Here is a 214,029-nt window from a genome sequence, read left to right on the forward strand (position 1 = left end):
CACCCCGGCGGCGGGCGCCGCGGCCGCGGCGGCGATGGCGGGCGCGGTGGCCGTGCACGTCCCGGCGGGCTTCTTCGCCGCGGGCGGCGGCTACGAATACCCGGCGCTCCTCGGATTCACCGCCGCGGCCATCGGACTGACCGGCCCCGGTCGCTACTCCCTGGACCACCTCACCGGACATGTCCTCGACCGCCCCTGGATGGTCGCGCTGTCCTTCGCGGGCGCGGCGGTCGCGGCCGCCACGGTGGTCGGCAGGCGCGCGAAGGGGCAGGCCGGTCAGGCGCGGGAGGAGTCCTCGTGACCGAGGACCCGGCCCGGCCCGGCTCCCTGCCGCCGACCGGCCCCGAAGCCTCTTCCGGCCCCCGCCCCGTGGCCTCCTCCGGTCCCGACGCCGTGCCGCCGACCGGATTCGGCCAGGGGCCCCGGCCCGGGCCCGGTCAGGGGGACGCGCCGTGGCAGCGCGGCGACGGCCCGGCCGGGCCTGCCCCGGAGCCCGATCCGGACAGCCTCTGGGTGACCGGCGGTGTGCTCTTCGCCGGGGTGCTGATGCTCTGCCAGGGCGTCCTGGCGGCCCTGGAAGGCATCGCGGCCCTGGCCGACGGTGACGTCTACGGCGACGTCGGCGAGTACCTCTACCGGATCAGCCTCACCGGCTGGGGCTGGATCCATCTGGTGCTCGGCGTCTGTGTGGCCGTCACCGGGGCCGGAGTGCTCAAGGGGGCCGGCTGGGCGCGGGTGACCGGCATCGTCTTCGCCTCCCTCAACCTCTTCGCGCACTTTCTCTTCCTGCCGTACGCGCCCCTCTGGTCGGTGGTCGTCATCGCCCTGGACATCTTCGTCATCTGGGCCCTGGCGGCCTACCGGGACCCGGGCTGGGCGCCGGGGGACGCGCTGCGCCGCTAGGCCGTTTCTTTCGGATCATCTGATCGTTGGTTGATGTGTGTCGTTGACTGACGCCCAATGGGCGAGGATCGAGCCGATGCTGCCGGACCGGACTCCGAAGCGGGGCGGGCGGTGGCGGGATCACCGGCAGGTGATCGACGCGATCGCGTTCAAGTACCGCACCGGGACGCCGTGGATGGACCTGCCCGAGCACTTCGGATCGTGGAAGGGCGCTCATAACCGGTTGCGGAAGTGGGCCACCGACGGCACCTGGGAGAAGGTCTTCACCACCCTGCTGGCCCAGGCCGACGCCGAAGGCGACTTCGACTGGGTCGTCGCGGTTCTCCTACTTCTGTCAGGCGCATGACCGCTTCTACCAGCGCGAGGCTTGCGGGGAGGGGCCGCATCTCATCGCTCTGCACTGTGAGGAGCACGGGCTTGAATACATGTGGCCACAGCCACTCACGCTCCTGTTCCCTGCAGGTTTTGAGCCGCCGCTCAGCGGGGTGCAACTCAGCTGGCTGCAAGCAGAGTGGGATGCCACCTAACCATGATCCGAAAGAGGCGCCCTAGGGGGTGTCCGGCGTCGCGGCCCGGCCGCGACGCCGGACACCCTCAGGGCTTCTCGCGGCTCAGCGCCCCCGGCCACCACGCCTTCGGCCCGATGTCCCGCACCAGCGCCGGGACGAGGAGCGACCGGACGACCAGGGTGTCCAGCAGGACGCCGAAGGCCACGATGAACGCGATCTGGAGCAGGAACGCCAGCGGGATCACACCCAGCGCGGCGAAGGTGGCCGCCAGCACGACGCCCGCCGAGGTGATGACCCCGCCGGTCGTGGTCAGCCCGCGCAGGATGCCCTCCCGGGTGCCGTGCCGCAGCGACTCCTCCCGGACCCGGGACATCAGGAAGATGTTGTAGTCGACGCCCAGGGCGACCAGGAACACGAACCCGTACAGCGGCACCGATGAATCCGTGCCGCTGAAGCCGAACACATGGGTGAAGACCAACGAGGAGATGCCGAGCGTGGCCAGGAAGTTCAGCGCCACGGTCGCCACGAGCAGCACCGGCATGACCAGTGACCGCAGCAGGAAGACCAGGATCACCAGGATGATCGCCAGCACCACCGGCACGATCAGCATGCGGTCGTTCTCCGCCGTGCGCTGGGTGTCGTACTGCTGGGCGGTGTAGCCGCCGACCAGGGCGTCCGATCCGGGGACCGCGTGGACCTCGGTGCGCAGCGCGGCCACCGTCTCCTTGGCCTTGTCGCTGTCGGACGCGTCCTTCAGCGTCGCGTCGACGCGGACCCTGCCGTCGACGACGAGGGGTTCGCCGCCCGGCCGTCCGCTCGCACTCACCGGCGCGACCGAGGCCACCCCTTCGGTACGGGTGGCGGCCTCGGTCACCTCGGTCAGCCGGTCGGCCGCCGCGACGATCACCACCGGATTGCCCGAGCCGCCGGGGAAGTGCTCGCTCAGCGTCTCCTGCGCGGTCACGGACGGGGCGTCGTTCACGAAGATCTCGTCCAGCGGAACGCCCTTGGAGGTGAGCGTGGGGGCGAACGCGGCACAGGCGATCAGGGCCGTCAGGGTGATCGCCCAGACCTTGCGGGGCGCCCGGTCGACGAGGGCCGCGACCTTGTGCCAGATGCCGTGGCCGCCGGACGCCTCGTCGTCCGCGGGCCTGGGCTTCGCCGGCCAGTAGGCGGCCCGGCCCAGCAGCACCAGGACGGCGGGCAGGAAGGTGAGCGCGCTCAGGACCGAGCAGACGATGCCGATCGCGCCCACAGGGCCGAGGGCCCGGTTGTTGGTGAGGTCGCTGAGCAGCAGCGCGAGCAGACCGGCCGCCACCGTCGCGGCGCTCGCCGTGATCGGGCCGAAGGACTCGCGCAGCGCGATACGCATCGCGGTGAACCGGTCGCCGTGGACGGCGAGTTCCTCCCGGAACCGGGCGGTGAGCAGCAGCGCGTAGTCCGTCGCCGCTCCGATCACCAGGATTGACAGAATGCCCTGCACCTGACCGTCCACGCGCACGATGTCGTGGTCGGCGAGGACGTAGACGATCGCACAGGACAGGGCGAGGGCGAACACCGCGCCGATGATGATGACGAAGGGCAGCAGCACGCTGCGGTAGACCAGCAGCAGGATGATGAGCACCGTGATCAGGGCGACCCCGAGCAGCAGCCCGTCGATGCCCGCGAAGGCGTCGGACAGGTCGGCCTGGCTCGCGGCCGGACCCGCCAGCTGGACCGTCGTGCCGGACACGGACGCGCCCGCTTCCTCGACCCTCTCCAGTACGGTCGGCAGCTCGTCCCCGAGGCCGGGGCTCAGCTTCACGATGCCCTGGAGCGCGAGGCCGTCCTCGGAGGGCAGTGCGGGGGAGGGGGTTCCGACGACGCCCTCGCTCCCGGCGAGCGAGGCGAGGGCGCCGGTGGCGGCCTCCCGCTGCCCGTTGTCCACCGGGGCGCCCTTCTCCGCCGAGGTCCAGACGAGGATGACCGGCAGGGTCTCGTTCTGCTGGAACGCCTTCTGGGCATCGATGACTTGGGTGGACTCGGCGTTCTGCGGCAGGAAGGCCGCCTGGTCGTTGGTGGCGACCTCGCCGAGCTTCCCGGCGTACGGGCCGAGCCCGCCGCCGATGCAGAGCCAGGCGATCAGCAGAACGACGGGGATCAGCCGGCGGACCGACCGTGCAGGGGTGGACATGCCTCTCCCGGGGGTGGAGATATCTCATCGATGAACAATCTCAATCGTTGAAATACATTACGCGAGTGCTCGCGCGGACAACCGCAAGGGGGGGCGAAGATCTCAGCGACGCGCCGGGGGGAGCTCGGCCAGCTCCTCGTTCATGGCGGCGAGGAAGCGCAGGGCGGTCGTCAGCTCCGCCTCGCTGAAGCGGGCCCTGGCCCGCGCCGTGGCCTCGGCGAGCGGCATGAAGTAGTCGCGGGCGGCCGTCCGGGCGCTCGCCTCGTAGTACACGTGCACCACCCGGCGGTCGGCGCTCTCCCGGGCCCGCCGGATGTGCCCGGCCCGTTCCAGCCGGTCCAGGCAGGCCGTCACCGCGCCGGAGGTGAGGCCCAGATGCTCGCGCAGCGCCCCGGGCGTCAGGGGCGACGGGGCGTCGAGGATGGCGGCGAGCGCGCTCACGTCCGTGGGGTGCAGCTGCTGGCTCGCCGCGAAACCGTGGGTCATCCGGTTGATCTCGCCGTTCATCCGGCGCAGCTCGACCGCGAACGCTTGAAGGTCCGCGAGCGGCGCCTCGGATTCCGAGGCGCCGCTCCGGGTCGGTCGGTCGTCGGCGCTGGTCACGCCCTCAGCGTATAGAACCTCCGCCCGTGGACCGTGCCCGGACCGTCACGACGACGGCGGCATGAGCACCGTGTCGACCAGGTTGACCGTGGCGTTGGCCGTCGGCACATTGCCGCAGACGATCTTCGAGGCGTCGTTCACCGTGAACTCGGTGCCGGAGCCCTTCGTGGTGAGGTCGCTCCCCTCCAGTGTCTTGAAGGTGCCGTCCTCCATCTGCTGGGTCGTGACCTTCTCGCCCACCACGTGGTACGTCAGCACCTTGGTGAGCTCGGCCTTGTCGTTGAGGAGCGCCTCCAGATCCGCCTGCGGGATCTTGTCGAAGGCGGCGTTGGTCGGCGCGAACACCGTGATGTTCTTCGCGTTGTTGAGGGTGTCGACCAGACCTGCCTTCTCCACCGCGCTGACGAGGGTGGAGAGTTCGGGGTTGTTGGACGCGGCGGTGGCGACCGGGTCCTTCGCCATGCCCTCCAGGCTGCCCGCGCCCTCCGCGGGCACGGAGGAGCAGGCGGGGCCGTACGGTTCGGCGGGGGCCGCGGCCTGGGCCTGCGGAGCGAAGAACGCCAGAGAGGCGGGAAAGGCGAGTGCCGCGGCGGCCGCCGCGGTGCGCTGCAGACGGTTGATCGTCATAATGTCTCCTCCGGATGTCTCCTCCGGCGAGCGGGGGGTGGTCTTCTGCGTCACCACCACGCTGCCGCGCATCGTCTCGCTCCGCCCGCCGCGTCGTTTCTGCGTCGATCCGCCTCACCGGGGCAACCGGAAAGACATGAATACCCGTTCAGTAGCAGCGCAGGGACGCGGCCGGGCCAAGCGGGCCGCGAACAGCACGGCGATGGAGGCAGGGGCCCGTGCCGGGTTCGGGGCCCGTGGGGTGATCTACGTCCTCGTGGGCGTCCTCGCCCTGCGGATCGCGTTTTCCGGCGGCGGCGGACAACAGGCCGACCGGGGCGGCGCGATCGCGGAGATAGCCGAGAAGCCCTTCGGCAAGACCCTGCTGTGGGCGCTCGGCATCGCCCTGGTGGGGATGGCGCTCTGGCGCCTGTCCGAGGCGCTGTTCGGTCAGGCCGGGCCCGATGGCCGCAAGCCCACCAAGCGGGCCATGGCGGCCGGCCGCTTCGTCTTCTACGGCTTCGTGGCCTACTCCGTCCTGTCCTTCGCCGCCGGAGACTCGGGCAGCGGCGGCGGGTCATCGGACCAGCAGTCGCAGGACGTCACCGCCAAGGCGCTCGGCTGGCCGGGCGGCCAGTGGATCGTCGGCATCGCGGGGGTCGCGGTGGCCTGCGCCGGCCTCTGGATCGCGGTCCGGGCGCTCCTGCGGAAGTTCCACAAGCACCTGAAGATGTCGGAGATGTCCCGGCGGACCCGCCGCGCCGTCGACTTCACCGGAGTGTTCGGCGGTACGGCGCGGGGCATCGTCTTCGCCACGGCGGGCGGATTCGCCGTGGCCGCGGCGATCGAGCATCAGCCGGACAGGTCCAAGGGCATGGACGACACCCTGCGCTCCTTCACCGACACCCCGGCGGGGCCGTGGCTCCTGGTGGTCATCGCCCTCGGGCTGGTCGCGTTCGGCGTGTTCTCCTGGGCGAACGCCCGCTATCGCAAGGTCTGAAACAGTACGGCCCGGGGCTCGCACCGCCCGAGACCGTCACCGCCCGAGAGGCGTCACTGCCCGAGAGGCCCGCGCGCCGCCGCACTCCTGCGAGCGGCGGCGGCGGCCTCGGCCTCGCGGTCCGCCTGCTCCGGGTGGCGGTGCCGCCAGTACGGGTTGTCGTGCGGCAGGCCGCCGGTCACCCGCCCGTACATCCCGAACATGAGGATCAGCAGCCCCATCACGAAGCTGAAGACCACATTCGACATGCCGAAGTCCAGGATGTTCGCGGACCGGTCCAGGACGAAGAGGTGGGCGAAGCCGCTCAGCAGGAAGAGCGCGCCGATCGTCATGTTCAGCGTGGACGCGACGTTGCCGCCCACCACGGCCCCGGCGATCAGCAGCACGCCCACGACCACCGAGATCAGGCTCAGCAGGCCGTTGGTCGACAGTCCGGCGATGCGGTCGCCGCTGGTGTCGAAGAAGCTCAGCCGCTGTGCGAAGCCGAGGATGCCGAAGGCGAGCAGGATGGTGCCGCAGAGGCCCGCACCGATCCGGTACACGCTCGCCAGCCGGTGATCGACGGGGAGTTCGTCGCTCAGTTTCATGACCGGCCCCTCTCGTTCATGACCGTCCCCTCTCGCTCCTGTCGTTCTTCAGCGAACAGCGCCGCGATACGCCGGGCAACATGCGTCGCTTTTGCGTCGTATGGTGGATTTATGGACCCAGTGGTGAGCCCTGTGACCGACGGGACGGACGAGTCGGCCCCGGAAGTCCCGGCCGACGGGGGCCTGACCACCGGTGCGGTGGCCCGTCTCCTGGGCGTCGCGCCGACCACGCTGCGCTCGTGGGATCGCCGCTACGGCATCGGCCCGGCTGCGCGGGAGGACGGCAGGCACCGACGCTGGACCCGCGCGGACATCGCCGCTCTGCGCGACATGTGCCGTCTGACGAGCGCGGGCCTGCCACCGGCCGAGGCCGCCCGCACCGTCCTGGCCGGAACGTCCCGCGGCGCGCCCGTGCCACGGTCCGGGCCCGCCTCCCGGGCCTCCGGGCCGCTTCCGCTCGGCAGGGCCCGCCAGGAGTGCCGCGGACTGGCCCGGGCGGCGGTCCGGCTGGACGCGCCGGCCTTGGACGAACTGCTCACGGCGGTGCTCGACCGCTACGGGCTGCCGACCGCGTGGGACGAGGTGATGATGCCGACGCTGCACGCGGTGGGCCGCAAGTGGGAGACCGCGGGCGAGCGGTACATCGAAGTCGAGCACCTGCTGTCGTGGCATGTCTCCGGCGCGCTGCGCGCGTTCTCGGCCGCGCGGCCTCCCGCCCCCGGCGCGGGCGTCTCCCTCCTGGCCTGCGTGCCCGGCGAGACCCACACGCTCGCCCTGGAGGCACTCGCCGCCACCCTCGCCCAACAGGCCCTGCCGGTCCGTATGTTCGGCGCCGCCCTGCCCGCCGGGGCGTTGGAGGAGGCGGTACGGCGCACCGGCCCCGCCGCGGTGGTGCTCTGGGCGCAGTCCCGCAGCACGGCCAGCCGCTCGCTGGTGGCCCGGGTGGGGGCGATCGAGTGGGGCGTACGGGGTGCGCGCAGGCGGCCCGTCGTCCTGGTGGCCGGACCCGGCTGGACCGGGGAGCCGCCGCCGGGGGCCCGCCGCCCGGCCAGGCTGGCCGACGCGGTGGACGTACTGGCCACGCTCGACGCGCGGTGACCGTACCCGCCGTATCCCCCGTTCCGCAGTATCCCCCGTGTCGGCCCGCCGTCAGCGCAGGAAGTCCGACAGCCCCGTCAGAAGTCGCTCCACGTCGTCCGTGTCGTTGTACGCGGACAGCCCGACGCGCAGACCGCCGCTGTCGCCGAGCCCCAGGTGGCGGGAGGCCTCCAGGGCGTAGAAGGATCCGGCGGGTGCGTGCACGCCGGAGCGGGCGAGGGCGCGGTAGGCGTCCGCCGCGTCCCGGCCCTCGAAGGTGAGCAGCAGGGTGGGGGTGCGGTCGGCGGCCCGGGAGTGCACCGTCACCCCGTCCAGTTCGCGCACCGCCTTCTCGATGCTCATCCGCAGCGCCGTCTCGTGGGCGTCGATCGCCGCGTACGCCGACCGCAGCCGCTCGCGACGCCCGGCACCCGTACCAACGTCGGAGCCCAGGCTCGCGAGGAAGTCCACCGCCGCCCGGGTGCCCGCCATCGACTCGTAGGGCAGAGTGCCGAGTTCGAAGCGCTCCGGTACGGCGTCGGTGGACGGCGCCAGCTTGTCCGGGCGCAGGGTGTCGAGCAGTTCGGGCCGGGCGGCGAGCACCCCGTGATGGGGGCCGAAGAACTTGTACGGGGAGCAGACGAAGAAGTCCGCGCCCAGCCGCTCCACATCCACCGTGTGGTGCGCGGTGAGATGTACCCCGTCCACGTACAGCAGCGCGCCGGCCCGGTGGACGAGTCCGGCGATGCCCGGGATGTCGGGCCGGGTGCCGATCAGGTTGGACGCGCCGGTCACCGCGACCAGCCGGGTCCGTTCGGTGATCTGCGCGCCGACGGCCTCCGGGGACAGCTCACCGGTCGCCGGGTCGAAATCGGCCCACCGCACCACCGCCCCCGCCCGTTCGGCCGCCCGCACCCACGGGCGGATGTTGGCGTCGTGGTCCAGCCGGCTGACCACCACCTCGTCCCCCGGGCTCCAGGACCCGGCCAGGGTGCGCGAGAAGTCGTAGGTGAGCTGGGTGGCGCTGCGGCCGAACACGATCCCGCCCGGGTCCGCCCCCAGCAGATCCGCCATCGCCTGCCGGAACCCGAGGACGATCTCCTCCGCGTTCACCTCCCCGGGCAGGGCGGCGCCCCGGATCGACAGGGGGCGGCTCATCGCCTCGCCGATCGCGGCGACGACGGAGGCCGGGGTCTGGGTGCCGCCCGGTCCGTCGAAGTGCGCCGTACCGGACCGCAGGGCGGGGAACTGTGCGCGCACCGCGCCGACGTCGTACGACAAGGAGACTCCTCGTTTCGCTGATGCGCTGCCGGGTTGTCCTGCCGGGCTTCGCTACCGGGTTCGCAGTCGGATTCCGCTGCCGGATCCGCCGTGATCATCGCAGGGGGCGTCCTCCGGCGGAAGGAGTGGGACCGGCCGGGGGCGCTTCCGGGGTGCGGCTTCCGCGCGGGCGCACCGCTCCCCGTCCGAACGCACGCCAGAGCGTGGGGCCTCGGGTACCGGCGCACAGGAATGCGCCGTCTTTCGGTGTGGCGATGATCCTATGAAGGAATTGCTCGCACAAATGAACTCGCCTCGGTTGTGCGATTCTCCCCGCATTCCCGGCGCAGACAAAAGCGCCGGGCAATTTCTGTGCGTCGGTCGTGATTAAAGCCGTGGGAACGGGAAATAGATGATCTGGGCTGATGGGGTCGGGGGCATCAGTTCACGCCACGGCCGAATTTCATCGGGGCCGGGTGTCTGGAAGTCGCCAGCGCGGGGGCCATGGTCGCCACCCGGGGCTCCTGTTCTCGTAAGGCTGCTCTGGCCTGCGCTGATGCGATGCGATGAGTCTCTCTCCCCGGCACTGTCACTTGTGGAGGGTCACGGATGGACGAGCGCGAACGCTCCGCCGATGGCGAAATCTATTCGGCCGACTTTTCGGTCGGGCGGAAGGGGATGATCGGTAATTCACCTACGCGGTTCCTCCGTGCCGTCGCCTACCCCGTTCTCCTCCTCTCGGTCGTATCCGTGGGTGCGGCCGCATTGTGGCTGGAATGGGATCCCGCGTGGGTCAGTTCGCTTTTCCTGATCGGGGTCATCGCCTATCTGGCCCTCCTGGAGCGGCTGATTCCTTATGACCGGAACTGGCACCCGGGAAAGGACGAATGGCGCTGGTACGGCATCTACTTCCTGCTCACCATGGCCGGAAGCGGTCTGGCGCAACTGCTGGTGGCGCTGGCCGTCGGCCTGATCTCGCCGGAGGAGCCGACCCAGCACCTCTGGGTCGAGATCCCGGGCGCGCTCCTGGCCGGATCGCTCGTCAGCTACGCGGTGCACCGGCTGGGCCACCGCAACGCCCTGCTCTGGCGGCTGCACGGGGTGCATCACGTGCCGGAGAAGGTCAACGTCGCCAACAACGGCGTCAACCACGTGCTGGACATCGTCCTGGCCCAGAGCCTCGTCCAACTGGCCCTGGCCCTCGTCGGATTCTCCCGCCCCGCGGTCCTGGTGGTCGGACTCTTCGTCGCCGCGCAGGGCTACTTCGTCCACGCCAACATCGAGGTCCGCATCGGACCGCTCAACCATCTGCTGGCCAGTCCCGAGCAGCACCGACTGCACCACAGCACCGATCTGTCCGAAGCCGGCCACTACGGCTCCGACCTGTCGTGCTGGGACCACCTCTTCGGCAGCTTCACCTGGCGTCCCGGCCGCGAACCCGCCGCCGTCGGTCTCCACGACCCCACGACCTTCCCCGGCACCGGCGAGATCCTCGCCGCCCTCCTGCACCCCTGGCGACGCAGACCGGCACCGGGCCCCGGCCCGGAATGACCGCCGCCCCCCGACGCTCCACCACGACTTGAGGAGTTCGAATGGCCGACGCGAACAACCGGGCGTTACGGAACAAGGTGGCGATCATCGGGATGGGCTGCCGCCTGCCCGGCGGCGCCTCGGACCACCGGACGTACTGGCGCAATCTGGTGGCGGGCAAGGACTGCATCACGCCCACACCGCCCGACCGGTACGACGTCCGTACGCTCGGCAGCCGGTTCCGCGACAAACCCGGGCGCCTGGTCGGCGGCCGCGGTGGATACATCGACGGCTTCGACGAGTTCGACCCCGCGTTCTTCGGCATCAGCCCGCGCGAGGCCGACCACATGGACCCGCAGCAGCGCAAGCTCCTCGAAGTGGCCTGGGAGGCCCTGGAGGACGGCGGCCAGCGGCCCGCCGACCTCGCCGGCGGCGATGTCGCCGTCTACGTCGGCGCGTTCACCCTGGACTACAAGATCCTGCAATTCGCCGACCTGGGCTTCACCTCGCTGGCCGCCCACACCGCGACCGGCACGATGATGACGATGGTGTCGAACCGCATCTCGTACTGCTTCGACTTCCGCGGCCCCAGCCTGTCCATCGACACCGCGTGCAGCTCCTCCCTGGTCGCCGTCCACCTGGCCTGCCAGGCGCTGAACAACGGCGAGAGCGACCTCGCGCTGGCCGGAGGCACCCTGCTGCACATGGCCCCGCAGTACACCGTCGCCGAGACGAAGGGCGGATTCCTCTCGCCCGAGGGCCGCTCCCGTACGTTCGACGCCGCCGCCGACGGCTACGTACGGGCCGAAGGCGTCGGCCTGGTCGCGCTGAAGCGGCTGGACGACGCCGTACGGGACGGGGACCGGATCCACGCGGTGATCGCCGGCAGCGGCGTCAACCAGGACGGTCACACCAACGGCATCACCGTGCCCAACGCCGACGCCCAGGTCGACCTCATCCGCCGGGTCTGCGCCGAGGCGGGCATCACCCCCGGTGACCTCCAGTACATGGAGGCGCACGGCACCTCGACCCCGGTCGGCGACCCGATCGAGGCGAACGCCCTGGCCCGCGCGCTGGCCATCGGCCGGGCCCCGGGCGCCCGCGCCTACGTCGGCTCGGTCAAGACGAACATCGGCCACACCGAATCTGCCGCCGGGATCGCCGGGCTGATCAAGACCGTCCTGAGCATCCAGCACCGGACCATCCCGCCCCACATCAACCTGGAGAACCTCAACCCCGCCATCGACCCGGCGACCCTGCCCTACGAGATCCCCACCCGGCCCACCGCCTGGCCCGCACACGAAGGGCCCGCCCGCGCCGGGGTCAACTCCTTCGGGTTCGGCGGCACCAACGCCCATGTCGTCCTGGAGGAGGCCCCGCCCCCTGCGCCGGAGACCGACGCCGCCCCGTCCACCGCCCGGCCCTGGAGCATCCTGCCGCTCAGCGCCCGCAACCCGGACGCCCTGGTGGAACTGGCGACCGGCATCCGGGGCGAACTGGCGGGCGACAACGGCCCGGCCGTGGCCCTCGACGACCTCGGCCACACCCTCGCCCACCGCCGCCAGCACCTCCCCGAGCGGCTGTCCGTCGTCTACTCCTCGCGCGCCTCCCTCGACGAGGCCCTGGCCGCCCACGAGCGCGGCGAGCCCCACCCCCGCGTCGTCCACGGCCGCGCCCGGGAGTCCGCCGACCGGCGGCTGGTGTGGGTCTTCACCGGCATGGGCCCCCAGTGGTGGGGCATGGGCCGCCAACTCCTCGCGCAGGAACCGGTGTTCCGCGAGGCGGTCGAGGCGTGCGACCGGGCGCTGCGGGAGTTCGCCGACTGGTCGCTGATCGAGGAGATGACCGCCGACGAGTCCGTCTCCCGGATGAGCGAGACCTGGCTCGCCCAGCCCGCCAACTTCGCCGTACAGGTAGCCCTGGCGGCCCTGTGGCGGTCCCACGGGGTGCGCCCCGACGCGGTGGTCGGCCACAGCACCGGTGAGATCGCCGCCTTCCACACGGCGGGCGTCTACTCCCTGCGGGACGCGGCCCGGATCGTCGTGCACCGCAGCCGCCTCCAGCAGACCCTGGCGGGCACCGGCGCCATGCTCGCCGTCAGCCTGTCGGAGGACGAGGCGGAGCGCCGGGTACGCCCCTACAGCGACCGGGTCTCCATCGCCGCCGTCAACAGCCCCACCGCGATCACCCTGGCCGGGGACGAGGCGGCGCTGACCCTGCTGGCCGAGGAGTTGCGGGCCGAGCAGCAGTTCGCGAAGTTCCTCACCGTCGAAGTGCCCTACCACAGCGTCGGAATGGAACGGATCAAGGACGAACTGCTCGCGGAGCTGGCCCCGTTGGAGCCCCGCCCCGCCCGGGTTCCGCTGTACCTCACGGGCGTCGAGGGAACCGCCCGGGGCGAGGAACTGGACGCCGCGTACTGGTGGAAGAACGTCCGCGACCGGGTGCGCTTCCGCTCCGCGGTCGACCGCATCGCCGCCGACGGCCACCAGGTGTTCCTGGAGATCGGCCCGCACCCGGTCCTCGGCCACGCGATCCGCGAATGCCTGGAGGCGGGCGGCACATCGGGACTCACCCTGCCCTCGATCCGCCGCCGGGAGAACGAGAGCGAGCGCTTCGCCGCCTCCCTCGGCTCGCTCCACAACCTGGGCGTCGCCGTCGACTGGAACGTACTCCAGCCGACCGGCCGACCGGTCACCCTGCCCCGCCACCCCTTCCGGCGCGACCGCCACTGGACCGAACCCCGCCCGGTCGCCCAGGTCCGGCTGGGCCACCGCGACCACCCCCTCCTCGGCCGCCGCACCGACCGTACGGAACCCACCTGGCAGGCCCGCCTGGACACCGAGGACCTGCCCTACCTCGCCGACCACCGCATCCAGGACACCGTCGTCTTCCCCGCCGCCGGCTACCTGGAAATGGCCGCCCAGGCCGTCCTGCGGCTCACCGGCGGCACCACCGCCGTGCTCGCCGACATCGATCTGCGCAAGGCGCTCTTCCTGCCCGACGGCGAGGACCGGACCGTCGAGGTGTCGCTCTCGCTGGAGAACGCCGCCTTCACCATCGCCTCCCCGACCGGGGACGACGGGGAGCGGGCCGTGCACGCGAGCGGCATCGTCCGCACCGGGCAGCGCCGCCGCACCGACCCGCCGCTCGACGCCCCCGCGATCCGGGCCCGGTCCCTCCGACACCTCGAAGGCCCCGACTGCTACACCGCCCTGGCGGCCCTCGGCTACCACTACGGCCCCGCCTTCCAGGCCGTCGAGGAGGTCTGGATCGGCGCCGGCGAGGTCCTCGCCCGCATCCGCCCGCCCCGCGCCATCGGCGACGACGCCGCAGGCCACCACCTCCACCCCGTCCTCCTCGACGCCTGCTTCCAGACCCTCCTGACGCCGCTGATCCCGACGGACCCCGAAGGACCCGCGCCGGGCACCGGGATCAGGCTGCCGCTCTCCGTGGACGAGGTCGCCCTCGAACCCATCGGCGACCAGCCGTTCTGGGCCCACGCCACCCTGCTCACCGGCGACGCGGACACCACCCTCGGGAACATCGCCCTGTACGCCGACGACGGCACCCCGCTCGGCCGCGTCCGCGGCTTCCGCGCCGCCGACGTGGAGAAGGCCGCCACCGCCGTCGCCCGGACCACGATCGACTCCTGGCTCGCCGAACCCGTCTGGACCGACTGCCCGCCGCTGCCCGCCGAGGACACCGCCGCCCGGCCGCAGGACGTGAGCGACGGCGGTGTACGCAACGTGCCGCCGGGCAGCGACAGCGCCCCTCGGCCCGCACCCGCCACCACCGCCCGCGACCACGACTGGCTGGTCCTCGCCGACACCGGAGGCGTCGCGGACGCCTTCGCCGCCCTCGCCGCGGCCCGGGGCGAACGCTGCCGCCTGGTGCGCCGGGGCGCGGCCTACACCGCCTCCGGCGACGGCGTCACGTTCACCGTCGACCCCGGATCCGACGCCGATCTGCGCCGTCTCCTCGCCGACCTGGACCGCGACGGCGGCCCCTTCCGGGGCGCCGTCCTGCACCTGTGGAACCTCGACGCGCCCGCCCTCGCCGACTGCGACCGGGCCGCCCTCCACGACCACACCGGCGCGGGCGCGTACTCACTGATCGCCCTAGCCCGCCTCCTCCTCGCGCGGGGCGGCGGAGGCCGCCTGCACATCGTCACCCGTGGCGCCCAGCCCGCCCTGCCCGGCGAGGGGCCCGAACCCCTCGGCGCGCCCGCCTGGGGCATCGGCCGGGTGCTGCGCCACCAGGAGCTGATCGACCACCCCGGCAAGCTCATCGACCTCGACCCCCGCCGCCGGCCGGGCCCCGACGGCGACCGGGCCGAGGCCGCAGCCCTCCTCGCCGAGGCGCTCAACGACGACGAGGAGGAGATCGCCCTGCGCGACGGCGGCCGCCGCACCAGCCGCCTCCGCCCCGCCGAGAGCCTGACCCGGCCGCTGCCGCTGCGCCTGCGGGCCGACGGAAGCTATCTGGTCACCGGTGCGTTCGGCGCGCTCGGCCGACTCCTGTGCCGCACCCTCGTACGCCGCGGAGCCCGCCGGATCGTCCTCGTCGGGCGCACCCCCGTGCCGGCCCGGGAGAAGTGGGCCGGCACCGACCCGGCCACCGCCGAGGGCCGGGCCGTGGCCCTGCTCCGCGAGCTGGAGGCGCTCGGCGCGCAGCCCGTCCTCGCGACCCTCGACATCACCGACGAGGACGCCCTGACCGGCTGGCTCGACGCCCACCGGCAGAGCGGAGCCCCGCCCGTACGCGGGGTGTTCCACCTGGCCGGACAGGTCCGCGACACGCTCGTCGCCGATCTGGACCGGGCCGCATTCGACGCCGTCCACGACCCCAAGACCATCGGCGCCCACCTCCTGCACCGGCACCTGCGGGACGAACCCCTCGAACACTTCGTGCTCTTCGCCTCGATCGCCTCCCTCCTGACCACGGCAGGTCAGACCAACTACGCCGCCGGGAACGCCTTCCTGGACGCCCTCGCCCACCACCGCCGCACCCAGGGCCTGCCCGCCCTCAGCCTGGACTGGGGCCCCTGGGCCACCGGAATGATCGAGGAACTCGGCCTGGTCGACCACTACTTGCACAGCCGGGGCATGAGCTCGCTCTCCCCGGACGCCGGCATGGCCGTCCTGGAACGCGTCATCGGCCAGGACCACGCCCAGCTCGTCGTCGCCACCGTCGTCGACTGGCCCGTCTTCCTCGCCTGGTACCCGACGCCGCCGCCGCTGGTCGCCGACCTCGCGGCAGCCGCCGCCCCGCCGGGCGACGCCACCTCCGGCAACGGATTCCTCGACACCTTCCGCGCCGCCGACGAGGAGACCCGCCGCACCCTGGTCGCCGAACGGTTCGCCGCGCTCTCGGCCACCGTGCTGCGCACCGGCGCGGACCGCATCGACCCCGCCACCGGACTCGGCGAACTCGGGCTCGACTCGCTCCTCGCCATGGAGCTACGGGCCCGGATCCACGCCGAACTGGGCGTCGCCCTGCCCGTGGTCGCCCTCCTCAGCGGCACCCCGGCCGGAGAACTCGCCGCCCAGCTCCACGACGGCCTCAACGCCCTGGCCGCGACCGACACCCCCGACAAGGCGGCGGGCGCGGTCGAACTCCACCGCGACGAGCGGCAGTACCCGCTGACGCAGAACCAGAAGGCGCTCTGGTTCCTCAAGCACCTCAACCCCGACGGCTACGCGTACAACATCGGCGGGGCCGTCGAGGTGAACGTCGCCCTCGAACCGGACCTGATGTTCGAGGCCGTCCGCCGGCTCATCGCCCGCCACCCCGCGCTGCGCACCAACTTCCTCCTGGTGGACGGGCAGGCCGTGCAGCAGGTCACCGAGGACGCCGCCACCGACCTCGCCCTCTTCGACGTCCAGGGCGAGGACTGGGAGTCCATCCACGCGACGATCGTCCAGGAGTACCGCAAGCCCTACGACCTCGCCCACGATCCACTGGTCCGCTTCCGCCTCTTCAAACGGGGCCCGGACCGCTGGATCATCATGAAGGCCGTCCACCACATCGTCTCCGACGCCATCTCCACCTTCACCTTCATCGAGGAACTCCTCAGCGTCTACGAGGCGTTGCGCCGCAACCAGGAACCGCAGCTCCCACCCGTCGAGGCCCGCTACCTCGACTTCCTCAACCAGCAGAACGCCTTCCTCGCCGGCCCCGAAGCCACCGGCATGCTCGACTACTGGCGGGCCCACCTGCCGGCCGAGGTCCCGCTCCTGGACCTCCCCGTCGACAAACCGCGCCCGGCGGTCCAGACCCACAACGGGGCCTCCGAGTTCTTCGTCCTCGACGACGCCCTCAGCGCCCGCGTCCACGCGCTGGCCCGCGCCCACGGCGTCACCCCGTTCATGGTGCTGCTGAGCGCCTACTACCTCCTGCTGCACCGCTACTCCGGGCAGGACCACATCGTCGTCGGCAGCCCGGTGACCGGTCGCACCCGGCAGGACTTCGCCTCCGTCTACGGCTACTTCGTCAACCCGCTGCCCCTGCACGCCGATCTGTCGGATGACCCGACCGTCGCCGAACTGCTGCAACAGGTCCGCCGGACCGTCCTCGGCGGCCTCGACAACCAGGAGTACCCCTTCGTCCTCCTCGTCGAGGAGCTGGGCCTCCAGCACGACCCCAGCCGCTCCGCCGTCTTCCAGGCGATGTTCATCCTCCTCACCCACAAGGTGGCCACCGAGCAGTACGGCTACCGCCTGGAGTACATCGAACTACCGGAGGAGGAAGGGCAGTTCGACATAACGCTGTCCGCCTACGAGGACGAGGCCGAGGGCCGCTTCCACTGCGTGTTCAAGTACAACACCGACCTCTTCCTCCCGGAGACCATGCGCCGCATGGCCACCCACTACACCCGCCTCCTCGACCGGATGACCCACGCCCCGGGCGAACAGCCCGCCTCCCGGCTGGAGATGCTCGGCGACCGGGAGCGGGAGCGGCTCGTCGGGGAGTGGAGCCGCCCGGCCCTGCCGACCGCCGGGCCCCGGGACGACTCGCGGGAAGAGCCGTTCGTCCCGGTCCAGACACTGATCGCCCGCAGCGCCGCCGAGCACCCCGCGGCCGTCGCCGTGGCCATGCCCTCCGCGCACGGCGGAGCGCACCGGCTGACCTACGCGGAGCTGGACCGGCGGGCCGCCGACACCGCCGCCCGGCTGCGGACCCTCGGCATCGGCGAGGGCTCGGTGGTCGTCCTGTGCCTGGACAAGTCGCCCGAGCTGATCGTCGCCCTGCTCGCCGTCCTCAAGGCCGGCGCCGCCTATCTGCCGCTGCGGCCCGACCAGCCCGCGGACCGGCTCGCCCACCTCGTGACGGCCACCGGCGCGGCGCTCGTCCTCGTCGCGGACGACGCCGGGCCGGAGCAGACCGGGGCCCTGGCCGTCCCGACGCTCACCCTCGGCGCGCTCGCCCGCACCGCACCGCACCCGGGCGGACCGGCGGCCGAGGCCGGCCCGGAATCGCCCGCCTACATCATCACCACCTCCGGCTCCACCGGCCGTCCCAAGGCCGTCCGCGTCAGCCACCGCAACCTCGCCTCCGCCCACGCCGCGTGGCGCCAGGAGTACCGGCTGCAGACGGACGTCCGGGTGCACCTCCAGATGGCCGAACCGTCCTTCGACGTGTTCACCGGCGACCTGGTGCGCGCCCTGTGCTCGGGCGGCACCCTCGTCCTGGCCGACCGCGACCTCCTCTTCGACACCACCCGGCTCTACCGGACGATGCGTCAGGAGCGCGTCGACTGCGCCGAGTTTGTGCCCGCCGTCGTCCGCGGCCTGATGGACCACTGCGACCGGGAAGGGCTGCGGCTGGACTTCCTGCGGCTGCTGGTGGTCGGCTCGGACGCCTGGAGCGTGGGGGAGTACCGCCGGCTGGCCGAACTCTGCGGACCCGGCACCCGACTCGTCAACTCCTACGGCCTCACCGAGGCCACCATCGACAGTGCGTACTTCGAAGGCCCCGTCGACGACCTGGAACCCGGCGCGATGGTCCCCATCGGCCGGCCCCTTCCCAACAGCACCCTCCACGTCCTCGACACCCACGGCGAACCCGTCCCGCCCGGCGTGCCCGGCGAACTCTGGATCGGCGGCGACGGCGTCGCCCTCGGCTACGCCGGAGACCCCGAGCAGACCGAGGAGCGGTTCGTCACCCGTACGCTCAGCAGGTCCGCCGACAGTGATGCCCGGCCCGAACGGCTCTACCGCACCGGCGACATCGCCCGCTGGGACGCGCACGGCCGGGTGCACCTGCTCGGCCGGACCGACGGACAGGTCAAACTGCGCGGCCACCGCATCGAGATCGGCGAGATCGAGGCCCACCTCACCCGGTGGCCGCCGCTCGCCCGGGCCGTCGTCACCGTACGCACCGACACCGGGGGAGACGCGGCGCTCTGCGCCTACTGCGTCCCCGCGCCCGGTGCGACCCTGGACGGTCGGGCCCTGCGCCGCCACCTGGCCCGCTCGCTGCCCTCGTACATGATCCCGTCCCACTTCGTCGAGCTGCCCGCCCTGCCGCTGACCGCCAACGGCAAGGTCGACACCACCGCCCTGCCCGCGCCCCAGGCCGAGGCGGGCGACCGGCCGCACGAGGAGCCCGTGACCCTGTACGAGATCAGCGTCGCCCGGCACTGGAAGAATCTCCTGGGCCGTGAACAGGTCGGCCTGGAGGACGACTTCTTCGAACTCGGCGGCAGCTCTATCAAGCTCATCGAGCTTCTCCACCATCTGCGCACCGAGTTCGGCGTCGGTGTCCCCGTCAGCAGGCTCTACCAGGTCACCACCCTGCACGGAATGGCCGCCACCGTCGAGGACGTCCTGCACGGCACCAGCGCCGACGAACTGCCCAGCCTCACCTTCAACGCCGGACAGCACCCCGCCCTCTTCTGCTTCCCGCCCGCCGGCGGACACGGGCTCGTCTACCGGGGCCTGGCCGCCCACCTCCCCGACCACACCCTCATCGGCTTCAACTACCTCCCCGGCGACGACAAGATCGCCCGGTACGCCGACCTGATCGAGGCCGCCCGGCCCGACGGCCCCTACCGGCTCCTCGGCTACTCCCTCGGCGGCAACCTCGCCTTCGAGACGGCCAAGGAGCTGGAGAGGCGCGGCCGCCGGGTCGACCACGTCGTCATCCTCGACTCCCGCCGCATCCTCGCCGCCTACGAACCGGACGCCTCCGGCATCGCCGCCTTCGAGGCCGAACTCGCCGACCACGTACGCAAACACACCGGATCCGACGCCGTCGCCCACGAGACCCTCGCCCACGCCGCCGAATACCTCGCCTTCTGCGGCCGCACCCCCAACACCGGCACGGTCGCCGCGACCGTCAGCGTGATCACCGACGAGGAGAAGGCCGCCCTCTACGCCGCGGGCGAGCACGGCACCTGGCACGGCAGCTCCACCGGCGCCACCGCCGTACTGCGCGGCTCCGGCGTCCACGCCGACATGCTCGACGCCAAACACCTGCCCCGCAACGCCGAGCTGGTGCGCTCCGTCCTGACGGGAGAACCGGCCCATGGCGGATGACGACTCCACCGACTGGACCAGCCGGGAACGCGCCCCGGGCGCGCCGCCCCGCGTCATCGTCGTCGGCGCGGGCGTGGCCGGCCTCTCCACCGGCTGCTACGCGCAGATGAGCGGCGCCAGGACCCGCGTCTTCGAGAAGCATGTGCTGCCAGGCGGCTGCTGCACCGCCTGGTCGCGCGACGGATACCTCTTCGACTACTGCATCGAGTGGCTCATCGGCACCGCCCCGGGCAACGACGCCCACCGGGTGTGGAGCGAACTCGGCGCGCTCGACGGCAAGACCGTCACCAACTTCGAGCTGTTCAACAAGGTCGAGGACGAGAGCGGCCGGTCGGTGACGTTCTACAACGACCCCGACCGCCTGGAGGCCCACCTCCTGGAGCTCTCACCCGCGGACGCCCCGCTCATCCGGGCCTTCACCCGGGACCTGCGGCGCTTCATCGACATCGAGCTGTACCCGTTCCTGACCGCACCCGCGCTGCGCACCGTACGGGAACGGGTCCAGACCCTGCGTACGGTGCTCCCCGCCTTCCGGCTGTTCTGGCGGACCGCCGCCACCCCGATGCACGTCTTCGCCGACCGGTTCCAGGACCCGCTGCTGCGCAAGGCGTTCCGCAACATCTTCTTCCAGGACCCGGAGGGCTTCCCGCTGCTGCCGTACCTCTTCAACATGGCAGCCGCCCACCACGGCAACGCCGGCTTCCCGCAGGGCGGTTCGCTCGGCCTCGCCCGCTCGATCGAGGAGCGCTACCGCAGCCTGGGCGGCACGGTCACCTACCGGGCCCGCACCGAGCGGATCCTGGTCGAGAACGACCGGGCGATCGGCATCGAACTCCGGGGTGGCAAAAGGTACTTCGCCGAACACGTGGTCTCCGCCTGTGACGGCCACACCACCGTCTACGGTCTCCTGGGCGGCCGGTACACCGGACCCCGGATCGACAAGCTCTACACCGACCTCCTGCACCGCCCCGGCACCCTCTTCCCGGCCGTCGTCTCCGCCTTCGTCGGCCTGCGCGGCGACCTCGACCCCGACGAGGCGCACAGCACCACGCATCTCCTCGGCCCGGACGACGCGGCCCACCTCCCCGGCGCCCTGCAGGACAGCCTCGTCGTCCAGGCCCGCTCCCGCTACTCCGGCGGCTTCGCGCCACCGGGCCACTCGGTCCTGCACTGCACCTACTTCAGCGACTACGCCCACTGGAAGGACCTGCGCACCAGGGATCGCAAGGAGTACCGCCGGCGCAAGCGCGAAGTCGCCCACTTCGTCCGGGACTTCCTGGAGCGCCGCAGCCCCGGCATCGCGGAGCGCATCGACATCGTCGAGGTCGCCACCCCCGCCACGACCCACCGCTACACCGGCAACCTGGGCGGTTCCATCCTCGCCTGGAAGGCGTTCTCGGACGCCGACGACGTCGCGGCGCGCCTGGTAGGCAAGGACCGGATGCGGCTGCCCGGACTGAGCGGCTTCTCCATGGCCGGGCAGTGGGTCGGCATGGGCGGCCTGATCCGCGCCGCCTCCACCGGCCGCTTCGCCGTCCAGTACCTCTGCCGCGAACTCGGCCTGGAGTTCCGGGCCTGGGAGAGCAAGGGCGCCGAACCCTGGCACCCCGGGAAGCTGGGGCATCTGCCGCAGCTCGACCGGTGGTCCGCACGCGAGAGCGAGAGCTCATGAGCGATGACAGGAACAGGCCCCGGCGTGACGGCGGCGACCGCCGCCCCCGCGAGACGATGATCATCATCGGGGCCGGTCTCGGTGGCCTCTCCACCGGCTGCTACGCCCAGATGAACGGCTACCGCACCCGCATCCTGGAGATGCACGAGATCCCCGGTGGCTGCTGCACCGCCTGGGAACGCGGCGGCTTCACCCTGGACGCCTGCGTCAGCTGGCTCCTCGGCAGCGGCCCCGGCAACGAGATGCACCAGATCTGGCTGGAGCTCGGCGCCCTCCAGGGCAAGGAGATCCGCCACTTCGACGTCTTCAACATCGTGCGCGGCACGGACGGCCGGGCCGTCCATTTCTACTCCGACCCGGACCGCCTCGAAGCCCACCTCATCGACATCTCGCCCGCCGACGCCCGCCTCGTACGGAAGTTCTGCGCCCAACTGCGCAGCTTCCGCAAGGCATTGGCGGTCTACCCCTTCCTCAAGCCCGTCGGACTGATGGGCCGTCGGGAGCGCTGGCGGATGCTCGCCTCGTTCCTGCCGTATTTCAACGCCGTACGCACCACGATCACCGTCCTGATGACCGACTTCTCCGCGAAGTTCAAGGACCCTCTTCTGCGGCAGGCCTTCAACTTCATCCTCTACGAGAAGCACCCGGCCTTCCCCGTCCTCCCGTTCCACTTCCAGCTCGCCTCGCACGCCAACCTCTCCGCCGGCGTCCCGGAAGGCGGCTCCCTCGGCCTCGCCGAGTCGATCGAGGCCCGCTACCGCCGGCTCGGCGGCGAGGTCTCGTACAACACGAAGGTCGAGACGGTGATCGTCGAGGACGACCGGGCGGTCGGCGTCCGGCTCAGCGACGGCCAGGAACTGCGCGCCGACATCATCGTGTCGGCCTGCGACGGCTACACCACCACCATGAAGTTCCTGGGGGGCGAGTACCTGGGCGAGGACTACCGCAAGCTCTACACCGAGACCATCCATGAACCCGGCATGGTCTTCCCCGGCTACTTCACCCTCTTCCTCGGCCTCTCCCGCCCCTTCCCCGAGGGCGACCCCTGCACCACGTACCTCCTCGACGAGGCCACGGCCGCCGAACTGACCGGCATCCGCCACCCCAGCATCAACGTCCAGTTCCGCAGCCGCCACTACCCCGAGCTGTCCCCGGACGGCACGACCGTCGTCTACGCCACCTACTTCTGCGACATCGCCCCCTGGCGCGCCCTGGACGAGGGCCCCGAACAGGTCACCCGCACCCGTGGCGGAACCGAGCTGCACACCCTGCCGGTACGCCACGGACGCGGCTACTACGCGGCGAAACGGCGGGCCCGCGAGGCCCTTATCGGCTTCCTGGAACAGCGCCATCCCGGCCTGCGGGACGCGATCGTCGTCCGCGACGTCTCCAGCCCCCTCACCCAGGTCCGCTACACCGGCAACTACGACGGGACCGTCCTCGGCTGGCAGCCCTTCGTCGAGAGCGGCGAGACCCTGGAAGAGCTGATCAAGAAGCACGGTCCGGGCCTCCCCGGACTGCGCGACTTCTACCAGTCCGGCGTCTGGGCCACCACCGGCGGGCTCATCCGGGCCGCCGCCGCCGGACGCCACGTCATGCAGTTCGTCTGCCGCGACGACGACCGGCCCTTCACCGCGTCGCCCGACCTCACCGCACCACCACCGACCCACCGGGTCATCCCCGTGCCCGTCCGCCCCGCCGCACCGACGGAGAGGAAGCCATGAAGATCGCGAAGTGGGTGGTCCGCGAACACGTCGAGGGCGTACCCGACGTGGACCGCGTCTACGAGAAGGTCGTCGAGAACATCGACGTGACGCTCGCCCCGGACGAGATGCTGCTGCGCACCCTGTACGTCTCCGTCGACCCCTACCTCCAGGGCATCGCCCTCGACACCCCGATCGGCGGGCACATGGGCGCCGACTCGATCATGGAGGTGGTGGAGGCAGGACCGCGCGCCGCCCACCGCGCCGGCGACCTCGTCCAGGGCTTCGGCGGCTGGCGCACCCATGTGATCAGCACCGGCGCGGCCGAACTCTGGCAGACCGGCACGTTCCCCATGGTCTTCCCGGCGTACCGCAGGCTCGACCCCCGGTGGTACGACGACGCCCTGCCGCTGCCGACCGCCCTCAGCGTGATGGGCGGGCCCGGCATGACCGCCTGGGGGACCCTCTCCAAGTACATGACGATCAGCCCCGGTGAGACCCTGGTCGTCAGCGGGGCCTCCGGTGCGGTCGGCGCCCTCGTCGGCCAGCTCGCCGCACTCGCCGGCGCCCGGGTGATCGGCACCACCTCGTCCCCGGAGAAGGCGGACTACCTCACCGGGCTCGGCTTCGACGCGGTGGTCGTCTACCGCCACGGCGACCGCGAGGACACCGTCCGGGAGGCGCTCGCCCGGGCCGCCCCCGACGGCGTCGACCGGTACTTCGACAACCTCGGCGGCACCGTCACCGACGCGGTGTTCCCGATGCTCAACATCGGCAGCCAGGTGGCCGTGTGCTGGCAGTGGGCGACCCAGGTCGGCAACGAGGGCACCGGCCCCCGGCTCCTGCCCTACCTGATGTTCCCGCGCGCCACCGTCCGCGGCATCTTCTCCCTGGAGTGGTTCACCGACCAGAACTGGCGGGACCTCCACACCGAGCTGGGCGGCCGGGTCCGGCGCGGCGAGGTCGTCTGCGACCACACCCTGCACCACGGCTTCGACCGCATTCCCGCCGCCTACGGCAGCCTCTACGCCGACCGGTCGGCCAACCGCGGCAAGGTCCTCGTCGAGCTCTGACCCGCCAGGGCCTGTCCGACACCCGAACCGACTTTCCCAGGAGGCACGTTGACCGCCACCGAGCCCACGCATCCCGCGCCGGTGCCGATGCACCGCCTGCACTTCGAGAAACCCGGGCCGCCCCGCCCGGCCGAGCTGCCGGGCGGGGCCCCCGCCTGGCTGGTCAGCCGGTACGAGGACGTCCGCCAGGTGCTCTCCGACCCGCGCTTCGGCCGGGCGCGGCTGTACGCCGCCGACGCTCCGGCCCTCTCCGACGTACCCGACCTCGTGAACGACCCCGACCTGATGTTCAACCAGGACGGCCCCGGCCATCTGCGGCTGCGCCGCACCCTGCGGCGCGCGTTCACCCCGAGGGCCGTCGCCCGCTGGCGGCCCTGGATCGCCGCGATCGTCGACGAGCTCCTCGACCGGCTGGAGTCGCGGCCGCAACCGGCCGACGTGGTGGCGGAGTTCACCCTCCCGCTGCCGGTGGCGGTGATCAGCCGGCTGATGGGCCTGGAGGAGTCCGCGTGGGACCGGATGCGGCACTGGAGCGAGCACGCCTTCTCCGACGGCACCCACGAGGGCGAACAAGTGGCCGCCGTCCTGGCGGAGTTCAGCGCGTTCGGCGCGGACCTCCTCGCGGAGCGACGCCAGGCCCCCGGCGAGGACCTGATCAGCGGCGTGGTCGCGGCGGCCGACGAGGAAGGGGGTGTGCCCGAGGCCCAGTTGGTCAGCCTGGTGTGCGGTCTGGTCGTCGGCGGCCACGACAGCACGATGACCATGCTCGGCAACGCGCTGCTCTACCTCCTGGGCGAACGGCGTACGGCCTGGCCCCGCCTGGGCGCCGACGAGGAGGCCGCCGGACGCGTCGCCGACCGCCTCGTCCACCTCGTACCCCTGGGCGACGACCGGGGCAGCGCCCGGCACGCCGCCACGGACGTCGAGGTCGGCGGGGTGACGATCCCGGCCGGCACGATCGTGCTCGCCGACTGCGGCATGGCCAACCGCGACCCCGAGGTCTTCCCGCCCGCCACCCTGTACGACCTGTTCGCCCCGCTGGAGGCCCCCACGCTCTCCTTCGGCGCCGGACCCCACTACTGCCTCGGCGCCTGGCTGGCCCGCACCGAGCTCCAGCTCGCCCTGCATCGTCTGGCCGCCCGCTTCCCGGCCCTGCGCCTGGCGGAACCCATGGACGCGGTCGCCTGGCGGACCGGCACCACCTCCCGCAGCCCGCGGCGGCTCGCCGTGAGGTGGTAGGGCCCGCCGTACCGGCCGACGGTACGCCCGGGGTTCAGCGGCCCCGGGCGCACAGGGCCGCGTCCACCGCACCCTGGAGATGACGCAGGCCCGCGCCCTCGGCCGTCCAGGTGGTGGTGTACACGGTCACGGTGGCGCGGCCGCCCGAGGCCCGGCCGCCGCCCACCGATCCGCCCGGCAGGTCACCGCCGTGCCCCCAGTAGACGCCGCCGCAGCTGAGCGGGACGGAGGCGACGCCGTAGCCGTACCGGCTCCCGGCGGGGTAGACGTCACGGCCGCCGATGTCGCTGGTGTCCCGGGTCATCAGGCGAACCGCCCACCCGGGCAGGAGCCGGCCGCCGAACAGCCCGTCCCAGAAGGCGTTGAGATCGCCGGGCGTGGAGACGAGCCCACCGGACGCGCCGAACTCGTAACCGGGAAGCTCGGTCACATCCACCCGACCCGCCTCCGGATCGGCCGGGTGGACACCGTAGTTGCGGGCGTGCGGCCCGCGCAGCGCCAGCTCGCCCGGCGCCGGCCAGTAGGTGTCGGTCAGCCGTAGCGGACGGAGGATCTCGCGCTCGATGTACGTACGGAAACCGACCCCCGTCACCTGGTCGATCACCATGCCGAGCGCCAGGTAGTTGGTGTTGGAGTAGCCCCAGTCGTCGCCCGGCCCGAAGACCGGCGGCTCCGCCAGGGAGAGTGCCAGATACTCCTCGGAGGTGCCGGGCCGGCTCCAGTCGACCAGCGGCGTGTACTCCGGCAGCCCGCTGGTCTGCTTGAGCAACTGCCGTACGGTGACGGCGTGTCCGGCCAGCTGCGGCACATGGTCGCCGGCCCGGTCGTCCAGCCGGATCCGCCCGTCCACGACCAGCCGCATCACGGCCGCCGCGGTGAACGCCTTGGTGTTGCTGGCCAGCCGGAACCTGCCCTCGGAGCCGACCATCGCACGGCCGGACTCCAGGTCCGCGACCCCGGCGGTACGGGTGTGCCTGCCGTCGAACGCGAGGGCGCCCGGCACTCCGTCCCGCTCGACGAGCAGGTCCAGCTGCCGCTGCACGGGGTCGGGCCGGTGGGCGGAGGCCGCCGGGGCGAACGCCACGGCGAGCGTGGTCGTGCACACGAGGGCGGCGGTGAGGCGCTTGCGGTACATGGGTCCCCCTGGACGTGGCTGCGGCCGGGCTGCGGATGGCGCCCCGGCCGTGCGGTTCGTTCTTCCGCCGACGACCCTGCCAGGGGGCCCGCACGGGGGCAGGCCGTCCGGACCCCGGATCGGGGGTGTACTCAGGCCCCCTGTCCGGGGTTCCCGAGAGCCCTCCGCAACACCGCGATCTGCTCGGTGGCGGCCCTGCGCGGCAGGGTGAGGTGGGGCAGCACGCCGTCGAATCCGTGGAACGCCCCGGGCCACAGATGGAATTCGGTCGACACCCCGGCGGCGATCAGCCGGAGCGCGTACTGCGCGCACTCGTCCCGGAACACCTCCAGCTCGCCGACGTCCACGTACGCGGGCGGGAGCCCCGACAGATCGGTGGCGCGGGCCGGCGCCGCGTAGGCGGGCACCTCGTCGCCGCCGGCCAGCGGGCCGAGCAACGCGGCCCAGCCGTACAGGTTGTTGGCGCGCGGCCAGGTGACGGGATCGGTGAACTCCCGGCTGGACGCCGTGGTGTTGCGGTCGTCCAGCATCGGGCACAGCAGCAACTGGAAGGCGAGGCACGGCCCGCCGCGATCCCGGGCCAGCAGCGCCGTGGCGGCGGCCAGCCCGCCGCCCGCGCTGATCCCGCCGACCGCCAGGCGCTCCGGGTCGACGCCGAGCGTGGCCGCCTGCTCGGCCGTCCACCGCAGCGCGCGGTAGCAGTCCTCGACGGGCGTCGGGTAGGGGTGCTCGGGCGCGAGGCGGTAGTCCACGGAGACCACGACGCAGCCCACCTCCAGGACGTACGCCGAGAGCCGGGCGTCGTCCATCTCGGGCGTACCGAGCACCATGCCTCCGCCGTGCATCCACACCAGGCAGGGCAGCGGCCCGGCGGCGGACTCGCGGGGCCGGTGGACGCGCAGCCGTACGGTGCCGGGGCCCGGCAGGCGGTGGTCGGTCACCCGGACGCCCTCGGCGGGCGGCGGGAACACGGCCTTTGCGCGGGCGGCGCGCAGTGCGGCCAGCTCCTCGCGGCCGAGACCGGCGAGGACGGTGGGCGGCAGCGGACCGGCGGCCAGCGCCGCGGCCATCTCCGGGTCCAGACGGGGGTCGTACGACATCGGGCGGAGCCTTCCTGAGGCTCCGCGGACCGCGCCCCGGCATCGGACGGCGGGGCACGGCCGCGGAGCGCGAACCGACAGATCCGTCAGTAGTCGAGTGCGATGCTCACCTCGATCGAGCCGGTGTGCGGGATCTTGAGGATGTGCATCCTGCGGCTGCCGTCGCGCAGATACCTGATGGAGGCGGCGGCGACCGAGGCGGGCCGCGCCGCGCCCCACCGGATCCGTACGACACCCGGGCCCCGGTGCAGATCCAGGCCCGTGGCGGTGGCCGAGGCCGAGCCGCCCCACGGCACCGTGGTGCCATTGCCGAACACCACCCGGTCGGAGGCCTTCAGGATCAGCGGCACCGTCTCGGTCGCGGACGAGACGGCCCGTACCGAGCGCCGCACCAGCCCGTCGCTCACCCGCACATCGGTGACGACCGAGCCGCTGGGGGTGGCGAAGCGGAAGGCGTACGGGCTGCCGCCGAGGAACTGTCCGGCCTGCGGCCCGTCGGAGTCCGGGACCTGGCCGGGCAGCACCGTGGCCCACACCCCGTGGTCGTTGTCGTTGAGGGTCTGGATCACCGTGCCGGCCACCGGGTGCCACAGGAACGACAAGCCGGTGCGCGCCATGGTGGTCGCCCGGTCGCCGAGGTACGCGCCCAGATAGACGTCGGGCCGCCGGATGTAGAGGAAGTCCTGGCCCCGGTCGGTCCGGCGCTCGGTGAAGTTCTTCGAGGCGAGGTACGGCAGGGCCCGCACCGCGTCGGCCTTGGCCTGCCGGGTCGGGTACCGCTCCCCGTAGAGCGCGTGGGCGAGGATCCGCGGCGAGGTGTCCTGTTTGGTCAGGCCCGCCACCGGAGTGGCGTCGGCGGCCCAGGCGGCGCGGGCGGCCGACAGGTCCTCGCGGGTGGAGGTGAACGCCCCGAGCGTCGGCACCTCTGGCACGAACTGGGCGTTGAGCGCGGTGCGTTCCGGATCCGGGCGGGTGTCGTCGTAGGCGAGCGCGCTGGTCCGGGTGGAGGGCGCGACATTGCTGAACCAGCCCGAACCGTCCGGCTCCCGCAGCAGGTTGTAGCCCAGCCATCCGGTGTACTTCCGGGCCATCGTCACCAGGTGGCCGTTGTTCGACTGGCGCCAGGCGTCGGCCAGTTCGGGCAGCATCACCTCGAAGTTGTAGTTCATGTCGGTGCCGCCCTTCTCGTAGAAGAAGCCGGCCGGTCCCTGCCCGTGCCGGGCGATCCGGGCGAAGGCGCCGTCGAGCCGGGTGCGCAGAGCCGCGTCGGGATTGGTCCGCAGCGCCAGGGCCGAACCCGCGAGCCCGGCGGCGACCTGGTTGGCGAAGGAGATCGGGGTCTGCCACACCCGCCCGTTGGCCGGGTTCAGCAGCCAGGTCATCGCCGCGTGCGTCGCGCGGGCGATCTGGGTGCGCCGCGCGGGCAGCAACCGCGCGTTCTTGAGCAGTACATGGGTCTTGCTGAGATAGCCGAGCGCGAATCCGGTGGCGGCGAGCGAGTGCTCGTCCGGGCTGTACTCCGGCCAGGAGCCGTCCGCGTGCTGCAGCCCGAGACAGTGGCCGAGCGCCGCGTCCAGGCCCGCGAGCAGTTCGGCGTTTCCCCGGTACGGGTTCCAGGGGCGGGAGTTGGTGAGGAACCAGGTGAGTGTGTAGACGTGCTCCTGCACCCGAGCGTTGTACGGCTCCGAGGGCTTGCGCCACCAACCGCCGCCCATGAAACCGGCGTTCGGCGAGCCGTTCCTGATGTCGCCGACCATGGCGGCCAGGCTCACCAGATAGGGCGCGTAGAGCTGTTCGTCGGCGGCGAAGGCGCGCCGGTCGGGGGAGGCCGGCGGCAGGGCGGTGAGCTTCGGCGGGGCGGTGGCGGCCAGGGCGGAGGGCGTGGGCAGGGCGGCGGCCAGGCCGGCGGCGCCGGCGGCGGTCAGCAGGGTGCGGCGGGAGGGGAACGTTCCGTACGTCACTGGGCGACTCCTGGGCAGGAAAGGCTTCGGTGAAGGGGAAGCGGCGGCGGAGGAGGGCGGCCGGGGGTGCGCCGGTGGTCGTCCGGCGCACTCCCGGCCGGGCCCGTCAGCCCCGTGCGACGGCGATCGAGCCCCCGAGCCGGTCGCCCGCCTCGTACACCAGATACGGCACACCCCGGTCCGTCCCGAAGCTCGGCGAGGCGGCGCGGCCGTTCTCCGGGGCCGCGCTGCCGGAGTCGTAGAAGACCCCGAGGTGGTTGCGGCGGGAGAAGTCGTTGCCGACCTCCGTGATCAGGATGTTCCCGCCGTTCTCCTTGCCGGTGTGGTAGACGACGTACGTGCTGCCGCCCCGGGTCAGCAGATGCGGGCCGCTGAGGTTGTTCACGCCGACGTCCGAATGGCGCACCAGCGGCTGCTGGGCGAAGGTCCAGTCCCGGCCGTCCTTCGACCAACCCCAGCTGATGTCACGGTGGTTGGACTGATTGTTGACCATGAAGAGCATCACGTACCGAGCACCGCGCGCGGGCAGATCGTGCCGGAACACCCGTGCGTAGGACGTCTCGTTGGTGCCCGCCGGCAGCATGTCTTTGGTCAGCACGGTCCGGTCGTACGTGAAGGTGATGCCGTCCTTGGAACGCGCGAGCCGGGTGGTGTGGTTCTCGCCGTGGAAGTAGAGCCACAGCTCCTTGGCGTCCTCGTTCCACAGGACGTGCGGCGAGGAGACATGGCTGACCTTGTAGTGCGGCTGCCAGTCGTTGGAGACCAGCGGGTTCGCCGGGTACTCGGTGAACGGGCCCTCCAGCGAGTCGCCGTACGCCAGGCAGATGCCGCCGGGCGCGTCGTGCGGGGCGTAGTAGAGGTAGTAGCGGCCCAGCGGGTTCGCCAGCTTGTCGTAGACACCCCGGATGCACGGGAAGATGATCTCGCCGGTCGGGTTGTACTTCAGCTGCGAAGGCGTCAGCAGCGGCTTCAGATGGCGGTAGTCCGGAAATCCGCCGGGGGCCGCGACGGCGCGCCCCGCCGAGGCCCCGGTGGCGATCAGCCCGGCGGTCGCCGCCGTGCCCGCCACCGCGCCGCGCAGAAAGATCCGGCGGCTCGGTCGGAACGCCCCCGATACGGAAGGGGTGGTGTCCTCGTGCTGTGTCATGTCGTTCTCCGTCCCGAAGAGTTGAGCGATCACAGATAGCTGGCGGCGGTGACGCAGAACCCGCCGAGCGCCACGGCCCAGACGTACGGCAGGGTCCGCAGCATCACCTGCTGCGGCGTCACCCCCGCGTACTGCGCGCTCCACACGGTCTGCGTGCTGGTGGGGTCCGACACCCCGAAGACCTGGTTGTACGAGGTGGCCAGCCCCAGCACCGCGACGGCCGGGTAGATGCCGGCGGCGATGAGGACCCCGGCGATGCCCGCGCCGAGACCGAAGACGTTCAGCGGCCCCCGGTACAGGCAGAGCGGCACGAGCAGCGTGAAGACCAGCACGAACAGCACCGGGTTCTGCGGACTGACGGCCTTGACCAGCGGCTCCAGCGACTCCACCGCACCGGGCAGCTTCACCGCGGCGAGCAGGATGCCGATGGCGACGAACAGGACGATCGGAGCGGCCGCGACCTCGAACGAGCCGTACAGCGTCCGCAGCAGCCGCTTGTTCATCTCACGCGGCCGGGTCGTCGTGATCAGCGCGAACAGGACGCCCGCCAGCATGGAGGGCAGGATCGCGACCTCGAAGCCCAGGGCGAGCACCAGCGGCACGACCGGGGTGAGGAGGGCGTACCAAGGGGCGTCGCCCAGCTGCTTGCGGCGCGAAACGGGCTTGGCGGAAGCCGACTTGAGCGACCAGGCGTGCTCGACACCGCGCCGCCGCGTCTCGATGAGCACGAAGAGGACGGCGGCGGCCAGCGCGAACGGGAACAGCTTGAACATGAAGCCGCGCACCGTCTCGACCGGCAGCTCCAGCGCGGTGGAGAAGAACTGCCAGATCGGCAGCTCGAACGGCATACCGGCGGCGATGCCCATCAGGATCGTCCCGGCGGCGGTGACCTTCGGAATGCCGACGGCGATCATGGCGGGGATGCCGATGATCCCGGCGAGCATCGCCGCCGGAGCCGAGCCGGTGACCGTGCCGACCAGCGTGGAGACGGCCAGGACGCCGAGGGCGACCACCACCGGCCGGTCCCCGCCGAACTCGACGATCTTGCGCACCAGGGTGCCCGCGATGCCGGTCTCGTCGAGGAGCCTGCCCAGCCAGGAGCCGAGGAGGATCGCGATCATCGTGGCGGCGAGGGCCGGCGCGCCCTCCTGGACGACCGTGTCCAGCACGCTGTTCTCGCCGGTCAGCGGAGCGCCCGCGACGAACGCGATGACGACGGCGAGGATGACGAGCGCGAAGGCGGTGGGCAGCTTGCGGGTGAGCATCGCGGCGACACCGGCCGCCATGACAAGAAGGATGACGATGCCCATGGCGCTACTTCTCTCTTCCGTGCGGGTGCGGGGATCGGGTCGCGGACCCGTGCTGCGGCTCGGCCGCGGTGGCCAGGGCGGCCGTCAGCAGGAGCGGACTGCGGCCCAGACCGCAGACCGTGCGGGCGTGGGCGTGGGCGGCGATCTCGTCGGCGCCCGCGACATGGCCGTACAGGGTGTGCCGTCCGGCGCGCAGCACCACATGGTCCAGGGCGCGCTTCAGCGACTTCTTCGCCGGGCCGTGGTGGAGCCGCTCGTGCACCGCCTCGTGCGCGATGGCCGCCGCCCGGACCGAACCGGCCGGATACCAGTGCCGCCAGCCGAGCAGGTCGATCAGCTCCTCGGCGAGCGCCAGGGTGTCGGTGAACAGCTCGACGGTGGGCGCCGGCCGTGAGGTGTAGCGGGCCAGCAGCCCTCGCGCCAGCCCGCCGTCGCTCTCCATGACCCGGGCCGTGGAGGCCACCGGCGGCAGCGCCGCGCCGAACGCGTCGGCGGTACGGGCCCAGTGGCGCAGCAGCTCCGGGTCGCGCCCCTCGTGCGTCGGGGTGTTCGCGAGCAGCCGTACGCCGAACTCGACGTCCTCGCTCGCCGCCAGCGCCGAGATGGCGGTGCGCGCGGCCCGGTCGAGCAGGGCGGCCGTCATGAGCGCACCTCCACGACCGCGACGACCGGTTCATCGGCGGCCCGGGCGCGCAGCTCGCTCCGGGCCAGCGCCAGCAGCGGATCCGGGTCGATCACCCCGGACAGATCGGCGATCCGGGAGCCGAGCAGGAGCCGCAGCGCCGGGGCGCGCACCCCGCCGTCCCCGTACGACGTGGCCTCTTTCACCAGCCCCGCGAGGACCTCGGGCGCCCGGCCCACGGTGGTCGTCTCCACCCGGGCGTCCGGCGCGTGCAGCCGTACGACGCCGTCCGCGTCCACGACCCGCACCGGGTGCCGGTCCGCCCGGAACCTCCGGCGCACCTCGGTGCCGTACACGGTGTGGGCCGGCGTGCCCGCGAGCACCCGCACCGAGGCCGGATCGGCCCGCAGGCTCATCGCGGCGGCGTGCAGCCGGTCCGCCTCGTCGGCCCGGTGGGCGCGGTCCTGGGTGCGCAGCTCGGTCGCACCGGTCGCCACGGCCCGTACGGTGCTGGTCTGCGGGTCGACGGTGACCTCCACCTCCACCCCGTCGGCGGCGGCCCCCTGGGCGATGACGGCGGCCTCGGCCTCCGCGCGCACGGCGAGGATCTGCTCCTGGCCCGCCCCCGGGATGATCCGCTCGACCTGCTCCCGGATGAGGGCCAGCGCCACGCCGATCGGGCTGATCACCTCGTTGTGCTGCGCGATCCGGCCCTCCTGGCCGGTGACGGACGCCAGATGCGGGGTGACGGAGGCGGCGCCGCCGCCCCCGCCGACGAGCAGCGCGGTGTCCTTGTCCAGCCGGTAGTCGCGCATCATCGCCTCGACCACCGACCTCACCTGATCGGTTCCCGCGTCCAGAAGCTTCGCCGCGGCCGTGGCGACATCGGTGCCGAGCGCGGCAGCCAGCGGGGCGATCGCGGCCTTCGCCACGGCCGGATCGCACCGGGCGAAGTCCCCCTCCGGCACCCGGCCCAGCGCGTTCGCCGCACACGTCATGGTGATCGCGAAACGGCCCCCGGCGGCGTCCAGCACCGCGTAGTCGGCCGGGTCGTCCGCCATCGGCCGGACCGTGGTGAGCTTCGCGCCCGCAAGATCCTCCAGGCTCGCGAAACAGGCGTACGGCAGCCCCGCGATATGCGCGCTGCGCGGCCCGACGCCGACGACCTTGCCGCCGTCGACCCGGACCATCGAGCCGCCGCCGACCCCGACGGTCCGCACGTCCAGCGCCGAGAGGTACGACGTCCGGCCGAGCATGGTGGCGTGCCGGACGGCGACCTTGCCGCGCCGCACGACGCTGATGTCCGTGGACGTGCCGCCGGTCTCCAGGAACAGGCCCTCGCTGATGCGCTCCTGCATCAGCGCGCCGGCGACGCCGGCCGCCGGACCGGACAGCACCGTCAGCAGCGGTCTGCGACGCATCTCGTCCAGCGACATCACCCCGCCGTCGCAGCGCATCACCATCAGCGGCGCGCTCACGCCCGCCTTGGTGATGGACGCGTCGACCAGATCGGCGGTGGCGAGCATGCGCGGCAGGATCGCGGCGTTCACCACGGCCGTACGGGTCCGCTTGTGGAGCCCGTACAGCGAGGTGATGTCGTGCGCGGCGGTCGTCGGCAGCCCCCGCTCCCCGGCGGCGGCCACGACCGCGTCCTCGCCCTCGGGCCGGTCGACGCTGAACGGCTGGCTGGCGACGACGACTTGGGCGCCCTCCCGCACGACCGCGTCGAGCGCGGCACGGACGGCGGGTGCGTCGTCCGGGTCGGCCACATGCCCGTAGGCGAGCGGCAGTCGCTTGCCGGGCGTCAGCTCCAGCTTGCGGAACGCGGCCAGCCGACGGGTCAGTACGGCGCTCGGGCCTGCGCCGATGCCGATCAGGCCGACGGTGGCGACGTCGCCCTCCAGCAGGGCGTTGGTAGCCTGTGTGGTGCCGTGGGCGAGGAACGTCACGTCCTCGGGCGTGTGGCCGGTCTGCTCCAGCAGACGGTCGAGAGCTTCGACGATGCCGTGGGCGACACCGTCCTCGTGATGGTGGCTGGTGGGGACCTTCACCTGCCCCAGCAGGCTCAGGGTCGTGGCGTCTACGGCCACGGCGTCGGTGAAGGTTCCGCCCACGTCGATGCCGACGCGTATGCGGTGGGTGTTCATGGCTGGGCACCTCCTTGTGCGGGTGGCAGGGCGAGGGCGGCAGGTCCGGGCATCTCGCGAGAGGTCCGGGGCCTGGGGCCGGGCGGGTACAGGTGGAGCTGCGCCCGCCCGGCGCTCCGCGCGCACCCTGGGGGCCGTGCGGTGAAGCGGGTGATGCGTTGGTCGTCCTCCGCGCCGTACGTCGGGCGCGGACGGGGTCAGTAGCCGCGTACGTCCGGCCAGTGGCGCCGCACGCCGTCGCGCTCCAGCAGCCGGGCGAACACCTCGAACCGCTTGTCCTCGGCCTGGACCTGATGCGGTTCGACGCTCTCGGCGACACAGTGCGCGGCCAGCGCGCCGGCGACCTCGCCGATGTTCCATTCCACCGGGTGGAGCCGGTAGCAGCCGTTGGTGATGTGCGTCGTGCCGATGTTCTTGCCGGCCGGCAGCAGATTGCGGACGCGGCGCGGGACGAGCGCGCCGAGCGGGATCTCGAACGGCACCGAACCGATGTCGATGTAGTTGTCGCCGCCGGTCGAAGGATGCAGGTCGATGCGGTAGTTGCCGACGCCGACCGAGTCCCGGTAGCGGGTGCCGCCGTAGGGGCCGACGATGTCGATCGAGACGTCGTGCTCGGTGACCGTGGTGACGGCCTTGATCCGCCGCGACTCCCGGACGTACGGCGCTTTCGCCAGACCGTCCGCCGTGCCCGTGACGTCCGGGCGCAGCCGCAGACCCGGGAATCCCGTGCCGCCGTCCGCCCGGGGGGCCTCGGTCTGGAGCCAGTACAGGACCGACAGCGACAACTGGCGGGCCTCGGCCAGCGCGGCCGTCGAGGTCTCCTCGCCGCCGCCGATCAGCGGCTTCAACCAGTAGTCGTTCAAAGGCCAGTTGACCAGAGTGATGTCCGAGTCGAACGCGCCGGGCCGGTGCAGCTTGCGGGCCAGGATCCGGCGGAAGCCGAACAGTTCCTTGTCGCCCGCGTCGGCGGACTGGTCGGCGCTGACGTCCAGCGGATCCAGCTCCGGATTGGGTACGAAGGTGCGCGGGACGGCCTCCAGGCTGCGCGGATCGGGGGCCAGGAAGCCGAGCAGCGGACCCGGCCAGAAGTCCGGCTGATAGGTGCGCCAGAAGTCGTAGTCGGCCGGGCGCTCGATGGTGTGGTCCTCGCCCTCGTGGTGCGAGAGCGCGAAACACACCGTGATGCCCTGCTGGTTGAGGGGCTGCGCCTCCTCGGGCGCGTGCGGCTCGTCGAACTCGCTCCGCGCCTCGGCGCCGATCACATGCTCCACACCGGCGAGTTCGAGGAGTTCGCCGGTCTCGGTGGCGTCGATGACGTAACGGGCGCTGATCGTACGGCGGTTGACACCGCGCAGATCGGCCAGCGTCACGGACCGCACGGTGTCGTCGTCGCCCGCCTCGGCGGCCACCGGCCGGTGCTCGGTGAGCAGGGTCAGCAGACCCGAAGAGCGGTACGGCGCGATCATGGCTTCCATGACGGCGAGGGCGACGCGCGGCTCGTGGCACAGCTTGCTGACGCGCCCGGCGCCAGGGTTGAGGTTGCGCAGCGCCAGCGCCTCCGAACGCATCGGGTACCACTGGCGGTAGTAGTCCCGGATCGCGTCGCGCAGGGTGCGGTACGAGGCGGTGGCGCCGAACTCCTCGACCCACGGGTGCTCGTCCGGCGGAACCGCCTGCGAGGTGAGCTGGCCACCGATCCAGTCCGTCTCCTCGGTGAGGACGACGGTGCGCCCCGCCCGGCAGGCGGCGAGAGCGGCGGCCACGCCGCCGAGTCCGGCGCCCACGATGAGGATGTCGGGTTCGGATGTCACGGTTCTCCTTGAAGTGCTGGGTGTACGTGGTGCGTCGGAGCGTCGGGCGGCCCTCTCCCGGGGCCGGGTCTACGAGGGTCGGAGGTGTACGGGGGCCGGTCCTGCCGTCGAGCCGGGCCGGAAGGTGCAGGCCACCAGGGGCTCCGTCGCCTCCTCCCCGGCCACCAGCGCGGCGAGCATCCGCACGGCGGCCGCGCCCAGTTGGGGCCGGGGGACGTCGAAGCCGGTGGGGACGGGGCCGTCCGCCAGATCCGGCGGGGGGCTGCCGAGCAGGGCGAGCGAGGCGTCGCGCGGACAGTCGATGCCGACGAAGTGCGCGGCGCCGTGCAGGGCGCGCCAGGCGTCGCCGGTGTCGGTCTCCTCCGCGACGAACGCGGTCACGCCCTCGTCCAGCCAGCCGCGCAGCCGCTCGGCGGTCAGGTCGCGCTCGGGGTCGGCGGAGCGGAAGACGGCGGCGGGACCGCCGGGCAGCCCCGCCTCCTCCAGGCCCTTGAGGAAGCCGTGCTCACGGTCGGTGGAGGCGGGCGCCTCGTCGTCCTCCCGTACGAGCACGATGCGCCGGTGCCCGAGGGCGGCGAGGTGCGCGACGACCTCCTGGGCGGCGCTGATGTAGTCCGCGCCGACCCACGCCAGCCCCTCCAGCTCGTCCCGGCGGCCGAGATGCACCACGGGGAAGCCGTCGGCGACCAGCCGCAGCAGCTCGTCGGCCGGGGCGTGGCGGCCGAGGAAGAGACAGCCGTCGGCGAGCCGCACCCGGTTGAGGGCGTTCGGTCCGGCGGCCCCCGCGCCGCCGGTGCTGGAGCCGGTGAAGAGCACCAGGTCGTAGCCGCGGGCGGCGGCCTCCTGCTCGACGCCGACGAGGAAGGGGTAGTAGGAGTGCTGTACGTCGGTGGGGAAGGTGGACGTGAAGCTGAAGACCCCGAGCAGATTGTTCCGCGCGGCGGCGAGCCGGCTGGCGGCCGGATCCGGCACATAGCCCAGGGCCCGCACCGCGTCGAGCACCTTCCGCCGGGTCTCCTCGGAGATCGTGGCGCCCTGCTTCCGCGCCCCCAGCACCAGCGAGACGGTGGCCTGCGAGACCCCGGCGAGCCGGGCGACCTCGGCCTGACGCGGCCGGGACGTACGGCCTGCGGGAGCGGGCGCCCGGCCCGGCCTGGACCGCTTCCTGGGTTCTTCCACGGTGTTCCTCCGGATCACTAATGCGTATTACTAATGCGCATTAGTGAGTACTGTGAACCTCCGTTCCGCACGGGTCAAGGGATCGCGCAAGACTTCTTTCGGCCCATGTGGGTGCGGGGCCCGGCGCACGCCGGACCCCGCGGAACTCATGAGCGAAGGGAGCTCACCAGTCGTGCACGGTCCCGTCGTGGAGGCGGTTGACCGGCAGATACGCGGGCGCGTACGGGTGGGCGGCGGCCAGCTCCTCGTCGAGCTCTACCCCGATGCCGGGGGCCTCGCCCGGGTGCAGATACCCGTCCGTGAAGGTGTAGGCGTGCCGGAACACCGCTTCGGTGAGCGGGGTGTGGCCGGAGTACTCCTGGATGCCGAAGTTGTGCACGGCCAGGTCCAGGTGGACGGCGGCGGCCATCCCGACCGGGGAGATGTCCTCGGGGCCGTGGACGGCGCTCTTGATCTGGTACTGCGCGGCGAAGTCGAAGAGCTTGCGCAGCGGGGTGACGCCGCCGAAGTGGGTCACCGCCGAGCGCACGTAGTCGATCAACTGCTCGGTGATCAGGGCCTGGTAGTCGTACACCGTGTTGAACACCTCGCCGACCGCCAGCGGCGTGGTGGTGGACCGGCGGACCAGGCGCAGCGCCTCCTGGTTCTCGGCCGGGGTGCAGTCCTCCAGCCAGAACGGCCGGTAGGGCTCCAGGTCCTTGCCGAGCCGGGCGGCCTGGATCGGGGTGAGCCGGTGGTGGGCGTCGTGGAGCAGCGGCAGTTCGGCGCCGAACTCCGCGCGTACGGCCTCGAAGACGGCCGGCGTGTGGCGCAGATACGCCGCGGTGTCCCAGTCCTCCACCAGCGGGCGGGCCTGCTGGTGCAGGACCGGCGCCCCGGTGTCGTCGGTGGCCGACACCCCGTACACCGCTTTGAGTCCGGGGATGCCGGACTGGATGCGGACGGCGGGATAGCCCTCGGCGAGCCGGGCCCGTACGGAGTCGAGCAGCTCGGGTATGTCCCGGCCGTTGGCATGACCGTACGTACCGATCCGCTCCCGGCTCGCGCCGCCCAGCAATTGGTACAGCGGCAGCCCGGCGGCCTTCGCCTTGATGTCCCACAGCGCGACGTCCACGGCGGCGATGGCGGCCATCGTCACCGGACCGCGCCGCCAGTACGCGCCCCGGTACAGCGACTGCCAGGTGTCCTCGATGCGATGCGGGTCGAGGCCGGTCAGCAGCGGGGCGACATGGTCGGTGAGATAGCTGACGACGGCCAGCTCCCGCCCGTTCAGGGTCGCGTCGCCGAGGCCGGTGAGCCCTTCGTCGGTCGTCAGCTTCAGGGTGACGAAGTTGCGGCCGGGGCTGGTGACGACGACCTTCGCGTCGACGATCTTCATGCGTGTGCGCTCTTTCCGCAGGTGGGGTTCGGAGGTCGGGGGAGCGGTGCTCAGCCCTTGGTGGCGCCGGACGTCAGCCCGGCCACCAGGTACTTCTGGCCGAGGACGGCGGCGAGGACGACGGGCACGGTGATGAGGGATGCGGCGGCCATCAGACCGCCCCAGTCGGTGCTCGCGTAGGAGATGAAGTTGAACAGGGTGACCGGCACGGTCTGGGTCCGGTCGTCGGAGAAGACCAGCGCGAACATGAAGTTGTTCCAGCTGAAGACGAAGGCCAGCAGCGAGGCGGTCGCGGTGCCCGGGGCCGCGAGCGGCAGAGAGATCCGCCAGAACGCGCCGAAGGCGCTCAGCCCGTCGGTGCGCGCGGCCTCCTCCAGCTCGACCGGCAGACCGGCGAAGAAGCTGATCATGATCCACATGATCAGCGGGACCGAGACGAACATATGGCTGAGGACCAGCACCGTGTAGGAGCCGACCAGGCCCATCTGCGCGAACAGGTAGTACCAGGGAACCAGCAGCGAGATCGCCGGGACGATGCGCGCCACGAGGATCACGGAGCCGGTGCGGTGCATGGAGAACCGCCCCACCGCCCACGCCGCCGGGACGGCGATCACGGCGGAGAGCACCGTCGAAACCACCCCGACCAGCAGGGAGTTGCCCATCGAGCGCACGATCTGGCCGGCCTCGACGACGGCGCGGAAGTTGTCCAGCGTGGGGGTGAACCACAGCCCGACCGAAGGGTCCGTGACCTGCACATTGGTCTTGAAGGCCGCGGCGAACATCCACACGAGCGGCAGGGCGAAGACGAGCGTCACGACCGTGATGGCGATGCCGCGCAGCCACGAGCCGTACGGCCGCCGGGGCCTGGGCCGGGCGGGGGAGAGGGTGGCACTCATGCGTTCTTCCTTCCGCCCCGGCGGCGCAGCAGCACCACGACACCGATGATGAACAGCGTGAACAGGACCAGGACGGCGGCGGCCAGGCCGTACTCCTGGTAGTCGAAGGTGAGCCCGTAGGCGTAGACGTTGAGGGTCTCCACCTCGAAGTCCGAGCCGCCGCCCGCGCCCTTGGTGGCGTAGAGGATGTCGAAGGTCTTCAGCGCGTCGACGGCGCGCAGCACCAGCGCGGTGGCGAGCGTCGGCCCGAGCATCGGCAGGACGACGTACCGGAAGCGCTGCCAGGCGTTCGCCCCGTCGACCAGGGCGGCTTCCTCGGGCTCCTCGGGAAGCGTGGTGAGCCCGGCGAGCAGCAGCAGCGTCATCATCGGCGTCCACTGCCAGACATCGATGAGCATCAGCGTCGGCAGCGACTGCCCGACCGAGCCGAGGAACTCCTGCCGCGGTACGCCGACCGCTTCGAGCAGGTGGTTGGCGATGCCGTTGGTGGGGTCGAGGATCAGCAGCCACAGGATGCCGATGGCGACCGGCGTGGCGAGCAGCGGAACGATGAGCACGGTACGCACCCAGCGCATCCCCCGGAACGGCTTGCGCATCAGCATCGCCAGCGCGAGCCCGAGCACCGTCTCCAGCACCACCGCGCCCACGGTGAAGACCAGGGTGCGGCGGGCGGCGGGCCAGAACCGGCGGGTGTCGCCCAGCGCGTCGGTGAAGTTGCGCAGACCGACGTGGGCGCTGTCGGCGTTGACCGCCCCGAAGGCGTCGGTGAGGCTGAGATTCAGCGTGAAGACCAGCGGGAAGACGATCATCAGGCCGACGAAGAGCACGGCCGGGGCGAGCATCGCCCACTTGAGCCGTCGGTTGGCCTGCTCGAAGGTCCGCTGCCGCCGCCCGGCCTCCGGCGGCGCCGGGCGTGACGTTCGGACGGCGGAGCCCCGGGCGGCTTCCGCGGTCCCGGTGGCCTCGGTGGCCTCGGTGGCGGGCATCAGGACTCCTTGTGGCGGTTGTCGCGTACGAGGAAATCGGCGAACTCCGCGTCCGCGTCGCGTACGACCGGCCGGACGGATTCGCCGAGGATGCCCGCGACCAGCGGCCGGCCGACGATGTCCCGGGCCCGGCCGACCTGGAGGACCCGGGGCCGGTCGTAGCCGACACCGCGGTCCGCGTTCAGCCGCATGGCCTCGGCCAGCTCCGGCGGGAAGGCGGCCAGCGTCTTCGGGTCGGACCACACCGAGGAGCGGGCGCCGGGTATGCCCTCCGACTGGAGCGCGGCCGACATCTCGGGACCGGCCGCCCACCGGATGAACTCCCAGGCGTCGTCGCGCAGTCGGGAGAAGGTGTTGATGCCGAGACTCCAGGACGGGATGTTGTGCGGCCTGGCCCCGGCCGGCCCGGCGGGGAAGGGCGCGAAGCCGACGGTCTCGCGTACCCGCGACACCTTCGGGTCGAGGAAGCTGCTGTAGATCGCGTCGGCGTCGACGAAGAAGGCGGCCTTGCCCTGCGCGAAGATCGGCATCGCCTGTTCGAGGCTCATGTTGGTCGCCCCGGGCGGCCCGGAACCGGCCAGCAGCCGGCCGTAGTACTCGTACGCGGCGACGGCCTCGGCGCTGCCGATCTCGGACTTCCCGTCCACGACGAAGTCACCGCCGTACGAGTAGAGGAAGCTCGACCACTGGGACACCGCGCCGCTGCGCTGGCCCCGGCCGACGTACCCGTAGAACCCGTCCTTCCGCCGGGTCAGCTCCCGCGCGCCCGCCATCAGAGCCTCCAGGGTGCGCGGCGGCCCGCCCAGGTCCTCCACCAGGTCCTTGCGGTAGTAGAGCGCGGGGCGCTCGGTCACCACCGGGACGCTCAGCACCTTCCCGGCCGTGATCGAGGCCTCGCGCGGCGCTTCCTGGAAATCGTCCCAGGCGAACCGGGCGTCGTCGGCGACCAGGTCGCCGAGGTCGGCCAGCCAGCCGTTGTGCCCGAAGAGCAACTGCTCCTGGAGCGCGCGGACCATCATCACGTCCACATCGGTGCCCGACGCGTTGAGCTTGACGTTGTAGCTGCTGGCGAGCTGGTCGGCGGTGAGCAGCGTCATGGAGACCCGCCGCCCGATCCGCTCCTCGAACTCCGCGGTGCGGCGCTTGACCGCCTGGGACCAGACGTGGTTGATCGCCATGATCCGCAACGGTGCGTCGGCCGAGGGCGTGCCGCCCCCACCCGAACAGGCGCTCAACGCGCCCGCTCCGGCGCCCGCCGCGACCCCTGCGGCCAGCCTGCCGAAGGCGCGCCGGCTCAGGAGCTGGCTGCTCGTGGACATCCTCGTCCTCGTTTCTCTGCGGTGCGTGTGCGTTCCTACGTGCGTGCGGGACTTTGGTCCTACCTGGTCCAACTGGTAGGACCAGTTGATTCGGACGTGACCGTAACAGCAGGGAAACCTCTACGACCAGACCCTGAAGCGAAGATTCCGGTGGCTGGACGGAAGGCCGGACGGATAGCCGGACGGTTGCGCTGCCGAAGGCGGCTGGACCGGCTAGCGTCCCGGAGGCGTCCGGCGGCCCTCGGCCTGGTCGAGCAGCGTCTCGATGTGATTGCGCGCCATCGTGTCGACCTGGACGTCGAGATCGGCCCCGTACGTCCGCAGCCCCAGCATCAAGTGCTCCCGCATCCGCGCGCAGGCGAGGTCCACGTCCCGCGCCTCGACCGCCTCGAAGATCTCCGGATGGTGCGGCACACCGGGTTCGCCGATCGAGGGATCCGAGTTCGAGCGGAGCATCATCTCGAACATCATCCCGCCGATCGAGGACAGCATGATCCTCAGCACCGGGTTCTTGCTGGCCACGGCGATGGCGTCGTGGAAGTCCATGTCCGCCTGGGCTTTTACGACGACGTCGGTCGCCGACTCCAGGGCGTCCCGGGCGGCCCGCATCGCCGCGATGTCCTCGTCCGTGGCCCGCTCGGTCGCCAGCCGGACCATCTCGACCTCCAGCGGGATCCGCGCCTCGATGAGCTGCCGGACGGTGGGCCGGCCCGCCCGGTACAGCGCGTCGTACCCCCGGGCCTGCCCGGAGGACTGCTCGCGGACGAAGGAGCCGCGCCCCGGGGCGACTTCGATCAGATGCTGGGCCTCCAGCCGCCGCAACACCTCGCGCACGACGTTCCGGCTGGCGCCGAACTGGGCGGCGAGCTCCCGCTCGGAGGGGAGCTTCGTCCCGACGGCGATCGTGCCGGAACGAATGTCGTGCTCCAGCTCACGGGCGATGCGCTCCGTCAGGAGCCCGCGCCGGGCGGGGTCCACGACCGGACCCGGCCGCGCGGAATCCGACGGGGACGAGGGGACGGACGGCTGCATGATCGCAGCGTACAGGCCGATGAACCGTTCACCCCCGGCACGTCCTGAAGGCTCGGGGCCACTCCGCTTCCGGTCGCGCGGCATCGGATTCTGTGGGTCCTCCAGCCCCTAGGCCGCCGGCCGGGCCGCTCCCGCGGTACGGGACATCGCCGGGGACACGGTGAACAGTGCGTGGACGGCGGAGTTGACCTGGGCGGCGACGATCTCGGGCGTGGAGCTGTCGAGTTTCCCGTCGAGGTGCAGGAACGCGAGGCCGTGGACGAGGGCCCAGACCGTGGTCGACAGCGCCTCCGCGTCCACGTCGGGGAACGTGGCGCCGACGATGGTGCGGACGTACTGCGAGATGGCCTCGGTCGCGGCGACCCGTTCTTCGCTGGTGGGGTCGCAGGGCTCCGCGAACATCGCCCGGAACAGGGCCGGGTGCTCCAGTGCGAACCGTACGTAGGCCACGGCGACCGAGGCGAGTTCGTCGGGGGTCGAAGGCGCGGGATGGGCCTGCGTGAGGTGACCGGCGAGCTCGCGGTAGCCTTCGGCGGCCACCGCGGAGACCAGGGCCTCGCGGTCGGCGTAGTGGCGGTAGGGGGCCGTTGCCGACACCCCGGCGCGCCGGGCTACCGCGCGCAGCGAGAGGCCGGCGCTGCCGTCCTCCTCTAGGAGTTCGCGTGCGGCTCGAAGGCAGGCGGCGCGTAGGTCGCCGTGGTGGTACGTGCTGGTCCGAGGCATGCGCCATGCTCCCTTATGTTTACAATGTTCACATCTCCTCCCTGATGTGAACGATGTATACATCGTAGGTGATCGAAAAGGAAGAGGAAAGCGGGACGGCCCACGAGTGGTTCTCGTCACCGCTCTCCTTCAGCGGGCGCCGACCGTCTTGAGGACCTTGAGTGCTCGGGTCAGGAGAGCGGCCCAGGTCTCCGGGCTGATGCCGGCGGGCGGGGTGAAGCCCTGGATGCGCTGGTGAGCGATGGTCTGGGGTTCGGTGTACTTGAGGATGCCGTCGGCGCCGTGGCGGCGGCCGAGACCGGAGTCGCCCATGCCGCCCATCGGGGCGTCGACGCTTCCCCACGCGGCGGCGAAGGCCTCGTTGACGTTGACGGTTCCGGCGTGCACGCGGGCGGCGACGGCGCGGCCCCGGGCTCCGTTGCGGGACCACACGCTGGCGTTGAGGCCGTAGGAGGTGGCGTTGGCCTGGGTGATGGCCTCCTCGACATCCCGGTAGGCGTAGATCGAGACGACCGGGCCGAAGGTCTCGTGGTCGTACAGGGTCATGTCCGGGGTGACGTCGGCGAGGATGGTCGGCTCGTAGAAGAGCGGGCCGAGGTCGGGGCGCGCCGTGCCGCCGGCGAGGACGGTGGCGCCCTTGGCGACCGCGTCGTCCACGTGCTCCGTGACGGTCTTGAGCTGGGCGGGGGTGGTGAGGCTGCCGACGTCCATGCTGTAGTCGTACGCGGCGCCGATCCTGAGCTTCCGCGCCCGGGCGGTGAACGCCGCGACGAACTCGTCGCGGATGGACTCGGCGACGTACAGGCGCTCGATGGAGACGCACAGCTGACCGGCGGAGGGGAAGCAGGCGGCGACGGCGCCTTCCGCCGCCTTCTCGATGTCGGCGTCGGCGAGGACGATCATGGGGTTCTTGCCGCCGAGTTCGAGGGAGGCGCCGATGAGGCGCCGGCCCGCGTCCGCGGCGATCCTGCGACCGCTGGCGGTGGAGCCGGTGAACATCATGTAGTCGGCGTTGTCCATCAGCGGGCCGCCGATGGAGCTGCCGCGGCCGATGACCATCTGCCACACGCCCCGGGGGAGCCCGGCCTCGTACATGAGGTCCATGGACCACAGGGCGGTGAGCGCGGTCTGGGTGTCGGGCTTCTGGACGACGGCGTTGCCGGCCATCAGCGCGGCGATGGTGTCGCTCGCGGCCATGCTGAGGGGGTAGTTCCAGGGCGAGATGACAGTGACGACGCCCTTGGGGTGACGCAGTTCGGTGGTGTGGGTGAGCAGGGGGATCGCTCCGCGGCGGCGCTTAGGGCTCAGGTACTTGGCGGCGTTGCGGGCGTAGTAGCGCGAGACGATGCCGATGTCGACGACCTCCAGGAACGCGTCGCGGCGGGTCTTGCCGTTCTCGGTCTGCATCAGGTCCAGGGCCTCGTCCTGACGGGCCAGGACGAGATCGTGGTAGCGCAGCATGATCTTCTTGCGCTCGCTCAGGGGCGTGGTGGCCCACGCCTTCTGCGCGATCCGGGCGCGGGCGAACGCGGCCTCGACGTCTTTCGGTGTCGAGACCGGGAAGTCGGCCAGGGGGATGCCGGTGTAGGGGGCGCTGGTGGTGACCCGTGCGGCGTCCGGCGCGGCGGAGACCTGCGCGGTCAGCCGCCTGAGCAGCGCCGGAGTGATGGACGCGGGCAGGACCGCGGCGCGGGCGGTGGTGGGGCGGGTCGCGGATTCGGTGGCCATGGCGGGGCTCCTTGCTTGCTTGTTCCGGTGACTACGTGGTCCGGCGCTTGCTTGTTCCGGTGATCAGGCGGTCCGGCGTGGGACGCCTATGTGTTCCGGCGTGGGACGGAGGTGGGGACCGGCATGTGCAGGGCGAGCTGGCCTTCGGTCATCACGTCGAACTGGAGGGTCCTCTTCGGCTTGAGCGAACGCAGGTCGTCCGCCATGCGCCCCTCGCCGACCTGGAGGTCGATACCGCCCCTGCCGCGCGTCGTACCGGCGTTCAGCACGTTGGTCTGGCTGAGGGTGGAGTGCCAGGCGCCGTTGATCGACGTGTACGAGGTGAGGGAGGCGACGCGCTTTCCACTGGGGTGGGCGGTCTGCTTCGGTGTGGCCGCCGAGAGCGCCAGGTCGACCCCGCCGGCGTCGTTGGCCACACGGGCGGTCGTCCGGTCGTGGTTGATGTCGACGTCGAGGCCGGTGACCCACTTGGGGAAGCCGTAACCGTCGTGGCCGCGGACCTGAGCGATCTCCGTGCTCACGGGCAGGGACAGCACATAGGAGTCGAGGTGCTCGTTCTTCAGGCCGGAGACGAGGTCGAAGAAGCCGAGCCCGCCGTGCCGGGCCGGCTTCACGGCGATACCGACGGCGGCCTCGGTGTAGAAGTCGATGTCGCACACGTCGTAGCGGAAGAACATCACCGAGACCAGCCCGAGGCCGGGGGCGAGCTCCAGCGGCGCCAGCTCCTCGGGCAGCCGGGCCCGGATCGCGCGGGACGGCGCGAGCATCGTCAGACGGGCGGTCGAGACGGTGTAGTAGAAGTTCGGGGTGAGGGTGGGACCGATGGGCGAGTCGACCTTGATCTTGGGTAGCTGCCGGAAGAAGTCCACGCCGCTGACGCGCGGGTCGCGGGCGATCGCGTCGAGGTCGGGGTCCATCCGGTACCGGTCGTACAGACCGCCCTTGGGGACCGGGATCTCGTGGCCTCCCAGATCGACCGTGACGGTGTCCTTGTCCTTCTGTGCGGAAGACATGGTGTGCGTTCCTTTCGTGGTGGCGGTGCAGGACCGGCCGTAGAGGTGTTCGGTGTGCGCGCTGCCGGCAACGGTCAACGGCGGGGCGATCCGCTGTTCTTCGACAGCCAGGCGCGGTAGCGGCGCAGGGCGGCGCGCTGCTTGCGCTGCTCGGAGATCAGGGCGAGCGCCGGGTGGGTGCCGGGCCTGGGGTTGCTGCCGCGGGAGAGTCGGCGCATCTGGTGGCGGACCTGGGCCATGCCGGCGGCGGACGCGAGCGCCTTGTCGGACCAGTTCACCGGACGTATGCGGCGGTCGGCCTCGCCGCTCCGGCGCCAGCGGTCGGACAGGTCGGGGGTGACGGCGAGTGCGGTGCCCATGCCGATGACCGCCACACCGCTGTCCAGGACCCTTTCCGCGGTTTCGCGCCGGGTGATGCCGCCGGTGAGCATCAGGGGGATCGGGCTGGTGGTGACCAGGTCCTTGGCCAGGTCCAGGAAGTACGCCTCGCGGGCCTGGGTGCGGGTGTCGGTGGACCGGCCGGTCATGGCCGGGCTCTCGTAGCTGCCGCCGGAGAGTTCGACCAGGTCGACGCCGAGGGGTTCGAGCATCTCGATGACCTGGCGGGCGTCCTCGGAGTCGAATCCGCCGCGCTGGAAGTCGGCGGAGTTGAGCTTGACCGCGACCGCGAATGACGGTGAGACGGCGGCCCGCACGGCGTTGACGATGTCGAGCAGCATCCGGGCGCGATTCTCGAGCGATCCGCCCCACCGGTCGGTGCGCTTGTTGACCAGAGGGGAAAGGAACTGCGACAGCAGATAGCCGTGCGCGGCGTGGATCTCGACGCCGTCGAAGCCGGCCCGTTCCGCGCGGTGTGCGGTCACCGCGTACCGGGTCACGGTCTCCTCGATCTGCTGCGCGGTCATGGCGGTGGGGCGGCCGAACCGGCTGCTGTGCTTGCCCAGGCTGACGCCGATGTCGGACGGACCCCATACGACGCCGGGCATGTCGGAGGCGACCTGGCGGCCGGGGTGGTTGATCTGCATCCACAGCGCACCGCCGCCGGACTTGGCCGCCTCGGCCCACTTGTTGAACGGCTCGAGCGGTGCGTTCTCGTCGAGGACGACACCTGCGGGACCGGTCAGCGCCTCGGCGTGGACCATGACATTGCCGGTGATCAGCAGCCCGGTACCACCTGCCGCCCACCGCCGGTACAGCGTGAACAGCTGCTCGTCGGGCAGCTGGCCGTCGCCGGCCATGTTCTCCTCCATCGCCGCCTTCGCGATCCGGTTCTTGAGTACCTGTCCGGAGCGCAGATGCAGTGGCGAGAACAGCTCGCTGGTCATGTCGATTCTCTCTTCCGTCTCGATCTCCTGTGATGTGTGCAGCACTCACATTAGGGCAAGAATGTAATCGCCGTAAACATCGAGTGGTGTGGGGTGCGTCGCACCGGGAGGTATCCGCGGGTGTTGGTCGAGGTCGATCCGGACGGGTTCGACGCGGCGTTCTGTCCTGGTGGGCATGGCTGTGCGGTCATCGCGCCGCGCGTGGTCGCCCGGTCCGAGGTGGCGCGTCGGGGCGAACGCTCAATGTTGACGGTGCATACTCTCGGGCGTAATGTGTGTTCTGTAAACATCCTGAGAAGGGAAGTGTCATGAAGGCTGTGTCGATCAAGGAGCCGGGCGGTCCCGAGGTTCTGGAGTGGGTCGAGGTCGAGGACCCCGAGCCCGCTCCCGGCGAGGTGGTCATCGATGTGGTGGCCAGTGCCGTGAACCGGGCCGATGTCATGCAGCGGATGGGCCTGTACCCGTTGCAGCCGGGCACCTCGCCCTATCCGGGACTTGAGGTCTCGGGGCGTATCGCCGTCCTCGGTGAGGGTGTCACCGGATGGGAGGTGGGCGACGAGGTCTGCGCCCTGCTGACCGGGGGCGGTTACGCGCAGAAGGTCGCCGTCCCGGCCGGTCAACTGCTCACCGTCCCCAAGGGGATCGGTCTGGTGGAGGCCGCGGGCCTTCCCGAGGTCACCGCGACCGTCTGGTCCAACATCGTCATGACCGCAGGCCTGAAGGCGGGCGAGACGATCCTCGTGCACGGCGGTGCGGGCGGGGTGGGCACGATGGCGATCCAGATCGCCAAGGCGCTCGGCGCCCGTGTCGTCACCACGGTCGGCGGCTCGGAGAAGGTCGCCCGGGCGCGCGAGCTGGGTGCCGATGAGGCGATCGACTACCGTACCGAGGACTTCGCGGAGCACGGCCCCTACGACGTGATCCTTGATGTCATCGGTGGCGACTACCTCGAACGCAACGTCCGTTCGCTGTCCGCCGACGGCCGCCTGGTCGTCATCGGTCTGCAGAAGGGCCTGGCGGGCTCGCTCAACCTTGCCGAGATCGTCTTCAAGCGGGTGTCCGTGCACGGCACCACTCTGCGTACCCGGTCGAAGGAGCAGAAGGCCGAGATCGTCGCCGAGGTGCGGAAGAACGTCTGGCCCTTGATCGAGAACGGCTCCGTCCAGCTGGTCGTCGACCGGACGGTGCCCATGTCCGACGCGGCCGAAGGCCACCGCCTGATGGAGGCCGGCGGCCATGTCGGCAAGATCCTCCTCCTCGAGGACGAGAGCGCATGAGACGAGGAGAGCGCATGAGGGGAAGCCGGTTCACCGCCGGGCCCACTGCGGCATGAACGCCTGACGGGCTTCTGTGCGGGTTGCGGCGGACGAACGGGGCGCGAAGGATGGAATGGAACCCGCTCATGGAAAAGGGGCATTTCGTGTGCCTGTGACATGGAGTCGACATGACTGACCTGCCTCCTCCGATCACCCCGTACCTCGAACCCGCGGCGAAGGAGCTGTGCGAGGCCACGGACCCGCATCCGCGGATCTACGAGGTCCCCCCGGAGAAGGGCCGTGACATTCTGCTCGGCCTGCAGAGCGACCTGAGTGTGCCCCGTCCCGAGGTCGACGAGGAGTGGGTCGACGTGGACGCGGGCGAGTGGGGCACGGTCCGCACCCGGATCATCCGGCCCAAAGGAGCCACCGGACAGCTGCCGGTGGTGTTCTACATCCATGGCGCCGGCTGGGTCTTCGGCGACGACAGGACCCACGACCGCCTCTTCCGCGAACTCGCCGTCGGCGCCGGTGCGGCGGGCGTCTTTCCCGTCTACGACCGTGCGCCCGAGGCCAAGTACCCCACCCAGGTCGAGCAGAACTACGCAGTCGGCCAGTGGGTTCTGGAGCACGGCGCGGAGCACGGCCTGGACACCTCGCGGATCGCCGTCACCGGCGAATCGGTCGGCGGCTGCATGTCCGCCGTCTTCGCGCTGATGAACAAGGAGCGCGGCGGGATCGACCTCAAGGCGCAGGTCCTGCTGTACCCGGTGGCGAACGCGGACTTCGACACCCCGTCCTACCTCCAGTTCGCCGAGGGCTACTACCTCACCCGCGACGGCATGAAGTGGTTCTGGGACGCCTACACCAGCGACCCCGCCCAGCGCACCGAAGTGCACGCCTCCCCGCTCCAGGCATCCCTGGACCAGCTCCGGGGGCTACCCACCACCCTCGTCATCACCGACGAGGCGGACGTCCTGCGCGACGAGGGCGAGAGTTACGCCAACAAGCTGCGCGAGGCCGGCGTGGACGTGACCTCCGTACGGGTGGCGGGCATGGTCCACGACTTCCTCCTGCTGGACAGCCTGCGCGACACCCGTGCCGCCAACGTCGCCCGCACCCTCGCCGTCGACGCCCTCAAGGCAGCGCTGCACGACGGCTGAGGCGACGCGTCCTCAACAACGACGGCCGAGTTGCCCCATCCGTAAGTCGGCGCGTCAACAGGTCCGCGCGTCCGCAGGTCCGCGAGGTCAGGCGCCCGCGTGGACGTGCGCGGCCCACACCGACGGCAGGTTCGGATACGTCGTCCGGAGCCGCCCGACCGCACGGTGGACCGCCGCCGACGCGCACAACGTCCCGGATCGATCGGCCGTCAGCTCGCCGTAGATCTGTCGGCTGAAAGCCGGAGCCACCGCGTCGTCGACGCGCCAGAGCGTCCCGACCACCTGGGAGAAGCCGGCGATCTGAAAAGCCGCCAACGGGTGGATCGCCTCGTCGGACAGGCGCACGGCGGTACGGGCTGTGTCGCAGGCGGACAAGAACGCGAACTCCGCGTTACGCAGGCGCAGCCGGGAAAGGTCCAGCACCCGGAACGGCGCGCTGCCGTGGTCGTGCAGCGCGAGGTGGCTGTCCGAAGGATTGTCCGGGTCGCTGTATCCGTGGCAGGCGAAGTGCGCCCAGCCGCCGGCCGACAAGGCGTCGAGAACGGCGTCACGCGTAGCGTCCGCGCCGACCAGGACCGTGGCGTCGGGCACGAGAGCGGCCAGATGGTCGGCTTCGACCGCTGCGCCGGGCAGGTCCGGGGCGTCCGGAGTGTGCGGCATCGCGACCACCAGCAGCCGCGGATCGGTGCGGTCGTCACGGCGGCCTGCGCGGGCATGTCCCAGTGCGCGGACCGTCGGCGTCGTCGAGGAGACGACGCGGTCGAGGAGTGTGGGTCCGCCGTCGCGGTGGTGACCCGCCGCATGCAGGGGGAGCAGGCTGAGCGCCCCGACCGGGGCCCACCAGATCCTCGGCCACGGACCGTCCGCCGCCGGTTTCGCCGTCAGCCCCAGTTCGCCGAGCACCGGGCCCGCGACGGTGTCCCACAGCCAGCCGAGCGTGTCGTGGATCGTCTGCTCGGCGGCCATCCGCCCCTCCGCGAACGCGGAGTGCAGAGCGCGTACGCGGTGGCCCACGGCCTGCTCGCTCAGCCCGTCCAGCCGGAGCGACCGGACCCCGTCCGCAGTGAGGATCAGCGCGTCGCACCGGTGCCGACTGACATTGACGTACACGATCGGGCCCTCGTGCGCCTGCGCCGTGAGGTCGGTGAGCAGTGGGGGCCGCAGGAACCGCTCCATCCCGGGCAGCGCGCGGATACGGTCGGTCACCGCGTCGAGCTCGTCGGCGAGGGCCACGCGGTCGCTCGTGGTGTCGGTCTCGAACTCCGCGGTGAGCGTCCGGAAGCGTTCGGCCAACTCGGGTGCCAGCTCGCGCAGATCGGAAAGATCGCCGCGGCTGTCGAGCGCCTGGGCGGCCAGCACGCAGCGCCCGGATTCGAGGAGGGTCACCGCGCTCACCTCGTCACCGGCGGCCAGCGCGCACGCGGCCGCGTCGGCGGCGACCCCGGCGAACCGGCCGAGCCAGTACTGGGCGTCCTCGCGGTCCAGGCGGCGTCCGGCGAGCCGGGGCAGCAGCCGGACCGCGGCGGCGTACCCCTCGGCGGCGACGTCGAACTGCCCGGCCTCGGCGGCCAGATCACCCCACCGGCCCGCCCCTTCCGCCCGGCTCTCCGCCGGCGATCCGGTGGACGCCGCGGCCTCCCGGTAGCAGCCGAGCGCCTCGGTCAGCGCGTCGTCGTCGCCGAGGTGCCGGAAACCGAGCGCCAGGACGTTGGCGACGCTGATCAGGAGGCCCGCCCGGGAGTAGGCGTCCTGCTCCGGCCTCCGCGCCACACTCCGGGCCAGGGCGACCGCCTCGGCGAGGACCTGCGAGTCCAGCGGGTTCGGCGAGCCCGGCGGTTCGGGTGAGTTCAGCGGCTTCGCCAAGTCCGGCGGCGTCGGCGAACCCGGCGGCCCCGGCGGATCTTGTCGCGCGATGGCGTGGGCGGAGTGGCCGGTGGGAGCGGCGGGGGCGATGGGGTTCGTGCACCAGTCGGCGAGCGCGGTGGCCAGGCTCGCGATGTACCCGGGCCGGTGCGGGCTGTCCTCCGGAGTCGCGGCCACGGACGCGCGACGCGCGGTGATCGCGTCCCGCAACGCGTTCCGGTCGCCGAACCTGTTGTACGCCATCCCCAGCACACCGCCGAGATTGGCCAGCCGCCCCGCCCGCTCCGGGTCGTCGTCCGCCGTCACATCAACGGCCGCGCGGTGCGCGGCGATCGCCTCGTCGAGCACGCTCGCCCCGCCCGTCCTGGTGAACCGGTCGGACAGCATGGCGCCGAGGTTGGAGAGCCGCTGGGCCTGCCCGGCGACCAGGTTCGCGCCGAGGCGGACGGACTCCCGCGCGTGGTCGACCGCCTCCGACAGCACCCGCAGCTCGCCGGTCACCCGGAACCGGTTGTGCAGCACGACGGCGAGGATCCCGAGCGAACGCGGGTGGTCACCCTGCCCGGCCGTGGCCGTGGCCTCGGCGGTACGGCGGGCGACATCGATCGCGTCCATGACATGGGCCAGGTCTCCGGTCGCGCGGAACCACGCGTTCAGGTTGACGGCGAGGTTGCCCAGGAACTGGACCCGCAGCGGATGGCCGACCGGTGTGCAGGCGACCGCCTCCCGCTCGACGGCGACGGCCTCCGCGAGCGCGGCGCGGTCCCCCAACTCCTCGCCGCGGGTGGCCAGCGCCGTGGCGAAGTGGTCCAGCCGTGTGCACCGGCGAGGGTGCCCGGCGGGCGTCCCCGCCGCCATCATGCGCCCGAGCTCGATCGCCCGGTCGAGCAAGGCCGGGTCCCGGGTCCGCTGGAACTCGGCGGCGTACCGGCCGATCATTTCGGCTTCGCCGTCGGCGTGTTCCCAGCCGCCGGTCCATTCCGGGGGCTCGCCGGTGAGCGCGGCCCAGTCCCGTTCCGTGGCCGTCAGCTCGTCGAGGTTCCGCGAGTGCCGCGGATGGGTGACCGGGGTGTTGGCCGCCAGCGTCCGCCGGACGCGGAGCAGTTCGGCCAGATCGTCACGCACTCCGCGAGCCCGGTAGCGGTCGTCGAGAAGGTACGCGAGGAGCCTCAGCCGTTCGAGCACGTCGGGCGACCCGGCCGGGGTCGACTCCACCGCTCGCCGGGCGGCGTCGACGGCTTCCTCCACGACCTCCGTGTCTCCGGTGCCACGGGACCAGTCGCGCAGGACGACGCCGAGGAAGTGCAGACTCCTGGCGGTGAGCACGTCATCGGGGGAGCATTCGACGGCGGCCCGTGCGTGCTCGACGGCTTCCGCCAGAGGGGCGAGGTCTTTCGTCACGGTGAACTCGGTCCGCAGCGCGACGACGAGGTTGCCCAGGTAGAACGCCTTCTTCGGGGACGGTTCCTCGTCGACGGCCGTCCGGCTCCAGTCCACCGCGTCGGCCAGGGTCTCGCGGTCCTGGTTCTGCTGGAACGCGGTGTGCAGCAGCATGCCGATGTTGTTGGCGTAACTCGCCGAATCCGCCGGGCTTTCGTACGCCAGGAGGTACGCCTCCGTGACGTTCTCAACGGCTTCCTGGAGGAACGCGAAGTCGCCGGTCTGGTGGTAGCGGGTCTGCAGCAGGCCCCCGAGATCGGACAGCACCGAGCGGCGCTCGGCGACGTCCTCGGCGAGCTCGGCCGGCACGGCACGGCCGAGCTCGATCGCCTTCTCGACCGACTCGGGGTCCGGGCTGTGCCGGGCCACGCGGAACGCCTCCCGGAACCGCGCGGCCAGGTCGTCCGCGGGTTCGCCGGTCATCCGTCAGTCCTCGTCGCCGTTCGAGGTCCCGGCCGGTCCGCCGGGCGCCTCGTCCGGTTCGGCGACCTCGCGTTTCGGGGTGTAGCCGCGCCCCTCCTCCGCCTCCAGCAGTGCCGCCTCTTCGGGCGAGAGCTCGGGTTCGTACGCCATCACCGCTCCTCATCCGGCACGGTCGCCGGCTCTCCTGCTTCGACGAACTCCAGTACGTCGAAGTCTTCCGCCCGCAGTTGCAGGCCCGCCGTCCCGTGCACGCGCACGCCGAAGGACCCGTCGGCACCCATCACACGTGCCGATTCGAGGTACAGCTCGGCCGGGTGGGGATACGAGGAGGCGTACGACCGGTGGCCGTACCAGCCGCCCGCCCAGTTGCCGTCCTTGAGTCGTACGCGTACGAAGCACGGTTCGCGGTCGCGGAACGCGTGGTCCCAGGCGCTGGGCGTGCGCAGGAACCGAGCCTTGCGGCGCTGCCGATCCACCAAGGAAACGGCGACGGCCGCTGCGGCCGGTACGACGAGGAACAGCATCAGGGCGACGAAGCCGACCGTCCGCGGCCGCTCCACGAAACCGTCCCAGCCGCCGCCGCTGCCGGCGCCCCGCGCCAGGCGAACCAGCGCGGGCCCCGCCACCACGGCGTACAGGGCGTCCAGCGCGATCGACGCGACGATCGCCCTCAGCACCCGCTCACCCAGATCACGTTCACCGGGCACCGGCCCGCGACGGCGCTCCCGGATGAACTGGTAGGTGACCCCGGGCAGCACCAGAAGGACGAGCAGAGCGAGCTGCACGACAGTCGCAGGCGCCTGCACCTGGCCACCCCCCCCCATGCCTCACGGACTCCGTTCGATCACGCTACTGGCTCGCGTACTCCACGATCGGCGGAACAGCCCTTTCCGCACCGAGGGCCGCTTCGGGCCGGAGCGGGGGCGAGCCATATCCGGGGACGCACGCCGAGCGCGGAAAGCACCCGTCCGGGCGTCCAGGGCGGGCGCACGTCCTTGGGCTGCGGCCAGGATGGAGAGCGTTGCCCACGTACGAGGGAGAGGCATGACCGAGAACGGGTCGGACACGAGCGCACGCGGTAGGCCCCGGGAGCGCGGGAATCCACTGTCCGGCCTGCCCGACCTGCGGCGGTTCGGGGCGAATCCGGACTTCTGGTACCCGGTCGCACTGTCACGGAGCGTGCGCGGCGGGCGCGTGGTCGCGACCGCGTTCGCCGGGCAGCGCATCGCGCTCTTCCGTAGTCGGAGCGGTGCCGTCCACGGGCTGGAGGACCGGTGCGCCCACCGGCAGGTGCCGCTGAGCATGGGCGTCGTGGACGGCGAGACGCTCCGCTGCTGCTATCACGCCTGGGCCTACCGCGGCGACGGCCGCATCTCGCAGATCCCGTACCTGTCCAAGGGCGACGGCCGACCGCCACGCGGCGTGCGCGCCTACCCGGTCCGCGAGGCGTACGGCCTGATCTTCGTCTTCCCGGGCGACCCGGAGAAGGCGGCGGTCACCGGGCTCCCCGAGCTTCCTGACTTCGCCTCACCGCGGTACAGAACCATGACCTTCTCGCGGACCGTGCGCTGCCACTACTCGTTCATGCACGAGAACCTGCTCGACATGAACCACCAGTTCCTCCACCGCGGCGTGGTCGGCAAACTCCAGCCTCAACTGCTGGGGTACGAGAGCGGCCCACGTTCGGTGGAGGCCCGCTACCTCTTCACGCACACCGGGGGCAAACGCAACCGCAGTGCCCGCATGCTCGCCGCCGAGGGCATCGGCGGCCAGTCCTCCAGCGACGTCATGACCATCCGCACCGAGTACCCCTACCAGACGCTGGACCTGGTCCCGGAGAAGGCCGACCGCCCGGCATTGCGGCTCTGGGCCGCGTACGTACCCGAGGACGCCGAGCAACGCAGGTGCCACGCCTACGGCCTGCTCATGATCGAGAAGCCGAGAATTCCCGCCGCCCTGCATGTGGCCTGGCCGTTCATCCGGCATTTCACCGAACGGGTCTTCGCGGAGGACCGCATGGCCGTCGAAGCCGAACAGCGAGCCTGGGACGAGCAGGGCGAGGACCGTAACCACGAGGTCTTCCCCCTGATCCTGGACGTCCGCGACGTGCTGCGCGCCAACGGCGTCCCTCTCGGCCCCCGCGCTGCCGCCGACACCGGCACTCCGGCGTGCGACGGCCGGGCGTGCGACGACCTGGCGCCCCGTACCGATCCCGGATCGGGCCATGTCGGCGCCAGGTGAGAAGCCGGATCCGCAGCGGCGCGGGAAGTCCTGGGATCACGGCCTCGGCCTCGGCCCAACCAGCAGGCCGCCCGTCCTGAGCAGTCGGCGGATGGTGTCCGGCCCCAGCGCCGCGTTCGCTGCCGCATGGTGGGCCGACTCCTCGTCGTCGAGGAGGACCGCCAGCCGTGACCGCGGAAGATTCGGGTGGCGTGTCGCCGCAGCCCGCACGGTATGTACCGGGTCCTGAGTGAGCCGCTCCACGGTTGTCGGATCAGTGTCGGGATCGCGCGCGGCCAAGGCCCGGACCTCAGGGTCCTCGTGGCCGGCGAAGGCGGCCAGTCCGTCGGTCGGGAAGTTCGGCCGGGTGGTGAGGTGACCGCGCTCCGGGCCGGTGTATTCGAGGAAGCTGCGCAGCAGAAGTGACGGGGAGGCGTCCGGATGGTTCTGGGCCAGCAGGACGCGTACGCCCAGGTCGCCGTCGGCGGACAGGCGTGCGACGAGGCTCGGTGGCAGCAGGTGGTCCTTGGCTGCCTGCCGGCGCAGCATCGGGTGGTTGGAGAGTGCGTTGCGGCGCACCGTCTCGGGATCGCGGGGCGCCTCGGGGGCAGGGCAGAAGACGAAGGGCTGGTCCTGGGGGACCTGGTAGTCGATCCGGTCGCGTTCCTCCTCGCTCAGCGCGGGGTGGAGGGACACGGCCAGCCGTACGTCGGGGTGGGGATCGGTCATGAGCGTGCGGCGCTCGGCGGGGCCCAGGTCCGCGCGGTGTGCGATGTGCGTGCGCACGTCCGGGTCCGGATCGGCGACGAGTGCGCGGCGCTCGGCGGGCCGGAGGTCTGCGCGTTGCGCGATGCGGCCTCGTATCTCCGGATCCGAGTCGGCGGCCAGGAGAACCACCACGTCGGGCGGGAGCGTGGGGTTGACGGCGATCATCGCCTTGTCCTCCTTGCCGACGGGCCTGGTGAGGACGCTGTCCACCACAGCTCTGGTGAGGGGGCGGTGGAGCAGCAGGTCGGTGCGGGCGTGGCACGGCCGGTCAGGGAGTGCGCTCTCCACCCACGCCGGATCCTGACAGCGCGCATGCCGCTGAGCGGTCTCCCGGACCTTGCTGTCGGGGTCCGCGAGGAGAGCGGCCCGCATGTCCGCGGAGAGTGAAGCCCAGCCGCCGACCCCCCAGAGGCGGACCTTCGCGACCGGATGGGTGGGCATGGCTCGGCGCAGTGTGGCGGAGATCTGCTGGTGGAAGGAACCGCCCAGGAGATCGTCGTCGTACGTGCTGATCATGTGAACGACGGCGTCGTCGGGCAGGGGATCGGGCCGGGCGGGGGCGGCCACCCGTGGCCCCTCGGCCAGGTGGGCGCGGACGAGCCACTCGGGATCATCCAGCAGGCGAACGCGCTGCGCCGGATCTGCATGGGGGTTACGGGCGAAGAAGCTGCGGGTGCGGGGGTCGGGGTGCTCGATCACCGCGTCCACGACGGCATCGGGCAGAGCCCGGTCCCGGCACAGCACCATCCGAGCGGCAAGCGGTGCGTCGGAGAGCAGCCGCAGGAGGATGCTCTCGGGTACGGACGGGTTGAGAGCCAGCCCGGCGAGCCGGCGGGTGGGGAGATCGGCGTCCGCCCAGATCTGTTCAGGCGTAGGCATGCCTGGTGCCCCCTCTAGGTGTCAACCGGCCTACGAACACGTGATCCACGACCCTATCCACCTGGCACGGCGCCAGGCCGAGCGTGGGGCAGAGCCGCCCGGACGGTCGCGCGTCGACGAGGCGGGCTCTCCGCGTACGACGCGGATGCTCACCTCACGCGGACGCGGTCAGCGCCGACCGTAGTTGCCGAGGTGAGCACCGAAGCCAGGAGCACAGGCGGCCTGCGTACCTCTGCCTGCTCTGTCCACGTGGCAGGACCGAACGTGACGGTCGAGTCGGCGCACGGTCCGGCGGGTGACGCAGGTAGGTCCTTCGGGTCGAGCGGAAACGCCGATGTCACCGGCGTCCGCGCAGCCGGCCGAACAGACTGCGAGCCTGGGCGCGCTTGCGCGGGTCGGCCGCGGCACGTCGGGCCGAGGTGATCGTCCGTCGCCCCTGGGGGCTGCGGGTGAACTGCGTGAGACGAGCGATCAGTCCGGACATGATTTCTCCTTCGGAGTGGTGTGCCGTTCACCTACCCCGCATAGACGCAAGGATGTTCGGGCGTCGTACGGAGCCGGTCCACCGGTCGTAGTCATGGCTGTTGTCCGGGTGCCGTCCCCGCGAGCGCGGGAAGCGATACGCGGGGACGGGCAGTTCCTGGAGTAGCGCATGGAGACCGCCGTCCGGCCTCCATGGGGTCGCCGCGCTCCGTCCATGCCTCCGGTCACGGCCTTTCCGCCGACCGTTGGGTCGTCCTCCAGCGTGGGGCGTGGTCATCAGGGACGTCCGGAGACGCGAAGTGGAAGGGCACGCGGAGGTGGCCGGCGAGCGCCCGGCCGGCCTGGGCGGCGGCAACACCAGGGGGTGGGCCGTCAGATCGGTGGTAGACGGTAGCCAGGTGGCCCTCCCCGTCCGGGGCGTCCAGAACCGCGACCAGGAGTACGAACCAGTCGTGCACGGTATCGCCGTCCCAGAGCGCCTCCACCGCCGCCACACGTCCTGGGAGAGCCGCGGCGCGGGCTGCGAGCGAGGAGAGGTCCAGCGGGTCGGGCGGCGTGCGCCGCACACGGTCGCCCAGGGCCTCGTATCGCGCGTGGACCACCAGCTCGGCTTCGTACAGGCCAACCCCCAGCGGGCGCAGCGCCTCCCAGACGGATTTGACCGCTGACAGCCGGCGGTCGCGCAGCACGTCGGCATCGACCTCTCGGCAGGTCCGTTCTTCCAGGTAGGCCCACCAGCCGCTCACTGGGCCACCGGCCGGGATCTCGGGGCGCGCGTCATAGGTCCGAACGTACGCCAGGGCTCGGTGTCCGCCCCGGCCGCCCTCGATGTCCTCGCCTCCGTTTCATCCGGCATCGACCCCGACACTTCGACCTCGACCATGACGGACGCTGGGTGCACATGGGCCTTCTGCCAGTCGTACCTACGGCCAGGGGCAACCCAACAGTGTCAGCCGTTGTCTCCGGTACGGGTATTTCCTGCCCGGCGGCCGAAGAACTGGGGCAGGGTCGGAGTGCACCCCCGCACGGGCATATGCCAACCCGAAGAGCGGGGTAGGGATGCTCGTCCGGAGTGTCCGGGCGGTCATGGTGCAGCAGCGAGTGAGAGGCGGGCAGGGGACTCATGTGGTCAACCGAGGAGTTCGGGGCGTCCCACGAGGGGCAGCCCGGAGTCGTGCTGGCGGACGGCGTCGAGCCGGGGCCGGTCTTCTTCGATACGGGCAGCGGATCGCACGTGCACCAGAGCACGTCCTGGTGGGTCTACGACGGGTCTCTCCGGTCGCCGGTCGCGGCGCAGCTGCGCGGCGCGTGCTCCTGCGGCTGGCGTGGCGAGAGCCTCTACCCGATCGACTGGGACGACGTCGACCGCCGAGAGCCCTACGCCTACGACACCACAGGTCCGCAGGACGACTGGGCCCGGCACATCGCCGAGGTCGAAGCGGGGACCGTCCCGTTGCCCGACGACGTCGCCGAGCTACTCGGCCAGGTCCAGGCGCGGCTCGACACGCTCGCGGAAGTCGCCCCGCTCGCCGCGCTCCGGGCCGTCGCCGCACTGGAAAGAGCCACGCACCGCGCCGGCCGGATGGCTGCCAACCTCGCGGCCGCTGACGACGCGACAGGAGAGCAGGTCGGCCCCGCCCTGGGCATCGCCCCGGACAAGGCCCGCTCCCTCCTCACGCACTACGGCCTGCGCTGAGTCGATGGGCGGGTCGTTGGGGCCGCGGGCAGCTTGGAGAGCGGCTTCGTCGACGCGTTCGTACCGCTCCAGGGATGCGTCGATGCGCGAGCAGGCAAACCGTCGGCCAAGCGTCAGGGAAGTCGGCGAGTGGTCAGCATGGGTCCTGAAAACCCCGGGGAACGCTGCCCGGACATGCGACTCGTTGTAGGGTGAGCAAACAGCCTTTGACCTGCAATAACGCAGGCAGGGAGCCTATGACCGGGAGTACCTCGATGATACGTACCCTCTTCAAGTCCAAGATCCACCGGGCCACCGTCACCCAGGCCGACCTGCACTATGTCGGTTCCGTGACGATCGACGCCGCTCTGATGGAGGCCGCCGACCTGCTGCCCGGCGAGCTGGTCCATATCGTTGACATCGACAACGGCGCCCGCCTGGAGACGTACGTCATCGAGGGCGAGCGCGGCTCCGGTGTCATCGGGATCAACGGCGCGGCCGCACACCTCGTGCACCCCGGTGACCTGGTCATCCTGATCAGCTACGCGCAGGTCGACGATGCCGAGGCCCGTGCCTTCGTGCCGCGGGTCGTGCACGTGGACGCGGACAACCGGATCGTGGCGCTCGGCGACGACGCCTCGGCGCCGGTTCCCGGGAGCCGTACGGAGCGGAGCCCGCAGGCCGTCGTCCCGGGCAGCTGAGGTCGCCGTCCGCGCCTCCGAGCGAGCGCGGCGTACGCGGCCACGAACGAGAGAGCAGGAGCCATGGCGGAGAACGCGGCAGTGGAGATCAGGGACGACCGGGAGCACGGCAACCTCGTGGCGTACGAGGACGGCAAGTCGGCCGGGACCATCGCGTACTTCGTCATGGACCCGGCTCCTGGCGCGCTCGTGGCCGTGCACACCGTCGTCCGGCCCGAACACGAGGGCAAGGGCATCGCGGGCGCGCTCGTGAGGGAGTTCTACGCCATGGCCGCCCGCGAGGGCGTCCCCGTCGTGCCGCTGTGCCCGTACGCGGCGAAGTGGGCGCAACGCCACCCCGACGAGGCGCCCGAGGTGCCGGGCGAGCTCGTCCAGGAGGCGAAGCGGCAGCTCAGGAGCCACCCCGAGCTGTTCTGAGACCTGAGACCTGAGACTTGAGTGCTGAGTGCTGAGTGCTGAGTGCTGATACCTACGTGCGCCGCGCTCGCCGTCAGACGCTCAGCTCCGTGGCGGACCCGCTCCGGGGTGCGAGGTCCTGGCGGATGTACCACTCGGTGCCCAGCACCTCCCGCTGAACCGCCGGAGGCAGAGCGGCGATCCGGCCCGGTGCCGCTCCTCGTTCCACCTCGCTGCGGTGTGCGAGGATCGCGGCCAGTTTCCGCGGAAGCCAGGGGCCGACATCGACGGTCGTGGTGATCCACGCGTCCTCCGAGCAGTACAGCGCGTCGCCCGGGATGTCCGGCCGGGCCAGCCGTCCGCCCACCGGAACGGCCGCCGAGCGGGGATGCGTGGCGAGGTAGAGCGCGCTCGGCTGCCAGGGCTCACCGGCTCGTGGACCGTAGCGGGGGAGTCCGGCGGCCCGGACCGCCAGCGCGGTGATCCGGTGGGCGTGTACATGGTCCGGGTGGCCGGTCATGCCTCCGTAGGCGTCCACCGTGATCACGACCTCCGGCCGGACGTCACGGATATGGCCGACCACCGCCTCCACGGCTTCGTCCAGCGGCGCGTCGAGGAACCGGGGCCTTCCCGGGGCCGACTCCGGTACGCGGGCGTCCGCGTAACCGAGCAGCCGCGGGGCGCCCGCGCCCAGGGCGTCGAGGGCCCTGGCGAGCTCGGCGGCCCGGTGGGTGCCCTGCGCCCAGGTCGCCGTGACCACCGCCGTGCGGGCGCCGGCCGCCGCGTGCTGGGCCAGCACGCCTCCGCAGAACAAGGACTCGTCGTCCGGATGGGCGTGGACAGCGAGGACGCTCGGCAGAGGCATGGGACGCCTTTCGTGTCGATGGTGCCGGTCGTGGATCCCGGACGGGGCCGGGAGCCCTGCCGGAGTCCTGCCCACTCCGGCCGGCCGGCACCCGGTCGCACGCACCGCTGTCGCCAGGCGCATGTGTGGACTCGGCAGGCGCGGGCAGCCGCACCGGGAGACGGTGGAGGAAAGCTCCATCTGTCCTTTTCGTGCCGTTGTGGAGGATCGCGATGACCCACCCGTACCCCGACCCCGTACCGCCCTCGCCGACGCCTCCGCCCGTACCGGGCCCGCCCACTCCGGTGCCCAGTCCGCCGCCCGTGCCGCCGGGGCCCGGGCCCGTTCCGCCCGGCCCCGCGCCCGACCCGATCCCGCAGCCGCCGGCGCCGGGCCCCGACCCCGTACCGGATCCGGAACCCGAGCCCCAGCCCGCCGGGACGTGACCCGGGGGCCGGTGCCGGCGACGGTGCCAGCCTCGGTGGCGATGGGCTGCCCGGCGCTCCTCGGCCCGCCTCGGTGTGGCCCAGGAGCGCCGGGGCATCGGGGCATCGGGGCATCGGGGTGCCGGGTGGCTGCACGTTCCGGTCATCCGACCCGGTCATCCGCCCTGTTCAGTCCCGGCTGTTCGCGCCGGTCAGTCGCTCCGCTCGACCAGCGCGTTTGCGTGCGCGAGGCCGCTCTCCGCCGCGATGGCGTCCATCGACTGCGCGTCCCGCACTGTCGCGAACGTCACCGCCGCCCTGTCGCGCCCCGCCCCGCCGTGCCCCGAGCCCGGCCCGGAGCCGCCCTCCGCCCCCGCCCCCACCCGGAATCCGTACACCGCCGGCCGCGGCAGGCTGTTGTACGCCCACGGGGTGGAGAAGTAGTACGCCCCCGTGTCGTACAGCACCACCACATCGTCCTGGGCCAGCTCCGGCAGCTCCCTGCCGTACGCCACCACGTCCCCCGCGAAGCAGCACGGTCCCGCGATGTCCTGCGGCAGCACCGGGCCGCCCTTCGGCACGCCGTCCGGGCCGAAGGCCCCGATCCGCAGCGGCCAGGAGTCGGGCATCAGGACGGTACGGGTGGCGGTCTGCGCTCCCGCGTGGGTGAGCGCGATACGGCGGCCTCCGGCGTCCTTCGTGTACTCCACCCGGGCCCCGATGAACCCGTTCTTCGCCAGCAGCGACCGGCCGAACTCCGTGACCAGCGCATAGCGCCCGGAGAAGAGACCGGGGGCGGCCGCCGTCAGGGCCGCCACGTAGTCCGCGTAGGTGGGGTGCACGGTCTCGTCGGCGAAGTTGACCGGGAGCCCGCCGCCGATGTCCAGACTGGTGACCTGCCGGACGCCCAGCGTCGCGTTGATCTCCTCGGCCAGTTCGTACGTCTGCGCCACCCCGGCCGCGATCAGCTCCAACGGGCAGCCCTGGGAGCCCACATGGGCATGCAGGCGCGTCAGCCACGGCCGTTCCCGGAAAGCCTCCACGATCGCCTCGCGGACCCCCGGGTCGCGCAGCGCCACCCCGAACTTCGAAGTGTCCGTCGCCGTGCTCATCGCCCCGATCGCGCCACCGCCCACCTGGGGGTTGACCCGCAGCCCGAGCACCGATGCGGTGCCCGGGTTCCGGAGGGCGTCGATGCGGCGCAGTTCGTCGAGGCTGTCGGCGTTGACGGCCACGCCGAGGGCGAGCGCCAGCCGGATCTCCTCGCGGGTCTTGGCGGGGGAGTCCAGGACGACCCGGGAGGCGGGGAACCCGGCCTCCAGGGCCAGCCGCAGTTCACCCGGGCTGGCCACCTCGCAGCCCATGCCGCAGTCGGCGAGCAGCCGCAGCACCGGGATGAGGGAACAGGCCTTGGCCGCGAAGGTGTGCAGCACCTCGGGCGTGCCGGCGAAGGCGTCGTGCAGGGTTCCGACCGAGGCGCGCACCCCCTCCGTGTCGATGAATCCGGCGACCGGGCCGCCCTCGCCCAGCAACCCCTGCTGGACGGCCGCCCGGACGACGGCGTCGAAGCGGGCGGAGGCCGGTGCCGTGCCGTCCTCGTGGTGTGCGGAAGTCGTCTGCGTCATACGGCCAGAGTCCCTGATGGCTGCCCCCAGGTCTGCCAGGTCTGCGACGTCTGCCAGGTCTTCGGCGGAAGCGGAAGCGGAAGCGGAGGGCGAAGGGCGAAGGGCGGCGGGCGGAAGCGGGGGCGTCAGGCGATCAGACCGACCACGGCCTCCGGCGTCAGCATCCGGAAGGTGAACGCCTGCTGGAAGTAGAGGTGGACGCTGGTAGCGTCGTGGTCCGCGTAGCCGATCGACAGGTCCTGGCCCAAGCAGAGTTTGAAGTCTCCGCCCCGGGTGGAGAGCAGCACCCCGCCCTTGACCGCGGGCGCCCACAGGATCTCGTCGTCCACCAGGCGGCTCAGATGCGTCTTGACCGGATACCCGTGGTCCGAGGTCTCGGCCGCCTCGGTGAACGCGTCCGCGCCGAGCAGCAGCCGGTACGGTCCGTCGACACCGGCCAGCCGCAGGCGCGTCACGGCCTGGCTGACCGCCACCGGATAGTCCCGCGCGTCCGCGGGCAGCGGCAGCGGCTCGTGCGAGGAGCCGTCCCGCAGACCGGTGATGCCGGCCGCGCCGTACCCGTCGATGATCGCCATGTCCTCGGCGAACGCACAGGTGCGCGCAGCGTCCTTGACGGGCTGCCAGTCGCTGTCCTCGGAGCCGCGCTCCACGTCGTCCACGGCCTGGCGGGTCACCGTGAACGGCACCCGCCACTCGATGACCGGCATCGATGTGCGGGCCCGCGCCACCACGTCCGGGGTGGGCGGATCGATGTCGCGCTGATGGCCGTCGCCCACGGCGGACAGGGTGGGACCGGCCGGATCGGACACGTCGACGACACGGCGTCCGGCGACATGGCGGCGGAAGGTGCGGCGGGCCTCCTCCTCGATCTCCTGCCAGGCGGACGGGGTGACCGGTGCGAGTTCGCGGTGCAGATTGTTCATCACTGGGCACTTTCTTGCAGGCTGCCGATGCGCAGCGAACCGTGGTCGGAACCGGCCGTGACCGGCTCCTGCCGGACCGGTACGGGCACCGGTTCCGGCCGGTCCTCGGAGCGGGCCGGGACGGGCAGGGGCGGCGGGGCGTCGAGGAAGTCGGCGCGGGGGGCGAAGAAGAGCGAGCCCGTGACCGCGGTGGAGAAGTCGAGGATGCGGTCGTGCGTCCCGGGCGGATCGCCGAGGAACATGTTGCGGAGCATCCGCTCGGTCACGTCGGGATCGGCGGCGTACCCGATGAAGTACGTACCGAACTCGCCCTGCTCGAAGCTCCCGAACGGCATGTTGGCCCGCAGGATGTCCCGTTCGGTGCCGTCCGGGTCGGTGATGGTGTTGAGCGCGAGGTGGGAGTCGGCGGCCTTCTCGTCATCCGGGAACTCCACGTCGTCCAGCTTGGTGCGGCCGATGACGCGTTCCTGCTCCTCCACGGAGAGCGCGTTCCAGGACGTCAGGTCGTGCAGGTACTTCTGTACGACGACGTAACTGCCGCCCTCGAAGTCCGGGTCCGCCTCCGCGCCGACGAGCGCCGCCGAACGGGCGTCGTCGCCGACCGGGTTCTCCGTGCCGTCCACGAAGCCGAGCAGATCCCGGTGGTCGAGGTAGCGGAAGCCGTGCGTCTCGTCCACGATCCGCAGGGCTCCGCCGAGCTTGTCGAGCAACTGGGCCGCCCACGCGTAGCAGATGTCCATCCGCTCGGCGCGGATGTGCAGTAGTACGTCACCCGGGGTCGCCGGGGCGTGGTGCAGAGGCCCTCGCAGCTCCGGGAACGGGTGGAGGTGCGCGGGGCGGGGCCCCGCGAACAGCCGGTCCCAGGCGCTGGAGCCGAAGCCCGCCACACAGGCGAGGCCGGAGTCCGGGTACCGGAATCCGAGCGACCGGGCGACGGCCGCGAGATCCGGCAGCACGTCCCGCACCGCGCTCTCGCCGCCCGGCTCGATCGTGCCGACCAGGAACAGCGCCGCGCTGGTCAACGGCGCCACGACGGGCTGGACGGAGACGGGGTCAGGCACGGCGTCGGGCATGCGCGCACTCCACTACGAACGGCGAACGAACAGGACTCGCAGCCACTAAGCCACGTCCCGCGGCCGGCCGCACCCGGGGTGGACCGTGCGGGTCAGCGGCGACGGGTCGCTGTCCGACCACGGGTGGGACGCGCAGCCTGCGCTGTTTCAGGTGCCCGGGGCGGCCGTGTTCAGGAGACAGTCAGGTGTGCTCGAGCAGGCATGTACCCACCCCACCGCGTACGACAGGTCAGCTTTCCACTTCGGTCCTGTCGCCGCCCCAGAGCGTGTGGAACGTGCCCTCACGGTCCGTACGCCGGTAGGTGTGCGCCCCGAAGAAGTCCCGCTGGCCCTGGGTGAGGGCGGCGGGGAGCCGGTCCGCGCGCAGCCCGTCGTAGTACGAGAGCGCGGCGGCGAAGCCCGGGGTCGGCACGCCCTGGCGCACGGCCTCGGCCACCACCGCCCGCCAGTCGTCCTGCGCCGCGCCGATCTCCCGCCCGAACTCCTTGTCGGAGAGCAGGCTGACCAGGTCGGGCCGGGAGTCGTAGGCGGCGCGGATGCGGTCGAGGAACGCCGCCCGGATGATGCAGCCCGCCCGCCAGATCGCTGCCACGGAGCCGAGATCGATGTCCCAGTCGTAGGCCTCGCTGCCCGCCCTGATCTGGTGGAAGCCCTGCGTGTACGAGACGATCTTGGAGGCGTACAAGGCCTGTTCCACCCGGTCCGCGAACGCCGCTGCAGCCGCCCCGTCCAACGGATTCGGGGTGGGCCCCGGCAGATCGCGGGCCGCCTCCCGCAGATCGGCGTGGCCGGACAGCGACCGGGCGAAGACCGCCTCGGCGATACCCGACACCGGGACCCCGAGGTCGAGCGCGATCTGCACGGTCCAGCGCCCGGTGCCCTTCTGCTCCGCCCGGTCCTGCACGATGTCGACGAACGGCTTCCCGGTCGCCGCGTCCGTGTGGGCGAGGACCTCCGCCGTGATCTCGATCAGGTACGAATCGAGTCGGCCGGTGTTCCACGTGCGGAAGACGTCGGCGATCTGGGCGGGGGAGTACCCGGCGACCGCGCGCAGCAGGTCGTACGCCTCGGCGATCAGCTGCATGTCCGCGTACTCGATGCCGTTGTGGACCATCTTCACGAAGTGGCCGGCGCCGTCGGGACCGATGTGCGTGGTGCACGGCGTGCCGTCCTTCGCCTGCGCGGCGATCTTCTCCAGCATCGGGCCCAGCGACGCGTAGGACTCCGCCGAGCCGCCCGGCATGATGCTCGGTCCGTTCAGCGCGCCCTCCTCGCCGCCGGAGATCCCCACCCCGACGAAATGGATCCCGCGCTCGCGCAGCTCCTTCTCGCGGCGGCGGGTGTCCTCGAAGTGGGCGTTCCCGCCGTCGATGACGACGTCGCCCTCCTCCAGCAGCGGCGCGAACTCCTGGATCACCGCGTCGGTGGGGTCTCCCGCCTTCACCATGATCACCAGCCGCCGGGGCCGCTCCAGCGCGGCGACGAACTCCTCGGGCGTGTGCGCGGCCACGAACGTGCCCTCGTCGCCGAACTCCTCGACCAGGGCGTCCGTCCGGGACGCGGTGCGGTTGTGCACGGCCACGGTGAAGCCGTTGCGGGCGAAGTTCCGGGCCAGGTTGCGGCCCATGACCGCGAGTCCGGTGACGCCGATCTGGGCGGTGCCGCTCATCTGTGCTCCTGGGAGTCCGAGTACGTCGGTGCGTGCGGTGCGTGAGTGTGCGGTGGGTGGCCGGCTGGTGTGCGCTTCGGTCAGGGGAGTACGGGGGCGGGGACTGCCGTGTTCAGAGGCGGACGCTCGTCGGCGGTCCGCTCAGGGCGACGGCGGGGCGGCCGTGCCGCCGGTGGCGGGGCCGGAACCGGGGGCGGCGGGGGGCGGCCCGGGCTCCAGGAGCGCGTCGTCGTCCCCCGGCTCCGGGATCACGTGCATCGCGGCCTCCTCGGCCGACGCCGCCGCGCCGTCGATGCCCACGTCGCTGGCGGTGAGGGTGGCCGGGACGCGCCCGTCGGCCTGCTGGGTGAGCCGTCCGGCGCGGGCCACGCCGACCTCGTCGTCCCAGGGCTCGCCGTCGCCGTCCACCAGATCGCCCACGCCGTCGCCGGCGGTACCGTCCGGCTCGGGCACTTCCCTGGTGAGCCGGGTTTCGAGGGACTCCCCGGTGTGCCGCTCGTCGGCCGTGGCGCCGAGGCCGTCGACCACCCACGGGCGGTCCGGTGGCGAATACCCCTCGTCCAGGGGGTCGCCGGTGCCGGACGGATCCATGAGCGTGTCCTCGGCGCCGAGCTGTTCGCCGGGATCGGAAGCCTCGGGTTCTTGGGGCTGGTAGACGTCGTCCCCCCAGTCGGTGTCGCTCATGGCGCGTCCTTTCCTCCGGTTCTCCGGGAGTGACCGGTTCTCCTGTCCCCTGTACGCAATTCCACTCCCGTCCCGCTCCCGCCGCAAAGGGAAGATCGGTTTCCGGAGCCGGTCGCAGACGGTGTGAACCGGTCCGTATGCAGGTCGCGGCCTGTTCGCCGCGCACCCGGGGAGCTCGTGGGAGTCCGGGCACGAGGTGTTCGAATCGTCGAACGCCCGGCATAGGGTGACTTCCCATGGGGAACGGACAACAGTCGCCCGGGGGCGATCACCACCACCAGCACGATTCGCAGCAGCAGCAGCAGCAGCCGTACGGACAGGGCCGGCAGCAGCCGTACGGACAGGGCCAGGGGCAGCCGTACGGGTGGCCGCCGCAGGAGCAGCGGCCCGGCGGGCAGCCGCCGTACGCCGGAGCCGGGCCCGCTCCGTGGGACGCGCGCACCGAACCTGCCGGGCGGCCCGCCTCCGCCCCCTGGAACGCGCGGACCACTCCCGCCGGACCACCGCCGTCCGGCGGCAGCCGACGGAGCGCGGTCATCGCCGTGATCGTGGCCGCCGCCGTCGTACTCGCCGCCGGAATCACCGGATTCCTGGTGCTCGGCGGCGAAGAGGACGACGGGAAGCCGGTCGCCGGACCCACCGGGACGGGCGCCGTGTCGCCGTCGGCGTCCCCGGGCGAGGCCCGGGGCGGGGCCGAGAACGGGACCGCGCCCCTCGTGCCCGGCTGGAAGACCGTGGTCAACCCCAAGCGCGGCATCGCCTTCGACGTCCCCCTCCAGTGGGCGCTCAAGTCGACCGGCTGGGTGAGTTACGTCGCCGAGAACGACGACCCCGAGGAGATGCCGCTCGTCGGGTTCTCGGCCCCGGCGATCCTCCAGGAGAAGTGGTGCCGGTCCGACGACGACGGCAACGGCACCCAGGAGGACACCCCGCTCGCCTCCGCGGGTTCCCGGGGTGAGACGGGCGCCCGAAGCACCGCCGAGGCGGCCCGGGAGAACGCCCGCCTCTGGGTCTACGGCAGCTACGCCCAGCCGTCGAAGGAAAAGGTCACCACCGGGGCGGCGAAGCCGTTCACGACGGAGTCCGGCATCACCGGGAGCGTGGCGACGGCCACCTCGACCGGTGTCGACGGGACGGGCCGCTGCTCCTACGACGGCAAGGCGACCGCGTTCGCCTTCGAGAACCCGACGGGCGAGACGGTCTCCTGGACCTTCGTCGGCGTACGGGGCGTCGACGACGAGGTGCCGGAGCCGACCGTGCGGAAGATCCTCAGCACCGTCCGGCTCATCGACAGCACCCCCTGACGAGACGCCTTGACGACCGACCCTCTGAGGGACCTCTGACGGCACCCGGAGGGCACTCGGGGGCCCCGGAGGGCCCCCGGAGCGACCCTGGCGATCTTCGGACGACCCCCTGGCGGGCTCCGGCCGCGCGCTGGTCTCCCTCCGGTCTCCGTCCGGTCTCCGTCCCGCGCTCCGCCTCGGTCCGCTCCGGTCGGGGCGGACCGGGGCCCTTCCCATGCCCCGTACACTCGGCCCATGGGACGCAGCACCGCACCGAGGACATGCCCGGTCAGGGCCGCCTCCGCGCTGCCCCCGGCGCCCGCCGACGCGGCGCCCGGAACGGGCCGTACCGCGCTGCACGGCCACGGCTAGCGATCTACAGCGGTTCATCAGCGGTCACCGGCCGGTCCACCATCCCGTCCACCGGCCGGTCCACCAGCGGTCCACCGCGATCCACGCGGCGGTTCCCGACAGCCGCATCCGGCGATCCCGGCCACGGCCTCACCGCCCCGGCCCGCCGCCTCCTCACCGTCAGCACCTCTCCGGCCCGCTGAGCGCCGGGGCTCACCGTCGCCTCCGGCGTTCGCCGGACGCGCGCGTTCGCACGATCGGCTCCACAGCACCACGCGGCCCGGCACACCTGCCCGGGCCGCTTCCCGGCGACGGCCGCACCATCTGGCCGGCGCCGCACTCGAAGGGATCATCGTGAAGCTGAGCGACCTCATGGCCGGGCAGGTCCACCACGTGCTGCGGGGAACCCCCGACCGCACGGACGTCACCGCCGGAGCGACCTTCGACGCGGACCGGGTCACCCCGGGTTCCGTCTTCGCCGCGGTGCCCGGCCACGCCGCCGGCGGTCCGGACGCCGCCGCCCCGGCCGTCGCTCGCGGCGCGGTCGCCGTACTCGTCGACGAACAGGCCCCGCCGCTGCCCACGGCCCTGGGCGACGTGTGCGCCGTACGCGTCCCCGACGTCCGCAAGGCCGCCGCCGTCCTCGCCTCGCGCTACTTCGGCGAACCGGGCCGGGCGATGGACCTGATCGCCATCACCGGCACCAACGGCAAGACCTCTGTGTCGTACATGACCGAGTCGGTGCTGCGGCTCGCCGAGGGCACCCGGGTCGGGGTGATCGGCACCGCGGGCAGCCGCATCGGGGACGAGCCCATCCCGATGCCGCCCTCGGTTCTCACCACCCCGGAATCGCCCGATCTCCAGTACCTGCTGGGACACATGCGCGACCGGGCCACCGGTAGCGTCGTCCTGGAGGCCACCTCGATGGGGCTGCTGACGCACCGTCTGGACAGCACGTTCATCGACGTCGGCGTCTTCACCAACCTCACCCAGGACCACCTCGACGACCACGGCACCATGGAGAACTACCGGGACGCCAAACTCCGTCTCTTCCAGGGCCTGTGCCGCCGCGCCGTGGTCAACGCCGACGACCCGGTGGGCGCGGGCATCCGGGAGCTGATGCCCGACGCCGTGACCACGTACGCGCTGGACGGCGACGCGGACTACCGCGCGAGCGATCTCACCGTGGACGCCTCGGGCACCCGGTTCACCCTGCACCACGACGGCCGCAAGTACCCGGCGGCGATCCCTTCGCCGGGCCGGTTCTCGGTCTCCAACGCGCTGGCCACGGTGGCCGCCTGCCACCTCCTCGGCCACAGCCTGGCCGGGCTGGTCGACGCGCTGGAGCGGATGCCGCAGATCCCCGGCCGCTTCGAACGCCTCCACACCCCCGACGGCACCTCGGTGATCGTGGACTACGCCCACTCGCCGGACTCCCTCAGCAAGGTCCTCACCACGATCCGCGGCTTCGCCCGGGGCCGGGTCATCACCGTCTTCGGCTGCGGCGGCGACCGCGACACCACCAAGCGCTCCGAGATGGGCGCCATCGCGGGCGCCCACTCCGATCTGTGCGTCCTCACCTCCGACAACCCCCGTTACGAGAACCCCGAAGCCATCCTCGACCAGATCGCCCCGGGCATCGTGTCGACCGGGACGCCGTTCGAGCGGATCACCGACCGCCGCCGGGCCATCGCCGCGGCGCTGGCGGAGGCGGGCCCGGCCGACATCGTGCTCATCGCGGGCAAGGGCAGCGAACCGCACCAGGCCGTCCGGGGCGAGCTGCTGCCGTTCAGTGACATGGCCACCGTGCGCGAGCTGATCGGCGCTTAGTCCGCGATCAATCCGTTGGTGCGAGCCGCCGCCGAGCTGGAATGCTGGCCCGGCCGCGTCGAACGACGGATGACCGGACGGGGCAGGAACTGGGGGTGCGGGAGCCGTGGACGTCTTCACGACGAAGGCCGGGATGGTACGGGGGCGGCGCACCGCCCGGGATCGCGGCATCGTCGCCGTACTCGGACTCCCGTACGCGGCCCCGCCGTTCGGCGCCCGCCGATTCCGTGCGCCGCAGCCGGCGGAACCCTGGGACGGTGTGCGCGACTGCTCCGCCTTCGGGCCGGTGGCACCCCAGTCGGCCGAACTGCCGGGCGCGCCGGTCTGGTCGCCCGGTGACGAGGACATCCTCACGCTGAACGTCTGGACGCCCGCCGACGGACCGGGCGACCTGCCCGTGCTGGTCTGGATCCACGGCGGCGCGTACGTCTTCGGGTCCTCCGCCCAGCCCGACTTCGACGGCACCGCGCTGGCGGGCCGGGGGCTGGTCGTGGTCACCCTCAACAGCCGTATCGGCTTCGAGGGGTTCGGCCACGTGCCCGACGCGGACAACAGCACACTCCAGGCTGCTGCTGCCGTTACCGACGGCAGTGACGCGCCCCTCCCCGCTGCCGCTGCCGCTGCCGCTGCCGAGGCCGACGGCAGTGGCGATGGCACGCCCTTCCCCGACAACCGCGGCCTGCTCGACCAGATCGCCGCCCTGGAATGGGTCCGCGACAACATCTCCGCGTTCGGCGGCTCACCCGACCGGGTCACCCTGGCCGGGCAGTCGTCGGGCGCCACCTCCGTGGCCTGCCTGACGGTGGCCGACCGGGCGCGCGGCCTGTTCCGCCGCGCCGTCCTGCACAGCGCCGTCAACGCCTTCGCCACGGCGGAGCAGGCGGCCCGCACCACCGCCGAGGTCGCCGCGGCGGCCGGTGTGCCCGCCACCCGTGCCGGGCTGCTCGCCGCCCCGCCCGAGGCCCTCGTGGCCGCCGCCGACCGGGTCTGCGAGCGGTACGCACAGGACCCCGGCTCGGGGCAGCGCCACTACGACCCGGCGATCTACGGGCCGGTCGCCGACGGCGTACTGCTGACCGCCGACCCGCTGGAGGCACTGGCGGCCGGAGCCGGCGGCGCGGTCGAGCTGCTGGTCTGCCACGCCACGGAGGAGTACTGGCTCCTGGACGCGGTCGGCAGCAGTGCGAAGATCACGACGGAAGAGCAACTGGCCACCTTCGCAGCCGACTTCGGACTCCCGCCCTCGCTCGTCGAGGGCCACCGCGAGCGCCTGCCGGACGCGCCGGTCCTCGACGTCTACCTGTCCCTCTACTCCGGCCTGCTGTTCGCCGAGTACAGCACCCGCCTCGCCGAGGCCCACGCCCTGGCGGGCGGCCGCGCCTTCCTCGCCCGCTTCGACCGCCGCCGGGACGGTACGGGGCGACGGGTGCGCGCCTGGCACTGCGCGGACATCCCGTTCGCCTTCGGCAACCTCCACGAGGAGAGCGTCCACTTCCTCGTCGGCGGCCCGCCCGGCGCGGCCGACCAGGAGCTCTCCCGGCGAATGACCCGTGCCTGGGCCGATTTCGCCGCTCACGGCGACCCGGGCTGGGATCCTCTCGACGGGCTTGCCGGGAGCGGCGCGGCGGTACGGGTCTGGCGTACGACGGAAGAGGAGGCGGACGCGGCCCGGCAGCGGGCGAGAGCTCGGGCGGCGGAAAGCGCCCGTGGAGCGGACCGCGAGCGCGGAGCGGAGCCCGGGCCCGGACATCGACATGGCGTGGAGCACGGGCACGGGCCCGGACCCGGACATCGAATCGGCGTGGAACACGGGCACGGGCGCGATGCGGAGGGCGGGTTCCGTGATCTGTGGCGTGCGGCCGGCCTGCCGCTCCTCGCGCCCTGAGGGCCACCCGCGCGGCAGACGACCGCAGGCCGCCGCACCCGGCGCCGGCCCCGCCTACGCGAAGCCGCCCGAGCGGGCCAGCCAGCGGCCCGCGTGCCGGGTCACCTCGATGGGGCGGCCGAAGCAGGCGGTCATGCGCTCCTGGGTGAGGACGTCCTCGACCACCCCTCCCGCGAGGACACGGCCCTCCCGCAGCAGCAGGGCGTGACCGATCGCCGGGGAGAGCTCCTCCAGGTGGTGCGTGACGGTCACCGTCGACAACTCCGGCCGGTTCAGGGCGAGATGGCGCATGGTGTCGATGAGGTCCTCGCGCGAGGGCAGGTCGAGCGCGTTGAACGGCTCGTCGAGCAGCAACAGCGCCGGGTCCGCCATCAGCGCGCGGGCGATGAGGATCCGGGCACGCTGGCCGCCCGAGCAGACGCCGTACGCGCGGTCGGCGAGGTCCTTGACCTGGAGTTCGGCGAGCAACGCGTGGGCGCGCTCGCGCACGTCGCCGTCGTACGCCTTCCACAGCGGCTGGACCGTGCCGGTGTGGCCGGTGAGGACGGCGGTGTGCCCGGTCAGGTCTCCCGGGACGCGCTGGGAGGTGGAGACATGGCCGATGCGGGCGCGCAGTTCCCGTACGTCGACCCGGCCGAGCCGGTGACCGAGGACGTCGACCGTGCCGGTGGTGGGGAAGGCGGTGGCGCCGACGAGACGCAGAACGCTGGTCTTGCCTGCGCCGTTGGGGCCGAGCAGCGCCCAGTGCTCGCCGGCCCGGACGGTCCAGTCGATGCCGTCGAGGATGACCTGCCCGGTGGCGTGGCGGCGCATGCTCACGCCGTCGAGGGCGGCGACGACGCGCCCATGACCGTTGCCGGAGTTCCCGTCGTCCATGCCGTCGTCCCGACCCTTCGCGCCGATGTGTACCGCGGACGCCGTGGATGCCGCCCGTACCGGACGGAGAGTAGCTGTAAACGGCACTTACCCGTGCGGTTGCCTGCATCGCGGACACGGCACAGCCCTGGCGGGCCCTCGTCCCTCCTCGTCCGGCGGCGGCGCCGCAGCTGCAGCCGCAGCCGCCGCCGCCGCAGCCGCATCCGCAGCAGCCGCATCCGCACGCTTCAGCGCCGTGCCAGGGCCAGCACGCTCAGCCCGAACATCAGCACGCCCAGGGGGAGATGGACCGACGGGATGTGCGCGATGCCGACCGCGACCTGGACCGAGGCCAGGGCGAGGAAGCCGGACGCGTGCAGCACGGGCCGGGACGAGCCGCCGCCCGGCTTCCAGGCCAGGATCGCCGCGAGCACGTACAGCATCGACGCCCCGTACATCACGCGCGCTCCGACGCTGTGCAGCACCTCTCCGTAGGACGTGGTCATCAGCAGTCCGGAGGAGACCGCCTGGAGGAAGATCGTCAGGGTCTGCAGAGCGATCGCGATCCGCACGAACGAGAAGCCGTGCGAGCCGTGCGAGCCGTGCCGTGTCGTCGCCTGGGTGGTCATGCCACGCCCCCATTTTCTCCGCCCGCCGGGCAGTTGATCGATAAGGTTTCACCAGCCCGACGACGCGGGCCTGCGAAAGGTAAGGCGAGGGGCGGTCGGAGCATGGGGACGGCAGAGGCGGACACCGATGGCATAGCCGGTGAACGCGGCCAACTGATCAATGTGGCCTACCGGTTGCTCGGATCGCTGGCCGAGTCCGAGGACGCCGTGCAGGAGGCCTACGCGCGCTGGTACGCGCTGCCGCGGAGCCGGCGGGACGAGATCGTGTCGCCCGGCGCCCGGCGCCTGGCTGACGACGGTGACCGGTCGCATCTGCCTGGACGTGCTCGGCTCGGCGCGGGTCCGGCGCGAACGCTACGTCGGCGCGTGGCTGCCCGATCCGCTGCCGGGCCCCGGCGGACGCGGCCACGGCCGGGGCTCCGATCTCGCCGATCTCGCCGACCAGATCGTCCTGGACGAATCGGTGACCATGGCCTTCCTCGTCGTCCTGGAGACGATGACCCCCGCCGAGCGGGTGTCGTTCGTCCTGCACGACGTCTTCCGCTACCCCTTCGCCGAGATCGCCGGCGTCCTCGGCCGGACCCCCGCCGCCTGCAAGCAGCTCGCTGCCTCCGCCCGACGGCGGGTGCCCGACGCCCCGGCTCCGGTGCCGGCGGACGTCCGGACCGACGCCGTGCGTCGCGTCAAGGAGGCCTGGCAGAACAAGGACATCGCGGCCCTCGTCGACCTCCTCGACCCGGCCGCCGTGATGACCGCCGACGGCGGCGGCCTGGTCGGCGCCGCCCTGCGCCCGATCGAAGGCGGCACGCGCATCGCCCCGTACATGGTGGCCATAGCCGACCGGGCGCCGGGCCTCGAACTCCTGGAGCGTACGGTCAACGGGGTGCCGGGCCTGGTGGCCCTGCGCGACGGTGTCGTGGTGACCGTGGCCTCGTTCGATGTCGCCGAGGGGCGTGTCGCCCGGATCTGGGTGGTCCGCAATCCGGAGAAGCTTCAGCCGTGGGCGGCCCACCGGGACGCCGGCGAAGAGGTCCGGGACGTTCCGTGATCGCCTTGCGGTCTTCGACCGCAGCCGTTTTCGACCGCAGCCGTCTTGACCGCTGACGGCCCCGCCCGCCTCCGGCCGCTGACCGCTTTCGATCACCGACTGCCCCCGGCCGCCGACCGCCGTCGATCATTTCACCCAGCGCGCAGGTCGAGCCGCATCAGGACACGGGGGTGACCGGCCAGCACCGACGTGGTGTCGGCGGCGTGGGTGAACCCGGCGCGCTCGAAGTTCTTCCGGATCCCGGCGTACGCCATCGTCAGGTCGACCTCGGCGCCACCGCTGTCGATCGGGTACGCCTCGATCGCCGGCGCACCGTGCGCACGGGCGAACTCCACCGCCCCGGTGATCAGGGTGTGCGAGATCCCCTTCTTACGATGACCGGGGCGTACGCGGATGCACCACAGCGACCAGACCGGCAGATCGTCCACGTACGGGATCTTCCGGCTGCGCGCGAAGGAGGTGTCCGAGCGCGGCGCCACGGCGGCCCAGCCGACCGGCTCGTCGCCGTCGTAGGCGAGGACCCCCGGCGGTGGCTCCGCACGGCACAGCCCGGCGACGTATGCACCGCGGTCCGGCCCGCGGAGCTCGTTGTTGAGCTAGGACGGAATCCGGTAGCTCAGGCACCAGCAGACGTTGGCCCCGGGCGACTTCGGACCGACCAGGGTACGGACATCCTCGAAGGCCGAAGCCGGGCGAACCGTGATCGTCATGGCGCCACGATGCCACGACACAGCCGGTGGCACCCGCTGCCCGAGCCGTCCGGGGCCCGCCCGCGCCGAGGGCGAACGAGCCGAGGGCGAACGATCCGGAGCCCTCTGCCCGTGCCGAGAGGCGAACAACCTGGAGGCACCGCCCGTGCAGTGAGGCGAACAACCCGCGAACCCCGCCCGTGCCGACAAGGAACGCCCCGGCGCCGGGCGGCGTCCCGCCGGCCTAGTACGGCGGCAGCCGCAGTGCCCCGGTGCCCTCGCGTACGTCGTGCACGAGCCGGATCTTCCCCACCGGATTACCGTGCTCGTCCGTGGTCACCAGGGCCGCGTCGTCGCTGTTGACGCACCGCCCGTTCGCCTCCGGCTCGGGGCAGAACAGCACGTAGCCGGTCTGACGGTCGACGCGGCCCGGCTCCAGTCGCCAGATCCACTGGTAGGTGCTCATGACCACCCGGGGGTAGGTGGCGCGCAGTTGCTCCTTCACCGCGTTCTGCACCGTGTCGCCGAACTTCTGGCTCTCCCGGAACGGGCGGACCACCCGGGCGCTGCCCGTCGTGTCGACCCGGCCCGCCTCGATCTCGTAACTCGCCGAGTAATAGGCCTGCTTGGTGAGCGAGGCCAGCAGGTCCGAGCGGGTCAGCCGCATCACCGTGGGCCAGGAGTCCTTGCCCCGGTCGCGGCGGTCCGCGACGGAGGGGGAGACCACGTTCACGTACGAGCCCTGAGCCTTCGCCAACCGGCTGTCGGCCCCGCTCGCGGTGACCCAGCGTTGGACGCACTCCCCGATCTCGCCGAGCACCTTCGTCACGGTGGCGTTCGTCAGCTCGGCGACCACGTAGGGCGGGGTGCCGGTCGGGCCGAGGGCGATGACCTCGTAACCGCAGGCGTCGAAGGCGCCTTTGAGCGTACGGAAGTCGTCGGCCTGCTGCCGCCCGCGCTTCACCGCTTCGGCCAGCACACCGGCACAGTCCTTGCGGTCGCACAGGCCCTGGTCCGCCTTGTCGGTGTCGATGCGGAGCCGGACCACGGCGTCGCGGTCGTCGGTCACCGCGAACGTGACCTCCGAGCCTCCGGAGCCCGGGAAGAGCGTGCGCGCTCCGATCGCCTTGAGCTGACCGGGGAAGTGCTTCTCGGCCAGCTCTTCCGCCGCCCGGCGGTCGTCCTTGGTGTCCACCACGCCGCACGCGCCCAGCAGCACGACCAGCGAACCCGCCAGTGTGCCGGTCAGCACGGCTCTCCACGACCTGTGGCGTGATCCGGCCATGATCTGCTCCTCCACCTGGTCCCGTCGCCTGTTCCTGTGACAGTAGGACCAGTGTCTGCGGGCCGGATGAGTACGCCTACTCAACTCGGCGCGCGGCGTCCTCGCGCATCTCTTCCCGGGCCGCCGCTGTGATTGGCATGGACCTGACTATCGAACTCCGCTACAGTCCGGGACGGCACATCTGAGAGCGCTCTCAAGCGGCACGATCAGCATGCGCTCCCGGACGCCTCCCGTTCCACCCCCACGTCGCTGGAACAACAGGAAGGGTCACTCCCTTGAGACACGCAACCGTGCTGCGGACCGGTCTGTCCGCACTTCTGCTCCTCGGTGCCTGGGCCGCCGCCGGCCCGTCGTCCGCCTCCGCCGCCCCCACCGACTCCGCGCAGGCGCCCGCCTCCGCCGCCCTGCTCACCGCGATGCAGCGCGACCTCGGCCTCAGCGAGGGCCAGGCGCGGGCCAGGCTCGCCGACGAGAAGGCGGCCACCGCCCTGGAGCCGAAGGTTCAGCGCGCCGCGGGCTCCGCCTACGGCGGCTCCTGGTTCGACGCGAAGACCGGCAAGCTGGTCGTCGCGGTAACCGACGCCGCCAAGGCCGAGACCGTCCGGGCCGCCGGAGCCGAGGCCCGGCTCGTCGAGCACTCGGCCGCGCGGCTCGACGCCGCGAAGGCCCGCATCGACAAGCTGACCGCACCCGCCGGTGTGAGCAGCTGGCACGTCGACCCGGCGACCAGCAGCGTCGTCGTGAACGTCGTCGCCTCCGAGCAGAATGACAACGATGTCCGAACCTTCGTGGCCAAGGCTCGCGAGGCCGGGCCAGTGACGGTGGAGACGACCTCCGAAGCGCCGCAGACCTTCGCCGCCGGAACGGTCGGCGGCGACCCGTACTACACGGGCAACGTCCGCTGCTCCATCGGCTTCTCCGTGCACGGCGGCTTCGTCACCGCCGGACACTGCGGCGGCGCCGGCCAGTCCGTGCGCGGCTGGGACGGCTCGGACATCGGCCACTTCCAGGGATCGTCGTTCCCCGGCGACGACTACGCCTGGGTGAACGTGGCCAACGGCTGGTGGACCGTGCCGGTCGTCATCGGCTGGGGCACCGTCTCCGACCAGCTCGTCCGCGGCTCGAACGAGGCCCCGATCGGCGCCTCGATCTGCCGCTCCGGCTCCACCACGCACTGGCACTGCGGCAACGTCCTGGCCAAGAACGAGACCGTCAACTACAGCCAGGGTGCCGTGCACCAGATGACCAAGACGAGCGTCTGCGCCGAGGGCGGCGACTCCGGCGGCTCGTTCATCAGCGGCGACCAGGCCCAGGGCGTCACCTCCGGCGGCTGGGGCAACTGCTCCGGCGGCGGCGAGACCTGGTACCAGCCGGTCAACGAGATCCTCAACCGGTACGGGCTGACCCTGCACACCGCGTGATCCCGGGGAGTCGTCCCGCCGTCCTCCCCGGCGGAGCGACTCCCGCCGACCGGTGAGAGCGAAGGCAACAGTGAGCGGTCCCGCCGTTGCGCGGGGCCGCTTTTCCGTATGCGTCTCCCGGGCGCGCTCCGCTTCCGGTACGCGTTCCCCGGACGTGCTCCGCTTCCGGTACGCGTTCCCCGGCCGCTTCCCGCCTTCCGTGCGGGCTTTCGGTCCGTGCTCCACGCGCCGCCCAACAGCCTTTGCGCAGTGCATCGTTCACAAGCTATTGACACCTTCTCAGCACCGGCGCAACACTGACACCGCCTTGGAGAGCGCTCTCCCAGATGATCCCGCGGTCCGCCGGCCTCGTGACGCGCAGGGTGGAGTCTCTTCCCGGCTGCACCGTCCAGCTCACCCTTTCCCCCCACCGTGCACCCGATGTGCAGGGATGAAGAGCGGCATGGAGGTCCCTATGGTGACAAGACTCAACAGAACGACCCTGGTGTCCGCCCTGATCGTGGCGACCGCCCTGGCGTTGGTCGCGCTCGGGCTGACCGCGATCACGAACGCCGGGGCGACCGCCGCCGGGGCGGACCGGCCCGCGTCCGATCGGCCTGCGGCGGCCGCGCATGTCATGCAGGGTCACAAGATGGCGCCGGCGAAGCCCGTGGCCTTCGGCGACGACCCGGACGGCGACGGCTACATACCGGCGGACCCGCCGGTCACCGGCGTGGAGCCGTCCGACGAGATCCCGCCGCACCGCTACTTCCACGAGTTCCAGGCCAACTGCTCGGTCACCCACACCGCCCCGGACGACCCGATCGTCTACCCGGGCCAGGCCGGCGCGTCGCACGACCACACGTTCATGGGCAACGACACCACGAACGCGAACAGCACCACCGCGTCCCTGGGTGCGGGCGGGACGGCCTGCCTGGCGCCCGGCGACCTGTCCGCGTACTGGATGCCGACCCTCTACAACGGGAACGAAGAGATCCGCCCGGTCGGTCCGCAGACCATCTACTACAAGGCCGGAGTCACCGACTACCGCACCGTGCGCCCCTTCCCCAAGGGGCTGCGGTTCGTCGTCGGCAGCCCCACGCAGACCGCCGAGGAGTTCCGCAACCACCCCGGCATGGTCGAGGGGTACGAGTGCGGCGAGAGCTACCACAACTACGACTTCCCGGCCGCCTGCCCGACCAGCCAGGACACCCAGCTCAACCTGCGTATGCAGGCGCCCAGTTGCTGGGACGGAAAGTACCTGGACACCCCCGACCACAAGGCCCACATGGCCTATCCGGTCGTGATGGGGGCCAACCAGGACGTCTGTCCGTCGAGTCACCCGGTCGCCCTGCCGATGATCGAGTTCAAGATGGCGTGGCCGGTCAACGGTGACATGTCGCAGGTGAGACTGGCCAGCGGCACCGGCCACTCCTTCCACTACGACTTCTTCAACGCCTGGGACGACGCCACGCTCGACGCCCTGGTCGACCACTGCATCGTCGGCGCGCTCCAGTGCAACGCCCGTGGGTACGACGAGAACAACCCGGGCGAGGGCGCGGCCCTGGACGAGAACTACGAACTGCCCTGACCTCGGTACCGGCCCCGACCCCTGCCCATCGCGTCTCCCTCATGGGTGCGTCACGCCCATGAGGGAGAGCGCTCTCCAAACCTGCTGTCCCTTCGGCATCTCCATCCGCACCCCGTATCTCCACCCGCACTCCCGTGAGGAGCCCTTCCCCCCATGATCACGTCCCGTTTCCGACGACCGGCCCGCCCCCGGGGCCGTACCACCGCGCGCCTCGCCGTCGCCGCGCTCCTGGCCGCTGCGGCGGCCGCCCTTCCGGTGCCCACCGCCCAGGCCGCGGGCAGTGTGGTGAAGGTGACCGGCTCCCAGGGCGCCTGGCAGCTGACCGTGGACGGCGCCCCGTACACCGTGAAGGGCCTGACCTGGGGCCCGTCCGTCGCGGACGCCGGGCAGTACATGCCCGACGTGAAGTCGATGGGCGTCAACACGATCCGTACGTGGGGCACCGACGCCACCACGGAGCCGCTTCTGGACACCGCGGCGGCCAACGGCATCAAGGTGATCGCCGGGTTCTGGCTGCAACCGGGCGGCGGCCCCGGCAGCGGCGGCTGTGTGAACTACCTGACGGACACCGCCTACAAGAACGACATGCTCGCCGAGTTCCCGAAGTGGGTGGAGACCTACAAGGACCATGAGGGCGTCCTCATGTGGAACGTCGGCAACGAGTCCGTGCTCGGCCTGCAGAACTGCTACAGCGGCGATGAGTTGGAGCGGCAGCGCGACGCGTACACCACCTTCGTCAACGAGATCGCCAAGAAGATCCACGCGGTCGACCCGAACCACCCGGTCACCTCGACCGACGCCTGGACCGGCGCCTGGCCGTACTACAAGAAGAACGCGCCCGACCTCGACCTGTACGCCGTGAACTCCTACGACGCCGTCTGCGACATCCGCGACACCTGGGAGAGCGGCGGCTACGACAAGCCCTACATCGTCACCGAGGGCGGGCCCGCGGGCGAGTGGGAGGTGCCGGACGACGCCAACGGCATACCGGACGAGCCCACCGACGTGGCGAAAGCCGCCGGATACAAGAGCGCCTGGGACTGCGTCCAGGGGCACCAGGGGGTCTCGCTCGGGGCGACGCTCTTCCACTACGGCACCGAGTACGACTTCGGCGGCGTCTGGTTCAACCTGCTCCCCGCGGGCCAGAAGCGGCTGTCCTACTACGCGGTGAAAGAGGCGTACGGCGCGGACACCTCCGGCGACAACACCCCGCCGGTCATCAGCGACATGAGCGTCGACAACGCCTCCGCCGTCGAGGCGGGCAAGCCGTTCACGCTCAGGGCGTCCGTCTCCGACCCGGACGGCGACGCGCTCACCCACCAGGTGCTGGTGAACTCCAAGTACATCGACGACAGCGGCCAGTTGACGGACGCGGACTTCACCGACCGGGGTGACGGCACCTTCGAGGTCACCGCGCCGGACCGGCTCGGCGTCTGGAAGGTGTACCTCAAGTCGACCGACGGAAAGGGCAACGTCGGCATCGAGACGAAGTCCTTCAAGGTGGTGCCGCCGCAGGTCGACGGTGTGAACCTGGCCTCCGGCAAGCCCGCCGAGGCCTCGTCCTTCCAGCCGGACAGCGTCGGCTGCCCCTGCCCGGCGGCCAACGCCGTCGACGGCTCCTTCGACACCCGTTGGGCCAGCGACTGGGCCGACCAGCAGTGGATCCAGGTCGACCTGGGGGCGACCACCTCCTTCGACCACGTCCAGCTGGCCTGGGAGGCGGCCTACGCCAAGGCGTACACGATCCAGACCTCGGACAACGGCCAGGACTGGAACACCGTCCACACGGAGACGGCCGGCAACGGCGGCATCGATGACATCGAGGTCGCCGGCAACGCCCGCCACGTCCGCGTGAGCGCCACCGAGCGCGGCACCCCGTGGGGCTACTCGCTCTACGAGTTCGGCGTCTACCGGAGTTGAACCCGCGCCGGACCGGAAGCCCGCCGCGCCGTCCCATCCCCGCTGTCGGCGCGGCGAGGCGGTCCGCGGCGGCCACGGATCTCCGTGGCCGCCGCGGCCTCTTTATTTCCGCGCCCGCTGCTCGAATCCTGTGTACCTTAGGAATCTGCCTAGGGGTTCTAGGTTTCAGGGGGCACGGACAGACGGAGAAGAGGGCGTCGGATGGTGCGCGCGGGACTGACGGCCGAACGCGTGGTGGCGGCCGCGGCCGATCTGGCCGACTCCATCGGCTTCGACCAGGTGACGGTCTCGGCGGTGGCCCGGGGTTTCGGCGTCAAGGACGCCAGCCTCTACGGCCATGTCGGAGGCCTCCAGGACCTGCGCACCCGGGTCGCGCTGCTGGCCGCCGGAGAGTTCGCCGACCGGCTGAGCGAGGCGGTGGCCGGGCGCGCGGGCCGGGACGCGCTCGTCGGATTCGCCTACGCGTACCGGGCGTTCGCGCTGGAGCACCCCGGGCGGTACCAAGCGACGCAGATGAAGATCGACCCGGTGATCGCCCAGGAGTCCAGTGCATTCCGCCGGACGGTCTCGACCATCTACGCCATGATGCGCGCCTACCGGCTGACCGAGCCCGCGCTCACCGACGCCGTGCGGATGCTGCGCAGCACCCTGCACGGCTTCAGCGACCTGGAGGCGGACGGCGCGTTCCGGGCCGACCGTGACGTGGAGGCGTCCTGGGAGCGGACCGTGGAGGCGCTGCACCTGGTGCTGGAGAACTGGCCCGTGGGACCGGACCCCGAGGGCGGCAGTGCGACGGAGAAGGAAGACGAAGCGAAGGGGGACGGCCGTGCGGACAGGCATGCCGACGACGGACGGAATCACTGACGGATCCATGGAAGAGGCCACGGGAGGATCCATGGAAGGGGCCATGGACACGGTCGCCGTGCGCACCGGCCGGCTGGAGGCGCCCGGCGCGACGCTCCACTACGAGGTGCGCGGCCGCGGGCCGTTGCTGGTGATGATGCCGGGCGGCAGCGCCGACGCGGGCATCTACGACGCTCTCGCGGCGGAGCTGGCGGACCGGTGGACGGTGGCCACGTTCGATCCGCGCGGATATTCGCGCAGCACGCTCCACGCGCCGGTCGCCGACCAGCTGCCCCGCACGCACAGCGAGGACATCGCGCGCCTGATCGAGCTGCTGTCCCCGGACCCGGACGGCGCTCCGGCGGCCGTGTTCGGCTCCAGCTCCAGTGCGGTGGTCGCGGTGGACCTGCTGACCCGTCACCCCGGCCTGGTGAGCCGGGTCGTGGCGCACGAGCCGCCGCTGGTGGAGCTGCTGCCGGACCCGGCCGCCGGCCGTGCGCTCTTCGCCGCCGTACGGGAGTCCTTCCGGCGGGACGGGGTGGAGGCCGCCATGGCGACCATGGCCGCGGGGCTGGCCCCGGACGGCGCCGAGGAGGCGGCAGAGGCCGCTCCGCAAGCTTCCACGGACGCGGACCCCGAAGGCCCGGCGGACGCCCACAACGCCGAAGGCCCTACGGATGTCCGTCATGCCGAAGCTCCCGCAGACGCCCGCAACGCCGAAGGCCCGGCGGAGGACCGCCGGGCCGGGAGTGACGCGGGCGCCGGTCACCGGCCGTCCGCCGCCGGAGAGGGCGACGGCCCGTCCCCGGCCGAGGCCGCGACCTTCCGGCGGATGATCGCGAACCTGCCCGTCTTCCTGGAGCACGTGCTCTGCCCGTTCAGCGGGTACGTGCCCGACCTCGCCGCACTCCGGGCCGCCGCACCGAAGCTCGTCGTCGGCGTCGGACGGGACTCCCGCGCGCTCCTGCCCGCCGTCGCCGCCGAGCGGCTGGCCCGGCAGACCGGAAGCCGCACGGTGGAGTTCCCTGGAAGCCATATCGGGCTCACGGAGGACCCGGTGGCGTTCGGCGCCCGGCTGCGGGAGACCCTGCTCGCCTGACGCCGATGCCGCTGCGGAAGGCCGGGCCCGCCGGGCGGGCCCGGCAGGTCAGGCGGCGGCCCGGCCGCCGCGCCGTTCCGCGTGTTCCCGGACCAGCTCCGCGTACCGGCGGCCGCTGCTCTTGACCGTACGGCGCTGGGTCGCGTAGTCCACATGGACCAGGCCGAACCGCTTGTCGTAGCCGTACGCCCACTCGAAGTTGTCCAGCAGCGACCAGGCGAAGTAGCCGGCCAGCGGAGCGCCCTTGGCGACCGCGCGGGCGCAGGCGGCGAGGTGCTCCTCCAGGTACCGCACGCGCTCGGGGTCGTGGACCGAGCCGTCCGCTGCGACGACGTCCTCGTACGCCGAACCGTTCTCGGTGACGTAGATGCGCTGGACGCCGTAATCCTCGGTCAGGCGCAGCAGCAGCTGCTCCAGGCCCTCCGCGTGCACCTCCCAGTCCATGTGGGTGAGCCGGGCGCCGGGTACGGAGACCTGCTTGGCCCGGGGCGCGGTGCCGTCGGGGTCGGCCGTGACGATCTGGCGGAAATAGTAGTTCAAGCCCAGCCAGTCGAGCGGGGCCGCGATGGTCTCCAGGTCGCCCGGCCGGACCGGGAGTTCGACGTCGTACTCCGCCACCATGTCCTGCGGGTAGCCGCGCCCCAGGATCGGGTCCAGCCACCAGCGGTTGATGTGGCCGTCGGCGCGGCGGGCGGCGGCGAGGTCGGCCGCGCTCGTGCTCGCCGGCTCGATCGGGCTGAGGTTGTTGACGATGCCGATCCGGGCGTCCGAGGAGGCCGCCCGGATCGCCCGCACGGCCAGCCCGTGGCCGAGGTGCAGGTGGTAGGAGGCGCGTACGGCGGCGGTCAGGTCGGTGAGCCCCGGCGCCATCCGGCCCTCCAGATGCCCGATCCAGGCCGAGCAGAGCGGCTCGTTCAGCGTCGCCCAGTCCTTGACCCGGTCGCCGAGGCGCTCCACCACATGGGAGGCGTACGCCGCGAAGTGCTCCGAGGTCTCCCGTACGGTCCAGCCGCCCCGGTCCTGGAGCGCCTGCGGCAGATCCCAGTGGTAGAGGGTGGCGAACGGGGTGACACCGGCCTCCAGGAGGCCGTCCACGAGCCGGTCGTAGAAGTCCAGGCCCGCCTTGTTGACCGGCCCGTCGCCGCCGGGCACGACGCGCGGCCAGGCGACCGAGAAGCGGTAGGCGTCCGCGCCGAGCTGCTTGATCAGGCCGATGTCCTCGGGAACCCGGTGGTAGTGGTCGCAGGCGATGTCACCCGTGTCGCCGCCGTCGACCTTTCCGGGGGTGTGCGAGAACGTGTCCCAGATCGAGGGGGAGCGGCCGTCCTCGGCCACGGCTCCCTCGATCTGGTACGCGGCGGTGGCGACACCCCAGGTGAAGTCCGCCGGGAGGGCGTTGAGGTCGGACACGTGCTGCCTTTCTGTGGGGGCTGCGGGGCGACTGCCGCCGGTGGGGGTCACTTCACGGCTCCGGCCGTGAGACCGGCGACCAGATAGCGCTGGAGGAGCAGGAACCCGGCGACGACCGGGACGCTGACGACGAGCGAGGCGGCCATGACCTGGTTCCAGTAGACGTCGTTCTGCGTGGCGTAGCCCTGGAGGCCGACGGAGAGGGTCCGGGTGGCGTCGTTCGTCATGACGGACGCGAAGAGCACTTCGCCCCAGGCCGTCATGAAGGAGTAGACGGACACCGCGACGATGCCCGGCACGGCGGCCGGCACGACGACCTGGAAGAGCGCGCGGACCGGTCCGCAGCCGTCCACCAGAGCGGCCTCGTCGAGGTCGCGGGGGATGGAGTCGAAGTAGCCGATCAGCATCCAGATCGAGAACGGCAGCGAGAACGTGAGGTACGTCAGGATGAGGCCGCCGCGCGAGCCGTACAGGGCCACGCCGGTGCTGTTGCCGATGTTGACGAAGATGAGGAACAGCGGCAGCAGGAAGAGGATCCCCGGGAACATCTGCGTGGACAGCACCGTGACGGTGAAGACCCGCTTGCCCCGGAACCGGTAGCGGCTCACCGCGTACGCCGAGAACACCGCGATCGTCACCGACAGCACCGTCGCCGAGCCCGCCACGATCAGCGAGTTGACGAAGTACTTGGCGAGCGGAACGGTCTCCCAGATGTCGAAGTACGGCCGGATCGTCAGCGTCGACGGAATCCACTGGAACTTCCCCGACACGTCCTGGAGCGGCTTCAGCGAACTGCTGACCATCACGTAGACCGGCAGCAGGACGAAGCCGGCGAGCAGCGTCAGGACGATGCGGCGGGTCCAGAGGAAGGACTGCGGCGCGGCCATCGGCGAGCGGGCCCGCGACCGGGTGGTGCGGGTCGGCCGCGTGAGGCTAGACATCGGCGCCCTTCCTTCCGCGCGAGGTGAAGAACAGATAGACGGCCGTCACGACCAGCAGGAAGAGCAGCAGCAGGACCGACATCGCGGACCCGGTGCCGAAGTTCCAGGTGACGAACGACGACTGGTAGATGTGGATCGAGATCAGGTCCGCGCTCTCCGGCGCCGACTTCCCGAACAGGACGTACGGCGTGTTGAAGTCGTTGAACGTCCACAGGAAGAGCACGAGGACCAGCACCTGGTTGACCGGGCGCAGCGAGGGCAGCGTGATCCGGCGGATCTGCTGCCAGATGCCCGCGCCGTCGATCGAGGCGGCCTCGTACAGCTCGCGCGGGATGTTCTGGAGCCCGGCCATCAGCATGAGGAACGCGAACGGCCAGCCCTTCCACACCGAGACGATGATCAGGGTGTAGATGCTGTTGTCGCCGATCAGCCAGAACGACGGCTCGTCGGTGATGCCGAGCTGATCGTGCAGGACGTGGTTGATCAGCCCGTTGTCCCGCTGGAACATGAACGCCCAGGTGATGACGGCCGCGTAGACCGGCAGCGCGTACGGGACGAGGAAGATCGCCCGCAGGACGCCCCGGCCCCGGAAGCTCTCCTGGAGGAGGATCGCCGCGGCGGTGCCCAGCAGCCAGGCGAACCCGACCGAGAAGAACGTGAAGACGCAGGTCACGAAGAACGAGTGGAGCAGGGCCTCGCCGATCGGCGCGTCGAAGTCGACGGCGATCCTGTAGTTGTCGAAGCCGGTCCAGGGCGCCGCACCCCAGTTGTTGATGAAGAACTGGGTGAGCTGACGGAAGCTCATCACGATCCCGATGACCATCGGGATGATGTGGATGAGCAGTTCCAGCAGGACGGCGGGCAGCAGCAGGAGATAGGGCAGTCCGCCTTGGCGGATCCGGTCGGGGATGCGCGGCAGTCTCCTGCGCGCACCCCCGGTGCCCCGGCTCGTACCCTTACCGGTCGACTTGTCGACCTCAGGGTCCGTGGTGACGGTGGCGGTCATGGATCAGGGCCTCACTGCTGCATCGTCTGCTGGGCCTTTTCCAGGCGCGCCTTGACGGATTCGTCGGTGATGGGGCGTCCGGCCGCCGCGTCCGCCCACAGCTCCTTGACCGCCGTGCCCACGGCCGTCTCGAACTGCGACTCGTTCGGGACCTGGGGGAGCGGGGCGGCGCTGGTGGCGAGAGTGTCGCGGAGGACCTTCAGGTCGGGGGCGCCGAACGCCTCATCGGCCTGTGCGGCCTTGACCGGAGGGATCGAGCCGTAGGTCTTGTTGAGCAGCTTCTGCTCGGCGTCGCTCGTCATGAACTTCACGAACTTCTTCGCGCCGTCGATGTTCTTGGTGTTCTTGAACACCGCCATGTTGATGCCCGCGACCATGGAGTTGGTCTGCTTGCCCGCGCCCGGCGCGCCCGAGGGGACCGGCACCGGGGCCGCGCCCCAGTCCTCCGGCTTCATGCCCTGGGCGGCGAAGGTGGAGGCGGCGGCCTGCCACAGCACCATGGCCGTCTTGCCCTTGGCGAAGTCGGTGAGCGACTGGTTCTGGGCGTACTCCGCGTTGCCCGGAGCGATGATCTTGTCCTTGGCCATGAAGTCGATGTACTGCTTCACCGCCGCGACCGCACCGTCCGAGGTGAAGGTCGCCTTGCCGTCCTTGTCGAAGAAGTCGGCGCCGTGCTGCTGGCCCAGGACGAAGGTCTGGTGGATGTTGTTGGAGAGGTTGCCGCCCTCGGCGCCAAGACCCCACTTGCCGTCCTTGGATATCTTCTTGCCGGTCGCGACCAGCTCGTCCCAGGTGGCCGGGGGCTTCTCGACGCCCGCCTCGGCGAACATCTTCTTGTTGTAGTAGAGGGCGTACGCCAGCGAGTACAGCGGCACGGCGGCGGGCGGCTCGCCCTCCTTGCCGGCCGAGGCGACCGCCGAGTCGACGAAGCGGTCCCGGCCGCCGATCGCCTCGAAGTTCTTCTCGTCCCACGGCAGGAGCGCGCCGGTCGCCTGGAGCGAGGCCGACCAGGTGTTGCCGATGTTCAGCACGTCCGGGCCCTGACCGGAGCTGGTGGCGGCGAGGATCCGGTTCAGCAGGTCGGCCCACGGCACGACCTCCAGCTTCACCTTGATCCCGGTCTCCTTCTCGAACTTCTTCAGCTCGGGAGTGAGGATCTCCTTGTCGGCCTCGATGCTGGGGCCCTGGTTGGACGCCCAGTAGGTGAGGGTCTTCGGCGACTCGTTGCTGCCGCCCGATGTGGTCCCGCCGCCACAGCCGGTGGCGGCTACGGCGATGGCGAGGGCGAGGGTGACGGCGCTTGCGGCTCTGACATGACGCATGTGAGGTGGCCCCTTTCCGGGGATGGCTGCGTTCGGGAACCGAACGGCCTCCATGACTTAATTTATGCCGTGATTTAAGAGGTGAGAGAAGGTCGCGTCAAGGCCTGGGACCGGGGTATGTTCCTGGGCGGGAAGGAGCAACATGGCCGAGCGCAACAGACGGACCGTGCGTGACCTGCGGCGGGGCAACCGGGCGAGGGTATTGCAACGGTTGTATTTCGACGGCCCGCTGAGCCGTCAGGAGCTCGGACCGGTCACGGGCCTGAGTTCGGGTTCCATCAGCAACGTCGTCGCGGAACTCTCCGCCGAGGGCCTGCTGGAGGAGGCCGGCATCGTCGACTCCGACGGCGGCCGCCCGCGTACGCTGCTGCGCGTCGCCCCGGACGGCGGACTGCTCGTCGGCATCGACATCGGCGAGACCCGGGTCCGGGTCGAGCTATTCGACCTCTCCCTGACCGAACTGGCCCGCACCGAACGGCTGCTGGCCCAGCACGGTTACGACGTCGAGCGCATCGTCGCCCATGTCCGCACCGGTGTCGCGGACGTGCTGCGCGACGCGGGCGCCGACCCGCGCCGGCTCCTCGGCATCGGCATCGGAGTCCCCGGCATCATCGAACGCGACGGCCCCGAAGGCCCCGACGGCACGCGCGGCGCGGTGGTGCACGGCCAGACCATCGGCTGGCGCGCGGTCCCCTTCGAGCAGCTGCTGCGCGAGGCGGTCGACGTACCGCCCGAGGTGCCGCTCTTCATCGACAACGGCGCCAAGACGCTCGGCCAGGCCGAGATGTGGTTCGGCGGCGGCCGGGGCGCGGGCGCCGCCGCCATCGCCCTCATCGGCTCGGGCGTCGGCGCCTGCGTCGACCACGGCGACATCCTCGACGAGGACCGCACCAGCCTCGCCCTCGAATGGGGGCACACCACCGTCCAGTTGCGCGGCCGCCGGTGCCGCTGCGGCTCCATCGGCTGCCTGGAGGCGTACGCGGGCGCGGAGGCCCTGCGCGAGCGCTGGCGCGAGGCGGGCGGCCCGCTGCCCGAGGACGCCGACGACGAGACCGCGCTGGCGGCCCTGCTCGCCGCCGCCTACCCGGCGCGCCGAGGCGTCACCCCGGACCCGGTGGCCCTCGCGCTGCTCGACGAGACGGCAGAATGCCTCGGCGCGGCCCTCGCCGACCTGATCAACCTCTTTCTGCCCGAGCGGATCCTGATCGGCGGCTGGGCGGGCCTGCTCATCGGCCCCCGCCTGCTGCCCGAGATCCGCCGGTACGCGAACGAGTACGCCCTGCGCCACGCGGCGGCCCGCACCACCATCGAGATGGGCCGCCTCGGCCCGGACGCGGTCACCGTGGGCGCGGCCACGCTCCCGCTCGCCGACTTCCTCACCCGGGGCGGCAGCCGCCCGGGGCCGGGCGCGACCGGTACGCCGCCGCGTACGGCGGCCCAGGCGGTACGGGAACGCCACCGCACGTCGACGGGCTGAGCGGGCGGGGGAGGGCTCCGGGCGGCGGTCCCGTGTCGGCCGCCCGTGCCCCGCGCCGCTGCCGCCGGGCTACCGCTTCGTGCCGTCGGGCGAGACCCAGCGCGGGTCCACCCGTCCCAGCCACGCGTCCTGGGCGTCGGCCAGCGGGCGCTCCAGGGGGAGCGGCGCGAACCGGCAGGCGAACCGCATCCCCGCGTCGCCCCCGTCGCCGCGCACCCGGTGCTCCCACGCCGAAGGCCCGTCCGGCGGGGCGTCGAGCAGGAGGAAGGTGGTCAGCCGGGGCTGCCCGGTCTCGGGATGCGCCCGCCCGTCCACCGCGATCCGCCGGACGACACGGGCTCCGGTCAGCCCGGTCTCCTCGGCGACCTCGCGCAGGACGGCCCGTTCCGGATCCTCACCGGGCGCGATGCCGCCCGCGGGCACCTGGGTGCCCGCCTCCGGAAAGTCCAGATGGTCGAAGACCAGCAGGGCGGGGGAGGGGTGACGCCGGATCACATAGGCGGCTACCCGGGCGCGGGGCGGGGAAGGGGCGGCGGTCATGAACGTATCCTCGTGGACGCCCGTGACTCCCCGCCAGTTCGATGGCGGCCCTCGGGCCCTGTCCGGCGGGCGCGGCGGCATAGGCTCCGGGGCATGCACAGCACCCTGACCGGGCACGCGCGTTGTCTCTACGGGGACGAGAACCGGCCCACGCCGAAGTGCGACCTCGAACACCGGGAGCACTACTTCGTCGAGGAGCTGACCTTCGCGGACGCGGACGCGATCCTCGGCCTGTGGCTGCACGGCCCGGACTGGGACCACATCGCGGCAGAACTGACGAGGCGGGCGGACGCGCTGGGAACGGGCTGATCCAAACGACAGGCCCTAGGCCGATCCCCGTACCACCAGCTCCGGTTCGAAGATCACGGAGGTCACCGGGCCGTCCGGCCGGGCCAGTCGGTCCAGCAGCAGACGCGTCATCTCGGCGGCCATCCCCTCCACCGGCTGGCGGACCGTGGTCAGCGGCGGGCGGCAGGCCAGGGCGGCGCTGCTGTCGTCGAAGCCCACCACCGCCACGTCCTCCGGCACCGAGCGGCCGTGCTCCCGCAGGACATGACAGGCCCCCAGGGCCATCAGGTCGTTGGCGGCGAAGACCCCGTCCAGGTCGGGGTGTTCCGCCAGCAGCCGCTCCATCGCCGCCTCGCCGCTCTCCTGGGTGAACTGCCCCTCGACGGTGGGGACGTACGGGTGCCCGTGGCGCGCCATGGTGTCCCGGAAACCCGTCAACCGGGCCTGGCCGGCCGGGACGTCCAGCGGGCCGCTGATCGTCGCGATCCGGCGGCAGCCCCGGCGCAGGAGATGCTCGGCCGCCAGTCCGGCGTCCGCGATCAGGGCGGGCAGCGGGTCCTCGGCGTGCGTCGAGACGACCAGGGCCCCGTCCGCGCTGCCCTGCCGCAGATACGCCACCACCTCCTCGCGCGCCCGTGAGGTCTCCGCGAACATCAGCACCGGGTGCATCCCGCGCGGACGCAGGTAGTTGACCACCCCGGTCACCACCCGGCCGAAGAACGGGTCGGCGAACACCTGCGCGGTGAACGAGCCCGCATCGCCGGACCCGTCCCCGGGGGCTCCGGTGTCGGCGTCCTCCCCGGCCGCCTCCGGCTCGACGCCCGCGCCCGACACCACCAGGGCGACGGCGTCGGCCCGCCGGGTGACCAGGGACCGGGCCGCCCGGTTCGGGGTGTAGCCCGTCACGGAGACCGCGTGCCGCACGGCCTCCTGGATCACCGGGTCGACGTTGCGCACCCCGTTGATGACCCGGGAGACGGTGGCGCGCGAAACGCCGGCCGCCCGCGCCACGTCCTCCAGGGTGGGTGCTCCGGCCGACCGCAGATCATCCGTCATGAGCGCCTTTATAGCACTAACGGAGAGCGCTCTCCATGGTCGGCCGCCCCGGCCCTGATCCGCCGAACGCGCCCTAGGCCAGCGAGCCGCCCGTCGTGTCGATCCAGTGGCCCGTGATCCATCGGCCCCCGTCCGAGGCCAGGAAAGCCACCACGTCGGCGATGTCCGCGGGCGTGCCGACCCTCCCCAGGGCCGACAGGGCGGCCGCACCGGCCCAGGCCTCGTCGCCCGAGTGCAGCCAGTCCGCGTTGGCGTCGGTGTCCACGATGCCCGGCGCCACCGCGTTGACGGTGATGCCCCGCTCGCCGAGCACCTTGGACAGATACCGGGTGAACACGTCCAGCGCGCCCTTGGTCATGGCGTAGGCGATCAGGTCCGGCATCATCGCCGCGTGGCTGAGGCCCGTCGAGATGTTGATGACGCGTCCGCCGTCACGCAGCCGGTCGAGGCCCGACTGTGTGAGGAAGAACGGCGCCTTGGTGTTGACGGTGAACAGGCGGTCGTACTCCTCCTCGCCGATCTCCGTGAAGTTCCGCGAAGCGCCGATCCCCGCGTTGTTCACCAGGATGTCCAGGCCGTCCGCGTGCTCGTCGAAGGCCGCCCACAGCGCGGCGGCGGCCCCCGGCGCCCCCAGCTCCGCGCCGAGCGCGAACGCCTTGCCGCCCGCCGCCTCGATGGCGGCCACGGTCTCCTCGGCCGCCGCCCGGTTGCTGCCGTAGTGCACGCCGACGACCGCTCCGTCCCGGCCCAGCCGTTCGGCTATCCCTCGTCCGATGCCCCTGCTGCCGCCGGTGACCAGTGCCGTCTTCCCTGTGAGCGAGCCCATGGCTCCGCCCTCCTTTTGATTAGCGGTCGCTACAGAAAAGACCGTAACACGTTCCCTAGCGGTCGCTATAGAATTGGTGCATGGCGACGAAACAGCGCGGCAGGCCACGGTCCTTCGATCGGGAGGACGCTCTCCGGAAGGCGATGCTGACCTTCTGGGAGCAGGGGTACGAGGCGACCTCGATCGCGGATCTGACGCGCGTGATGGGCATCGCCGCGCCCAGCCTGTACGCGGCGTTCGGCGACAAGCGCACCCTCTTCGCAGAGGTCGTCGAGACGTACGCGAACCTCTTCGGCGGCTTCGGCGACCGTGCCATGGCCGAGGAGCCGACCGTGCGCCGCGGCTTCGCGCGGATGCTGCGCGAGGCGGCGGCGGAGTACACGGCGGCCGGCCGGCCGCACGGCTGCATGCTGCTCAGCGCCGCCGAGAACTGCTCGTCGGACGAGGTGGTGGCGAAGCTGCGCGGCCAACGCGAGCGGAACGTGGCGGAGTTCCGGCGGCGTATCCAGGCCGACATCGACGGGGGAGTGCTGCCCGCGGACGCCGACGCGGCGGCGCTCGCACGCTATACGGCGGCCGTCATCCAGGGAATGTCGCAGCAGGCGCGGGACGGCGCGAGCCGCGCGGAGCTGGAGACGCTCGCGGAGGTGGCCATGCAGGCCTGGCCGGAGGAGTCCGGAGAGGCGCGGTGAGGGCTGAACGCATCCAGGAGTGAAGGCAGTTCGCGGCTCCGGCCGGATGCGCTCCCCGCCGGATCGCCGGGGGCGGAATCCGGCCACGGACCGACCGGGGGCGGCCGAGTATCACGTTTTGCTTGTGATCAGTCACAGCGCGGACCTACGTTGCCCCTTGCGAGATGTCCCAAAGCCAGTGGGGGAGCCAAGTATGGCCGCGACCGGACGGCACCGCAGGTATCAGCCCAGCCGGATCAACCGTGCCTCGCTCACGGTGACGGCGGGCGGCGCGGGCATCGCGCTCCCGCTCATCACCGCGGCCTCGGCGGGGGCCGCACCGGTCGACACCTGGGAGAAGGTCGCCGCCTGCGAGTCCAGCGGCAATTGGGCGGTCAACACGGGCAACGGCTATTACGGCGGGCTGCAGTTCAGCGGCTCCACCTGGGCGGCCTTCGGCGGCACGCAGTACGCGCCGCGCGCCGACCTCGCCACCCGCGAGCAGCAGATCGCCATCGCCGAGAAGGTGCTCGACGGTCAGGGCCCCGGCGCCTGGCCCACCTGTTCCGTACGGGCGGGGCTCACCCGGGGCGGCGACGCGCCCGGGACCGCCCCGGAGGCGGGGACCGACGCGCAGAGCGCGGGAAGCCGGCCCGTCCAGGCCGCGGCGCCGCGGAGCGCGCCCGCCAGGCAGCCGCAGACCCGGCCCGCCGAGGCGACGCCCACCCACGTACCGGGCAAGCGTGACTCGTACACCGTCGCGAGCGGCGACTCCCTCTCCGGGATCGCGTCCGCCCAGCGGGTGCGCGGCGGCTGGCAGGGCCTCTACGCGGCCAACCGCGGCGTCGTCGGAAGCGACCCGGACCTGATCTTCCCCGGCCAGCGGCTGAGCCTCGACCCGAGCCGGGCGCCGAAGGCGGGGGAGGGGAAGAGCCCCGGCAAGCCCGTGCGGCAGACCGCCCCGAAGCCCCCGGCGGCCGCGCCCGACGCGAAGAAGGCGGACCAGCCCAAGGCCGCGCCGAAGCAGGAAGCACCGAAGCAGCAGGCGCCCAAGAAAGAGACACCCAAGAAGGAAGCGCCCGAGCGAGAAGCGCCCAAGAAGGAAGCACCGAAGAGAGAAGCGCCCAAGAAGGAGGCGCCCGCTCCGGAGCGGGCCGTGAAGCACTCCGGTTTCAGCGCCCCGGTGGCCGCAGGCACCGGCACCCCCTACCGGCAGGCCGGCTCCTGGTCCAGCGGCTATCACACGGGCGTGGACTTCCCCGTGCCCACCGGGACATCGGTGAAATCGGTGGCCCCGGGCCGCGTCGTCTCGGCCGGCTGGGCCGGAGCGTACGGCTACGAGGTCGTCATCCGGCACGGCGACGGCAAGTACAGCCAGTACGCCCATCTCTCCGCGCTCCATGTGCGCGCGGGCCAGTCGGTCTCCGGTGGGCAGCGCATCGCCCGCTCCGGCTCCACGGGCAACAGCACGGGCCCGCACCTGCACTTCGAGGTCCGCACGGGCCCCGGCTACGGCTCGGACGTCGACCCGCTCGCCTACCTCCGGGCCGGCGGCGTCAGGGTCTGAACCGTCCGCTCGGAGCGGGGTCGCCGCAGGGTGGCCCCGCCCCGCCGCCGCTGCTCCGCGAGCGGGCCCGGCGCACCGAACTCCACCTGCGGCACCGCCTGCCCCGGCGGCAGGGGCGACGACGTGTGCGCCACGGACAGCCGCCCCGGAGCGGATTCCGGCACGACCGGTGACGGCTTGAGGTGCCCGTCCTCCCGCCCCTCCGCGCCGGGCGCAGCGTCCTTGGAACCACCGGAGTCGGCGGCAGGGGCCGCGCGGTGCCCGCCGGGGTCCGTCGCCTCAGGGTCCGTCAAGGGCCGAGGCTCCTGGGCGTGGTCCTTGCCCATCCGCTCCAGAGTCAGCATGATCAGGCCGCCCGCGGCCACGGCTCCGGAGAAGAGGGCCAGAACGGTGCCCGGGACACCGAGGCGGAAGTGCTCGCCGAACAGGGTGATGCCGATCGCGGCGGCCACCACCGGGTTGACCACCGTCACCGTCGCGAGCGGAGCCGTGAGCCCCGCGCCCCGGTAGGCGGCCTGGGACAGGAACAGACCCGCCGCCGCGAGCCCGGCGATCACCAGTAGCGGCAGTGCGCCCGAGCGCACCGAACCGGAAGTCCACTCCACGGCCACGGTCTTGGTGAACACCGAGGCCATACCGAACGCCCCGCCCGCCCCCGTGGCCAGAACGATGCTGCGCAGGACCGGCCGGTGCAGCGTACGGGCGAGCACGACGAGCGCGCCGACGGTCCCGAACGTCACCGAGGCCAGCAGCACCTGCTCGGGACCGTTCAGGGTGTGCGGCTCGGCGTTCCCCGTGAGCGCCAGCAGTCCGCCGAGTCCGGCCGTCGCCATCAGAGCGCCGCGCCAGGCCGTCGCCCCGGCCCGCCGCCCGACGAACAGGGCCGCCATCGGCAGGGCGAAGACGATCGTCAGCGCGCCGAGCGGCTGGACCAGGCTGAGCGGACCGTAGGCGAGCGCCACCACGTGCAGCACCGCACCGGTCCCGTTGAGCAGCACGGCGACCCACCACACGCCGTTGCGCACCAGGGCGCGCGAGGAGTTGTCACCGGTCGCGGCCACGCGCTCCTGGATGATCGCCCCGGCCGCGTAGGCGACCGCGGAGACCAGTGACAGCAGCACGGACAACGCAAGGGAGCTCATGTACACCACGATGTCCCGTCCGGGGCCCCACGTCGTCGTCCTTGAGACTGCACTTCGGCCTACTGCCCCAGTAGTACGCCCGGCGGACCGACGTCCTCCTCCCGACGGTAGTCCTGCCGCCCCCAGCCGTCAGAAGTTGCCGCCCGGCGGATACGGTGAGCCGCGAGGACGACACAGCCGGTGGCCGTACGGCCGGTCACCGGAGCGGCCCGGAGACGGACCGGGAAGCGAGGGGGGAACAGGGCATGGACCTGGTGCTACAGGCGTCGGTCGGCGGATTCTTCGCGCTGCGGACCACCCCGGTGCCCGGCGGCGGACACCGGCCGCTGGAGCGGTTGTACGCGGGTGAGAACGGTCCTCTCGCCGCGCGTGTCGACAGGGTCGCGGCGCGTCTCGCGGCCCCCGAGCGCAGGGTCGCCGCCTCCATCGCCCACCTCGGACTGGCCGCCCGGCTCTGGTCCCTCGCTTTGGGCCCGGCCGCGCTCTTCGGACGGATCCCCGCCCTGCCGCCCGGTGCCCTCCACTGGGACCCGCTGTCCACCTCGCCGGATGACCTGTGGCTGTCGGGGACGACGGAGCTGCCCGGCACGGCGGCCCGGATCCGCGAAGAGGTGCAGTACGGGCATCTGGTGCCGCTGGCCGAGGCGTTCCGGCGCGACGGGAACATCTCGCCGCGGCTGCTGTGGGGCAACGCGGGGTCCGCGCTCGCCGGAGCCGTACGCGAACTCGTCGCCTTCGCGCGTGCCCAGGACCGGCCGGACGTGGCCGCACGGGCCCGCGCGCTGGCGGCCGAGCTCTTCGACGACGAGGCGCTGCGCGGCACCGGCTCCCCGCACGGTCCGGCGTTCCGGCGGCGCAGCTGCTGCCTGTACTGGCGCTGCCCGGGCGGCGGGCTGTGCGGGGACTGCGTGTTCGACCGGGCGCCCGGGTCGGCGGGGCGGTAGCCGACCCGGGCGCGTCAGGCCGTCAGGAAGGCAGTACGGCGTCGATGGCGTCGTCCACGGCCGACAGGACGGGCAGTGCGCTGTCGAGGCCGATCATGTCGATCAGGCGTCGCATGAACGGGGACGGGGCGGCCAGCCGCAGCCGGTCGCCCAGCGCGGTGTGGCCCTGGAGGAGCACGTTCACCGTCGTCGAGTCCGCGAAACCGACGCCGGAGAGGTCCACGACGACCGGGCCGGAGCCGTCGTCGGCCGCCGAGGTCAGAGCGAGGCCCAGCGGCGCGACGCTGTCGATGTCGAGGTCACCCGACACGGCGAGGACCAGAGCACCCCGCTCCTGCCGGGTGGTGATTCTGACGGCTCTGTCTTCGTTGGGCGATGAAAGCACGGAAGGCACCTCGGGCGGGTCGGAAGGGGTCGGAGAGCCGTTCTGCCGGACGGGTCGGCATGGTTCCGTCCCTGGTCGCGGCGGGGTACGAGGCAACGATAGAAGTAACAGTTGCCATTTGACAACATTCTCCATTGGGTAACAATCTGATCCCCGACGGTTGCTCGGGCGGCCGTAGAAGGTGGTCGACCGATGGATGCGGAAGCGGGAGCCGGATGAAGCTAGGCGCTGTCGGCGACATCGTCGCGAAGCGGGGAGACGGCGCTGTCCCTGTGCGGGGAAAGGCGCTCCGAAGCGGCGGCGTGGAAGGCCGCGAGGCCCTCGGCGAGCGCCGCGAGCGCGGCGGGATCCATCCGCTCCAGCACGGCGTTCAGCTCGGCGGCGCGCAGCGCCCGGTACTCTTCGAGAAGGGCGCGGCCGCGCGGACTCAACCGCAGCTCCACTTCCCGCCGACTGGTCGGGCTGGGCGCACGCTGGAGGAGCCCCATCGCCTCCATCCGGTCGCAGAGCCTGCTGACGGAGGGGGCACTGGAGCCCAGGGCCTCGCCCAGCGCCCGCAGATTGGTGCCTTCCTGCCTCTCGATCACGAGCAGGGCCCGAAGCTGGGAGGGCGATACGGTTCCCGAAGCGGCGGATTCCTGGCCTCTGCCCCACAGCACCTCCAGCAGCTCCGAGGCGGCGACCGCGTCGGCGGACGCCTGTTCGCGGCTGCTCGGGCGAAATCCTCGGTGGGGCATTCAGCCACTGTGTCACCCGTCAGGCCCGCTTGTCAGCCCGGGCCCGGCCCCTACCACGTCGCAGGACGAAGATTGCGCGAGAGACCGTGAACAGAAGAACGGACATCGAGGCCGCCGTACGGGCCGCCGCGCCGCACGCCCTGCTGGCCACCCTGCGCACCAAGCTCTGCAGCGTCTACGGGGCGCTCGCGGTGGAGCTCCACCTCGCCGACTACGGCCTGCGGGTCCTCAAATCACTGGACCGGCCGGAGGGCGAGAACGAGCCGCTCTCCCTGCACAACAGCCCCGAGGGCCGGGCGTTCGGCAGCCAGGAGCCCCGCGAACAGCAGGTCCGGCACGACGACGCCGTCGACCACCACCTGCCCGTGACCGTACGCGGCGAACGGCTCGGCATCCTCACCGTCCGGCTGCCCCAGGCCCTGTCCACCCCGGAGCTGGTCGGCGAGCTGACCCACATGGCCGACCTGCTGGGCCACGAGATCCTGGTCGCCGAACGGGACACCGACCTCTACCAGCGCGCCCGGCGCACCACCCGGCTCACCCTCGCCGCCGAGATGCAGTGGCAGCTGCTGCCCGCCCGCGCCTGCACCGCCGCCGAGTTCGCGATCGGGGCCCAGCTGGAGCCCGCGTACGCCATCCACGGCGACAACTTCGACTGGGCGGCCGACGCCGACGAACTGACCGTCGCGGTCACCAACGGCATGGGCGAGGGCATACAGGCCTCCCTCCTCACCAATCTCGCCGTCAACGCCCTGCGCAACGCCCGCCGGGCCGGCATCGGCATCGCGGACCAGGCGGCCCTCGCCGACCAGGCCCTCTACGACCAGCACCGCGGCGCCTCCCATGTCTCCACCCTGCTGCTCCGCTTCGAGCTGGCGACCGGGCGGGTCGGCGTCGTCGACGCGGGTTCGCCGCAGCTGTGGATCCAGCGCGGCCGCACGGTCCGCCGCGTGGAGCTGGAGGCGCAGCTGCCGCTCGGCATGTTCGAGGAGTCGCGGTACGCGGTCCAGGAGTTCCATGTGGAGCCCGGCGACCGGCTGCTGCTGTTCAGCGACGGCGTGTACGACGCGGTGTCCCCGCTCGGCGAGACGTACGGCGAACGCATGCTGGCCCGCGCCATCCAGTCGACGCGGCTGCTGCCGGCCGCCACCGTCCCGCGCGCGATGCTCGGCGAACTGGCCGAGTACCGGGGCACGGAGACGCCCGACGACGCGCTGGTGCTCTGTCTGGACTGGTTCGGCCGACAGGAGGGCCCGCAGGACCGGGAAGGTCAGGAAGTCCGGGAAGGCTGAGGCGCGTCGAAGGCGCGGCGGGAGGCCTCGATGTGCGTGATGTGCTCATGGGTCCAGTCGCACATCACATGGACCGTCCGGCGCAGCCCCTGCCCCGGCTCGGTGAGGGTGTACTCGACCCGTGGGGGCACGGTGGGGTGCACACGGCGCTCGACGAGTCCGTAGCGCTCCAGCATCCGCAGGTTCTGGGTGAGCATCTTGTGGCTGATGCCCTCGACCGAGCCCCGCAGCTCGGTGAAGCGGAGGGTGCCCTCGCCCAGGGCTTCGATGATCAACAGCGCCCACTTGTTGGCGACGTCGGAGAAGATCTCCCGCGCCAGCGAGTCCGCGCGCCGCAGATCCGCGTCCTCCGGCGAGCCGCTGAACTGCTTGGTCACCATCAGGTTCCCCCGTCACCGAAAAGTGCGTTCTTCCATGTCAGCCAACACTCTCCTACGGTTCCTGAGTAACCACAAGTGACCGGAGAACGGCCGGTCCGGTGGAGAATCGGGGGCAAGGCCCCCGGAACGAGGAGGCGGACAGTATGGCCATCACCCTGGTGAACCCGAGCGGACTGCCGGAGATCGGCGCCTACAAGCAGGTCTCGGTCGCGACCGGAACGAAGCTGGTCTTCATCGCCGGACAGGTCGCCTGGGACGCGGAGGGCGCCACCGTCGGCGCGGGCGACCTCGCCGCGCAGGTCGAGCAGTGTTACGTCAACGTCGGCACGGCCCTCGCCGCGGTCGGCGGCACCTTCGACGACCTGGCGAAGCTGACCGTGTACGTCGTGGGCTGGACGCCCGAGAAGATGCCCCGGTTCATGGAAGGCGTGGCCCGGGCCGCCGCGCGCCTGGGCACCACGCCCGTACCGCCCGGCACCCTGGTGGGCGTCGCGGCCCTGGACGTGCCCGAGCACCTGGTGGAGGTCGAGGCCACCGCCGTGCTCGACGCCTGAGGAGGCCTCGGCGGGCTCAGGTGCTGAGCTGGAACTCCGCCCGGATCCGCTTGCCCACCGGCACCCGCTCGGCCGTGAGCCGGTCGCACAGGGCCACGACGATCTCCATGCCGTGCCCGCCGAGGCGGGACGGGTCGGGGGCGTACAGCACGGGCATCGCGGTGCTGCTGTCGTACACCGTGACGCTGATCAGCTGCGCGTTGCCCTCCAGCTCCAGGAGGTAGGGGCCGTGGCTGTAGCGGTCGGCGTTGGTGACCAGCTCGCTCACGGCCAGCATCAGGTCGCTGCGCGTGTGTTCGCCGATCCGGGCGAGGCACTCCACGGCGAGCCTCGTCAGGAATCGGTCGGCGAGCGCACGGGCCAGCGCGATACAGCCCGGCTCGCCGTCGAAGACCTCGGCGCTGAGCAGTACCTCGGCGGCAGCCAGCCCCTGACCCGGGTCTTCCGGTGGGGAGGTGACCTGTTCGTTCATGTGCTCCAGCCAGGGCGCCGAGTTGAGGTCGCAGACCTTTTCCGCCATTCGTCTACCCCTGGCGAAGGATCCCACTCCAGGAGATCCGGACCGATCCTACGCACGTCCGGGCAGCCGCACCACGGTCACGAAGAACTCGTCGATCTGGCGCACCGCCGCGATGAACTGATCAAGGTCCACCGGCTTCGTCACGTACGCGTTGGCGTGCAGTTTGTAGCTGCGCAGGATGTCCTCCTCGGCCGAGGACGTGGTGAGCACGACCACGGGGATGAGGGAGAGCTCGGGGTCGCCCTTGATCTGCTCCAGCACCTGCCGGCCGTCGTACTTCGGCAGGTTCAGATCCAGCAGTACCAGGTCGGGGCGGGGCGCCTCGGTGTACTCGCCCCGCCGGTAGAGGAAGTCCAGCGCCTCCTGGCCGTCGCGCACCACGTGCAGGGTGTTGCGGATCTTGTTGTCCTCGAAGGCCTCACGGGTCATCAGCTCGTCGCCGGGGTCGTCCTCGACGAGCAGGACCTCGATGGGTTGGACAGGGGTGTTCACGAAGGATCTCCCGGCTGGCTGGTGAGCACGGCGGGAGCGAGCAGCTCCGCCGTGGTGTGCGTGGGCGCCTCGGGCGCCACGGGCAGGGTGAAGTGGATGAGGGTGCCTTCGCCCGGTTCGGGCTCCAGCCAGATCCGGCCACCGTGGAACTCGATGATCTTGCGGCAGAGCGCCAGGCCGATGCCCGTGCCCTCGTACGCGTCACGGGCGTGCAGCCGCTGGAAGATGACGAACACCTTGTCCGCGAACTCGGGCGCGATCCCGATTCCGTTGTCGGACACGGTCAGATGCCAGTCCTCGCCCTCGCGTACGCAGTCGATCGAGATCCGGCACGGGACGTCCTCCCGGCGGAACTTCACCGCGTTGCCGACGAGGTTCTGCCAGACCATCGAGAGCGCGGTCGCGTCACCGAGCAGTTCGGGCAGCGACTCCGGCCGCTCGATCACCGTCCCCGACTCCTCGATCGCGAGGTTCAGATTGGCCAGGGCGCGGTCCAGGGCCTGGTCCAGATCGACCGGCTTCCAGCTCTCCTGCACCCGGCCCACCCGCGAGAACGTCAGCAGGTCGTTGATCAGGACCTGCATCCGCTTGGCGCCGTCCACCGCGAAGGCGATGTACTGCTTGCCCCGCTCGTCGAGCTCGTCGCCGTACCGCTTCTCCAGCAGCTGACAGAAGGAGGCGACCTTGCGCAGCGGCTCCTGGAGGTCGTGCGAGGCGACGTACGCGAACTGCTCCAGCTCCGAATTGGAGCGGCGCAGCTCCTCCGTCTGCTCCGCGAGCAGGGCCTCGCGGTCCTGCGCCTCGGCCAGTTCGTCGGCCAGCCGCCGCCGCATCTCCTCCACCGCCCGGGCCACGGCCTGGACGTCGGAAGGACCCTTGATCTCGATCCGGGTGCCGAAGGCCCCGGACCTGACCCGGTCGGACGCGCCGCGCAGCCGGTTCAGCGGGACGCCCACCACCCGGTGGAACAGCAGGCTCAGCGCCACCACGGTCAGGACGAAGACGGCGACCAGCGCGATCAGCACCCGGTCGCGGGTGGTGCGCGCCGAGCCGAGGTCGGCCCGTGCCTGGTCGCGGGCCTCGGCGAGATGCCCCTGCTGGTCGCCGTACGCCTGCCGCAGCTGGTCGAAGTCCGCCTTGCTGCGCTGCAACTGCGCCCCGGTGGCGGCCTCGCTCGGCCCCAGCTCCCGGACCGTCCGGATCAGCGGCTCGGCCTTGCTCCGCCGCCACTGCCGCGCCGCGGCGGCGATGGTGTCGAGATCGTCGGCGTACCGGTTGTCCGTGCCGACCAGACGGCGGACCTGCGCGAGGCGCTCCTGCTCGGCCGCCTTGCCCGCCTCGTAGGGTTCGAGGAAGGAGTCGTCGCCGGTCAGCGCGAACCCCCTGACGCCGGTCTCCTGGTCGAGCAGGGCGTTCTGGAGCTGGAAGGACGCCGATCTGGCGGGCTGGATACGGTCCACCAGCTCGGTCGTACGGTCGGAGATCCGGGACATCACGAGCCCGCCGATCACCAAGCAGCCGCAGACCACCACGATGAAGCCGCCGAGCAGGAGATGGACCCAGTTCTGCACCGACAGCCGTGCGGCGAAGCCGCTGGGCGCCGGATCCCTTGTGTCACCGCTCATCGGATTCCGCTCCCCAGCCCAGATGCAGAACGGCCACATCGTCCGCGAGGCCGCCGTAGGGCGCGGCCCCCTCGGCGGCCCCCGCCACCAGGGCGTCGACGAACGCACGGGCCGGCAGATGCCCGTTGGCCCGTGCCATCGCGAGCAGCCCGTCCTCCCCGAGGCGGCTGTCCGGTCCGTCGCGCCCCTCGAAGAGCCCGTCCGTGAAGAGCACGACACCCGCGCCGGGCGTCAGCGGGATGTCGACCGTCGGCCACCGGCCGGCCCCGGGCAGCAGCCCGAGCGCCATCCCGCCCTCGGGCTCCACCCAGGTCACGTCCGTGCCCTGACGCAGCAGCAGGCCGGGGTGACCGGCCCGCAGGATCTGGGCGTGCCGTCGGTCGGGCGGGAACGCCAGCGAGGTGACGGTGGCGAACACATGCGAGTCCGAGCGCTCGGCGACCAGGATCTCCTCCAGCAGGGCTATCTGCTCGGGGTGGGACGTACCGCACAGCACGGCGGTACGCCAGGCCACCCGCAGACACACGCCGAGCGCGGCCTCGGCGGCGCCGTGCCCGGAGACATCGCCGATCACCGCGTGCACCGTGCCGTCCGAGGTCTGCACGACGTCGTAGAAGTCACCGCTCAGCAGCCCGTGGACCCGTCCCGGCTCGTAGCGGGCGCGGGCCCGGAAACGGTCGTCCCGCAGCAGGGGGACGGGCAGCAGTCCGCGCTCCAGCCGGGCGTTCTCCTGGGCGGTCAGCCGATTGGCGCGCAGTGCGGCCGTGGCCCGTTCCACTTCCTTGCGCTGGAGGGCGTAGCGGATCGCGCGCGCCAGCACCTCGGGGTCCAGGAGGCCCTTGACCAGGTAGTCCTGGGCGCCGCCGGCGACCGCGCGGAGCCCGGTGCCGGACTCCTGCAGACCGGTGAGGACGACGATCGCGGCCTCGCTGTCGGACTCCAGTATCTGGCGCACGGCGTCCAGGCCGTGGACGTCGGGAAGGTGCAGATCGAGGAGTACGCACACCGGGGTGGTGGACGCGTGCAGGAAGGCCCGCGCCTCGGCGAGGGTCTTGCACCAGGTGAGGGCGGAGTCCAGCTCGCTGTCGGTGAGCATCTCCTCGACGAGCAGCGCGTCGCCCGCGTCGTCCTCCACGAGCAGGATCGACGCGTTGAGGTTCCACAGCGGAGTCTCGGCGGGTTGCGCCGTGCCGACCTGCTGGGAGGGAATTCCGGAGATGCCCACAGGACCCGGCGATGTGCCCACGGGCGACTCGGTCAACCCTCCACCCCCTCGTACGACGGCGCGGCTCGTCCGGCCTGGTCGTCAGGAAGCATAGGCGAGTGACGGAGGCCGCAGGCTCACGCCTCGACGCTCATCCCCTTGCGCAGCTGCTGGACGATCCTGCTGAGCAGCCGCGACACATGCATCTGGGACACACCCAGCTCCGCGCCGATCTGCGACTGCGTCATCTCCGCCCCGAACCGCATCTGCACGATCCGGCGCTCCCGGTCGTCGAGCTGGTCCAGCAGCGGAGCCAGGGTGTGCAGGTTCTCGACGGTCTCCATGGCCGGATCCGTCTCGCCGAGGACATCGGCGTACGCCCGCTGCTCCTGCCCGGAGTCACTGTCCGCGGACGGGGTGTCGAGCGAACCGGCCGAGTAGCCGTTGGCCGCCACGAGCCCCTCGATGATCTCCTCCTCGGGGAGGTCGAGGTGGGCGGCGAGCTCCTTGACGGTGGGGTCGCGGTCGAGCTCGGCGGAGAGCTGCTCCTTGGCCTTGGCGAGGTCCACGCGCAGCTCCTGGAGCCGCCGCGGCACATGCACCGACCAGGTGGTGTCGCGGAAGAACCGCTTGATCTCCCCGACGATGTAGGGCACGGCGAAGGTGGCGAACTCGACCTCGCGGGACAGGTCGAACCGGTCGATCGCCTTGATCAGGCCGATCGTGCCGACCTGGATGATGTCCTCGGTGTCGTCGCCGCCCCGGTTGCGGAACCGCGACGCGGCGAAGCGCACCAGGGAGAGGTTCATCTCGATCAGGGTGTTGCGGGCGTACTGGTGCTCGTGGGTGCCCTCCTCCAGGACCTGGAGCCGGTCGAAGAAGATCTTCGACAGGGCCCGTGCGTCCTGCGGGGCGATCTTTCCGGCGTCCTCGACCCAGGGCAGCTCTCCGGTGACGTCCGCCGTCCGCGCACCGGTCCGGTCGTCGCCCAGCGGCGTCGTCGCTCCGGTGGCTCGCACTGACATCGCCGTCATGGTGTCACCCTCCCTGCTGCCCAATGTGTCGGACGGTCGCCTGCCCGGTGCCCGCGAAGTCATGCCTCCTTCTTCCGCTTTCTTTCCGCATTCTTTTCCGACGGCCCCTCCCGCGCCCCTCCGCCGTAGGTCGCTCGTACACCGCTCGAACGGAGCAGTGGCCCGCGCATGGCAAACTTGGGCGGGGTGTGTTTCGGCCTGCGGTGATCCACGATCCGCGGCGAGAAGATGACAGAGGAACGGCAATGACGGTGACAGAGGACAGCCCGGAGCTCGCTCCCGGAATCGAGGAGTTCGGTCCCGGTATCGACCCGGAGCGGCTGGCCGTCTGCCTGAGCGTGCTCGACGAACTGGACCGGATCGAGGTGGACCACCCGGACGCCATCGCCGTCCGCCGGGCCACCGCCGGGATCTACCGCACGGTGAAGCAGCGCCGCCGCCAGGAGCGCCGCGCCGCGAAGACCGCCCACGACCGGGCCGTCACCGAGGCCACGGCGACCGGATCGGCCGAGCGCATCGACGACGAGACGCAGGGCGTGCTGCCCTCCTCCTCCGCCCAGGCCGAGATCGCGGGCATCCTCCAGCGGCCCCGTTCCTGCTACATCTGCAAGACGCGGTACGTCGAGGTCGACGCGTTCTACCACCAGCTCTGTCAGTCGTGCGCCAAGGAGAACCGCTCCCGTCGCGACGCCCGTACCGACCTGACCGGGCGCCGGGCGCTGCTCACCGGCGGCCGGGCGAAGATCGGTATGTACATCGCGCTGCGGCTGCTGCGCGACGGCGCGCACACCACGATCACCACCCGCTTCCCCAACGACGCGATCCGCCGCTTCAAGGCGATGGAGGACAGCGACGAGTGGATCCACCGGCTGAAGATCGTCGGCATCGACCTCCGCGACCCGGCCCAGGTCGTCGCGCTGGCCGACTCGGTCGCGGCCGAGGGTCCGCTGGACATCCTGATCAACAACGCGGCCCAGACCGTCCGCCGCTCACCCGGTGCGTACAGCGAGCTGGTCAACGCGGAGTCGGCCCCGCTGCCCGCCGGTGAGCTGCCCGCCGCCGAGGTCATCGGCACCTTCGGCAGCGGCACGGTCGACCGGGTGGCCGCGCTGCCCGCCGCCCGCAAGGAGAACCTGAGCGCCCAGGAGGTCACGGACCTCGCCCTGGTCACCGGATCCGCCTCGCCGGCCCGGATCGCCGCGGGCACCGCGATCGACGCGGGCGGCCTCGTCCCGGACCTGCACGACACCAACAGCTGGGTCCAGACGGTCGAGGACGTCGAGCCGATCGAGCTGCTCGAAGTCCAGCTCTGCAACTCCACCGCGCCGTTCATCCTGATCAGCCGGCTGCGCCCGGCGATGGCCGCCACCGCCGCGAAACACGCGTACGTCGTCAACGTCTCGGCGATGGAGGGCGTCTTCAGCCGCGGCTACAAGGGCGCGGGCCACCCGCACACGAATATGGCCAAGGCCGCGCTCAACATGCTGACGCGCACCAGCGCCCAGGAGATGTTCGAGAAGGACAACATCCTGATGACGGCCGTGGACACCGGCTGGATCACCGACGAGCGTCCGCACCCGGACAAGATGCGCCTCGCCGAGGAGGGCTTCCACGCGCCCCTCGACCTGGTCGACGGCGCGGCCCGGGTCTACGACCCGATCGTGCGCGGCGAGAGCGGCGAGGCCCTCTACGGCTGCTTCCTCAAGGACTACGCCCCCGCGAACTGGTAGCCCGAACGGCTCAACCGGACCGGCGGACTCCGCGCGGCGACCGAAAACCCGGCCCAGGATGATTCCTGGGCCGGGTTTTTGCCGTGATCAGTGGCCGAAAGTGACCTACCGCACACGTTCTATCGAGCGCGGCGGCGCTCATTTGGTTACGCTGAGGCGAACGGACGTCATCGAGGGGCCCACGAAGGTTCCTCGACCGTCCTGGGACACGGTCGGTAACCCGGCCGCTGTTCCGCCCCGAACCGGCGCCACCGCGACCGACACATATCACCATCCCTGCCCCGCACAGGGCGGTCGCGCTCCGGCATCGGTGCCGGAGCGTCGGCGACGCCCTGGGTGACGCGACACAGAGGAGTGCGCGGTGACGACACCGGAACTGACCGAACGCGAAATGCGCCCCGCCGAACGCAACGCGGGGCGGCCCGGCCGCCCCGAGAAGCTGCGGAACATCGAGGTCTGGGCCAGGTCCGCCCCGATCCGGCTCGCCGGATACGAGGACGACCTCGCCGAGCCGCACATCCTGCCCGGCATCGACTGACCCCCGAGGATCGCCTAGGGCCTGCGGCCCGTCCCCCCGCCCTCCCGCTCCGGCGGCAGCGGCCGGGAGACGGGCCGCAGGAATTCCCGGACGTAGGTGCGGCGCCACCAGCATCGGGTGGCCCGCAGCTCCCGGAGCCCGGTGAACCGGTAGCGGTACACCCGGGCGCGCATCTGCCGGGGAGGTCCGTCGGGGAACGGGTTGTGGCCGAGCAGCCGGAGCGTGTCCCGGTCGCCGTCCAGCAGCCGATCGGTGAACGGCCCGAACCAGGAGCGCGCGTACGCGGGGGAGAGCGCCGCGAACCACATCATCCAGTCGAGCCGCAGATGGTACGGGGCGAACAGGCGTGGCATCCGGCGCGGATCGCCCGGCTTGCCGCGGAAGCCGTACTCCCGCCACTCGGCGCCCTCGTGCCCCACCGGATCGGCGCTGCCCTCCACCACGACCTCCAGCCGCATCCGGCTGATGGAGCCGAACGCGCCATAGGTGTTGACCAGGTGCAGCGGATCGTAGGACCGGTTCATCGCCTGCCCGCGCGAGAGCAGATTGCGCGCCGGGCGGTAGCTGAGCACCAGCACCAGGACGGTCACCGCGAAGACCACCACCTCGTACCAGAGGGGCGGTGCGACCTGGGCCGGCGGCGGACCGGCCAGCGGAGTCCAGTCGATCGCGGAGAGCGCCAGCGCGATGGTGAGCCAGTTCAGCCAGGCGAAGTTCCCCGACAGGACGAGCCAGAGCTGGGTGAGGACCATCAGCCCGGCGGCCGCGCTCGCCACCGGCTGCGGGGTGAATAGCAGGAAGGGCACCAGCAGCTGGGTGACATGGTTGGCGGCCGCCTCGATCCGGTGCACGGGCCTGGGCAGATGGTGGAAGAACCAGCTCAGCGGCCCCGGCATCGGCTGGGTCTCGTGGTGGAAGTCCAGGCACGTCAGCTCGCGCCAGCACGCGTCCCCGCGCATCTTGATCAGCCCCGCGCCGAACTCCACGCGGAACAGCAGCCACCGCAGCAGCCACAGCACCAGCACCGGCGCGGCGGTGTCCCCGGTGCCGAGGAAGACCGCCAGGAACCCCGTCTCCAGCAGCAGCGACTCCCAGCCGAATCCGTACCAGACCTGCCCCACCTGGACGATCGACAGATACAGCAGCCACGGCAGCGCCCAGAGCAGCATGCCGCCCCAGAGCGGCAGAGAGCCGTCGAGACCGGCGATCAGCGCGACGGAGACGGCGCAGCCGCCCCAGGCGACGGCGGCGAAGAAGCGGTCCGAGTAGTGCAGCCGGAAGAGCCCGGGAGCGGCCCGCCAGGGCGTGCGCCGCAGCAGTTCGGGGACGGGCAGCATGCCGCGCTCGCCGATCAGCGCCCGGAACTGGAGCGCGGCGGAGAGGAAGGCGACCAGATAGACCACGGCCAGCGCCCGCTGGAAGATCAGCCGGCTCAGCCAGTAGCCGTCCGCGGTGAACCATTCCATCCCTGCCAGTATCGGCCAGGAGTCAGCTCGCGGCGACGATCCGGCGCAGCGTACGGCCGAGCCTGCGCGCGTACCAGAGCTGCACGGGCGGCACCAGCGGTCCGGCGAGCCGGGCGTACCAGGAGGCGGGGCGCGAGAAGGCCAGCACCGTGAACCACACCGTGCCGTCGTCCGCGAGGTCCACCACGAAACACTCCTCGCCGCGCTCCGGATGCCCGGCCAGGGTGCCGTAGCCGAAGCCGGTGCGGCTGTCCTCCCCGTACGCCGTCCAGATCACCTCGCAGGGCGCCGTGAAGCGCAGCGGCCCGAGGCCCAGGGAGACCTGGACGCTGCCGCCGGGCTCCGCGCGCCGGGCCGGGGCCTCCACCCGTGCGCCGGATTCGCGGTGCATCCGCCACTCGGTTATCGCCGCGCCGGCGGCCGCGAAGTCCGCCTCGCCCCGGCCCACCCGGGTGCGGTGGTGGAGGTGGTGGTAGCCCCGGGGGAGCGGGCCGAGGCGGGTCGCGCCGACCTCCGGGTAGGTGAGGGTGCTCATGCTGTCCTGCCTTCGGTGCGGGTGAGTCCATCGGTGCGGTCGGTTCGTTCGGTACGGATGCGGCGCCAGGCCAGCAGCGAGCAGAGCGCGAAGCCCAGCGCGTTGCCCAGGCCATGGGTGGCGGCCATCCAGGTCAGGGTGGGGTGGGGCACCCCGGTCGCCTCGCCGAGCGCCCAGCTCAGCGCGAGCAGCATCGTCGCCACCAGGACGGCGGCGGAGGTGAGGAGCAGAAGCCGGGTCGTCCGGTCCCGGCCTTCGGCGCGCCCCATGCGCCAGGTGAGCAGGCCGACCGTCCACATCCCGGCCGTGAGGACGACGGCCCCGACGAGCTCGGCCCAGTCGCCGATGAAGTAGCCGGCCAGCACGAGCAGGGTGCCGATCGGCACGCTCAGCGCGGCGAAGCGGCCCGCGGGGCCGTCCGCGACCCGGCAGACCAGACCGGCGATCAGAGCGGCGGCGAATCCGGCGAAGTGGAAGTGCGGCACGGTCAGCGCCAGGATGCCGAGGTCGAACCCGAAGAGCTCGTGCCCCGAGCGCTCGGCGACCAGGGCGGTCGCGGCGACGGCCGGGGTGACCAGTGCGGTGAGCAGGGCGATCCCGGCGGGGTCGAGGTCCCGGGCGCGGTTCGCCCGGCGCGGGGCGTGCAGGGCGAGCAGGACGGTGCCCAGCGCGTAGCAGCAGGCGAGCGCCGTGGCCGCCGGGCCGCGCGGCAGCCAGAGGGCGAGGGCGCCCGGTACGGCGAAGAGGGGCCAGAGCCGGCGGATCCGGTCCAGCTCCTGCCGCCCGCAGAGCCGCAGCCCCGCCGGTACGACGACGAGCATGCCCAGCATCACGATGGCGTTGACCAGTGCGGACATGACACCCCCCCCTGCTTTGAACGTGTTCAAGTTCTGGGAGTGAGCGTAGAGGGTTTCTTGAACACGTTCAAGACCGGGTGGCGGCCGGTCGTTCCGCTTGCGGGTCCGTGTCCGGTGCGGCACAGATGGTGACACCCATCCGTTCCCCAGGGACAGGCAGGAGAGCTCTGTGCGCTCACATGGACGTTTCGGGCGTACCGCGCTCGCCGCGCTGTCCGCCGGAGTGCTGTTCGCCGTGGCCGGCTGCGACAACGGCGGAGAACGGACGGCGAAGGGCACCACGGGCACCGCCGAGGCCAAGGACGTCCTCCTCCAGCCGCTCGCGTCCCCGGGCCCGGGTCCGTTCACCGCCTCCACGGCGCGGGCGACGGCCTCCGCTTCCCCCACCGGCGCACCGGACGCCGAACCGACCTCCACCACCCGGACGGTCCATCCGGTCTCCGGCGCCGTCCCCGGGCTCTACGGCGGCGCCCGTTCGGTCGCCGCCTGCGATGTCGAGCAGCAGACCACCCTCCTGACCGACAGCGAGGACAAGGCGCGCGCCTTCGCCGAGGCGGCGGGCATCGAGGCCGTACAGATCCCGGGCTATCTGAAGTCCCTCACCCCGGTCGCCCTGCGCGCCGACGCCCAGGTCACCAACCACGGCTACAGCGCCGGCTCGGCCACCGCCTTCCAGGCCGTGCTCCAGGCGGGTACCGCCGTTCTGGTCGACAGCCGGGGAATGCCCCGCGTCCGCTGCGCCTGCGGCAACCCGCTGGGCCCGCCGGTGGTCGCCGACGGAAAGGTCGCCCACCGCGGCGAGCGCTGGCCCGGCTACGACCCCGCGCGCATCCTGGCGATCGAACCCGGCGTCAAGGCGGCCACCAGCCTGATCATCGTGAACGCCGACGACAACACCTGGATCGAGCGGGCCATGGGCGACAGCGGCGGCCGTGACCGCGCGCCGGACGACCCGCCGCCGTTCGAGCCCGACGCCGACCTGCTCTTCCCGTCGCCCGGGCGGCCCACCGAGTCCGCGCCCCCGGACTCCCCGCCCTCGGACCCGGTCCCCTCCGAGCCGGAGGCGCCGACTGACCCCGGCCCCGGCGAGTCGTCCGACGGCTTCGGCGACCCGCCGCCCGAGGAGCCGTGGGACTACGAGGAGGGCGACCCGGACGTCGCGCCGGAGCCGACCCAGGTCTTCCCCGCCGAGCCGGACGAGCCCGTGGGGCCCGACGGGCCCATCGAGCCGGACGAGCCCATGGAAGCGGGCCTCGGCGACGTGTTCGCCGGCTGACCCGAGCGCCGTGGAACCAGTCGAAGAATCAGACAAATGGTGGCAGAGTGGCCGATATGGATGATCGGGTAGCGGGTGCCCTGTCACTCCCCGACGACTGGCCCGCCCACCCGGACCTCAGCCTCGCCCTGAACCGTATGGGCAGCTTCGACTGGGATCTCGACACCGGCCTCATGCACATGGACCAGCCCGCCCTCGACGTGTTCGACCTGACCGCGGACGAGTATGACGGCCGGCCGGCCTCGCTGTCGCCGCGCGTGCCGACGGACGAGGCCCAGCGCCTGGACGGGATGGTCTCGCACGCCCTGAAGAGCGGCCGCACCAACTACGGCGCGTACTTCCGCATCCAGCGGCGCGACGGCACACTGCGCTGGACCCACACCCAGGGCTTCGTCCGACGGGACGGGACCGGCCGCCCGCGCCGCATCATCGGGATCGTCCGCGACGCCACCCAGGAGCTGGCCGACTCCACCGCCCGGCACGAGCTGGACGAGGAGCGCCGCCAGCGCACCAGCCTGGTCGAGGGCACCACCGCCGCGCTGGCCCACGCCCGTACCGTCAAGGACGTCATCGCCGTCCTCAAGAACTCCCAGGGGCTCGCCCACCTCGGCGCCACCAGCCTCGTCATGGGCCTGCTGGAGTCCGGCCGCATCCACCTCGTGGCCGACGGCCCCGAAGGGGCGTACGTGCCCGGCACCCGGTACACCCGGGTGGACGAGCAGTACCCGATGAGCGAAGTGGTCCGCACGCTGTCCCCGCGCTTCATCGAGTCCGCCGACGACTTCGCCGCCTCCTACCCGATCCTGTGGCCCAACATCAGCCACCTCGGGATCACCTCCGCCGCCTATATGCCGCTGATCGCCCAGGCCCGCCCGATCGGCGCACTCGGCCTCCTCTACCGGGACAAGGCGGGCTTCACCGCCGACGAGCGCAACCTCCTGATGGCGCTCGGCACCTCGATCGCCCAGAGCCTCCAGCGCGCGATGCTCTACGAGCAGGAGCACGACCTCGCCGAGGGCCTCCAGCAGGCGATGCTGCCGCGCCGGATCCCGGCCGTGCCCGGGGCGCAGGTCGCCGTCCGCTACCGTTCGGCCCGCCTCGGCCGCGACATCGGCGGCGACTGGTACGACCTGATCCCGCTGCCCGGCGGCCGGGTCGGCGCCGTCATCGGGGACGTCCAGGGGCACGACACCCACGCCGCCGCCGTCATGGGGCAGCTCAGGATCGTCCTGCGCGCGTACGCCGCCGAGGGGCACAGCCCCGCCACGGTCATGGCGCGCGCCTCCGTCTTCCTCCATGAACTGGACACCGACCGCTTCGCCACCTGCACCTACGCCGAGGTCGACCTCACCACCGGCGTCGTCCAGGTGGTCCGCGCCGGACACGTCGACCCGCTCGTGCGGGACGTGGACGGCAGCTGCCGCAGGCTCCCCTCCGAGGGCGGCCTGCCGCTCGGCCTCTCGGCGGAGTTCGGCCGCCTGGAGTACCCGGTCGGCACGGTCGAGCTGGACCCCGGCCAGACGATGATCCTGTTCACCGACGGCCTCGTCGAGCTGCCGGGCTCCGACCTCGACGAAGGCATGCAGCTGCTCACCACCCTCGTCACCAACGGTCCCCACGACCTGCAGAAACTGGCCGACCAGCTCTGCGACGCCGTCGACGGACGCGGCGGCCAGGACGATGTCGCGGTCCTGCTGCTGCGCCGCCGGGCCGCGCACGCACCGCAGCCGGGCGGCCGGCTCCAGCAGCATGTCGCCCAGAACGACCCCGAGGCGCTGAGCTCGTCCCGGCACATGATCCGGGCCGCGGTGCGGGCCTGGGGGGCGAAGGACCGGGCCGACGAGATCGAGCTCGCGGCCGACGAACTGATCACCAACGCGCTCATGCACACCGACGGCGGCGCCGTCGTGACGATCCGGGTGCTCGCCGGAACCGAGCGACGCCTGCGCGTCGACGTCGAGGACCGCTCCAGCGCGCTGCCCCGGCGACGCGACGCCGGAGAGTCCGGGGTGTCGGGCCGCGGCCTCATGCTGGTCGACCGGCTGGCCGACGTCTGGGGCGTGGAGTCGCGGGGCAGCGGCAAATGCGTCTGGTGCGAGTTCCTCATCCCGGCCCGCTGAACCCCGCACGATGACGTAACAGTACGTAACATGTCTGTGCTTGACCGTAACCGACCGCAAAGGATTGACTGCGGGGCACCGGCCGCACCCGGCCCTGCCGCCTTCGACGACATGAGGCCCCCGTTGGGTACCGAGCTACTCGCCCCGCTCGATCTTGCTTTCTGGCACCTCGAATCGGACGCCCATCCGATGCACCTGGGCGCGCTCGCCGTCTTCGCCCCGGCGCCCGGCGCCGGTCCGGAGCGGATCCTCGACCTGCTCGGGACCCGGGCCGCCGCGATCCCCCGGCTGCGCATGTGCGTACGGGACGTCCTGCTGCCGGTCGGCGGCAAGGCCTGGACGGTGGACAAGGGCTTCGACGTGCACCGGCACGTCGAACGCGTCGTCGTGGCCGACGGCGACTTCATGGCGGAGGCCACCCGGCTGGCCGGCGAACTGATGGAGCGACCGCTCGGGCGGGGCCTGCCGCCCTGGCGGATGTACCTCATCGGCGGAGCGGGCGGCGGGCCCTTCGCCGTCCTGGTCAAGCTGCACCACGCCCTGGCCGACGGAATGCGGGCGGTCGCCATCGGGGCCGGGATCTTCGACGAGATCGCCGCCGTCACCAGCGCCCGCACCGCCTCCCGGGGCCGCCCCGCCGTCCCGCCCCGCTCCTGGCTGCCCGACCCCCGCGAGATGGCGGGCATGGCCCTCGGCCGGATCGGCGAGGTCGGCCGGGCGCTCGGCGTGGGGGCCTCCGTCGTCCGCGCCGGCCGCCTCGACCTGTGGGGCCCGTCCGCCTTCACCGCGCCCTCCAGCGGCACCCGCCGCCTGGCCACCGCCGACCTCGACGCCGGGGATCTCCAGCGGATCCGGCGGGCCGAGGGCGGCACCGCCAACGACATCCTGCTCGCCGTCGTCGCCGGGGCGCTGCGCCGCTGGATGGCCGGGCGCGGCGAGCCGCTGCCCGCCGCCGACCCGCGCGCGCTGGTCCCCGTCTCCCGGCGCCGGCCCGGTGGGGCCGCCTCCGGCAACCGGCTCTCCGCCTATCTGCTCGGCCTTCCGGTGACCGCGGCCGACCCGCGCGAGCGGCTCCGGGCGGTCCGGAGCGCGATGGACCGGAACAAGGCGGCCGGCCCGCTGAAGGGCGCCGGAGCCGTCGCCGTACTCGCCGACCAACTGCCACCGCTGGCCCACCGGTTCGGCGCACCGCTGGCGGCCAACGCGGCCCGCATGCTGTTCGACGTGCTGGTCACCAGCGTGCCGCTGCCCCGCTCCGCGCTCTCGCTGGGCGGCTGCCCGCTGACCGCCCTCTACCCCATGGCGCCGCTGGCCCGGGGCCAGTCCCTGGCGGTCGCCCTGTCCACCTACGGCGGGCGGGTGCATGTGGGCCTGGTGGCCGACGGCAAGGCGCTGCCCGATCTGGAGCGGCTCGCCGAGGCCGTCCAGGAGGAGTTCACGGAGCTGTACGCCGTCGTCACCGGCACGGACCGCACACCGGTGTCCTGACAGGCAGCCGCCGACGGGCTGCGGCAGTCTTGAGCCATGCCCGAACTGCCCGAAGTCGAAGCCCTGCGGGTCTTCCTCGACGACCACCTGGTCGGCAAGGAGATCGCCCGCGTCCTCCCGCTGGCGATCAGCGTCCTGAAGACGTACGACCCGCCGCTCTCCGCCCTGGACGGCCGGACCGTCACCTCGGTCGCCCGGCACGGCAAGTTCCTCGACATCGAAGCGGGCGGGCTCCATCTGTGCACCCACCTCGCCCGGGCCGGCTGGCTCCGCTGGAAGGACTCGTTCCCGGCCGCCCCGCCCCGTCCCGGCAAGGGGCCTCTGGCCCTGCGGCTGGTGACCGCGGACGGCGACGGCTTCGACCTGACCGAGATGGGCACCAAGAAGCGCCTGTCGGTCCACCTCGTCCACGACCCCATGGACGTCCCCGGCATCGCCCGCCTCGGCCCGGACCCGCTCGCCGACGCCTTCGACCGCGAAGCGTTCGCCGCATTGCTCGCCGGGGAGCGCCGCCAGATCAAGGGCGCGCTGCGCGACCAGTCGCTGATCGCGGGCATCGGCAACGCCTACAGCGACGAGATCCTGCACGTCGCGAAGATGTCCCCGTTCAAACGGACCGCCGACCTCGGCGAGGACGACGTCACCCGCCTGTACACCGCGCTGCGCACCACGCTGAAGGATGCCGTGGCCCGCTCCAGCGGGGTGGAGGCCGGGAAGCTCAAGGCCGAGAAGAAGAGCGGGATGCGGGTCCACGGGCGTACCGGAGAGGCCTGCCCGGTCTGCGGGGACACCATCCTGGAGGTCTCCTTCAGCGACTCCTCGCTGCAGTACTGCCCGACGTGCCAGACCGGCGGAAAGCCGCTGGCCGACCGGAGGCTCTCCAAGTTCCTGAAGTGACCGCCCAGGCCCACCGCACCCTCAGCCACACCCCCCGGCTCACCGCGTCACCGTCACCAGCCGCCGCCCGCCCGCCGTCCGCACCTCGAAGTGGTCGATGCCCTCCGGCCGCAGCGCCGCCCCGCCCGACACCTCCACCGGACCCTCGCCCGCGCCCCCGGCCGACCAACTGCCCACCGTCTCCTCGCTGCCGTCCCGGCCCACCGCGACCAGCGCGCACACCCCCACCACCGGAACGCGCGCCACCTCCAGCGCCACCGCCGTCCCCCACTCGCGCCCCGCGGCCGTCACCACCGCCGCCACCCCCGACGCCCCGTCGCTCCCGGACCACCGCTGCACATCCGCCCCGTCCGCCGGGCCGCCCGAGACACCGGCCACCCACGCCGGACCGCTCACCGCCAGCACGACCGCGGCCGCCACCAGCGCCAGCCGCCGCCGACCCGCCCTGCGTCGCGCGGCCGCCACCACAGCCGTCAGGCGCTCCGCGAGGCCCGGCGCCGGAGCCACCGGCGGCCCCGCCACCGCCAGACCGTCCCGCACCCCGGCGAACTCCCGAGCCCGCTCACGGCATCCGGGACAGTCCGCCAGATGCTCCTCGAACCGGAAGGCGTCGGTGCTCCCGAGCACGCCCAGGGCATAGGCCCCCACCCGGATGTGGGGTTCGGTCGTCTGCATGTACTGCGGTACGGGAACAAGCCGCACATCACTCAAGCCATCAGGCCTCGCACCCCCTAAACTCCGGCCTCATGCTGCGCGTACTCGCCGTCGACGACGAACAACCCGCCCTGGAGGAACTCCTCTACCTCCTGCGCGCCGACCCCCGTGTCCGCAGCGCCGAGGGCGCCACCGGCGCCACCGAGGCACTGCGCCGCATCGGCGGTGCGGTGGACGCCGGACCCGACGACCCGTCCGCCATCGACGTGGTCTTCCTCGACATCCACATGGCCGGGCTCACCGGACTCGACGTCGCCCAGCTCCTCGCCGGATTCGCCGCGCCCCCGCTCATCGTCTTCGTCACCGCGCACGAGGGCTTCGCCGTCCACGCCTTCGACCTCAAGGCCGTCGACTACGTCCTCAAACCGGTCCGCCGCGAACGCCTCGCCGAAGCCGTCCGCCGGGTCGCCGAACAGGTGGGGGACCGGTCCGCACCGGTCCACGACAGCGCGGGCGACCAGATCCCGGTCGAGCTCGGCGGCGTCATCCGCTTCATCCCGATCGACGAGATCGCCTACGCCGAGGCGCAAGGGGATTACGCGCGCCTGCACACCGCCGGCGGCAGCCATCTCGTCCGCATCCCGCTCACCACCCTGGAGGAGCGCTGGCGCTCGCGCGGCTTCGTCCGGATCCACCGCCGCCACCTCGTGGCTCTGGGCCGGATCGACGAACTGCGCCTCGACGCGGGCAGCATGAGCGTGCGCATCGGAGAGGCCGAGCTCGCCGTCAGCCGCCGTCACACCCGTGCCCTGCGTGACCTCCTGATGCGCCAGGGCGGCCGCTGACGGAAGCCGTGAGGCCGCCGCTGACCTGGGGCGACCTTCCTCGATCCCTTCCCAGTACCACCCGCCGACGCCTACACTCCGAGCCCATGTCCGCAGAGCCAACGCCCCGGCGCGAGGTGGTCACGGGGGAGCCGCGGCGGGTGCGCCCGCTGCCCCGCTACCGCACCCAGTCGGAGATCGACGAGCAGACCGCCCTCGGCGGCGCCTATGTGCGCTCGCTGATGCGCGGCCAGCTGCGCGCCGGGCTGACCGTCTTCGGCGTGCTCGCCCTCGTCGCGGGCACCCTGCCGCTGCTCTTCGCCGCGCTGAACAGCTCCGCCCTGGTCTGGGCGGTGCTCGGCTTCGCCACCTACCCGCCGCTCACCCTGGCCGCCTGGTGGTACGTCCGCCGGGCCGAGCGCAACGAACGCGACTTCGCCCGGCTGGTGGAGGGCCGCCCCGCCCCGTGAGCACCCCCGACCACATGGCGTCCTGGGTGGCGGTCGCCCTCGTCGTCCTCGCCACTGTCCTCGTCGGCGGCTTCGGCCTGCGCATCTCCCGTACGACCTCCGACTTCTACGTCGCCTCCCGCACCGTGCGGCCCCGTCTCAACGCCGCCGCGATCAGCGGCGAATACCTCTCCGCCGCCTCCTTCCTCGGCGTCGCCGGGCTCGTCCTCGTCCACGGCCCCGACATGCTCTGGTACCCGGTGGGCTACACCGCCGGATATCTGGTGCTCCTGGTCTTCGTCGCCGCACCGCTGCGCCGCTCGGGGGCGTACACCCTGCCGGACTTCGCCGAGGGCCGGCTCGAATCACGGCAGGTCCGCCGCCTGGTCAGCGCGCTCGTCGTCGGCGCGGGCTGGCTCTACCTCGTACCGCAGCTCCAGGGCGCGGGGCTGACGTTGAAGATCCTCACCGGTGCTCCCGGCTGGCTCGGCGACGTCCTCGTCGCCACCGTCGTGACCGCCGCCGTCGCCGCCGGCGGCATGCGCTCCATCACCTTCGTCCAGGTCTTCCAATACTGGCTGAAGCTCACCGCCCTGCTGGTGCCGGCCCTCTTCCTGGTGCTCGCCTGGCAGGGCGACGGCCGGCCCCGGGTCAGCTTCGACGACCAGCTCGCCGTCTTCCGCGCCGACCATCCGCTCTACGCGACGTACGGGCTGATCGTGGCGACCTTCCTCGGCACCATGGGGCTGCCGCATGTCGTCGTCCGCTTCTACACCAGCCCCAACGGCCGCGACGCCCGCCGCACCACCGTCGCCGTCCTCGCCCTGGTCGGCCTCTTCTACCTGCTGCCGCCGATCTATGGCGCGCTCGGCCGGCTCTACACGCCCGAACTGCGGTACGGGGGAGACGCGGACGCCGCCGTCCTGCTGCTGCCCGCCCGGGTCATCGGCGGACTCGGCGGCGACCTTCTCGGCGCGCTGATCGCCGGTGGGGCCTTTGCCGCGTTCCTGTCCACCGCCTCCGGGCTCACCATGGCCGTCGCCGGGGTCATCACCCAGGACGTGCTGCCCTCGCGCGGGGTACGCCACTTCCGGCTCGCCACCGTCCTCGCCATCGCCGTGCCGCTCGCCGGTTCCCTGCTGGTGAGCCGGGTGCCGGTGGCCGACGCGGTGGGCATGGCCTTCGCCGTCTCCGCCTCCTCCTTCTGCCCGCTGCTCGTCCTCGGCATCTGGTGGCGACGGCTCACCCCGCCCGGGGCCGTCGCGGGCCTCCTGCTCGGCGGCGGGTCCGCGCTCCTCGCCGTGGCCATCACCGTCAGCGGAGCCGTACGCCCACCGGGCTGGCCGCATGCCCTGCTCGCCTGGCCCGCCGTCTGGTCCGTCCCCGTGGGGTTCCTCGCGATGATCCTCGTCTCGCTCGCCACACCGGGGCGGATACCTCCGGGCACCAACGCCGCCATGACCCGCTTCCACCTGCCCGAGGCCCTGACGTCGGCGCGCGGCGCGGTGAGGGAGCGATGACCGGGGCCGCCATCGCCGTCCTGGTCGTGCTGGTGGCGCTGCTGCTCGGCACCGGGTTCTGGCTGGGCCGCCGCAGCGCCCGCCCGCTGCGTCCCAGCGACGTCGGCACGCCCGTCGAGCACGCCACGTTCGAGACCCTGCACACCGCGTCGCTGGCCGCCCCGCCGCTGCGGGCCGGGCTCACCGAGGAGAGCGCCCGGCGCGCCGCCCGCAGACTGCGCTCGCTGCTCGGCACCGACGCCCTCTGCCTCACCGACCGGGACCGGGTGCTGGTCTGGGACGGCGCCGGGCAGCACCACGGCAAGGACGTGATGGAGCATCTGAAGGTGCTGCTGGACACCGGCCGGGGCACCGCGTTCGACAGCGGCTGCGCCGATCTGGACTGCCCGCTGCGCTGGGCCGTCGCCGTGCCGCTCACCGTGGAGAACCGGGTCCTGGGTGCGCTCGTCGCCTACGCCCCGCGCGAGTCGGCGGTGCTGGCCCGGGCGGCGGGGGAGGTGGCGCGCTGGGTCTGCGTCCAGCTGGAACTGGCCGAGCTGGACCGCTCCCGCACCCAGCTCATCGAGGCCGAGATCAAGGCCCTGCGGGCGCAGATCTCCCCGCACTTCATCTTCAACTCGCTCGCCGCCATCGCCTCGTTCGTCCGGACCGATCCCGAACAGGCCCGCGAACTGCTGCTGGAATTCGCCGACTTCACCCGCTACTCGTTCCGCCGGCACGGGGAGTTCACCACGCTCGCCGACGAACTGCACTCCATCGACCAGTACTTGGCCCTCGTCCGCGCCCGCTTCGGCGAACGCCTCGCCGTGACCCTCCAGGTCGCGCCCGAGGTGCTGCCGGTCGCGCTGCCGTTCCTGTGCCTCCAGCCGCTGGTGGAGAACGCCGTCAAGCACGGCCTCGAAGGGGCGGTCACCCGCAGCCGGATCACCATCAGCGCCCTGGACGCCGGCTCGGAGGCCGAGGTGGTCATCGAGGACGACGGAACGGGCATGGACCCCGAGCGGCTGCGGCAGATCCTGCGCGGCGAGGGCGGCACATCCACCGGCATCGGGCTGCTCAATGTGGACGAGCGGCTGCGGCAGGTCTACGGCGACGACTACGGACTGGTCATCGAGACCGGGGTCGGGGCGGGCATGAAGATCACGGTGCGGCTGCCCAAGTACCGGGCCGGGGTGCACGGTTCCTGACCTCGCCGGGCGCGGGGCTCAGCACAGGTGGACCGCCAGGTGCCCCAGCGGCAGCCCCAACTGCCAGGCCGGCGTCCAGACCCGGACCTCGCCCTCCTCCGCCGGATCGGCCGACGGCTCCCAGGAGTCGGGGCCGATCGCGTCCAGGTCCGCCGCGAGCAGTTCGGTCTCCTCCAGCCAGCGCCAGGTCTCCCGGGCCAGCGCCAGATCGGGGTCGCCGGGCGCGGCGCACCGCCCCGCCTCCGCCAGCCGCTCGCAGACCCAGCTGCGCCAGGTGCACTCGTACGCCGTGAGCATCCGCAGCTCGTCGACCCGACGTTCGGGCAGGGCCCGGGAGGCGGGGGTGTCCCCGGGGAACGCGCACAGGAACATCGTCAGCGCGAGCGCGTCGCGCCCGGCCCGGAACTCCAGGGTCGACGGTTCCATCAGATCGCCGGTCCGTAACAGCTCGTCGGCGGTGTACTCGGTGGACAGCCAGGCCATCGGTACCTGGAGCCCGTTCCCACCGGTCCCATCCGTATCCTCGGGACGCATCCCGTCTCGCCTCTTTCCTTGCTCGGTACCGGGCTTCACGCAGCATTGAACCGGGGGCGGGCGCCCCGCGTGGGCAGAAGGGGAGGATCGCCCAGGAGATACGAGGCTGCGAATGAGTGCCGACCCCGGCGACGACCCGCATGTGCGCCTGCTGCTGGGCGCGTACGTCCTGGACGCCCTGGACGCCGAGGAGACCTGCCGGGTCGCCCGCCATCTCCAGGGCTGCGACGCCTGCGCCCGGGTCTACGTGGAGGTGGCCGAGGCCTCCGCCCTGCTGGCGCTGCTCCGGGCCGAGGACCTGCGGGAGTAGCCGGGCAGGGTGCGGGAGAGGACCCGCAGGGCGTAGTACGAACGGGACTTGACGGTCCCGGCGGGGATGCCGAGCACCGTGGCCGTCTCCCCGACGCTCAGCCCGCGGAAGTAGATCTGCACCAGCACCGCGCGGTGCTCGGGGCTGAGGGTGCGGACCGCCTCGCGGACGTCCAGGGCGCGCACGGCGCGGTCGGCAGTGTCCAGGGCGTCCGGGGTGCTCTCCAGCACCGTGTCGCTGACCTCGACCGGGCGGGCCTGGCGTGAGCGCCGCGCGTCGATGGCGAGGCGGCGGCCGACGGTGAACAGCCACGGCCGCATCGAGTCGTAGGGCGCGTCGAAGGCCTCGGGATGCTGCCAGGCGCGTACGAGGGTCTCCTGCACCAGGTCCTCGGCCCGCTGCCGGTCCCCGAAGGTCAGGCCGAGGAGGAAGTGGAACAGGGCGGGGCCGTGTTCCCGCTGCATCTCCGCCAGGGTCCGCTCGTCGGTCGTCGTCGTGGTGTTCATGAACGTCCTCTCCCGCCGAGGCCCCTGACGGCCTCGTTGCCGACTGGCGTATCCGAACGCATTCGGCGGCGCGGGAACAGGCGGTGCACCGAGGCGTGCGACGAGCGGTCGCTCAGTGCGGCGAGTGGTGCGGTGAACGGTCGAAGGGCCGTCGGGGTCGGCCGGTACGACCAGTTCAGCTAGGTATGCGGCAATGCTCCTTGCTTATCCGGTATGAAGATCTGTGTAGTCGGATGGTCGTAATCATCCGAACATGGAGTCGAGCAGATGACGCAGCGCATCCGACCGGGCACCGCGGCCGCCATCGCCCTCCTGCTCGCCGCGGCCACCGGCTGCACCGGGCAGCAGCACCCGGCCCCGGCGCCGAGCGGACCGCCCGCCGCCGCCCGGGGCGCGGGCGGCCAGGACGCCGACGGGCCGCGCCCGTTCACACTGCTGGCCGCGGGCGACGTCCTGCCGCACTCCTCCGTCATCGACCAAGCCGCCGCCGACGCGGGCGGAGCCGGTTACGACTTCGCCCCGATGCTGGCGGGCGTCGCCCCGGTCGTCTCCGGCGCGGACCTGGCGTTCTGCCATATGGAGACGGTGTACGGGAAGGAGGGTGGCCCTTACACCGGCTACCCGAGCTTCAAGTCGCCGCCCGAGGTCGCCGCCGCCCTGCGCGCCACCGGGTTCGACTCCTGCTCCACCGCCTCCAACCACACGCTCGACGACGGGGCCGAGGGCGTCTCGCGCACCCTCGGGGCGCTGGACGAGGCGGGCATCCGGCACGCGGGCTCCGCCCGTACGGCCGCCGAGGCCGCCCGGCCCACGATCCTGCCCGCCGGACCTGGCAAGGGCGCGGCCAAGGTCGCCCACCTCGCGTACACCTACGGCACCAACGACATCCCGCTGCCCGCCGGCCGGCCCTGGACGGTCAATGTCACCGACGAGCACAAGATCGTCGAGGAGGCCCGGGCGGCCCGGCGTGCCGGGGCCGATGTCGTCGTCCTCTCCGCCCACTGGGGCACCGAATGGCAGGACGAGCCCGACGCACAGCAGTTGGAGCTGGCCCGGCGGCTCACCGCCTCCGCCGACCGGGGCCGCCCCGACATCGACCTGATCATCGGCACCCACGCCCATGTGCCGCAGGCGTACGAGAAGGTCAACGGCACCTGGGTCGGTCATACACCGGATGGCCGAGAACGGAGAGCCGAAATGAGCGACAGCGGTACATGGGTCGTCTACGGGATGGGTGACCAGATCGCGGGCGACATGATCAACGGCCAGGGCGAGCGTGACCCACGGGGGAACGAGGGCACCATGGCGCGCTTCACCTTCGCGCCACCGGCCAAGGCGGGGGGTCGCTGGATGATCCAGAAGGCTGAGTTCGTGCCCACCTGGTACGAGACGCGCACTGGGCGCACGGTCAACCTGAACGCCGCGATCAAGGCTGGCCGGGACGACCTGACGGCGATCCGCGACCGTATCCGGGATGTGGTGCTGAGCAGGGGCGCGGCCGAGGCCGGTCTCAGGATGGGCGAGTAAGGCATCATGTCGGTTATGGGTATATCCGGAGCTAAACGCGCACGATGGGGGATTCTTGCGCGTAAGTCCAAGGTCTACGGTGCGGCCGACCACCGCCGCGAGATGTCGACGGCGGCGCAGATCGAGACGGGCCGAGCCGAAGCAGCACGCGAAAACGCCGAGGTGCCTGACGGCTGCGTTTGGGACGAGCTGGGCTCGGCGTTCGCCAACCGGGCACGCGACGAGTTCGAGGCCGCGCTAGCTGCGCTGGCCGAGGGTCGGATCGACGTCCTGTGGTGCTACCGCCTTGACCGGTTCAGCCGCAAGGGTGCGGAGGACCTGTTGAGGGTGATCGGGAAAGTCCGCGTCATCTTCTGGTACGACCGTCTTGACTCCATGGAGCCGGGCGACCGCCGCCGCATTATCGACTACGCCGAGCAGGCCCGCGAATACTCCGAGCGCCTGGCTGACACGGTGGGCAACACGAAGAATTGGCAGCGCGAATCGGGGCAGTGGTTGTCTCAGGCTCCGTACGGCTACGTGGTCGGCCCGGGGCGGAAGCTGTTCCGGGATCTGTCGCCGTACCCGGGCTCCGACGCGCCTCGGTGGGAGGTGGTGGACCGCATCATCAGGGAGGCCGCCGACCATCCGCAGGGGTCGATGCGGTCTATCATCGCTCGGCTGAACCAGGATGGCATTCCGGCGGCGCGTGGTGGCCGCTGGTCGTCTGCGGCGGTGCACCGGATCATCTTTCATCCCGTGTACGAGGGCTGGCAGATCGTGACCGGGCCGAAGGGCGGCAAGCCCATGCTCTACCTGGACAAGGCCGGAAAGCGGGTCAGCGTTACCGACGAGCCGATCGTTACCGACCCGGCCCTGATCGCACGGGCGAGAGGCAGGGTCAGCGGCAACGTATCGCCTACGCGAGGCTCGAAGCTTCCCATCCCGACTGTCGAAGGCAGGGTGAAGCACTGCATGTCCGGTGTCACACGCTGCGAGGGCTGTATGGGGTCCGTGGTCAGGAACGGTCAGGGGTACACGTGCTCCCTGCACAAGGACGACCCTGGACGATGCCCCATGCCCGCGTGGCTGGACGGTGCTCACCTGGAAACGTTCGCGCGGGATGCGTTCATAACCAAGTTGGCCAACATTGACCCTTCCGACCCTGACGACCCGGACCTCGGTCTCATGATGGAAGTGACGAAGCGCTGGACGGAGCTGGAGAGGCCGACAGAGTCCGCAGAGGAGCGGCGGGCCCGGCAGGCGCTGCGGGACGCCGAGATGGCCCGTGACAGGCTTCAAGCGGCCTTTGACGCTGGGGCGTACGCCGGGGACGCGGTGGCGCTGTTCGTCTCGTCCATGCAGACGGCAACGGCGAACGTCGAGTCGGCGCGGGCAACGGTCGATCAGTTCGGCGGCACGCGGGCGGTGGTGCCCTGGATCGGTAACGAACACCTCATCCGGGAAGCGTGGGACAAGGCCGATTCCAAGCGCCGCCGGGAACTGCTTCAGCTCGCGATGCGCTTCGTGGTCATCCGTCGGTGGGAGGGGAAGCCGCCGAATCGGTGGGAACCCTTCGACGTTGCATCGCGGGCAACGGTCTACTGGCACGGCGATGATGTACCCCGCTCGCTGCTGACCAAGCTGTCGATCGTGCGGAGTCGGAAGGGCGGGAAGGGTATCGGCTTGGCGGCGTGACGCCTGGTCACCCCGGCCGGCTCGGCCAGCGGAGGGCGGCCCTCTCACTCTAAGGAGTTGAGGGGGCCGCCCTTTTGACGTTCCGTGACGACCAGGTGTCGAAAACCTGCACTACGTACCTTCTTTCCTGTGTGTGAGTCAGGGAAAGAAGGGCCAGAGTGCAACTTTCTGGCACCCGCTCCGCGAGGGGGTGTGATCGCGCTTTAGCGCCTGTACCCCCTTCCCCACTTAACTCCTGTGAGCCCCCTCGCGCGTGCGCGTGCGCGAAGAGACGCGACGTCCCGTGAGGCGGCTCCGCCCCGACAGGGCAACGCTCCCGCCCCGGCTCTCTCCCCGGGTCGCGGTCGAGCACCTGTCGGGGCCTTGTGCTTGCTCCTGGGGGAAGTCCGGGCCATCGGTGGCCCCGCAGGGGCGCGCCGTGCGAGCCGAGGCGTATTCGGCCGGACGTCCCGGTGTTGAGCCGCTAGCCATGGCGAGCCGGACGCATCCCCGCCGTACGACCCCTAGGTCTGACCTGGGGGGCCTCTGTGGCGGGTCCTTGATCGGTAGCTCAGTTGGCAGAGCACGGGACTGTTAATCCCGGGGTCGCAGGTTCGAGCCCTGCCCGATCAGCAACGCCCCTCCCCTCGTATCGGTGGACCCGCGACGGGAGGGGCTTTCACGTGCGGGCCCCTGTGAGGGGGTCTCGCTGCGGGGGCCCACCGTTGGCCGTCCGACGATGGCCCGGTGGGGCCGGTATGGGGGGCCCATGGCATGGGAGGGCAGTACGAGGCGTGCGCGCCTCCCTGCCGACTGGGTGGTCATCCGTGAACGGGTGCTCGGGGAGGCGGGATACGCCTGCCAGTGGGTACGCGTCGACACGGGGGCCCTGTGTGGCCGGTACGCGAACCAGTGCGACCACATCCACGCGGGCGACGACCACCGCCGCAGCAACCTGCAAGCGCTGTGCGAGTGGCACCACAGGCGCAAGTCATCGAGCGAGGGAGCGCACGCACGCAACGCGCGTGTCGTCCGTCGCGAACGTGACGCGCTCGCCTCGCCGTTCGCCGCTCGCCTCGCCGCTCGACGGTTGAGCGAAGCGAGTTGAGTCGACGTCACGTGAGGCTGACGCGCCGCGCAGCGTGCGCCGCGAGTTCGGCAGCGTGTGACGCTGCGTAAGGATTCCTTGCGGCCAGGGGTGGGGGGTACCCCGCCTCAGACGGCGACGCCACCCGGGGGCCAATAGCGCGACCCCCTGCGTACAGGTCTGGAGGTTTCGGCCCCGGCCTCGCTCGCCACGCCCCTCACGCTCTGTGAGCTGGGCTTTCCCTCGCTTTCCCGCCTCGCTGGCGGTCCGGCCTACGCCCGCGCACACGCGCGCACGCGAGGAACACCCCGTGCGCCGCCCTGTGCGGCTCTCTCGCGGCCTCGCACGTCCCCGGAGCAGGGAAGCCCCGCCGGACCGCTCCGAGGCCGCCTCGGGCGTACAGCGCTTCACAAGATCACCCCGCCCCTCTCGCCAATGCGCCGCGCAGCGTGCGCCGGGGCATGACGAGAGGAGGGCGAGGCATGGCAGGCATGGGCCCGCCCCCGAAGGAAGAGAAGCACGGTCGAACTCCCAACCTGGGCAGTGCGACCGAGCCGGCCGACCTTGAGGGCGTCCCGGCCCCGGACCTTCCGAACCCGAAGAAGTGGCTTACGGCCACCCGGGATTGGTGGTGGGCCTGGGCCGACTCGCCGCAGTCCGTCGCGTTCCAGGCGACCGACTGGGGCCGCCTCGTCGCGCTGCTGCCGCTGGTGGACGGATACAACCGTCTGATGTCCAAGGCGGCCGACGACCCGCGCAAGCTGCGGGCCGGTAAGGACGTGCTGTCGGAGATCCGGCAGAACGAAAGCCTCCTCGGTGCCACGCACCTGGACCGCCTCCGGGGCCGAATGCCCACGGGCGGTACCGGGGCCCGGCCGGAGGCCGTGGCCGGTGGGGTCGACGCCGAGAACGTAGTCAAGCTATTCGGGGGGCCCTGATGCATGTAGGGACGATCCCGGAGTACAAGCCGCGCGAGACGCACCCGCAGAACTGGCCCGCGCTCCACGAGTCCATCGGCTATGCCGCCGTGGCGTGGATGCGCGCGAACCTGGTTCAGCCGGACGGCGACAACGCGGGCGAGCCCTTCGAGCCGACGCCCGAACAGGCTCATTTCATCGCGTGGTTCTACGCGGTGGACGAGAGAGGACGGTTCAAGTTCCGGCGTGCAGCACTGCGCCGGAGCAAGTTACGGGCTGGGGGAAAGGGCCCTTCGCGGGCGCTCTGTGCCTCTTCGAGCTGTGCGGGCCGTGTCTTCCCCATGGGGTCGTCACGACGTCCGCAGGCGTCCGCGTAGCGGTCGGCCGGGTACATCCCGCGCCGCTCGTGCAGCTCGCTGCGGTCAGCTACAACCAGACCGAGAACACGTTCGCGAGTATCCGCGCGATGGTGGCGGGCGACCGCGCCGAGGCGCTGGGGCTCGACATCGGCCAGACGCGCATCCTGATGAAGGTGCACGACGGCCGCCGGGTGCGCCGGGGCAAGTTGGAGCCGGTGACGACGGCTTCGGCCTCCCTGGAAGGGAACCGGACCAGCTTCTACGTGCTGGACGAGCCGCATCACCTCACCGACAGCAACGGCGGCCACCGGCTGGCCAGGGTGCTGAAGCGGAATGCGGCCAAGGTCGACGGCCGGGGGATCGAGACCACGAACGCGCACGCGCCGGGGGAGAACTCCGTCGCGGAAGCGACGTACGAGGCGTATCTCAAGGTGGTCGACGTCCCGTTCGGGGCCGGGCTGCTGTACTCCGCGCTTGAGGCCCCGCCGGAAACCGACCTCGCTGACGAACAGTCGGTGCGGGCGGCGCTGAACGTCTGTTACGAGCACTGCCCGTGGATCTCGATTGACCGGCTGGTTGACGAGATTTACGACCCGGGGACGACCCGGGAAGAGGCGATGCGCTTCTATTTCTCCCGTGTTGTCGCCGCGTCTGACGCCTGGCTCGATCCGGCGGACGTGGACGCCGTCACCGTTGCCCGGTCGACGGTGCCCGAGGACGGCTCGATCATCACTCTCGGGTTCGACGGGGCGCGCGGGACGCACCAGTACAGCGACGCAACCGCCCTCGTGGCGTGCGACGTCGCGACCGGCCACGTGTGGACCCTGGGGGTCTGGCAGCGGCCGGACGGCCCGACTGCGGAGGGCTGGGAGGTTCCCCGCGACGAGGTGGACGCCATGGTGCGCGGCGCGTTCAAGCGCTGGCGCGTGGCCGCCTTCTTCGCGGACCTCGCCTTCTACGAGTCGTACGTCGACCGGTGGGCCGAGGACTTCCGCGAGGAGCTGTTCATCAAGGCGGGCCCCGGCCACTCCGTCGCGTTCGACATGCGGCGGCGTACCCGGGAGTTCACGCAGGCCGCCGAGGGCGTCGCCGCAGCGTTCGAGGCCAAGGGCCTGACGATCGCTGACGACCCGCGCCTCATCACGCACTTGAAGAACGCGCGACGCCGCCCCAACGCCTACGGCGTGGGTCTCGGCAAGGAGTCGCGGGAGTCGCCGCGCAAGATCGACGCGGCGGTCTGTCTGATCCTCGCACGCGAGGCCCGGCGCAAAGCGCTAGAGGCGGGCGTGCTTGAGAAGTGGGCCGAGCCCGAACCGGGCGTTGTGTACGGCTTCTAACCCACCACCCCAAGGAGATCCGCCCGCCATGGGTGATGTTCGTGTTGCCCTGGCGGGCGCTCTGTCCTCCCGTCGCGCTGAAATGCCGGACCTGATCCGGGTCGACCAGTATTACCGGGGGATTCAGGATCGCCCGTACATACCGAAGCGGGCCGAAGCCGAGTTCGGGGGGATGGTCACCAAGTCCCTGGAGAACTGGCTCCCGTTGATCGTCTCGACGGTGGCGCAGAACCTCCGGGTGGAGGGCTACCGCCGGTCGGACAAGCCCGAAGACCTGGAGCCCTGGCGCTACTGGGCGGACAACCTGATGGACTCCCGTCAGGCTCAAGTCCACCGTGCTGCCCTGACGTTCGGCAAGGCGTACGTGTCCGTGATGCCGGGGACGAGCCCGATCGCGGGCCAGCCGGCCCCGGTCATCCGGCCCATGTCGCCGCTGTCGGTGACGGGGTTCTCCGAGGACCCTGACGCCGACTGGCTCGACCTCGTCGTGCGTTCGCTGGGCAAGGTCGTCCAGGGCGAAGACACCTTCCTCCGCTGGGAGGTGTGGGACGACGAGGCAGTGTCGGAGGTCTGGCAGCCCGAGGGCACCGACGACCCCGCAGAGTGGCGTGTCGTCACCTCCGAGCCGCATGGCATGGACCGGTGCCCGGTGGTGGTCTTCCGGAACCGGTGGGCGGACTCGCCCACGACGATGACGCACGAGCTGGGCGAGGTCTCGCCGCTGATGCCGATTCAGGACCGGATCAACTCGACCACGTTCGACATGCTCGTTGCACAGTCCTACTCGGCGTTCCGGCAGCGGTGGGCCACGGGTATTCAGATCCCGAAGGACCCGCGCACGGGTCGGCCGGTCGAGACGTTCCAGGCGGCTGTTGACCGCGTGTGGGCAACTCCCGGTGACAAGGTCCGCTTTGGCGAGTTCGAGCAGACGGACTTGTCGGGCTACCTCTCGTCCCGGGACGCCGCGATAAAGGCCATGGCCGCCATCGCGCAGGTCCCCCCGCACATGTTCGCTTCCGGCGTCGCCAACATCAGCGCCGACGCGCTCACGGCTCTTGAGTCGGGCCTGTCGCGCAAGGTGCACGAGCGGCAAACCATCTTCGGTGAGGCGTGGGGCCAGGTCTTCCGGCTCGCCGCGTACGCGGTGGGCGATGCCGACAACGCGCAGGACACCGAAGCGCGGGTCATCTGGCACGACGCCGAGGCCCGCTCGCTGTCGCAGACGGTCGACGCCCTCGGTAAGGCTCACCAGATGCTCGGCGTGCCGCAGCAGGCCCTTTGGGAGCGCATCCCGGGCGTGACGACGTTCGACGTCGAGGCATGGCGGGCGCTGAAGGTCCAGGAGGACGAGGCGGCCGAACGGCGCGGCCTCTCCCTGGTCATGGGCGCTGACCACACGGGCCGGGACACCGAGCAGGACGCCGGTCCGGTCGCCTCCGACTATGTGACGGCGGCCTAGTGGCCGACGAGGCGCGGGCGCAGGCCCTCACGGAGCTGCACGCCCGCGCACAGCAGGAGTTGACCGGCAAGGCCCTGAAGCGCCTGGAGGCCGCATGGCGTCGGGTACGGGTCCATGACCCGTACTCCGTCGCGCAGTTCCTCCGGCAGGCGGAGGACGTCCTCGCGGGGGCCTACGCCAAGTCCGGGCGTGCCTCCGCGGATTACTACCAGGCGCACCGCCGGGCGCTGCTGGGGGAGACCCTGTTTCAGTCGGCGGAGGCCGCCTACGCGGAGGCCCGCCGGGTGGCGTCCAGAACGGCGGCGACGGAGTCGCGGCGGCTGTCCGTGCAGGCCCGACGCCACATCAACTACCTGCGGAAGCAGGGAATTTCAGAGACGGACATTCAGCGGCTGGCCGGGAGCCGGCTGCTGGGTCAGGCGTCCCGGATGGTGATGTCCGGCGGCCGGGACACGCTGGCCTACTACATCAACAACGACCCGAAGGTGTTGGGGTATCAGCGCCGCGCATCGGTCGCGTGCTGCGCGTTCTGCGCGATGTTGGCCAGTCGGCCGAACCTCTACAAGACGGCCCGCTCGGCGGGCGCTGACGGGGGCCGGGGCTTCGGCCGGGCCTTCAAGGCAGGCACCCGGACGGCGGACGCCGCCCCCTGGCACAACGGGTGCCGGTGCGTGGCGGTGCCGGTCTACAGCAGGAAGCAGCGCGCCCCCCGCAATTCACAGCGGTTCGCGGAGATGTGGCGGCGCGGCGAGATCGAGATGCGGACGAGTGCCAGCGGCACCCCGTACCCCGTGTTCAAGCAAGGAGAGTGACGGACGCATGTCCGAGACGGTAGAGACCCCGGAGGCTGGGGAGCAGGCCCCCGCCGCCCCGGGCCAGGAGAGCGCACCCGGCGTCGAGGAGACGGCCGGGGAGCAGCGTGGGACGTCCAGCGGTGCCGCCGACCAGTCGGCCGAGCTGGAGCGTCTGCGCAAGGAACTTGAGGCAGCCCGGCCGATCCTCGCCGCCCATCAGGAGGCGGAGGAGGCGCGCAAGTCCGAAGCGGACAAGCTGCGTGAGGCACTGGAGGCCGCCAAGGCGGACGCCGCCGACAAGGCGCGCGCTCTGACCCTGCGGGAGGTGGCCGAGGAAACGGCCCTGCCTTCCTCCCTCGTGGCCAAGCTGCCCGGCGGTTCGCGTGACGAACTGCTCGCGCTGGCCAAGGAGATTCAGGCCCTGGTGGGCGAGTCTCCGCGCGGCGGCAAGCTGCCGTCGCGACCGACCCCGAAGCTGCGTACCGGTCATGACGCGCCCGACCCGGGCGAAACGCTCGACCCCCGCAAGCTGGCCGCCATCGCGCGCAAGCTCGGCCGCTTCTAGGTCGCCCCTTAACTCTCAATCCCTGAAAGGGGTATGCCCTCCGTGGCTGACCACGCTTTCCAGAAGTACGACAAGGTTGCGGCTACCGCGCTGGGCCTCCTTGAGTCGCAGGTGATCCTGGCGAATCTCGTTTCCCGTGACTCGGGTGCGGAGTTCACCGGTGCCAAGAGCGACACCGTGAACATCAAGCGCCCGGCCCGGCTGAACGGTTCCACCGAGGACATCGACCGGTCCGGTTCCCGCGAGATCGACAACGAGCAGCTGGTTGAGGGCAACCTCGCGGTGCGGCTCGACAAGCACGTCTATAGCGCGGTGGACCTGACCGACGCTGAGCTGACGCTCGACGTCAACAACTACGCGGCGCAGGTGGCCGGTCCGCAGGTCCAGGCGGTTGCCCGGATCATCGAAAAGGCCATTGCCAAGGCCGTTCAGGACAACGCCACCAAGGTGACCGGCGCGGGTATCGAGCTGGACAAGGCGACCGGCAAGGAGAACCAGGCGGGCAGCATCCGCCAGGCGATCATCAAGGCCCGTACGCAGCTCAATCGCTCCGAGGTCCCGACCGATGGCCGGGTCCTCGCCGTGGGCACCGACATTGAGGCCGCTCTCCTCAACGACCCGAACCTCACCAAGGCGAACGAGGCCGGTGACAGCGGCGCGCTCCGCAACGCGGACCTGGGCCGTCTCCTGGGCTTCCGGGTCGTCGCCACGAACAACATCGACGCCAAGACGATGGTGGCCTTCCACCCGTCCGCGTACGTCCTGGTGAACCGTGCGCCGATCGTCCCCCCGTCGGTCAAGGAGGGTTCCTCGCAGTCCTTCGAGGGCTTCGCGCTGCGGGCCATCCGTGACTACAACTCCAAGACGGCGTCCGAGCGTTCGTTCATCAGCTCCTACATGGGCATCGGTGTCGTGAAGGACATCGCGATCGACGCGAAGAACGGCACCGCCGAGACCATGCAGCGGGCCGTGAAGGTGGTCGCCACCGAGAAGGCGGCCGGCTCGCCCGCGAAGGGCGAATAGGACTCCGTGATGGGCGAGTTGGTGGCGTTCGAGGATTGGCGCCAACGCCGACCCGAACCCTTCGCCTCCCATGAGGAGGACCGGGCCAGGGCGCTGTTGTCGGATGCGTCCGACATCGTGCGCGAGGCAACCGGCCTCACGGCCGAGGACTGGCCGACACGGACCCCCGCGACGGTCCGACAGATCGTGATGCGGCTCGCCTCGCGGGCCTTCGACAACCCCCTCGGGCTCTCGTCCGAGAGCGTTGGCGATCTCTCGTACCGCATGGGACGACAGCAGACGAACGGCCTCTTCCTCCTCCAGGAGGAGCGCGAGGCGCTGGCCGAGGCCCTGGGGCTCTCGCCGGTGGTCTGCGCCGAAGTCTCCATCGGGTACGACGACCTGAAGTTCCGGCAGTTCGCCCCGCTCGGGCGGACTGCCGAGGACGGCGTCGTGTGGGTGGGGGGCTGACGTGATCGGTCCCATGGTGGATACGGTCCGGGTCCTGCGGAAGGTCGAGGACCAGGCCGCCGACCCGGACCGGTACACGGGCCAGAGGCCCCGGACGTGGGTTGCCGACGAGGCCACCTACCGGGGCCGCCTGATCTACCCGTCGAGCCGTGAGGAGACGACGGAGCGGGACGCGCAGGTGGAAGGCCACTTCCTTGTCCTGCCCCCGCGCGTGCCGGTCGACGGCCGCTGTCGCGTGCTGGTGAACGAAGACCCGCAGCCCTGGGAGCTGGACGGCAACCCCCTGCCGCAGCGCGGGCGGTCGCCCATCCTGCGACACCTGCGGGTCAAGCTGAAGAGGGTGGAGGGCTGATGGCAGCCGTTCAGATAGACCGGGCGGCCGTCGAGGCCCTGGCCCGGGGCGAGCAGGTCAAGGCCGTCGTGCACCGTGCCGGGAAGGCCGCCGAGAAGGGCGCTGAGGGCCGTTCTCCGGTCCGTACGGGCGCGTTCAAGGCCGCTGGCATGTCGACGTCCACAAAGGTCCGCAGGACGAAGCTGGGGCGCTGGGTGACGGCGCGCGTCTACTCGCACGACGAGGAGGCGAACATCATCGTTCTCGGCTCGGCCAAGACGAACCGGAAGCCGCACCGCGTGTTCAACCTGGGCGACTTCGCCGGGGGCCTGTAGTGCGCCCTGTCGTCCGTTTCCCGGACGTCGAGGCCCTGACCCTGGCTCACCTGCGGAAGGTGATTCCCGGGTTCCAGGGCGGCCCCGACGTCCCGCAGGATCTCGCAAGTCGGCTCCCGTTCACGACGGTTGAGCGCAACGGCGGGGTCACCCGCTGGCCGGCTCTGGACCAAGCCGTCCTGGCGCTCTACGTGTACGGAGCCGACCGGGCCACGGCACACGACCGCCTCCAAGAGGTGCTGGCGCACCTTCACGCGATGCCGGGCAGTGCCCCGCTGGTCTCGCGCACGTACACGATCGCCGGGGCCCAATTCACTCCCGACCCCTTGACGGACGGCCCGCGTTGGTACGCGTCTGTCGGGGTCGCGGTACGACCTGAAAAGGGGATCGGCTGATGGCCGCAAACTTCGACTCTGACCTGGTGAAGGTCGCAACGACCGGCGTGATGTTCGTGGCCAAGAAGGCTGACGGCGTCACCGCCCCGAAGGCGGAGATCAACGCGACCACGGGCGCTATCGACCTGGTGGCGGCGGGCGCGTACGCCAAGGAGGGCAGCGCGGCCGACAAGTGGTCGGCGCTCGGCCTCTTCAACGATGACGGTGTGGAGCACGAGTTCAGCGAGGACACCGAGGATGTGAAGTCCTGGCAGTCCGGCACCGTGCGGACCATCATCACCGGCCGGGATCTCACGCTGAAGTTCGGGGCCCTGGAGTCCAGCCCGCGTGTCCTGGAGGCGTTCTACGGCCTGGAGCCGGGTTCGGTGAAGGTCGAGGCCGGGGGTAAGGCGTCGTTCAAGATCGCGGCCAACGCGAAGCGTGAGCCGTTCGCGGCGTTCTTCGTCATCCGCGATGGCGACATGCTCTGGACGATGCACATGCCCAACGCGCAGGTCTCCGAGGTGGAGTCGCCCAAGTTCTCGTCCGGGCAGGCGATCACGTGGGGCATGACCGTCAAGGCCCTCGGTGACGCCAACGGCAACCTGGCCACGTGGGACATCACTGACCCCTCGCTGGGCGGTGCTCTGGAGCTGGCCGCCTGAGTTCGGCCGTACCTCCGTTGGGCGTCCAACGGAGCCAAGACAACTGATCTTCAGGGGTCGTCCCACGAGGGGCGGCCCCTGAGTCATTCCGGTACGCAGCAAGAGAGATGACGAGTTGAGCAAGCCGAACAAGAAGGTTCTTCGCCTGGCCACGCTGCGGCAGTCCGCCGAGGAGCGCGGCACCGCAACCATCCCCTTCGAGGGCGTGGACGGCGAGGCGTACAGCATTCCCGGCCCGCAGTTCTGGCCGGACTCGGCGCACGAGGCAGCCTCGGTCAACGACGTTCCCGGCATGGGGCGCGCGCTGCTCGGTGAGCAGTACGAGCAGTTCACCAAGGGCGGCAACCGCTCGGCCGACCTCGCCCTGGTGGTCGAGGCGTACGCCGAGGAGCAGGGCGTCACCCTGGGGGAATCCGAGGGCTCGCAGGGCTGATCGACGCCCACGGGGACGATCTCGACGCCGACTTTCAGCGCGTGTACGGCCTGGACGTCCGCGACGTCGGGTCGGCGTCTCTGACGTGGGGGAGGTTCGGCGCGCTCGCTGAGCGCCTGCCGGAGGACTCCGTCACCGCACGGGCCGGACTGACCCCGGAAGAGGTCATCTGGTCGTCCCTTGAGGCGCAGCTCTCTGCGGGCGTCATCGAAAACCTGCGGGTCACCAACTACCTCCTGGGTGGCCTCCTCACCGCGCACGGCGCGAAGGAGAACCCCGTTCCGCTCCCGGAGCCGTTCTACCGGCCCGGTGTCGAGCGCGAACAGAAGAAGTCCAAGGGGCTGTTGTCGCTCGCTTCCAAGATGGGTGCCGAGCGGCCACGTCCCCGCATTACGTAGGGAAGTGCAGTAGTGGCCGGAGCCATGAAGGTCGGCACGGCCTTTATCGACCTCGTCGCGCGAGGTGATCGGCTTTTCGGTCAGATCACCACCATGGCGAGCCGGGCCGGGGTCACCGCCGGTCGTTCGCTCAACCGGGGTGTGACGCAGGGCCTTTCCGGCGTCAGTCGGGGTGTGGCGGGGGCGGGCCTGGCAGTTCAGGCGCTCGGCACGCGCGTCCAGAACACGGGACGCCAGATCCAGCAGGCCGGACAGGGCTTCCAACGCTGGTCGGCTCCGGCCGGGGCCGCCGCATCCGCCGTCAAGCCCCTGGCGCTCGGTGTCGCCGCGCTGGGCGCGGGCGTCATCAAGACGGGCATGGACTTCGACACGTCCATGGCCAAGTTGAAGGGCGTAACGGGCGCTCCGAAGCGGGAAATTGCCCTTCTGGAGAAGACGGCCCGGCAGCTCGGCGCGACCACGAAGTTCAGCGCGTCGGAGGCTGCGGACGGCATGGGCTTCCTGGCCATGGCCGGGATGAAGACCAACGAGATTGTGGCGGTCACGCCGTTCATGCTCGACCTGGCGTCGGCGGCCAACATGGACCTGGCGCGGACGTCGGACGTCGTCACGAACGTGATGTCCGGCATGGGCTTGGGCGTTAACCAGGCGGGCCGTGCGGTCGACGTGATGGCCAAGGCCGCGATGAGCGGCAACACGGACATCGAGATGTTGGGCCAGGCGTTCAAGTACGTCGGCCCGGTCGCCAAGTCGTTCGGGATGTCGCTGGAAGAGGCGGCGGCCTCCATGGCCGTCCTGGGCGACAACGGGCTTCAAGCCGATATGGCGGGCACCTCGATGCGCGGGATGCTGACGCGTCTTAACGACACGTCAGGCAAGGCGACGAAGATCGCCAAGAAGTACGGCATTGAACTCCGCGACCAGGACGGCAAGTTCATTGGCCTTACGGCCTCGGTGAACGCGTTCGCCAAGGCGGGCGTGTCGACCACGGACGTCATGACGGCGTTCGGGCAGCGAGCCGGCCCGGCCTTCCTCGCCCTCATGGGCGACGACTCCCGCAAGAAGCTGAACCGGCTGAACGCGGAGATGAAGAACTCCGAGGGCGCGGCCCGCAGCATGGCCAAGGCGTACGAGGAGTCGGCCAAGGGGCGGTTGCTCAACTTCAAATCCGCAGTGGAGGAACTGGCCCTCCAGATGTGGGACGGCGGGCTACGAGACGCCACCAAGAACACTCTTGACGGTCTGACAGCTCTGGCCCGTGGGTTCGGCGCACTGCCGAACGGGGTCCGGCAATCGGTCCTCGCGCTCCTCATGGTCCCCATGGTGGTGTTCGGCGTCGCCAAGGCGGTGACCGGAACGGCCCGCCTGGTGACCGGCTTCGGCCGGTCCGTCGCCGGTGCCGGTCGGGTGCTAGTGGCGGTCGGTAAGGCTCCGGTCGCGTTCGCGCGGGGCCTGGCCCTGCTCCCGACCCGGCTCGGCCTGATGGCGCTGTCCCTGCGTCAGGGCACGGCGGCGGCGGGTGGGTTCGCGGCCCGCACGGCGACGGCGACGGCTTCGGCGGTCACCTCGTTCACGCGCACGGCCACGTCCGCAGTCGCGAGCGGGGCCCGTACGTCGGCGGCGTGGGTGGCCTCTGCGGCGCGCTCCGCCGCCTCCTTCGCCCTGATGGCGACCCGCGCCACCGTCGCGGGTGCCCGCATCGCGGCGGTGTGGGTCGGCCAGGCCGTCGCCGGAGCCGCGTCGTTCGCCGCTTCCATGGTCCGCACGGCGGCCGTCGCGGTCGCGCAGTTCGTCATGATGGCGGCCCGCGCCGTCATCTGGGCGGCGACCATGGCCGCACAGTGGATCATCGCGATGGGCCCGGTGGCCTGGGTGATCGCGGCCATCGTCGGCCTGGTCGTCGCGGTCGTCGCCAACTGGGACCGGATCAAGTCCGCGACCGCCGCAGTCTGGGACTGGATCTGGGCCAAGATCAAGGCCGTTTGGGGGCTGATCAAGGCCGGGGCGGTTCTGTACTTCACCGCCTACCGCGTCGTGATCCTCGCAGCCTGGACGGCCATCAAGTCGGCCACGTCCGCAGCCTGGAACGCGATACGGGCGCTGATCTCCGGCGTCTGGCGCGGCATCCGCGCCGTGATCACCGCCGGGACGAACGCGGCCAAGGCGCTCATGCGCGCCGGGTTCGCCGCCTGCCGCGCCGTCACCGCGTCGACCTGGGCCGCCATCCGGGGCCTGATCTCCGGAGCGGTCGCCGGAATCCGGGGCATCCTCGGGTGGTTCGGCCGACTCGGCGGGCTGTTCCGTGGCTGGTGGAACTCCGCCGTCAGCGCCACGCGCACCACCACCGTCGCCCTGATCGCGGTCGTCCGGGGCATCCCCGGGCGCATCACGGGTGCGCTCGGCAACATGGGCTCGCTGCTGTACGGCAAGGGCCGCGACGTGATCTCGGGCATGATCCGAGGCATTTCGTCCATGACCGGCGCTCTCTGGTCTAAGGCCAGCTCGGTGGCGTCGAGCATCAAGGACAAGTTGAACCCGGCGAACTGGTTCCGGGCCTCCTTCGTGCCCGACGACGGGGCCTCGTGGCTTCCTGACCCCTTCGCGCCCGCCCTGGCCTCCGTTGGCCGGTCAACGGTGCTGGGGGCACCTGCGGCGGCCCCGATGGGCTACGCGGCCCCCTCGTCCCTCGGTGGTGCGGTCGGGGGTGCGTTCTCGTCCATGGCGGCGGCGTTCGACGCCGGTTCGCGCGGCGGGGCGTCGGTGGGCGACCTGGGCAACTTCGAGCGGGCGGCGAACCGTGCCGCTGACGGCGCGGTCGGCAGGCGCGCGGGCGCGACCATCACCGTCAACGCCCGGACGGATGCGAACCCCTACGAGATCGGTAAGGCAATCGCCTGGGAAATGAGGACTAGTGGGCGCTGACATCTACGTGTCGTGGGTGTTCGCGGAGCAGGTAGCGACTACCAACGCGGTGCGGGTGTCGTGGGGCCCGCCGGAGCGGGACACCCCCGCTCTGGCGCACCTCGTTTACATCAAGCCGTCGACACAGACCAGTTGGTCAGGCGGCGAGCTTCAGTCGCTCACGGTCGACATGCCCGCCATGGAGCACACATTCGCCGTGCCCGGCCCCGGCACCTATGACGTACGGGTTCGCATCCGGTACGGGGCCGGGGCGAGCGTCTACCTGGGCAGGGACACGGCGGTGACCGTCGAGCCACCGCCCCCGCCGCCTCTCCCGGTCGCCCCGGTGCGGGGCGACGAGACGGCCAATCAGCCGTACGTGGCGCAGAGCTGGACGGCGGAGTTCGGGGGCGTCCTGCTCGGCGGTCCCTCGCCGGTCGTCCTGGAGGAGGTTTCGGGACTGCTCGACGCCCCCGAGGTCCGCTCGTCGGACAAGGAGCTGTTGCAGCGTGACGGCCTGGTGCCCGGGTTCGACTACCTCGGAGACCGCACGATCACCCTGGAAATGACGGTCCTTGACCCTGACCGGAACCTCTCCGACGTGCTCGCCGCGTTCGTTCCGGGCGGGGTGGAGCGGCCTTTCCGCTTCGCGTTCCCCGGGGTGGCCGGCTCGGACGGGGTGCTCAACTGCCGGGTCCGGAAACGGGACATCAAGATTGATCAGATGCACGTGGCCGGGGCGGCGAAAGTCGTGGTTGAGATGGCCGCGACGGACCCCCGGCTGTACGCGAACCGGGAAGAGGTGGCCCGGGTCGAGCCCCCCAAGCCGCGCGTCGGTACCCGGCTGTTCCCGATGCGGTTCCCCCTCCGTCTGCGGAGGGACGGGGCGCAGGTGTACGCCTCGCGCACCTACCTGACGAACCGGGGCAACACCGAGACGTGGCCGCGCTTCAAGCTGATCGGTCCTCTCCTGTCTCCGGCGATCGAGAACAAGACCACGGGGCAGCGGCTCGCGTTCGACCTCCGCTTGCCCGCCGGGGAGGTGCTGGAGGTCGACACGCGGCGTCGCGAGGTGCTGCACAACGGGGCCAACGTCTTCGGCTCCGTGACGCCGGACTCCGAGTGGTTCTCGTTCGCGCCGGGCCCCAACTCCGCGGAGCTGGAGGCGAAGCAAGGTTACGAAGGCATGTTCGCGGAGGCGCGTTGGCGCTCCGCATGGCTGTAAGGAATGGGATTCTTGGCAACGCTGCGACCTGCAATGTTTGTGCATCAGGGGGAGTATGACGCTCTCGATCTTCGGCGCGTCCTGTCGAGGATGCGGCCCCCCGTGTTCGGGGTGGTCGGTGACGGCTTCAAGGTCTCGCGCGTGAATGCACAGACCGCGCGGGTCCGCGTCGCAGGGGTCAGTGACGCGTGGGTGGGGTTCAACACCGGTACCGGCGAGGCGGTCAGCTCGCGTGACGGCGCGTTCGTGAGCCTGGACGACGCGGTCGAATTCGATGTCCCGGTCCCCAGCGTGGGCGAGCAGCGCACGTATTACGTGGTGCTGAAGGTCGAGGAGCGCGACGGCGACGATGCAATCGGCTACGCGGCGTCGGACCAGTTCGAGCCGTACAGCCTGGACGACTTCTCGGCAGGGTGGGGCTTCACCCTCGTTGCCGGTCCCAACGGCGGCGCGGTGCCCGCTGATTCGCTGGTGCCGCAGAACTCGTTGGTTCTGGCCTCGGTGACGGTCAAGGGCGGTCAGGTGCTCGATGACACGTCGATCAAGGATCTCCGGTTCTCGTACGGGTCGCAGAACGATACGGCGCACGTGTCGACGCTCCGTACGGCGCAGGGCCGCACCGTGGCCGATGTCGCGAAGGCCAAGCCCACCATCCGAAACGGCTCCCTGATCTACGACGTTGGGGACGACACCCTGCACTACGCGGTGTCGGGCGGGGCCGGGAAGACGCGGCCGGTGGAGCGCGGGACGCAGCTCTACGAGGCGCGCGGCTCGGGAACCGTCGGGTTCGCGGGCGGCAACAACGCCAAGGGCTTCGGCATCGTCAAGGTGACCATCCCGAAGGCGGATTACCCCCGGGTCGTTCAGCTCTCGTGCTCGATCCGGGGCGACGGCAAGACCTCGCCGGGCGAGGCTCACATGATGTCGTGGTCGCTGCGGGGCAGCGGAAACACCAACGCCGAGGTCGGGACGCTGACTTACACCGAGACCGTGTCGGCCGGCTCGGGCGGCTTCTGGGGCTGGCAGGGCAATTACGTCGAGGCCCTGGCCGCAGGCGTCGGCAAGGACTTCTGGGTGTCTGCCCGTCCGAGGACCGGCAAGGCCGTCTATGCGAACGCCACCGACTCACGGGCCTGGGCCGTCGTCACACCCCTTATCAAGTAGTGGAGATGGATGTATCGCGTTCTGTTCGTGGAGTTCAAGACCGGAGTTCTCTGGGGTGAACTGCCCGCCTCCTCACTGGATTTCTCCCGCGTACTGAACGCTCCCGGCAAGGCCACCGTGACCGTTCCCCTGGCGGACGATCCGCTGCGGGGGCACGACTGGTCGGTCATATCCCCGTGGCGCCTGTTGATCTACATCCAGCGCGGGCAACGGATCGTCTTCGGCGGCCCGCTGCTCACGTGGTCCGTGGACCTGGAGCGCGAAGAGATGGTCCTCAACTGCGAGGGCCTGTGGTCCTACTACCGGCGCAGGCTCATCAACGACCGGTCGGGGCGCTGGAATCCGCAGTCGTGGACCCGCGAGGGCGCGGCGTACGTCGGATGGGACCAGGCCGACATCGTGTACGACCTGCTGCGGACGCAGGCCGACCGCTCGTACGACACGGGCGGTACGGACAAGGTCGAGCGCGGGTCGGGCCCCGATGCACTGGTCTTCGACTGGCAGGGCGAGCAGGAGCAGGACCCGGACGGCAAGGCCGTCAAGCCGATGCCCGGCAAGGGCGTCATGCCGCCTACCGGCATCGCCCGGACCCGCAACTATCCCTGGTACGAGTACAAGGCCGTGGGGGAGGCCGTCGAGCAGCTGGCGGCGGTACAGCACGGGTTCAACTTCCGGATCGACCACTACTGGAACGGGGACCGGCTGGTGAACCACTTCCGGCTGATGTACCCGACATCCGGTGAGGTGACCGGCCTTGAGCTGGAGCACGGTTCCAACTGCGAGGTGACCGAGGTCCGGGGCGACGGTACGAACCTCGTGACGCAGGCCCGTGCGACCGGGGCGGGGGAGGGTCTGAACACCCTGATCGCGCACCGCGCCGACGCCGAGGCGGAACAGCCGCTCACCTCCCGTACTCCGCGCCTGGAAACGGTGGAGTCGCATGTCGACGTGACCGAGGTGGCCACGCTGAAGGGCTACGTGGAGCGCATGTTGCGCGAGGGGTCCAAGCAGGTGGTGATCCCCTCGGTGCGACTGCGGCCGGACGCCTTCCCCGGGCCGGACAACGTTCAGCCGGGGCAGGTGATCGGGCTCCGCGTCGGCACGCCGTGGTGGCCCGGAAACCAGGGTGGTGAGATCCGGGGCGAGAAGGGCGCATACCTGATTGCGGAGATCGACACGAAGGTTGACGGCGGCGGCGAGGAAACCACGCTGACCCTTGTCCCGGCCGACCTGGTCTAGGAGGACTGACGCATGGCCACATCGCTCTACAACGCATCGCTGGCGGCCGAGCTGGCGGCCATGAAGCGCCGCCTGTCGGCCCTGGAGCGCAACCCGAAGAACGGCGGCCGGGCCGATCGGTGCCTGGCCGTCTCCCGGAGCCAGGCGAACGGCTCGGCGGTCCTGTTCAAGACGGAGGAGGATCTACTCCACGTCTCCTTGGTCGGGATCAACAACCCGATCGTGGTGATTGATGCCCCGGTGGTCATGACGTCTACCGGCACCGTCACGATCCGGCCGGTACCCGAGGCCGGCTCGGCTCCCGCCGCGCTGACCGCATCGGTCAAGAAGGGCCACACCAGGGCCCGTTGGGTCTGGCGATGGCCGGGCCGCGTCGGCTGGCAGGCCGGGACCGGGGCCACGTACTTCACGCTGAAGGCGAAGAACACGATTGATGCGCAGTTCGGTGACAAGGTGTTCGACCCGGTGATTCAGGCGATCACGGAGACGGACGCCGAGGCGCTGGGCCAGGCCGTCAACACCGTGCGGGTGTCCTGATGCTGGGACGCCCCTCGCTGGCAGGCGAGTTGAACGATATCCGGCGGCGGCTCGGGACGCTGGAGCGGGTACGGCGCAACGGCGGCGACGTCGAGCGCTTCCCGTACGGGAAGCTCTACCCGATGCAGGGCATGTTCACCTTGCCCAACAAGGACCTGGAACCGCAGTACGCCGTAGACATGTCCGGCGTGAACAACCCCGTCGTCGTGATCGACGTGCGGGTCAGCGTTGCCGACAACGGGTCGACGCGCAACGAGGTCCACGTGACGCCGGAGTCCGCCAAGGGGGCCCGGGGTCCGCTGCTGCGGGCGTACGCCTCCGACATGGCGCAGGTGGGCAACCGCCGCTTCGCGACGTGGCGCTTCCTCTGGGCGTGGCCGGGGGTCTGGAGCTGGGAGACCGGCGACGGGTCGACGTCCTTCGAGGTGCTGGCGGCGAACAAGGCGGGCGTCGGCGCGTTCGGGACGATGTATCAGCCTGCCGTCTCCGTGGTCGACGCAGCGACCGCCGACGCACTCGGCAAGGTCGGGACGGTCTTCAAGCTCTAAGCAGCGTTGGCCGTCCCACAGAGCCCCGCTCGGAATCTCCGGGCGGGGCTTTCGCATGAGCAAGAAAGGGCCAGAGATGGCGTACACCGCTGACGCGGCGATCCGCGAGGCGCGCAAGCACCTTGGTTACCGGGAGACCGGGAACAACCTGACGAAGTTCAACAAGGAGTTCGGGAAGATCCCCGGCTATCCGCACGACGGCTACGGGTACCCCTGGTGCCAGTCGTTCCAGTCGGTCGTGCACAAGCACGCTGGCGGGCGGCCGAACACCGACTTCCCGTGGTCGGCGGGCTGTTCGGCGGCGACGTCGTGGGCCAAGTCCCGGTCGCGGTTCTACACCACGCCCCGTAAGGGCGACATGGTCATGTACGGCGCTGGCGGCGGCACCCATGTGGACATGGTGACCGAGGTCGAGTCGGGCCGCGTGAAGGTCATCGGCGGCAACACGGGCGGCGGGTCGCTGAACGGCGCGTACTACAACGGCGACGGCGTCTATGAGAAGTGGGTCCAGCGGTCCAATCCCCGGATTCACGGCTACGTCCGGCCCGCCTACGGCTCGGCCGGGACCGGCAGCGGCGGCGGCAACTCCAAGCCCCCGTCCGGCAACCGGTACCGCATCAAGTCCGGCCAGACCCTCGGAGTCATCGCGGCCCTGTTCGGGACGACCGTCGCGGGCCTGCTGGCGCTGAACCCGTCGATCAAGAACCCGGACCGGGTGAACGAGGGTCAGGAGATCATCGTTCCGGCGAAGAAGGAGCCGACGAAGCCCCCGACGAAGGAGCCGACGAAGCCGCCCACCAAGCAGCCCACGAAGCCGCCGACCAAGGAGCCCACGAAGCCCCCGAAGCCGCCGACCAAGGAGCCCACGAAGCCCCCGAAGCCGCCGACGAAGGAGCCGAGCAAGCCGCCCACCAAGGAGCCGAGCAAGCCGGACCCCGGCAAGGGCAAGCCGACCGGCAAGCCGAAGCCCCCGGTGCACAAGCCTGCCGACAAGCCGTACGGCGCTGGCTACCTGGTGACCATCAACGGCAAGACGTACGGCCCCGGTGCGAAGGGCGACCACATCACCGTGCTGGGCCGGGCCCTGGTGAAGCGGGGGTTCGGCAAGCACTACCGGCAGGGTCCGGGCCCGCGCTGGCACGAGGTCGACCGGCTGAACTACGCCGACTTCCAGCGCTCGCTGGGCTTCACGGGCAAGGACGCCGACGGAATCCCCGGCCGCAAGTCCCTCAACCGCCTGCTGGGAAACCCGAGTTCGACCACCGCGGAAAGGTGTTCCTGCGGGAAGGCCAAGGCCCCGGTCCCCGAGCCGGCCGCCGTGGTCCCCGGGCGGGGAGTCCTGCCCAACGCCCCGGTGAACGGCCCGCTTTCGACCCCGTACGGCGCTTCCGGCGCGCTGTGGTCGAGCGGCAAGCACACGGGAGCCGACTTCCGGGCCGCCTCCGGTACGCCCGTGCGGTCGGTCGCGGCCGGGGTCGTCGTCAAGGCGGGTCCGGGTGGCGCGTACGGCAACGAGATCGTGCTCAAGCACGCCGAGGGCCGGTTCACGCAGTACGCGCACCTGTCGGCCGTCCAGGTCCAGGCGGGCGCGGCCGTCGCCCACGGGCAGGTGATCGGCGCTGTGGGCTCGACGGGCAACTCGACCGGCCCGCACCTTCACTTCGAGCTGCGGACCGGCCCGGCCTACGGAACGGACGTCGACCCGATGCCGATCCTTTCCGCCCCCGGCCCGCGTAGCGGCGGGTCTGCGACTGCGGTCGTGGAACCCCCGAAGTTCGGCAACGACCTTGACGGGTGGATCGAGGCCGCCCGCGAGGAGCTGCGGAAGAACGGCGACCAGGTGCCGAGCGCTGCGGCGATCCGGGCCCGGGTCATGACCGAGAGCGGGGGCAACCCCCGTGCCATCAACCTGACCGACAGCAACGCGGCCAAGGGCACCCCGAGCAAGGGCCTTATCCAGACGATCGACTCGACGTTCCAGGCGTACCGGCTCGCGCACCTGGCGAACGACCCGTACGACCCGGTCTCGAACCTCGTCGCCGGAGTCCGCTACGCCAACGACCGCTACGGGTCGTTCGAGGCCATCGCATTCAACAAGGGCGGCTACTAGACGACATGAGCGAGCGCGAACCGCTCGGCGTGCAGATCACGGCACGCGAGATTTACGACGAGCTGCGCGACATGCGCGGCGAGGTGCGCACGATGGCGCAGCACCTGGACGCCGACAAGACGGCCATTGCCGACCATGAGGCGCGGATACGGGCTATCGAGCGGTGGAAGTACAGCATCCCGGCGGCGGTCCTCATGGGCATTGCGTCCATCGCCGCCGAGGTGGCACGAGCAACAGGCGGGGAATAGTGGACCAGATCAAGGAACTCATAGCGGCCAACCCGGTACGCGCACGCGCCGCCGTGGTGGCCCTCGTGTCCGCCCTGGCGGGCGTCGTGCCCGCGCTGGCGGGCCTGGACGTCGAGGGAGTGGCGGGCGTCGTCGTCGGCCTGGTGGCGCTGCTCTGCGGTGCCGACGCGGCCAAGCGCGTGACGCTGAACGAGACGTCGGACATGGACGTCATGGCGGCGGCGCGCGACTGCTGCGCCTGCCCGCACCAGATGCCCGAGGGCCTGGGCGACCCGGGCCCCGAAGAGGTTACGGCCGAGCTGTCCCGTAAGGACCTCGCCCGGCGCGGGTGAGGCTGTACCCCTGCCCCCACTCAACCCCTCGCACGAGACGCGAGGACAGGAGAGTGATGGTGCAGGGCATCGGCATTATCGGGCGGGCCCGCAGCGGGAAGGACACCGTCGCGGCCCGCCTGGTGGAGGAACACGGGTTTCAGCGCATGGCACTTGCCGACCCGCTGAAGGACATGGCACTAGACATCAACCCCGTGATCGGGGCCGAGGACGGCGCGGGGGGATTCTCGCCGCTGTACCTGGCCGACGCGGTCGAGCTGCTGGGCTGGGAGGCGGTCAAGGACCAGCATCCCGAGGCCCGGCGGTTCCTTCAGCGGCTCGGAACGGAGGGCGTGCGTAAGGCGTTTGGCGCTGACTACTGGGTGGAGGCGCTGATGCGTCGGCGCGCCGCCCGGCGGGTGGTCGCGGACGACCTCCGGCCCGTGGTCGTGCCGGACGTGCGCTTCGCGAACGAGGCCAGCCGGCTCTCGGCCGCTGGCTTCCAACTCTGGTACGTGGACCGGCCCGGCGTCGTCGGCGGCGGCCACGCATCGGAACGGCTCGGCCCGAACATGGCCGGGGACGTGCTGCTGAACGACAGCACAATCCATGCCCTGCACAGGCAGGTTGACGTACTGATCAAGGGAGGACCACGCAATGCGTGAGGCCATCATCAAGCGACTCGGCGGAGTGACCCGCGAGGAATTCGAGGACACCGTCACCGCCCTGGGCGGCCAGGACGTGGCCGCGTACAACCCGCTGCCCGCCTTCCTCCAGAGCGAGGCCGCGCAGGCTGCGCACGCCCGCGTGAAGGCCGCCGTGCCCGGCTACAAGGACGGCGTGACGTCCATCCGAAACGCCCTGTCCGCGTAAGAGACACCCGCCCCCGTGGGCGCTGGCCAGGCTGCCAGCGCTCCGGGGGCATTTTTTCGTTTCCCTGCGCGCAAGCCATCGCGTACGGCATCGTTGGACGTCCCACGGTGCTTTGCGTGGCGGGCCGCGCGCATGTACTGTCTGGACCGCGCCAACCGGACAAGCCGGGCGGCGGAAGCAAGAGAAGAGATGGTGTTCCACATGGTCGGGACCGTAACTGTCGGTGATGTGCTCAAGCTCGGTGGCACGCTCGCCACGGTCGGCAAGGGCAAGGTGCCGCACCCGCTGAAGGACGGCAAGACCATCTGCAAGGGGCAGGAAGCCGAGGCGCAGAACTTCGAGCACACCCCCGAAACCACCGTCTGCGCGAACTGCGCGAAGCTGGTCCGGCAGACGACATGGACCAAGGACCAGGCCCCGGCCGAGGAGACCTCGGCGGAGGAGACGGCGGCGGAGGAGACGGTGGCGGCCAAGGACGGCGAGACGGCCGAGGAGACCCCGGCCGACAAGCCCGACGCGCTGACCGAGGTGAGCGCGATCCTGGACCGGATGGAAGACGACGCGACGTACGACCCGGCCAACGCCGAGGAGGACGGCAAGCGCGTTGAGGCGCTGCTCCTGGAGCTGCCCAACGGCAAGCGCACTGCCAACCGGCTGCGCCTCCGGGAGGCTCAGGACGCGATTGCCGAAGCGGTCAAGGAGGCGGACAAGGCGGCGGCGAAGGCGGCGGCGGCAGCGTCCAAGGCCCTCGGGGTTCTGGAGACCACCGACTATCACGCCGTGCCCGGTGCCGAGGAGCTGGCCGAGGAGGGCGCTGCCAAGGTCGCGGCGATCCGGGACGCGATCGGGTCGGCGGCGGAGGCCGCGAACGAGGCCGCGAACGTGCAGCTGCACGCCCGCCGCCGCTTCCGCAACAAGGACGGCCTTCCCGACATCGACGGGAAGTCTCAGGCGTGGCGCGACTGGTCGAACGACCTGAACGTGAAGGCAGAAATCGCCGTCACGTCGGACCTGCCCGAGGACGAGAAGAAGCGGCGCACCCTGATCCAAGGCAGTGTGCGGGCGCAGATGTCGCAGGTGCGGGTGGACTACATCCGCGCGCTGGACCACTCCCCGGAGGAGGCGGCACTGTTCCTGAAGGCCGCCAATCCGGTCAAGGTGAAGAAGGACGAGAAGGTGTCGGATGCCGTCTTCCGGCACTTCGGCATCGCCTCCCGGTCGATCGCTGAGAAGAAGCGCGACGACCGCGCCGCGAAGGCGATCACGGCGGGTACCCGGTCGGCCAAGGAGTCCGCCGACCAGGCCGCGAAGACGGCGAAGGACAAGAAGACGCCCGTCGCGGTGAAGGCGGCGACGGTGGTGGAGACGGCTCTCCGGGCGTTTGAGAAGCTGCCCATGGACGCGATCCAGGCAGCCAACGCGGAGGGCAAGGAGCGCATCCAGTCGGACGCCAAGGAGATGATCGGGATTCTGGAAAAGATCATCCAGGCCGCCGAGGGCAAGGCGTAGGACGTACCGACCGGGCCCCGCTCCTCACCGAGGGGCGGGGCCCCCTCCGAAGGGGACAGCATGATTCCGATGTACGGGGTTCAGCCCCTGCCCGTGGACGATGAGCAGGCGTTCGACGTGACCCGCACCAACGAGCGCGGGGAGCGGGTCCTCATCCGGTACGCCGACCAGGACGCGGCGCTGAACGTGGCCACCACGCTCAACCACAACGCGGGCGGAGAGTGGGGCGTGCCCTCCGTCCCGGAGACGCCCGAGGAGGCCCCCGAGGCACTGCCGGACGACCACACGCGCACGCTGGCGCTGGAGATCACGGCCGAGGAGTTCCGGGAGCTGATGCGGTCGGTGGCCTACCGGCAGGCGGAGGGCGGCCCAGCGGTGCTGGCGCGCGTGATGCGCAAGGTGGGCGACGCGTGGACCGCCGCCGAGGAGTGACCCCCACCGAGCCGCGCACGGCCGCCTGACGGCCTCTGGGCCCTCGTTCCCCACCTGGGGAGCGGGGGCCCTTTCTCATGTCCGCAGGCGGGCGTACGGGGCGTGGGACCTTGGTCCCAGCCGGCTGCGGGACCAAGGTCCCTGCGGGGCTCGCGCTCCGGCGCGCGGGCCCTCTCTCCTCCTGGTGCAAGAGAGTCGCACTACAGCCCTTCTTTCCTCTGTGCGGTTGGGAGAAGAAGAGACGCAGTGCGACTTTCTCGCACCCGGCCAGCGTGTACCCCTGCCCCCACTGAACCCCTTCGCAAGCGATCAGCGGCCCCGGAGACGGGGCGCGGAGGGAGAGAAGCGTGTCGAGCGTCAACACCATCATGAGGGGCGGCTCCCGCTTCTACGTCGAGCCCGAGACAGGCGTCAAGGCCCCGGGCGTGACCAGCATCATCAGCATGGGACCGAAGCCGTTCCTACAGTTCTGGTCGGCCAAGATGGCGGCCGAATGCGCGGTCGACAACATCGCCTCCCTCGTCGGTCTGGCGATGAACGACCGGCAAGGCGCGATCGACTTCGTCAAGGGCGCTGCCCGCCGGTACACCAAGCAGCGGGCGGACGTCGGGTCCGAGGCGCACGACCTGTTCGAGCGCATGGCGCGGGGTGAGGTGGTCCGCCGCGTGCACCCGGACCTTGAGCCCTACCGGGCGCATTTCGCGGAGTTCCTGGACCAGGCGCAGCCGGAGTTCATCCGCATGGAAGACGTCGCGTGGAGCGAGAAGCACAACTATGCGGGGTCGTTCGACGCCATCGCGAAGATCGGCGGAGAGGTCGTCATGCTCGACTACAAGACGAGCAAGGCCACTTATGCCGACGTGTCCCTCCAGGCGACCGCGTACGCGTACGCAGACGTGATCCTGGACGCGGACGGCAACCGGCACGAGATGCCGAAGTGCGACGCGGGCGCGGTTCTCCATGTCACTGCGGAGCAGTGGGCGCTGAAGCCGGTCGAGGTGTCCGACAGAGTTTTCGCGCAGTTCCTCGCGCTGCGCAAGACGTTCGATTGGGACCGGGAGACCTCCAAGGAGGTCATTGGGAAGCCGGTCATGTCCGGCGGTACCTCCCTCGTCACCGGCACGCAGCGGCGCGCCAAGTGACGCTGACATGGGTGGTCTTGTACGTGTCGCTGTTCGTCATGCTGACGACCGCTGCGCGGCGCTGAGGGCCTGTACCCCCGCCCCCACTCAACACCTACGACGGAGGGGCGGGGATCGCTGCGAGCGGCCCGCCTCTTGCGTCTCACCCCCCTTTCACAGATCAGCGCAGGAGATATTCAGCTTGTCCCGCAGCCTTGCCATTTTCGACACCGACCCCGACGCGAAGCCCCGCCCCCGTTTCGTCGCTGACACCGTGGGCCGCTTCCGCAGCGGGCGCATGATCGGCAACCGCCCGGAATCGCTCTCCGAGTGGCGCGTGACGACGGGTGATCCGGACACCGCCAAGGCGATCACCGCCCTGATGGGCGGCACGTCCGAGGAGTGGGAGACGGCCGGAGAGGACGGCCTCGAAATCCTCACGGACAAGGACGCCGTGAAGGTCGTCATTGACGGCGTCGAGTCCATCCGGGCCCGCATGGTCCTGTGGGGCCGTCAGGGTCCGATCCACGAGTGCGACGGCGCTGTGTACCTCTCGCCCGACGAGGACAAGGGCACCCCGTGCGGCTGCCCGAAGCTGCTGGCCGACCGCAAGGCGGCGGCCAAGTCCGGCCGGGGCCCGGCTCCTTCCATCGAGCTGAAGTTCCGCCTTGCGGACGATCCGACCCTGGGGAAGTTCAAGTTCGTGTCCGGCTCCTGGGAGCTGGTCAAGGTGCTGCACGAGGTAGAGAACGCGCTCGAACGGGTCGGCGGTCCGGCGCTGTGCACGCTCCGCCTGGAGCTGGTCGAGTTCACCACGAAGGCGGGCGTTGATGTGGCCTACCGCAAGCCCGTGATTGACGTGCACGGCAAGGTCCCCGCCGACATCGACGCGGTCATCAACGACGCGTCGCCGTGGGACGACGTCCCGTTCTAGGCCGAGTTGGGGGCCCGTCAGCGTGACGGGCCCCCGGCCAGTGTTGGACGTCCAGCAGAGAGAGAGTCAGAAGTGCGTTCCGCAGAAGAGATCATGCGCCACCCGTTCCGGGTGCCCGAGGCCCTGTCGTACGAGGAGCTGTCGCGGATCTGCGACGACTTCGACCGGGCGGCCGAGGTCCACCCGTCGACCGGGACCGGCAACAGCGCGGCCAAGCTCAATGAGGACAAGGTGCGGGCGATCCGGCAGGCTGCCGACGCCGGGGCCCGACTTACCCCGCTGGCGGCGTCGTTCGGGATCTCCGCACGCGCCGCCCGGCACATTGCCCGCCGCACGTCCTGGACGCACGTTCAGTGATCCGGGTGGTGAACGAGGACCAGGCCCCGGCCCTGGGCGATGTCCGCCGAATGGCGGCCGGTGACGTGCTGGTGTTCCGGCCAAGTGCCCGCAGCCGGCCCGATTTTCCGAGGCTCTGGGAGGCCGCCGGGGCGGCGTCGATGCGTGGCGCCTGGGTCCACTGGACGGCGGTTGATGTCGATGGCTAACCCGGCCAAGGCGAAGGGCACGGCGTGGGAGTCCGCCTGTCGTGACTACCTGAATGACGGTCTCCCGCTGTCCGTCGAGCGGCAGTTCAAGGTTTCCCGCAACGCACAGACCGGCGTCAACGACATCGGGGATCTCGACGCCTACCCCTTCACCGGCGAGTGCAAGGCGGTCAAGGCGTACGACCTGGCGGGGTTCGTGGAGCAGGCCGAACGAGAGGCAGAGAACGCGGACATGCCCTTCGGCGTGGCGCTGGTCAAGCGCCCCCGTAAGGGCGTTGGCGACGGCTACGCCGTGCTGAGCATCCGCACATTCCGCCGGGTGCGCGCCCGGCTGCTGGGGGTCGAGGACCCCGGAGAGTAGGAGAGAGATGGAGTTCCGCAGCATCCTTGCGCGGTTTGAGGACGTGGCGGAGCACGCAGACGGCGGATACGTCGCGAAGTGCGCGGGACACCCCGACACCCGCCCCTCACTGCGGATTTGGCGCGGTGAGGACAACAAGGTGCGGATGACGTGCCGCGCCAACTGCCGCACGGCCGACGTCCTCACGGGGGCCGGGCTGACGTTCTCGGACCTGTTCGACGCGACGGGGGAGGGGCTGACCGTCTCGGCGGCCCGCCCCGTCCCCGTGGACGCGGGCAAGATAGCCGCACTCCGCATGTGGCTTGACGACCGGCTCGCCGGACTCGACGCCACCGTGTACGACTACGCGGCCGAACGGTTCGGCCTCAACTCCCGCCAGGTGCAGGACCTTGAGGTGGGGTCATGGGAGCCCTCCGCGGAATATCCCGAGTTCGTGTCGGACACCTTCGCCCGCTACCCGCGCATGGTCGTCCCCTTCTTCGGGTTCGACGGCGTCGCCCGAGGCGCGCAAGGCCGGGACCTCTCCGGCCGGTGCCCGGTCCGGTGGGTGTCCCTGTCGAACGACGGCGGGACGTGGGCCAAGTACGGCGTACTGCGCAACGATTCAGGGTTCGACACCTGGGTCATCACCGAGGGCCCGAGCGACGGACTGACGGCGTGGGCGCAGGGATACAACGTGATCGCCGTGCGCGGCGCGGGCCTCGCGCGGAACGCGGAACTAATCCGCGAGATAGCGGCGGGCCTGGGTGACACTGACGTCGTCCTCGCCGGGGACCGCGACAAGGCCGGAGAAGCGTTCACGGAGGAACTGGCCAAGGCCCTCGTCCGTGAAGGCGTGATGGTGCGTCGACTGGCCGGTATCCCGCCCGGGATGGACCTCACGGACTGGCGGGCAGAGGCGCCAACGGATTTCGCCGGGGCGTTCCACCATGCCGTAAGGCGGGCGGAGTTGGTCAAGGCGGATGAGCCGGCCGAGGAGGTGACGCACCGTGGGACGTCCGGCAGTGCCCTGCTTCCGCTGACGGACCTGGGCAACGCACAGCGGCTGTTCAACCGGCTGGGCGGACACGTCCGCATGGTGTCGGGCGCTGGCGTCTTCCGGTGGCAGGGCAGGAAGTGGGAACAGATCCCCACGGAAGCCCTGTACGCGGACGTCCGCGCGGTCATCCGCGCCATGGGCGAGGAGACCGGACACCCCAACCCGGACGCCCACAGCAAGTGGGTTCAGCGCTCCCAGGACGCACAGAAGGTCCGGGGCATGGTCGACATGCTCTCGTCCATCCCCGGTGTGTACGCGACGGTGGACCAGTTCGACGCCACCCCGGACCAGATCGCATTCCGCAACGGGATGGTGAGCCTGCGGACGGGGGAGCTGACCCCGCACGACCCGGAGGACATGAACACGTTCTACGTGGACGTGGACTTCAAGCCCGGGGCGCGGGCCCCTCGTTGGGAACGGTTCCTCCAGGAGTGCCACCCGGACAGCGAGAGCACCCCGGGGTTTCTGCAAGAGCTGATCGGCTACGGCCTGTCGGGTCTGTCGGTCGAGCGCTGTTTCGTGATGCACGTCGGTCCGACGACCAACGGGAAAACCACTTTCACGGCGACGCTGGAAGACGTGTTCGGCGCTGCGGCCCACCGGGTCGACGCGGCACTGTTCCAGCGTCGCCGGGAGTCGGGCGGCCCCCGGGCCGACGTGGTCGGCCTGCGCGGCAAGCGCCTGGTGATCTCCTCGGAGTGGCCCGCCCATATGCCGCTCGATCAGGCCCTCATGAAGTCCGTGACCGGCGATCAGACGATCAGCGCTCGGGGCGTCTACGCCCGGAACGAGATCACGTTCCGGCCCTCCTGCCTGGTGCAGGTCGACACGAATTACGTGCCCGACGTCGACGCGACGGACGCGGCCCTCTGGCAGCGCGTGCGGGTCGTCCCCTGGGAACAGGACTTCCGGGGCCGAGAGGATCGGCACCTTCAGTCGACCTTGAAGCGGGAGCGCGAGGGGGTCGCGGCCTGGGCCGTCGCCGGGGCCGTCCGGTGGTTCGCCAAGTACGAGTCCGGCAAGGGCCTTGAGTTCCCGTCGGCCGTCGAGAAGCGGACCGCCCACTACCGCGACGCCTCGCACCCGCTCTCGGGATTCATCGGTGAGGAGTACGAGGTGGCCGAGGGCGGGTTCGTCTCCAAGACGGAGACGTGGGACCGGTACCGGTCGTGGGTTGAGGAGTGCGGCATCAGGCACCCCATGACCCGCAACAAGTTCTATGACGCGACGCGGACATTTCCCGGCGTGATGGAGACGGCGCGCAACGGCAAGCGCGGGTTCAAGAACCTGCGGGACTGCAACGCGCCGGAAGCCAAGGCGGGCCCCGGGATCTTCGGGGGCGACCACTAACAGCACGACCGCGAGAGGGCCACCGTTGGACATCCAGCGGTGGCCCTCTTTTGCGTGAGGGGAACACATGCTGCACCGATCGACTCCGTTGGCCGGAGGCCGAGTTGAGTACCACATATGCCAAGAGCCGGCCGACTTGGCGGCGTTCAGACGGTGGGTCATCGACGTGGCGTCGACCGGTCGCCCCATCGGCTCCGACTCGGAGACGACAGGGCTCGACTGGTACGCGTCCGGCTTCCGCATCCGGCTGTGGCAGTTCGCTACCGAGTGGGAATCCTGGGTCGTCCCGGTCGAGTTGGGCCCGCAGTTCGCGGCGGCCGTGGCGTGGGCGCTGCGGACCCTGCCGAACCTCGTCTACCAGAACGGCACCTTCGACGCGCTGGCCGCTGACGCGCGCCTCGGTGTGGCGCTGGAAGAGCACATGCCGAAGATCACCGATACGCGGATCATCGCCCACCTCGTGGACTCCCGGCAGGACTTTGAGGGCGGCGTCGGGCTGTCGCTCAAACCCCTTGCGGCGCACTACGTCGACCCGTCCGTCGAGGACCCGCAGCGGGCGCTACAGGCGGAGTTCAGGAAGGCCGGGGGCAACAAGTCGACCGGGTGGGCCCTGATCGACTGGCGGAACGAGTCCTATCTCAGGTACGCGGCTCTTGACCCCGTGCTCTGTGTACGGCTGCTGCCCCGCCTGCTGGAGCGCTTCGAGGCCGAGGGCGGCCGTAAGGCCCTCATCCCGTACGAGCACCGTCTCGCGGAGGTCTGCGCGAAGATCCGGCGGCGCGGTATGCGCATCGACCCGGTGTACACACGCGGCCTCGTCGGACGGCTGGCCGAGGAGAAAGCCACCTTCGAGACGGTGGCGGCCCGGTACGGCGTCGGCTCCGTCAACAGCCCCAAGCAGGTTGCCGAAGCGCTGCTAGGCATGGGGGAGGAGTGGACGGAGCGCACGGCGGGCGGGGAGCTGTCGGTCGGCAAGGACGTCCTTCTGCCCATGGCCGACCTGAGCACGGATTGGCAGCGGCTCAACGTGCGCAAGCCGAACGCCTTGGCTGACTCTGTGCTGCGGGCGAAGCGGGCGGGCAAGTGGTCGACCTCGTACGCGCAAGCCATGCTGGCGAACCGCGACGCAGCCGACCGGGTCCACCCGGACCTGAACCCGCTGGGTGCGCAGACCGGCCGCGCGTCGGTCTCCCACCCGCCCCTTCAGCAACTCCCCTCCAAGGGCTGGACGATCCGGCGGTGCGTCGTGGCCGACCCCGGGGAGGTCTATTTCTCCGTCGACCAGGCGGCGGTTGAACTGCGGGTGTTGGCCGCCCTGTCGGGCGAATCCAAGATGAAGGCCGCCATCGCTGCGGGGAAGGACCTGCACGGATTCGCCGCAACGATGATGTTCGGGGAGGGCTATTCCGGCGGACAACGAACGCTGGCGAAGATCGCGGGACTCGGCACGGCCTACCAGGGCGGAGCCGTGACGCTGGCCAAGCAGACCGGCCAGGACGTCGAGGTCATGCGCGACACGCTCTCGCGCTACAACCGCGCCTTCCCCGGTATCAAGCGATGGGCGCGGGCGTTGCAGCGCGAAGCCATGAGCGACCGGGCGGTGTTGACGACCGTCACCGGCCGCAGGCTCCACCTGGACCGAGACCGCCTGTACAAGGTCGTTGCGTACGCCTGCCAGTCGACGGCACGCGACACGATGGGACGGGCGCTGATCGAGATGGACGACCGGGGTCTGACTCCCTACCTGACCGGCTGGATTCATGACGAGGTGGTCGGCACGGCCCCCAAGGATGAGGCGCAGGACATCGCCAAGGCGTGCGCCGACGCCATGCGTATGGACCTCCTGGGGGTGCCGCTGGACACCGACTGTGAGGTCACGGGGCCCTCGTGGGCCGATGGCTACGGACTGCCCGACGAGTGGGCCTACCGAGGATGAGGGGGAGCGGGCATGGCCGTGAAGCGCTGCCCCGACTGCAAGGACGTCCTACCGCTCGCCCGGTACCCCCGGCACGCGCGGAGCGCGGACGGCCGTACGGCCCGCTGCCGGGTCTGTACGGGCATCCGGAGGAAGACCACCCGTGACCCCGCGCGGGAGCGTGAGCGGCGTCTCTGGGCCGCGTACGGCATCACCGGCGAGGAGTACCGGCGCATGGGCGCGGCGCAGCGCTGGCGCTGTCTCGTCTGCGGTGAGCGGGCCCCGAAGGGGGTCCGGCTCGTGGTCGACCACGACCACGTGACGGGCTATGTCCGGGGCCTGCTGCACTCCGAGTGCAACGCCGCCCTGGGGCTGCTCGGGGACTGCCCGGCGGTCCTGGAGCGCGCGGGCCGGTATCTCTCGCGCGCCGTCGACCTGCGCTCGCAGGTCCACTAGGTGCCAGCCGGCTCGGGCACCGTTGGCGTCCAACGGTGCGTCACACATAACGGCGCGGGCCTCGCCGGTCCGCGTTTTCATCCTCCGGGATGACAACCACTCCTCCGGACGTCTAGTGACTCATCGGTAGGTAACGGGCAGTTGCGATCTTGATGGGGCGAAACATAAAAATATGCCTGCCGCCGCAAAAGGCGGGAAAATTCCGAACATGCGGGGGAGGGTCTGCGGTGCTGCGCTTTTCGCACGGCAAATCCTTCGCGACGGCGCGAGAGCGCACCGTGAGGCTTCTTGCCCGCCTGCGCCGACGCTCCGCCACCTCCATGTCCGAACGGGCGTTGACCGCCACCGAGCTGGCGTTCAGCGTCGCCCCGGGGTCTCTCGTCGCGGGTATGTACCGCGTCGCTGAGTCCCTGGTGCGATGTGCCCGCGCGTCCATGCTGGCGTGCGTCCGCTTCCTCCTCCGCTCCGTCTCGCGGCGCGCAACCGCGCGCGCTGCACTCCTTGCCGCCGCGCAGGAGCGAGAGACCGACGGCGGGGTTTTCGCCCGCTGTGTCGGCTCCCCGGGCCCTGTCGCTTTCTAGCGCGCAGGGCCCCTTCCTTTAACACCCCTGTGCCCGCGTAGGCGCAGGGGTTTTTCAGCCATGCCCCCGCCCGGCTCACCCGCCGTTCGGGGGCTTTGACCTGCCCTTTTTCGGTTCGGGCCGGGGTGTACCCCCCTCCCCACTCAACCCGTTTGAGCCACCGAACGAGGAGCAAACTTCACATGCACGCCACCGTTTCCGACCGCCTGATCGTCACCGCGCAGACGGGGGCGACCGACGATCTCGCCGCACTGCGGGCGGACATCGAGCGCGTGATGGGGCGTGAGATCACACACCGCCTCGTCGCGTCGGAAGCGCAGTCGCTCGCCGCCGGGGCGGTGATGCTGGCCCTGGAGGGGGCCGCCCTGGCGATTGCCTGGGACAAGGTGTTCAAGGTCCCGGGCGGGGACACGCGAGGCTCCGGCGCGGCATCGGCCGACGACCTCCGCCAGACGGCCCGCGCGGCTGTGTGGTCGGCGGTGACGACGTGGGACGTAGAGGCGGACAACAGCGCCGAGTTCACCTCGTACGCCATCCAGACGGCCAAGCTCGACGCACAGGCGCAGGCCATGGCCGAGGCCGCGCCCGGCGTGGCGGTCGACGCTGCGGGCCGGTACGCCGGAGCGCTCCGCCGCAACGCGGGCAGCCACGAAGCGGCCGTCACCGAGATGACCACCCGGGACGACAACAAGCGGATGTCGCCGGAGTACGCGGAGACGGTCCGCGCGGCCTTCGAGGGCCCCTCGTACATCAACGCGGGCGGGGACACGGAGCGCGAGGCGTCGGCGCTGGACGCATCGGACGAGATGACGCCCGACGCGTGGGCCGAGCAGAACGGGGGAGAGCTTCAGCCCTCGTTGCGGTTCAACCCGCTGGAACTGTCCCGCGACGCGGTCAAGGTCCGGGGCGTCAGCACGACCGGCAAGGGCGCGCAGAAGTCCGAGAAGACCCCGCCGCGCACCTGGGACGGCCGGGCCTACGAGGTGTCCCTCCGCGGAGCCGGCCAACCCTACGAACGCCCCGATTCCACGGGGGAGTTCGTCCGCCACGTGCCGCAGGGCCAGGGCAAGGGGGCCGCCTGGTCGGAGACCGGGGCGGTAGTCGACCGCGAGGAGCTGCACCACGAACGGCAGGCCGCGCGCTACGACGCGCCCCTCGTACTCGACCGCTTCACCCCCGCAGAGCGCGAGGTGCTGGAAGCGGCGGCGCGAATAGAAGGCGGCTTCACGGCGGCGGGCCGGGTGTCGGCCGCCAAGGTCGCGGAGGCGACCGGCAAGGCACAGAACACGGTCAAGAAGACGGCGCAGCGGCTGAACAAGAAGGTCGCGGAGATACGCGCCGAGTTCGCGAACTGACCAGGACAGACGGCAAGTCGAGGAGAGACCCCATGGCAGCAACCCGGCGCATCCACCGCGACCGCCCCGCCCGCAGGCACGAGCCCCGCACCGAGCACGACTCGACCGCCCCGGCAGGCACGCACGTGCCCGACGTCCTGTCCGGCCTCGTGCGCACGGAGGCCGAGAAATGAGCCGGTACCTGACCCCGGAGGATGCGGCGCTGGCCGGGGCCTCCGTCCTGGACGGCCCGCAGTGGGACGTCTGGAGAGAAGCGGACCCGATCGAGGACGACGAGGAAGCCACCTATGCCTAGCACGCTGCGCATGACGCCCGGTCAGCGGGCGACCGTCACGGGCCGGGTGACCGAGATCGAGACCGAGTTCAGCCCGTACGAGGGCGCACGCCGAACCGTCACGGTCGAGCAGGACGACACCGACACCATCACGCCGATCATCCCGCCGCGCATGGCGAGGACCGGCACCACCAAGGGAGAGAACACCATGCAGGAGAAGACCGAGACCAAGGCCGTCCTTGCCACCGACCGTGGCAGCGTCACGGCGGTCCACACCGACCGCGAGGCGTACACGCTGCGGCTCGTCGCGGCCGGGCCGAACGGCGGCGGCGCGCGGCTGAACGTGCCTCAGCTCCGGGACCTGTCCAAGTACCTGGCGGCCAAGGCCGAGGAGCTGAACAAGGCGGAGACCACGGCCAAGGAGAAGAAGGCGCAGGCCGAGCGCGAGGCGCGGGCCCGCGTCCAGCGCGAGATGTACGGCTTCCGCGCCTACCCGTACTTCCGCTGACCCACTGACCCCCGCAGCAAGGAGAACACCGAACTTGTCGACCGAGTACGCCTATTCCTGTGCCGACGCCCCCGGGGACACCCTTTACGTGTCCGCCGAGCCTGACGGCGGCCTCCGGTTCCGCATCACCGACGGTGGCGCCAACGCCTTCGTCTTCCTGAACGGACAGGACACCGCCCGACTGGCCCGCGATGTCGCAGAGTTGGCGGGAGGCTGCCAGGCCCTCGCCCCTGCGGAGCCTGCCGAGGTACCGCAGCGGGAGACCCTTGACGACGCCCTCGCCGCGAACCCGACGCCGCCCGTGGGCTACACGTACCCGCCGGCTCAGGGAGCGGACGCCAACACCACCGAGAGTGAGGGGAGTTCGGACCCGGTCACCGTGCCGCCCCCGGTGACCTTCGGTGACGCGATGCTCCCGCAGCCCGGCACCGTCGACCGTGAGCGGGCCTACATCCGGGCGCGAGAGCTGCTGTCCCAGGGCGAATCGCAGTACGGCCAACGGGCGGTGGTCGAGCTGGCACGCTTCCTCTCCGGGGAGGACGACGACCGCGAGACGTGACACCCTGACAGGGGCACCGCTGGACGGCCAACGTTGCCCATGTCGCACTACCGTTCCGCAGGTCACTGCGGATGGCGAAGGGTTGAGAGATGGCCAGGCGGACCTATCGGGCTGTGAGTCGCACGGGCGACGTGACCTTGCGGCGCACCGAGCGCGAATACCCGTACGCGGTGGAGGCCCGCAAGGTCGAGTCCTGGTCGGTCATCGTGTGGGCGACAGAGGAGCCGGTGCGGAAGGTTCCCCGCAGGGAGACCGTCGAATGGAAGCAGGCGAAGCGAGCCGCCGAGGATGCCGCCGAGGAACTGCGGAAGGAAGCCGAGGCATCCGGACGCCCCGTGACGTACCAGGTAACCAACGTGGCCGCCGAGGACGCAGGGGAGGACTCCCTCTATCGCTGGATCGTCCGGGAGGAGCGGTACCGGATGGCTGACAAGTGGGTCATCGTCTCGTTCCACACCAGTGCGGCGCTGGCCCGGTCAGCCGCCGAGGCGTACAGCTCCCCGCTCACGGTCAGGCCGATGAAGCCGGAGGCAGGCATCGTCAAGACCGAACTAGTCAAGTAGAGAATCCGCAGGCCAGGGCCCGTTTCCCCGATGGGGAGGCGGGCCCTTCGTCTGTTTGGTGACAAGCGTCACCGGTGCAGCGTTGGACGTCCAACGCTGCTTGTGTCTAATGTGTGACCACGCCGAACGGCGCACACCGAACGAGAGGGAGCCACCCGAAATGATGCAGACCGCCACCGCCCGCGACATCGCCGCCGACATCGTCGCGGAGGGTGGCCAGACCTGGGCCCCGGGCAAGACTGCTCCGGCCGCTGGCCACATGGTGAGCCTGCCCGGCACCGAGCGCGTGATCCCGCTCCACTACTTCTGCGCCTCCGACGTCGCCCTCTACGTGGCCGACCACGCCGAGAAGGTGACGCGCGACGGCCGCGCCTACTTCGGGGCCTGGGTCGACGGTGACTCGGTGTACCTGGACATCAGCGTCAACGTCATGGACGCCGGGGATGCGGTTCACCTCGGGTTCCAGTGGGGACAGCTCGCCATCTACAGCATCGACGCCGACGAGGTCATCGAGCTGGACCACTCGACCTATCGCAAGTAGTACCCCGGTCGCTTTGGTCGGGCCCTGCGGGGGCCTGGCCATGGCGACCGGAGTGCACCGCTGGACGTCCAGCGGTGCTCCGTTCGGCCCCTTCCCGGATCACTCGGGAGGGGGCCATTTCTGCGTTTAGGGGCAGGTCGCCGTTTGGCCGAGGTAGGCCCCTCGAATGGTGGCAGTCACGATCCGGGTAGAGCTATCGCGCGACTACGGCAACACGTGGTCGCTCGGCTTCACCTACCTGGAAGGCTTACCGGCCATCACGAGGGAGCGCGTACCGAACGTCGCGCACCTGCGGTCGCTGCTCATCACGCATGAGCGGCTGGCCGCGTACCGGATCGTTGCCTATCGCAGGGCCCTGGGCGTCCCCCTGAGCGCCTTTCCGAGCGCCTACAGGTTCGTGGCCCGCCGGGACGACACGGGGGCCCTGGTGGGGCTGTGGTGGCTTGAGTGGTGGCCGCCGGGGGAGGAGTACCGCCGAAGTCGGCTCGCCTGGGTGGACGAGTCGTTTGGAAGTTAGCAGAACTAAGGATTCCGTATGGTGAGAGTTCTTATCGCATCGTGCTCTCTGGGTCAATTGGTGCGTACCCTGCGGGTATGACTCAAACGATTGGTATGAGGTTGCGGACCCTCCGCCTACAAAGGGGGCTCACGCAACAGGAGTTGGCCCGAAGCACGAGGGAGGGCAAGAACAAGGGCGTCTCTGTCGCCACCATCCGACTGTTGGAGCAGGAGCGGGCGAACGAGACGCGTGCCGAAACCCTGCACATCTTGGCCCGCTCCCTGCGTACAACGACTAGCTACCTGCTCGGGGACCGGGGCGACGAGGAGACGACCCCCGATGAGCGCTGGGAGGGTGTGCGGCAGGCGATCCAGGCCCCGCCGGTCATTGCCGAGGGCCTGGAGGAGCCGCCGACCGTGGAGGGGGTTACGGCGGCCCTGGGGGACACCGAGCCGCTGCGGAGGGCTGACCAGTTCGCCGCCACCGCGCGGCTATTGCCCTCGCTCATCCGTGACGCTGACGCGCTTGGCCCTGAAGGGCGTGAGGTCCGGGTGCGGGTGCTGCAACTGGCCGGGTGGCTGATGATTCAGACGCGGCAGTTCGACGTGGCCGAGCTGGCGCTAGACAGGGCCATGGACGACGGGTCGAATCTGTCGCAGTGGGGTGCGACGGTCAACAGTCGATGCTGGATGCTGCTTCGGCAGGGCCAGTTGGGAAAGGCGCGGGAGCTGGCAACGCACTGGGCCGACGAGATGGAGCCGCGCCGGATCTCCCGTGCGACGCCGGGGGAGCTGTGCGCCTGGGGCTGGATGCTGTTGCGGGTCAGTGCTGCGGCCGTCCGCGACAACCGGCCAGGGGAGGCCGCCGACGCCATGAAGCTGGCCCGCGCTGCGGCGTCGGTGCTGGGCACGGAGCGTGCGCACCACGCGGACGGTATGCGGACCTTCGGGCCCACGACCATCGTCCTGAAGTCGGCCGAGAACGAGTCGATCCGCCGACGCCCGGACAAGGTGCTCGACCTGGCGAAGCAAGTGCCGATCGGGGGAGTCCTGCCGTCGACCAACAACCGGAATCGCCACGCGTTGGATGTGGCCGACGCGCTCGTTGCAACCCGCAAGTACGCAGAGGCGGTTGGTGTTCTGCAAGGCATCCACGACGCCTCGCCCGAGTGGCTGCCGAACCAGCGTTACGCCCGGGACATTCTCGGGCGGGTGGTCGAACGGCGGCGGTCTCTGTCGCCGGAAATCCGCAACCTTGCCGAGGTCGTGGGCCTTGCTGTTTGAGATATTGGTAGTTCGGGCGCGGGCGGCCCCGAACTACCAATGACAGCCCCGGCCCTCAGTCCTTACGGTCAGTCACATGAGCGTGACGGAGCGAGGGACGGAGCGAGATGGCGACGGAAGTCGAGAGAACGCCGGACCTGGAGCCGGTGGCGGTGGCGGGTTGCAACATCTGCGCCGCACAGTCTGAATCACGAGAAGTTGCCCGGGAGGCGGGCGACGCTCGGGCTGTCCGGGAGCGGGGCGAGCGCATCGCGCAGCACCCGCACCGCCAGTCGAGCGACCGCCTCCCGACCCGGTCCGTGTGGGGGGTGGCATCGTGAGCGGCAGCGGCCTGCGCTGGCCTGCGGCTCCGCTGGACCTGCCGGTCCGTCAGGAAACCGAGCCGGCCCCGGCCCCCGGGTGCGATGTCTGCGAGGCCCTGACTGAGCAGCGGGAAGCCGCTCGGCTGTCCGGCGACCAGTCCAAGGTTTCCGACTGCAATGTCGAGTTGGCGCGGCACCCCCATGCGGAGAGGCCGACACGATGAGCCTCCGCGCAGTCGTGCGCTTCGTTCAGCACGGCATCGGCACGGCCCCGCAGTCCGAGGTGACCATGACGGCCCGCTGTCTGTCGCCTGAGTGCGGTTGGACGCTGGACCCCACGACGGACCAGGACGCCGGGAACGATGCCTGCATGTCCCACACCGGCCGGACGCGGCACTCCCACTTCGCCCGCGTGTGGGAGGACGTGGCCGAGGTGCGGCGGCTGGAGCTGGACGCGGCCCGCGACGTTGTCCCGCAGGTGGGTGCATGAAGCGCTTGGAGCTGTCGGCGTTCGGCTGGCTCGGCTTCGTCGTCTACGCCTGCACGATCGCTCTTACGATCTCCCGGTGCACGGCCGCCTGACGGCCCCTCAAGCTCCCGCCCCCCCTCACGGCGACTCGCAAGCATCCCGCGAGGGGAGCGGGGTACCACTCCCTGCCCGGTCGGCACGGGCAGGGTTCCAAGCACCGCTATCCGGGGGGACCTCCTGGAGGTGCCGGTACCCATCACGGCCGGTGCCTCACCTGATAGCGGGTGCCCGACTCGGCGGAGTCGGGCACATCAGCCCCCGTCCGGTCGTCCCCACGTGGGGACGTGAGACGACCGGGCGGGTTCAACGCCCACCCCCGGCTGATCATGGGCCTTAGGACAGCCCCGAGTGCGCCGGGGGTGGGTCGCACCACCATCAACTCATCTACGAGGAAGGGCAATCCCATGAGTGGAAAGCACGGCGGCGGTACCGGCTCCGGACAGGGCGGGAGCCAGCAGGACGATTCCAACTCCGGCAACAAGCACGGCGGGGGCGGTTCGAGCGAAGGTGGCAACACCAGCGACGGTCAGCGTCCTGCGGACGGCAAGTGACCAACCATGATCTGAAGGGGGCGGGCCCTGACGGGCTCGCCTCCGCGCTCTTGGAGTCGGGCGCACTTACGAGCGATTGGCTCCCCGCCTTCGAGGCGGTACCCCGTCACCTCTTCGTCCCGGATGCCATCTGGCCGGGCCGAGCGGGAATGAACCGGCAGGATGACCGCGTGCTCCAGAGCGAGCAACCCGACTTGTGGTGGGAGGCGGTCTACCGTGACGCGCCGATCACCACACAGTGGGACGGCGGCACGTACACGGGCAAGGGCCGGGGCCGGACCCCGACTAGCTCCAACTCGATGCCGACGATGGTCTTCTCCATGCTCGCTGCACTCGACGTCCAGCAGGGGCACGAGGTTCTGGAGATCGGCACGGGGACGGGATGGAACGCGGGTCTCCTCGCGTCCCGGTTGGGCTCGGACTTCGTCACCTCCGTCGAGGTGGACGAGACCACGGCGCGCGATGCGATTACGCGTCTCAACGCTGCGGGCCTGCACCCGTGGGTCTTTGTGCAGGACGGTGCGGAGGGCTTCCCGCAGCGGGCCCCGTATGACCGGGTAATCGCCACGTGCTCGGTAGGGAGCGTGCCCCCGGCCTGGAGGGAGCAGACGAAGCCGGGCGGCGTCATCGTGACGCCCTGGGGGCCGACGTACGGCGGCGAGGCCGTCGCCCGGCTGACGGTCCACGAGGATACGTCGGCGTCGGGCCCGTTCGTCGGGTCGTCGGCGTTCATGCGGATCAGCTCCCAGCGCAAGCAGCTGCCGCAACGGCGGGCGTTCCTGCCCGAGGGGGCGTGGCCCGGGGACGGGGTCACCTACGACACGCCGCTCTCGCCCGACGCGGTCGGGGACTGGATTCACATGTTCGCCATCGGCGTGCAGGTCCCCGACTTGTTCTGTGAGGTCGAGGAGCTGGAGGGGGAGGCGTACCGGCTGTGGCTCATGGACACGGGCGTCACGTCCTGGGCAACTGCTGACTACGTGCCCGGCAAGGACCGGCACCGAGTCGTCCAGTCCGGCCCCCGTTGCCTCTGGGACGAGCTGGAGGGCGCGTATATGTGGTGGGCGGGGAACGACCGGCCCGGCTTCGAGCGCTTCGGGCTGACGGTCGATTCGGACGGCGAACGGGTGTGGTTGGACACGCCGGAGAACCTGGTCCCCCATGGCTGAGCCCCGAACCGAAGACCGGCAGCCGGCCGTTGCAACTCCTCCCGAGAACACGGTTCCTGACGAAGTTGCCTTCCTGTCGGCCCTTCAGGAAGGCCCGTTCGATCCGGACAACTGCCCCCGGTGCAAGAAAGTCTGCGGCGACCTGCAACAGGCCCTTGCTGACCGCTCCGACATCATGGAGCAGATCGAGCGGGTGGTTTTCCACGCGGCGTGGGCGCACCCGAGCGAGGGCGGGCAGTGATCACAGCCAGGTTCGAGCGCTCGCCCACGGACGTGGTCACGTGTGAGGCGTGCTGGAACGCTCCGGTTCAATGTGCCCGGATCGGCAGAAAGCCGCCCACCCGCGATCTTCTGTGCATCTTGTGCGCCGAAGGCGTCGTTCCCGTGCGTGTCGATCTCTTCCCGCCGTTCGGCATGTACGGAGTCACCGGCCACACGGTGTTGGAACCGGCCGCTCCCACCGAGTAGCCCCTATACCGGCCCCGTCCGCGCGTTGCCCCCCGTGGCGCGTGGGCGGGGCCTCCCTACGCAATCAAGGTGAAGTTATGGCATGTCCAGCTCGGCAAGGCAGCCCGTGCAGCGGGTGCGAAGAATGCGATGTCTCGCTCTTTCTGCCCGCACAGGACCCCTACTTCGGGCCGGGGGAGCCGGGCGGGGACCTGGACCCCCACGAGGATGCGCGCGACCACCCCCACTAGTTGGCCTTCCACTTATGCCCTGGCGGGCCGTCACGTGCTCCCGCCATCCCTGATGACCGGAAAGGTAAAGCCATGTTCCCGGAAGCGCTCTACGAGGCAATCGGCAGAACGGAAGACGCGCTGCGGACCAAGCCAGAGGCGAGGGCCGCCCCGTTGCACCAAATGGTGTACACGACGCCGGACGGCGATGCCGAGTTGATGTGCCTGGACGTTGAGGGAATCCTGCCCATCCCGGATCAGGGCAAGATCATCACGTTGCACGAGTACGACGTGATGGTCACGTCATCACGGACCACGTATGCCCGCGACGAGAGGACCGGACGGCCCCAGCTCTTCACCGTCGTTCGCGTAACGGCCGTGGAGTGAAGCGAGGCGGACCTACCCTGTCGGCATGGAACGCGACTTCAGGGTCAACGACACGCCGTTCACTGAGTGGCTGGTGGGCCAGGCTCGTTCGGCGGGCTGGGACGTGGACGGCGGCCAAAAGGCGCGCGACGTGCTGCGGCTATCGGCGGCGCTGATGCTGGACGAGAAGCTAGACACGATGGGGTACGACGAATGACCGACGGTAACGACAAGATCGCGTTTGAGCTGGAGCTGAAGGTGGGGGCGGTCGACGGAGACCACGAGGTCACGTCGTCCGGAAGGTGCGGGCGCTTCCGGCTGGACGACCCGATGGACACGCTGGACATGTTGATCGTGCACGCCCTGGAGGAGGCGGAGGGGAACCTGTTGGGGTCCTTCGTCAGCGTCACCCGGTTCGTGCTCGATGGTGAGGACAGGACGGCGACGGTGCGCGGCCAGGACATGAGCCCGCTGCATCGCGCCAAGATCAAGCGGCACCGACGATGAGAACCGGCATCGGGATCAGGTTCACATGGTGGTTCTCCCTGACGCCCGGTGAGCCCTCCGAAGGGGAAGGCGGTGCCGAGACGCCGGAGGACGCCCGAAAGGCCCTGGAGATGGCCGTACAGCTCCACGTGCGGGATGTCGAGGACGAGGAGGAGAGGCGGGCGCTGCTGGCGGGCGTACTGCCTCAGATGGGGGTGTTCGTGGCGCGCGAGTCGGCGGCCGTGCTGAAGCGGGGGAGAGGGGCGCTCTACAACGACCCGGGCGTTGCGGTTGTCCGCCTCACCCCGGGCCCGCTAGTCGATCCTCTCGGCTTCGGCACGTACGCCGAGTGACCGGCATGGGGCCTCTCCTGGTTGGCTGAAGACGATCTATCAACGGCGGAGAGAGTGACCGTACGATCGCAGTGCGTGGGGATCACTATTGGGACCGTGGCCCCATGGCCGGTCGCGAACGGCCGGGGCTCTCCTCCTCAATGTCGCCCACGTAGGGGCCCTTACCGGGACGCTGGTAGGGGCCCTTCCTGCTGGTCGCGTACGCTTACCCGTGTATCAACCACCTGGGTCGTCTACGGCATGGGCGACCAGATCGCCGGAGCGATGATCAACTACGAGGGGGTCCAGGACCCGCGCGGCAACCAGAGCTCGATGGGCCGCTTCACCTTCGCGCCGCCCGCGAAACCCGGAGAGCGCTGGACCGTGAAGAAGGCGGAGTTCGTGCCGCAGTGGTACGACACCGCCACCGGACGCGCCGTCAACCTCAACGCCTCCCTCGACTCCTCCGGCGAAGGGGCCGAGCACCTCCGCGAGATCCGCGACCGCATCCGTACCGTGGTGCTCGGCCGGGGAGCGGACAAGGACGGGCTCCTCATGGGCGAGTAGCCGCACACGCCCCTACGGCACCACGGTGACCGGCCAGCGCCCCGCCTTCACCAGGCGTACGGCCACCGAACCGATGAAGCGGTGCCCGGCCGACTCCGAGGCCCCGACCACCACCGCGTCCGCCTTCAGCTCGTCGGCCGCCGTCACCAGGCCGTTGTAGGGGTCGCCCCGGAAGGTGTGGAACTCCCAGCGCATGTCCCACGCGTCACTGAAGCGCTCGGTCGCCGCGCGGATCTCGGCGGCCAGATCCTCCGCGACCTCGCCCGTGGTGTCGCCCACCGGCACGCCCAGCGCGGCGCCCGCCGTCAGGACCGGCTGGACGTACACCAGGGCCAGCATGGCGTTCTGGCGGCGGGCGAGTCCGGCGGCGTAGGCCGCCGCGCGCATCGAGGAATCGGAGCCGTCGAGCCCCGCGACGATCACCTTGGGGCCGTCAGTGCCGCGTTCGAACTGATGAGGCTGCTGCTCTGTCACGGCTCCGAGGCTATCGGCTCGTCCGGAAGGCGCCGCTACGGGACGGCGACCGTCTCCGATGGAGATGAACATACTGCGTCGATCGGGTACAAAACGGTCGGCGTCCGTGTCGGTCTCCGTGTCGGCGGCCGGAGGGGACGTCCGGCCGTGCGAGCAGTTGGCCATGAGAAGTGATCACACCGGACCCGAGCGCCGCACTCTGCTGAGGGTCGCCCTCGGCCTCGGGGCCGCCACCGCCGTGCACCTGATCGCCGCCGATCCGGCGTCGACGCCCAGCCGCCCCGCGCGCACCGCGGGCACCCCGCCCGCCGCGGCCGCGGGGCCACCCGGACACGTCCGGGGCCGGCCCTCCCCGTACCGGCTCGACCCGATGACCGCGCACACCCCGCCCCGGTTCAGACCGGCCCGGCCGCCCGTGCGCACCCGGCCCTTCGAGCACCTTCCCGAGCTCGGGCACTCGATGGTCCTCAGCTTCGACGACGGCCCCGACCCGCGCTACACCCCGGGCATCCTGGCGACCCTGCGCGAACACTCGGTCCGTGCGATGTTCTTCGTCTGCGGCGAGATGGCCGAAGGCAGCCCGGACCTGCTGCGCGAGATGGCCGACGACGGCCATGTGGTGGGCAACCACTCCTGGTCCCACCCGCTGATCCCGAAGCTCTCGCGCCCCGCGATCCGCGACGAGCTGGGACGGACCAGCGAGGTGGTGGACCGGGCGCTCGGGGCGGCGCCGCTGTGGTACCGCGCCCCGTACGGTGCGTGGAACCGCAACTCCTTCGAGATCGGGGCCGAGTTGGGCATGGAGCCGATGGCGTGGACCGTGGACACGCTCGACTGGAAGACGCCGGGGACCGGCACGATCGTGCGCCGGGTGCTGGACGGGGCGGCGCCCGGCGTCGTCGTCCTCTCGCACGACGCGGGCGGTGACCGTTCGCAGAGCGTCGCGGCCCTGCGCCGCTATCTTCCCCGGCTGCTGGACTCCGGCTACCGCATCACCGTGCCGCACCGCGTCTGAGCCCGGGCGCGCGTGCGCGCGCACGGCTGTGCCCCCGGCGGACCGCCGGGGGCACAGCCGTGCGGGACGCGTCGGGTCAGCGGGTGTCGACCAGCCGGGCGAAGACCACCACGTTGCCGTCGTAGCCACCGGCCTTGGAGTAGCCGCCGCCGCAGGTGATGACCCGCAGCTCCGCGTGGCCGGTGTCGCCGTAGACCCGGGCGCCGGGGAAGTCGTTCTTGGAGAAGACCTCCACCCCGTACACCTCGAAGATCCCGACCCGGCCGTCGTAGCGGGAGACCTCGACGCGGTGCCCCTTCTGGAGCGAGCCGAGGCCGTAGAAGACCGCGGGCCCGGACATGTTGTCGACATGGCCGACGACCACGGCGGTGCCCTTCTGACCGGGGGCGATGCCGTTCTGGTACCAGCCGGCGAGATTGGGGTCCTCGGCGGGCGGGGCGTCGATCCACCCGTTGGCGTCCAGATTGACGTCGATGATCGGGGCGTCCACGTCGATGGAGCCGATCTTCACGCGCGAGGCCGGGGCGTACGGCAGCGGCTGCACCGGTTCGCCCTCCACCGGCGGTCCCGCGGTGTCCTTGCCCAGGTCCAGCGAGGCGGCCGCGGCGGGCTGCGGCGGGCCCGCCTCCCCGAACTCCGTGCCGTTGCGCATGAGGGCGAGGCCGCTGAGCAGCACCAGGGCGATCGCACCCCATGGCACACGTCTGGTCCGCTCGGCGCCAGCGTAGTCCCGGCCCATGGTTCTCCCTTCGTCGCGACGCTGTGAACGCTAAGGGCGCCGGGTCCGGGCGGCGATCAGAGAAGGGCGAACGGGTGGCGGCGGGGCCGGGGGCCCACCGGATGCCTGCCCATCGGAGTAATGAGCAGATAAAAGTTCTGACGGTCTGTGACCTGCGGCTCCGTCAGGTTCAAGGGTTTTCGTACGGCGTGTCGCGTCACCGGGGTGGAGCAGTGCCGAAGTGCGAGTCGACGGTCGGCTGGTGAGTGTTCGTCATGGGAGGCGTTCTCGTCGATCCAGCCCGGGGGACAAGCCCCCGGGGGCGTTTCCCGCTGGAGGTTCACACGATGCGTGCTTCACGCGCTCTCGCGGTCACCGCGACCGCTTTCGCGGCCGTCGGGCTCGCGGCCCCCATGGCCGTAGCCACCAATGGTCCGGTCAATGTCGCCGTCAACCCTCAGTCCGTCCACCAGGGCGGCACGGTGAAGATCACCGCGCAGGGCTGCGGCCACGGCGGCAAGGTCTGGTCGAACGCGTTCCCGACGACCACCCTCTCCGCGGGTGACGGCACCAACTACGCCCACGCCCGGGTCCGGAACAACACCACGCCGGGTCAGTACCACCTGTCCGTGAAGTGCAACGACAACAACCGGATCGCGACGCACCAGTTCACCGTGCTCGCCGGCAACGGCGCGCAGGGCGGGCTCGGCGGCACGATGGGCCCGAGCTCCGTGGAGATGCAGGTCGGCGGCGGTCTGGTGGCCGCTGCGGCCGTCGGCGGCGCGGTCTTCCTCGTCCGGCGCCGGCGGACGAGCCATGCGGCGTTCTAAGGCGTCGAACCTCCCGCCCGGCCCGATACGCCCGTCGCCCCGAGTCCTGGATCAGGACCCGGGGCGACTGTCGTGCGCCGCACGCTCGCGGTCAGTGGCGGCGGTCGGCGGAGCGGCGGCGCGCGAAGTAGAGGGCGCCCGAGGCCGCCGCGACCACCAGGGCCGCTCCGGCGGCGACCTCCACAGTGCCGGTGGTGCCGGAGCTTCCGCCGAGGCCACCGCGGACGCCGCCCGGCACGAGGGCCGTCGAGCTGGCGGTCGGGACCGTGGTGGGGGTCGGGGTGGGGGTGGGCGTGCTCGTGGCGCCGCCGGTGATGGTGAGGTTGACGTTCCGGGAGGTGCCCGTGGAGCCGCAGGCGAACGTCACCGCGTAGACGGCGCCGCGGCGGGCGTCCGTGTCGACGGTGGCCGTGGCCGTCGTGCTGCCGCTGGGGATGGTGACGGTGTCGAAGATGCCCGAGCTGACGGTCGTCTCGCCCGTGCAGCCGCCGGCGCCGAGGGTCACCCGGCCGCCCGGTGCGATGACCGACGGGCTGATCGTCGGATTGAACGTGCTGGAGGCCCCGTCCGGCGCGGCGAAGGCGGCGGACGGGGCCAGCAGCGTCAGAGCACTGGCGCCGAGCAGGGCGAGCGGTGCGACACGTATCGCGCGCATGGTGGATCCTCCGGGTTCCCCGAGGGGCAGCTGCGGAACCAATTTCCACATAGCAGGAAAAATGCACCTCGATGCCCGACACGCTAGGAGCGGTCCCCCCGGCCCGCGATCGGGGTCCGGCGAATGGGTCAGCGGTGTCCCCCGGCCGGCTCACTGGCCGCCTCGCCGGCCGGGGGAGCGGGCGCTCAGCGGGCGGCCCCCGGGAACATGTCGAGGAACGGTTCGGCGGTGGCCGAGATGCCCCGGCCGAAGGGCGCGTCGAAGTCCCAGATCAGGAAGAGCAGGAAGGCGATCAGCGCGCTGAACAGGCCCGCCAGGAGCAGCTCGCGGAACGTTCTGCGGATCTGGAGGGTGAAGATCAGCCCCACGGTCACCAGCGCCCCGATGATCAGCCCGAACCAGACCACCCCGGGCATCGTCGCCCCGGCGTTCTGCCCCCGTGAGCTGCGTGCGTCGTCGGCCGCCGCCACCTGGTCGACCAGCGGCTGGTAGGCCTGCCCCTCGTGGTCGGTCTTCGGTTCGTAGTCGGTGACGTCCGCCCGCACCCTGTCCAGCAACTGTGTGCCGCGCTCGGTGAGCGTGTTCCGGTCGGACATCACCTTCCACTCGTCGTTGACGACATGGCTGACATAGGCGTCGACGTCCGCCCGGATGCGGTCGCGGACCTCGGCAGGGTAGACGGAGGCCCGGGCCTGCACCTCGTGCAGCGCCTGCGCCTCGATGCGTACGGACTCCTGGGCGGCGCTGCGGCCCTCCCAGACCCCGGCGATGGCGAGCCCCAGGACGATCGCGTAGACCACGCCGATCATCATCGTCATGTACTCGATGACGTCGGGCGTCTCGGACGGGTCGTCGTCATCCCCGACGCGCCGGTTGTTCAGGACGGCGATGGTGAGGACGACCGCGCAGGCGGACGCCATGGCAATGCTCAGTACGAGCCATTCGGACATGCATCTCTCCTGGTCAGCGGGTTGACCGCGGCCGCAGCACGGCGACGGCGAACACCGCCGGGGCGGTGATGAGCAGCGTCAGGGACACCAGTGACGGCCCGCTCCTCGGCTGTTTGCGGGTCGGTTTGCGGTACGTCGGCAGGGCGACGGCCCGGGGTTTCGGAGGCTCGGTCCGCGCCGGGGGCTTCGGCGAGGGCGAGGGTTTCGGCGGCGGTGCGGGCGCTGGAGGTGGTGGCGGCGGTGGTGGTGGAGGCGGCGGAGGGGGCGGTTCCGCGACCACCGGTGGGGGCGGCGGAGGCGGTGGCGGAGGTGGCGGTGGCGGGGGAGCAGGCGGCGGAGGAGGCGGAGGAGGCGGGGGTGGTGGCTTCGGCGGCGGAGGTGGCGGTGGTGGCTCCGGCTCGGAGACCGCGACGCAGCCCCCGTCGCCCGCCACGGCGACCGAGGAACTGCCGTCGCCCTGCCCGATCGAGGCCACCGCGCAGTTGTCGGCGGTCGCGGGCAGCGGTACGGCTGTCAGCCAGAGGAATGCGGCGGCCGTCGTGAGCCGCGCGATGCGTGATCCGTACACGACCGGGAGCATGATCCACACCGCCGCGGTACACGCGGTTCCGCCGGGTGATTCGCCTGATCGTGGGGATAATCGGCCATTCGTGTTTGCCCCGCGATCTTCGGCCGTCGAAATTCTTCTCGGCCTTCCGTTGAACGCGACCCTGTCGGCGCCCCGTACCTAGGGCCATGAACGGCGCGGTCCCGCGCCGTCATCGGAAGCGATACGACGAAGCACCACGGGAGTCGACATGAACACCTGGCGCAACGCCTCGCTCGCGGTCACCGCCGCGGCTCTGTTGACGCTCACGACGGCGTGCGGTCAGGAGCAGGGAGACGCATCGCCCAACGGCCAGGCGGTCGGCAACGCGGCCCCGGCCCAGCAGCCCGCCGACAGCGGCTACGGATCGGCCGGCGGGGGCTACGGCTCCGGGGCCGACAAGGAGGCGGCGGAACCGAAGGAAGCCGGTCAACTCGCCGTCCAGGACAGCAAGAAGCTCGGGAAGGTCCTGACCGACAGCGAGGGCTTCACGCTCTACCGCTTCGACAAGGACACCGCCAACCCGCCGAAGTCGACCTGCGAGGGCGAATGCGCCGCGGTCTGGCCGGTGGTCGCCGCGGGCAACGCCACCGCCGCGGCCGGCACCGACGCCGATCTGCTCGGGGAGGTCACCCGCGCCGACGGCACCAGCCAACTCACCGTCGACGGCTGGCCGATGTACCGGTACGCGAAGGACACCGCCCCGGGCCAGGTCAACGGGCAGGGCGTCGGCGGCACCTGGTTCGCCGCCGCCCCCGACGGCAAGAAGGCGGCGAAGAACGCCGACAGCGAGGGTGCGGCCGAACCGGCCGACCCCGCCGGCCTTTCGGTCCGCAAGGACCCGGAACTCGGCGACATCGTGGTGGACGGCCGAGGGATGACGGTTTACCGCTTCACCAAGGACTCCGCCTGGCCGATGAAGACCGCGTGCACGGGCGACTGCCTCAAGAAGTGGCCGGTAGTGGCCCCCATGGCCAAAAATGCGGTGGACGGTGTGACGACGAAGGGATTCGTCACCTTCGACCGCCCCGACGGCATCAAGCAGCAGACCATCGACTGCTGGCCCATCTACACCTTCGCGGGCGACGCCAAGCCCGGCGACACCAACGGACAGGGAGTCGGCGGCACCTGGTATGCCGTTTCTCCCGATTCCAAACTCGTCGGCGCTCCCAAGTAATCACGGGCCCCGGCGAACCATCGCCCAGGAGCCCCAAGTGGCCCCGAACCACCGGGAAACGGTGACCGGAGTGCCGGTCCGTCGCTGTCCGCATACGCGCAGCGACGGATCGGCCGTTGTTGCCACCGGAGTGTGACCAATAACGGATCGCTAATTTCCGTTTCCACTCGCTCTCTTGGCGGTCGATCAGTAGCCTCTGGTCAACACTGACCATGAACATGGCCGGATCGCCGTGGCGACTTGTTGGAGACATCGATGGAGCGTCCCGCCTGGGCACCGCAGGGCATTGACATTTCGGTGCCGAGCGTGTCTCGCATGTACGACTTCTATCTGGGCGGATCGCACAATTTCGAGGTGGACCGGGAAGCCGCGCGCAAGGCCATGGAGTTCCTTCCGGGCCTTCCCAAGATCATGCAGGCCAATCGCGCCTTTATGCGCCGAGCCGTCCGCTACGCCGTCGAATCGGGCATCGACCAGTTCCTGGACATCGGCTCCGGCATCCCGACCTTCGGCAACGTCCATGAGGTCGCCCAGGCCGCCGACCCCGGGGCCAAGGTGGCCTACGTCGACCACGACCCGGTCGCCGTCGCCCACAGCCAGGCCGTGCTGGAGGGCAACGACCGCGCCGTCATCGCCGCCGCCGACCTGCGCAACCCCAAGGAGATCCTGGCGAACCCGCAGATCACCGGACTGCTCGACCTGGACCGCCCGGTGGCCCTGCTGCTGGTCGCGGTGCTCCACTTCATCGAGGACGCCGACGACCCGCGCGGCGCGGTCGCCGAACTGCGCGATGCACTGGCCCCCGGCAGCCTGATCGTCCTGACCCACGCCTCGTACGAGGGCATCCCGCTGCCCAAGGAGGAGGCGGCCGGCACGGTCGGCGTCTACAAGAACATCCGCAACCCGCTGATCATGCGCTCGCACGAGGAGATCGGTCAGTTCTTCGAGGGCTACGAGATGGTCGAGCCGGGGCTCGTGTCGATGCCCGCATGGCGGCCCGACACCCCGCAGGCGCCGGAGCAGGAAGACCCGTACGCCTTCTCGGGCTTCGCAGGGGTTGGGCGCAAGGCGTGAGCATTCCCGCCCAGGCGTCCGGGGAGCCGGACGCGGAACCAGACGGTCCGGAAGGCCGGCTCCGGAGATTCGCCAGGATCTGGAGCCGGGCCATCTTCCCCCTGACCGCCACCTCCCTCACCCGGCCGGAGTTCGAGGAGCATCTGCTGCCCCTGGCGCGGGAGCTGAACGGCATCCTGCACGCCCGCCCCTTCGACGCCTCGCCCGCCCAGCGGATCGGCGCGGCCCTGATCGACGCGCACTGCACCGACCCGGACGCCCTCAGCTCCACCCTCGGCGTCGTCGACTCCTACCTCGTGCTGTACTGCGGCGGCAACGGACCGGGACCGCTCTCCACCGAGGACGGCCGGGCCCGCTGCGCCCGGATCCAGCACACGCTGGCCGCCGGCTTCTCGTCGGCCCTGCGCGAGCGCACGCTCGCCGAGCAGGAGGCCATCGCCCGCTCGGCCCTGACCGCCCGCTCGCACGCCGAAGAGGCCCTGCACGCCACCGAGGCACGCTTCCGCGCGGTCTTCAAGGACGCGGCCATCGGCATCGGCATCGCCGACCTGGACGGCAACATCCTGGAGATCAACGACACCCTCACCAAGATGTTCGGCGGTCTTGAGCACCACGTCCGCAGCCACAAGGTGAACGAGTGGGTCCACCCCGAGGACTCGCCGCAGGTGTGGAAGTACTACGACGAGCTGGTACGCGGCGAACGCGACCACTACCGGGTCGAGAAGGCGTACTACCGCAACGACGGCACCGTCCTGTGGACCAACCTCACCGTCTCGCTGCTGCGCGACTCCGAAGGACGCCCCGAGTACCAGCTCGCGCTGATGGAGGACACCACCGAGCGGCGGCTGCTGAATCTGCGGCTGCGCTACGAGGCCACCCATGACGCGCTCACCGGACTGCCCAACCGGACCCTGTTCTTCGAACGCCTGGAGAAGGCCCTCGCCGCTCAGGAAGGCATCCGCTTCGGCCTCTGCTACCTGGACCTCGACGGCTTCAAGGCCATCAACGACAGCCTCGGCCACGCGGCCGGCGACCGGCTCCTGGTCGAGATCGCGGACCGGCTGCAGAGCTGCGCGCCCGCGCCCGGCGAGATGGTCGCCCGGCTCGGCGGCGACGAGTTCGTCGCCCTCACCACCGGCCCGGACACCGCCGACCAGGTGGACGAACTGGCCGGCCGCATCCTGAACGCGCTCGCCACCCCCATCCGCCTCGACGGCCGTGAACTGACCGTCCGCGGCTCGATCGGCGTCGTCGAGGGGCCCTCCGGGGAGCGCAGCGCCGCCGAGGTGCTGCGCAGCGCCGACATCACGATGTACCGGGCCAAGGCGGCGGGCGGCAACCGTTTCCAGCTCGCCGACGCGGAGGCCGACGCGCGCGCCATCACCCGGCACGGGCTGACCACCGCGCTCCCGGCCGCCCTGGACCGGGGCGAGTTCTTCATCGAGTACCAGCCGCTGGTGCACCTGGGCGACGGCACCGTGCACGGCGCCGAGGCGCTCGTACGGTGGTGCCATCCCCAGCACGGCGTGCTCGGCCCCGACCGGTTCATCCCGCTCGCCGAGCACACCGGGCTCATCGTGCCGCTCGGGCGCTGGGTGCTGGAGGAGTCCGTACGGCAGGCGAACTTCTGGCAGGAGCGGCACAGCGACGGAGGGCCGCTGCGGATCAACGTCAACCTCTCGCCGACCCAGCTGCACCACCCGCGCCTGGTCGCCGAGACGGTCGACGTGCTGGAGCGGTCCGGTCTGGAGCCGGGAGCGCTCTGCCTGGAGGTGACCGAGTCCGCGCTGATCGGCGCCGACGACGATCTCCTCAAGCCGCTGCGGCAGCTCGCGGAGATGGGCGTCGACATCGCGCTCGACGACTTCGGCACCGGCTACTCGAATCTGGCGAACCTGCGCCGGCTGCCGGTGAGCGTGCTCAAGCTGGACCGCTCCTTCACCCGGGGCATGCAGCAGCACCCGGCGGACCCGGTCGACCTGAAGATCGTCGAGGGTATCGTGTCGCTGGCCCACAGCCTGGAACTGGCCGTCACGGTGGAGGGCGTGGAGACGGGCGCCCAGGCCGAGCAGCTGCGCCGGCTCGGCTGCGACACCGCCCAGGGCTGGTACTACGCCCGCCCCGGGGCCCCGGACCGGATCCACTCGCTGCTGCTGGCGGACGCGGTCTGACCGTCGCCGTCGCCGGGCGGGGACAGGCCGCCCGGGCAGGCCGCGTCCGACCGTCCGCCCGGCGGGCTTTCCGCACGACAGGCCGCGTACCCGGCCCGTCGCCCGGTCAGTCCGGGGCGGGGCCGTGCTCCAGCAGCATCCGCTGGAGTTCGCGCGCGGCCCGGGGCGGAGCCACATCGCTGCGGTGCGCCAGCGCGATCGTGCGCCGCAGCCCGGCTCCGGCCAGCGGGGTCCTGCGCAGGTCGGGGCCCGCACGCCGGGCGGCCATGCTCGGCACCACGGCGATGCCGAGCCCCGCCCGTACGAAACCGAGCACCGCGTCCATCTCGCCGCCCTCGATGGTGAACGAGGGCTCGAAGCCCTCCGCGCGGCACGCGGCGAGCGTCAGCTCCCGCAGGTTGTACCCGTGCCGGAACATCACCAGCGGCGCCCCCTCCAGATCCGCGATCCGGACCCGGCCACCGCGTCCCGGCGCCGGCTCCGCCGCCGAGGACACCACCACCAGGTCCTCGTGCAGCAGCTCCACCGTGGTCAGCGCGGGGGAGGCGGCAGGCAGCGGCAGCACCACCAGCGCCAGGTCCAGAGCCCCGCGCGCCAGCTGACGCACGAGGTCGTGCGAGCCGCCCTCCTCCAGCAGCAGCCGCACCCCCGGATGCCGGTCGTGGAAGGCGCGCAGCACATCCGGCAGCAGCCCGGTGCACAGGCTCGGCGTCGCCCCCAGCCGCACCCGGCCGCTGCGCAGCGATACCAGCTCCTGGACCTCCTGCCGCGCCGTCTCCGCGTCCGCGAGGATCCGCCGGGCCAGCGGCAGCAGCGCCTCGCCCGCGTCGGTCAGGGCGATGTTGCCCCGGGCCCGGCTGAACAGATCCGCGCCCAACTCCGCCTCCAGCGCCCGGATCTGCTGGGAGAGCGAGGGCTGCGAGACATGCACCGCCTCGGCGGCCCGGGTGAAGTGCCGGGCCTCGGCGACGGCCACGAAGTAGGTGAGCTGTTGGAAGTGCACAGTCCGACGATAACCTCCGTCGATAGCCAATGGCTATGGAGATCAGCTGGTCCATGTCTTGGACTGATCGGACCCTGCGCCCCTACCGTCAGGTCCATGGCATTGGCAACGCGGACGGACCGACGGCCGTCGATGACGCGTACGCTCTGGGACTCGACCGTCGGCAAGAAAACGATCATGGCCGTGAGCGGTCTGATCATGCTCGGGTATCTCGTCGCCCACATGGTGGGGAACCTGAAGATCTTCTTCGGACCCGGCGAGTTCGACGGTTACGCCCACTGGCTGCGCACCATGGGCGAACCGATCCTGCACTACGAGTGGGCGCTGTGGATCGTCCGGGTGGGGCTGGTCGCCGCCGTCGTGCTGCACGGCGTCTCCGCGTACCAGCTGAGCCGCCGCGACATCAAGGCGCGCCCGGCCAAGTACGTCCACAAGAAGCCACGGGCCAGCTACGCCACCCGGACCATGCGCTGGGGCGGGATCATCCTCGCGCTCTTCATCGTCTGGCACATCCTCGACCTGACGACCGGCACCGTCCACACCAGCTTCGAGGCCGGACATCCCTACCAGAACGTCATCGACACCTTCTCGACCTGGTACGGCAACGTCATCTACATCGTCGCGGTGCTCGCCATGGGCCTGCACGTCCAGCACGGCTTCTGGAGCGCCGCGCAGACCCTGGGCGTCGGCAACGCGACCCGCGACCGCGTCCTGAAGACCCTCGCCAACCTCCTCGCGGCAGTGCTGACCGTGGGCTTCGTCTCCGTACCCGTCGCCGTCATGACCGGAGTGGTGAGCTGACATGCCCGACTACACGCAGTACCGCACGGGCGAGCCCGCCGTCGACACCAAGGCCCCCGAAGGTCCCGTCGCCGAACGCTGGGACACCCGCCGCTTCCAAGCGAAACTCGTGAACCCCGCCAACCGGCGCAAACACACCGTCATCGTCGTCGGCACCGGACTGGCCGGCGGCGCGGCCGGCGCCACCCTCGCCGAACAGGGCTACCACGTCGTCCAGTTCTGCTTCCAGGACTCGCCCCGGCGCGCCCACTCGGTGGCCGCCCAGGGCGGCATCAACGCCGCGAAGAACTACCGCAACGACGGCGACTCCATCCACCGGCTGTTCTACGACACCGTCAAGGGCGGCGACTTCCGCGCCCGGGAGTCCAACGTTCACCGGCTCGCCCAGATCTCCGTCGAGATCATCGACCAGTGCGTCGCCCAGGGCGTGCCCTTCGCCCGTGAGTACGGCGGCCTCCTCGACAACCGCTCCTTCGGCGGCGTCCAGGTCTCCCGTACGTTCTACGCGCGCGGCCAGACCGGACAGCAGCTCCTCCTCGGCGCGTACCAGGCGCTGTCCCGGCAGATCGCCACGGGCGGCGTCGAACTCCACGCCCGTACCGAGATGCTGGACCTGATCGTGGTCGACGGAAAGGCGCGCGGCATCGTCGCCCGCGACCTGGTCACCGGGAAGATCGACACCTACTTCGCCGACGCGGTCGTCCTGGCCACCGGCGGCTACGGCAACGTCTTCTACCTGTCGACCAACGCCATGAACTCCAACGCCACCGCGATCTGGCGGGCCCACCGGCGCGGCGCGTACTTCGCCAACCCCTGCTTCACCCAGATCCACCCCACCTGCATCCCGCGCACCGGCGACCACCAGTCCAAGCTGACGCTGATGAGCGAGTCGCTGCGCAACGACGGCCGCATCTGGGTCCCCAAGGCCAAGGGCGACACCCGCCCCGCCAACCAGATCCCCGAGGACGAGCGCGACTACTACCTGGAGCGCATCTACCCCGCCTTCGGGAATCTGGTGCCCCGCGACATCGCCTCCCGCGCCGCGAAGAACGTCTGCGACGAGGGGCGCGGCGTCGGCCCCGGCGGACAGGGCGTCTACCTGGACTTCGCCGAGGCCATCGGCCGGATGGGCCGCAAGGCCGTCGAAGCCAAGTACGGCAACCTCTTCGACATGTACCAGCGGATCACCGACGAGGACCCGTACACGGTCCCGATGCGGATCTACCCCGCTGTGCACTACACGATGGGCGGCCTCTGGGTCGACTACGACCTCCAGACCACCATCCCGGGCCTCTTCGCCATCGGCGAGGCCAACTTCTCCGACCACGGGGCCAACCGGCTCGGGGCCTCCGCCCTGATGCAGGGGCTCGCCGACGGCTACTTCGTCCTGCCCTCCACGATCAACGACTACCTCGCCCGCAATCCGCACACCGAGAACGTCGACGCCGAACACCCCGCCGTCGCCGAGGTGGTGGCCGAGACCGAGGACCGCATCAACCTGCTGCTCTCCGTCGACGGCGACCGCACCCCCGACTCCTTCCACCGCGAGATCGGTGAACTCATGTGGGAGTACTGCGGAATGGCCCGCACCGAGGACGGCCTGCGCAAGGCGCTCGCCAAGATCCCGGAGATCCGCGAGGAGTTCTGGCGGCGCATCAAGGTCCCCGGCACCGGAGAACAATTCAACCAGTCGCTGGAGAAGGCGAATCGCATCGTCGACTACCTGGAGCTCGCCGAGCTCATGTGCCTCGACGCCCTGCACCGCGCCGAATCCTGCGGCGGCCACTTCCGCGAGGAGTCCCAGACCCCGGACGGCGAGGCCGAGCGGCGCGACGAGGAGTTCTCCTACGCCGCCGCCTGGGAGTTCACCGTCACCGGCGGCGCCCCCGTCCTGCACAAGGAAGACCTCGTCTTCGAGTACGTCCACCCCACCCAGCGGAGCTACGCATGAAGCTCACCCTGCGCGTCTGGCGTCAGCGCAACGCCGAAGAGCCCGGCGCCATGGCCACCTACGAAGTCGACAACATCTCCGCCGACATGTCGTTCCTGGAGATGCTCGACACCCTCAACGAGGAACTCACCCTCGCCGGGGACGAGCCCGTCGCCTTCGACCACGACTGCCGCGAGGGCATCTGCGGCGCGTGCAGCCTCGTCATCAACGGCGACGCCCACGGCCCGGAGCGCACCACCACCTGCCAGCTCCACATGCGGTCCTTCGCCGACGGCGACACGATCGACATCGAGCCCTGGCGCGCCTCCGCCTTCCCGGTCATCAAGGACCTGGTCGTGGACCGCTCCTCGTTCGACCGGATCATCCAGTCCGGCGGCTACATCTCCGCCCCCACCGGCACCGCCCCGGACGCCCACGCCACCCCGGTGCCCAAGCCGGACGCCGACTTCGCCTTCGAGCACGCCGAGTGCATCGGCTGCGGAGCCTGCGTCGCCGCCTGCCCCAACGGCTCGGCGATGCTGTTCACCTCGGCGAAGGTCAACCACCTCAACGTCCTGCCGCAGGGCGCCCCCGAACGCGAGACCCGCGTCCTGGACATGGTGGCCCAGATGGACGACGAGGGCTTCGGCGGCTGCACCCTGACCGGCGAGTGCGCCACGGCCTGCCCCAAGGGCATTCCACTGCCCTCGATCGCCGCGATGAACAAGGAGTGGCTGCGGGCGACCCGTAAAGTCCGCCGCTGACCGAGGAGTTGATCCCGTACGGCTCCGAACTCCCGGGAGCCGTACGGGATCAGCGGCGTACGATCCCGCGTACGGTCAGCGCCGCAGCGCCTTGGCCAGATACGGCGCCGTACGGCTTCCGGCGGCACGCGCCACCTCCGCCGGGGCGCCGGTCGCCACGATCCGCCCGCCCCGGTCCCCGCCCTCGGGCCCCAGGTCGATGACATGGTCCGCGCCCGCCACCACGGCCATGTCGTGCTCCACGACCACCACGGTGCTCCCGCCGTCGACCAGCGCGTGCAACTGCCGCATCAGCACCTGCACATCGGCCGGATGCAGCCCCGTCGTCGGCTCGTCCAGCAGGTACAGCGTGTGTCCGCGCCGGGTGCGCTGGAGCTCGGCCGCCAGCTTGATGCGCTGGGCCTCACCGCCGGACAGCTCCGTGGCGGGCTGGCCGAGCCGCAGATAGCCGAGCCCGACGTCCAGCAGGGTGGTCAGGGCACGCTCGGCGGCCGGCGTGCCGGCAAAGAAGGAGGCCGCCGACTCCACGGTCAGATCCAGGACCTGAGCGATCGTCAGCCCGTCGAGGGTGACTTCCAGCGTCTCCGGGTTGTAGCGCGCGCCGTGGCAGTCCGGGCAGGGCGCGTAGGTGCTCGGCAGGAACAGCAGCTCCACCGAGACGAAGCCCTCGCCCTGACAGGTCTCGCACCGCCCGCCCGTCACATTGAACGAGAACCGCCCCGCCGTGTACCCCCGCTCCCGTGCGGTGTCCGTCTGCGCGAAGAGCTTCCGCACGGCGTCGAACAGGCCGGTGTACGTGGCCAGATTGGACCGGGGCGTACGGCCGATGGGCTTCTGGTCGACCTGGACGAGCCGGTCCACCGCCTCCAGACCGGTGGCCGCCGCGCAGTACCGCTCTCCCGCCCCGGCCTCCTCGCCGGCCTGCCGGTCCGCCAGCACCCCGGCGAGCACCTGGCCGACCAGGGTCGACTTGCCCGAGCCGGACACCCCGGTCACCGCCGTGAACACCCCGAGGGGGAACGCCGCGTCGACGCCCCGCACATTGTGCCGTTCCACGCCGCTGAGCCGGAGCCACCCGGACGGCGTACGCGCCTCGCGCACCGGCCCGGCGTCCTGGCCGACCTCCGGGAACAGGAAGCGGCGCGTCGCCGACTCCGGAACCTGGGCGAGCCCTTCCGGCGGCCCGCTGTGCAGCACCCGCCCGCCGTGCTCCCCGGCCAGCGGGCCCACGTCCACCAGCCAGTCCGCCCGCCGCACCACGTCCATCTGGTGCTCCACCACGAAGACCGAGTTCCCGGCCTCCTTCAACCGGCCCAGCACCCCGAGCAGCGCCTCGGTGTCCGCCGGGTGCAGCCCGGCCGACGGCTCGTCCAGAACATAGACGACGCCGAACAGCCCCGACCGCAACTGCGTTGCCAGCCGCAGCCGTTGCAGCTCACCGGAGGACAGCGTCGGGGCCGTCCGGTCCAGGCTCAGATAGCCGAGCCCCAGCTCCGTCACCGTCGCGATCCGCGCCAGCAGATCGCCCGTCAGCACCCGCGCCGTCTCCTCGCCGCCCGCCCCCGCCCCGGACAGCACCTCGGCCAGCGCGGACAGCGGCAGCCCGGCCAGCTCCGCGATGGTCCGCCCGGCGAAGGTCACCGCCATCGCCTCGGGCCGCAGCCGGCTCCCGCCGCACACCGGACACGGGGCACTGGTCAGGAAACGCTCCGCCTTCGCCCGCAGGGACCGGCTCTTGGTGTCCGCGAAGGTGTGCAGCACATAGCGCCGCGCGCTCATGTACGTACCCTGATAAGGGCGTTGGATCCGGCCCGCGTCCCGCACCGGATGCACCGTCACCACCGGCTGCTCGTCGGTGAACAGGATCCACTCCCGGTCCTTCGGATCCAGCTCGCGCCACGGCCGGTCGACGTCGTAGCCCAGCGCGTCCAGCACATCGCGGAGGTTCTTGCCCTGCCAGGCCCCCGGCCACGCGGCGATCGCCCCGTCCCGGATCGACAGCGAGGGGTCCGGGACCAGCAGTTCCTCGTCCGTCCGATGGATCCGCCCCAGCCCGTGACACTCCGGGCACGCGCCGACGGCGGTGTTGGGGGAGAAGGCGTCGGAGTCCAGCCGCTCGGCCCCCGGCGGATAGTCCCCGGCCCGGGAGAAGAGCATGCGCAGCGAGTTGGAGAGCGTGGTGACCGTCCCGACGGACGACCGGGCGCCCGGGGCGGAGCGCCGCTGCTCCAGCGAGACGGCGGGCGGCAGCCCGGTGATCTCCCCGACGGCCGGCGCGCCCACCTGATGGATCAGCCGCCGTGCGTACGGGGCGACGGACTCGAAGTAGCGGCGCTGGGCCTCGGCGTAGATGGTCCCGAAGGCCAGTGAGGACTTCCCCGACCCCGACACGCCAGTGAAGACGGTCAGGGTGTCGCGCGGGATGTCGACCCGTACGTCCTTGAGGTTGTGCTCGCGGGCGCCGCGCACGCGGACGTACGGATCGTGGGGGGAGGGCATGGGGCTCGGCTCCGTACGGGTGGGGTTCTGACGCCTTGGGACAAACAGTTCGATTCTAGGCGTCGGCGCCGACGGCGGCCGCCCGGGACCGGGCGGCGTGCCTCACCCGGTGCGGGTGATCCGGGCGAGCCGCCGCAGCGAGTCCACCAGTGCCTCACGGTCGTAGGTGCTGGTGGTGACGAGCACCTCGTCCGCCCCGGTCTCCGCGATCGCCTTCTCCAACTGCTCGGCCACCCGGTCCTCGGTGCCGTGGATGTGGCCGTCGAGCCCCTGCTCGTACAGCCTGCGCTCCTTGGGCGTCATGGTGAGGGCCTCGACGCGCTCGGCCGGGGCCAGCGGCGGAAAGTCCCCGTGCGTGCGGGAGTACGCCATGGCCCAGGCCTCCGGTACGAGCAGTCGGCGGGCCGCCTCCTCGGTGCCGGCGACGGCCACCGTGCCCGAGACGATCACCTCGGGCCGCTCGGCGCGGGCGGAGGGGCGGAAGTCGCGGCGGTAGACCTCGATGGCCCGCAACACCTTCTCCCGGCCGCGCAGATCGCCGATGACGAGCGGGAGCCCGGCGGCCGCGGCGACGGCCGCGCCCTCCCCGATGGCCAGGACGTACGCGGGGATGTGCAGGCCCTCCGCCGGATGGGCGTGCACCCGGGGGTGGGCCTGCTGGGTGCCGTCGATCCAGCCGAGCAGTTCGGTGAGCCGTCCGGGGAAGTCCTCGGCGTCCTCCTTGCCGTGGCCGAGCGCTCGGCGGACGCCGTCGGTGAACCCCACGGAGCGGCCGAGCCCCATGTCGATCCGGCCGGGGAAGAGCGAGGCGAGCACCCCGAACTGCTCGGCGACGACCAGCGGCCGGTGGTTGGGCAGCATCACCCCGCCGGTGCCGACCCGGATGGTGGAGGTCGCGGCGGCGACGGCGGCCGCCAGCACCGTCGGCGCGGACCCCGCGACCCCCGGCACGCCGTGGTGCTCGGAGACCCAGAAGCGGTGGAAACCGAGCGCCTCCGCCTGCCGGGCCAGGTCGACGGTGTCGCGCAGCGCCCTGGGCGCGTCGTACCCCTCACGGGTGCGGGAGCGGTCCAGGACGGAGAAACGGGTCGAGGCGATCACAGAGCTCACGCTCTGTTCAACGCGCTCGTTCCGCAGGGATTCCCGAGGCGCTTCCTAAGCTGGGGGAGTGAACGACGACGCACGGCCGCTGGCCGTTTTCGACCTGGACGGCACCCTCGCCGACACCGCCCACCGGCAGCACTTCCTGGAGGGCGCGAAGCGCGACTGGGCCGGCTTCTTCGCCGCGGCCGCGGCCGACCCGCCGCTCCCGGAGGGCGTACGGATGGTGCTCGCGAGCGCCGAGGAGTGCGAGATCGTCTATCTGACCGGCCGGCCCGAGCGGTGCCGTCGTGACACCGTGCGCTGGCTGAGCCGTCAGGGGCTGCCCGAGGGCACGCTGTTCATGCGGCGCGACGACGACCGGCGCCCCGCGCGCCGGACGAAGCTGGACATCCTCCGGCGGCTGGGGCGGACGGGGCAGGTGCGCATGCTCGTGGACGACGACGAGTTGGTCTGCGATGCGGCCGAAGTGGCCGGATTCACCGTGGTGCGGGCCCGCTGGGCCGACCCGTCGGAGGCGCTGAAGGACGCGCAGGAACGCGAGGGGCGTACCTGATCAGGCCGATCGGGCTGATCAGGTGCTTTCGTCGAGCCTGAAGCCCACCTTCAGGCCGACCTGATAGTGCGCGATTCGGCCATCTTCGATATGACCGCGAACTTGATTAATCTCGAACCAATCGAGATTGTGCAACGTTTCCGCGGCTCTTGCGACGCCGTTCCGGATCGCCGCGTCGATGCCCTCCTCGGAGGTTCCTACGATCTCGGTGACCCGATAGGTGTGGTTCGCCATTGTTTGTCTCCTCTCCAGTGACCACGTTGCCCCAATCCGTGATGTCCCGCGAGGGGGCGGGTGGGGCGAATCGGGACGAGCACCCGCCTTGACCTACTGATTGGTCCATACCAAAATTCAGCCAACCACCCGTGCGAGCGCCGCCCGCAATCCCCCCACACCGGGTCCCGATTTCGTCGTGCCGTTTCGCAGAAGGTGACCACGTGAAGAACCGCATACTGGCCGGAGCCATCGCGCTTGTCTCAACCGTCGCACTCGGCGGATGCGGCTACATATCGGGCTCGGGCAGCGGTGACCGCACGGTGACGATCTGGCTGATGAAGGACAGCGTCTCGCCCGGTTTCCTGGACAAGTTCACCCGCTCGTACGAGGAGGAGAACCCCTCGATCGAGCTGGACTTCAAGATCCAGGAGTGGAGCGGCATCGGCCCCAAGGTCATCTCCGCGCTGGAGGGCGACGACGCCCCGGACGTGATCGAGGTCGGAAACACGCAGGTCGCGCAGTACGCGGAGAGCGGCGGCCTGCGCGATCTGACCCTGGAGTCGATGCGCGACCTGGGCAGCGAGGACTGGCTGCCCGGTCTGGCCCAGCCCGGCAGCATCAACGGTGTGCAGTACGGCATCCCCTGGTACGCGGCCAACCGGGTGGTGATCTACAACAAGGACATCTTCGAGAAGGCGGGCATCGACTCCGTCCCGAAGACGCGCGCCGAGTGGATCGCCGCCACCGAGAAGCTCAACAGCGCGGGGAACCAAGGCATTTATCTGGCCGGACAGAACTGGTACGTGCTCGCCGGATTCATCTGGGACGAGGGCGGCGAGCTCGCCGACGAGAACGGCGGCGACTGGCAGGGCGCCCTGGACACTCCGGAGGCCCTGGCGGGCATGGAGTTCTACCAGAAACTCCAGGCGCTCGGCGGCGGCCCGACGGACGCCGACGAGGAGAAGCCCCCGCAGACCGACGTATTCGCCAAGGGCGATGTCGCGCAGATCATCTCGGTACCGGGCAGCGCCGCGCTCATCGAGCAGAAGAATCCCGAACTCAAGGGAAAACTCGGCTACTTCCCCATTCCCGGCAAGACCGCGAAAGCCCCCGGCTCGGTATTCACCGGCGGATCCGACCTCATCGTCCCGAAGAACGCCGACGAGCGCAGCGCCGGAATCGCCGTCGTCAAGGCGCTGGCGAGCGAGAAGTGGCAGACGGAGCTCGCCCGGGGCATGAGCTACGTGCCCAACAAGCCGAGCCTCGCCCATGTCATCGAGGGCGACGAGGGCACCGCGGCGATGGCGGAAGGCGCCACCCGGGGCCGGGCCACCCCCAACTCGTCCCAGTGGGCCAGGGTCGAGGCGGAGAACCCGATCAAGCCCTACATGACGGCTGTGCTGGAGGGCGGCGACCCGGCCCGTGAGGCCAAGGCCGCCTCCGAGCGGATCACCGCCATGCTCACCGGCAGCGGCTGACCCCTGCCGGACGGCGAGCCGCGGGCACGGCTTCTCCCTGCGTACCGCGTCCCGGTGCACGCCACCCCCGGAGTGGCGGCGGCCCTGGGGATTCAGCCGTCGCACATCCCCGCTCCCCACAGCGGTCACGTCGAATCCAGCCGGTGACGGAAGAAGTAAGGGGCCGGGCCGTCGCACTTCCGCGACGACCCGGCAGCGACCCTGCCGCTTCCGTCACCGGAGACCGCCATGACCGTGCTGCCCGTCGCCCCGCTCCCCACCTCCGCCCCCGCCACCGCATCCGTTCCGGCTCCCGCCGCCACCGCATCCGTTCCGGCTCCCGCCGCCCCCGCATCGGTTCCGGCCCCCGCCCGCTCCGCGGCCCCCGGCCCGGTCGGCGCCCAGGAACCGGCCTATCGGGTCTCGCTCGCCACCTGCCAGGAAGACATACGCGCGGCCCAGCGCCTGCGCCACCTGGTCTTCGCCGGGGAGCTCGGAGCCCGCCTGGAGGGGCCCGAACCCGGCCTGGACAGCGACGCGTTCGACGCGTACTGCGACCACCTGCTGGTCCGCGAGACCGCCACCGGGGACGTCGTCGCCACCTACCGGCTGCTGCCGCCGGACCGGGCCCGGGCCGCCGGACGCCTCTACGCGGAGAGCGAGTTCGACCTCACCCGGCTCGCCCCGATCCGCGACGACCTCGTCGAGGTCGGCCGCTCCTGCGTCCACCCCGCCCACCGCGACGGCGCGGTCATCGCCCTCGTCTGGGCCGGACTCGCCCGCTACATGGAGCGCACCGGCCACACCTGGATCGCGGGCTGCTGCTCCCTCCCGCTGGCCGACGGCGGCGCGCAGGCCGCCCGCAGCTGGAACACCGTACGCGCGGGACACCTCGCGCCCCAGGAGTACTGGGTCACCCCGCACCGCCTCTGGGACTCCTCCGCGCACGGCCCGGAAGCCGGCTCCCGGGCGGACCTCCCGCCCCTGCTGCGCGGCTACCTCCGGCTCGGCGCCCAGATCTGCGGAGCCCCCGCGTACGACCCCGACTTCGACGTCGCCGACCTGTACGTCCTGCTCTCGCTGCGCCGCACGGACCCGCGCTACCTGCGCCACTTCCTCTCCCTGGCCCCACTGCGATGAGCACCTGGCTGCCCGTCGCCCCGTGCACCCCGGACGGCTGCGCCCGGCACACCGGAGCCGTCCGCGCCCCGCTGCCCGCCGCGCTCCTGCTGCTGACCGGCTGCACCCTGGTCCTGCTGGGGGTGGCCTGCGTCCCGCTGGTCCGGCTGCTCGGGACCTCCCGCCGGGAACGGCTGGTACGGCGCTGGGCGCACGCGGTTCCCCGGGCCTTCGGTGTACGCGTCACGGTCCGGCGGCACGCGCCGGAACCCGCCACCGGCGGCGGGCTCGTCGTCGCCAACCACATCTCCTGGCTCGACGTCCCGCTGATCGCCTCCGTACTGCCCGGCCGGATGCTCGCCAAGCGCGAGATCCGGCGCTGGCCCCTGCTCGGCCCCCTCGCCGCGCTCGGCGGCACCCTGTTCATCGACCGCGACCGGCTGCGCGCCCTGCCCGCCGCCGTACGGACCGTCGCGACGGCCCTGCGCTCCGGCTCCCGGGTCGTGGTCTTCCCCGAGGGCAGCACCTGGTGCGGACGGGGCGGCGGCGCGTTCCGGCCCGCCGTGTTCCAGGCGGCGATCGACGCCGGCGCGACGGTCCGGCCGGTCCGCATCGCCTACCGCACCCTCCATCCCGCCGCCGGAGCGCCGGAGCCGGCCACCGACGCGTCGGGGCAGGCCGCCGGAGCCGTGGCGTTCGTCGGGGACGATCCGCTCGCCGCCTCGCTCTGGCGCGTGGTGCGGGCGGCCGGGCTCACCGCCCGGGTCGACGTCCTCGCGCCGGTCCCCGTACACGGCGAGGACGACCGCCGCACCCTGGCCCGCAGGGCACGAGCGGCCGTCCTCGGACCCGGAGATCCCCTCCGGCCCCGTCAGACCGCCGTGGCCAGCGACAGGGCGAACCGCCCCGCCGCATCCGTCCACCACTGAGCCAGCCGCATACCGGCGGCGGCCAACTCCTCGCGGACGTCCTCCTGACGGAACTTCGCCGACACCTCCGTACGCAGCTCCTCACCGGCCTCGAACGGCACCACGAGGTCCAGCTCCCGGATCTTGACGCTCAGCGCCCGCCGGGCCCGCAGCCGCATCTCGATCCACCGTTCCGCCGGGTTCCACACCGCGCGGTGCTCGAACTCGGCGAGCGGGAAATCGGCCCCCAACTCACGGTTGACGACGTTCAGGACGTTCTTGTTGAAGGCCGCCGTCACGCCCGCCGCGTCGTCGTACGCGGCCACCAGCGTCTCCTCCTCCTTCACCAGATCCGTGCCCAGCAACAGCGCGTCCCCGGGCGAGAGCAGCGAGCGCACCGACCGGAGGAACGCCGCCCGCTCCTCCGGCAGCAAATTGCCGATCGTGCCGCCCAGGAACACCACAAGACGCGGCCCCGGCGTCCCCGGCAGCGCCAGCCCGCCGGTGAAGTCCGCGATCAGCGCGTGGACGGACAGCTCGGGGCGCTCGGCGAGCAGCGACTCGGCCGCCCCGGTCAGCGCGCTCTCGCTCACGTCCACCGGGACGTAGCTGTGCAACTCCGGTAGGGCGTCCAGCAGATGGCGGGTCTTCTCGGACGAGCCCGAGCCCAGCTCGATCACGGTCCGGGCCCCCGAAGCCGCCGCGATCTCCTCGGCGCGCGCCTCCAGGATCTCCCGTTCCGCGCGGGTCGGGTAGTACTCCGGCAGCCGGGTGATCTCCTCGAACAGCTCGCTGCCGCGGGCGTCGTAGAACCACTTCGGCGGCAGCGTCTTGGGGTGCCGGGTCAGGCCGCTGAGGACGTCGGCGCGCAGCGCCGCGTCCGTCGCGTCCACCGGCAGGGTGCGGGTCAGCAGGAAGGGACTCACGCGGTGGGCTCCTTGAGCGGGGTGAGCAGGACGTCCGAGGCGGTCGCGACCAGCAGGGTGCGGTCGGGGACCTCGCGCCAGAGCGGGTCGTCGTCGTAGGGCTCCGAGGCGACCGCGGTGCGGCGGCCCGGAGTGGTGCGATACCAGAGGGTGTCGCCCCAGGCGGTCGCCGTGATCGTCTCCCCGTCGGTGAGGAGCAGATTCAGCCGGGAGCCGGGCGCGGCGGCCGCGACCTCGCGGACGGTCTCCGCGACGGCTTGCGGCGCATCGTCCCCGGCGTCGGTCCGGTGCCGGATCAGCGCCCAGACCAGCGCCGAGTCGTTCCGGGCGGCCAGCGACAGGAGCTTCTCGGCGGGCAGGGCGGCGGCGAGCGGGCCGAGCGAACCCGGCCAGCCCTTCACCGCCCCGTTGTGGCTGAACAGCAGCCGCCCGGCGGCGTACGGCGCGGCTGCGGCCTCCCCGTCCGCACCCGCCTCGGTGGCGTCCCGTACGGCGGCGAGCAGCGCGGTGCTGCGGACCACCCGGGCCAGATCGGCGAAGGTCTCGTCGCCCCAGACGGGGCCCTGACGGCGGTAGCGTCCGGGCACCGGGTCGCCGTCCGCGTACCAACCGACGCCGAAACCGTCCGCGTTGACCGTGCCGTAGCGCTGGCGGCGCGGCTCCCAGGACTGCCGCACCAAGGAGTGCGAGGGCTTCAGCAGAAGCTCGCCGAGCGCCACCGGCTCGCCCACATAGGCGATATGACGGCACATCAGGCATCCCTCGCCGTGCGGAATCCGGAGAAGATCTGCCGCCGCACCGGAAGGTCCCAGTTGCGGAACGTACCCCGGCAGGCGACCCGGTCCACGGCGAACGAGCCGCCGCGCAGCACCTTGTGCCCGGGCCCGAAGAAGACCTCCGAGTACTCACGGTAGGGAAACGCCACGAACCCCGGATAGGGCAGGAAGTCGCTGGCGGTCCACTCCCATACATCGCCGATCAACTGCCCCGCCCCGGAAGGCGACCGGCCTCCCGGATACGCCCCGGCCCGCGCCGGACGCAGATGGCGCTGCCCCAGATTGGCCCGCTCCGGCGTCGGGTCCTCGTCGCCCCATGGATAGCGCCGGGAGCGGCCGGAGACCGGATCGTGCCGGGCGGCCTTCTCCCACTCGCTCTCCGTGGGCAGCCGCCGCCCCGCCCAACGGGCGTACGCGTCGGCCTCGTACCAGCTGACGTGGAGCACCGGCTCGTCGTCCGGCACCGGCTCGGTCACCCCGAACCGCCGGCGCAGCCACTGCCCCGCCTCCCGCCGCCAGAACAGCGGCGCTTCCAGGTCGTGTTCCCGGACCATGGCCCAGCCCTCGGGAGCCCACCAACGGGCGTCCCCGTACCCGCCGTCCTCGATGAAACGGCGGTACGCGCCACAGGTGACCGGCGAGGTGTCCAGGTGGAACGCGGCCACCTCGCGCCGGTGCGCGGGCCGTTCGTTGTCCAGGGCCCATGGCTCGGCGGAGGTTCCCATCATGAACGGGCCGCCGGGGACCAGGACTTCGTCCGCCAGCGCCTCGGAGTCATCGGGCGCGGGCGGGGCGGGGGCGGCGAGCGCCGCCGGACCCGACCGCAGCTGATGAGTGATCAGCATCGTCTCGTCGTGCTGCTGTTCGTGCTGGGCGATCATCCCGAAGGCGAACCCGGCCCGCTCCAGCGGGCGGCCGCCCTCGTGCAGCGGTGCGCTCTCCAACAGGTCCAGCGCCCGCCCCCGTACGTCTGAGGCGTACGTCCGTGCCTCGGCGGGGGCCAGCAGCGGCAGGGCGGGTCGTGAGGCGCGGGAGTGCTCGAAGGCGTTGTAGAGCCCGTCGATCTCCGGGCGCAGCGCCTCCCGGCCGCCGACGGCGCGCAGCAGCCACTGCTCCTCCTGGTTGCCGATGTGCGCCAGGTCCCAGACCAGCGGCGACATCAACGGGGAGTGCTGGGCGGTCAGTTCGCCGTCGTCGACACTGTCGGTGAGCAGGGCGGTGCGGTCGCGCGCGGTCAGCAGCGCGTCGAGGGCACGTCGCCGCAGGTCCTCGGGATCGACACCGGGCGTGACGGGGAAGCCGGTGGCGGCGGGGCCGGAGGCCTGCGCCGGATCGAAAGCGTCGGAAAGCTCGCGGCGCTCGACGTCTTCACGGTGCTCGGTCATGCGGAGGCCGCCTTTCCGGGATGCGGCGGGAGCGCCGGCCGGCCGGGGAGCAGTCCCTCGTGGGCGCTCGCGGTCCGCCCGGGCGGACCGGCCGGCGCGTCGGGGCCGGGCGTCGGGCCCGTACCGGTCAGCAGGCCCCGGTCGGTCAGCAGGCTCAGGTCGGTGAGGGCGCCCGGTTCGGGCAGGTCGTCGGCCGGACATCGGCCCCGGGCGACATAGCGGTCGGTGAAGGCGGCCACGGTGTCGCGCACCGCCTGGCTCGCGCCCATCCGCTCCAGCGCCGGAAGCGCCGCCCCGAAGCAGACGGTGGCCGCGGTCCGCAGCTCCGGGTCGGCGAGGCCCTCACGGGCGGCCGCCGTCCACAGCGGATTGCGCGGGGCGGCCGGTGCGCCCGCCGTCTCGGCCAGCGGCTTCACGGTGCGGTACACGGTCTCGGCGGCCTCCGGGTCGTCGAACAGGGCCGTGGCGACGGCGAGCGGCACCAGCCACCCGTCGGGCCCGCTCTGCGCGTCGATCATGCGCAGCTCCAGATGGCCACGCGGCCGGATCGGCGGGAACAGCGTGGTGAGGTGGTAGTCGAGATCCGCCTGCACGGGAGGACGCGGCGACCCGGTGCGGATCCACTCGCGGAAGGTGAGCCCCTCCGGCACGTCCCAGGGGCCGTCCTCGCACCGGATGCACAGCACGGACGTGTCCAGCACATGCGCGGCCCAGGCCTCGCGCGGGGCGCGCCCGGAGCCCGGCGCCAGGGTCCGGCCCGGGTCGAGGTCCGCCCACAGCGACTGCCGGGTGGAGCGCCAGCCGGTCCGGCGGCCCCGCTGGAACGGCGAATTCGCGAACGCCGCCACCAGCACCGCGCCCAGCAGGTGCGCGAGCTGCCAGCGCCGTCCGTAACCGAGCGGCCCCGGCTCCTCCTCGCCCGCGTCCAGGCAGACCTGGACCGACGCGGAGGTGCACATCATCGCCCGCCCGGCCGGCCCCGCGCGGTCCAGCGCGGCCTCCATCGCGTCGTAACGGGGCTCCCGCAGCCTGCGGCGCGGCGACTGCCACGGGTCGACGCCGAGACCGACCGGCGCGAGCCCGGCCGTGCCCAGCGAGGCACGGACCGCCGCCAGATCGGCCGCGGTCGTCTCGACGCACTCCATCAGCGAGCCGGCCGGCTGTGAACTGAGCTCCAGCTGGCCGCCCGGCTCGAAGGTCAGCGCGGCGCTCAGCGGCAGCGCGCGGACCGTTTCGACAGCGCTGTCGAGGCGCTCCTGGCCGACCGGAAGGTGCGGATGTTCCCGGTCGTGGATGAGCCATTCGAGTTCCACCCCGACGGTTCGGGGAGGACCCGTCTTGAAACATATGCCGCGCAGTAAATCCTCTGCCCCGCTCTCGTCGAGAGGGGCGGCGTCCGGGCGCGAGCCGGTTGCGCCGGGAATGTCCAAGCCCATGAGGGCCTCCTTCGCAGCTGCGTACCTACCAGCCAAACCCGTACCCGGAGATCGCACAAGGGTGCCCCCGGGCCAAGAAAATCCGGTTGCGCCCAGGCCGGGTTCCCCATCAGCATGCCCCGTATGCACCACATGGGGGAGCGCCGGTGAGCGCGCGGCTGCGCGGCATCGCGCGCGATACGGAAGCGGTCGTCGAGGCCGGGCGATATTGCAACGCGGCAGGTCAGGACGTGTCCATCGAGCGGGCCGTGATCGCCGCGCTGTCCGGAACCAGGCTCTACGGACCGGACCCGGTGCCCGTCGCCGCGCTCGACACCGACCGCACGCCGCACGTCGAGGTCACCGGCGAGAGCAGCCTCGCCGCGGCCCGCCGGATGACCGGCGAGGCCCCCGGCCGGGTCGCCGTCCTCAGCTACGCCTCGGCCCGCAACCCCGGCGGCGGCTACCTCAACGGGGCGCAGGCCCAGGAGGAGGCCCTGTGCCGTGGATCGGCCCTCCACGCGACCCTGCTGCGCGCCCCGGAGTACTACGCGCACCATCGCGCCGAACGCAGCGCCTTCTACACCGACCGGGTGATCCACTCGCCCGGGGTGCCGGTCTTCCGCGACGACCGGGGCCGCTTCCTGGACGCCCCGTACACCGTCGGATTCCTCACCTCGCCCGCGCCCAACGCCGGGGTGATCCAGCGGCAGACCCCCGAGGAGGCCCACCGCATTCCGGCCGCCCTGGCCTCCCGGGCCGAACGGGTGCTGGAGGTCGCGGCCGTACGCGGCTACCGCAGGCTCGTCCTGGGGGCGTGGGGCTGCGGGGTCTTCCGGAACGACCCGGCACAGGTGGCGGAGGCGTTCCGGGCGCTGCTCGGCGCGGGCGGCCGGTTCGGCGGCCACTTCGAGCAGATCGTGTTCGGCATCCTGGACCGCGACCCCGACTCCGCCGTCCGGGCCGCCTTCGCCCGGACCTTCAGCTGACCTGACCTGACCTGATGCCGGCCGCCGCGATCGCAGAGGGTCCGCTCAGCTCCAGCCGTACCGCTCGCACAGCCGCCCGGTGACCCGGTCGAAACGCTCCCGGTCCAGGGCGCACGCCTCCCGGCGCATCCCGTCCTCGTGGACCCGCAGCACCCGGTCCAGATCGACCCAGGACGGCCGCCCGGAGCTGTCCCATGGGCCCGCGCCCAGCGCCACCCACTCGTGGTCCCGGTCGTGCTGCTTGCTGGAGAGCTGGACGGCGAGCAGCGTGCCCGTCTCCTCACGGGCCACGACGAGCACCGGCCGGTCCTTGCCCCGCCCGTCGTTCTCCTCGTAGGGCACCCAGGTCCAGACGATCTCGCCGGGGTCGGGTTCGCCGTCGCGATCGGGGGCGTAGGAGGTGCGCACGGGGCCCACATCGTCGGGATCGGCCTGCACCGTGGCGGTCGGCCCGCTGCTGCCGGGCACGTCAAAGGGGTTGTCGGATCGGTACGCGCTGTCGTGGAACGTCATCGCAACACCGTAGAACCTCCACCGCCCGATACCGGGAGGGGGGCGTCGGACCGGGGCCGCGGGGCGGCGTTCCGGCCACCGTGACCGGTGCTGCGGGCCCCGGGCCGAAACCCGCTCCCACGGGTCTGGAAGACTGCCCGACGCCATGAGCCAGTTACCCAAGCAGCCCGCCGAAGTCTCCGTTCCGACCAGCGCGGATGTCGCGCGCCTCGCCGGAGTGTCCCGGGCCACCGTGTCGTACGTACTGAACAACAACGCCACCGTCCGGATCAGCGATCCCACCCGACGCCGGGTCAGGGAGGCCGCCCTCCAACTCGGTTACGTTCCGCACGCGGCTGCCCGCAGTCTGCGCGCCGGACACAGCCGCATGGTCCTGTTGCCCTCCGGCCACATACCTGCGGGACCGCTGCACCAGTACTTCTTCGAGGAACTCCAGTCGGGACTGCGCCGCCTGGACTACACCGTCGTCCAGTACGGCAGCGTCGGTCTCACCGCCGACGAGGCGGCCACCGCCTGGGCCGAGCTGCGGCCCGTCGCCGTCGTCGTACCGCCGGGCATCGCCCTCACCCCGCACGGCACGGGCATCCTCACCCGCTCCGGCGCCAAGGCGGTGATCACCCTGGGCCCCGACCCGGTGGCCGGAGCGCACGGCCTGGTCATGGACCAACGCCAGGTCGGAGCCAGCGCGGTGGAACATCTGCTGGCCCGCGGCCGTCGCCACATCGGGGTCGTCATGCCCCAGGAACCGGGCCGGTCGCCCTTCTCCGAACCCCGCCTCACCGGGGCACGACGCGCCGCCGAACCGGTGGGGGCCCGCGTGTGCCCGCTCCCGCTGCGGTACGAGGAGGAGTCCGCGCACCAGCTGGCGGCCCGCTGGCCGGATCTGGGCCTGGACGCGGTGTTCGCTTACAACGACGAGTACGCCATGCTGCTGATGCGGGCCCTCCAGGACGCGGGGGTCGCGGTGCCCGCCGATACGGCGGTGATCGGCGCGGACGACCTGCTCATCGGCAGACTGCTGCGCCCGAGGCTGAGCACCGTCCGCATGGAACTGGCGATGCCGCAGCCGCTGGCCGAGACGATCGACCGCATGGTCCAGCACCCGGGCGCGCCACCGGTCCACCACGACCTGCTCCGCACCAGCGCCGTACACCGCGAATCCAGCTGACCGCCTCCGGCGCGACGACATGCGCGGCGCACGGCGGATGTCTAGCGTCGGAGGCATGAGCCATCCGCAGAGTTACGAGCTCCTCCTGATCCCCGACCACAGCAGAACGCGGACCGGAGCCCCCGGCCGGCCGATCCGGTCCGCGGTCGTCGCCGCCACCGGCGAGACGGGGGCCTCGGGCTATCCCCGGTACGCGGGGGAGGGCATGGAGGCGGACGTCGACCCGGAGACCCGGACGGTGGAGGCCGTGCTCATCGACGGCGAGGAACTGGACTACGGCATGTCGGTCCGCGTGGCGGGCGCCGAGGGCGAGCGCCCGGCGTCCTGAGAGAAGCCCGGCTGCCGCACACGGCCGGCGGACACGGCTTCCGCACACGACTGAGGGGCCCGCCACGCGCACCGCGATGTCCGCGGTACGGGTCAGGGCCCCTCGCTCGGTGCCGTGCGCCGGTCGGGCGACTACTGGGGCTCCGGCCGGCCCTCCCCGGCCTCGGCCGCCCGCTTCTGCTCCTCGACGGACTTGCGGACCTCGTCCATGTCCAGCTTCCTGGCCTGTCCGATGACGTCCTCCAGGGCCGCCTCGGGCAGCGCGCCGGGCTGCGCGAAGACCGCGACATTGTCGCGGACGATCATCAGGGTCGGGATCGACCGGATCTCGAAGGCCGCCGCGAGCTCCTGCTGCGCCTCGGTGTCGACCTTCGCGAAGACCAGGTCGGGGTGGCGCTCGGAGGCCGAGTCGTAGACCGGCGCGAACTGACGGCAGGGGCCGCACCAGGAAGCCCAGAAGTCGATCAGGACGAATTCGTTGTCGCTGACGACCTGATCGAAGTTTTCCTTGGTGAGCTCGACGGTGCTCATGCTTGGGGTACCTCTTCCTGTGCCCGTGGGGGTCCTGTCGGGTCCTGTCCGGCACAACGGTGACTGCACTTGCGCTATTCCGCCTGCCCATGTGGCCGGGGCGCACACCCGCGACGACACTGTTTCCATGACTGATGCAGTGAAGACTTCCGAGAGCTCCGCGCACTCGCCCTACGACGTCGTGGTCATCGGTGCGGGTCCGGTGGGCGAGAACGTGGCCGACCGGGCCCGCGCCGCCGGGCTCACCACCGCAGTGGTGGAGTCCGAGCTGGTCGGCGGCGAGTGCTCCTACTGGGCGTGCATGCCGAGCAAGGCGCTGCTGCGCCCCGTCGTCGCCCGCGCCGACGCCCGCCGGGTGCCGGGTCTGAGCGACGCCGTACAGGGCCCTCTCGACGTCGCGGCCGTCCTGGCCCACCGGGACGAGGAGACGAGCCACTGGAAGGACGACGGCCAGGTCGCCTGGCTGGAGAGCGTCGGAGCGGACGTGTACCGGGGTACGGGCCGGCTCACCGGCCCTCGCGAGGTCTCCGTCACCGCCCCCGACGGCACCGAGCACCGGCTCACCGCCCGGCACGCCGTCGCCGTCTGCACCGGCACCAGGGCCGTCGTCCCCGGCCTCCCCGGCATCGAGGAGGTCCGCCCCTGGACCAGCCGCGAGGCCACCAGCGCCAAGGAGGCGCCCGGCCGGCTCGTGGTCGTCGGCGGGGGAGTCGTGGGCGTGGAGATGGCGACCGTCTGGCAGGCGCTGGGCTCCGAGGTGACCCTGCTGATCCGCGGCGAGGGCCTGCTCCCGAAGATGGAGCCCTTCGCGGGCGAGCTGGTCGCCGACGCGCTGACGGAGGCCGGGGCCCGGATCCGTACCGGCGTCTCGGTCACCGCGGTGCGTCGGCCCGCGCCGGACGGCCCGGTCACCGTCGACCTGGACGACGGCGGGAGCATCGAGGCCGACGAGATCCTCTTCGCCACCGGCCGCGCCCCGCGCACGGACGACCTGGGCCTGGAGACGATCGGCCTCGAACCCGGCTCCTGGCTCACCGTGGACGACAGCTGCCGCGTCGAGGGCACCGACTGGCTGTACGCGGTCGGCGACGTCAACCACCGCGCCCTCCTGACCCATCAGGGCAAATACCAGGCCCGCATCGCAGGCGCGGCGATCGCCGCCCGCGCCGAGAAGGCCGCCCTGGACACAGCCCCCTGGGGCGCCCACGTGGCCACCGCCGACCACGCGGCCGTCCCGCAGGTCGTCTTCACCGACCCCGAGGCCGCATCGGTCGGCCTCACCCTCGCCGAGGCCGAACGCGCCGGCCACCGTGTCCGCGCCGTCGACTACGACCTCGCCTCGGTGGCCGGCTCCGGCCTCTACGCCGACGGCTACCGGGGCCGCGCCCGGATGATCGTGGACCTGGACCGCGAGATCCTCCTCGGCGTCACCTTCGTCGGCCCGGGCATCGGCGAACTCCTGCACTCGGCGACGGTCGCGGTCGCGGGGGAGGTGCCCATCTCCCGCCTGTGGCACGCGGTCCCGGCCTACCCGACCATCAGCGAGGTGTGGCTGCGGCTGCTGGAGACGTTCCGAGGGTAGGAACCGCCGTTGGAACCGCGCTGAGTCGCACTGCCTCATGCCCCGTGGCCGTCCGCGTTAGCGGCCGCGGGGCGCAGTGCGATGCCAGGGGGTCCGGACCGGTTGTCACTGGTGCCGCTTAGAGTCTCTCCCACTCGTCACGGTGCGTCGCCGTCGACGGGGTTCATCAGCGTGCCGCCGGTGCGGCGGCCGTCCGGAACAACGGGGAGAACAGCGCATGGGGTGGGTTTCGGCGGGCGACTACGAAGTCGCTCTGGAGGCGGGCAAGGTGGTCTGCCGCAACGGGAAGGGCCGGCGGCTGAAGTCCGTCCCGGCTTCGTTGAAGGACGACCCGGCGGTCGTCGGTCTCCGGCAGCTGACCGAGTGGCTGGACCGGCACGAGCGCCGGTGCATGAGCGACGTCGAGCAGTGGATGGTGCGTTCGTTGCCCGTCCCCACGGCCGTGCTCGCCCGGGTCTGGCCCGACCCGGCGTGGCAGGCGGCCCTGCGGGACGTGGTGGTCACCGGCGCGGACGGCGGGGTCGCCGGGTTCCTGCGCGACGTCGATCCGGAGCGCGGCCTCGGCCTCGTCGATCTGGACGGCGACACCGTCCGCATCACCCCGGACGTCGTCCGCGTGCCCCACCCCGTCCTGCTGGAGGACCTCGAAGAACTGCGGGAGTTCGCGGTCGAGCTGGAGGTGCGCCAGAACGTGGAGCAGCTGTTCCGCGAGGTCTGGCACCGCCCCGCCGGCCTCGCCCCGGACACCACCTCCGTGGACACCTACGCGGGCGGCGTGTTCAAGGAACTGCGCTTCCTGCACGGCCGCGTCACCCAGCTCGGTTACCGGTCGCGCGGTGGATACGCGGTCTGCCCGGTCGTCGAGGACGGCATCGGCGTCGAGGCGCGCATCTGGATCGGCGAACACGACGGATACGACGCGCACGACACCGAGACCGGCCCGCTGGGCTGGAGCGACGCGTCGGGGCGCGCGCTGACGGCGGCCGAGGTCGGCGCCGTGGCGTGGTCCGAGGGCATGCGCATGGCGGCGGCGCTCTACGCCGGTCGCGACGTGGAGGACGAGGAGCGGGCGGCATGAGCATCACGACGAACACCGACGCGAACACGACGGCGGCGGGCTCGGCGCCCGTTCCCGCCCAGAACCGGGGCCGGAGCGCCTCCGTCCTCGCCGACGAGGCCCGCGCGGCGGCCCTGCTGGACGCGGGTGCGATCCTCCCGGCCGGTACCACCGACCGGGACGACGCCGACACGCTGACCGCCCGCGCCTACACCCACACCGCCCTCGGCGACCGCACGGTGGTCCGGCTCGTGCCCGGCACACTCGGCGAGGCCGAGGACCTGGCCCTGGAATTCCTGGGGCTGGCCCGGACCGCGGACGCCCCCGTCGTGGGACAGGTCCGCCGCGAGACGCTGGGCTTCCCGGCCTGGGCCCTGGTCAACGACCCGGCCAACGGGCACCACGCCCTCGCCCTGGTCAAGGACATCGAGCGGCTGGGCCGCCAGGCCAAGACCCGTGCAGGCGCGGCCAAGGAGGGCTTCGACGAGCTCGGCACCCGGCTCGGCCGGGCCGTGCCGCACTTCCTCCCCACCTACTACGAGCAGGTGGCGCGCCTCTTCCTCCAGGCCGAGAACGCCACTTACGCCGCCTCCTTCTTCGGCAAGGCCCGTGAGGCCGAGCGGGTCCACGGCCTGGTCGTGGACGAGGACCGGCAGCGCGCCGTCTTCCTGGAGTTCGCCCTCGCGGGCGCGCTGACCGTCAAGGCACTGCGGCAGTACGTGCGCGACCTGGTCGCCCGGCTCGCACCGGCGGACGCCTGGGCGCAGTTCCGCCGACTGCTGGTCGAGCGCTGCGCGGCCGGCATGCCGCCCTACGCGGCGCTGCCGCAGGACGTACGCACGCTGATCAAGGCCGCCGGGCTGGACCGCGAGAGCGCCGAACGCGAGCTGGTGGCCGAACTGATCGGCTCTCCCGGCGTCGTCCGCGCCCCCGCCTCGTTCTGGGCGACCTACGGTTCCGCGCTCATCGCCCTCGCCCGCACGGACGCGTCCGTACGGGCCCGGCTCCTCGGGTTCTTCCCGGAGACCTTCAGCGAGAGCGGCCAAGGCACGGACGGCGAATCCGGCTGGCTCGCGCTGCTGACCGAGTCGGGCGCCGAGGAACTGCTGACCGCCCTCCCGGGAGCCTTCGACCGGACGTCCGCCGACTCCGCCGGCCCCCTCGTCGCGTCCGTCTCCCCGGCGGACTGGCTCGCCCGCTGGGAGGCGTACCGGCGGCGTAACCGGGCGACTTCGGGCCGCAGCCCGCGCACCCTGGACCTCGCCGCCCGGATGGCGGACCGGCTGCGCGCCGACGGACGCCCCGTCGAACTGTTCCAGGGCCGCTGGCAGCGCACCGCCGACCTGGACCTTCTCGACCTCTGCCTGGCCTCCGAGATCCCCGTCGCCGCGCCGGACGACGAGGAAACCGGCCGCGGCCACGGGCGGTCGAACGGCTTCTCCCTGGGCCAGTGGCTCGCCGACGACGCGCCCGGGCAGCGGGATCTCACCGCCGTCGCCGGACACCCGGACTTCCGCGACCTGCTGCGCCGGAACGTCGGCGGACTCGGCGACGGGCGCGGTCAGCGGCTGAGCGACGCCGGTATGGCGAAGCTGGCCGCGCACCCGGTGCTCTCCGTCATCCTGCGCGAGTGGCTGACCAGCTGCGCCGAGGAGTACACCGCCGCGCGAGGACTTCCCGGGCTGCGCATCGCCCTCAACAAACTCTCGCCCTTCCGCGCCGTCGTCGCGGACGTCGCCCCGGACGCCGCGCGCCTTCTCGAACACCACGACGTCGTACCGCTGCTCGCCGCCACCCTGCGCACCGGCGTCTTCGACGAACTGGGCTGGCCCGCGCTCGACGAGACCTACGCCGAACTGGCCGCCGAGGCCGCCGCCACGTCGCGGGGGCGCAACAACCGGTCGCAGAACGTCGGTGTCACCGGCGCCTGGCCCGCGCTGATCCTGAGCACGCCGGAGCGGGCCGTCGTCGTCGGCCCGGAAGGCGTTCTGCTGCGGCACACCCTGCGACTGCCGCCCTCCACCGACCAGTGGCGGACGGCCTCCTTCCGTTTCGTCGACGGCGAGTTGCTGGTGATCTGGTGGGAGGACGGCAAGCAGCGCGGCTACTGGTCGCACCGCCCCGCCGAGGTGTTCACCGTCACCGGCGAGCAGGTCCCCCGCTGGGGCCGCCCCAGCCTCTCGGACGAGGTCTGCGTACCGCTGCCCGGCGGCGGCCGCGCCACCGGCGGCAAGGCCCTGCACGCGGGCGACACCTCCCTCCCGCCCCAGCGCGCCGTCCTCGCCGACGGCACCGGACACTGGCGGGAGGGCCACCAGGGAACCCGGACGGTATGGCTGGAGTACGACCCGGTCGGCGGCACGCACGGCCGCGCGTCCCTCCCCGCCTTCCTCCGCTCCGGGGTGCTGGACGGCACCCGGCTGCTCGCCGAGCACTGCCAGGTGCTGCCCCTCCAGCCCGGTCTGGAGACCACCCCGTTCGGCACGGACGGCACGGTCCTCGGCCGCTGGGTCCGCCGCACCGCCACCGAGCCCGGCACGGCCGCACCCGCCGGCGGGTGCCGGACCGTCGCCGGCACCCCCGACGGCCACACGGTCGCCCTGCCGCACCCGCTGCCCGACGGCGGCGTCGTGGTGCCGCTCGGCGGCCTCACCCTGCCCGGCGGATCGCGGCCCGTCGCGGCCCTGCGCCACCGGTCCGTCGAAGCGCACCCGGCGGACACCGACGGCACCGGCGGCGGCCTGTGGTCCGTCGGCACCGACTCCTCCGGCGGGAACGACGCGGCGGGCACCCCCTATGTGCCTCCCGTCGTCTACTGGCACGCCCTGCGCCCGAGGGACGAGCAAGGCTCCGCCGCCCTGCGGAAGCTGACGGACTCCCGGGCCGAGGAACTGTTCAACGAGGTCGCCACCGCCGTCGCCCGGCACCTGGAGGCATTCCGGGCGGTCGAGGAGTACAGCGGGCCCTCGTCGCGGGAGATGAGCGAGGAGGCCGTCGCCCGGGTCCTGCCCGAGGTGTCCGACGTACGGCTCCTCGCGGGCGTCACCGCGCTCGTGCGGAACGCCGTGGACCGGGCCGTCGCGGTCACCCGGTATCTGGAACCGCCCACGCCCGCACAGCCGGTCACGCCCCGGGACACCGCACGCACCCAGGGCATGTTCTTCGACCACGAGCCCGAGCACGGCGACGACACGACCCTGCGGGCGGCCACCGCCTGGGGCTCCGAGCAGATGCGCGGCACCTGGTGGGGAGGCGGAAGCCGGTGGACGGCGATCCGGCAGATCCTCGCCGTCAACCACGTCCTCGGCGGCGAGCCGGCGTTCGGCCCTCCCACGCCGTCGAAGGTCCCCTTCACCCCCGTGGACGGCTGGCAGCGCGACGAGTACACGGTGCCCGGCGAATCCCTCTCCTGGACCTCCCTCCTGGACAAGCTGCCCGAACTGGCCTACCGGACCGCCTCGGAGACCACCTCTCCCGAGCACCGCGCCGGGCTCCTCGTGCTGCTGGAAGCGCTCGCCGCGGGCCCGCTGGCCGACCCCGCGGGCACGGTCCGGCGGGTGGACCTCGTCGAACCGCTCGACCCGGCGGTACTCGGGCGGACGGGACGACCCGAGGCCGTGCACCGCCTCGGCCAGGTGCTGCGCAAGGGCTCACGCACCGTCGTGATCCTGGCCAACCACGGGCGCAACTCCCGCGACGACGCGGCCCGCTGGCTCGCGCTCGACCACGACCCGACCGGAGCCTTCGGCCCCGTTCCCGGCTTCACCCTGGACCGTGAGCACGTCCACCGGCAGGGCATCGCCCGCGATCGGCTCACCCGGCTGACCGCCCTGGTACGGGAGAAGGGCCCGGCGCCCTGGCGTCCGGAAGCCGCCGAGGCGTTCCACACGGCCACCGGAATCGGCCCCCTCCAGGCTGCCGCGCTGCTGTCGGCGGCCGTAGAGGACCCCGGCGCCGAGGCGCTGGCCCTGCTCGGCACGAAGACCCGCGCCTTCGAGGCGGCCCAGGAGCGGCTGGACGCCCTGCCCCGCGACGAGCGGCACGCCGTGCTCCGGGCGCTGCTGCCCGCGGACCCGGCCGAACTGTGGTCCACGGGCCCCGACGTCCAGGCCGCCGCCGAGGTGTGGCGGGAACGCCTGGGCACCCTCGTCCGCGTCCCCGAGGAACTGGACCTCGACCTCACCGGCGCCACGGCCGCCTCCGTCGACCTGATCCTCAACGCGGGCGCCCGGAGCTGGCTCGCCCACGGCACCCCCGTCCCGGACGGCGGCGCCCGCCCCGTCCTGCACCGGGTGAGCGCACGCGGCGCGGTCTTCACCGCCCTGACCGCCCTGCGGACCCTCGCGTACACGCTGCCCCACGGACACCCCCTCCGGGCCCATCTGCCCGTCGGGCTCGCGGCCCTGCGCACCCGCCTCGCCGACCCCGGACTGGTGCTGGACCTCGGTCTGGACTGGACCGAGTCCGGGTTCTCCCTCGGCACCGCGATCCGTGCCGCGCACGGGCTGCCCGAGTCCGGCGGCGCCGAGGCCGACGGGCTGGTCCGGGCCGGATCGGCGCTGCTCCTCGCCCCCGGGTACGGCGACAGCGAGAAGCTGCTGATCCGCCCGGCCGGCCTCGAAGGCCCCGACGACCCGGCGTTCGGCCTGGTCGAGGGCACCGTCGCCCGTCAGCGCACCGGCGATCTGCTCGCCCTGCGCGACCTGCTGAGCCAGGAGAGCGACAGCTTGGCCGAGGCGGGCGCACCCGACGGCTCCGCGCACCACCCGGCCCAGGACCCGACGCGTGCGGTGCCGGACCTGGTGGCCGAGGCGGCCGACGCCCTCACCCTGAGCGCGGACGCCGCAGCACTCTACCTGATGCTGCTCGCCCTGCCCGACCCCACGGACCGCAACTGCGTCCGCTGGACCGGGTGGAAGCCCGCACGGATCAAGAAGGCGCGCACCGAACTCGCCGCCACCGACCTCGTCGTGGAGGCGAAGCGCTCCCGGGCCGGCCGCACCCTCTTCCTTCCCTGCGGCTGGCTGGAGCGCGGCGCCCCCGGGCTTCCGCTGGAGACCTGGAAGGAAGGCCTGTACCCGGTGGCGGGGTCCGCCCGGACCCTGCCGCACCTCCCCGTTCCCGCGCTGTTCGCAGCCGCCTGGGCACGGGTCCGGGGCGGCGACGCCCCCGCCTTCGAAGAACTGGACACCCGCGCCACCCGGAAGGGCCGCCGCCGATGACGAACGACACCACGACCACCACCGACAGCACCACCACGGGGGGTGTCCCGGGCCAGGCGACAGCGCCCGGCCACGGGCCACGCCAGATCATGCTGCCCGAGGACCGGTACGCCACCGAGCTGGCCTTCCTCGCCGCCCACGACCCGGGGCCGCGGCCGCCCGGCTGGCTGCTCACCCCCCGCGCCGTCGTCACCTTCGTGATGGGCAGCGCGGCGGACGCACTGAGCCTGCCGAAGGGGGCCCGGCCCGCGGCCGGAGTGCCGCGCCGTCTGGTGATCGAGCAGAAGTTCGTCGGCGAGCGCGCCTTGGTCGAACGGTGTGTGGTCACCCTGGCCGGGGAGCGCGGGCTGCTCCTCGTGGGCGAACCCGGCACCGCCAAGTCCATGCTCTCCGAGCTGCTGTCGGCGGCAGTCTGCGGGACCAGCGCGCTCACCGTGCAGGGCACCGCGGGCACCACCGAGGACCAGCTCAAGTACGGCTGGAACTACGGGCTGCTGCTCGCCCAGGGACCCACCGAGCAGGCCCTCGTGCCCTCCCCGGTGCTCGCCGCCATGACCCGCGGTGCCGTCGCCCGCGTCGAGGAGGTCACCCGCTGCCTGCCGGAGGTCCAGGACGCCCTCGTCTCGCTGCTCTCCGAGCGGCGGATCGCGGTGCCCGAGCTGGCGGGCGGCGAGGGCGCCCAGGTGCACGCGGCCCCCGGCTTCACGCTCATCGCGACCGCCAACCTCCGCGACAAGGGCGTCTCGGAGATGTCCGCCGCGCTGAAGCGGCGCTTCAACTTCGAGACCGTGGGCCCCATCGGGGACGTGGACGCCGAGACCGCGCTCGTCCGACGCCAGTCGCGGGCCGCCGTCGAACGCGTGGGCGTCGCCTACCAGGTGGACGACGCGGTCCTCGAAGCGCTGGTCACCGCCTTCCGGGACCTGCGCGACGGCCGCTCCGTGGAGGGCTGGGAGGTCGAACGCCCCTCGACGGTGATGAGCACGGCGGAGGCGGTCTCCGTAGCGGGCGCCCTCGGCCTGGCCGCCGCCTATTTCCCCGGCGACCGGGACGTGCTCTCCCTGCTGCCCGGCCATCTGCTCGGGGTGGTCCGGAAGGACGACCCCGCCGACAGGGCACGGCTGCTGGGCTACTGGGACGGGCCGGTGCGCAGGCGCGCGGAGCAGGGTTCGGCCACCTGGCGCGCCCTGTGGGACCTGCGTTCGGTGCTGGAGAACTGACAGATGAACGAGTCGACCACTTCCGGGCCGGGCGTCACCGCCGGGGCGTCGCCCGCCACCGGCGCGCGGACCGGTTCCCCGGTGCGGAGCCCGGTGGGCGGGCCGGTCACCCCGGAAGCCGCGGTGGCGGCCCTCGCGGCGGCCGGTCCCGGGGCGCCGTTCCTGATCGGGGTGCGGCACCACGCGCCCTCGCTGGCGGCCGCCCTGCCGGCGCTGCTGGACGCGGCGGCCCCGGACGTCCTCCTCGTCGAACTGCCCGCCGAGTTCCAGCCCTGGCTGAGCTGGCTCGCCCACGAGGAGACCGAGGCGCCGGTGGCGCTGGCCGCCGTGCCCGCCGCCGGGCCACGGGCCGGGCCGACGGGTGAACGGGGCCCGGCCTTCTACCCGTTCGCGGATTTCTCGCCCGAACTGGTCGCGCTGCGCTGGGCGGCCCGAAACGGCGTCCCGGCCGTGGCCTGCGATCTGCCCCTGGCCGACCCGGCGTGGGCGGACGGGAGCGGCGCCCCCGCCCTTGTTCCCGGAGCGCCCTCGGCACCCGTGCCGGGGGAGGGGCACGGGCTGTCCGCCGCGCTCCGCTCCCGGCTCACCGGCCGGGACGGCGACGACCTGTGGGACCGGCTGGTGGAGGCCCAGGCGCCCGGTTCGACACCCGAGGCGCTCCGCCGTGCCGCCCTGCTCACCGGCTGGGCGCTGCGCCACGAGGCCGAGGCGCGGGGAGGGGTGCAGGGCACGGACCTGGTGCGCGAGGCGTGCATGCGCGGACATGTCGCCGACGCCCTGGCGAGCGGGCGGCGTCCCGCCGTGGTGGTGGGGGCCTTCCACACCCCGGCGCTGCTGCCGCCGGCCGCCGGGACCGCCACGGCTGCCGCGGCTGTCGGGGCTGCCGCGGAACCGGAGCGGACAGCGCCGGACCTGCCCGCCGTGTCGGAGCCGGCAGCGCCGGGCCCGGCCGCAGCGCCGGAGCCGAGCGCGGCCCGTCACGCCGACGGCGCTGCCGGGGCGGCCGGGTACACGGTCTCCCTGATCCCGTACACGTACCCCCTGCTCGACTCACGGTCCGGCTACCCGGCCGGCATCCGGGACCCGGAGTGGCAGCACACCGCCCTGGAGGCCGCCGGGGACCCGGGCGCGCTGCACGAGGCGCTGGTCCGCACCGCGGTACGCCTCTGCGCCGCCCTGCGCGAACAGGGCCACCCCTACGGCCCGGCGGACGGCCGGGAGATAGTCCGGGTCGCCGGCGACCTGGCCCGCCTGCGCGATCTGCCCGCCCCGGGCCGCGGTGAACTCCTGGAAGCCGTGCAGACGGTGCTGGGCCGCGGCGAGACCTACGGCACGGGCCGCGCCGTCGCCCAGGCCCTCGAACGCGTACTCATCGGATCCCGCACCGGGCGACCCGCGCCCGCCGCTCCACGCAGCGGCCTCGGTCCCGCCGTCGAGGCCGAGACCGAGGCGCTCGCGCTCCCCGGGCCGCGGGACGCGCACGAGAGGACACCGCGCGACCTCCGGCTCGACCCGGCACGCTCCGCCCTGGACCGCCGCCGCGAACTGCTGCTGCGCAGGCTGACGGTGTGCGGCATCCCCTACGCGAAGGAGCAGGGGGTGACGGGTGCGGCGGGCGGAGAAGGGCTGACGACGCGCTGGCAGGTGCGGTGGACCCCGGCGACGGCCGCGATGCTCACCGCGGCCGGGGCCCGCGGCGTCACCCCGGCCCAGGCGGCCGAGGGCGTCCTGCGGCAGCGCCACGCGGCCGAGCGCGCCGAGGGCGGCCCGACGGCGGCCCAGGTCGTGCGCGGCCTCGAGGAGGCCGCCGCCTGTGGGCTGCCCACTCCGGCCGACGAACGGCTGACCGAACTGGCGGCCGTGCTCCCCGCGAGCGGAACCCTTCCCGAACTCCTCGCCGGGCTCGACCTGTTGGACCGCATCGACGCGGGCCATCCGCCGGGCCTCGCCGCTCCCGACAGCCTCGAAGCCCCGTCGGACGGCCCTGAAGACCCCTCCCACGGCCCTGCGGTCCCGGACGCCGCCGACGCTACGAGGGCCGCCCGCACCGCGCACGCGGCGGAGCTGCTGACCGCTGCCGCAGTGCGCCAGGTCGACGGCCTGACCGGCTCCGAGAAGCCCGAGGACGCCCGCGCCCTGCTCGAACTGGCCCAGCGGGCCGACCGGCTGGGAGGCATCCGGCTCACCGACGCCCTCGCCCGGCTGGCCGCAGACGGCGCCCCGGTGATCGCCGCTGCCGCCGGAGCGGTCCGCGTCCTCACCGGCCACGAAGAGGCCGGGGCCTTCGGGGAGCGCGTCGCCTCCTGGGTGGACGGGGCCGTGGACAGCACCTCCCGGGCCACGCTCACCGCCCGCCTCACCGGCGTCCTGACGGTCGCGGGCCCGCTCCTGACCGTCGGCGCCGAGACCCTGGACCCGTTGCTGGACCGGGTCGTCGAGCTGGACGACTCCGCGTTCCTGGACCGACTGCCGGCCCTGCGCGGTGGCTTCGACACCCTCAGCCCGGCCGCCCGGGACCGCCTGCTGGGCACCGTCGAGGAGCGGCTGGGCGAACGGGTGGACAGCCTCGACGCGGACGATCCGGCCGAGCTGGCCCGCCGTACGGCCGCCGACCTCGCGGCCCGCGAGCTCCTGACCGCACTCGGCCTTCCCGTCACGGCAACCGCCCACGAGGACCGGCTCCCACCGCCGTCCGTCGACCGCGCCGCGCCCCGACCCACCGCTGCCCTCGGGCCCGGATCCCCTGCCGAGGCCGCCCTCACCACCGCGCCCCCGGCCGGCGCGACCCCCGCCACCGAGGCGACCCCGGAGCCGGCTCCTGCCCGGATCCTCGCGCCCACCGACCGCTGGCGGCTCGTGCTCGGCCGGAGCGCAGACCGGCTGCCGTCCGGCGCCGCCCGTCTGGCAACCGCGCTGGACGAGCTCTACGGCGCGGGACACGGCGAGGGCTCCCGCGGCGGCCTCCCCGGTCGCGACGGCTCGGGTGCGGGCGGCGGCCGGGAACCGTCGTTCCCCGGCGTCCGCGAGTGGTCCGAGGAACTGGCCGCGCTGTTCGGCCCCGGTGTCCGCGAGGAGGTCCTGGCCGCCGCGGCCGTGACGGGGCGGCAGGACGTCCTGGCCGAACTCGACCCGGCGGCCGCGACCCCTTCCGTGGAACTGCTCCGGACGATCCTGCAGTACGCCGGCGGCCTCCCCGAAGCCCGCCTCGGGGCGCTCCGCCCGCTGGTGCGCCACCTCGTCGACGAACTGACCCGACAGCTCGCCACCCGGCTGCGGCCCGCGCTGACCGGCGCGACGACGGCCCGGCCCACCCGCCGCCCCGGCGGCCGGCTCGACCTGGCGCGTACCCTGCACGCCAATCTGGCCACCGCCCGCCGGACGGCCGACGGCACCATCCAGGTGATCCCCGAGAAGCCCGTCTTCCGTAGTCGCGCCCGTCGGTCGGCCGACTGGCGCCTGATTCTGGTCACCGACGTCTCCGGGTCCATGGAGGCCTCCACGATCTGGTCCGCGCTGACCGCCTCCGTGCTCGCAGGGGTGCCGACCCTGAGCACTCATTTCCTGGCGTTCTCCACGGAAGTCGTCGACCTCACCGGCCATGTGCGCGATCCCCTCTCCCTCCTGCTGGAAGTGAGCGTCGGCGGCGGAACGCACATAGCCGCCGGGCTCCGGCACGCCCGCGGACTGATCGAGGTTCCCTCCCGCACTCTCGTCGTCGTCATCAGCGACTTCGAGGAGGGTGCGCCGCTCGCCGGACTGCTGGCCGAGGTGCGGGCGCTGGTGAACACCGGTTGCCACGTGCTCGGGTGCGCGAGCCTCGACGACGCCGGCCGGCCCCGCTACTCGACGGGCGTCGCCGGACAGCTCGTGGCCGCAGGTATGCCCGTGGCGGCGCTCAGCCCACTCGAACTGGCCCGCTGGATAGGGGAGAAGACCGCATGAACGACGACCGGTTGCCGCCCGTGGCACCGGAGGTCACGGCCACGCTCGTGGAGGACCTCTCGCCCCGGCTGCGCAAGCGGCTGGACGCGGCGGTCACCAAGCTCGCCGCCCGCCCGACGCACCGCGACGGGGACACCACGACGATCGAGGTCGACGACGAGACCGAGCTGCGCCTGCACGCCCCGGGCGGCGTGGTGGCGAAGGCGGAGGACATCACCTGCGGCTGCCTCCTCGCCCCCGCCTGCGTCCACCGCGCGGCGGCCGCCTGCGCCGCCCCTGCGGCCGACCCGGCACCGGAGCCCGCCGAACAGCCCCCGGCCGAAGTCCCCGGACCGGCCTCGGCAGCGGACCCCGACACCGCCTCTCCGCCGGAGACGGCGAGCCCGGCCCAGCGTGCCGCCGCCGACGCCCTGTGGGCGGCCGGCGCAGCCGTGCTGGAGGCCGGTGTCGACGGGGCCGGGGCCGTCACCCAGTCGGCCCTCCTGCGTGCCGCGCACACCGCCCGGCTCCGTCACCTGCCGCGTGCGGCTGGCGCCGCACTGTCGGTCGTCACGCTGCTGCGCGCGGCCCGCTCCGGTGCCCCGTCCTACCGCACCGCCGACCTCGTCACGGCCCTGGCCGAACTCCTGGGCACCGCCCGCCGCGTGGGGACGGCCTCCGGAGCGGAGCTGGCCGCCGTCAAGGGCACCGTGCGCCGCCCGTACAGTCCGGACGGCTCACTTCGCCTGTACGGCCTGTTCACCGAACCCGTGGTCACCGACTCGGGGCACGGCGGCGTCCGCACCTGGGTCCTCGGAGCCGACGGCCGCCTCTTCACGGTCGGCGATGTGGCGCCCGGCGGTGTGGGGCGCGCCCTCGGCGTGGCCGACCGGGCCGTGCGCCTGGGGGACAGCGCGCTCACCCACCGGGAGCTGGGCCGGGCCGGCCTGGCGGTTTCGGGGGCGACGGTCTCGCCGGACGGCAGACTGGGCGCAGGAAAGGGCGTGAAGGCCGTCACCGCCCGGGGTGCGGCGTGGACGGAGCCGCCGCTCGCCGCCCTGTGGGAGACGCCGCCGGCCGAACAGGCCGCGCGCGCCCTGCGGTCCACCTCCCGCTACGCGGACCCGGACGGCGGTGGCAGCGATCTGCTCTTCCTGGACGTCGAACTTCTCGGCGCGGTACGGGAACCGGGCGGCAGCTGTCTGCTCGCGCTGTGCGAGGGAGGCGTTCCCGTCCGGCTCGCCGTCGCCGACGACGACCCCGCGCTGGCTCACCGCGACAACATGGCACTGCTGGCCGCGGCGCCGGGCGCCCGGCTGAGGATCATCGGCCGCCTGGCTCCCGCCCCCCACCCCCGGCTCACCCTCCTCGCGTGCTCGCACCCCACCGGCGAGGGCACGATCGACCTCGGCCTCGATCGTCTGCGCCGCGCCGACCTCCCGGACCCGGCCGCCCCCGCGCACCTCGCCCCGCCGCAGCCCACCGGTTCCGGCGGGCCATCGCCCCTGTACC

General features: G+C 71.6%; 189 protein-coding genes, 1 tRNA gene and 6 pseudogenes. 121 read left to right on the plus strand and 75 right to left on the minus strand.

Going from position 1 to position 214,029, the window contains the following annotated elements:
• From G3I54_RS02155 to G3I54_RS02165, 3 genes and pseudogenes are all read left to right on the plus strand, one after another.
• Positions 1-301 (plus strand): annotated as a pseudogene (locus G3I54_RS02155) (RpiR family transcriptional regulator); the annotation flags it as partial.
• Between the two features lie 92 nt (positions 302-393).
• Positions 394-903, plus strand: coding sequence for a hypothetical protein (locus G3I54_RS02160; RefSeq protein ID WP_343240258.1), 510 nt, complete (start codon positions 394-396; stop codon positions 901-903).
• Positions 904-946: 43 nt separating this feature from the next.
• Positions 947-1,249, plus strand: coding sequence for a transposase (locus G3I54_RS02165; RefSeq protein WP_164610480.1), 303 nt, complete (start codon positions 947-949; stop codon positions 1,247-1,249).
• Between the two features lie 248 nt (positions 1,250-1,497).
• Here G3I54_RS02165 and G3I54_RS02170 read toward each other — a convergent pair whose 3' ends face one another.
• The 3 genes from G3I54_RS02170 to G3I54_RS02180 form a co-directional block, all read right to left on the minus strand.
• Positions 1,498-3,585 (minus strand): MMPL family transporter, encoded by a 2,088-nt coding sequence (locus G3I54_RS02170; RefSeq protein WP_164610482.1) that lies wholly within the window; start codon positions 3,583-3,585, stop codon positions 1,498-1,500.
• A 102-nt stretch (positions 3,586-3,687) separates the two neighbouring features.
• Positions 3,688-4,188: a helix-turn-helix domain-containing protein gene (locus G3I54_RS02175; RefSeq protein ID WP_164610485.1), complete on the minus strand. Its 501-nt coding sequence runs from the start codon at positions 4,186-4,188 to the stop codon at positions 3,688-3,690.
• A gap of 45 nt (positions 4,189-4,233) precedes the next feature.
• A complete protein-coding gene (locus tag G3I54_RS02180; protein ID WP_164610487.1) occupies positions 4,234-4,815 on the minus strand; it encodes a fasciclin domain-containing protein in 582 nt (193 codons plus the stop codon).
• 136 nt (positions 4,816-4,951) lie between these two features.
• Between G3I54_RS02180 and G3I54_RS02185 the strand changes: the two genes are divergently transcribed.
• A complete protein-coding gene (locus G3I54_RS02185; RefSeq protein WP_203685419.1) occupies positions 4,952-5,794 on the plus strand; it encodes a DUF1206 domain-containing protein in 843 nt (280 codons plus the stop codon).
• 53 nt (positions 5,795-5,847) lie between these two features.
• Here G3I54_RS02185 and G3I54_RS02190 read toward each other — a convergent pair whose 3' ends face one another.
• Positions 5,848-6,381 (minus strand): DUF4383 domain-containing protein, encoded by a 534-nt coding sequence (locus G3I54_RS02190; RefSeq protein ID WP_164610489.1) that lies wholly within the window; start codon positions 6,379-6,381, stop codon positions 5,848-5,850.
• 111 nt (positions 6,382-6,492) lie between these two features.
• On the opposite strand from G3I54_RS02190, the gene G3I54_RS02195 reads away from it, so the two are divergent.
• On the plus strand, positions 6,493-7,479 hold the full coding sequence (locus G3I54_RS02195; RefSeq protein WP_164610491.1) for a MerR family transcriptional regulator: 987 nt from the start codon (positions 6,493-6,495) through the stop codon (positions 7,477-7,479).
• 51 nt (positions 7,480-7,530) lie between these two features.
• Here G3I54_RS02195 and G3I54_RS02200 read toward each other — a convergent pair whose 3' ends face one another.
• Positions 7,531-8,739 carry a cysteine desulfurase-like protein gene (locus G3I54_RS02200; protein ID WP_164610493.1) on the minus strand — a complete coding sequence of 403 codons (1,209 nt, stop codon included), beginning with the start codon at positions 8,737-8,739 and terminating at the stop codon, positions 7,531-7,533.
• Between the two features lie 588 nt (positions 8,740-9,327).
• On the opposite strand from G3I54_RS02200, the gene G3I54_RS02205 reads away from it, so the two are divergent.
• Genes G3I54_RS02205 through G3I54_RS02230 form a run of 6 tightly spaced genes read left to right on the plus strand, consistent with a single transcriptional unit; the run spans position 9,328 to position 25,477 of the window.
• Positions 9,328-10,269 (plus strand): sterol desaturase family protein, encoded by a 942-nt coding sequence (locus G3I54_RS02205; protein ID WP_164610495.1) that lies wholly within the window; start codon positions 9,328-9,330, stop codon positions 10,267-10,269.
• 41 nt (positions 10,270-10,310) lie between these two features.
• Positions 10,311-19,790: a non-ribosomal peptide synthetase/type I polyketide synthase gene (locus tag G3I54_RS02210; protein WP_164610498.1), complete on the plus strand. Its 9,480-nt coding sequence runs from the start codon at positions 10,311-10,313 to the stop codon at positions 19,788-19,790.
• The gene (locus G3I54_RS02215) at positions 19,780-21,462 is read left to right on the plus strand and encodes an NAD(P)/FAD-dependent oxidoreductase (RefSeq protein ID WP_164610500.1); all 1,683 of its coding nucleotides are present in this window, start codon (positions 19,780-19,782) and stop codon (positions 21,460-21,462) included. Before G3I54_RS02210 ends, G3I54_RS02215 begins: the two co-directional genes overlap by 11 nt.
• The gene (locus G3I54_RS02220) at positions 21,459-23,186 is read left to right on the plus strand and encodes an NAD(P)/FAD-dependent oxidoreductase (RefSeq protein ID WP_164610502.1); all 1,728 of its coding nucleotides are present in this window, start codon (positions 21,459-21,461) and stop codon (positions 23,184-23,186) included. Before G3I54_RS02215 ends, G3I54_RS02220 begins: the two co-directional genes overlap by 4 nt.
• A complete protein-coding gene (locus G3I54_RS02225; RefSeq protein ID WP_164610504.1) occupies positions 23,183-24,238 on the plus strand; it encodes an NADP-dependent oxidoreductase in 1,056 nt (351 codons plus the stop codon). The genes G3I54_RS02220 and G3I54_RS02225 overlap by 4 nt, the downstream gene beginning before the upstream one ends.
• A 48-nt stretch (positions 24,239-24,286) precedes the next feature.
• The gene (locus G3I54_RS02230) at positions 24,287-25,477 is read left to right on the plus strand and encodes a cytochrome P450 (protein ID WP_164610505.1); all 1,191 of its coding nucleotides are present in this window, start codon (positions 24,287-24,289) and stop codon (positions 25,475-25,477) included.
• A gap of 34 nt (positions 25,478-25,511) precedes the next feature.
• On the opposite strand, the gene G3I54_RS02235 is transcribed toward G3I54_RS02230, so the two are convergent.
• The 18 genes from G3I54_RS02235 to G3I54_RS02320 all read right to left on the minus strand — a co-directional run bounded on the left by G3I54_RS02235 (position 25,512) and on the right by G3I54_RS02320 (position 48,289).
• Positions 25,512-26,612 (minus strand): serine hydrolase domain-containing protein, encoded by a 1,101-nt coding sequence (locus G3I54_RS02235; RefSeq protein ID WP_164610507.1) that lies wholly within the window; start codon positions 26,610-26,612, stop codon positions 25,512-25,514.
• 131 nt (positions 26,613-26,743) lie between these two features.
• Positions 26,744-27,712, minus strand: coding sequence for an alpha/beta hydrolase (locus tag G3I54_RS02240; RefSeq protein ID WP_164610509.1), 969 nt, complete (start codon positions 27,710-27,712; stop codon positions 26,744-26,746).
• Positions 27,713-27,798: 86 nt separating this feature from the next.
• On the minus strand, positions 27,799-29,673 hold the full coding sequence (locus G3I54_RS02245; protein ID WP_164610511.1) for a hypothetical protein: 1,875 nt from the start codon (positions 29,671-29,673) through the stop codon (positions 27,799-27,801).
• A gap of 106 nt (positions 29,674-29,779) precedes the next feature.
• Complete coding sequence (locus G3I54_RS02250) at positions 29,780-30,820, minus strand: hypothetical protein (protein ID WP_164610513.1); 1,041 nt, start codon at positions 30,818-30,820, stop codon at positions 29,780-29,782.
• A gap of 29 nt (positions 30,821-30,849) precedes the next feature.
• Positions 30,850-32,130, minus strand: coding sequence for a TRAP transporter large permease subunit (locus G3I54_RS02255; RefSeq protein ID WP_164610515.1), 1,281 nt, complete (start codon positions 32,128-32,130; stop codon positions 30,850-30,852).
• A gap of 4 nt (positions 32,131-32,134) precedes the next feature.
• The gene (locus G3I54_RS02260) at positions 32,135-32,773 is read right to left on the minus strand and encodes a hypothetical protein (RefSeq protein WP_164610516.1); all 639 of its coding nucleotides are present in this window, start codon (positions 32,771-32,773) and stop codon (positions 32,135-32,137) included.
• On the minus strand, positions 32,770-34,899 hold the full coding sequence (locus G3I54_RS02265; RefSeq protein WP_164610518.1) for a hydantoinase/oxoprolinase family protein: 2,130 nt from the start codon (positions 34,897-34,899) through the stop codon (positions 32,770-32,772). Before G3I54_RS02265 ends, G3I54_RS02260 begins: the two co-directional genes overlap by 4 nt.
• Before the next feature lie 197 nt (positions 34,900-35,096).
• Positions 35,097-36,710, minus strand: a complete 1,614-nt coding sequence (locus G3I54_RS02270; RefSeq protein ID WP_164610520.1) for an FAD-dependent oxidoreductase — start codon at positions 36,708-36,710, stop codon at positions 35,097-35,099.
• Between the two features lie 69 nt (positions 36,711-36,779).
• Entirely contained in the window at positions 36,780-37,889 is a 1,110-nt protein-coding gene (locus G3I54_RS02275) for a LacI family DNA-binding transcriptional regulator (RefSeq protein WP_164610522.1), read from the minus strand.
• Between the two features lie 163 nt (positions 37,890-38,052).
• Positions 38,053-39,267, minus strand: coding sequence for a D-mannonate dehydratase ManD (manD, locus tag G3I54_RS02280; RefSeq protein WP_164610524.1), 1,215 nt, complete (start codon positions 39,265-39,267; stop codon positions 38,053-38,055).
• A gap of 50 nt (positions 39,268-39,317) precedes the next feature.
• Positions 39,318-40,163 carry a carbohydrate ABC transporter permease gene (locus G3I54_RS02285; protein WP_164610526.1) on the minus strand — a complete coding sequence of 282 codons (846 nt, stop codon included), beginning with the start codon at positions 40,161-40,163 and terminating at the stop codon, positions 39,318-39,320.
• Positions 40,160-41,149 carry a sugar ABC transporter permease gene (locus tag G3I54_RS02290; RefSeq protein ID WP_164610528.1) on the minus strand — a complete coding sequence of 330 codons (990 nt, stop codon included), beginning with the start codon at positions 41,147-41,149 and terminating at the stop codon, positions 40,160-40,162. The genes G3I54_RS02285 and G3I54_RS02290 overlap by 4 nt, the downstream gene beginning before the upstream one ends.
• Positions 41,149-42,468, minus strand: a complete 1,320-nt coding sequence (locus G3I54_RS02295; protein WP_164610531.1) for a sugar ABC transporter substrate-binding protein — start codon at positions 42,466-42,468, stop codon at positions 41,149-41,151. The genes G3I54_RS02290 and G3I54_RS02295 overlap by 1 nt, the downstream gene beginning before the upstream one ends.
• Positions 42,469-42,681: 213 nt before the next feature.
• Positions 42,682-43,500 carry a FadR/GntR family transcriptional regulator gene (locus G3I54_RS02300; RefSeq protein WP_164610533.1) on the minus strand — a complete coding sequence of 273 codons (819 nt, stop codon included), beginning with the start codon at positions 43,498-43,500 and terminating at the stop codon, positions 42,682-42,684.
• A gap of 108 nt (positions 43,501-43,608) precedes the next feature.
• Positions 43,609-44,223 (minus strand): TetR/AcrR family transcriptional regulator, encoded by a 615-nt coding sequence (locus G3I54_RS02305; RefSeq protein ID WP_164610535.1) that lies wholly within the window; start codon positions 44,221-44,223, stop codon positions 43,609-43,611.
• 129 nt (positions 44,224-44,352) lie between these two features.
• On the minus strand, positions 44,353-45,951 hold the full coding sequence (locus G3I54_RS02310; RefSeq protein WP_164610537.1) for a succinic semialdehyde dehydrogenase: 1,599 nt from the start codon (positions 45,949-45,951) through the stop codon (positions 44,353-44,355).
• Between the two features lie 86 nt (positions 45,952-46,037).
• Positions 46,038-46,964, minus strand: a complete 927-nt coding sequence (locus tag G3I54_RS02315; protein WP_164610539.1) for an acetoacetate decarboxylase family protein — start codon at positions 46,962-46,964, stop codon at positions 46,038-46,040.
• A 74-nt stretch (positions 46,965-47,038) separates the two neighbouring features.
• Positions 47,039-48,289, minus strand: coding sequence for an NADH:flavin oxidoreductase/NADH oxidase family protein (locus G3I54_RS02320; protein WP_164610541.1), 1,251 nt, complete (start codon positions 48,287-48,289; stop codon positions 47,039-47,041).
• A 308-nt stretch (positions 48,290-48,597) separates the two neighbouring features.
• Here G3I54_RS02320 and G3I54_RS02325 point away from each other — a divergent pair, with 308 nt between their 5' ends.
• Complete coding sequence (locus G3I54_RS02325; protein ID WP_164610543.1) at positions 48,598-49,566, plus strand: NAD(P)H-quinone oxidoreductase; 969 nt, start codon at positions 48,598-48,600, stop codon at positions 49,564-49,566.
• Positions 49,567-49,733: 167 nt separating this feature from the next.
• A complete protein-coding gene (locus G3I54_RS02330; protein ID WP_164610545.1) occupies positions 49,734-50,708 on the plus strand; it encodes an alpha/beta hydrolase in 975 nt (324 codons plus the stop codon).
• A gap of 87 nt (positions 50,709-50,795) precedes the next feature.
• Here the strand turns inward: G3I54_RS02330 and G3I54_RS02335 are convergent, their stop codons facing one another.
• Genes G3I54_RS02335 through G3I54_RS02345 form a run of 3 tightly spaced genes read right to left on the minus strand, consistent with a single transcriptional unit; the run spans position 50,796 to position 55,219 of the window.
• A complete protein-coding gene (locus G3I54_RS02335; RefSeq protein WP_164610547.1) occupies positions 50,796-54,434 on the minus strand; it encodes a CHAT domain-containing protein in 3,639 nt (1,212 codons plus the stop codon).
• Positions 54,435-54,437: 3 nt separating this feature from the next.
• Positions 54,438-54,584, minus strand: a complete 147-nt coding sequence (locus G3I54_RS02340) for a hypothetical protein (protein WP_164610476.1) — start codon at positions 54,582-54,584, stop codon at positions 54,438-54,440.
• Positions 54,584-55,219: a DUF6338 family protein gene (locus G3I54_RS02345; RefSeq protein ID WP_343240252.1), complete on the minus strand. Its 636-nt coding sequence runs from the start codon at positions 55,217-55,219 to the stop codon at positions 54,584-54,586. Before G3I54_RS02345 ends, G3I54_RS02340 begins: the two co-directional genes overlap by 1 nt.
• Positions 55,220-55,478: 259 nt before the next feature.
• Between G3I54_RS02345 and G3I54_RS02350 the strand changes: the two genes are divergently transcribed.
• Positions 55,479-56,675 (plus strand): aromatic ring-hydroxylating dioxygenase subunit alpha, encoded by a 1,197-nt coding sequence (locus tag G3I54_RS02350; RefSeq protein WP_164610551.1) that lies wholly within the window; start codon positions 55,479-55,481, stop codon positions 56,673-56,675.
• 36 nt (positions 56,676-56,711) lie between these two features.
• Here the strand turns inward: G3I54_RS02350 and G3I54_RS02355 are convergent, their stop codons facing one another.
• The 3 genes from G3I54_RS02355 to G3I54_RS02360 all read right to left on the minus strand — a co-directional run bounded on the left by G3I54_RS02355 (position 56,712) and on the right by G3I54_RS02360 (position 59,530).
• Entirely contained in the window at positions 56,712-58,301 is a 1,590-nt protein-coding gene (locus tag G3I54_RS02355) for a hypothetical protein (protein ID WP_164610553.1), read from the minus strand.
• A gap of 337 nt (positions 58,302-58,638) precedes the next feature.
• Complete coding sequence (locus G3I54_RS38825) at positions 58,639-58,785, minus strand: hypothetical protein (RefSeq protein ID WP_203685421.1); 147 nt, start codon at positions 58,783-58,785, stop codon at positions 58,639-58,641.
• Positions 58,786-59,008: 223 nt separating this feature from the next.
• Positions 59,009-59,530: a hypothetical protein gene (locus G3I54_RS02360; protein WP_164610555.1), complete on the minus strand. Its 522-nt coding sequence runs from the start codon at positions 59,528-59,530 to the stop codon at positions 59,009-59,011.
• Positions 59,531-59,907: 377 nt separating this feature from the next.
• Between G3I54_RS02360 and G3I54_RS02365 the strand changes: the two genes are divergently transcribed.
• From G3I54_RS02365 to G3I54_RS02375, 3 genes are all read left to right on the plus strand, one after another.
• A complete protein-coding gene (locus G3I54_RS02365; RefSeq protein WP_164610557.1) occupies positions 59,908-60,480 on the plus strand; it encodes a hypothetical protein in 573 nt (190 codons plus the stop codon).
• A 254-nt stretch (positions 60,481-60,734) separates the two neighbouring features.
• Complete coding sequence (gene panD, locus G3I54_RS02370) at positions 60,735-61,160, plus strand: aspartate 1-decarboxylase (RefSeq protein WP_164610559.1); 426 nt, start codon at positions 60,735-60,737, stop codon at positions 61,158-61,160.
• Between the two features lie 63 nt (positions 61,161-61,223).
• Entirely contained in the window at positions 61,224-61,577 is a 354-nt protein-coding gene (locus G3I54_RS02375; protein WP_164610561.1) for a GNAT family N-acetyltransferase, read from the plus strand.
• Between the two features lie 73 nt (positions 61,578-61,650).
• Here the strand turns inward: G3I54_RS02375 and G3I54_RS02380 are convergent, their stop codons facing one another.
• From G3I54_RS02380 to G3I54_RS02410, 6 genes are all read right to left on the minus strand, one after another.
• Positions 61,651-62,421 (minus strand): PIG-L family deacetylase, encoded by a 771-nt coding sequence (locus tag G3I54_RS02380; RefSeq protein ID WP_164610563.1) that lies wholly within the window; start codon positions 62,419-62,421, stop codon positions 61,651-61,653.
• A 616-nt stretch (positions 62,422-63,037) separates the two neighbouring features.
• Positions 63,038-64,450, minus strand: coding sequence for a diaminopimelate decarboxylase (locus G3I54_RS02390; RefSeq protein WP_164610565.1), 1,413 nt, complete (start codon positions 64,448-64,450; stop codon positions 63,038-63,040).
• Between the two features lie 125 nt (positions 64,451-64,575).
• Entirely contained in the window at positions 64,576-65,373 is a 798-nt protein-coding gene (locus G3I54_RS02395) for a family 1 encapsulin nanocompartment shell protein (RefSeq protein ID WP_164610567.1), read from the minus strand.
• Positions 65,373-66,446 carry a Dyp-type peroxidase gene (locus tag G3I54_RS02400; protein ID WP_164610569.1) on the minus strand — a complete coding sequence of 358 codons (1,074 nt, stop codon included), beginning with the start codon at positions 66,444-66,446 and terminating at the stop codon, positions 65,373-65,375. The genes G3I54_RS02395 and G3I54_RS02400 overlap by 1 nt, the downstream gene beginning before the upstream one ends.
• Positions 66,447-66,675: 229 nt before the next feature.
• Positions 66,676-68,115 carry an NADP-dependent phosphogluconate dehydrogenase gene (gndA, locus tag G3I54_RS02405; protein WP_164610571.1) on the minus strand — a complete coding sequence of 480 codons (1,440 nt, stop codon included), beginning with the start codon at positions 68,113-68,115 and terminating at the stop codon, positions 66,676-66,678.
• Positions 68,116-68,256: 141 nt separating this feature from the next.
• On the minus strand, positions 68,257-68,799 hold the full coding sequence (locus G3I54_RS02410) for a DUF5709 domain-containing protein (RefSeq protein ID WP_164610573.1): 543 nt from the start codon (positions 68,797-68,799) through the stop codon (positions 68,257-68,259).
• A gap of 236 nt (positions 68,800-69,035) precedes the next feature.
• Here G3I54_RS02410 and G3I54_RS02415 point away from each other — a divergent pair, with 236 nt between their 5' ends.
• The 3 genes from G3I54_RS02415 (at position 69,036) to G3I54_RS02425 (ending at position 74,148) form a co-directional block, all read left to right on the plus strand.
• Positions 69,036-70,103 carry a hypothetical protein gene (locus G3I54_RS02415; RefSeq protein ID WP_164610575.1) on the plus strand — a complete coding sequence of 356 codons (1,068 nt, stop codon included), beginning with the start codon at positions 69,036-69,038 and terminating at the stop codon, positions 70,101-70,103.
• Between the two features lie 684 nt (positions 70,104-70,787).
• Entirely contained in the window at positions 70,788-72,263 is a 1,476-nt protein-coding gene (locus tag G3I54_RS02420; protein WP_164610577.1) for a UDP-N-acetylmuramoyl-L-alanyl-D-glutamate--2,6-diaminopimelate ligase, read from the plus strand.
• Positions 72,264-72,369: 106 nt separating this feature from the next.
• Positions 72,370-74,148 (plus strand): carboxylesterase family protein, encoded by a 1,779-nt coding sequence (locus tag G3I54_RS02425; protein WP_343240253.1) that lies wholly within the window; start codon positions 72,370-72,372, stop codon positions 74,146-74,148.
• Positions 74,149-74,202: 54 nt separating this feature from the next.
• Here G3I54_RS02425 and G3I54_RS02430 read toward each other — a convergent pair whose 3' ends face one another.
• The gene (locus G3I54_RS02430; RefSeq protein ID WP_164610579.1) at positions 74,203-75,024 is read right to left on the minus strand and encodes an ATP-binding cassette domain-containing protein; all 822 of its coding nucleotides are present in this window, start codon (positions 75,022-75,024) and stop codon (positions 74,203-74,205) included.
• Between the two features lie 227 nt (positions 75,025-75,251).
• Positions 75,252-75,632 (minus strand): hypothetical protein, encoded by a 381-nt coding sequence (locus G3I54_RS02435; protein WP_164610581.1) that lies wholly within the window; start codon positions 75,630-75,632, stop codon positions 75,252-75,254.
• Positions 75,633-75,734: 102 nt separating this feature from the next.
• Here G3I54_RS02435 and sigJ point away from each other — a divergent pair.
• A pseudogene (sigJ, locus tag G3I54_RS02440) lies at positions 75,735-76,680 on the plus strand (RNA polymerase sigma factor SigJ).
• A gap of 131 nt (positions 76,681-76,811) precedes the next feature.
• On the opposite strand, the pseudogene G3I54_RS02445 reads toward sigJ, so the two are convergent.
• A pseudogene (locus G3I54_RS02445) lies at positions 76,812-77,390 on the minus strand (GNAT family N-acetyltransferase).
• 223 nt (positions 77,391-77,613) lie between these two features.
• Complete coding sequence (locus G3I54_RS02450) at positions 77,614-78,654, minus strand: hypothetical protein (protein ID WP_164610582.1); 1,041 nt, start codon at positions 78,652-78,654, stop codon at positions 77,614-77,616.
• A 275-nt stretch (positions 78,655-78,929) separates the two neighbouring features.
• Between G3I54_RS02450 and G3I54_RS02455 the strand changes: the two genes are divergently transcribed.
• The 5 genes from G3I54_RS02455 (at position 78,930) to G3I54_RS02475 (ending at position 85,507) form a co-directional block, all read left to right on the plus strand.
• Complete coding sequence (locus G3I54_RS02455) at positions 78,930-80,075, plus strand: alpha-lytic protease prodomain-containing protein (protein WP_203685422.1); 1,146 nt, start codon at positions 78,930-78,932, stop codon at positions 80,073-80,075.
• A 454-nt stretch (positions 80,076-80,529) separates the two neighbouring features.
• Positions 80,530-81,645: a DUF1996 domain-containing protein gene (locus G3I54_RS02460; RefSeq protein WP_164610584.1), complete on the plus strand. Its 1,116-nt coding sequence runs from the start codon at positions 80,530-80,532 to the stop codon at positions 81,643-81,645.
• A gap of 153 nt (positions 81,646-81,798) precedes the next feature.
• The gene (locus tag G3I54_RS02465) at positions 81,799-83,565 is read left to right on the plus strand and encodes a discoidin domain-containing protein (protein ID WP_164610586.1); all 1,767 of its coding nucleotides are present in this window, start codon (positions 81,799-81,801) and stop codon (positions 83,563-83,565) included.
• 201 nt (positions 83,566-83,766) lie between these two features.
• Positions 83,767-84,429 carry a TetR-like C-terminal domain-containing protein gene (locus G3I54_RS02470; RefSeq protein WP_164610588.1) on the plus strand — a complete coding sequence of 221 codons (663 nt, stop codon included), beginning with the start codon at positions 83,767-83,769 and terminating at the stop codon, positions 84,427-84,429.
• A gap of 43 nt (positions 84,430-84,472) precedes the next feature.
• Complete coding sequence (locus G3I54_RS02475; RefSeq protein ID WP_164610590.1) at positions 84,473-85,507, plus strand: alpha/beta hydrolase; 1,035 nt, start codon at positions 84,473-84,475, stop codon at positions 85,505-85,507.
• A gap of 48 nt (positions 85,508-85,555) precedes the next feature.
• Here the strand turns inward: G3I54_RS02475 and G3I54_RS02480 are convergent, their stop codons facing one another.
• The 4 genes from G3I54_RS02480 to G3I54_RS02495 are packed head-to-tail and all read right to left on the minus strand — an operon-like array spanning position 85,556 to position 90,186.
• Positions 85,556-86,917, minus strand: a complete 1,362-nt coding sequence (locus tag G3I54_RS02480; RefSeq protein ID WP_164610592.1) for a GH1 family beta-glucosidase — start codon at positions 86,915-86,917, stop codon at positions 85,556-85,558.
• Positions 86,918-86,964: 47 nt separating this feature from the next.
• Positions 86,965-87,858: a carbohydrate ABC transporter permease gene (locus G3I54_RS02485; protein WP_164610594.1), complete on the minus strand. Its 894-nt coding sequence runs from the start codon at positions 87,856-87,858 to the stop codon at positions 86,965-86,967.
• Entirely contained in the window at positions 87,851-88,864 is a 1,014-nt protein-coding gene (locus G3I54_RS02490; protein ID WP_164610597.1) for a sugar ABC transporter permease, read from the minus strand. The genes G3I54_RS02485 and G3I54_RS02490 overlap by 8 nt, the downstream gene beginning before the upstream one ends.
• An 11-nt stretch (positions 88,865-88,875) precedes the next feature.
• Positions 88,876-90,186, minus strand: a complete 1,311-nt coding sequence (locus G3I54_RS02495; protein ID WP_164610599.1) for a sugar ABC transporter substrate-binding protein — start codon at positions 90,184-90,186, stop codon at positions 88,876-88,878.
• Positions 90,187-90,328: 142 nt separating this feature from the next.
• On the opposite strand from G3I54_RS02495, the gene G3I54_RS02500 reads away from it, so the two are divergent.
• Entirely contained in the window at positions 90,329-91,663 is a 1,335-nt protein-coding gene (locus tag G3I54_RS02500; protein ID WP_164610601.1) for an ROK family protein, read from the plus strand.
• Positions 91,664-91,732: 69 nt separating this feature from the next.
• Here G3I54_RS02500 and G3I54_RS02505 read toward each other — a convergent pair whose 3' ends face one another.
• Positions 91,733-92,203 carry an NUDIX domain-containing protein gene (locus G3I54_RS02505; protein WP_164610603.1) on the minus strand — a complete coding sequence of 157 codons (471 nt, stop codon included), beginning with the start codon at positions 92,201-92,203 and terminating at the stop codon, positions 91,733-91,735.
• A gap of 93 nt (positions 92,204-92,296) precedes the next feature.
• On the opposite strand from G3I54_RS02505, the gene G3I54_RS02510 reads away from it, so the two are divergent.
• The gene (locus tag G3I54_RS02510) at positions 92,297-92,512 is read left to right on the plus strand and encodes a hypothetical protein (protein ID WP_164610605.1); all 216 of its coding nucleotides are present in this window, start codon (positions 92,297-92,299) and stop codon (positions 92,510-92,512) included.
• Positions 92,513-92,527: 15 nt separating this feature from the next.
• On the opposite strand, the gene G3I54_RS02515 is transcribed toward G3I54_RS02510, so the two are convergent.
• Positions 92,528-93,547: a LacI family DNA-binding transcriptional regulator gene (locus tag G3I54_RS02515; protein ID WP_164610608.1), complete on the minus strand. Its 1,020-nt coding sequence runs from the start codon at positions 93,545-93,547 to the stop codon at positions 92,528-92,530.
• Between the two features lie 73 nt (positions 93,548-93,620).
• Positions 93,621-94,373, minus strand: a complete 753-nt coding sequence (locus G3I54_RS02520; RefSeq protein ID WP_164610610.1) for an SDR family oxidoreductase — start codon at positions 94,371-94,373, stop codon at positions 93,621-93,623.
• A gap of 72 nt (positions 94,374-94,445) precedes the next feature.
• Here G3I54_RS02520 and G3I54_RS02525 point away from each other — a divergent pair.
• Positions 94,446-95,065, plus strand: a pseudogene (locus G3I54_RS02525) (TetR/AcrR family transcriptional regulator).
• Positions 95,066-95,258: 193 nt separating this feature from the next.
• The gene (locus tag G3I54_RS02530; protein ID WP_164610614.1) at positions 95,259-96,611 is read left to right on the plus strand and encodes a transglycosylase family protein; all 1,353 of its coding nucleotides are present in this window, start codon (positions 95,259-95,261) and stop codon (positions 96,609-96,611) included.
• Here G3I54_RS02530 and G3I54_RS02535 read toward each other — a convergent pair.
• Entirely contained in the window at positions 96,581-97,753 is a 1,173-nt protein-coding gene (locus G3I54_RS02535; RefSeq protein ID WP_164610616.1) for a DMT family transporter, read from the minus strand. The two genes, G3I54_RS02530 and G3I54_RS02535, sit on opposite strands and share 31 nt — an antisense overlap.
• A gap of 245 nt (positions 97,754-97,998) precedes the next feature.
• On the opposite strand from G3I54_RS02535, the gene G3I54_RS02540 reads away from it, so the two are divergent.
• The gene (locus G3I54_RS02540) at positions 97,999-98,697 is read left to right on the plus strand and encodes a (2Fe-2S)-binding protein (RefSeq protein WP_164610618.1); all 699 of its coding nucleotides are present in this window, start codon (positions 97,999-98,001) and stop codon (positions 98,695-98,697) included.
• A 22-nt stretch (positions 98,698-98,719) separates the two neighbouring features.
• On the opposite strand, the gene G3I54_RS02545 is transcribed toward G3I54_RS02540, so the two are convergent.
• A complete protein-coding gene (locus tag G3I54_RS02545) occupies positions 98,720-99,082 on the minus strand; it encodes an STAS domain-containing protein (protein WP_164610620.1) in 363 nt (120 codons plus the stop codon).
• Between the two features lie 221 nt (positions 99,083-99,303).
• Positions 99,304-99,819, minus strand: coding sequence for a MarR family transcriptional regulator (locus tag G3I54_RS02550; protein ID WP_164610622.1), 516 nt, complete (start codon positions 99,817-99,819; stop codon positions 99,304-99,306).
• An 86-nt stretch (positions 99,820-99,905) separates the two neighbouring features.
• On the opposite strand from G3I54_RS02550, the gene G3I54_RS02555 reads away from it, so the two are divergent.
• Positions 99,906-101,111, plus strand: a complete 1,206-nt coding sequence (locus G3I54_RS02555) for a PP2C family protein-serine/threonine phosphatase (RefSeq protein WP_164610624.1) — start codon at positions 99,906-99,908, stop codon at positions 101,109-101,111.
• Here G3I54_RS02555 and G3I54_RS02560 read toward each other — a convergent pair.
• Positions 101,090-101,491 (minus strand): helix-turn-helix domain-containing protein, encoded by a 402-nt coding sequence (locus tag G3I54_RS02560; RefSeq protein ID WP_164610626.1) that lies wholly within the window; start codon positions 101,489-101,491, stop codon positions 101,090-101,092. The genes G3I54_RS02555 and G3I54_RS02560 overlap by 22 nt on opposite strands.
• A 143-nt stretch (positions 101,492-101,634) precedes the next feature.
• Between G3I54_RS02560 and G3I54_RS02565 the strand changes: the two genes are divergently transcribed.
• Positions 101,635-102,045, plus strand: a complete 411-nt coding sequence (locus G3I54_RS02565) for a RidA family protein (protein ID WP_164610628.1) — start codon at positions 101,635-101,637, stop codon at positions 102,043-102,045.
• A gap of 16 nt (positions 102,046-102,061) precedes the next feature.
• On the opposite strand, the gene G3I54_RS02570 is transcribed toward G3I54_RS02565, so the two are convergent.
• The 5 genes from G3I54_RS02570 to G3I54_RS02590 form a co-directional block, all read right to left on the minus strand.
• The gene (locus tag G3I54_RS02570; RefSeq protein ID WP_164610822.1) at positions 102,062-102,517 is read right to left on the minus strand and encodes an ATP-binding protein; all 456 of its coding nucleotides are present in this window, start codon (positions 102,515-102,517) and stop codon (positions 102,062-102,064) included.
• A 96-nt stretch (positions 102,518-102,613) separates the two neighbouring features.
• A complete protein-coding gene (locus G3I54_RS02575) occupies positions 102,614-103,057 on the minus strand; it encodes a response regulator (RefSeq protein WP_030089012.1) in 444 nt (147 codons plus the stop codon).
• Positions 103,054-104,682 (minus strand): sensor histidine kinase, encoded by a 1,629-nt coding sequence (locus G3I54_RS02580; RefSeq protein WP_164610630.1) that lies wholly within the window; start codon positions 104,680-104,682, stop codon positions 103,054-103,056. The genes G3I54_RS02575 and G3I54_RS02580 overlap by 4 nt, the downstream gene beginning before the upstream one ends.
• The gene (locus tag G3I54_RS02585) at positions 104,672-105,907 is read right to left on the minus strand and encodes a SpoIIE family protein phosphatase (protein WP_164610824.1); all 1,236 of its coding nucleotides are present in this window, start codon (positions 105,905-105,907) and stop codon (positions 104,672-104,674) included. Before G3I54_RS02585 ends, G3I54_RS02580 begins: the two co-directional genes overlap by 11 nt.
• Before the next feature lie 116 nt (positions 105,908-106,023).
• The gene (locus G3I54_RS02590; RefSeq protein WP_164610632.1) at positions 106,024-106,920 is read right to left on the minus strand and encodes an RNA polymerase sigma factor SigF; all 897 of its coding nucleotides are present in this window, start codon (positions 106,918-106,920) and stop codon (positions 106,024-106,026) included.
• A gap of 245 nt (positions 106,921-107,165) precedes the next feature.
• Here G3I54_RS02590 and G3I54_RS02595 point away from each other — a divergent pair, with 245 nt between their 5' ends.
• Positions 107,166-108,650, plus strand: a complete 1,485-nt coding sequence (locus tag G3I54_RS02595; protein ID WP_137228205.1) for an SDR family NAD(P)-dependent oxidoreductase — start codon at positions 107,166-107,168, stop codon at positions 108,648-108,650.
• 361 nt (positions 108,651-109,011) lie between these two features.
• Positions 109,012-109,188 carry a hypothetical protein gene (locus G3I54_RS02600; RefSeq protein WP_164610478.1) on the plus strand — a complete coding sequence of 59 codons (177 nt, stop codon included), beginning with the start codon at positions 109,012-109,014 and terminating at the stop codon, positions 109,186-109,188.
• Positions 109,189-109,202: 14 nt separating this feature from the next.
• Here G3I54_RS02600 and G3I54_RS02605 read toward each other — a convergent pair whose 3' ends face one another.
• From G3I54_RS02605 to G3I54_RS02615, 3 genes are read right to left on the minus strand one after another with little or no spacing between them, the layout of a single operon-like run.
• A complete protein-coding gene (locus G3I54_RS02605) occupies positions 109,203-110,654 on the minus strand; it encodes a lipase maturation factor family protein (protein ID WP_164610634.1) in 1,452 nt (483 codons plus the stop codon).
• A 22-nt stretch (positions 110,655-110,676) separates the two neighbouring features.
• On the minus strand, positions 110,677-111,189 hold the full coding sequence (locus G3I54_RS02610) for a DUF1990 domain-containing protein (protein ID WP_164610636.1): 513 nt from the start codon (positions 111,187-111,189) through the stop codon (positions 110,677-110,679).
• Positions 111,186-112,046, minus strand: a complete 861-nt coding sequence (locus G3I54_RS02615) for a YndJ family protein (RefSeq protein ID WP_164610638.1) — start codon at positions 112,044-112,046, stop codon at positions 111,186-111,188. The genes G3I54_RS02610 and G3I54_RS02615 overlap by 4 nt, the downstream gene beginning before the upstream one ends.
• A 169-nt stretch (positions 112,047-112,215) precedes the next feature.
• Between G3I54_RS02615 and G3I54_RS02620 the strand changes: the two genes are divergently transcribed.
• The 4 genes from G3I54_RS02620 to G3I54_RS02635 all read left to right on the plus strand — a co-directional run bounded on the left by G3I54_RS02620 (position 112,216) and on the right by G3I54_RS02635 (position 117,827).
• The gene (locus G3I54_RS02620; protein ID WP_164610640.1) at positions 112,216-113,322 is read left to right on the plus strand and encodes a DUF6777 domain-containing protein; all 1,107 of its coding nucleotides are present in this window, start codon (positions 112,216-112,218) and stop codon (positions 113,320-113,322) included.
• Positions 113,323-113,378: 56 nt separating this feature from the next.
• Positions 113,379-115,442, plus strand: coding sequence for a SpoIIE family protein phosphatase (locus G3I54_RS02625; RefSeq protein ID WP_164610642.1), 2,064 nt, complete (start codon positions 113,379-113,381; stop codon positions 115,440-115,442).
• 123 nt (positions 115,443-115,565) lie between these two features.
• Complete coding sequence (locus tag G3I54_RS02630) at positions 115,566-116,930, plus strand: wax ester/triacylglycerol synthase family O-acyltransferase (protein WP_164610644.1); 1,365 nt, start codon at positions 115,566-115,568, stop codon at positions 116,928-116,930.
• A gap of 36 nt (positions 116,931-116,966) precedes the next feature.
• Entirely contained in the window at positions 116,967-117,827 is an 861-nt protein-coding gene (locus G3I54_RS02635) for an Fpg/Nei family DNA glycosylase (protein ID WP_164610646.1), read from the plus strand.
• A gap of 39 nt (positions 117,828-117,866) precedes the next feature.
• Here the strand turns inward: G3I54_RS02635 and G3I54_RS02640 are convergent, their stop codons facing one another.
• Positions 117,867-118,502 carry a zf-HC2 domain-containing protein gene (locus G3I54_RS02640; RefSeq protein ID WP_164610648.1) on the minus strand — a complete coding sequence of 212 codons (636 nt, stop codon included), beginning with the start codon at positions 118,500-118,502 and terminating at the stop codon, positions 117,867-117,869.
• A 71-nt stretch (positions 118,503-118,573) separates the two neighbouring features.
• Between G3I54_RS02640 and G3I54_RS02645 the strand changes: the two genes are divergently transcribed.
• From G3I54_RS02645 to G3I54_RS02660, 4 genes are all read left to right on the plus strand, one after another.
• Complete coding sequence (locus G3I54_RS02645; RefSeq protein ID WP_032786187.1) at positions 118,574-119,326, plus strand: LytTR family DNA-binding domain-containing protein; 753 nt, start codon at positions 118,574-118,576, stop codon at positions 119,324-119,326.
• Positions 119,327-119,412: 86 nt separating this feature from the next.
• Positions 119,413-119,775 (plus strand): hypothetical protein, encoded by a 363-nt coding sequence (locus G3I54_RS02650; RefSeq protein WP_030622898.1) that lies wholly within the window; start codon positions 119,413-119,415, stop codon positions 119,773-119,775.
• The gene (locus G3I54_RS02655; protein WP_164610650.1) at positions 119,772-121,274 is read left to right on the plus strand and encodes a cation acetate symporter; all 1,503 of its coding nucleotides are present in this window, start codon (positions 119,772-119,774) and stop codon (positions 121,272-121,274) included. The genes G3I54_RS02650 and G3I54_RS02655 overlap by 4 nt, the downstream gene beginning before the upstream one ends.
• Positions 121,271-122,461 carry a histidine kinase gene (locus tag G3I54_RS02660; protein ID WP_164610652.1) on the plus strand — a complete coding sequence of 397 codons (1,191 nt, stop codon included), beginning with the start codon at positions 121,271-121,273 and terminating at the stop codon, positions 122,459-122,461. The genes G3I54_RS02655 and G3I54_RS02660 overlap by 4 nt, the downstream gene beginning before the upstream one ends.
• A gap of 18 nt (positions 122,462-122,479) precedes the next feature.
• On the opposite strand, the gene G3I54_RS02665 is transcribed toward G3I54_RS02660, so the two are convergent.
• Positions 122,480-122,995: a hypothetical protein gene (locus tag G3I54_RS02665; RefSeq protein WP_164610654.1), complete on the minus strand. Its 516-nt coding sequence runs from the start codon at positions 122,993-122,995 to the stop codon at positions 122,480-122,482.
• A 112-nt stretch (positions 122,996-123,107) separates the two neighbouring features.
• Between G3I54_RS02665 and G3I54_RS02670 the strand changes: the two genes are divergently transcribed.
• Complete coding sequence (locus G3I54_RS02670; protein ID WP_164610656.1) at positions 123,108-123,305, plus strand: zf-HC2 domain-containing protein; 198 nt, start codon at positions 123,108-123,110, stop codon at positions 123,303-123,305.
• Here the strand turns inward: G3I54_RS02670 and G3I54_RS02675 are convergent.
• Positions 123,239-123,811, minus strand: coding sequence for a sigma-70 family RNA polymerase sigma factor (locus tag G3I54_RS02675; protein ID WP_164610658.1), 573 nt, complete (start codon positions 123,809-123,811; stop codon positions 123,239-123,241). The genes G3I54_RS02670 and G3I54_RS02675 overlap by 67 nt on opposite strands.
• Positions 123,812-124,078: 267 nt before the next feature.
• On the opposite strand from G3I54_RS02675, the gene G3I54_RS02680 reads away from it, so the two are divergent.
• The 56 genes and pseudogenes from G3I54_RS02680 to G3I54_RS02940 form a co-directional block, all read left to right on the plus strand.
• Positions 124,079-125,338 carry a CapA family protein gene (locus G3I54_RS02680; RefSeq protein WP_164610660.1) on the plus strand — a complete coding sequence of 420 codons (1,260 nt, stop codon included), beginning with the start codon at positions 124,079-124,081 and terminating at the stop codon, positions 125,336-125,338.
• A gap of 15 nt (positions 125,339-125,353) precedes the next feature.
• A complete protein-coding gene (locus G3I54_RS02685) occupies positions 125,354-127,015 on the plus strand; it encodes a recombinase family protein (RefSeq protein ID WP_164610662.1) in 1,662 nt (553 codons plus the stop codon).
• Positions 127,016-127,554: 539 nt separating this feature from the next.
• A tRNA-Asn gene (locus tag G3I54_RS02690) sits at positions 127,555-127,627 on the plus strand.
• Positions 127,628-128,563: 936 nt separating this feature from the next.
• The gene (locus tag G3I54_RS02695; protein ID WP_164610663.1) at positions 128,564-129,019 is read left to right on the plus strand and encodes a hypothetical protein; all 456 of its coding nucleotides are present in this window, start codon (positions 128,564-128,566) and stop codon (positions 129,017-129,019) included.
• Positions 129,019-129,375, plus strand: coding sequence for a hypothetical protein (locus G3I54_RS02700; RefSeq protein WP_164610665.1), 357 nt, complete (start codon positions 129,019-129,021; stop codon positions 129,373-129,375). The genes G3I54_RS02695 and G3I54_RS02700 overlap by 1 nt, the downstream gene beginning before the upstream one ends.
• A 29-nt stretch (positions 129,376-129,404) precedes the next feature.
• The gene (locus G3I54_RS02705) at positions 129,405-130,694 is read left to right on the plus strand and encodes a terminase (RefSeq protein WP_164610667.1); all 1,290 of its coding nucleotides are present in this window, start codon (positions 129,405-129,407) and stop codon (positions 130,692-130,694) included.
• 28 nt (positions 130,695-130,722) lie between these two features.
• On the plus strand, positions 130,723-132,153 hold the full coding sequence (locus tag G3I54_RS02710; protein ID WP_164610669.1) for a phage portal protein: 1,431 nt from the start codon (positions 130,723-130,725) through the stop codon (positions 132,151-132,153).
• Complete coding sequence (locus tag G3I54_RS02715) at positions 132,153-132,965, plus strand: hypothetical protein (RefSeq protein ID WP_164610672.1); 813 nt, start codon at positions 132,153-132,155, stop codon at positions 132,963-132,965. The genes G3I54_RS02710 and G3I54_RS02715 overlap by 1 nt, the downstream gene beginning before the upstream one ends.
• Positions 132,966-132,972: 7 nt before the next feature.
• Entirely contained in the window at positions 132,973-133,512 is a 540-nt protein-coding gene (locus tag G3I54_RS02720; protein WP_164610674.1) for a hypothetical protein, read from the plus strand.
• A gap of 42 nt (positions 133,513-133,554) precedes the next feature.
• Positions 133,555-134,535 carry a P22 phage major capsid protein family protein gene (locus tag G3I54_RS02725; RefSeq protein ID WP_164610676.1) on the plus strand — a complete coding sequence of 327 codons (981 nt, stop codon included), beginning with the start codon at positions 133,555-133,557 and terminating at the stop codon, positions 134,533-134,535.
• Positions 134,536-134,544: 9 nt separating this feature from the next.
• Complete coding sequence (locus G3I54_RS02730) at positions 134,545-134,985, plus strand: hypothetical protein (protein ID WP_164610678.1); 441 nt, start codon at positions 134,545-134,547, stop codon at positions 134,983-134,985.
• 13 nt (positions 134,986-134,998) lie between these two features.
• Entirely contained in the window at positions 134,999-135,337 is a 339-nt protein-coding gene (locus tag G3I54_RS02735; RefSeq protein ID WP_164610680.1) for a hypothetical protein, read from the plus strand.
• A complete protein-coding gene (locus G3I54_RS02740; protein WP_070202585.1) occupies positions 135,337-135,651 on the plus strand; it encodes a hypothetical protein in 315 nt (104 codons plus the stop codon). Before G3I54_RS02735 ends, G3I54_RS02740 begins: the two co-directional genes overlap by 1 nt.
• On the plus strand, positions 135,651-136,046 hold the full coding sequence (locus G3I54_RS02745; RefSeq protein WP_164610682.1) for a hypothetical protein: 396 nt from the start codon (positions 135,651-135,653) through the stop codon (positions 136,044-136,046). Before G3I54_RS02740 ends, G3I54_RS02745 begins: the two co-directional genes overlap by 1 nt.
• Positions 136,046-136,690 carry a hypothetical protein gene (locus tag G3I54_RS02750; protein ID WP_164610684.1) on the plus strand — a complete coding sequence of 215 codons (645 nt, stop codon included), beginning with the start codon at positions 136,046-136,048 and terminating at the stop codon, positions 136,688-136,690. Before G3I54_RS02745 ends, G3I54_RS02750 begins: the two co-directional genes overlap by 1 nt.
• 115 nt (positions 136,691-136,805) lie before the next feature.
• Positions 136,806-137,123 carry a hypothetical protein gene (locus G3I54_RS02755; protein ID WP_164610686.1) on the plus strand — a complete coding sequence of 106 codons (318 nt, stop codon included), beginning with the start codon at positions 136,806-136,808 and terminating at the stop codon, positions 137,121-137,123.
• Between the two features lie 41 nt (positions 137,124-137,164).
• Positions 137,165-137,521 (plus strand): hypothetical protein, encoded by a 357-nt coding sequence (locus tag G3I54_RS02760; protein ID WP_164610688.1) that lies wholly within the window; start codon positions 137,165-137,167, stop codon positions 137,519-137,521.
• A gap of 12 nt (positions 137,522-137,533) precedes the next feature.
• Positions 137,534-140,443: a phage tail tape measure protein gene (locus G3I54_RS02765; RefSeq protein ID WP_164610690.1), complete on the plus strand. Its 2,910-nt coding sequence runs from the start codon at positions 137,534-137,536 to the stop codon at positions 140,441-140,443.
• Positions 140,433-141,647, plus strand: coding sequence for a phage tail domain-containing protein (locus tag G3I54_RS40105; RefSeq protein WP_164610692.1), 1,215 nt, complete (start codon positions 140,433-140,435; stop codon positions 141,645-141,647). The genes G3I54_RS02765 and G3I54_RS40105 overlap by 11 nt, the downstream gene beginning before the upstream one ends.
• Before the next feature lie 102 nt (positions 141,648-141,749).
• Positions 141,750-142,811, plus strand: a complete 1,062-nt coding sequence (locus tag G3I54_RS02775; protein WP_164610695.1) for a hypothetical protein — start codon at positions 141,750-141,752, stop codon at positions 142,809-142,811.
• A gap of 9 nt (positions 142,812-142,820) precedes the next feature.
• Positions 142,821-144,050 (plus strand): hypothetical protein, encoded by a 1,230-nt coding sequence (locus tag G3I54_RS02780; RefSeq protein ID WP_164610697.1) that lies wholly within the window; start codon positions 142,821-142,823, stop codon positions 144,048-144,050.
• Positions 144,051-144,062: 12 nt separating this feature from the next.
• Positions 144,063-144,587 carry a hypothetical protein gene (locus G3I54_RS02785; protein ID WP_164610699.1) on the plus strand — a complete coding sequence of 175 codons (525 nt, stop codon included), beginning with the start codon at positions 144,063-144,065 and terminating at the stop codon, positions 144,585-144,587.
• On the plus strand, positions 144,587-145,135 hold the full coding sequence (locus tag G3I54_RS02790; RefSeq protein ID WP_164610701.1) for a hypothetical protein: 549 nt from the start codon (positions 144,587-144,589) through the stop codon (positions 145,133-145,135). Before G3I54_RS02785 ends, G3I54_RS02790 begins: the two co-directional genes overlap by 1 nt.
• Positions 145,136-145,211: 76 nt before the next feature.
• Positions 145,212-147,245, plus strand: a complete 2,034-nt coding sequence (locus G3I54_RS02795) for a peptidoglycan DD-metalloendopeptidase family protein (RefSeq protein WP_164610703.1) — start codon at positions 145,212-145,214, stop codon at positions 147,243-147,245.
• A gap of 5 nt (positions 147,246-147,250) precedes the next feature.
• Positions 147,251-147,493, plus strand: a complete 243-nt coding sequence (locus G3I54_RS02800; RefSeq protein ID WP_164610706.1) for a hypothetical protein — start codon at positions 147,251-147,253, stop codon at positions 147,491-147,493.
• Positions 147,493-147,825, plus strand: a complete 333-nt coding sequence (locus G3I54_RS02805) for a hypothetical protein (protein ID WP_164610708.1) — start codon at positions 147,493-147,495, stop codon at positions 147,823-147,825. Before G3I54_RS02800 ends, G3I54_RS02805 begins: the two co-directional genes overlap by 1 nt.
• 56 nt (positions 147,826-147,881) lie before the next feature.
• The gene (locus G3I54_RS02810; RefSeq protein WP_164610709.1) at positions 147,882-148,469 is read left to right on the plus strand and encodes a hypothetical protein; all 588 of its coding nucleotides are present in this window, start codon (positions 147,882-147,884) and stop codon (positions 148,467-148,469) included.
• Complete coding sequence (locus G3I54_RS02815) at positions 148,462-148,677, plus strand: hypothetical protein (protein ID WP_070202600.1); 216 nt, start codon at positions 148,462-148,464, stop codon at positions 148,675-148,677. Before G3I54_RS02810 ends, G3I54_RS02815 begins: the two co-directional genes overlap by 8 nt.
• Before the next feature lie 201 nt (positions 148,678-148,878).
• Positions 148,879-150,186 (plus strand): hypothetical protein, encoded by a 1,308-nt coding sequence (locus tag G3I54_RS02820; RefSeq protein ID WP_164610711.1) that lies wholly within the window; start codon positions 148,879-148,881, stop codon positions 150,184-150,186.
• Between the two features lie 60 nt (positions 150,187-150,246).
• The gene (locus G3I54_RS02825) at positions 150,247-150,618 is read left to right on the plus strand and encodes a hypothetical protein (protein ID WP_164610712.1); all 372 of its coding nucleotides are present in this window, start codon (positions 150,247-150,249) and stop codon (positions 150,616-150,618) included.
• A 347-nt stretch (positions 150,619-150,965) separates the two neighbouring features.
• Positions 150,966-151,760: a hypothetical protein gene (locus tag G3I54_RS02830; protein ID WP_164610714.1), complete on the plus strand. Its 795-nt coding sequence runs from the start codon at positions 150,966-150,968 to the stop codon at positions 151,758-151,760.
• Between the two features lie 181 nt (positions 151,761-151,941).
• Positions 151,942-152,673: a hypothetical protein gene (locus G3I54_RS02835; RefSeq protein ID WP_164610716.1), complete on the plus strand. Its 732-nt coding sequence runs from the start codon at positions 151,942-151,944 to the stop codon at positions 152,671-152,673.
• A gap of 72 nt (positions 152,674-152,745) precedes the next feature.
• Positions 152,746-153,030: a hypothetical protein gene (locus G3I54_RS02840; RefSeq protein WP_164610718.1), complete on the plus strand. Its 285-nt coding sequence runs from the start codon at positions 152,746-152,748 to the stop codon at positions 153,028-153,030.
• Positions 153,031-153,210: 180 nt separating this feature from the next.
• The gene (locus G3I54_RS02845) at positions 153,211-153,579 is read left to right on the plus strand and encodes a hypothetical protein (RefSeq protein WP_164610720.1); all 369 of its coding nucleotides are present in this window, start codon (positions 153,211-153,213) and stop codon (positions 153,577-153,579) included.
• 43 nt (positions 153,580-153,622) lie between these two features.
• Positions 153,623-155,968, plus strand: coding sequence for a phage/plasmid primase, P4 family (locus tag G3I54_RS02850; RefSeq protein WP_343240254.1), 2,346 nt, complete (start codon positions 153,623-153,625; stop codon positions 155,966-155,968).
• A gap of 136 nt (positions 155,969-156,104) precedes the next feature.
• A complete protein-coding gene (locus G3I54_RS02855; protein ID WP_164610725.1) occupies positions 156,105-157,904 on the plus strand; it encodes a DNA polymerase in 1,800 nt (599 codons plus the stop codon).
• A gap of 12 nt (positions 157,905-157,916) precedes the next feature.
• Positions 157,917-158,339, plus strand: coding sequence for an endonuclease VII domain-containing protein (locus G3I54_RS02860; RefSeq protein WP_164610727.1), 423 nt, complete (start codon positions 157,917-157,919; stop codon positions 158,337-158,339).
• A 763-nt stretch (positions 158,340-159,102) separates the two neighbouring features.
• On the plus strand, positions 159,103-160,275 hold the full coding sequence (locus G3I54_RS02865) for a hypothetical protein (protein WP_164610729.1): 1,173 nt from the start codon (positions 159,103-159,105) through the stop codon (positions 160,273-160,275).
• A 32-nt stretch (positions 160,276-160,307) separates the two neighbouring features.
• On the plus strand, positions 160,308-160,448 hold the full coding sequence (locus G3I54_RS02870; RefSeq protein ID WP_164610731.1) for a hypothetical protein: 141 nt from the start codon (positions 160,308-160,310) through the stop codon (positions 160,446-160,448).
• Entirely contained in the window at positions 160,445-160,570 is a 126-nt protein-coding gene (locus G3I54_RS39960; protein ID WP_275407905.1) for a hypothetical protein, read from the plus strand. The genes G3I54_RS02870 and G3I54_RS39960 overlap by 4 nt, the downstream gene beginning before the upstream one ends.
• Positions 160,563-161,057 carry a hypothetical protein gene (locus G3I54_RS02875; RefSeq protein ID WP_164610732.1) on the plus strand — a complete coding sequence of 165 codons (495 nt, stop codon included), beginning with the start codon at positions 160,563-160,565 and terminating at the stop codon, positions 161,055-161,057. The genes G3I54_RS39960 and G3I54_RS02875 overlap by 8 nt, the downstream gene beginning before the upstream one ends.
• A 34-nt stretch (positions 161,058-161,091) precedes the next feature.
• Positions 161,092-161,616 (plus strand): hypothetical protein, encoded by a 525-nt coding sequence (locus G3I54_RS02880; RefSeq protein WP_164610734.1) that lies wholly within the window; start codon positions 161,092-161,094, stop codon positions 161,614-161,616.
• A gap of 113 nt (positions 161,617-161,729) precedes the next feature.
• The gene (locus G3I54_RS02885; protein WP_164610736.1) at positions 161,730-162,179 is read left to right on the plus strand and encodes a hypothetical protein; all 450 of its coding nucleotides are present in this window, start codon (positions 161,730-161,732) and stop codon (positions 162,177-162,179) included.
• A 160-nt stretch (positions 162,180-162,339) separates the two neighbouring features.
• A complete protein-coding gene (locus tag G3I54_RS02890) occupies positions 162,340-162,720 on the plus strand; it encodes a hypothetical protein (protein WP_164610738.1) in 381 nt (126 codons plus the stop codon).
• A 166-nt stretch (positions 162,721-162,886) separates the two neighbouring features.
• Positions 162,887-163,237: a hypothetical protein gene (locus G3I54_RS02895; protein WP_164610740.1), complete on the plus strand. Its 351-nt coding sequence runs from the start codon at positions 162,887-162,889 to the stop codon at positions 163,235-163,237.
• 203 nt (positions 163,238-163,440) lie between these two features.
• Entirely contained in the window at positions 163,441-164,502 is a 1,062-nt protein-coding gene (locus G3I54_RS02900; protein WP_343240255.1) for a transcriptional regulator, read from the plus strand.
• A gap of 522 nt (positions 164,503-165,024) precedes the next feature.
• A complete protein-coding gene (locus G3I54_RS02905) occupies positions 165,025-165,294 on the plus strand; it encodes a hypothetical protein (RefSeq protein WP_203685424.1) in 270 nt (89 codons plus the stop codon).
• 443 nt (positions 165,295-165,737) lie between these two features.
• Positions 165,738-165,884: a hypothetical protein gene (locus G3I54_RS38830; RefSeq protein WP_203685425.1), complete on the plus strand. Its 147-nt coding sequence runs from the start codon at positions 165,738-165,740 to the stop codon at positions 165,882-165,884.
• Between the two features lie 170 nt (positions 165,885-166,054).
• Entirely contained in the window at positions 166,055-167,053 is a 999-nt protein-coding gene (locus tag G3I54_RS02910; protein ID WP_343240256.1) for a methyltransferase domain-containing protein, read from the plus strand.
• Positions 167,046-167,294 (plus strand): hypothetical protein, encoded by a 249-nt coding sequence (locus tag G3I54_RS02915; protein WP_164610744.1) that lies wholly within the window; start codon positions 167,046-167,048, stop codon positions 167,292-167,294. The genes G3I54_RS02910 and G3I54_RS02915 overlap by 8 nt, the downstream gene beginning before the upstream one ends.
• Positions 167,291-167,521 (plus strand): hypothetical protein, encoded by a 231-nt coding sequence (locus G3I54_RS39245; RefSeq protein WP_343240257.1) that lies wholly within the window; start codon positions 167,291-167,293, stop codon positions 167,519-167,521. The genes G3I54_RS02915 and G3I54_RS39245 overlap by 4 nt, the downstream gene beginning before the upstream one ends.
• Before the next feature lie 302 nt (positions 167,522-167,823).
• Positions 167,824-168,117, plus strand: a complete 294-nt coding sequence (locus tag G3I54_RS02920) for a hypothetical protein (protein WP_164610746.1) — start codon at positions 167,824-167,826, stop codon at positions 168,115-168,117.
• Between the two features lie 25 nt (positions 168,118-168,142).
• Complete coding sequence (locus tag G3I54_RS02925) at positions 168,143-168,313, plus strand: hypothetical protein (RefSeq protein ID WP_164610748.1); 171 nt, start codon at positions 168,143-168,145, stop codon at positions 168,311-168,313.
• Positions 168,310-168,603, plus strand: coding sequence for a hypothetical protein (locus G3I54_RS02930; RefSeq protein ID WP_164610750.1), 294 nt, complete (start codon positions 168,310-168,312; stop codon positions 168,601-168,603). The genes G3I54_RS02925 and G3I54_RS02930 overlap by 4 nt, the downstream gene beginning before the upstream one ends.
• Positions 168,600-168,935: a hypothetical protein gene (locus G3I54_RS02935; RefSeq protein ID WP_164610752.1), complete on the plus strand. Its 336-nt coding sequence runs from the start codon at positions 168,600-168,602 to the stop codon at positions 168,933-168,935. The genes G3I54_RS02930 and G3I54_RS02935 overlap by 4 nt, the downstream gene beginning before the upstream one ends.
• 210 nt (positions 168,936-169,145) lie before the next feature.
• Positions 169,146-169,481, plus strand: a pseudogene (locus tag G3I54_RS02940) (CapA family protein); the annotation flags it as partial.
• 12 nt (positions 169,482-169,493) lie between these two features.
• Here the strand turns inward: G3I54_RS02940 and G3I54_RS02945 are convergent.
• On the minus strand, positions 169,494-169,955 hold the full coding sequence (locus G3I54_RS02945; protein WP_103509140.1) for a universal stress protein: 462 nt from the start codon (positions 169,953-169,955) through the stop codon (positions 169,494-169,496).
• 163 nt (positions 169,956-170,118) lie between these two features.
• Between G3I54_RS02945 and G3I54_RS02950 the strand changes: the two genes are divergently transcribed.
• Positions 170,119-170,970 carry a polysaccharide deacetylase family protein gene (locus tag G3I54_RS02950; protein ID WP_164610754.1) on the plus strand — a complete coding sequence of 284 codons (852 nt, stop codon included), beginning with the start codon at positions 170,119-170,121 and terminating at the stop codon, positions 170,968-170,970.
• A 76-nt stretch (positions 170,971-171,046) separates the two neighbouring features.
• Here the strand turns inward: G3I54_RS02950 and G3I54_RS02955 are convergent, their stop codons facing one another.
• Positions 171,047-171,709 carry a class F sortase gene (locus G3I54_RS02955; RefSeq protein WP_103509142.1) on the minus strand — a complete coding sequence of 221 codons (663 nt, stop codon included), beginning with the start codon at positions 171,707-171,709 and terminating at the stop codon, positions 171,047-171,049.
• 326 nt (positions 171,710-172,035) lie between these two features.
• Here G3I54_RS02955 and G3I54_RS02960 point away from each other — a divergent pair, with 326 nt between their 5' ends.
• Complete coding sequence (locus tag G3I54_RS02960) at positions 172,036-172,518, plus strand: hypothetical protein (RefSeq protein WP_164610756.1); 483 nt, start codon at positions 172,036-172,038, stop codon at positions 172,516-172,518.
• A gap of 91 nt (positions 172,519-172,609) precedes the next feature.
• Here G3I54_RS02960 and G3I54_RS02965 read toward each other — a convergent pair whose 3' ends face one another.
• Complete coding sequence (locus tag G3I54_RS02965; RefSeq protein ID WP_164610758.1) at positions 172,610-173,173, minus strand: hypothetical protein; 564 nt, start codon at positions 173,171-173,173, stop codon at positions 172,610-172,612.
• 185 nt (positions 173,174-173,358) lie between these two features.
• A complete protein-coding gene (locus tag G3I54_RS02970) occupies positions 173,359-174,123 on the minus strand; it encodes a DUF4239 domain-containing protein (protein WP_164610759.1) in 765 nt (254 codons plus the stop codon).
• A gap of 797 nt (positions 174,124-174,920) precedes the next feature.
• On the opposite strand from G3I54_RS02970, the gene G3I54_RS02980 reads away from it, so the two are divergent.
• From G3I54_RS02980 to G3I54_RS02990, 3 genes are all read left to right on the plus strand, one after another.
• Entirely contained in the window at positions 174,921-175,886 is a 966-nt protein-coding gene (locus G3I54_RS02980) for an SCO0930 family lipoprotein (protein WP_164610761.1), read from the plus strand.
• Between the two features lie 255 nt (positions 175,887-176,141).
• Positions 176,142-176,960 carry an SAM-dependent methyltransferase gene (locus tag G3I54_RS02985; protein WP_164610763.1) on the plus strand — a complete coding sequence of 273 codons (819 nt, stop codon included), beginning with the start codon at positions 176,142-176,144 and terminating at the stop codon, positions 176,958-176,960.
• Positions 176,957-179,131, plus strand: coding sequence for an EAL domain-containing protein (locus G3I54_RS02990; protein ID WP_164610765.1), 2,175 nt, complete (start codon positions 176,957-176,959; stop codon positions 179,129-179,131). Before G3I54_RS02985 ends, G3I54_RS02990 begins: the two co-directional genes overlap by 4 nt.
• A gap of 106 nt (positions 179,132-179,237) precedes the next feature.
• On the opposite strand, the gene G3I54_RS02995 is transcribed toward G3I54_RS02990, so the two are convergent.
• Complete coding sequence (locus tag G3I54_RS02995; protein ID WP_164610767.1) at positions 179,238-180,134, minus strand: LysR substrate-binding domain-containing protein; 897 nt, start codon at positions 180,132-180,134, stop codon at positions 179,238-179,240.
• Positions 180,135-180,230: 96 nt separating this feature from the next.
• Here G3I54_RS02995 and G3I54_RS03000 point away from each other — a divergent pair, with 96 nt between their 5' ends.
• From G3I54_RS03000 to G3I54_RS03010, 3 genes are read left to right on the plus strand one after another with little or no spacing between them, the layout of a single operon-like run.
• A complete protein-coding gene (locus G3I54_RS03000) occupies positions 180,231-180,935 on the plus strand; it encodes a succinate dehydrogenase (RefSeq protein ID WP_164610777.1) in 705 nt (234 codons plus the stop codon).
• Between the two features lies 1 nt (position 180,936).
• Positions 180,937-182,886 carry a fumarate reductase/succinate dehydrogenase flavoprotein subunit gene (locus G3I54_RS03005; RefSeq protein WP_164610779.1) on the plus strand — a complete coding sequence of 650 codons (1,950 nt, stop codon included), beginning with the start codon at positions 180,937-180,939 and terminating at the stop codon, positions 182,884-182,886.
• Positions 182,883-183,629 (plus strand): succinate dehydrogenase/fumarate reductase iron-sulfur subunit, encoded by a 747-nt coding sequence (locus tag G3I54_RS03010; RefSeq protein WP_103509153.1) that lies wholly within the window; start codon positions 182,883-182,885, stop codon positions 183,627-183,629. The genes G3I54_RS03005 and G3I54_RS03010 overlap by 4 nt, the downstream gene beginning before the upstream one ends.
• Before the next feature lie 75 nt (positions 183,630-183,704).
• On the opposite strand, the gene uvrA is transcribed toward G3I54_RS03010, so the two are convergent.
• Positions 183,705-186,128, minus strand: coding sequence for an excinuclease ABC subunit UvrA (gene uvrA, locus G3I54_RS03015; RefSeq protein ID WP_164610781.1), 2,424 nt, complete (start codon positions 186,126-186,128; stop codon positions 183,705-183,707).
• A gap of 102 nt (positions 186,129-186,230) precedes the next feature.
• A complete protein-coding gene (locus tag G3I54_RS03020; RefSeq protein WP_164610783.1) occupies positions 186,231-187,238 on the minus strand; it encodes an MsnO8 family LLM class oxidoreductase in 1,008 nt (335 codons plus the stop codon).
• 58 nt (positions 187,239-187,296) lie between these two features.
• On the opposite strand from G3I54_RS03020, the gene G3I54_RS03025 reads away from it, so the two are divergent.
• Positions 187,297-187,785 carry a hypothetical protein gene (locus G3I54_RS03025; protein WP_164610785.1) on the plus strand — a complete coding sequence of 163 codons (489 nt, stop codon included), beginning with the start codon at positions 187,297-187,299 and terminating at the stop codon, positions 187,783-187,785.
• Between the two features lie 18 nt (positions 187,786-187,803).
• Here G3I54_RS03025 and G3I54_RS03030 read toward each other — a convergent pair whose 3' ends face one another.
• Positions 187,804-188,019 carry a dodecin gene (locus G3I54_RS03030; RefSeq protein WP_103509157.1) on the minus strand — a complete coding sequence of 72 codons (216 nt, stop codon included), beginning with the start codon at positions 188,017-188,019 and terminating at the stop codon, positions 187,804-187,806.
• Between the two features lie 203 nt (positions 188,020-188,222).
• Here G3I54_RS03030 and G3I54_RS03035 point away from each other — a divergent pair, with 203 nt between their 5' ends.
• The 3 genes from G3I54_RS03035 to G3I54_RS03045 all read left to right on the plus strand — a co-directional run bounded on the left by G3I54_RS03035 (position 188,223) and on the right by G3I54_RS03045 (position 191,506).
• Positions 188,223-189,479, plus strand: coding sequence for an extracellular solute-binding protein (locus G3I54_RS03035; protein WP_164610787.1), 1,257 nt, complete (start codon positions 188,223-188,225; stop codon positions 189,477-189,479).
• A 228-nt stretch (positions 189,480-189,707) separates the two neighbouring features.
• A complete protein-coding gene (locus G3I54_RS03040; protein WP_164610789.1) occupies positions 189,708-190,598 on the plus strand; it encodes a GNAT family N-acyltransferase in 891 nt (296 codons plus the stop codon).
• Positions 190,595-191,506, plus strand: coding sequence for a lysophospholipid acyltransferase family protein (locus G3I54_RS03045; RefSeq protein ID WP_164610791.1), 912 nt, complete (start codon positions 190,595-190,597; stop codon positions 191,504-191,506). The genes G3I54_RS03040 and G3I54_RS03045 overlap by 4 nt, the downstream gene beginning before the upstream one ends.
• Here the strand turns inward: G3I54_RS03045 and egtD are convergent.
• The 4 genes and pseudogenes from egtD to egtA form a co-directional block, all read right to left on the minus strand.
• The gene (gene egtD, locus G3I54_RS03050) at positions 191,449-192,411 is read right to left on the minus strand and encodes an L-histidine N(alpha)-methyltransferase (protein WP_164610793.1); all 963 of its coding nucleotides are present in this window, start codon (positions 192,409-192,411) and stop codon (positions 191,449-191,451) included. The two genes, G3I54_RS03045 and egtD, sit on opposite strands and share 58 nt — an antisense overlap.
• Positions 192,408-193,163, minus strand: a complete 756-nt coding sequence (gene egtC, locus G3I54_RS03055; RefSeq protein WP_164610795.1) for an ergothioneine biosynthesis protein EgtC — start codon at positions 193,161-193,163, stop codon at positions 192,408-192,410. Before egtC ends, egtD begins: the two co-directional genes overlap by 4 nt.
• Positions 193,163-194,572 carry an ergothioneine biosynthesis protein EgtB gene (gene egtB, locus G3I54_RS03060; protein ID WP_203685429.1) on the minus strand — a complete coding sequence of 470 codons (1,410 nt, stop codon included), beginning with the start codon at positions 194,570-194,572 and terminating at the stop codon, positions 193,163-193,165. Before egtB ends, egtC begins: the two co-directional genes overlap by 1 nt.
• A 173-nt stretch (positions 194,573-194,745) precedes the next feature.
• Positions 194,746-196,008, minus strand: a pseudogene (egtA, locus tag G3I54_RS03065) (ergothioneine biosynthesis glutamate--cysteine ligase EgtA); the annotation flags it as partial.
• Between the two features lie 146 nt (positions 196,009-196,154).
• Here egtA and G3I54_RS03070 point away from each other — a divergent pair.
• Positions 196,155-196,976 (plus strand): TIGR02452 family protein, encoded by an 822-nt coding sequence (locus G3I54_RS03070; RefSeq protein ID WP_164610797.1) that lies wholly within the window; start codon positions 196,155-196,157, stop codon positions 196,974-196,976.
• 45 nt (positions 196,977-197,021) lie between these two features.
• On the opposite strand, the gene G3I54_RS03075 is transcribed toward G3I54_RS03070, so the two are convergent.
• Entirely contained in the window at positions 197,022-197,489 is a 468-nt protein-coding gene (locus G3I54_RS03075; RefSeq protein WP_164610799.1) for a type II toxin-antitoxin system PemK/MazF family toxin, read from the minus strand.
• A 145-nt stretch (positions 197,490-197,634) separates the two neighbouring features.
• Between G3I54_RS03075 and G3I54_RS03080 the strand changes: the two genes are divergently transcribed.
• Positions 197,635-198,657 (plus strand): LacI family DNA-binding transcriptional regulator, encoded by a 1,023-nt coding sequence (locus G3I54_RS03080; RefSeq protein WP_164610801.1) that lies wholly within the window; start codon positions 197,635-197,637, stop codon positions 198,655-198,657.
• Between the two features lie 55 nt (positions 198,658-198,712).
• On the plus strand, positions 198,713-198,985 hold the full coding sequence (locus G3I54_RS03085; RefSeq protein ID WP_007451487.1) for a hypothetical protein: 273 nt from the start codon (positions 198,713-198,715) through the stop codon (positions 198,983-198,985).
• A gap of 131 nt (positions 198,986-199,116) precedes the next feature.
• Here G3I54_RS03085 and trxA read toward each other — a convergent pair whose 3' ends face one another.
• Positions 199,117-199,515, minus strand: a complete 399-nt coding sequence (trxA, locus tag G3I54_RS03090; protein WP_164610803.1) for a thioredoxin — start codon at positions 199,513-199,515, stop codon at positions 199,117-199,119.
• Positions 199,516-199,642: 127 nt separating this feature from the next.
• Here trxA and G3I54_RS03095 point away from each other — a divergent pair, with 127 nt between their 5' ends.
• The 6 genes from G3I54_RS03095 to G3I54_RS03120 all read left to right on the plus strand — a co-directional run.
• Positions 199,643-201,097: an NAD(P)/FAD-dependent oxidoreductase gene (locus tag G3I54_RS03095; RefSeq protein WP_164610805.1), complete on the plus strand. Its 1,455-nt coding sequence runs from the start codon at positions 199,643-199,645 to the stop codon at positions 201,095-201,097.
• A gap of 217 nt (positions 201,098-201,314) precedes the next feature.
• A complete protein-coding gene (locus tag G3I54_RS03100; RefSeq protein WP_164610807.1) occupies positions 201,315-202,175 on the plus strand; it encodes a DUF4132 domain-containing protein in 861 nt (286 codons plus the stop codon).
• Positions 202,172-207,376 (plus strand): hypothetical protein, encoded by a 5,205-nt coding sequence (locus tag G3I54_RS03105; RefSeq protein ID WP_164610809.1) that lies wholly within the window; start codon positions 202,172-202,174, stop codon positions 207,374-207,376. Before G3I54_RS03100 ends, G3I54_RS03105 begins: the two co-directional genes overlap by 4 nt.
• Positions 207,373-208,596: an AAA family ATPase gene (locus G3I54_RS03110; RefSeq protein WP_164610811.1), complete on the plus strand. Its 1,224-nt coding sequence runs from the start codon at positions 207,373-207,375 to the stop codon at positions 208,594-208,596. The genes G3I54_RS03105 and G3I54_RS03110 overlap by 4 nt, the downstream gene beginning before the upstream one ends.
• A gap of 3 nt (positions 208,597-208,599) precedes the next feature.
• Positions 208,600-212,538 carry a DUF5682 family protein gene (locus G3I54_RS03115; RefSeq protein WP_164610814.1) on the plus strand — a complete coding sequence of 1,313 codons (3,939 nt, stop codon included), beginning with the start codon at positions 208,600-208,602 and terminating at the stop codon, positions 212,536-212,538.
• On the plus strand, positions 212,535-214,029 hold a 1,495-nt coding region (locus tag G3I54_RS03120; RefSeq protein WP_203685430.1), incomplete at its 3' end, for a hypothetical protein. The genes G3I54_RS03115 and G3I54_RS03120, both read left to right, overlap by 4 nt.

It is taken from the genome of Streptomyces sp. SID14515 (assembly GCF_010548505.1).
Lineage (GTDB): Bacteria > Actinomycetota > Actinomycetes > Streptomycetales > Streptomycetaceae > Streptomyces > Streptomyces caviscabies.

Bases quoted from the DNA above. Each gene is read 5' to 3' on its own strand.
- G3I54_RS02170 (WP_164610482.1), bottom strand. From the start codon at position 3,585: ATGTCCACCCCTGCACGGTCGGTCCGCCGGCTGATCCCCGTCGTTCTG.
- G3I54_RS02180 (WP_164610487.1), bottom strand. From the start codon at position 4,815: ATGACGATCAACCGTCTGCAGCGCACCGCGGCGGCCGCCGCGGCACTC.
- G3I54_RS02185 (WP_203685419.1), top strand. From the start codon at position 4,952: ATGAATACCCGTTCAGTAGCAGCGCAGGGACGCGGCCGGGCCAAGCGG.
- G3I54_RS02190 (WP_164610489.1), bottom strand. From the start codon at position 6,381: ATGAAACTGAGCGACGAACTCCCCGTCGATCACCGGCTGGCGAGCGTG.
- G3I54_RS02195 (WP_164610491.1), top strand. From the start codon at position 6,493: ATGGACCCAGTGGTGAGCCCTGTGACCGACGGGACGGACGAGTCGGCC.
- G3I54_RS02205 (WP_164610495.1), top strand. From the start codon at position 9,328: ATGGACGAGCGCGAACGCTCCGCCGATGGCGAAATCTATTCGGCCGAC.
- G3I54_RS02210 (WP_164610498.1), top strand. From the start codon at position 10,311: ATGGCCGACGCGAACAACCGGGCGTTACGGAACAAGGTGGCGATCATC.
- G3I54_RS02215 (WP_164610500.1), top strand. From the start codon at position 19,780: ATGGCGGATGACGACTCCACCGACTGGACCAGCCGGGAACGCGCCCCG.
- G3I54_RS02220 (WP_164610502.1), top strand. From the start codon at position 21,459: ATGAGCGATGACAGGAACAGGCCCCGGCGTGACGGCGGCGACCGCCGC.
- G3I54_RS02225 (WP_164610504.1), top strand. From the start codon at position 23,183: ATGAAGATCGCGAAGTGGGTGGTCCGCGAACACGTCGAGGGCGTACCC.
- G3I54_RS02235 (WP_164610507.1), bottom strand. From the start codon at position 26,612: ATGTACCGCAAGCGCCTCACCGCCGCCCTCGTGTGCACGACCACGCTC.
- G3I54_RS02240 (WP_164610509.1), bottom strand. From the start codon at position 27,712: ATGTCGTACGACCCCCGTCTGGACCCGGAGATGGCCGCGGCGCTGGCC.
- G3I54_RS02250 (WP_164610513.1), bottom strand. From the start codon at position 30,820: ATGACACAGCACGAGGACACCACCCCTTCCGTATCGGGGGCGTTCCGA.
- G3I54_RS02255 (WP_164610515.1), bottom strand. From the start codon at position 32,130: ATGGGCATCGTCATCCTTCTTGTCATGGCGGCCGGTGTCGCCGCGATG.
- G3I54_RS02260 (WP_164610516.1), bottom strand. From the start codon at position 32,773: ATGACGGCCGCCCTGCTCGACCGGGCCGCGCGCACCGCCATCTCGGCG.
- G3I54_RS02265 (WP_164610518.1), bottom strand. From the start codon at position 34,899: ATGAACACCCACCGCATACGCGTCGGCATCGACGTGGGCGGAACCTTC.
- manD (WP_164610524.1), bottom strand. From the start codon at position 39,267: ATGAAGATCGTCGACGCGAAGGTCGTCGTCACCAGCCCCGGCCGCAAC.
- G3I54_RS02285 (WP_164610526.1), bottom strand. From the start codon at position 40,163: ATGAGTGCCACCCTCTCCCCCGCCCGGCCCAGGCCCCGGCGGCCGTAC.
- G3I54_RS02290 (WP_164610528.1), bottom strand. From the start codon at position 41,149: ATGCCCGCCACCGAGGCCACCGAGGCCACCGGGACCGCGGAAGCCGCC.
- G3I54_RS02295 (WP_164610531.1), bottom strand. From the start codon at position 42,468: ATGTCCACGAGCAGCCAGCTCCTGAGCCGGCGCGCCTTCGGCAGGCTG.
- G3I54_RS02300 (WP_164610533.1), bottom strand. From the start codon at position 43,500: ATGCAGCCGTCCGTCCCCTCGTCCCCGTCGGATTCCGCGCGGCCGGGT.
- G3I54_RS02305 (WP_164610535.1), bottom strand. From the start codon at position 44,223: ATGCCTCGGACCAGCACGTACCACCACGGCGACCTACGCGCCGCCTGC.
- G3I54_RS02310 (WP_164610537.1), bottom strand. From the start codon at position 45,951: ATGGCCACCGAATCCGCGACCCGCCCCACCACCGCCCGCGCCGCGGTC.
- G3I54_RS02315 (WP_164610539.1), bottom strand. From the start codon at position 46,964: ATGTCTTCCGCACAGAAGGACAAGGACACCGTCACGGTCGATCTGGGA.
- G3I54_RS02320 (WP_164610541.1), bottom strand. From the start codon at position 48,289: ATGACCAGCGAGCTGTTCTCGCCACTGCATCTGCGCTCCGGACAGGTA.
- G3I54_RS02325 (WP_164610543.1), top strand. From the start codon at position 48,598: ATGAAGGCTGTGTCGATCAAGGAGCCGGGCGGTCCCGAGGTTCTGGAG.
- G3I54_RS02330 (WP_164610545.1), top strand. From the start codon at position 49,734: ATGACTGACCTGCCTCCTCCGATCACCCCGTACCTCGAACCCGCGGCG.
- G3I54_RS02335 (WP_164610547.1), bottom strand. From the start codon at position 54,434: ATGACCGGCGAACCCGCGGACGACCTGGCCGCGCGGTTCCGGGAGGCG.
- G3I54_RS02340 (WP_164610476.1), bottom strand. From the start codon at position 54,584: ATGGCGTACGAACCCGAGCTCTCGCCCGAAGAGGCGGCACTGCTGGAG.
- G3I54_RS02350 (WP_164610551.1), top strand. From the start codon at position 55,479: ATGACCGAGAACGGGTCGGACACGAGCGCACGCGGTAGGCCCCGGGAG.
- G3I54_RS02355 (WP_164610553.1), bottom strand. From the start codon at position 58,301: ATGCCTACGCCTGAACAGATCTGGGCGGACGCCGATCTCCCCACCCGC.
- G3I54_RS38825 (WP_203685421.1), bottom strand. From the start codon at position 58,785: ATGTCCGGACTGATCGCTCGTCTCACGCAGTTCACCCGCAGCCCCCAG.
- G3I54_RS02365 (WP_164610557.1), top strand. From the start codon at position 59,908: ATGTGGTCAACCGAGGAGTTCGGGGCGTCCCACGAGGGGCAGCCCGGA.
- panD (WP_164610559.1), top strand. From the start codon at position 60,735: ATGATACGTACCCTCTTCAAGTCCAAGATCCACCGGGCCACCGTCACC.
- G3I54_RS02375 (WP_164610561.1), top strand. From the start codon at position 61,224: ATGGCGGAGAACGCGGCAGTGGAGATCAGGGACGACCGGGAGCACGGC.
- G3I54_RS02380 (WP_164610563.1), bottom strand. From the start codon at position 62,421: ATGCCTCTGCCGAGCGTCCTCGCTGTCCACGCCCATCCGGACGACGAG.
- G3I54_RS02390 (WP_164610565.1), bottom strand. From the start codon at position 64,450: ATGACGCAGACGACTTCCGCACACCACGAGGACGGCACGGCACCGGCC.
- G3I54_RS02395 (WP_164610567.1), bottom strand. From the start codon at position 65,373: ATGAACAATCTGCACCGCGAACTCGCACCGGTCACCCCGTCCGCCTGG.
- G3I54_RS02400 (WP_164610569.1), bottom strand. From the start codon at position 66,446: ATGCCCGACGCCGTGCCTGACCCCGTCTCCGTCCAGCCCGTCGTGGCG.
- gndA (WP_164610571.1), bottom strand. From the start codon at position 68,115: ATGAGCGGCACCGCCCAGATCGGCGTCACCGGACTCGCGGTCATGGGC.
- G3I54_RS02410 (WP_164610573.1), bottom strand. From the start codon at position 68,799: ATGAGCGACACCGACTGGGGGGACGACGTCTACCAGCCCCAAGAACCC.
- G3I54_RS02415 (WP_164610575.1), top strand. From the start codon at position 69,036: ATGGGGAACGGACAACAGTCGCCCGGGGGCGATCACCACCACCAGCAC.
- G3I54_RS02430 (WP_164610579.1), bottom strand. From the start codon at position 75,024: ATGGACGACGGGAACTCCGGCAACGGTCATGGGCGCGTCGTCGCCGCC.
- G3I54_RS02435 (WP_164610581.1), bottom strand. From the start codon at position 75,632: ATGACCACCCAGGCGACGACACGGCACGGCTCGCACGGCTCGCACGGC.
- G3I54_RS02450 (WP_164610582.1), bottom strand. From the start codon at position 78,654: ATGGCCGGATCACGCCACAGGTCGTGGAGAGCCGTGCTGACCGGCACA.
- G3I54_RS02460 (WP_164610584.1), top strand. From the start codon at position 80,530: ATGGTGACAAGACTCAACAGAACGACCCTGGTGTCCGCCCTGATCGTG.
- G3I54_RS02465 (WP_164610586.1), top strand. From the start codon at position 81,799: ATGATCACGTCCCGTTTCCGACGACCGGCCCGCCCCCGGGGCCGTACC.
- G3I54_RS02470 (WP_164610588.1), top strand. From the start codon at position 83,767: ATGGTGCGCGCGGGACTGACGGCCGAACGCGTGGTGGCGGCCGCGGCC.
- G3I54_RS02475 (WP_164610590.1), top strand. From the start codon at position 84,473: ATGGACACGGTCGCCGTGCGCACCGGCCGGCTGGAGGCGCCCGGCGCG.
- G3I54_RS02485 (WP_164610594.1), bottom strand. From the start codon at position 87,858: ATGTCTAGCCTCACGCGGCCGACCCGCACCACCCGGTCGCGGGCCCGC.
- G3I54_RS02490 (WP_164610597.1), bottom strand. From the start codon at position 88,864: ATGACCGCCACCGTCACCACGGACCCTGAGGTCGACAAGTCGACCGGT.
- G3I54_RS02495 (WP_164610599.1), bottom strand. From the start codon at position 90,186: ATGCGTCATGTCAGAGCCGCAAGCGCCGTCACCCTCGCCCTCGCCATC.
- G3I54_RS02500 (WP_164610601.1), top strand. From the start codon at position 90,329: ATGGCCGAGCGCAACAGACGGACCGTGCGTGACCTGCGGCGGGGCAAC.
- G3I54_RS02505 (WP_164610603.1), bottom strand. From the start codon at position 92,203: ATGACCGCCGCCCCTTCCCCGCCCCGCGCCCGGGTAGCCGCCTATGTG.
- G3I54_RS02510 (WP_164610605.1), top strand. From the start codon at position 92,297: ATGCACAGCACCCTGACCGGGCACGCGCGTTGTCTCTACGGGGACGAG.
- G3I54_RS02515 (WP_164610608.1), bottom strand. From the start codon at position 93,547: ATGACGGATGATCTGCGGTCGGCCGGAGCACCCACCCTGGAGGACGTG.
- G3I54_RS02520 (WP_164610610.1), bottom strand. From the start codon at position 94,373: ATGGGCTCGCTCACAGGGAAGACGGCACTGGTCACCGGCGGCAGCAGG.
- G3I54_RS02530 (WP_164610614.1), top strand. From the start codon at position 95,259: ATGGCCGCGACCGGACGGCACCGCAGGTATCAGCCCAGCCGGATCAAC.
- G3I54_RS02535 (WP_164610616.1), bottom strand. From the start codon at position 97,753: ATGAGCTCCCTTGCGTTGTCCGTGCTGCTGTCACTGGTCTCCGCGGTC.
- G3I54_RS02540 (WP_164610618.1), top strand. From the start codon at position 97,999: ATGGACCTGGTGCTACAGGCGTCGGTCGGCGGATTCTTCGCGCTGCGG.
- G3I54_RS02550 (WP_164610622.1), bottom strand. From the start codon at position 99,819: ATGCCCCACCGAGGATTTCGCCCGAGCAGCCGCGAACAGGCGTCCGCC.
- G3I54_RS02560 (WP_164610626.1), bottom strand. From the start codon at position 101,491: ATGGTGACCAAGCAGTTCAGCGGCTCGCCGGAGGACGCGGATCTGCGG.
- G3I54_RS02565 (WP_164610628.1), top strand. From the start codon at position 101,635: ATGGCCATCACCCTGGTGAACCCGAGCGGACTGCCGGAGATCGGCGCC.
- G3I54_RS02570 (WP_164610822.1), bottom strand. From the start codon at position 102,517: ATGAACGAACAGGTCACCTCCCCACCGGAAGACCCGGGTCAGGGGCTG.
- G3I54_RS02580 (WP_164610630.1), bottom strand. From the start codon at position 104,682: ATGAGCGGTGACACAAGGGATCCGGCGCCCAGCGGCTTCGCCGCACGG.
- G3I54_RS02590 (WP_164610632.1), bottom strand. From the start codon at position 106,920: ATGACGGCGATGTCAGTGCGAGCCACCGGAGCGACGACGCCGCTGGGC.
- G3I54_RS02595 (WP_137228205.1), top strand. From the start codon at position 107,166: ATGACGGTGACAGAGGACAGCCCGGAGCTCGCTCCCGGAATCGAGGAG.
- G3I54_RS02605 (WP_164610634.1), bottom strand. From the start codon at position 110,654: ATGGAATGGTTCACCGCGGACGGCTACTGGCTGAGCCGGCTGATCTTC.
- G3I54_RS02610 (WP_164610636.1), bottom strand. From the start codon at position 111,189: ATGAGCACCCTCACCTACCCGGAGGTCGGCGCGACCCGCCTCGGCCCG.
- G3I54_RS02615 (WP_164610638.1), bottom strand. From the start codon at position 112,046: ATGTCCGCACTGGTCAACGCCATCGTGATGCTGGGCATGCTCGTCGTC.
- G3I54_RS02625 (WP_164610642.1), top strand. From the start codon at position 113,379: ATGGATGATCGGGTAGCGGGTGCCCTGTCACTCCCCGACGACTGGCCC.
- G3I54_RS02635 (WP_164610646.1), top strand. From the start codon at position 116,967: ATGCCCGAACTGCCCGAAGTCGAAGCCCTGCGGGTCTTCCTCGACGAC.
- G3I54_RS02640 (WP_164610648.1), bottom strand. From the start codon at position 118,502: ATGCAGACGACCGAACCCCACATCCGGGTGGGGGCCTATGCCCTGGGC.
- G3I54_RS02645 (WP_032786187.1), top strand. From the start codon at position 118,574: ATGCTGCGCGTACTCGCCGTCGACGACGAACAACCCGCCCTGGAGGAA.
- G3I54_RS02650 (WP_030622898.1), top strand. From the start codon at position 119,413: ATGTCCGCAGAGCCAACGCCCCGGCGCGAGGTGGTCACGGGGGAGCCG.
- G3I54_RS02660 (WP_164610652.1), top strand. From the start codon at position 121,271: ATGACCGGGGCCGCCATCGCCGTCCTGGTCGTGCTGGTGGCGCTGCTG.
- G3I54_RS02665 (WP_164610654.1), bottom strand. From the start codon at position 122,995: ATGCGTCCCGAGGATACGGATGGGACCGGTGGGAACGGGCTCCAGGTA.
- G3I54_RS02670 (WP_164610656.1), top strand. From the start codon at position 123,108: ATGAGTGCCGACCCCGGCGACGACCCGCATGTGCGCCTGCTGCTGGGC.
- G3I54_RS02675 (WP_164610658.1), bottom strand. From the start codon at position 123,811: ATGAACACCACGACGACGACCGACGAGCGGACCCTGGCGGAGATGCAG.
- G3I54_RS02680 (WP_164610660.1), top strand. From the start codon at position 124,079: ATGACGCAGCGCATCCGACCGGGCACCGCGGCCGCCATCGCCCTCCTG.
- G3I54_RS02685 (WP_164610662.1), top strand. From the start codon at position 125,354: ATGGGTATATCCGGAGCTAAACGCGCACGATGGGGGATTCTTGCGCGT.
- G3I54_RS02695 (WP_164610663.1), top strand. From the start codon at position 128,564: ATGGCAGGCATGGGCCCGCCCCCGAAGGAAGAGAAGCACGGTCGAACT.
- G3I54_RS02700 (WP_164610665.1), top strand. From the start codon at position 129,019: ATGCATGTAGGGACGATCCCGGAGTACAAGCCGCGCGAGACGCACCCG.
- G3I54_RS02710 (WP_164610669.1), top strand. From the start codon at position 130,723: ATGGGTGATGTTCGTGTTGCCCTGGCGGGCGCTCTGTCCTCCCGTCGC.
- G3I54_RS02720 (WP_164610674.1), top strand. From the start codon at position 132,973: ATGTCCGAGACGGTAGAGACCCCGGAGGCTGGGGAGCAGGCCCCCGCC.
- G3I54_RS02730 (WP_164610678.1), top strand. From the start codon at position 134,545: ATGGGCGAGTTGGTGGCGTTCGAGGATTGGCGCCAACGCCGACCCGAA.
- G3I54_RS02735 (WP_164610680.1), top strand. From the start codon at position 134,999: ATGGTGGATACGGTCCGGGTCCTGCGGAAGGTCGAGGACCAGGCCGCC.
- G3I54_RS02740 (WP_070202585.1), top strand. From the start codon at position 135,337: ATGGCAGCCGTTCAGATAGACCGGGCGGCCGTCGAGGCCCTGGCCCGG.
- G3I54_RS02750 (WP_164610684.1), top strand. From the start codon at position 136,046: ATGGCCGCAAACTTCGACTCTGACCTGGTGAAGGTCGCAACGACCGGC.
- G3I54_RS02780 (WP_164610697.1), top strand. From the start codon at position 142,821: ATGTATCGCGTTCTGTTCGTGGAGTTCAAGACCGGAGTTCTCTGGGGT.
- G3I54_RS02785 (WP_164610699.1), top strand. From the start codon at position 144,063: ATGGCCACATCGCTCTACAACGCATCGCTGGCGGCCGAGCTGGCGGCC.
- G3I54_RS02790 (WP_164610701.1), top strand. From the start codon at position 144,587: ATGCTGGGACGCCCCTCGCTGGCAGGCGAGTTGAACGATATCCGGCGG.
- G3I54_RS02795 (WP_164610703.1), top strand. From the start codon at position 145,212: ATGGCGTACACCGCTGACGCGGCGATCCGCGAGGCGCGCAAGCACCTT.
- G3I54_RS02800 (WP_164610706.1), top strand. From the start codon at position 147,251: ATGAGCGAGCGCGAACCGCTCGGCGTGCAGATCACGGCACGCGAGATT.
- G3I54_RS02810 (WP_164610709.1), top strand. From the start codon at position 147,882: ATGGTGCAGGGCATCGGCATTATCGGGCGGGCCCGCAGCGGGAAGGAC.
- G3I54_RS02815 (WP_070202600.1), top strand. From the start codon at position 148,462: ATGCGTGAGGCCATCATCAAGCGACTCGGCGGAGTGACCCGCGAGGAA.
- G3I54_RS02820 (WP_164610711.1), top strand. From the start codon at position 148,879: ATGGTCGGGACCGTAACTGTCGGTGATGTGCTCAAGCTCGGTGGCACG.
- G3I54_RS02825 (WP_164610712.1), top strand. From the start codon at position 150,247: ATGATTCCGATGTACGGGGTTCAGCCCCTGCCCGTGGACGATGAGCAG.
- G3I54_RS02845 (WP_164610720.1), top strand. From the start codon at position 153,211: ATGGCTAACCCGGCCAAGGCGAAGGGCACGGCGTGGGAGTCCGCCTGT.
- G3I54_RS02860 (WP_164610727.1), top strand. From the start codon at position 157,917: ATGGCCGTGAAGCGCTGCCCCGACTGCAAGGACGTCCTACCGCTCGCC.
- G3I54_RS02865 (WP_164610729.1), top strand. From the start codon at position 159,103: ATGCACGCCACCGTTTCCGACCGCCTGATCGTCACCGCGCAGACGGGG.
- G3I54_RS02870 (WP_164610731.1), top strand. From the start codon at position 160,308: ATGGCAGCAACCCGGCGCATCCACCGCGACCGCCCCGCCCGCAGGCAC.
- G3I54_RS39960 (WP_275407905.1), top strand. From the start codon at position 160,445: ATGAGCCGGTACCTGACCCCGGAGGATGCGGCGCTGGCCGGGGCCTCC.
- G3I54_RS02875 (WP_164610732.1), top strand. From the start codon at position 160,563: ATGCCTAGCACGCTGCGCATGACGCCCGGTCAGCGGGCGACCGTCACG.
- G3I54_RS02890 (WP_164610738.1), top strand. From the start codon at position 162,340: ATGATGCAGACCGCCACCGCCCGCGACATCGCCGCCGACATCGTCGCG.
- G3I54_RS02895 (WP_164610740.1), top strand. From the start codon at position 162,887: ATGGTGGCAGTCACGATCCGGGTAGAGCTATCGCGCGACTACGGCAAC.
- G3I54_RS02905 (WP_203685424.1), top strand. From the start codon at position 165,025: ATGAGCCTCCGCGCAGTCGTGCGCTTCGTTCAGCACGGCATCGGCACG.
- G3I54_RS38830 (WP_203685425.1), top strand. From the start codon at position 165,738: ATGAGTGGAAAGCACGGCGGCGGTACCGGCTCCGGACAGGGCGGGAGC.
- G3I54_RS02915 (WP_164610744.1), top strand. From the start codon at position 167,046: ATGGCTGAGCCCCGAACCGAAGACCGGCAGCCGGCCGTTGCAACTCCT.
- G3I54_RS02920 (WP_164610746.1), top strand. From the start codon at position 167,824: ATGTTCCCGGAAGCGCTCTACGAGGCAATCGGCAGAACGGAAGACGCG.
- G3I54_RS02925 (WP_164610748.1), top strand. From the start codon at position 168,143: ATGGAACGCGACTTCAGGGTCAACGACACGCCGTTCACTGAGTGGCTG.
- G3I54_RS02930 (WP_164610750.1), top strand. From the start codon at position 168,310: ATGACCGACGGTAACGACAAGATCGCGTTTGAGCTGGAGCTGAAGGTG.
- G3I54_RS02935 (WP_164610752.1), top strand. From the start codon at position 168,600: ATGAGAACCGGCATCGGGATCAGGTTCACATGGTGGTTCTCCCTGACG.
- G3I54_RS02950 (WP_164610754.1), top strand. From the start codon at position 170,119: ATGAGAAGTGATCACACCGGACCCGAGCGCCGCACTCTGCTGAGGGTC.
- G3I54_RS02955 (WP_103509142.1), bottom strand. From the start codon at position 171,709: ATGGGCCGGGACTACGCTGGCGCCGAGCGGACCAGACGTGTGCCATGG.
- G3I54_RS02960 (WP_164610756.1), top strand. From the start codon at position 172,036: ATGCGTGCTTCACGCGCTCTCGCGGTCACCGCGACCGCTTTCGCGGCC.
- G3I54_RS02965 (WP_164610758.1), bottom strand. From the start codon at position 173,173: ATGCGCGCGATACGTGTCGCACCGCTCGCCCTGCTCGGCGCCAGTGCT.
- G3I54_RS02970 (WP_164610759.1), bottom strand. From the start codon at position 174,123: ATGTCCGAATGGCTCGTACTGAGCATTGCCATGGCGTCCGCCTGCGCG.
- G3I54_RS02980 (WP_164610761.1), top strand. From the start codon at position 174,921: ATGAACACCTGGCGCAACGCCTCGCTCGCGGTCACCGCCGCGGCTCTG.
- G3I54_RS02985 (WP_164610763.1), top strand. From the start codon at position 176,142: ATGGAGCGTCCCGCCTGGGCACCGCAGGGCATTGACATTTCGGTGCCG.
- G3I54_RS03000 (WP_164610777.1), top strand. From the start codon at position 180,231: ATGGCATTGGCAACGCGGACGGACCGACGGCCGTCGATGACGCGTACG.
- G3I54_RS03005 (WP_164610779.1), top strand. From the start codon at position 180,937: ATGCCCGACTACACGCAGTACCGCACGGGCGAGCCCGCCGTCGACACC.
- G3I54_RS03010 (WP_103509153.1), top strand. From the start codon at position 182,883: ATGAAGCTCACCCTGCGCGTCTGGCGTCAGCGCAACGCCGAAGAGCCC.
- uvrA (WP_164610781.1), bottom strand. From the start codon at position 186,128: ATGCCCTCCCCCCACGATCCGTACGTCCGCGTGCGCGGCGCCCGCGAG.
- G3I54_RS03030 (WP_103509157.1), bottom strand. From the start codon at position 188,019: ATGGCGAACCACACCTATCGGGTCACCGAGATCGTAGGAACCTCCGAG.
- G3I54_RS03040 (WP_164610789.1), top strand. From the start codon at position 189,708: ATGACCGTGCTGCCCGTCGCCCCGCTCCCCACCTCCGCCCCCGCCACC.
- G3I54_RS03045 (WP_164610791.1), top strand. From the start codon at position 190,595: ATGAGCACCTGGCTGCCCGTCGCCCCGTGCACCCCGGACGGCTGCGCC.
- egtC (WP_164610795.1), bottom strand. From the start codon at position 193,163: ATGTGCCGTCATATCGCCTATGTGGGCGAGCCGGTGGCGCTCGGCGAG.
- egtB (WP_203685429.1), bottom strand. From the start codon at position 194,572: ATGACCGAGCACCGTGAAGACGTCGAGCGCCGCGAGCTTTCCGACGCT.
- G3I54_RS03075 (WP_164610799.1), bottom strand. From the start codon at position 197,489: ATGACGTTCCACGACAGCGCGTACCGATCCGACAACCCCTTTGACGTG.
- G3I54_RS03080 (WP_164610801.1), top strand. From the start codon at position 197,635: ATGAGCCAGTTACCCAAGCAGCCCGCCGAAGTCTCCGTTCCGACCAGC.
- G3I54_RS03085 (WP_007451487.1), top strand. From the start codon at position 198,713: ATGAGCCATCCGCAGAGTTACGAGCTCCTCCTGATCCCCGACCACAGC.
- trxA (WP_164610803.1), bottom strand. From the start codon at position 199,515: ATGAGCACCGTCGAGCTCACCAAGGAAAACTTCGATCAGGTCGTCAGC.
- G3I54_RS03095 (WP_164610805.1), top strand. From the start codon at position 199,643: ATGACTGATGCAGTGAAGACTTCCGAGAGCTCCGCGCACTCGCCCTAC.
- G3I54_RS03100 (WP_164610807.1), top strand. From the start codon at position 201,315: ATGGGGTGGGTTTCGGCGGGCGACTACGAAGTCGCTCTGGAGGCGGGC.
- G3I54_RS03105 (WP_164610809.1), top strand. From the start codon at position 202,172: ATGAGCATCACGACGAACACCGACGCGAACACGACGGCGGCGGGCTCG.
- G3I54_RS03110 (WP_164610811.1), top strand. From the start codon at position 207,373: ATGACGAACGACACCACGACCACCACCGACAGCACCACCACGGGGGGT.
- G3I54_RS03115 (WP_164610814.1), top strand. From the start codon at position 208,600: ATGAACGAGTCGACCACTTCCGGGCCGGGCGTCACCGCCGGGGCGTCG.